Origin of the sequence: Bacillus sp. FDAARGOS_235 (genome assembly GCF_002073415.2) — a bacterium.
GTDB classification, from domain to species: Bacteria; Bacillota; Bacilli; order Bacillales; family Bacillaceae_G; genus Bacillus_A; species Bacillus_A toyonensis.
The window spans coordinates 1,785,611-2,016,296 of the sequence record NZ_CP020437.2 but is presented as its reverse complement, the minus strand read 5'-3'; the positions used below and the strand labels follow the sequence as shown (position 1 = coordinate 2,016,296).

General features: G+C 35.4%; 238 protein-coding genes, 13 pseudogenes and 1 other annotated feature (2 of these 252 cut by a window edge). Of the genes and pseudogenes, 161 read left to right on the top strand and 90 right to left on the bottom strand.

Annotated elements, in window-relative coordinates:
• The 7 genes and pseudogenes from A6J74_RS12250 to A6J74_RS12205 all read left to right on the top strand — a co-directional run.
• A protein-coding gene (locus A6J74_RS12250) for a hypothetical protein (protein ID WP_370115430.1) crosses the window boundary here: on the top strand, window positions 1-406 show its 3' portion. 122 nt of this gene lie to the left of the window's left edge; the window shows 406 of its 528 coding nt (coding positions 123-528); the start codon falls outside the window, past its left edge; it ends in the stop codon at window positions 404-406.
• 129 nt (window positions 407-535) lie between these two features.
• Window positions 536-799 (top strand): DUF4176 domain-containing protein, encoded by a 264-nt coding sequence (locus tag A6J74_RS12245; protein ID WP_001116623.1) that lies wholly within the window; start codon window positions 536-538, stop codon window positions 797-799.
• Window positions 800-809: 10 nt separating this feature from the next.
• Window positions 810-1,018, top strand: a pseudogene (locus A6J74_RS12240) (ornithine cyclodeaminase family protein); the annotation flags it as partial.
• A gap of 527 nt (window positions 1,019-1,545) precedes the next feature.
• A complete protein-coding gene (locus tag A6J74_RS12230) occupies window positions 1,546-2,217 on the top strand; it encodes a hypothetical protein (RefSeq protein WP_000748161.1) in 672 nt (223 codons plus the stop codon).
• A gap of 412 nt (window positions 2,218-2,629) precedes the next feature.
• The gene (locus tag A6J74_RS12220; RefSeq protein ID WP_000449717.1) at window positions 2,630-3,280 is read left to right on the top strand and encodes a Yip1 family protein; all 651 of its coding nucleotides are present in this window, start codon (window positions 2,630-2,632) and stop codon (window positions 3,278-3,280) included.
• A 324-nt stretch (window positions 3,281-3,604) separates the two neighbouring features.
• On the top strand, window positions 3,605-3,796 hold the full coding sequence (locus tag A6J74_RS12210; RefSeq protein ID WP_000639126.1) for a DUF4176 domain-containing protein: 192 nt from the start codon (window positions 3,605-3,607) through the stop codon (window positions 3,794-3,796).
• Window positions 3,797-3,817: 21 nt separating this feature from the next.
• Window positions 3,818-4,099: a hypothetical protein gene (locus A6J74_RS12205; RefSeq protein ID WP_000242739.1), complete on the top strand. Its 282-nt coding sequence runs from the start codon at window positions 3,818-3,820 to the stop codon at window positions 4,097-4,099.
• Window positions 4,100-4,183: 84 nt separating this feature from the next.
• On the opposite strand, the pseudogene A6J74_RS12200 reads toward A6J74_RS12205, so the two are convergent.
• From A6J74_RS12200 to A6J74_RS12190, 3 genes and pseudogenes are all read right to left on the bottom strand, one after another.
• Window positions 4,184-4,423, bottom strand: a pseudogene (locus A6J74_RS12200) (tyrosine-type recombinase/integrase); the annotation flags it as partial.
• 174 nt (window positions 4,424-4,597) lie between these two features.
• Window positions 4,598-4,981 (bottom strand): hypothetical protein, encoded by a 384-nt coding sequence (locus A6J74_RS12195; RefSeq protein WP_000968640.1) that lies wholly within the window; start codon window positions 4,979-4,981, stop codon window positions 4,598-4,600.
• A 12-nt stretch (window positions 4,982-4,993) separates the two neighbouring features.
• Window positions 4,994-6,175, bottom strand: coding sequence for an alpha/beta hydrolase family protein (locus tag A6J74_RS12190; protein ID WP_001288643.1), 1,182 nt, complete (start codon window positions 6,173-6,175; stop codon window positions 4,994-4,996).
• Window positions 6,176-6,233: 58 nt separating this feature from the next.
• Here A6J74_RS12190 and A6J74_RS12185 point away from each other — a divergent pair, with 58 nt between their 5' ends.
• From A6J74_RS12185 to A6J74_RS30035, 7 genes are all read left to right on the top strand, one after another.
• Window positions 6,234-6,617: a DUF1433 domain-containing protein gene (locus A6J74_RS12185; RefSeq protein WP_000728331.1), complete on the top strand. Its 384-nt coding sequence runs from the start codon at window positions 6,234-6,236 to the stop codon at window positions 6,615-6,617.
• 82 nt (window positions 6,618-6,699) lie between these two features.
• Window positions 6,700-7,086: a DUF1433 domain-containing protein gene (locus A6J74_RS12180; protein WP_000757438.1), complete on the top strand. Its 387-nt coding sequence runs from the start codon at window positions 6,700-6,702 to the stop codon at window positions 7,084-7,086.
• 81 nt (window positions 7,087-7,167) lie between these two features.
• Window positions 7,168-7,557: a DUF1433 domain-containing protein gene (locus A6J74_RS12175; RefSeq protein WP_000757423.1), complete on the top strand. Its 390-nt coding sequence runs from the start codon at window positions 7,168-7,170 to the stop codon at window positions 7,555-7,557.
• Window positions 7,558-7,634: 77 nt separating this feature from the next.
• Window positions 7,635-8,036 carry a DUF1433 domain-containing protein gene (locus tag A6J74_RS12170; RefSeq protein WP_000757424.1) on the top strand — a complete coding sequence of 134 codons (402 nt, stop codon included), beginning with the start codon at window positions 7,635-7,637 and terminating at the stop codon, window positions 8,034-8,036.
• Window positions 8,037-8,353: 317 nt separating this feature from the next.
• Window positions 8,354-8,758: a hypothetical protein gene (locus A6J74_RS12165; RefSeq protein ID WP_000598101.1), complete on the top strand. Its 405-nt coding sequence runs from the start codon at window positions 8,354-8,356 to the stop codon at window positions 8,756-8,758.
• A gap of 288 nt (window positions 8,759-9,046) precedes the next feature.
• On the top strand, window positions 9,047-9,208 hold the full coding sequence (locus A6J74_RS30040) for a hypothetical protein (protein ID WP_000633634.1): 162 nt from the start codon (window positions 9,047-9,049) through the stop codon (window positions 9,206-9,208).
• Window positions 9,209-9,352: 144 nt separating this feature from the next.
• Window positions 9,353-9,511: a hypothetical protein gene (locus A6J74_RS30035; RefSeq protein WP_002105584.1), complete on the top strand. Its 159-nt coding sequence runs from the start codon at window positions 9,353-9,355 to the stop codon at window positions 9,509-9,511.
• 217 nt (window positions 9,512-9,728) lie between these two features.
• Here the strand turns inward: A6J74_RS30035 and blaIII are convergent, their stop codons facing one another.
• Both blaIII and A6J74_RS12150 read right to left on the bottom strand, forming a co-directional pair.
• Window positions 9,729-10,676, bottom strand: coding sequence for a class A beta-lactamase BlaIII (gene blaIII / locus A6J74_RS12160; protein WP_000497833.1), 948 nt, complete (start codon window positions 10,674-10,676; stop codon window positions 9,729-9,731).
• Window positions 10,677-11,272: 596 nt separating this feature from the next.
• On the bottom strand, window positions 11,273-12,595 hold the full coding sequence (locus A6J74_RS12150; RefSeq protein WP_000035850.1) for an MFS transporter: 1,323 nt from the start codon (window positions 12,593-12,595) through the stop codon (window positions 11,273-11,275).
• Window positions 12,596-12,819: 224 nt separating this feature from the next.
• On the opposite strand from A6J74_RS12150, the gene A6J74_RS12145 reads away from it, so the two are divergent.
• Genes A6J74_RS12145 through A6J74_RS12135 form a run of 3 tightly spaced genes read left to right on the top strand, consistent with a single transcriptional unit; the run spans window position 12,820 to window position 16,071 of the window.
• On the top strand, window positions 12,820-14,409 hold the full coding sequence (locus A6J74_RS12145; protein ID WP_000749677.1) for an ATP-binding protein: 1,590 nt from the start codon (window positions 12,820-12,822) through the stop codon (window positions 14,407-14,409).
• Between the two features lie 19 nt (window positions 14,410-14,428).
• On the top strand, window positions 14,429-15,106 hold the full coding sequence (locus A6J74_RS12140; RefSeq protein WP_000921507.1) for a response regulator: 678 nt from the start codon (window positions 14,429-14,431) through the stop codon (window positions 15,104-15,106).
• On the top strand, window positions 15,103-16,071 hold the full coding sequence (locus tag A6J74_RS12135; protein ID WP_000746614.1) for a tripartite tricarboxylate transporter substrate binding protein: 969 nt from the start codon (window positions 15,103-15,105) through the stop codon (window positions 16,069-16,071). Before A6J74_RS12140 ends, A6J74_RS12135 begins: the two co-directional genes overlap by 4 nt.
• A gap of 309 nt (window positions 16,072-16,380) precedes the next feature.
• Here the strand turns inward: A6J74_RS12135 and A6J74_RS12130 are convergent, their stop codons facing one another.
• Window positions 16,381-16,719 carry a helix-turn-helix domain-containing protein gene (locus tag A6J74_RS12130; protein ID WP_000424171.1) on the bottom strand — a complete coding sequence of 113 codons (339 nt, stop codon included), beginning with the start codon at window positions 16,717-16,719 and terminating at the stop codon, window positions 16,381-16,383.
• Between the two features lie 269 nt (window positions 16,720-16,988).
• Here A6J74_RS12130 and A6J74_RS12125 point away from each other — a divergent pair, with 269 nt between their 5' ends.
• The 6 genes from A6J74_RS12125 (at window position 16,989) to A6J74_RS12100 (ending at window position 25,980) form a co-directional block, all read left to right on the top strand.
• Complete coding sequence (locus A6J74_RS12125; RefSeq protein WP_001167589.1) at window positions 16,989-17,540, top strand: tyrosine-type recombinase/integrase; 552 nt, start codon at window positions 16,989-16,991, stop codon at window positions 17,538-17,540.
• 82 nt (window positions 17,541-17,622) lie between these two features.
• Window positions 17,623-18,675: a DNA cytosine methyltransferase gene (gene dcm / locus A6J74_RS12120; RefSeq protein ID WP_000216932.1), complete on the top strand. Its 1,053-nt coding sequence runs from the start codon at window positions 17,623-17,625 to the stop codon at window positions 18,673-18,675.
• Between the two features lie 192 nt (window positions 18,676-18,867).
• Window positions 18,868-20,304 carry an ATP-binding protein gene (locus A6J74_RS12115; protein WP_000846367.1) on the top strand — a complete coding sequence of 479 codons (1,437 nt, stop codon included), beginning with the start codon at window positions 18,868-18,870 and terminating at the stop codon, window positions 20,302-20,304.
• Window positions 20,282-23,005, top strand: coding sequence for a Z1 domain-containing protein (locus tag A6J74_RS12110; protein WP_002109576.1), 2,724 nt, complete (start codon window positions 20,282-20,284; stop codon window positions 23,003-23,005). Before A6J74_RS12115 ends, A6J74_RS12110 begins: the two co-directional genes overlap by 23 nt.
• Complete coding sequence (locus A6J74_RS12105) at window positions 22,998-23,921, top strand: PD-(D/E)XK motif protein (RefSeq protein ID WP_232300949.1); 924 nt, start codon at window positions 22,998-23,000, stop codon at window positions 23,919-23,921. The genes A6J74_RS12110 and A6J74_RS12105 overlap by 8 nt, the downstream gene beginning before the upstream one ends.
• Before the next feature lie 16 nt (window positions 23,922-23,937).
• The gene (locus tag A6J74_RS12100; RefSeq protein ID WP_000212227.1) at window positions 23,938-25,980 is read left to right on the top strand and encodes an AIPR family protein; all 2,043 of its coding nucleotides are present in this window, start codon (window positions 23,938-23,940) and stop codon (window positions 25,978-25,980) included.
• A 210-nt stretch (window positions 25,981-26,190) separates the two neighbouring features.
• Here A6J74_RS12100 and A6J74_RS12095 read toward each other — a convergent pair whose 3' ends face one another.
• A complete protein-coding gene (locus A6J74_RS12095) occupies window positions 26,191-27,348 on the bottom strand; it encodes a phospholipase D-like domain-containing protein (protein ID WP_000966049.1) in 1,158 nt (385 codons plus the stop codon).
• 15 nt (window positions 27,349-27,363) lie between these two features.
• Entirely contained in the window at window positions 27,364-27,579 is a 216-nt protein-coding gene (locus A6J74_RS12090; RefSeq protein WP_000398276.1) for a helix-turn-helix domain-containing protein, read from the bottom strand.
• Between the two features lie 104 nt (window positions 27,580-27,683).
• On the opposite strand from A6J74_RS12090, the pseudogene A6J74_RS12085 reads away from it, so the two are divergent.
• The 3 genes and pseudogenes from A6J74_RS12085 to dnaB all read left to right on the top strand — a co-directional run.
• Window positions 27,684-27,910: pseudogene (locus A6J74_RS12085) on the top strand (nucleoside triphosphate pyrophosphohydrolase); the annotation flags it as partial.
• A 198-nt stretch (window positions 27,911-28,108) separates the two neighbouring features.
• Complete coding sequence (locus A6J74_RS12080) at window positions 28,109-28,969, top strand: DnaD domain-containing protein (RefSeq protein ID WP_000312038.1); 861 nt, start codon at window positions 28,109-28,111, stop codon at window positions 28,967-28,969.
• Window positions 28,966-30,255 carry a replicative DNA helicase gene (dnaB, locus tag A6J74_RS12075; RefSeq protein WP_000027316.1) on the top strand — a complete coding sequence of 430 codons (1,290 nt, stop codon included), beginning with the start codon at window positions 28,966-28,968 and terminating at the stop codon, window positions 30,253-30,255. The genes A6J74_RS12080 and dnaB overlap by 4 nt, the downstream gene beginning before the upstream one ends.
• A 355-nt stretch (window positions 30,256-30,610) precedes the next feature.
• On the opposite strand, the gene A6J74_RS12070 is transcribed toward dnaB, so the two are convergent.
• The 3 genes from A6J74_RS12070 to A6J74_RS12055 all read right to left on the bottom strand — a co-directional run bounded on the left by A6J74_RS12070 (window position 30,611) and on the right by A6J74_RS12055 (window position 34,238).
• Window positions 30,611-31,990: an aldehyde dehydrogenase gene (locus A6J74_RS12070; RefSeq protein WP_000227308.1), complete on the bottom strand. Its 1,380-nt coding sequence runs from the start codon at window positions 31,988-31,990 to the stop codon at window positions 30,611-30,613.
• Between the two features lie 472 nt (window positions 31,991-32,462).
• Window positions 32,463-33,350: a DMT family transporter gene (locus A6J74_RS12065; RefSeq protein WP_000776068.1), complete on the bottom strand. Its 888-nt coding sequence runs from the start codon at window positions 33,348-33,350 to the stop codon at window positions 32,463-32,465.
• 312 nt (window positions 33,351-33,662) lie between these two features.
• On the bottom strand, window positions 33,663-34,238 hold the full coding sequence (locus A6J74_RS12055) for a TetR/AcrR family transcriptional regulator (RefSeq protein ID WP_000999316.1): 576 nt from the start codon (window positions 34,236-34,238) through the stop codon (window positions 33,663-33,665).
• A 142-nt stretch (window positions 34,239-34,380) separates the two neighbouring features.
• On the opposite strand from A6J74_RS12055, the gene A6J74_RS12050 reads away from it, so the two are divergent.
• Window positions 34,381-35,856, top strand: coding sequence for an MDR family MFS transporter (locus A6J74_RS12050; RefSeq protein WP_001057510.1), 1,476 nt, complete (start codon window positions 34,381-34,383; stop codon window positions 35,854-35,856).
• A 120-nt stretch (window positions 35,857-35,976) separates the two neighbouring features.
• Here the strand turns inward: A6J74_RS12050 and A6J74_RS12045 are convergent, their stop codons facing one another.
• From A6J74_RS12045 to A6J74_RS12020, 6 genes and pseudogenes are all read right to left on the bottom strand, one after another.
• Window positions 35,977-36,177, bottom strand: coding sequence for a hypothetical protein (locus tag A6J74_RS12045; protein ID WP_000042281.1), 201 nt, complete (start codon window positions 36,175-36,177; stop codon window positions 35,977-35,979).
• Window positions 36,178-36,331: 154 nt separating this feature from the next.
• Window positions 36,332-36,472: pseudogene (locus A6J74_RS30030) on the bottom strand (sortase domain-containing protein); the annotation flags it as partial.
• On the bottom strand, window positions 36,471-36,998 hold the full coding sequence (locus tag A6J74_RS12035) for a permease (RefSeq protein WP_001004197.1): 528 nt from the start codon (window positions 36,996-36,998) through the stop codon (window positions 36,471-36,473). The pseudogene A6J74_RS30030 and the gene A6J74_RS12035, both read right to left, overlap by 2 nt.
• Window positions 36,995-37,477, bottom strand: a complete 483-nt coding sequence (locus A6J74_RS12030; RefSeq protein WP_000606975.1) for a hypothetical protein — start codon at window positions 37,475-37,477, stop codon at window positions 36,995-36,997. Before A6J74_RS12030 ends, A6J74_RS12035 begins: the two co-directional genes overlap by 4 nt.
• Complete coding sequence (locus A6J74_RS12025; protein ID WP_000683175.1) at window positions 37,470-37,811, bottom strand: PadR family transcriptional regulator; 342 nt, start codon at window positions 37,809-37,811, stop codon at window positions 37,470-37,472. The genes A6J74_RS12030 and A6J74_RS12025 overlap by 8 nt, the downstream gene beginning before the upstream one ends.
• A 254-nt stretch (window positions 37,812-38,065) precedes the next feature.
• Complete coding sequence (locus A6J74_RS12020; RefSeq protein WP_000540377.1) at window positions 38,066-38,191, bottom strand: YjcZ family sporulation protein; 126 nt, start codon at window positions 38,189-38,191, stop codon at window positions 38,066-38,068.
• Between the two features lie 185 nt (window positions 38,192-38,376).
• Here A6J74_RS12020 and A6J74_RS12015 point away from each other — a divergent pair, with 185 nt between their 5' ends.
• From A6J74_RS12015 to A6J74_RS11975, 9 genes are all read left to right on the top strand, one after another.
• Window positions 38,377-38,616 carry a hypothetical protein gene (locus A6J74_RS12015; protein WP_000013684.1) on the top strand — a complete coding sequence of 80 codons (240 nt, stop codon included), beginning with the start codon at window positions 38,377-38,379 and terminating at the stop codon, window positions 38,614-38,616.
• Window positions 38,617-39,429: 813 nt separating this feature from the next.
• Window positions 39,430-41,256: an N-acetylmuramoyl-L-alanine amidase gene (locus A6J74_RS12010; protein WP_053446060.1), complete on the top strand. Its 1,827-nt coding sequence runs from the start codon at window positions 39,430-39,432 to the stop codon at window positions 41,254-41,256.
• Window positions 41,257-41,675: 419 nt separating this feature from the next.
• Window positions 41,676-42,032 (top strand): DUF4259 domain-containing protein, encoded by a 357-nt coding sequence (locus A6J74_RS12005; RefSeq protein WP_000501498.1) that lies wholly within the window; start codon window positions 41,676-41,678, stop codon window positions 42,030-42,032.
• 253 nt (window positions 42,033-42,285) lie between these two features.
• Window positions 42,286-43,134, top strand: coding sequence for a BglG family transcription antiterminator LicT (licT, locus tag A6J74_RS12000; protein WP_001219859.1), 849 nt, complete (start codon window positions 42,286-42,288; stop codon window positions 43,132-43,134).
• Window positions 43,135-43,404: 270 nt separating this feature from the next.
• The gene (locus A6J74_RS11995) at window positions 43,405-45,297 is read left to right on the top strand and encodes a beta-glucoside-specific PTS transporter subunit IIABC (protein ID WP_000873023.1); all 1,893 of its coding nucleotides are present in this window, start codon (window positions 43,405-43,407) and stop codon (window positions 45,295-45,297) included.
• A gap of 95 nt (window positions 45,298-45,392) precedes the next feature.
• The gene (locus A6J74_RS11990; RefSeq protein WP_000048730.1) at window positions 45,393-46,832 is read left to right on the top strand and encodes a 6-phospho-beta-glucosidase; all 1,440 of its coding nucleotides are present in this window, start codon (window positions 45,393-45,395) and stop codon (window positions 46,830-46,832) included.
• A gap of 159 nt (window positions 46,833-46,991) precedes the next feature.
• On the top strand, window positions 46,992-47,450 hold the full coding sequence (locus A6J74_RS11985; RefSeq protein ID WP_000198623.1) for a MarR family winged helix-turn-helix transcriptional regulator: 459 nt from the start codon (window positions 46,992-46,994) through the stop codon (window positions 47,448-47,450).
• Complete coding sequence (gene pssA / locus A6J74_RS11980) at window positions 47,443-48,027, top strand: CDP-diacylglycerol--serine O-phosphatidyltransferase (protein ID WP_000041807.1); 585 nt, start codon at window positions 47,443-47,445, stop codon at window positions 48,025-48,027. Before A6J74_RS11985 ends, pssA begins: the two co-directional genes overlap by 8 nt.
• Before the next feature lie 22 nt (window positions 48,028-48,049).
• A complete protein-coding gene (locus A6J74_RS11975) occupies window positions 48,050-48,421 on the top strand; it encodes an ATP synthase subunit I (protein ID WP_000620621.1) in 372 nt (123 codons plus the stop codon).
• A 521-nt stretch (window positions 48,422-48,942) separates the two neighbouring features.
• Here the strand turns inward: A6J74_RS11975 and A6J74_RS11970 are convergent.
• The 6 genes and pseudogenes from A6J74_RS11970 to A6J74_RS30425 all read right to left on the bottom strand — a co-directional run.
• Entirely contained in the window at window positions 48,943-49,050 is a 108-nt protein-coding gene (locus A6J74_RS11970; protein WP_000505673.1) for a YjcZ family sporulation protein, read from the bottom strand.
• Between the two features lie 233 nt (window positions 49,051-49,283).
• Window positions 49,284-50,177 carry a helix-turn-helix domain-containing protein gene (locus A6J74_RS11965; protein ID WP_000393589.1) on the bottom strand — a complete coding sequence of 298 codons (894 nt, stop codon included), beginning with the start codon at window positions 50,175-50,177 and terminating at the stop codon, window positions 49,284-49,286.
• Window positions 50,178-51,194: 1,017 nt separating this feature from the next.
• Window positions 51,195-51,614 (bottom strand): annotated as a pseudogene (locus A6J74_RS30205) (Branched-chain amino acid permease); the annotation flags it as partial.
• A 655-nt stretch (window positions 51,615-52,269) separates the two neighbouring features.
• Window positions 52,270-53,445 carry an MFS transporter gene (locus A6J74_RS11955; RefSeq protein ID WP_000757556.1) on the bottom strand — a complete coding sequence of 392 codons (1,176 nt, stop codon included), beginning with the start codon at window positions 53,443-53,445 and terminating at the stop codon, window positions 52,270-52,272.
• A 266-nt stretch (window positions 53,446-53,711) separates the two neighbouring features.
• The gene (locus A6J74_RS11950) at window positions 53,712-54,023 is read right to left on the bottom strand and encodes an ArsR/SmtB family transcription factor (RefSeq protein ID WP_000433544.1); all 312 of its coding nucleotides are present in this window, start codon (window positions 54,021-54,023) and stop codon (window positions 53,712-53,714) included.
• Window positions 54,024-54,217: 194 nt separating this feature from the next.
• Window positions 54,218-54,319 (bottom strand): annotated as a pseudogene (locus tag A6J74_RS30425) (TetR family transcriptional regulator); the annotation flags it as partial.
• Between the two features lie 244 nt (window positions 54,320-54,563).
• Between A6J74_RS30425 and A6J74_RS11940 the strand changes: the two are divergent.
• Window positions 54,564-55,181, top strand: coding sequence for a VanZ family protein (locus A6J74_RS11940; RefSeq protein ID WP_000556726.1), 618 nt, complete (start codon window positions 54,564-54,566; stop codon window positions 55,179-55,181).
• Between the two features lie 111 nt (window positions 55,182-55,292).
• Here A6J74_RS11940 and dhaQ read toward each other — a convergent pair whose 3' ends face one another.
• Window positions 55,293-56,291 carry a DhaKLM operon coactivator DhaQ gene (dhaQ, locus tag A6J74_RS11935; RefSeq protein ID WP_000723337.1) on the bottom strand — a complete coding sequence of 333 codons (999 nt, stop codon included), beginning with the start codon at window positions 56,289-56,291 and terminating at the stop codon, window positions 55,293-55,295.
• Window positions 56,292-56,310: 19 nt separating this feature from the next.
• Window positions 56,311-56,877, bottom strand: a complete 567-nt coding sequence (gene dhaS / locus A6J74_RS11930; RefSeq protein WP_000204220.1) for a dihydroxyacetone kinase transcriptional activator DhaS — start codon at window positions 56,875-56,877, stop codon at window positions 56,311-56,313.
• Window positions 56,878-57,054: 177 nt separating this feature from the next.
• Here dhaS and dhaK point away from each other — a divergent pair, with 177 nt between their 5' ends.
• Window positions 57,055-58,806 (top strand): dihydroxyacetone kinase subunit DhaK, encoded by a 1,752-nt coding sequence (gene dhaK, locus A6J74_RS11920; protein ID WP_000720708.1) that lies wholly within the window; start codon window positions 57,055-57,057, stop codon window positions 58,804-58,806.
• A 74-nt stretch (window positions 58,807-58,880) separates the two neighbouring features.
• Here dhaK and A6J74_RS11915 read toward each other — a convergent pair whose 3' ends face one another.
• Window positions 58,881-59,522, bottom strand: coding sequence for an FMN-dependent NADH-azoreductase (locus A6J74_RS11915; protein WP_001044357.1), 642 nt, complete (start codon window positions 59,520-59,522; stop codon window positions 58,881-58,883).
• Between the two features lie 210 nt (window positions 59,523-59,732).
• Here A6J74_RS11915 and A6J74_RS11910 point away from each other — a divergent pair, with 210 nt between their 5' ends.
• Window positions 59,733-60,245 (top strand): RrF2 family transcriptional regulator, encoded by a 513-nt coding sequence (locus tag A6J74_RS11910; protein WP_001200345.1) that lies wholly within the window; start codon window positions 59,733-59,735, stop codon window positions 60,243-60,245.
• A gap of 100 nt (window positions 60,246-60,345) precedes the next feature.
• Here A6J74_RS11910 and A6J74_RS11905 read toward each other — a convergent pair whose 3' ends face one another.
• On the bottom strand, window positions 60,346-60,669 hold the full coding sequence (locus A6J74_RS11905) for a PepSY domain-containing protein (protein ID WP_000912147.1): 324 nt from the start codon (window positions 60,667-60,669) through the stop codon (window positions 60,346-60,348).
• Window positions 60,670-60,689: 20 nt separating this feature from the next.
• On the bottom strand, window positions 60,690-61,160 hold the full coding sequence (locus A6J74_RS11900) for a hypothetical protein (RefSeq protein WP_001246804.1): 471 nt from the start codon (window positions 61,158-61,160) through the stop codon (window positions 60,690-60,692).
• Window positions 61,161-61,334: 174 nt separating this feature from the next.
• Here A6J74_RS11900 and A6J74_RS11895 point away from each other — a divergent pair, with 174 nt between their 5' ends.
• Complete coding sequence (locus tag A6J74_RS11895) at window positions 61,335-62,009, top strand: response regulator transcription factor (RefSeq protein WP_001264540.1); 675 nt, start codon at window positions 61,335-61,337, stop codon at window positions 62,007-62,009.
• Entirely contained in the window at window positions 62,006-63,379 is a 1,374-nt protein-coding gene (locus A6J74_RS11890; RefSeq protein ID WP_000736486.1) for a sensor histidine kinase, read from the top strand. The genes A6J74_RS11895 and A6J74_RS11890 overlap by 4 nt, the downstream gene beginning before the upstream one ends.
• Window positions 63,380-63,739: 360 nt before the next feature.
• Here A6J74_RS11890 and A6J74_RS11885 read toward each other — a convergent pair whose 3' ends face one another.
• On the bottom strand, window positions 63,740-63,898 hold the full coding sequence (locus tag A6J74_RS11885) for a hypothetical protein (RefSeq protein WP_000732342.1): 159 nt from the start codon (window positions 63,896-63,898) through the stop codon (window positions 63,740-63,742).
• Window positions 63,898-64,992, bottom strand: a complete 1,095-nt coding sequence (locus A6J74_RS11880) for a response regulator aspartate phosphatase (protein WP_000253567.1) — start codon at window positions 64,990-64,992, stop codon at window positions 63,898-63,900. Before A6J74_RS11880 ends, A6J74_RS11885 begins: the two co-directional genes overlap by 1 nt.
• Window positions 64,993-65,505: 513 nt before the next feature.
• Here A6J74_RS11880 and A6J74_RS11875 point away from each other — a divergent pair.
• Window positions 65,506-67,890: an immune inhibitor A domain-containing protein gene (locus A6J74_RS11875; RefSeq protein ID WP_000710824.1), complete on the top strand. Its 2,385-nt coding sequence runs from the start codon at window positions 65,506-65,508 to the stop codon at window positions 67,888-67,890.
• 428 nt (window positions 67,891-68,318) lie between these two features.
• Window positions 68,319-68,732: a BtaA family protein gene (locus tag A6J74_RS11870; protein ID WP_000120218.1), complete on the top strand. Its 414-nt coding sequence runs from the start codon at window positions 68,319-68,321 to the stop codon at window positions 68,730-68,732.
• A 64-nt stretch (window positions 68,733-68,796) separates the two neighbouring features.
• On the opposite strand, the pseudogene A6J74_RS30420 reads toward A6J74_RS11870, so the two are convergent.
• A pseudogene (locus A6J74_RS30420) lies at window positions 68,797-68,964 on the bottom strand (YolD-like family protein); the annotation flags it as partial.
• 71 nt (window positions 68,965-69,035) lie between these two features.
• Window positions 69,036-69,506, bottom strand: coding sequence for a hypothetical protein (locus A6J74_RS11860; RefSeq protein WP_000720845.1), 471 nt, complete (start codon window positions 69,504-69,506; stop codon window positions 69,036-69,038).
• Between the two features lie 213 nt (window positions 69,507-69,719).
• Here A6J74_RS11860 and A6J74_RS11855 point away from each other — a divergent pair, with 213 nt between their 5' ends.
• The 3 genes from A6J74_RS11855 (at window position 69,720) to A6J74_RS11845 (ending at window position 70,687) form a co-directional block, all read left to right on the top strand.
• Window positions 69,720-70,109, top strand: a complete 390-nt coding sequence (locus A6J74_RS11855) for a YflT domain-containing protein (RefSeq protein WP_000448820.1) — start codon at window positions 69,720-69,722, stop codon at window positions 70,107-70,109.
• A gap of 50 nt (window positions 70,110-70,159) precedes the next feature.
• Window positions 70,160-70,360 carry a CsbD family protein gene (locus tag A6J74_RS11850; RefSeq protein WP_000004263.1) on the top strand — a complete coding sequence of 67 codons (201 nt, stop codon included), beginning with the start codon at window positions 70,160-70,162 and terminating at the stop codon, window positions 70,358-70,360.
• 75 nt (window positions 70,361-70,435) lie between these two features.
• On the top strand, window positions 70,436-70,687 hold the full coding sequence (locus A6J74_RS11845) for a GlsB/YeaQ/YmgE family stress response membrane protein (RefSeq protein ID WP_000522903.1): 252 nt from the start codon (window positions 70,436-70,438) through the stop codon (window positions 70,685-70,687).
• A 180-nt stretch (window positions 70,688-70,867) separates the two neighbouring features.
• Here A6J74_RS11845 and A6J74_RS11840 read toward each other — a convergent pair whose 3' ends face one another.
• Complete coding sequence (locus tag A6J74_RS11840) at window positions 70,868-71,068, bottom strand: hypothetical protein (protein WP_000391008.1); 201 nt, start codon at window positions 71,066-71,068, stop codon at window positions 70,868-70,870.
• A 197-nt stretch (window positions 71,069-71,265) separates the two neighbouring features.
• Between A6J74_RS11840 and rsbV the strand changes: the two genes are divergently transcribed.
• From rsbV to A6J74_RS11810, 5 genes are all read left to right on the top strand, one after another.
• Window positions 71,266-71,604, top strand: coding sequence for an anti sigma b factor antagonist RsbV (gene rsbV, locus A6J74_RS11835; protein ID WP_002038093.1), 339 nt, complete (start codon window positions 71,266-71,268; stop codon window positions 71,602-71,604).
• A 6-nt stretch (window positions 71,605-71,610) separates the two neighbouring features.
• Entirely contained in the window at window positions 71,611-72,093 is a 483-nt protein-coding gene (rsbW, locus tag A6J74_RS11830; protein WP_000970214.1) for an anti-sigma B factor RsbW, read from the top strand.
• The gene (gene sigB / locus A6J74_RS11825) at window positions 72,056-72,832 is read left to right on the top strand and encodes an RNA polymerase sigma factor SigB (protein ID WP_002109574.1); all 777 of its coding nucleotides are present in this window, start codon (window positions 72,056-72,058) and stop codon (window positions 72,830-72,832) included. Before rsbW ends, sigB begins: the two co-directional genes overlap by 38 nt.
• A 69-nt stretch (window positions 72,833-72,901) precedes the next feature.
• The gene (locus tag A6J74_RS11820; protein ID WP_000017770.1) at window positions 72,902-73,342 is read left to right on the top strand and encodes a ferritin-like domain-containing protein; all 441 of its coding nucleotides are present in this window, start codon (window positions 72,902-72,904) and stop codon (window positions 73,340-73,342) included.
• A gap of 325 nt (window positions 73,343-73,667) precedes the next feature.
• Window positions 73,668-74,810 (top strand): fused response regulator/phosphatase, encoded by a 1,143-nt coding sequence (locus tag A6J74_RS11810; RefSeq protein WP_000025509.1) that lies wholly within the window; start codon window positions 73,668-73,670, stop codon window positions 74,808-74,810.
• A gap of 39 nt (window positions 74,811-74,849) precedes the next feature.
• On the opposite strand, the gene A6J74_RS11805 is transcribed toward A6J74_RS11810, so the two are convergent.
• From A6J74_RS11805 to A6J74_RS11795, 3 genes are all read right to left on the bottom strand, one after another.
• Complete coding sequence (locus A6J74_RS11805) at window positions 74,850-75,707, bottom strand: CheR family methyltransferase (protein WP_000429037.1); 858 nt, start codon at window positions 75,705-75,707, stop codon at window positions 74,850-74,852.
• Window positions 75,708-75,723: 16 nt separating this feature from the next.
• Window positions 75,724-78,414 carry an ATP-binding protein gene (locus tag A6J74_RS11800; protein ID WP_001084950.1) on the bottom strand — a complete coding sequence of 897 codons (2,691 nt, stop codon included), beginning with the start codon at window positions 78,412-78,414 and terminating at the stop codon, window positions 75,724-75,726.
• Between the two features lie 202 nt (window positions 78,415-78,616).
• Window positions 78,617-78,868: a hypothetical protein gene (locus A6J74_RS11795; RefSeq protein ID WP_000991346.1), complete on the bottom strand. Its 252-nt coding sequence runs from the start codon at window positions 78,866-78,868 to the stop codon at window positions 78,617-78,619.
• A 236-nt stretch (window positions 78,869-79,104) separates the two neighbouring features.
• Between A6J74_RS11795 and A6J74_RS30025 the strand changes: the two genes are divergently transcribed.
• The 4 genes from A6J74_RS30025 (at window position 79,105) to A6J74_RS11775 (ending at window position 80,659) form a co-directional block, all read left to right on the top strand.
• The gene (locus tag A6J74_RS30025; protein WP_001004563.1) at window positions 79,105-79,245 is read left to right on the top strand and encodes a hypothetical protein; all 141 of its coding nucleotides are present in this window, start codon (window positions 79,105-79,107) and stop codon (window positions 79,243-79,245) included.
• A 60-nt stretch (window positions 79,246-79,305) separates the two neighbouring features.
• Entirely contained in the window at window positions 79,306-79,836 is a 531-nt protein-coding gene (locus tag A6J74_RS11785) for a general stress protein (RefSeq protein WP_001100091.1), read from the top strand.
• A 165-nt stretch (window positions 79,837-80,001) separates the two neighbouring features.
• Window positions 80,002-80,205 (top strand): DUF4028 family protein, encoded by a 204-nt coding sequence (locus A6J74_RS11780; RefSeq protein WP_000635853.1) that lies wholly within the window; start codon window positions 80,002-80,004, stop codon window positions 80,203-80,205.
• 142 nt (window positions 80,206-80,347) lie between these two features.
• Window positions 80,348-80,659, top strand: coding sequence for a YbjQ family protein (locus tag A6J74_RS11775; RefSeq protein ID WP_000637510.1), 312 nt, complete (start codon window positions 80,348-80,350; stop codon window positions 80,657-80,659).
• Window positions 80,660-80,777: 118 nt separating this feature from the next.
• Here A6J74_RS11775 and A6J74_RS11770 read toward each other — a convergent pair whose 3' ends face one another.
• The 3 genes from A6J74_RS11770 to A6J74_RS11760 all read right to left on the bottom strand — a co-directional run bounded on the left by A6J74_RS11770 (window position 80,778) and on the right by A6J74_RS11760 (window position 83,867).
• A complete protein-coding gene (locus A6J74_RS11770; RefSeq protein WP_000768277.1) occupies window positions 80,778-81,959 on the bottom strand; it encodes an MFS transporter in 1,182 nt (393 codons plus the stop codon).
• 70 nt (window positions 81,960-82,029) lie between these two features.
• Window positions 82,030-82,710 (bottom strand): FadR/GntR family transcriptional regulator, encoded by a 681-nt coding sequence (locus A6J74_RS11765; protein WP_001024476.1) that lies wholly within the window; start codon window positions 82,708-82,710, stop codon window positions 82,030-82,032.
• Window positions 82,711-82,871: 161 nt separating this feature from the next.
• Window positions 82,872-83,867: a zinc-dependent alcohol dehydrogenase family protein gene (locus tag A6J74_RS11760; protein ID WP_080609507.1), complete on the bottom strand. Its 996-nt coding sequence runs from the start codon at window positions 83,865-83,867 to the stop codon at window positions 82,872-82,874.
• A 212-nt stretch (window positions 83,868-84,079) separates the two neighbouring features.
• On the opposite strand from A6J74_RS11760, the gene A6J74_RS11755 reads away from it, so the two are divergent.
• Both A6J74_RS11755 and A6J74_RS11750 read left to right on the top strand, forming a co-directional pair.
• Complete coding sequence (locus A6J74_RS11755; protein WP_001034988.1) at window positions 84,080-84,664, top strand: hypothetical protein; 585 nt, start codon at window positions 84,080-84,082, stop codon at window positions 84,662-84,664.
• Window positions 84,665-84,754: 90 nt separating this feature from the next.
• The gene (locus A6J74_RS11750) at window positions 84,755-85,000 is read left to right on the top strand and encodes a hypothetical protein (RefSeq protein WP_000418550.1); all 246 of its coding nucleotides are present in this window, start codon (window positions 84,755-84,757) and stop codon (window positions 84,998-85,000) included.
• Window positions 85,001-85,054: 54 nt separating this feature from the next.
• Here A6J74_RS11750 and A6J74_RS11745 read toward each other — a convergent pair whose 3' ends face one another.
• On the bottom strand, window positions 85,055-85,195 hold the full coding sequence (locus tag A6J74_RS11745; protein WP_000273535.1) for a YflJ family protein: 141 nt from the start codon (window positions 85,193-85,195) through the stop codon (window positions 85,055-85,057).
• 153 nt (window positions 85,196-85,348) lie between these two features.
• Here A6J74_RS11745 and A6J74_RS11740 point away from each other — a divergent pair, with 153 nt between their 5' ends.
• Window positions 85,349-85,711, top strand: a complete 363-nt coding sequence (locus A6J74_RS11740) for a hypothetical protein (protein WP_000582774.1) — start codon at window positions 85,349-85,351, stop codon at window positions 85,709-85,711.
• Window positions 85,712-85,736: 25 nt separating this feature from the next.
• Here A6J74_RS11740 and A6J74_RS11735 read toward each other — a convergent pair whose 3' ends face one another.
• A complete protein-coding gene (locus A6J74_RS11735; RefSeq protein WP_000539550.1) occupies window positions 85,737-85,922 on the bottom strand; it encodes a YhzD family protein in 186 nt (61 codons plus the stop codon).
• A gap of 261 nt (window positions 85,923-86,183) precedes the next feature.
• Between A6J74_RS11735 and A6J74_RS11730 the strand changes: the two genes are divergently transcribed.
• The 17 genes from A6J74_RS11730 (at window position 86,184) to glpD (ending at window position 104,511) form a co-directional block, all read left to right on the top strand.
• On the top strand, window positions 86,184-87,425 hold the full coding sequence (locus A6J74_RS11730; protein WP_000815716.1) for a metallophosphoesterase family protein: 1,242 nt from the start codon (window positions 86,184-86,186) through the stop codon (window positions 87,423-87,425).
• Entirely contained in the window at window positions 87,422-90,346 is a 2,925-nt protein-coding gene (locus A6J74_RS11725; RefSeq protein WP_001242208.1) for an ATP-binding protein, read from the top strand. The genes A6J74_RS11730 and A6J74_RS11725 overlap by 4 nt, the downstream gene beginning before the upstream one ends.
• 41 nt (window positions 90,347-90,387) lie before the next feature.
• Window positions 90,388-91,332: a 3'-5' exoribonuclease YhaM gene (gene yhaM / locus A6J74_RS11720; protein WP_000726648.1), complete on the top strand. Its 945-nt coding sequence runs from the start codon at window positions 90,388-90,390 to the stop codon at window positions 91,330-91,332.
• A gap of 585 nt (window positions 91,333-91,917) precedes the next feature.
• A complete protein-coding gene (locus A6J74_RS11710) occupies window positions 91,918-92,247 on the top strand; it encodes a hypothetical protein (RefSeq protein ID WP_000566287.1) in 330 nt (109 codons plus the stop codon).
• A 794-nt stretch (window positions 92,248-93,041) separates the two neighbouring features.
• Entirely contained in the window at window positions 93,042-93,224 is a 183-nt protein-coding gene (locus A6J74_RS11705; RefSeq protein WP_001022903.1) for an AAA family ATPase, read from the top strand.
• Between the two features lie 24 nt (window positions 93,225-93,248).
• A complete protein-coding gene (locus A6J74_RS30690; RefSeq protein ID WP_079996378.1) occupies window positions 93,249-93,344 on the top strand; it encodes a hypothetical protein in 96 nt (31 codons plus the stop codon).
• 508 nt (window positions 93,345-93,852) lie between these two features.
• Entirely contained in the window at window positions 93,853-94,797 is a 945-nt protein-coding gene (locus tag A6J74_RS11695; RefSeq protein ID WP_000272969.1) for a ring-cleaving dioxygenase, read from the top strand.
• Window positions 94,798-94,852: 55 nt separating this feature from the next.
• A complete protein-coding gene (locus tag A6J74_RS11690; RefSeq protein WP_001072584.1) occupies window positions 94,853-95,830 on the top strand; it encodes a ring-cleaving dioxygenase in 978 nt (325 codons plus the stop codon).
• 252 nt (window positions 95,831-96,082) lie between these two features.
• Complete coding sequence (locus tag A6J74_RS11685; protein WP_000500566.1) at window positions 96,083-97,171, top strand: response regulator aspartate phosphatase; 1,089 nt, start codon at window positions 96,083-96,085, stop codon at window positions 97,169-97,171.
• On the top strand, window positions 97,171-97,419 hold the full coding sequence (locus A6J74_RS11680; protein ID WP_000725083.1) for a hypothetical protein: 249 nt from the start codon (window positions 97,171-97,173) through the stop codon (window positions 97,417-97,419). The genes A6J74_RS11685 and A6J74_RS11680 overlap by 1 nt, the downstream gene beginning before the upstream one ends.
• A 241-nt stretch (window positions 97,420-97,660) precedes the next feature.
• A complete protein-coding gene (locus A6J74_RS11675) occupies window positions 97,661-98,533 on the top strand; it encodes an alpha/beta fold hydrolase (RefSeq protein WP_000819488.1) in 873 nt (290 codons plus the stop codon).
• A gap of 80 nt (window positions 98,534-98,613) precedes the next feature.
• Window positions 98,614-98,814 (top strand): sporulation YhaL family protein, encoded by a 201-nt coding sequence (locus tag A6J74_RS11670; RefSeq protein WP_000404439.1) that lies wholly within the window; start codon window positions 98,614-98,616, stop codon window positions 98,812-98,814.
• A gap of 221 nt (window positions 98,815-99,035) precedes the next feature.
• The gene (locus A6J74_RS11665; RefSeq protein ID WP_000577659.1) at window positions 99,036-99,485 is read left to right on the top strand and encodes a helix-turn-helix domain-containing protein; all 450 of its coding nucleotides are present in this window, start codon (window positions 99,036-99,038) and stop codon (window positions 99,483-99,485) included.
• Window positions 99,486-99,582: 97 nt separating this feature from the next.
• Entirely contained in the window at window positions 99,583-100,143 is a 561-nt protein-coding gene (gene glpP / locus A6J74_RS11660) for a glycerol uptake operon antiterminator GlpP (protein ID WP_000394289.1), read from the top strand.
• A 227-nt stretch (window positions 100,144-100,370) separates the two neighbouring features.
• The gene (glpF, locus tag A6J74_RS11655) at window positions 100,371-101,192 is read left to right on the top strand and encodes a glycerol uptake facilitator protein GlpF (protein WP_001272191.1); all 822 of its coding nucleotides are present in this window, start codon (window positions 100,371-100,373) and stop codon (window positions 101,190-101,192) included.
• A gap of 12 nt (window positions 101,193-101,204) precedes the next feature.
• Window positions 101,205-102,695: a glycerol kinase GlpK gene (gene glpK, locus A6J74_RS11650; protein WP_080609505.1), complete on the top strand. Its 1,491-nt coding sequence runs from the start codon at window positions 101,205-101,207 to the stop codon at window positions 102,693-102,695.
• Between the two features lie 133 nt (window positions 102,696-102,828).
• Window positions 102,829-104,511 (top strand): aerobic glycerol-3-phosphate dehydrogenase, encoded by a 1,683-nt coding sequence (glpD, locus tag A6J74_RS11645; protein ID WP_000672822.1) that lies wholly within the window; start codon window positions 102,829-102,831, stop codon window positions 104,509-104,511.
• 200 nt (window positions 104,512-104,711) lie between these two features.
• On the opposite strand, the gene A6J74_RS30020 is transcribed toward glpD, so the two are convergent.
• The 5 genes from A6J74_RS30020 to A6J74_RS11610 form a co-directional block, all read right to left on the bottom strand.
• Window positions 104,712-104,876, bottom strand: a complete 165-nt coding sequence (locus tag A6J74_RS30020) for a hypothetical protein (RefSeq protein WP_000561154.1) — start codon at window positions 104,874-104,876, stop codon at window positions 104,712-104,714.
• A gap of 475 nt (window positions 104,877-105,351) precedes the next feature.
• Window positions 105,352-105,915, bottom strand: a complete 564-nt coding sequence (locus A6J74_RS11630) for a hypothetical protein (protein ID WP_001017091.1) — start codon at window positions 105,913-105,915, stop codon at window positions 105,352-105,354.
• An 85-nt stretch (window positions 105,916-106,000) separates the two neighbouring features.
• The gene (helD, locus tag A6J74_RS11625; RefSeq protein WP_001035451.1) at window positions 106,001-108,334 is read right to left on the bottom strand and encodes an RNA polymerase recycling motor HelD; all 2,334 of its coding nucleotides are present in this window, start codon (window positions 108,332-108,334) and stop codon (window positions 106,001-106,003) included.
• Between the two features lie 378 nt (window positions 108,335-108,712).
• Window positions 108,713-109,576: a peptidylprolyl isomerase PrsA gene (prsA, locus tag A6J74_RS11620; protein ID WP_000710079.1), complete on the bottom strand. Its 864-nt coding sequence runs from the start codon at window positions 109,574-109,576 to the stop codon at window positions 108,713-108,715.
• 424 nt (window positions 109,577-110,000) lie between these two features.
• A complete protein-coding gene (locus tag A6J74_RS11610; RefSeq protein WP_000172690.1) occupies window positions 110,001-110,195 on the bottom strand; it encodes a hypothetical protein in 195 nt (64 codons plus the stop codon).
• Between the two features lie 118 nt (window positions 110,196-110,313).
• Between A6J74_RS11610 and A6J74_RS11605 the strand changes: the two genes are divergently transcribed.
• Window positions 110,314-110,649, top strand: coding sequence for a DUF1878 family protein (locus A6J74_RS11605; RefSeq protein ID WP_000383648.1), 336 nt, complete (start codon window positions 110,314-110,316; stop codon window positions 110,647-110,649).
• Window positions 110,650-110,654: 5 nt separating this feature from the next.
• Here A6J74_RS11605 and A6J74_RS11600 read toward each other — a convergent pair whose 3' ends face one another.
• The 3 genes from A6J74_RS11600 to A6J74_RS11590 all read right to left on the bottom strand — a co-directional run bounded on the left by A6J74_RS11600 (window position 110,655) and on the right by A6J74_RS11590 (window position 112,521).
• Window positions 110,655-111,212 (bottom strand): HTH-type transcriptional regulator Hpr, encoded by a 558-nt coding sequence (locus A6J74_RS11600; RefSeq protein WP_000834919.1) that lies wholly within the window; start codon window positions 111,210-111,212, stop codon window positions 110,655-110,657.
• A 297-nt stretch (window positions 111,213-111,509) separates the two neighbouring features.
• On the bottom strand, window positions 111,510-111,872 hold the full coding sequence (locus tag A6J74_RS11595; RefSeq protein ID WP_000030306.1) for a YtxH domain-containing protein: 363 nt from the start codon (window positions 111,870-111,872) through the stop codon (window positions 111,510-111,512).
• Window positions 111,873-112,086: 214 nt separating this feature from the next.
• Window positions 112,087-112,521, bottom strand: coding sequence for an HIT family protein (locus A6J74_RS11590; protein ID WP_001016840.1), 435 nt, complete (start codon window positions 112,519-112,521; stop codon window positions 112,087-112,089).
• A 559-nt stretch (window positions 112,522-113,080) separates the two neighbouring features.
• Between A6J74_RS11590 and ecsA the strand changes: the two genes are divergently transcribed.
• The 3 genes from ecsA to ecsC are packed head-to-tail and all read left to right on the top strand — an operon-like array spanning window position 113,081 to window position 115,749.
• The gene (ecsA, locus tag A6J74_RS11580) at window positions 113,081-113,824 is read left to right on the top strand and encodes an ABC transporter ATP-binding protein EcsA (RefSeq protein ID WP_001292604.1); all 744 of its coding nucleotides are present in this window, start codon (window positions 113,081-113,083) and stop codon (window positions 113,822-113,824) included.
• Window positions 113,817-115,028, top strand: a complete 1,212-nt coding sequence (locus A6J74_RS11575) for an ABC transporter permease (RefSeq protein ID WP_001089114.1) — start codon at window positions 113,817-113,819, stop codon at window positions 115,026-115,028. The genes ecsA and A6J74_RS11575 overlap by 8 nt, the downstream gene beginning before the upstream one ends.
• Before the next feature lie 13 nt (window positions 115,029-115,041).
• Window positions 115,042-115,749: an ecs operon protein EcsC gene (gene ecsC / locus A6J74_RS11570; protein WP_000634139.1), complete on the top strand. Its 708-nt coding sequence runs from the start codon at window positions 115,042-115,044 to the stop codon at window positions 115,747-115,749.
• Window positions 115,750-115,789: 40 nt separating this feature from the next.
• On the opposite strand, the gene A6J74_RS11565 is transcribed toward ecsC, so the two are convergent.
• A complete protein-coding gene (locus A6J74_RS11565; protein ID WP_000522751.1) occupies window positions 115,790-115,933 on the bottom strand; it encodes a YjcZ family sporulation protein in 144 nt (47 codons plus the stop codon).
• 156 nt (window positions 115,934-116,089) lie between these two features.
• Between A6J74_RS11565 and A6J74_RS11560 the strand changes: the two genes are divergently transcribed.
• From A6J74_RS11560 to A6J74_RS11520, 8 genes and pseudogenes are all read left to right on the top strand, one after another.
• Window positions 116,090-116,671, top strand: coding sequence for a TetR/AcrR family transcriptional regulator (locus tag A6J74_RS11560; RefSeq protein WP_000164841.1), 582 nt, complete (start codon window positions 116,090-116,092; stop codon window positions 116,669-116,671).
• A gap of 2 nt (window positions 116,672-116,673) precedes the next feature.
• The gene (locus A6J74_RS30015) at window positions 116,674-116,841 is read left to right on the top strand and encodes a hypothetical protein (RefSeq protein ID WP_000783814.1); all 168 of its coding nucleotides are present in this window, start codon (window positions 116,674-116,676) and stop codon (window positions 116,839-116,841) included.
• Between the two features lie 79 nt (window positions 116,842-116,920).
• Window positions 116,921-117,397, top strand: a complete 477-nt coding sequence (locus A6J74_RS11550) for a PH domain-containing protein (RefSeq protein ID WP_000371350.1) — start codon at window positions 116,921-116,923, stop codon at window positions 117,395-117,397.
• Window positions 117,390-118,820, top strand: a complete 1,431-nt coding sequence (locus A6J74_RS11545) for a PH domain-containing protein (RefSeq protein WP_000278234.1) — start codon at window positions 117,390-117,392, stop codon at window positions 118,818-118,820. Before A6J74_RS11550 ends, A6J74_RS11545 begins: the two co-directional genes overlap by 8 nt.
• A gap of 224 nt (window positions 118,821-119,044) precedes the next feature.
• Window positions 119,045-119,698 (top strand): DUF975 family protein, encoded by a 654-nt coding sequence (locus A6J74_RS11540; protein ID WP_000625392.1) that lies wholly within the window; start codon window positions 119,045-119,047, stop codon window positions 119,696-119,698.
• A 351-nt stretch (window positions 119,699-120,049) separates the two neighbouring features.
• Window positions 120,050-120,493 carry a hypothetical protein gene (locus A6J74_RS11530; protein WP_002038107.1) on the top strand — a complete coding sequence of 148 codons (444 nt, stop codon included), beginning with the start codon at window positions 120,050-120,052 and terminating at the stop codon, window positions 120,491-120,493.
• Between the two features lie 202 nt (window positions 120,494-120,695).
• A pseudogene (locus tag A6J74_RS30685) lies at window positions 120,696-120,875 on the top strand (LPXTG cell wall anchor domain-containing protein); the annotation flags it as partial.
• Between the two features lie 689 nt (window positions 120,876-121,564).
• Window positions 121,565-122,464 (top strand): hypothetical protein, encoded by a 900-nt coding sequence (locus A6J74_RS11520; RefSeq protein ID WP_001228811.1) that lies wholly within the window; start codon window positions 121,565-121,567, stop codon window positions 122,462-122,464.
• Window positions 122,465-122,575: 111 nt separating this feature from the next.
• On the opposite strand, the gene A6J74_RS11515 is transcribed toward A6J74_RS11520, so the two are convergent.
• Window positions 122,576-123,211: a pentapeptide repeat-containing protein gene (locus tag A6J74_RS11515; RefSeq protein ID WP_000687253.1), complete on the bottom strand. Its 636-nt coding sequence runs from the start codon at window positions 123,209-123,211 to the stop codon at window positions 122,576-122,578.
• A gap of 270 nt (window positions 123,212-123,481) precedes the next feature.
• On the opposite strand from A6J74_RS11515, the gene A6J74_RS11510 reads away from it, so the two are divergent.
• From A6J74_RS11510 to A6J74_RS11495, 4 genes are all read left to right on the top strand, one after another.
• Complete coding sequence (locus A6J74_RS11510; protein WP_000429188.1) at window positions 123,482-124,285, top strand: MerR family transcriptional regulator; 804 nt, start codon at window positions 123,482-123,484, stop codon at window positions 124,283-124,285.
• 316 nt (window positions 124,286-124,601) lie between these two features.
• Entirely contained in the window at window positions 124,602-124,898 is a 297-nt protein-coding gene (locus tag A6J74_RS11505) for a hypothetical protein (RefSeq protein ID WP_000606832.1), read from the top strand.
• Between the two features lie 75 nt (window positions 124,899-124,973).
• Complete coding sequence (locus tag A6J74_RS11500; RefSeq protein WP_001182713.1) at window positions 124,974-125,450, top strand: PH domain-containing protein; 477 nt, start codon at window positions 124,974-124,976, stop codon at window positions 125,448-125,450.
• Window positions 125,443-126,858 carry a PH domain-containing protein gene (locus A6J74_RS11495; protein WP_000278163.1) on the top strand — a complete coding sequence of 472 codons (1,416 nt, stop codon included), beginning with the start codon at window positions 125,443-125,445 and terminating at the stop codon, window positions 126,856-126,858. The genes A6J74_RS11500 and A6J74_RS11495 overlap by 8 nt, the downstream gene beginning before the upstream one ends.
• 129 nt (window positions 126,859-126,987) lie before the next feature.
• Here A6J74_RS11495 and hmoB read toward each other — a convergent pair whose 3' ends face one another.
• A complete protein-coding gene (gene hmoB, locus A6J74_RS11490) occupies window positions 126,988-127,491 on the bottom strand; it encodes a heme-degrading monooxygenase HmoB (RefSeq protein ID WP_000644081.1) in 504 nt (167 codons plus the stop codon).
• 127 nt (window positions 127,492-127,618) lie between these two features.
• On the opposite strand from hmoB, the gene A6J74_RS11485 reads away from it, so the two are divergent.
• The 7 genes from A6J74_RS11485 (at window position 127,619) to A6J74_RS11450 (ending at window position 137,056) form a co-directional block, all read left to right on the top strand.
• Window positions 127,619-129,736: a transglycosylase domain-containing protein gene (locus tag A6J74_RS11485; RefSeq protein WP_000756256.1), complete on the top strand. Its 2,118-nt coding sequence runs from the start codon at window positions 127,619-127,621 to the stop codon at window positions 129,734-129,736.
• Between the two features lie 189 nt (window positions 129,737-129,925).
• Window positions 129,926-130,972: a uroporphyrinogen decarboxylase gene (gene hemE, locus A6J74_RS11480; protein ID WP_000252625.1), complete on the top strand. Its 1,047-nt coding sequence runs from the start codon at window positions 129,926-129,928 to the stop codon at window positions 130,970-130,972.
• A 14-nt stretch (window positions 130,973-130,986) separates the two neighbouring features.
• On the top strand, window positions 130,987-131,922 hold the full coding sequence (gene hemH, locus A6J74_RS11475; protein WP_000726795.1) for a ferrochelatase: 936 nt from the start codon (window positions 130,987-130,989) through the stop codon (window positions 131,920-131,922).
• 19 nt (window positions 131,923-131,941) lie between these two features.
• Entirely contained in the window at window positions 131,942-133,369 is a 1,428-nt protein-coding gene (hemY, locus tag A6J74_RS11470; RefSeq protein ID WP_001228058.1) for a protoporphyrinogen oxidase, read from the top strand.
• A 211-nt stretch (window positions 133,370-133,580) separates the two neighbouring features.
• Entirely contained in the window at window positions 133,581-135,947 is a 2,367-nt protein-coding gene (locus tag A6J74_RS11460; RefSeq protein ID WP_033657321.1) for a DUF6359 domain-containing protein, read from the top strand.
• Window positions 135,948-136,089: 142 nt separating this feature from the next.
• The gene (locus tag A6J74_RS11455) at window positions 136,090-136,392 is read left to right on the top strand and encodes a hypothetical protein (RefSeq protein WP_000226526.1); all 303 of its coding nucleotides are present in this window, start codon (window positions 136,090-136,092) and stop codon (window positions 136,390-136,392) included.
• Window positions 136,393-136,756: 364 nt separating this feature from the next.
• Window positions 136,757-137,056 (top strand): hypothetical protein, encoded by a 300-nt coding sequence (locus tag A6J74_RS11450; protein WP_001198066.1) that lies wholly within the window; start codon window positions 136,757-136,759, stop codon window positions 137,054-137,056.
• 47 nt (window positions 137,057-137,103) lie between these two features.
• Here the strand turns inward: A6J74_RS11450 and A6J74_RS11445 are convergent, their stop codons facing one another.
• Window positions 137,104-137,949: a hypothetical protein gene (locus A6J74_RS11445; RefSeq protein ID WP_000984181.1), complete on the bottom strand. Its 846-nt coding sequence runs from the start codon at window positions 137,947-137,949 to the stop codon at window positions 137,104-137,106.
• Between the two features lie 326 nt (window positions 137,950-138,275).
• Between A6J74_RS11445 and A6J74_RS11440 the strand changes: the two genes are divergently transcribed.
• The 7 genes and pseudogenes from A6J74_RS11440 to A6J74_RS11405 form a co-directional block, all read left to right on the top strand.
• Entirely contained in the window at window positions 138,276-138,848 is a 573-nt protein-coding gene (locus A6J74_RS11440) for a TetR/AcrR family transcriptional regulator (RefSeq protein ID WP_000963370.1), read from the top strand.
• 215 nt (window positions 138,849-139,063) lie between these two features.
• Window positions 139,064-142,000: a YhgE/Pip domain-containing protein gene (locus A6J74_RS11435; protein WP_000871861.1), complete on the top strand. Its 2,937-nt coding sequence runs from the start codon at window positions 139,064-139,066 to the stop codon at window positions 141,998-142,000.
• A gap of 573 nt (window positions 142,001-142,573) precedes the next feature.
• Window positions 142,574-142,789 (top strand): hypothetical protein, encoded by a 216-nt coding sequence (locus A6J74_RS11425; RefSeq protein ID WP_000977617.1) that lies wholly within the window; start codon window positions 142,574-142,576, stop codon window positions 142,787-142,789.
• Window positions 142,790-142,825: 36 nt separating this feature from the next.
• Window positions 142,826-143,128 (top strand): DUF2087 domain-containing protein, encoded by a 303-nt coding sequence (locus A6J74_RS11420; protein WP_000140282.1) that lies wholly within the window; start codon window positions 142,826-142,828, stop codon window positions 143,126-143,128.
• Between the two features lie 51 nt (window positions 143,129-143,179).
• On the top strand, window positions 143,180-143,269 hold the full coding sequence (locus tag A6J74_RS11415; protein WP_000505668.1) for a YjcZ family sporulation protein: 90 nt from the start codon (window positions 143,180-143,182) through the stop codon (window positions 143,267-143,269).
• A gap of 395 nt (window positions 143,270-143,664) precedes the next feature.
• A complete protein-coding gene (locus A6J74_RS11410) occupies window positions 143,665-144,840 on the top strand; it encodes a cell wall-binding repeat-containing protein (RefSeq protein WP_000755824.1) in 1,176 nt (391 codons plus the stop codon).
• Window positions 144,841-144,948: 108 nt separating this feature from the next.
• Window positions 144,949-145,035: pseudogene (locus tag A6J74_RS11405) on the top strand (YknW family membrane protein); the annotation flags it as partial.
• A 19-nt stretch (window positions 145,036-145,054) separates the two neighbouring features.
• On the opposite strand, the gene A6J74_RS11400 reads toward A6J74_RS11405, so the two are convergent.
• Window positions 145,055-145,555 (bottom strand): DinB family protein, encoded by a 501-nt coding sequence (locus tag A6J74_RS11400; protein ID WP_000787586.1) that lies wholly within the window; start codon window positions 145,553-145,555, stop codon window positions 145,055-145,057.
• A 92-nt stretch (window positions 145,556-145,647) separates the two neighbouring features.
• Complete coding sequence (locus tag A6J74_RS11395) at window positions 145,648-146,589, bottom strand: helix-turn-helix transcriptional regulator (protein ID WP_001082252.1); 942 nt, start codon at window positions 146,587-146,589, stop codon at window positions 145,648-145,650.
• A gap of 196 nt (window positions 146,590-146,785) precedes the next feature.
• On the opposite strand from A6J74_RS11395, the gene A6J74_RS11390 reads away from it, so the two are divergent.
• Window positions 146,786-147,799 carry a LacI family DNA-binding transcriptional regulator gene (locus A6J74_RS11390; RefSeq protein ID WP_000103728.1) on the top strand — a complete coding sequence of 338 codons (1,014 nt, stop codon included), beginning with the start codon at window positions 146,786-146,788 and terminating at the stop codon, window positions 147,797-147,799.
• Window positions 147,800-147,839: 40 nt separating this feature from the next.
• Here the strand turns inward: A6J74_RS11390 and yhfH are convergent, their stop codons facing one another.
• Complete coding sequence (yhfH, locus tag A6J74_RS11385; RefSeq protein ID WP_000567010.1) at window positions 147,840-147,968, bottom strand: protein YhfH; 129 nt, start codon at window positions 147,966-147,968, stop codon at window positions 147,840-147,842.
• 202 nt (window positions 147,969-148,170) lie between these two features.
• On the opposite strand from yhfH, the gene A6J74_RS11380 reads away from it, so the two are divergent.
• The 5 genes from A6J74_RS11380 to A6J74_RS11360 all read left to right on the top strand — a co-directional run bounded on the left by A6J74_RS11380 (window position 148,171) and on the right by A6J74_RS11360 (window position 152,566).
• Window positions 148,171-148,905, top strand: a complete 735-nt coding sequence (locus A6J74_RS11380) for an MBL fold metallo-hydrolase (RefSeq protein ID WP_000784683.1) — start codon at window positions 148,171-148,173, stop codon at window positions 148,903-148,905.
• Between the two features lie 9 nt (window positions 148,906-148,914).
• The gene (locus A6J74_RS11375) at window positions 148,915-149,904 is read left to right on the top strand and encodes a lipoate--protein ligase (protein ID WP_000897263.1); all 990 of its coding nucleotides are present in this window, start codon (window positions 148,915-148,917) and stop codon (window positions 149,902-149,904) included.
• Window positions 149,905-150,080: 176 nt separating this feature from the next.
• A complete protein-coding gene (locus tag A6J74_RS11370) occupies window positions 150,081-150,506 on the top strand; it encodes a hypothetical protein (RefSeq protein WP_000822232.1) in 426 nt (141 codons plus the stop codon).
• Window positions 150,507-150,670: 164 nt separating this feature from the next.
• Window positions 150,671-152,203, top strand: coding sequence for a fatty acid--CoA ligase family protein (locus A6J74_RS11365; RefSeq protein WP_001055206.1), 1,533 nt, complete (start codon window positions 150,671-150,673; stop codon window positions 152,201-152,203).
• 111 nt (window positions 152,204-152,314) lie between these two features.
• Window positions 152,315-152,566 carry a hypothetical protein gene (locus A6J74_RS11360; RefSeq protein WP_000435466.1) on the top strand — a complete coding sequence of 84 codons (252 nt, stop codon included), beginning with the start codon at window positions 152,315-152,317 and terminating at the stop codon, window positions 152,564-152,566.
• A 228-nt stretch (window positions 152,567-152,794) separates the two neighbouring features.
• Here the strand turns inward: A6J74_RS11360 and A6J74_RS11355 are convergent, their stop codons facing one another.
• Entirely contained in the window at window positions 152,795-153,160 is a 366-nt protein-coding gene (locus A6J74_RS11355; RefSeq protein ID WP_000432649.1) for a hypothetical protein, read from the bottom strand.
• A gap of 280 nt (window positions 153,161-153,440) precedes the next feature.
• A complete protein-coding gene (locus A6J74_RS11350) occupies window positions 153,441-153,623 on the bottom strand; it encodes a hypothetical protein (RefSeq protein WP_033658360.1) in 183 nt (60 codons plus the stop codon).
• Between the two features lie 34 nt (window positions 153,624-153,657).
• On the opposite strand from A6J74_RS11350, the gene A6J74_RS11345 reads away from it, so the two are divergent.
• Window positions 153,658-154,764: a metallophosphoesterase gene (locus A6J74_RS11345; RefSeq protein ID WP_000793633.1), complete on the top strand. Its 1,107-nt coding sequence runs from the start codon at window positions 153,658-153,660 to the stop codon at window positions 154,762-154,764.
• A 72-nt stretch (window positions 154,765-154,836) separates the two neighbouring features.
• Here A6J74_RS11345 and A6J74_RS11340 read toward each other — a convergent pair whose 3' ends face one another.
• Window positions 154,837-155,727 carry a CPBP family intramembrane glutamic endopeptidase gene (locus tag A6J74_RS11340; RefSeq protein ID WP_080609502.1) on the bottom strand — a complete coding sequence of 297 codons (891 nt, stop codon included), beginning with the start codon at window positions 155,725-155,727 and terminating at the stop codon, window positions 154,837-154,839.
• A 260-nt stretch (window positions 155,728-155,987) separates the two neighbouring features.
• On the opposite strand from A6J74_RS11340, the gene A6J74_RS11335 reads away from it, so the two are divergent.
• Window positions 155,988-156,965 carry an HD domain-containing protein gene (locus tag A6J74_RS11335; RefSeq protein ID WP_000587050.1) on the top strand — a complete coding sequence of 326 codons (978 nt, stop codon included), beginning with the start codon at window positions 155,988-155,990 and terminating at the stop codon, window positions 156,963-156,965.
• Window positions 156,966-157,008: 43 nt separating this feature from the next.
• Here the strand turns inward: A6J74_RS11335 and A6J74_RS11330 are convergent, their stop codons facing one another.
• Window positions 157,009-158,133 (bottom strand): anti-sigma factor, encoded by a 1,125-nt coding sequence (locus A6J74_RS11330; RefSeq protein WP_000501642.1) that lies wholly within the window; start codon window positions 158,131-158,133, stop codon window positions 157,009-157,011.
• Window positions 158,134-158,138: 5 nt separating this feature from the next.
• Window positions 158,139-158,642, bottom strand: a complete 504-nt coding sequence (locus A6J74_RS11325) for an RNA polymerase sigma factor (protein WP_002038125.1) — start codon at window positions 158,640-158,642, stop codon at window positions 158,139-158,141.
• Window positions 158,643-158,760: 118 nt separating this feature from the next.
• On the opposite strand from A6J74_RS11325, the gene A6J74_RS11320 reads away from it, so the two are divergent.
• From A6J74_RS11320 to A6J74_RS11310, 3 genes are all read left to right on the top strand, one after another.
• Window positions 158,761-159,663 (top strand): AraC family transcriptional regulator, encoded by a 903-nt coding sequence (locus A6J74_RS11320; RefSeq protein WP_000446845.1) that lies wholly within the window; start codon window positions 158,761-158,763, stop codon window positions 159,661-159,663.
• Window positions 159,664-159,725: 62 nt separating this feature from the next.
• Window positions 159,726-160,091, top strand: coding sequence for a VOC family protein (locus A6J74_RS11315; protein WP_002109566.1), 366 nt, complete (start codon window positions 159,726-159,728; stop codon window positions 160,089-160,091).
• A 69-nt stretch (window positions 160,092-160,160) separates the two neighbouring features.
• Window positions 160,161-160,385: a YxiJ family protein gene (locus A6J74_RS11310; protein ID WP_225988020.1), complete on the top strand. Its 225-nt coding sequence runs from the start codon at window positions 160,161-160,163 to the stop codon at window positions 160,383-160,385.
• A gap of 94 nt (window positions 160,386-160,479) precedes the next feature.
• On the opposite strand, the gene A6J74_RS11305 is transcribed toward A6J74_RS11310, so the two are convergent.
• Together A6J74_RS11305 and A6J74_RS11300 are read right to left on the bottom strand one after the other, a co-directional pair.
• Complete coding sequence (locus tag A6J74_RS11305) at window positions 160,480-162,222, bottom strand: ATP-binding response regulator (protein WP_001052537.1); 1,743 nt, start codon at window positions 162,220-162,222, stop codon at window positions 160,480-160,482.
• Window positions 162,223-162,231: 9 nt separating this feature from the next.
• On the bottom strand, window positions 162,232-162,936 hold the full coding sequence (locus A6J74_RS11300; RefSeq protein WP_000283866.1) for a response regulator transcription factor: 705 nt from the start codon (window positions 162,934-162,936) through the stop codon (window positions 162,232-162,234).
• Window positions 162,937-163,076: 140 nt separating this feature from the next.
• Here A6J74_RS11300 and A6J74_RS11295 point away from each other — a divergent pair, with 140 nt between their 5' ends.
• From A6J74_RS11295 to aceA, 10 genes and pseudogenes are all read left to right on the top strand, one after another.
• Complete coding sequence (locus A6J74_RS11295; RefSeq protein WP_001067943.1) at window positions 163,077-163,925, top strand: CPBP family intramembrane glutamic endopeptidase; 849 nt, start codon at window positions 163,077-163,079, stop codon at window positions 163,923-163,925.
• Between the two features lie 61 nt (window positions 163,926-163,986).
• Window positions 163,987-164,285: pseudogene (locus A6J74_RS11290) on the top strand (malate synthase).
• Between the two features lie 31 nt (window positions 164,286-164,316).
• On the top strand, window positions 164,317-164,616 hold the full coding sequence (locus A6J74_RS11285) for a hypothetical protein (protein WP_002105543.1): 300 nt from the start codon (window positions 164,317-164,319) through the stop codon (window positions 164,614-164,616).
• Window positions 164,617-164,631: 15 nt separating this feature from the next.
• Window positions 164,632-164,820 (top strand): hypothetical protein, encoded by a 189-nt coding sequence (locus A6J74_RS11280; protein WP_000949414.1) that lies wholly within the window; start codon window positions 164,632-164,634, stop codon window positions 164,818-164,820.
• Window positions 164,821-165,108: 288 nt separating this feature from the next.
• Window positions 165,109-166,377: a M48 family metallopeptidase gene (locus tag A6J74_RS11275; protein WP_001233277.1), complete on the top strand. Its 1,269-nt coding sequence runs from the start codon at window positions 165,109-165,111 to the stop codon at window positions 166,375-166,377.
• 135 nt (window positions 166,378-166,512) lie between these two features.
• Window positions 166,513-167,244, top strand: a pseudogene (locus A6J74_RS30780) (MCP four helix bundle domain-containing protein); the annotation flags it as partial.
• A 42-nt stretch (window positions 167,245-167,286) separates the two neighbouring features.
• The gene (locus A6J74_RS30775) at window positions 167,287-168,240 is read left to right on the top strand and encodes a methyl-accepting chemotaxis protein (protein WP_406565830.1); all 954 of its coding nucleotides are present in this window, start codon (window positions 167,287-167,289) and stop codon (window positions 168,238-168,240) included.
• Window positions 168,241-168,461: 221 nt separating this feature from the next.
• The gene (locus A6J74_RS11265; protein ID WP_000282399.1) at window positions 168,462-169,370 is read left to right on the top strand and encodes a DMT family transporter; all 909 of its coding nucleotides are present in this window, start codon (window positions 168,462-168,464) and stop codon (window positions 169,368-169,370) included.
• A 225-nt stretch (window positions 169,371-169,595) separates the two neighbouring features.
• A complete protein-coding gene (gene aceB / locus A6J74_RS11260) occupies window positions 169,596-171,185 on the top strand; it encodes a malate synthase A (protein ID WP_000107647.1) in 1,590 nt (529 codons plus the stop codon).
• Window positions 171,186-171,206: 21 nt separating this feature from the next.
• Window positions 171,207-172,484, top strand: a complete 1,278-nt coding sequence (gene aceA, locus A6J74_RS11255; RefSeq protein WP_000787335.1) for an isocitrate lyase — start codon at window positions 171,207-171,209, stop codon at window positions 172,482-172,484.
• Between the two features lie 37 nt (window positions 172,485-172,521).
• Here the strand turns inward: aceA and A6J74_RS11250 are convergent, their stop codons facing one another.
• The 3 genes from A6J74_RS11250 to A6J74_RS11240 form a co-directional block, all read right to left on the bottom strand.
• Complete coding sequence (locus tag A6J74_RS11250) at window positions 172,522-172,851, bottom strand: hypothetical protein (protein WP_000721808.1); 330 nt, start codon at window positions 172,849-172,851, stop codon at window positions 172,522-172,524.
• A gap of 383 nt (window positions 172,852-173,234) precedes the next feature.
• Window positions 173,235-174,026 (bottom strand): phosphotransferase, encoded by a 792-nt coding sequence (locus tag A6J74_RS11245; protein WP_000073825.1) that lies wholly within the window; start codon window positions 174,024-174,026, stop codon window positions 173,235-173,237.
• 19 nt (window positions 174,027-174,045) lie between these two features.
• Window positions 174,046-174,540 (bottom strand): DUF6584 family protein, encoded by a 495-nt coding sequence (locus A6J74_RS11240; RefSeq protein ID WP_000208488.1) that lies wholly within the window; start codon window positions 174,538-174,540, stop codon window positions 174,046-174,048.
• Window positions 174,541-174,818: 278 nt separating this feature from the next.
• Between A6J74_RS11240 and cspA the strand changes: the two genes are divergently transcribed.
• On the top strand, window positions 174,819-175,022 hold the full coding sequence (gene cspA, locus A6J74_RS11235; RefSeq protein ID WP_000301522.1) for an RNA chaperone/antiterminator CspA: 204 nt from the start codon (window positions 174,819-174,821) through the stop codon (window positions 175,020-175,022).
• A gap of 137 nt (window positions 175,023-175,159) precedes the next feature.
• Here cspA and A6J74_RS11230 read toward each other — a convergent pair whose 3' ends face one another.
• Window positions 175,160-175,345: a hypothetical protein gene (locus A6J74_RS11230; RefSeq protein WP_000391363.1), complete on the bottom strand. Its 186-nt coding sequence runs from the start codon at window positions 175,343-175,345 to the stop codon at window positions 175,160-175,162.
• Between the two features lie 290 nt (window positions 175,346-175,635).
• On the opposite strand from A6J74_RS11230, the gene A6J74_RS11225 reads away from it, so the two are divergent.
• The 6 genes from A6J74_RS11225 to A6J74_RS11195 all read left to right on the top strand — a co-directional run bounded on the left by A6J74_RS11225 (window position 175,636) and on the right by A6J74_RS11195 (window position 185,721).
• Entirely contained in the window at window positions 175,636-176,217 is a 582-nt protein-coding gene (locus tag A6J74_RS11225) for a competence protein ComK (RefSeq protein ID WP_000444438.1), read from the top strand.
• Window positions 176,218-176,725: 508 nt separating this feature from the next.
• Entirely contained in the window at window positions 176,726-177,319 is a 594-nt protein-coding gene (locus A6J74_RS11215; protein WP_000347508.1) for a TVP38/TMEM64 family protein, read from the top strand.
• Between the two features lie 182 nt (window positions 177,320-177,501).
• Window positions 177,502-178,065, top strand: coding sequence for a signal peptidase I (gene lepB / locus A6J74_RS11210; protein WP_000751915.1), 564 nt, complete (start codon window positions 177,502-177,504; stop codon window positions 178,063-178,065).
• Window positions 178,066-178,181: 116 nt separating this feature from the next.
• Window positions 178,182-181,697, top strand: coding sequence for a helicase-exonuclease AddAB subunit AddB (gene addB, locus A6J74_RS11205; RefSeq protein WP_000058641.1), 3,516 nt, complete (start codon window positions 178,182-178,184; stop codon window positions 181,695-181,697).
• A complete protein-coding gene (addA, locus tag A6J74_RS11200) occupies window positions 181,694-185,419 on the top strand; it encodes a helicase-exonuclease AddAB subunit AddA (RefSeq protein ID WP_000572319.1) in 3,726 nt (1,241 codons plus the stop codon). The genes addB and addA overlap by 4 nt, the downstream gene beginning before the upstream one ends.
• Window positions 185,420-185,442: 23 nt before the next feature.
• On the top strand, window positions 185,443-185,721 hold the full coding sequence (locus A6J74_RS11195; RefSeq protein WP_000224035.1) for an RNA polymerase alpha subunit C-terminal domain-containing protein: 279 nt from the start codon (window positions 185,443-185,445) through the stop codon (window positions 185,719-185,721).
• Window positions 185,722-185,809: 88 nt separating this feature from the next.
• On the opposite strand, the gene gerPF is transcribed toward A6J74_RS11195, so the two are convergent.
• From gerPF to A6J74_RS11160, 7 genes are all read right to left on the bottom strand, one after another.
• On the bottom strand, window positions 185,810-186,025 hold the full coding sequence (gene gerPF / locus A6J74_RS11190) for a spore germination protein GerPF (RefSeq protein WP_001141566.1): 216 nt from the start codon (window positions 186,023-186,025) through the stop codon (window positions 185,810-185,812).
• 42 nt (window positions 186,026-186,067) lie between these two features.
• A complete protein-coding gene (locus A6J74_RS11185) occupies window positions 186,068-186,454 on the bottom strand; it encodes a spore germination protein GerPE (RefSeq protein WP_000902321.1) in 387 nt (128 codons plus the stop codon).
• 15 nt (window positions 186,455-186,469) lie between these two features.
• Window positions 186,470-186,664 carry a spore germination protein GerPD gene (gene gerPD / locus A6J74_RS11180; RefSeq protein ID WP_001052804.1) on the bottom strand — a complete coding sequence of 65 codons (195 nt, stop codon included), beginning with the start codon at window positions 186,662-186,664 and terminating at the stop codon, window positions 186,470-186,472.
• Window positions 186,665-186,670: 6 nt separating this feature from the next.
• Window positions 186,671-187,285 carry a spore germination protein GerPC gene (gene gerPC, locus A6J74_RS11175; protein WP_001070753.1) on the bottom strand — a complete coding sequence of 205 codons (615 nt, stop codon included), beginning with the start codon at window positions 187,283-187,285 and terminating at the stop codon, window positions 186,671-186,673.
• A gap of 68 nt (window positions 187,286-187,353) precedes the next feature.
• A complete protein-coding gene (gene gerPB / locus A6J74_RS11170; RefSeq protein ID WP_001012514.1) occupies window positions 187,354-187,560 on the bottom strand; it encodes a spore germination protein GerPB in 207 nt (68 codons plus the stop codon).
• 14 nt (window positions 187,561-187,574) lie between these two features.
• Window positions 187,575-187,796, bottom strand: a complete 222-nt coding sequence (gene gerPA, locus A6J74_RS11165; protein ID WP_001111187.1) for a spore germination protein GerPA — start codon at window positions 187,794-187,796, stop codon at window positions 187,575-187,577.
• Window positions 187,797-187,895: 99 nt separating this feature from the next.
• Complete coding sequence (locus A6J74_RS11160; protein WP_000462849.1) at window positions 187,896-188,072, bottom strand: aspartyl-phosphate phosphatase Spo0E family protein; 177 nt, start codon at window positions 188,070-188,072, stop codon at window positions 187,896-187,898.
• Window positions 188,073-188,318: 246 nt separating this feature from the next.
• Between A6J74_RS11160 and A6J74_RS11155 the strand changes: the two genes are divergently transcribed.
• Window positions 188,319-189,218 (top strand): fumarylacetoacetate hydrolase family protein, encoded by a 900-nt coding sequence (locus tag A6J74_RS11155; protein ID WP_001213067.1) that lies wholly within the window; start codon window positions 188,319-188,321, stop codon window positions 189,216-189,218.
• Window positions 189,219-189,253: 35 nt separating this feature from the next.
• Here the strand turns inward: A6J74_RS11155 and A6J74_RS11150 are convergent, their stop codons facing one another.
• Together A6J74_RS11150 and rocD are read right to left on the bottom strand one after the other, a co-directional pair.
• Complete coding sequence (locus A6J74_RS11150) at window positions 189,254-189,535, bottom strand: hypothetical protein (protein WP_080609500.1); 282 nt, start codon at window positions 189,533-189,535, stop codon at window positions 189,254-189,256.
• A 110-nt stretch (window positions 189,536-189,645) separates the two neighbouring features.
• Window positions 189,646-190,836: an ornithine aminotransferase gene (gene rocD / locus A6J74_RS11145; protein WP_000616647.1), complete on the bottom strand. Its 1,191-nt coding sequence runs from the start codon at window positions 190,834-190,836 to the stop codon at window positions 189,646-189,648.
• 150 nt (window positions 190,837-190,986) lie between these two features.
• Here rocD and A6J74_RS11140 point away from each other — a divergent pair, with 150 nt between their 5' ends.
• Window positions 190,987-191,352: a YisL family protein gene (locus A6J74_RS11140; protein ID WP_000233490.1), complete on the top strand. Its 366-nt coding sequence runs from the start codon at window positions 190,987-190,989 to the stop codon at window positions 191,350-191,352.
• Between the two features lie 57 nt (window positions 191,353-191,409).
• On the opposite strand, the gene A6J74_RS11135 is transcribed toward A6J74_RS11140, so the two are convergent.
• Entirely contained in the window at window positions 191,410-191,964 is a 555-nt protein-coding gene (locus A6J74_RS11135; RefSeq protein WP_000616037.1) for a DUF2777 domain-containing protein, read from the bottom strand.
• A gap of 240 nt (window positions 191,965-192,204) precedes the next feature.
• On the opposite strand from A6J74_RS11135, the gene asnB reads away from it, so the two are divergent.
• The 3 genes from asnB (at window position 192,205) to katB (ending at window position 196,726) form a co-directional block, all read left to right on the top strand.
• Window positions 192,205-194,052, top strand: coding sequence for an asparagine synthase (glutamine-hydrolyzing) (gene asnB / locus A6J74_RS11130; RefSeq protein WP_000333956.1), 1,848 nt, complete (start codon window positions 192,205-192,207; stop codon window positions 194,050-194,052).
• 190 nt (window positions 194,053-194,242) lie between these two features.
• On the top strand, window positions 194,243-195,202 hold the full coding sequence (hemH, locus tag A6J74_RS11125; RefSeq protein WP_001075096.1) for a ferrochelatase: 960 nt from the start codon (window positions 194,243-194,245) through the stop codon (window positions 195,200-195,202).
• A 57-nt stretch (window positions 195,203-195,259) separates the two neighbouring features.
• Window positions 195,260-196,726, top strand: coding sequence for a catalase KatB (katB, locus tag A6J74_RS11120; RefSeq protein WP_001069169.1), 1,467 nt, complete (start codon window positions 195,260-195,262; stop codon window positions 196,724-196,726).
• A gap of 272 nt (window positions 196,727-196,998) precedes the next feature.
• Here the strand turns inward: katB and A6J74_RS11115 are convergent, their stop codons facing one another.
• Window positions 196,999-198,231 carry an ammonium transporter gene (locus tag A6J74_RS11115; RefSeq protein ID WP_080609498.1) on the bottom strand — a complete coding sequence of 411 codons (1,233 nt, stop codon included), beginning with the start codon at window positions 198,229-198,231 and terminating at the stop codon, window positions 196,999-197,001.
• A 218-nt stretch (window positions 198,232-198,449) separates the two neighbouring features.
• Between A6J74_RS11115 and A6J74_RS11105 the strand changes: the two genes are divergently transcribed.
• Together A6J74_RS11105 and A6J74_RS11100 are read left to right on the top strand one after the other, a co-directional pair.
• Window positions 198,450-199,745, top strand: coding sequence for an alpha-amylase family glycosyl hydrolase (locus A6J74_RS11105; protein WP_000412001.1), 1,296 nt, complete (start codon window positions 198,450-198,452; stop codon window positions 199,743-199,745).
• 10 nt (window positions 199,746-199,755) lie between these two features.
• Complete coding sequence (locus tag A6J74_RS11100) at window positions 199,756-199,983, top strand: hypothetical protein (protein ID WP_001169968.1); 228 nt, start codon at window positions 199,756-199,758, stop codon at window positions 199,981-199,983.
• A gap of 39 nt (window positions 199,984-200,022) precedes the next feature.
• On the opposite strand, the gene A6J74_RS11095 is transcribed toward A6J74_RS11100, so the two are convergent.
• Window positions 200,023-200,514: a YajQ family cyclic di-GMP-binding protein gene (locus tag A6J74_RS11095; RefSeq protein WP_001040146.1), complete on the bottom strand. Its 492-nt coding sequence runs from the start codon at window positions 200,512-200,514 to the stop codon at window positions 200,023-200,025.
• Window positions 200,515-200,744: 230 nt separating this feature from the next.
• On the opposite strand from A6J74_RS11095, the gene A6J74_RS11090 reads away from it, so the two are divergent.
• The 3 genes and pseudogenes from A6J74_RS11090 to A6J74_RS11080 all read left to right on the top strand — a co-directional run bounded on the left by A6J74_RS11090 (window position 200,745) and on the right by A6J74_RS11080 (window position 203,291).
• On the top strand, window positions 200,745-201,599 hold the full coding sequence (locus tag A6J74_RS11090; protein WP_000281281.1) for a CvfB family protein: 855 nt from the start codon (window positions 200,745-200,747) through the stop codon (window positions 201,597-201,599).
• A gap of 251 nt (window positions 201,600-201,850) precedes the next feature.
• A pseudogene (locus A6J74_RS11085) lies at window positions 201,851-202,694 on the top strand (RHS repeat domain-containing protein); the annotation flags it as partial.
• An 11-nt stretch (window positions 202,695-202,705) separates the two neighbouring features.
• Window positions 202,706-203,291, top strand: a pseudogene (locus A6J74_RS11080) (hypothetical protein).
• A gap of 68 nt (window positions 203,292-203,359) precedes the next feature.
• Here A6J74_RS11080 and prsA (A6J74_RS11075) read toward each other — a convergent pair.
• Both prsA (A6J74_RS11075) and A6J74_RS11070 read right to left on the bottom strand, forming a co-directional pair.
• Window positions 203,360-204,217 (bottom strand): peptidylprolyl isomerase PrsA, encoded by an 858-nt coding sequence (prsA, locus tag A6J74_RS11075; protein WP_001214219.1) that lies wholly within the window; start codon window positions 204,215-204,217, stop codon window positions 203,360-203,362.
• A 129-nt stretch (window positions 204,218-204,346) separates the two neighbouring features.
• Window positions 204,347-204,478: a DUF3941 domain-containing protein gene (locus tag A6J74_RS11070; protein ID WP_001120851.1), complete on the bottom strand. Its 132-nt coding sequence runs from the start codon at window positions 204,476-204,478 to the stop codon at window positions 204,347-204,349.
• 100 nt (window positions 204,479-204,578) lie between these two features.
• On the opposite strand from A6J74_RS11070, the gene A6J74_RS11065 reads away from it, so the two are divergent.
• Window positions 204,579-205,436 carry a YitT family protein gene (locus A6J74_RS11065; protein WP_000364440.1) on the top strand — a complete coding sequence of 286 codons (858 nt, stop codon included), beginning with the start codon at window positions 204,579-204,581 and terminating at the stop codon, window positions 205,434-205,436.
• A gap of 25 nt (window positions 205,437-205,461) precedes the next feature.
• On the opposite strand, the gene A6J74_RS11060 is transcribed toward A6J74_RS11065, so the two are convergent.
• The 3 genes from A6J74_RS11060 to A6J74_RS11050 all read right to left on the bottom strand — a co-directional run bounded on the left by A6J74_RS11060 (window position 205,462) and on the right by A6J74_RS11050 (window position 206,714).
• A complete protein-coding gene (locus A6J74_RS11060; protein WP_000527396.1) occupies window positions 205,462-205,659 on the bottom strand; it encodes a DUF3813 domain-containing protein in 198 nt (65 codons plus the stop codon).
• The gene (locus A6J74_RS11055; protein ID WP_000516816.1) at window positions 205,660-205,800 is read right to left on the bottom strand and encodes a hypothetical protein; all 141 of its coding nucleotides are present in this window, start codon (window positions 205,798-205,800) and stop codon (window positions 205,660-205,662) included. It lies immediately after the preceding gene.
• A gap of 104 nt (window positions 205,801-205,904) precedes the next feature.
• Entirely contained in the window at window positions 205,905-206,714 is an 810-nt protein-coding gene (locus tag A6J74_RS11050; RefSeq protein ID WP_000043171.1) for a Cof-type HAD-IIB family hydrolase, read from the bottom strand.
• A gap of 492 nt (window positions 206,715-207,206) precedes the next feature.
• Here A6J74_RS11050 and A6J74_RS11040 point away from each other — a divergent pair, with 492 nt between their 5' ends.
• Both A6J74_RS11040 and clpB read left to right on the top strand, forming a co-directional pair.
• On the top strand, window positions 207,207-207,386 hold the full coding sequence (locus A6J74_RS11040; RefSeq protein ID WP_002093816.1) for a YjzC family protein: 180 nt from the start codon (window positions 207,207-207,209) through the stop codon (window positions 207,384-207,386).
• Between the two features lie 210 nt (window positions 207,387-207,596).
• Window positions 207,597-210,197 carry an ATP-dependent chaperone ClpB gene (clpB, locus tag A6J74_RS11035; protein ID WP_000365397.1) on the top strand — a complete coding sequence of 867 codons (2,601 nt, stop codon included), beginning with the start codon at window positions 207,597-207,599 and terminating at the stop codon, window positions 210,195-210,197.
• Window positions 210,198-210,233: 36 nt separating this feature from the next.
• Here clpB and A6J74_RS11030 read toward each other — a convergent pair whose 3' ends face one another.
• Complete coding sequence (locus tag A6J74_RS11030) at window positions 210,234-210,416, bottom strand: YjzD family protein (RefSeq protein WP_001211112.1); 183 nt, start codon at window positions 210,414-210,416, stop codon at window positions 210,234-210,236.
• Between the two features lie 156 nt (window positions 210,417-210,572).
• On the opposite strand from A6J74_RS11030, the gene A6J74_RS11025 reads away from it, so the two are divergent.
• The 7 genes from A6J74_RS11025 (at window position 210,573) to A6J74_RS10995 (ending at window position 216,684) form a co-directional block, all read left to right on the top strand.
• On the top strand, window positions 210,573-211,307 hold the full coding sequence (locus A6J74_RS11025) for a lipase family protein (protein ID WP_000028709.1): 735 nt from the start codon (window positions 210,573-210,575) through the stop codon (window positions 211,305-211,307).
• Between the two features lie 29 nt (window positions 211,308-211,336).
• Window positions 211,337-212,209 carry an NAD-dependent epimerase/dehydratase family protein gene (locus A6J74_RS11020; RefSeq protein ID WP_000486174.1) on the top strand — a complete coding sequence of 291 codons (873 nt, stop codon included), beginning with the start codon at window positions 211,337-211,339 and terminating at the stop codon, window positions 212,207-212,209.
• 64 nt (window positions 212,210-212,273) lie between these two features.
• Entirely contained in the window at window positions 212,274-212,450 is a 177-nt protein-coding gene (locus A6J74_RS11015) for a ComZ family protein (protein ID WP_001003338.1), read from the top strand.
• Window positions 212,451-212,694: 244 nt separating this feature from the next.
• A complete protein-coding gene (fabH, locus tag A6J74_RS11010) occupies window positions 212,695-213,627 on the top strand; it encodes a beta-ketoacyl-ACP synthase III (RefSeq protein ID WP_001100553.1) in 933 nt (310 codons plus the stop codon).
• A 30-nt stretch (window positions 213,628-213,657) separates the two neighbouring features.
• Complete coding sequence (gene fabF / locus A6J74_RS11005; RefSeq protein ID WP_000412641.1) at window positions 213,658-214,896, top strand: beta-ketoacyl-ACP synthase II; 1,239 nt, start codon at window positions 213,658-213,660, stop codon at window positions 214,894-214,896.
• Between the two features lie 107 nt (window positions 214,897-215,003).
• The gene (locus A6J74_RS11000; protein ID WP_000539317.1) at window positions 215,004-215,795 is read left to right on the top strand and encodes a DUF2268 domain-containing putative Zn-dependent protease; all 792 of its coding nucleotides are present in this window, start codon (window positions 215,004-215,006) and stop codon (window positions 215,793-215,795) included.
• A gap of 142 nt (window positions 215,796-215,937) precedes the next feature.
• Window positions 215,938-216,684 carry a YjbA family protein gene (locus tag A6J74_RS10995; protein ID WP_000966122.1) on the top strand — a complete coding sequence of 249 codons (747 nt, stop codon included), beginning with the start codon at window positions 215,938-215,940 and terminating at the stop codon, window positions 216,682-216,684.
• 321 nt (window positions 216,685-217,005) lie between these two features.
• Here A6J74_RS10995 and trpS read toward each other — a convergent pair whose 3' ends face one another.
• Entirely contained in the window at window positions 217,006-217,995 is a 990-nt protein-coding gene (trpS, locus tag A6J74_RS10990; protein WP_000110979.1) for a tryptophan--tRNA ligase, read from the bottom strand.
• A gap of 75 nt (window positions 217,996-218,070) precedes the next feature.
• Window positions 218,071-218,287, bottom strand: a binding site (T-box leader).
• A 105-nt stretch (window positions 218,288-218,392) separates the two neighbouring features.
• On the bottom strand, window positions 218,393-218,773 hold the full coding sequence (locus A6J74_RS10985; RefSeq protein ID WP_001045000.1) for a DUF3899 domain-containing protein: 381 nt from the start codon (window positions 218,771-218,773) through the stop codon (window positions 218,393-218,395).
• Window positions 218,774-219,092: 319 nt separating this feature from the next.
• Between A6J74_RS10985 and A6J74_RS10975 the strand changes: the two genes are divergently transcribed.
• From A6J74_RS10975 to A6J74_RS10955, 5 genes are all read left to right on the top strand, one after another.
• Window positions 219,093-220,748: a peptide ABC transporter substrate-binding protein gene (locus tag A6J74_RS10975; protein WP_000727209.1), complete on the top strand. Its 1,656-nt coding sequence runs from the start codon at window positions 219,093-219,095 to the stop codon at window positions 220,746-220,748.
• Between the two features lie 128 nt (window positions 220,749-220,876).
• Window positions 220,877-221,806, top strand: a complete 930-nt coding sequence (opp3b, locus tag A6J74_RS10970) for an oligopeptide ABC transporter permease (RefSeq protein WP_000534168.1) — start codon at window positions 220,877-220,879, stop codon at window positions 221,804-221,806.
• Window positions 221,803-222,819 carry an oligopeptide ABC transporter permease gene (gene opp3C / locus A6J74_RS10965; RefSeq protein ID WP_000974107.1) on the top strand — a complete coding sequence of 339 codons (1,017 nt, stop codon included), beginning with the start codon at window positions 221,803-221,805 and terminating at the stop codon, window positions 222,817-222,819. Before opp3b ends, opp3C begins: the two co-directional genes overlap by 4 nt.
• Window positions 222,820-222,839: 20 nt before the next feature.
• Window positions 222,840-223,883 carry an ABC transporter ATP-binding protein gene (locus tag A6J74_RS10960; protein WP_000854338.1) on the top strand — a complete coding sequence of 348 codons (1,044 nt, stop codon included), beginning with the start codon at window positions 222,840-222,842 and terminating at the stop codon, window positions 223,881-223,883.
• Window positions 223,876-224,811 (top strand): ABC transporter ATP-binding protein, encoded by a 936-nt coding sequence (locus tag A6J74_RS10955; RefSeq protein WP_000166337.1) that lies wholly within the window; start codon window positions 223,876-223,878, stop codon window positions 224,809-224,811. The genes A6J74_RS10960 and A6J74_RS10955 overlap by 8 nt, the downstream gene beginning before the upstream one ends.
• A 127-nt stretch (window positions 224,812-224,938) precedes the next feature.
• Here A6J74_RS10955 and A6J74_RS10950 read toward each other — a convergent pair whose 3' ends face one another.
• Complete coding sequence (locus A6J74_RS10950) at window positions 224,939-226,384, bottom strand: MATE family efflux transporter (protein WP_142309182.1); 1,446 nt, start codon at window positions 226,382-226,384, stop codon at window positions 224,939-224,941.
• 352 nt (window positions 226,385-226,736) lie between these two features.
• On the opposite strand from A6J74_RS10950, the gene A6J74_RS10945 reads away from it, so the two are divergent.
• On the top strand, window positions 226,737-228,386 hold the full coding sequence (locus A6J74_RS10945) for a peptide ABC transporter substrate-binding protein (protein WP_000728607.1): 1,650 nt from the start codon (window positions 226,737-226,739) through the stop codon (window positions 228,384-228,386).
• 29 nt (window positions 228,387-228,415) lie between these two features.
• Here the strand turns inward: A6J74_RS10945 and A6J74_RS10940 are convergent, their stop codons facing one another.
• Window positions 228,416-228,619: a hypothetical protein gene (locus A6J74_RS10940; RefSeq protein WP_000559975.1), complete on the bottom strand. Its 204-nt coding sequence runs from the start codon at window positions 228,617-228,619 to the stop codon at window positions 228,416-228,418.
• A 593-nt stretch (window positions 228,620-229,212) separates the two neighbouring features.
• Here A6J74_RS10940 and spx point away from each other — a divergent pair.
• Complete coding sequence (gene spx / locus A6J74_RS10930) at window positions 229,213-229,608, top strand: transcriptional regulator Spx (protein ID WP_000258267.1); 396 nt, start codon at window positions 229,213-229,215, stop codon at window positions 229,606-229,608.
• Window positions 229,609-229,657: 49 nt separating this feature from the next.
• On the opposite strand, the gene A6J74_RS10925 is transcribed toward spx, so the two are convergent.
• Window positions 229,658-230,332, bottom strand: a complete 675-nt coding sequence (locus tag A6J74_RS10925) for a TerC family protein (RefSeq protein WP_000362596.1) — start codon at window positions 230,330-230,332, stop codon at window positions 229,658-229,660.
• A 345-nt stretch (window positions 230,333-230,677) separates the two neighbouring features.
• Here A6J74_RS10925 and mecA point away from each other — a divergent pair, with 345 nt between their 5' ends.
• A protein-coding gene (mecA, locus tag A6J74_RS10920; protein WP_000402125.1) for an adaptor protein MecA crosses the window boundary here: on the top strand, window positions 230,678-230,686 show its 5' portion. The gene runs 675 nt beyond the window's last position; only the first 9 of its 684 coding nucleotides appear in the window; its start codon is at window positions 230,678-230,680; its stop codon lies off the right edge, out of view.

Genomic DNA, 230,686 nt, shown 5'->3' with positions numbered 1-230,686 from the left:
ATTTGGCATCGTATGTTCAGTAGGATTATTAGTTATAACCCAAAAGTTTGCATATGGAATGTTAGGATTACAAACTCCAATCTATTTTGTTTTTTCAGTTGGTTTGTATATTTTTGCTTTGAATCATTATTATAAAAATCATATTAAAAAACTTCAGGGACCAATCAAAAAATCAAAGTCATCGAAAAAAAATTCTGGCTTCGGAGTATTGGCTTTTATAGGATTGGGTCAACTCATTGCTAATATCAGTCTTGGTTTTGTAACACAAAAGATGGTAGCAATTGTATTAATGTGTGTATACTCCATGCTTTCGTTTATTTTGTTTCATTTCATTATGGAACTCCATAGGTACTATTATTTAAGGAAGCGTATAGAAGATGGGGGTAGAACACATGAAACCTTTTAAAGAGTCTGTATTGAATATTAAGTATATAATTGCGGTTCTCCTATAGTCAGTAAAGACTACGGAAAAGAAAAGGGAGAAGCAACATCATGAATATAGAATTACATTTAGATAAAGGGAGGATGGGTAATTATGCCATTTTCTAAAGAAAAGTTTTTACCAAATGGTTCTATTGTTCTATTAAAAGGTGGGACGAAGAAAATTGTGATTTATGGAAGAAAACAAAAACTTATGGTTAAAGAACCTGTGATGTATGACTATATTGGCTGTTTTTATCCAGAAGGATACATTAATCCTGAGTATACATTTGTATTTAACCATGAGGATATCGAAGAAATTATATTTGTAGGTTTTATAGATGAGGAAGAAGAGGCATTTGTAGGATTGCTTAATTGAATGTGATCTAGAAACAGGTGACCTCCAAATTCCGATAAAACTAGCAATCTCCACACTGAACTTGGACAAATCATAAGCGGGGAAAAAACTGGACGCGAAAATGATGAAGAGATTACTATTTTCAAATCATTTGGTTTGGCAGTAGTAGATATTATCGTCGCGAAGTATTTGGATGAGAAAGCGGTGGAGTGCGGGATGGGGAATAGGATTGAGTTTTGAGACTGCCTTTTGGTGGTCTCTTTTGCATAAAATCTTGTAAAGCAAGTAAAAGTAGAATATTCAATAGAAAGATAAATTGTTTAAAAGTTCGGAATAATATATTATAATTCGTTTGGTGAAATTAACCAATATATATTTTGCTCATTATGTATTAAAGGTGAAATTATAATAGGCGGGTATGGTTATAGATTCCGCGCAGGTGAAGAATCAGGGTTTCCGCAACTTCACCTAACGGTTATGGCGGGGGAGTTTCATTTAAATTTGAGAAGGAATCGAGATAATAGAATGCGAAAATTTTCAAAAATAGTTATATGTGTTGGTGCGTTAATAATGATTATATTGGGCGTGATTGTACATGATACATGGAAGGATAGGATTTATTTTTCTTTAGCTGTACTTTTTGTTACCGTACTTTCTTTCCTATGGAATATAGTTGCTCATAATATTATGGATAAATTTAAAAAAAGGAGAATAAATAGCTATGAAACTTTTACCGATTGGAACAGTAGCGAGGTGGTTTAATTAACATGAAAAAAAGTATAGATTTTAATAAGAAAGCTTTTGCACATTATATGGCTCTTTATCCTGTAAATGAAATAAGAGTCCACGTAATTGTTCTTGTCCTTTTGGGGGCAGACGTGTTTGTTCTTTTGCCTGCGTTCGCAAATCCTTTTCAATTACTCTATGTATATATAGTAACTCCTCCAGTTATTTTTTTAAATTTGTGGGCGATATGGATTGCTATCAATCCTCGGAAACGACAATTACAATACACCCTATTTCGAGGAGTATATGGCGCCATATGTTCAGTCGGATTATTGGTTATAACTCAAAAATATGCTTATGAAGTGTTACAATTACAAACTCCCATCTATTTTATTCTTTCATTTGGTTTGTATGGTTTTGCTTTGTATTATTTTTATAAAAATCATATTGAAAAACTTCAGGAACCAAGAAAAAAATCAAAATCAGCGAAAGGAACTGGTGGTGTAAAAGTAGCAACTATTGCAGCGGGATCGGGGCAGTTAATTGCTAATATAATTCTTAGCATTGCAACACAACAGATGGGGGCCATTGTATTTATGTCTGCATGCACAGTGATTTCGTTTGTTTTGTTTTATATGATTATAGAACTCCATAAGTATTATTATTTACGGAAGCATATAGAAGATGGAGGGAAAATACGTATAGGCTTTTAAAGAGAATTTGTTGCATTTCAAGTATATAATCGCATTCTTCTTATGGAAGCCATTCACGAGGCTTATAGCGATAAAAGATGTATAGGTGGAAGGTTATATTCTGGTAAAACATCTCAAGGAATGGAAATTAGGTTTGTTCTTATTAATGGTAAGATTATAACTGTTTATCCAATGTATTAAAGAATGTGGGGTACTCAAAAATGAAAGTAACTACTCAGTCCATAGTTAAAAATGCAAGAAAATATAGAGGTAATTGCTAAGAAGAACTCCCCCTAAGTTTCAGATGAAATTAAATGATTGAATATTTACATTTAAATAATCGACTATTTATGCTTTAATATTTATATGTACATAATTGGGATAATTAGGGATTTATATTTAATATGTTTTAAGAAAGGGGAATGTTTTTTATATGGAAACTCCAGAAAATCAATTTAAACGTGCGCTTAATCCTTGGTTCTCCATTTGGACAAAACCACGTGATACAATGAAAGAAATTTTTATATCCAAACCTAAGAATGTGTTTTTACTCATTTTACTAGGCTCATTCGTACAGACTTTAGATCGAGCATCTTCTAAAAATATGGCGGATTCAATAAGTAGTCCAGTTTCAATAATCTCAATGGTTATATTCGGTACCTTCGTTGCTTTCTTAATTTATTATTTTTTGCTACCAGCGTTATTTAATTGGGTGGCAAAAAAACTTGGTGGACAAGGTACATTTGAAAAAACACGTTACTCAGTTGCCTATTCTTATATCCCTTACGTTTATTCTCTTATATTAGTTTGGGTGCCTTCATTTTTCTTGTTTGGGATAGAAAACTTTACGAGTGAGACACCGAAAATGGAGAGTAGCATAACTTTAACGATTTTGTTTCTTATTTTTGCCATAATCGATATAGTTATTGGAATTTGGACAATCATTATTTCCTTAAAATGTTTAGGAGAAGCACACCAATTTTCAGCATGGAAAGCATTATTAACAATAATAGTGTCCTTTATGATTATCATTCTTCCTTTAGTAATAATAGTATTTCTTATAGTAGGGGTTACAATCTTTTAATAATTTATTTGCTTTTTATTTATCCAAACGTTTTCTACTTGCTGGTAGTAATTGTTACAGGGTGAACAACCACATGATTCGGATGTTCCACTTGGCGAAGCGTATGACCTTTATGATCAAATTGATCGCCCGTTACGGCCTGTTTTTCTTATTATCAGTGTTAACAGGAATTTGTGAAGGCAAACTTGAAAATCAAAATATTAAACCATTAAAATCTTAGGGTAGCTGAGTAGATTGTCCTTGTTTGTCCCTTATTTTCCAATTGGAGGCTAATTATTACCAATTGGTTCTGTAGCTCTTATAGAAGAAATTAATCAACCTCTTATGATTTATGGAAGAAAGCAACAACAAGCTGATAATAAATTATGCGATTATGTTTCTTGTCCATATCCTCATGGTAATTTATCAAAAGAATATAATGTGTTTTTTAATCATAATCAAATAATTCATTTATTATTTAAGGGTTTCGAAACAGAGGATGAATTAGAATTAAGAAGTAAATTATCTGAGTTTTAGTGGAAATGGAGAAAATATAATATGGTTTTAGGAATTTCATATTCTGACATTTTTCGCATCATAATTATTGTTTTGGTTTTTTTCATTTTTTGGAGATTGAATACTTGGTATAATAAAAAATATAATGTTCCTAAGGTTTTTCAATGGTTTCCTAGAAGATGGGGAAAAAGAAAAGTTTCAGAGCATTTGTCTCAACTAGATAAAAAGTTAGAAGCTGAAGGTAAAGGTATCTGGGTTACAATCTATGCTATAGATTTGTACATTGTAACTATTCCTTGTACAGTAAAAAAATATAAATCTTAATACATATATGTTTATAAAAAAAGACCTTTTATTTTAAAATAAAAGGTCTTTTTTATGATGATTGAAATAGTAATTTTAAGTGAATTAAATTTGAAATGTATCAAGAATATTATCTTTTTCTTCTTTATTAATTCCAATATATTTCAGGGGGATGTGTGGTGTGCTATGGTTAAGAATTTCTTGTAACATAGCAACATCTTTTGTTTGTTTATAGAACCAATAGCCGAAGGTTTTTCGCATGGTGTGAGTACCAATGGATTCTACATTGGCAAAATCTCCGGCTTTTTGCAATTGTCGATAAGCCTGAATCTTACTAATGGGTTGGACATCAATAATATGTGGTTTTTATTCATAGATTTTCGACCTCTTTGTTTATAGGATTTTGAATGTATACTTTTGTTATATGAATTGAGGATATTAAGGGAATTGTTGAGAAGGCAATGTTTCAGGAATAACAAAAAAAGAGTCCTATATTAAGAGGACTTTTTTCTATTTCCCTTATTTTTTTCCGCAACTGTTTGCTAAGTGAACATGCTCATTAAAAATGTTGTTGTTAATTTGTTTTTCATATTTTTTTAATGTTTCATTTATTTTACTACCAGTTTTACTTTCGAAACTTTTCTCTAGTTCTGCTGCTATATCTCTTAGACTTGTTTGTAATTCATGAAATACCCCTATGTTTTTTTGAAGAGCATATGTATCTTCTTTTATAATGTCTATTGATTTAAACCCTACTTCTGTTTTTAACATCATACGCTGCATTTCTCTTTCAATCTGTTTTTTAGCAGCTTGTAACTCCTCAACAACCTGATCCGCTAAATCTCCTGTAACACTTTCGATTTGCTTTTCTATCTTTTTAATTTCCCCCATAAAATCCATCATATAATTATCTCCTTATCTAAACTGAAAATTCCCTGCTAATTGATTGTCTTTATCTCTTAGTGAATTTGCTGCATCACTAATTTCGTCCCCAAATCTACTTAAACTTTTTTGTTCTTTTCTTAAAAGATGAATTAATTCTTCTGCTATGTGTACATCGTGAAAATAGTCATTTCCACCTTCTTTCGTTCTGGCAATTCGTGAGATGGCTTCATCTATTTCGTATGCTTCTAATAGATGATATTTCCCACCTGGCCCTGTTTCATATTTTAATTGACTTTTCAACTTTTGAACCGCTTCAGCTTCTCTTCTTTGAAACTCTTCTATATTTTTTGCGATATCTGATAATCGATTACTGAGCAATTGGATTTTTTGTGCTTGTCTTATAATATCTTCAGGCTCTAATTTTAATAGGGGACTTCCATTTGAATGAAATGTTCCTCTAAATGTATCTCTGCCGTGTCCGTCCATAGTTAAACGTGTAAAAAGTCCTTGTTTTGTATCGTTCTGTCTCACTGTGTATTGCTTACCAATTAGAGGTGCACCGAATTGAGTGTGGTTACCAATTGGGTCATTCTCATGTGTATAATCCGTAGCCTTATTTTCCATCTCCCCTTTATCTACTCGTTTTTTTGCTTCAGGACTTAGTATACGATAAGGATTTGGTGCAGCCCATGTAGTTGCATAACAATCTAATTCTGCAGCGATAAGGTCTGCTTCTGCACCACCTTTACTATGTCCAGTGGTATGAAGAGAAGAAGGGTTATATTTTGCTACGATGTCATTTTTTGCCCATTTTAATCCAGTATCAAATGATGTTTCAGAATCAGGTTTTATAGTTTGACTGTTACTTGGAGTAATTACTTTAGAATGTGTTTTAATTCCAAACGTAATCTGATCGATATCTGTTTCGAAATCTGCTAATTGGTTAGGCTCTGTCCCACGAAATGCTAGGATTATATCATCATAATGTGTTGCATTTTCTTTGTAATCTTTTTTCGGTACTACTGCAATAGCTTCTAATCCATTTTTTACTTTTTGACAATCTGCATTAATTGATTCTATAACTACCCATTTCTTACCATCTACCCCTTTTATTTCCGCTCCTTTGTGTAAAGAATCATCGTCATAAACGTTACTTGATAACTCGAAATAATCTTCATCTGTCGCAATTGGATTTTTTTTGAATTCACTCATATGTTTCAACTCGTTTCATGGTATATTTTAACTATATTCAAATACAAGGGGATTTTAAATGAAAAAGAAATTGGTAATTATTTTATCCATTATTTGTATTATAGCAGGAGGATATTTTACTATGGAATACTTAAAACAAAAAGAAGAAGAGGAAAAGTTTTGGAAAGTACAAGAAGTACGAGTAGAAAAGTATATTCGTTATAATATTCAGGATGTAAAATCTATCACATTTACAGAACATAAAGTAAATCCAATGGGTATTCCTTATATAAAAGGATATATAAATGATGATAAGGAATTGTGGTTTAATGCTAGTATAAGTACTACAGAAAACTTTGAAGATAAATTCTCGCGTTCTGGAGAACTTGGAAAACTAATAAAAGACCCTGAAAAATCAGTATCTGAAATTGAAAAAGAAGAGAAGGAAAAAAAACAAGAGTAGTCTTTGCACTACTCTTTTCTTCTCTTCTCTATCCCATTTTAAGAAGAATGCAATGGTAATTTTTTTATAAGGGGAATTTCTAATGAAGAAAGTAATGATTTTGGTTGTATCTGTTGTGGTGCTCATAGCAGGAGGGTATTTTACAATGGAATACTTAAAACAAAAAGAAAAAGAAGAAAAGTTTTGGAAAACACAAGAAACAAGAGTAGAAAAATATATTCATTACAATATTCAAGATGTAAAATCTATTACGTTTACAAAACATGATATAAGTCCGATGGGTGTTCCTTCTGTAGAAGGATATATAAATGATGATAAAGAATTATGGTTTGATGCTAGTATAAGTACTACAGATAATTTTGAGGATAAGTTTGGGTGTTCAGGGGAATTATATGATAAGTATGTAAAAAAACCTGAAAAATCAGTATCCGAAATTGAAAAAGAAGAGAAAGCAAAAAACCAAGAGTAGTTCTTGAAACTACTCTTGGTTTCTGTACCCTATTTTAGAAAGAGCATATGTTAACTAGCTTTGAATATAAGGGGATTTCTAATGAAGAAAGTAATGATTTTGGTTGTATCTGCTGTGATACTCATAGCAGGAGGGTATTTTACAATGGAATACTTAAAACAAAAAGAAAAAGAAAAAGAAGAACAATTTTGGAAAGTACAGGAAGCACGAGTAGAAAAGTATATTCGTTATAATATTGAAGATGTAAAATCTATTACGTTTACAAAAAAAGATGTAAGTCCAATGGGAGTTCCTTATTTAGAAGGCCATATAAATCATAATGAAGAATTAGATTTTATAGCTAGTATAAGTACTACAGAAAATTTCGAAGATGATTTCACACGTTCTGGAGAACTTGGAAAACTAATAAAAAAACCAGCAAATTCTGTATCCAAAATTGAAAAAGAAGAGAAAGAAAAAAGACAAGAGTAGTCTTTGAACTACTCTTTTTTTGTATCCCATTCTAAGAAAAATGCATTGGTAAGTGTTTTTTATAAGGAGAATCTCCAATGAAGAAAGTAATGATTTTAGTTGTATCTGCTGTGATGCTCATAGCAGGAGGGTATTTTACTATTGAATACTTAAAACAAAAAGAAAAAGAAGAAAAATTTTGGAATGAACAAAAAGACCGAGTAGAAAAGTATATTCACTATAATATTAAAGATGTAAAATCTATTACATTTACAGAAAATAAGATAAGTCCAATGGGAGTTCCTCATATAAAAGGCTATATAAATCATAATAAAGAATTAGATTTTATAGCTAGTATAAGTACAACTGAAAACTTTGAAGACAAATTTACGCGTTCTGGGAAATTAGGAAAACTTATAAAAAATCCTGAAAAATCAGTATCTGAAATTGAGAAAGAAGAGAAGGAAAATAAAAGAGTTGAAAATATGAAAGTAAACTAATAATAAAAAGTTTGCTTTCAAATTAGAAAAGGTTAGTCCCTCACTTCACTCCAGCTAAAAACCTCACACCCAAAAACAAAGGGGAACTCAATTGTTCAAACTCATATAAAGTTTCAATTTTGTCTAAGCATCCATTAGGATATACAATTGATCCTCTATTTTTCTTTACATAATCTCCAGATACAGTCCATATCAACTATAGATTCTTGTCTTATGCTAAATGTAATCAAAAAGCAAGTAGATAAAGATAATGACTAAAACATTAACTCTAGATACTTTCTTGATGAATATTAAAAATAAACAGGAGGTAATGAAAAATGATTAAAACGTTATTAGCAGGGACACTTTTAAGTACAGGATTGGTAGCGGGAGGTGCAGTAGGTGCAGATGATGCGAAAATGGACAATTTAAAGTCAAATGAAAATAGTTCAAATCAAGTAATTACACAGAGTGCAGATGGAACAACGTCTTTCTCACAAAACTTTGATTTACCTAAAGATGCAGTGCCAGCAACTCCTAAAGGAGACGCAAAAACTGTTGAAAGAACAGAAGGTACAGGTTCTCAAGAAGGAAAAATGGTACCAACAAAAGAAGGTACAGATTCTCAACCTGGATTTGAAATGGGAGCCGCTGAAAAACTAGAACATGCAAAAACTGTTGAAAGAACAGAGGGTACAGACTCTCAAGAAGGAAAAATGGTACCAGCAAAAGAAGGAAATTAAATAATATATAGTTATAACGAAGAGCATCCAAAAAGTGATGCTCTTTTTATATTATAGGGATCAACTGGTTTTACTTAATATAGAACTGTAGCGGGAATTCAAGCTAGAATATGGGTTACTGTCTCTTCAAATCATGGTGTTGGAAGCGCTAGTTTTGTTGGTAACGTTACAACATAAACATTTTATTAGAAATTTTTTAAATTTACATACACTCTAGGTAAACTACATATCAACTTCAGATACTTGTTTTATGATACAAGTAATCAAACAAAAGGAGGGCAATACAAAATGATTACAACAGTATTAACAGGGCACTCTTTTAAGTACAGGAGATTATTAACAGGTGGAGAAAATGTTGAAGATGTACAGACAGATCAACATATTCCATATGAACAAAATGAATTGCAGCGAACTCTAGAAAAGTACGATTCGAAGAAGTTTGAGTTATAAAAAGAAAATAGATAAATATAGTGAAAATAGATAAATTAACAAGAGAAAAGTATTTTGTGTATATAACAGGTGATTTTCATTTGGATATAGGACTTGAATCAAACTTTTATACTAAAATATATACGGTAAAAAGGAGGGAGTACATTGCACAAAATTATTTATGGAATATTAATTTTAATTTATACTTTGTATTCATTTTTTGTAAGTGATGGAAGTGAAGTAAGATTTATTATGGTGTTAACTATAGTACTTATCTTTTCTGTGGTTTTAGAAAAAGGAAATGCAAACAAAACGACTGATTAAAGGTCTTTTTGTTTGCATTTTTTAGTTGGCTATTAAAATCCAGATGTTTTAGAGATAGCACCAAATCGCCATCAAGCTTAAAGAACGATTTATCTCCAAACAATAAAAATGAGCCTTTTATTACAAGTTAGCACCAAATTTCGTTTTTGGGACACTATTAAATTTTTAGTTGATGAAAACACCCGCCTAAAATAGAAAACTTTTAATCTATTATCATTTATTCCGTAGCTTTTAAGGTATTTAACACGACTTTGGTTGCGTCTGCAATAAGTTTATCATCGTATTTAGCATCCTCTTTATCATGATTAGAAAGTATAGCAAGAACAATTGGTTTTTTATTTGGTGGCCAAATAATTGCGATATCATTTCTTGTTCCGTAAGATCCCGCGCCTGTTTTATCAGCTACTTCCCATCCTTTTGGTACGCCCGCACGAATCAATTTATCTCCAGTTGTATTTCTCTTCATCCAATCTACTAATAGTTCACGTTTTTCTATTGGAAGTGCAGTTCCTAATGTAAATGATTGAAGTGTCTTAGCTATCGCTTCTGGTGTACTGGTATCATGTGTTTCTCCTGGATGCACTTCATTTAATTCAGGTTCAAATCGTTCTGAAGTAGTAACAGTATCTCCCATTTCTCTCAAGATTTTTTCAAATTCAGAGGGCCCTCCTAACTGTTTAAGAATCAAATTATGTGCTGTGCTGTCACTATATCGAACTGAAGCATCTGCAAGTTCTTTTAATGTCATTCCTGTATCAACATGCTTTTCAGTAATTGGATTATAATTAGAAAGATCTTCATGAGTATACCTAATCTTTTGATCAAGAGCTTCTAATGAGTTCTTGATCAAAAGAGCGCCCACAGCTAATGATTTAGATGTAGATGCAAATGCAAAACGATCATCTGAATGATAAGTAACAGTTTGATTCGTACCTGTGTCCAGTGCATAAATACCAAGCTTAGCATCATATTCTTTTTCAAGTTTAGCAAAAGATTGATTACCTGTATTTTCTTGTTTAATTTGATTAGCTTGATTCGTTTGTTTAGGTGATTCAGATTGAGCATTACTATTGGAACAGCCTATAAGTGATACACATGAAAGTAATACTACAGGCACAATCTTTTTGTAATGTAAAATGTTAAAGAACTTGTTTAAAACGAACATAAATTTTCAACCTCTTTCAAGAATATATGGATTTTGTCTAGGTATTCTAAATACCAATGCAATTAAAGATGGCATAGGGGAACAATACTACTGCAGCTAAAATCTCACAGGTTAAATAACATCCAAAACGTTTATCCCGCATTAACGGGCAGCCCGATTGGTGAGGGCTGATTAAAGTTTCACTTTATATGATTGATAATTCACGGTTTGGGTTGTTTCTTTTTTGTTTTCACTTGTAATGGTTCACCTGTGAAAGTATTAAACTTGTAATACTTAACAGTAGTATTACGATGTATATTTTTCACTTTTTGGGATAATAAGTCCTTTCATTTTTTTGTAATACATAAAAATAGATGTCAAACGGGATATGTTGTCTCCAATTTGGACAACTCATATTAGAAATACACTTATTAGACACTCTAAGTGATAAATTTGTTCCACTTTAAGATGAGGAAGAATTTGGGGTTTGTAAAATAACAATGGAACTACGTGTTTTTTCGTCATACAAAAACCTCTACATATAAGTAGAGGTTTTTAAATTGTATATTAATGAATTATGCTTTTTTAGATAAACGAAGATAATAGAATACATAATTTTAACTAGATTTATTGTTAACTAATTTATCCCCACCACCAAGCTCCGCCTCAATCTGCGAAGTCTTTGATGACTCATCCATACGCCAATACGTAATAAAGCTGATCGCGATACATCCAGCTACGTAGAAGTAGAAGAGTGATTCCATTCCGATACTCTTTAGCCATAATGCGATGAACTCAGCTGTTCCGCCGAATATCGCAACTGTTAGTGCATATGGTAAACCTACGCCAAGTGCGCGAATTTCAGTTGGGAAGAGTTCGGCTTTTACAATTGCGTTAATTGATGTGTAACCAGTAACGATAATGAGGCCGACCATCATGAGTAAGAATGCTACGATTGGTTCTGTCGTTTTTTCCATAAAGAAGAAGATCGGCGCTGTTAGTAATGTTCCGAGAATACCGAATGCCATTAATAGTGGACGGCGTCCGATTTTATCGGATAGTAGTCCTGCAATCGGTTGAAGTACGACGAATATAAGTAGTGCGACAAAGTTAATCCAGCTTACAACTTCTTTAGGAAGGCCGACTGTGTTTACCATGAACTTTTGTAAATATGTTGTGTACGTATAAAATGCAACAGTGCCTCCTAGTGTTAGACCGACTACTGTTAATACTGCTTTCGGATGTTTCATAAGAGCGCTAATGGTTCCTGCGCTTTCGCGTTTTTGCGATTTTATGTTTGAGAACTGCTCCGACTCATCCATCGTGCGGCGAAGCCATAATACAGCTACTGCACCCATCGCTCCAATAATGAACGGAATGCGCCATCCCCAAGCTTTCATATCTGGTTCGCTTAGTAATTGTTGAAGAACAATTTGAACGCCTAACGCAACCATTTGTCCAGCAACGAGCGTTACATATTGAAAACTTGAATAAAAACCACGGCGGCCACTACTAGCCATTTCAGATAAATACGTTGCGGAAGTCCCATACTCTCCGCCGAGTGATAATCCTTGCAGTAAACGAGCAAGAACTAAAATAATTGGCGCCATAATACCGATGCTTTCGTAACTCGGTGTACAGGCGATAATTAAAGAACCACCGGCCATAACCGTAATGGAAAGAGTTAATGCTGCCCGGCGTCCGTGCCGATCTGCATATCGTCCCATTAGCAAACTGCCGATAGGGCGCATTAAAAATCCAACTGCGAAAATAGCTGCTGTGTTCAATAATTGACTCGTTGGATCTCCTTTAGGAAAGAACTCTGCTGAAAAATAAACGGCAAAAGCAGAGTAAACGTACCAGTCGTACCATTCAATTAAATTGCCGACAGAACCTTTGAAAATATTACCGGCGACTCGGCTAGATTTTGCTTGAGCCATACTAATTCCTCCTCTTGCTTATAAATAAAATGATATCTATGAAAGCGCGTTCAATATAGTTGAATTGTACTGTTCATGAATTAAAATCTCAATATTATGACAATTTTATTCTTTTTGTACTTTATGTACATGGAGTTTTTAATAGTTGCTTCATTTTTAGTTTTGTCATAATAATAGAAAAAGGAGATTGATAGTTTTGAATACTTTATCAAAGGGTATGAAATATGAAGAAATCACGCAAAGTATCATTACAAACGAAAATAGTAAGCTTAATTATTACGTTAATTTTATTTGTCGTTCTCCTATTAGCGGGAATATTTGTTTACATTCAGTCCGTTGATACGAAGCGCCAAGTGGAGCAATTAGCACTGCAAACGGCGAAGTCACTTTCTTTTATGCCAGCTATAAAAGAGGCCTTTCAATATAACGAGCATAAAAGTACCATTCAATCTATTGCGGAACAAGTTCGTGAGCAAGCTGGTGCAGATTATGTAATTGTGGAAGATCGCTATGGGGTTATGTATTCCCATTCTAATTCTGAGTTGATTGGAACAAAGAGTAACAACCCGTATAACTATGAGGCACTTACTTTTGGTGGTTATTATACACTCAAAGGAAATGGTACAAGTGGCCCAGCTTTAATGGCGAAGGCACCTATTATTGTTCATAACGGAGATTACGATCAAGTAGTAGGCGTTGTGACAGTAGAGTTTCTAATAAAAGGCATTGAATCTAACATACTGAGCAGAACGAAAGAAATTATCCTCTTTTCCTTAGCGGTCTTATTAGCCGGAATTGTTGGTGGCATTCTTTTAGCGCGTAGCATTCGTAAAGATACACTCGGTTTAGAGCCCAATGAAATCGCAGCGTTATACCGGGAACGAAGTGCGATACTACTATCTATAAAAGAAGGAATCATCGCCATTGATCAAAACGGTTTTATTACGATGATGAACACCTCGGCAGAAGAAATGCTTCATGTAAATGATGATTATATGCAGCAGCACATTTCAAAAGTTTTACCTGATTTTAATATGGAAAGAGTGCTAGAAACCGATCAAGAAATCGCATTTCAAGATAAAGTGTTTATTTTAAACATGACGCCGATAATCGAAAACAACAGTACGGTAGGTGTTGTATGTAGTTTTAGAGATAAAACAGAACTGCAAAACCTTGTGAACACAATATCTGAGGTAAGAAAGTATTCAGAGGACTTACGTGCTCAAACGCATGAATTTACAAATAAACTTTTCGTCTTATCAGGATTACTTCAGTTAGGGCACTACAAAGAAGCGATTGAATTTATCCAGCAAGAATCTACTATTCATCAAAGCCAAAATCATATTTTATTTCATCAAATTCACGATGCAAAAGTACAAGCTATTTTATTAGGGAAAATCGGAACAGCGTCTGAGAAGAAAATTGATTTTCATATTGAAGGAGATAGTGCGCTTCGTCCATTACCAGAACATATAAAAGTGTCGCATCTTATTACGATTCTTGGAAACATAATCGATAATGCATTTGATGCGGTGAGCGAACGAGAGAAAAAGAATGTTTCCTTCTTTGTTACGGATATTGGGCACGATATTGTGTTTGAAGTGATAGATAGCGGGATAGGGATACCGGCAGAAAAAATAACGACCATTTTTCAAAAAGGATTTTCAACGAAAGGAACTGATCGTGGTTACGGACTAGCAAACGTGAAAGAAATGGTAGATCTACTAGAGGGAACAATTGAAATTCAAAACGAGAAAAATGGGGGAGCTATTTTTACAATTTACCTTCCGAAAACATTGAAAGAAAGTACATGACAAACAGGGGGATGGACATATGTTGAAGGTTGCAATTGCAGAAGATGATTTCCGCGTCGCGCAAATTCAGGAAGAGTTTTTATTAAAAATAAAGGACGTAAAAGTGATTGGAAAAGCATTGAACGCGAAAGAAACGATAGAACTACTACAAAAGGAAGAAATCGATTTGCTTCTATTAGATAATTACTTACCAGATGGAATTGGAACCGACTTATTACCACAAATTCATGCTGACTTTCCAAACGTTGACGTCATTATGGTAACGGCGGCGAATGAAAACTATATGCTAGAAAAAGCAATTCGAAATGGCGTAAGCAACTACCTTATAAAACCGGTCACATTAGAAAAATTTGTTCGCACAATTGAAGACTATAAAAGAAAGAAGCAACTATTACATAGTAATAATGAAGTAAATCAAGCACTCATCGATAACTTCTTCGGCACTTCGCAAATACAAGATATGAAAAACTTACCGACTGGTGTTGATCCGTTAACGCTGCAAAAAGTGAAAGGAATTATAAAAGGATTCGAAGAGGGAATTACAATAGAAGAAATGGGAGAACAAATGGGAGCTTCCAGAACAACCGCAAGAAGATATTTAGAATACTTAGTAGCGACCGGCGAATGCACAGTAGAATACACATACGGCATTATCGGACGACCAGAACGAAAGTATCGAATAGGACGAGGACTATGAAAAAACGATTATTACTATGTATATGGATTATGACAGGAGTAATAGCTGGTTGTTCCTTGGAAAAATCCCATACGAATACAGTGAACATCGACAAAGTAGAAATCGTTGCGCCGAACGTTCAAGGAGCAGGATGGGATTTAACAGCGCGAGCGATGCAAAAAACGCTGACAGAAGAAAAAATCTTCACAAAACCAATCATAGTCACAAACAAAGTAGGAGGAAGCGGTGATGTCGGATGGAAATATACGAAACAAAAAGGCGGTCATATACTAGCGATTAACTCCAGCTTACTCATAACGAACAACCTACTAGGCCACAGTAAACTAACATATAAAGACTTCACCCCGCTCGCAACACTCGCATCGGACTGGGAAGTTGTTGTTGTATCAAAAGACTCAAACATAGACAACGCAAACGAATTAATGGAACAACTAAAACAAGACAAGAAAAACTTCAAAATCGGCGTTGCCCCCGGCCTAGGAAACGACGATCACCTATCCTTCGTACAAGTAAGCAAAGCCTTCGGCATAAACCCTGCCGAACTACAATTCTTCGTCTACGAAAACAAAGAAAAAATCATAAACGCCCTAACGAACAAACAAATAGACGTCGCAACCATGACCCTATCCGAAGCCGAAAAACAATACAAAGCCGGCAAAATAAAAATACTAGCCGTATCCGCACCAAAACGGCTAGACCGACTACCAGAAATCCCAACATGGAAAGAACAAGGAATCAACGTCATCTTCCAGCACTGGAAAGGGATTATGGGCCCGAAAGATATGACAGAGGAAGAGGTTGCTTATTGGGATGATGTTATTAAAAGAATGGTGGAAAGTGATAGTTGGAAGGGGATTTTGAGGGAGCGGGGTTGGGAGAGTTTTTATAAGGATAGTGGGGAGAGTAGGGGGTTTTTGGAGGAGAGTGTTAAGGACTATGGGGAGATGATTAATTTTAATATTTAATTGTCTCCCTATTAGTTCGATTCAAAGAAGATATAGAACCTTTTAAAGCACAGATTATAGTGCCGGCTAACTTAGGTTTTAAAAGGTTTCCGTAATATAATTATTTGTAATTAAATTAAATATTGATTGTTCTATGATATAAAACAAACTTTTCGGTTATGAAAGGAAAAATATGTTGTTAAGACCGTTTCATTATGTATAGAGGGATTTTCGATTTTACATAGATGAAATGTTTCGAAAAAGAGTGTAGCCTATACGAGGAGCATGTATCTCTTGAATAGGGTAGATACTAACTAGTTTGAAGTAGATTTAGTTGTGTTTTTGTGCTTCCCAATCAAATACGTTCCTTATTAAATGCAGTACTAACGCATGGTCTTCAGAAGTCCGAGACAATAATAAGTCCATGATAGTGTTTAGGTCGTCTAGTTTATCCATAGGTTGAAGATATCGGAATAGTTCCTCCAAGGTGATATCTAATCCCTTGGTAACTTTAGCCAAGCTTTCTAAAGTTACGTTTTTTTCGCCTCGCTCAATAGCCCCTATGTGATTTGTGTGTATGCCTGATAATTCGCCTAGTCGTTCCTGGCTTAAGTTTTTTTCTTTTCTTAAAAAACGAATACGTTCTCCTAATTTTGTAGTTAGTTCCATAAATACCACCTTCTAGAGTTAAACTGAGTAATACAATAATGATACTAATAACTGATAAGTGAATTGTTATATTATTATACCATTTATATGTTTTGTGTGGTAAGGATTTCATAGAGAGATGTATTATTTGAAAAGAACAGTATAAAAAGTGAAAAAGAATATTTTTTCCTATTATTAAGTAAGAGGCATCTATCTTCTTCTTTTGTTGACCTACCTATTCTCGATATGTTAATTTAAATGTAACATATCGAGAATAGGTAGGGTAAGGTATGCAAATTGTTCATCCTATAAAAAGTATAGAAGATATTCAAAAGATGGAAAAAGCATTGATGTGCCATTGTTCATATCGAGATTATTTTATGTTTGTTTTTGGTATTCATACGGGATTAAGGATTAGTGATATATTGCCACTTAAAGTAAAAGATGTTAAAGGGAAACGATATTTGCTTTTACTAGGAGATAAGAGTGAAAAAGTAAAAAAGGTAGTATTAGATGACGTTTTAATATCGGTGATTTTAGAGTATATACAAGACAAACAGGGTGATGAGTGGCTTTTTCCAAGTAGAAACGGTAATGAACATATCTCAAGAGTACAAGCATACCGTGCTTTAAATAAAGCAGCACAAAAAATAGGTATAGATAGAATAGGAACTCATACATTGAGAAAAACATTTGGTTATCATTATTATCGAAAAACTAATGATATTAATACGTTAATGGAATTTTTTAACCATTCTTGCAAGAATGTAACTAGAAAGTATATAGATGTTTTTGAGGAAGTACCATCTAATACAGCTGAATTAAAAAGAGTTATTTCCTAATAATGACTGAAGATTTCTTAATTATTAGGGTGATATAATAAATTTAAAAGAGGATTTTTTGAGTTAGAAGGAGAGAACTTTAATGACTGTAAAGTATAAATTAGGGAGTATGTTTGCCGGAATTGGTGGCACATGTTTGGGATTTCAACAAGCCGGTGCTGAAATTGTTTGGGCTAATGAAGTGGATCGCAACGCTTCCATCACATACAGACATTTTTGGAAAGGTGAATATTTACAAGAGGCTGATGTTACAGAGGTAGATAAAACTACGGTTCCACAGTTAGATATATTAATTGGTGGGTTTCCATGTCAAGCGTTCAGCATCGCAGGTTATCGAAAAGGATTTGAAGATGAGAGAGGAAATATGTTTTTTCAAATTCTTGACGTAATTGATGCACAAGAAAAAATGTATGGTACTAAACCCAAAGCAATTATGCTAGAAAATGTTAAGAATTTAAAAGGTCACGATAAAGGAAATACTTTTAAGGTTATTAAAGAGTGTCTAGAGGAAAAAGGATATACAATAAAGGCTAAGGTTTTAAATTCAATGGAATATGGAAATGTTCCGCAAAATAGAGAGAGAATTTACATTGTAGGATTTTTAGAAAATGAATTGACAGAGAAATTTGATTTTCCAGCACCAATTCCATTAACTAATACACTTAATACAGTTATTAATCGAAATAGTAGTATTAATGATGAAAAATATAAAGTATTTTATTACCTCCCAGAAAAGGTTAGTTTTTATAACGAACTTCAAGAGGGAATGACTAGCCATGACACAGTTTATCAATGGCGTAGAGTATATGTAAGAGAAAATAAAAATAATGTTTGTCCAACATTAACAGCTAATATGGGGACAGGTGGACACAATGTGCCTCTGATTTTAGATAATGAAAATAATATTAGAAAATTAACACCTAAAGAATGCTTATTACTTCAAGGGTTCCCAGAAGAGTTAACTTTGCCAGAAGGAATGGCGAATAGTCATTTGTATAAACAAGCTGGTAATTCAGTTACGGTTCCTGTGATTCGTCGTATTGCAAGCAATATAATTGAAGTATTAAGAGGCAATGAATTAACTGCTGATGTTATAGTGCAAGAAGAAAATGATGGACAATTGACTTTTGTTTAATTTTTTGAATATATAGGTATTGATTATAATGAAAAAACTCTCCCTCATTTACAAATGGGGGAGAGTTTTTTCATTATTTATTGATGGCAAAAGGAATATCACATAGATTAGAAAATGAGATTGAAAGAGTTAATGGGAGTGATTAATATATAAGATAGGGTATAGTTTAAATATGGAAGAGTTGGTGGTAAGTTGAAGACGGAAGTAGTACAACCGATTGTATCAAATTTTATTAAGTCACTAAGGGATATAGGGTATACATTTGAAGTAGCTGTTGCAGATGTGCTAGATAATAGTATTACAGCTAAGGCTCAAAATATAAAAATTTCATGTATCCCAAATCCCGATCCAGTTTTTACATTGCTAGACGATGGTATCGGTATGTCTAATAATGATCTTATTAATGCCATGCGTTTAGCAACAAATGATCCTGATTCCCCACGTACAGGAAGTGATCTGGGGAAGTTTGGATTGGGGTTAAAAACAGCATCTTTTTCTCAATGTACAAAATTAACAGTTTTATCCAAGGAAAATGGAGTGGTTTCGCTTAAACAATGGGATTTGGAATATATTTCAAAAGAGGATGAGTGGCTATTAATAACACCAGATATACATGAATATGAACATGTACCTTTATTTGAAGAGTTTATGAAACAAGAAAGTGGAACTTTAGTTGTTTGGCAAGGGATAGATAATTTTTCGAAATCTGAAATACCTAGTAAGATAAATGTCTTAAGAAGCCATTTATCTTTAGTCTTCCATTGTTTTTTGGAAGGGATCATCCCTGGCAAAAAAACAATGAAAATGTATGTTAATGGTCAAGAACTAGAAGCATTTAATCCTTTTAATCCTAAGCATATGGCAACACAGCAATTGCTACCTGAAAAAATAAAATATCTAAATTCGGAAATTATAGTACAACCGTATATATTACCTCATCATTCAAAATTATCTCCACAAGAATTTGACAAATATGCTACCAGAGATGGTTACACTAAATCTCAGGGCTTTTATTTATACCGTGCTCACCGTTTATTGATTCATGGAACATGGTGGGGAATGCATAGAACAAATGATGCTCATAAGCTTGTACGGATTAAAATAGATATTCCGAATAATCAAGATTTTGCATGGGGTATTGATATTAAGAAGTCCTCCGCGAATCCGGTAAGCGAAATAAAGAAAGAGTTGAAACGTATAATTCAACAGGTAACTGTGAAGGGATCAAGGCCATTTACAGGAAGAGGAAAGAAAATAGAAGATAAGACTACCACTCGATTCTGGGAACTCATTGCGGAAAATAATGAAATTTACTTTGCTATTAATCGTGAACATCCGATCTTAAGAAAGCTCGAATTTAATTTGGCAGAAGAGCAACGGGAGTTGTTAAATATTATTTTAATGGGATTAGAAAGTTACTTGCCATTAGATGCTATTGTAGCCCAGTTGAATATGAATCCATTGAAAGTGAAACAAGAAAATTTACTTAATGAAAATGAAATTAAGTTGCTTGTGGAAAATTGGCGTTTAAATGGAATAAGTGAAGTGTTTATTAAAGAATTATTAAAGACAGAAATGTATAAAAATAAGGGGGAGTATTTTGAATATGCCAATCACGGGAGAGATTAATCGTAATGTCATGTTTGATCAGGTAAAGGAAAAAATTGTAGAAAACCTTATAAAGGAAAATGTTTTGCAGGAAGAAACAATTGTGAAGAAGATTGAAGAGTGGAAAAAAGTAATTGAATTAACTCCACCAGGTATATTGAAAACTATCTTAGGAATTGAGGATGAAAATCAAATTTGTTCATTAACAGATAGGGAATGGAAGTATCTTCAAAAGGAATTAGAGATGTCTTTTATTGTTCGTATTTCTACAGGGATACTTGTTACGGGTGAAAAACAACGAACAAGAAGGGATTTATCTTGGTGGACGAGCAAGAAAAAGTTGGAATCAGATAAGTACTATTCCAATAACTATATGAGTTATGTAAAAAAAAGTTTACCGCCAGAGGTTTTGAATACAATTGATGAAGATACAAATGCGGTGATGAATAATTTAGCAGATCCTGATTTAGATGAGTTTGCAATCTATGGAATGGTTGTCGGACATGTTCAATCAGGGAAAACTTCTAATTATGCTTCGTTAATTTGTAAAGCTGCGGATGCAGGTTATCGTTTTATTGTTGTTATTGCAGGTGCACAAAATAATCTGCGGGATCAGACGCAAAAGCGATTAGATGAAGTCTTTATCGGGTCAAACTTTCAAGGTGTTGGGCAGTTACCAGAATTTAAAAGAGAAAAAATGCCTGATAGTTTAACAAATGCTGATAATGATTTCAAAATTGAAACGGCAAAAGCGCGAAGTACTACAAACTTTGAGAATATGCAACTGCCAATCTTGGTCGTAATAAAAAAACATACAAAGCCACTATCAAACCTTTTAGAATGGTTGGATAAGCATTATAAGAACCAAGTTGATAAAGCGATGTTGGTTATTGATGATGAATCGGATTATGCTTCTATTAATACTAAAGGTGAAGAAGATCCAACTGTTATTAATGAGAAAATCCGCCTCCTTTTACAAAAATTCAAAAAAAGAGCTTATGTTGCCTACACAGCAACACCATATGCGAATATTTTTATCGATCATGAAGCTAAAAATGATGAAATCGGCAAGGATCTATTTCCACGTGACTTTATTTATGCTCTAGATGCACCCACAAATTATTTTGGTGCAGAAAAGATTTTTGGTCAAGAAGATAAAAAATATGTAGTAGAGATTCCTGATCATGAAGCTGTTTACGAGCTTGACAAGAATGTTCATTATGACTCGAATAAAATGCCATTTGTGATCAAGCATAAAAAAGAGTATGCTGAAGAATTAAAAAGGTTACCAGAAACCTTGAAGGATGCTATTCGTCTATTTTTAATAAATATTGCTATTCGCAATCTGCGCAATCAAAAAAAACATAATAGTATGCTTATTCATATCTCTAGACTCACTGATGTGCATATTAAAGTGAAACAACTGGTTGAGATATATTTTAGTTTGCTTGCCGAAGATGTTAAGGCATACGGAGCTTTAGTTAATCCTTATCGTCAATCTATACATTTACAAGCGATAAAGGAAACTTTCCGAGAAAGGCTACAAAACATTGAATTTGAGTTTGAAACGGTTTTAACTGAAATTTGTAAAATTATAGATTCTGTGCTTATTGTCGATGTCCACCAAAGAGCAAAAACACCTTTAGCGTATAGAAATGATATTCAGTCAAATGTTATTGTCATCGGAGGTTTGAGTTTATCGCGGGGGTTTACATTAGAAGGGTTAAGTGTTAGTTATTTCTTAAGGACAACCATTTATTACGATACATTAATGCAAATGGGACGTTGGTTTGGATATCGTATTGGATATGAAGATATTTGCAGAATATATCTAACAAATGATTTGTGTAATAAATTTGGTTTTATTATTGATGCCACAAATGATTTAATTAATCGTTTAAAAATTATGCGTCAGGAAAACTTAACACCTGAAGATTTTGGTTTAGCTGTGCAATTGCATCCAGACAGTTTATTACAGGTTACAGCCCGGAATAAATCAAAAAATACGGAAGACATGTATTTGAAGATGAATTTGGATGGTCAAATTAAGGAGACTAGATGGATTAGTAATTTAAAAGAGGATTTGGACGCTAATGAAATTCTTCTACATGAAACCGTGCAAGCCTTACAAAAGGGTGGTTTTGAACACTTAGAAAACAATAAAAGTTTAGTGTGGAAAAATGTAGATAAAACTCTTATCCAAAGTTTTGTGAACAATTATCATTTATATAAAAATGATCCTTTGGGAATCAAATCAAGAATGCCAATTGATTTTATTAAAAAATATATTCAAGATAGTAAACTTGATTGGGATGTGGTTTTATTCAATGGTAACGGGAGCACTAAATTTAAAGATGGTTCCATAGAAATACAGCGACAATTTCGTTCTGTAACAAAAAAGCAGAGTTATTTTGAAGTGGCAAATAGGCAACTTTCTCGTGCAAATCCAGAAAAAATTATTATGCCTACTAATTTTAAAGGTTTAAATTCTTATGAGATGCGTCAAAAATTAGTCAAGCCGTTACTTATGTTGCATGCTTTAGAACTAAAAGATAAGAGTGATAAAGTTTATAGCGCTGTTGGTTTTGGAATTAGTTTTCCGATTTTAGAAATAACGAAGTTTGATAGTAGTGTAAAAGTTAAGATCAATAATGTATATAGAAGACAATTAGAAGAGGCATATAAGGATGAAGTTGGTGAGGACATTGAGTATTATGAATAATCCTTGGTTAGGATTAGATCAGCTAAGTAAAATTAGAGTCAAAGAATCTATCAAATATAATGCTTTTTGGATTATGGATGCTTTAGGGCAATATGGGTTAATGATTCAATGCAATGAAGATTTTATTCAACCCAAAAGAGAAATTAAGTTGAAGGGGATTCAGATAAAGATTGATAACACTTCAACACCGAACCATTTAATTTTACTATTAAAAGATCTAAAAGATTGGGAGATCTTTTTAGTATTATGTAACGACTTAGTGCATGCTTTGAAGGAACATGGTGAAAATATTATTCAAAATATTGTAAAGAGACTTGAACGATGGCAGAAGCTATTACAAAGAGAGGCGCTAAGGGTAATGTCCAAGGAAGAACAGATGGGGCTATTTAGTGAATTGAAAATATTGCAAGATTACCTTATCCCTAAATGTGGATGTAGTAGTGGTATCCATAGCTGGGTTGGAGCGCTTGGAGATAAACAAGATTTTCTTTTAGAGAACTTAGCGATTGAAGTGAAATCTTACCGAATGACGGCGGGTCATTCAGTTTGGATTTCTTCAAAAGAACAATTGAATTCAGAAAAACAACCCCTATATTTGTTTGGATGTGCTTTGAACGAAGTGACTAGTGGTGAGACTATTGCCGATTTAGTGCAATCTATTTCGGAACAAGTTGAAACGGAAGGTCTTTTAAATGAATTTATTGATAAAGTTGAGCAGTATGGTTATATTTCAGAAATGCAACAAGAATCTTTATCAAAATTACGTTTAGAGAAAATTAGCTGTTATGAAGTTGGAGAAGGATTTCCTAAAATATCTTTAAATCATGTTTCACCATTAATTAAAAATATGAAATATAGTATTGATTTGTCCGGGTGTTCACAGTTTGAAGTGGACGTACCTAATATTTTGAAATAAAACGGAGATGGTAGTCATGGCAACTTTAGAAGAGTTCCATCAAGACTTTTTACAATCGATACTTTCTGATTCCGAAAGCCGTGGATTATTAAAAGCCCAATCTTTTTTCGAATTAGTATGTGAAGATCTTATGCAAGTGGGTGACTTAACAAATAATTACACAATGGCAGAATTTATCAAAACGGGTTGCGAAGTCTATGGATACGATTATGACGAAAGTCGGAAAGTATTTACATTGATTAATTTTCAGTTTTTTCAGGATGATGAAATTGAAACATTAGCAAAACAACATGTAAATATAAAATTTAAGCGTTTAAAAAAATTTGCAGAGTTATGTATAGAAGGACTACATTATGATTTAGAGGAGACTTCTGATGCATATTCACTTGCATTTAATGTGCATCGGCACGTACAAAATAATTTAATAGATAAATTTCGGTTAATTGTATTAACTGATGGTAGACTGACAAAAACTATATCACGTATACCAAATGATTTGATTAAAGGTATTGAATGTGAACATCAAATTATTGATATCAATTATTTGTACAGTATTTTTATGTCTGAAAACAGTTCAGGTTCATACAATATTGATCTGAAAATTCCATATTTAGAAGTGCATAGCACTTCTAGCGAATATCAGTCCTATTTAGGAATTATGGATGGGATACAATTATTTAAAATATACGATGAATATGGACAAAAACTTCTTGAACAAAATGTTCGAACCTTTTTGCAGTTTAGGGGTGGTGTCAATAAAGGAATAAAAAATACTATTCAGTATAAACCAGATATGTTTTTTGCTTATAATAATGGTATTACTGCAACTGCAACACACGTAGAAACAGAAAATGGATATATTACTAAAATAGTAGATTTTCAAATTGTGAATGGTGGTCAAACCACTTCGGCTATTTATGCTGCTAAAAAGAATTCGAAACTAGATATTTCAAAAATATCTGTACAAATGAAATTATCTGTTGTGAAGAACATTGAGAAAAAAGGTCAGTTTGTATCGAGTGTGTCGCAGTACGCCAATACTCAAAACAAAGTGAATAAATCGGACTTCTTTTCTAACAGTCCGTTTCATAAAGAAATGAAAGATTATTCTAAGCGTATTTGGGTGGCTACCCATGGAGGTTCTCAGAAACGCACCCATTGGTTCTATGAAAGGGTACGTGGAGAATATTTAAATGAGCAGGCTTATTTAACAGTGGCTAAGAAAAGACAATTTCAAATAGAAAATCCCAAAAATCAGCTAGTAGATAAGACACTCCTAGCGAAAAGTGAAAATTCTTGGGGAAGAAAACCGTATATTGTTTCTAAAGGGGCACAATATAGCTTCGAAGAATTTGCTCATTCAGTAACCGATACGCTAGAGAAAAATCAGTTGTCGATTACAGAGAATTACTTTAGAGATGCTGTTTCAAGGATTATTCTATTTCGTGCAACAGAAAAAATTGTTTCTAAAGCTTCTTGGTATGAAAATGCCTTCAGAGCACAAACCGTTACTTATTCAATAGCGTGGCTTTCGCATGCTATTCATAAAAGAAAACTATTTTTTGATTTTAGTAAAATATGGGATGAGCAACGTTTACCTGTTGAGTTAGTGGAATTAATGAAAGTTATCACAAAGAAAGTCTATGATAGAATTACAGATCCGCCACCAGGATCTGCTAATATTGCCCAGTGGTGTAAAAAAGAGCAATGTTGGAATGACGTGCGTAGTATCGAAATTGAGTTATTACCAATTAAGAATATGGTTTTAACTACTGAAGAAACTAAATATGAACAAAAGTTAGAAAGGAAACAAAAGAATTTAGATAATGGTATCGAAATTCAAGCTTTCGTTATTCAAACCAATTTTGAATATTGGAATCAACTATTTGGTTACTATATGAGTAGTGATAATCTCAGATCATTGACTATTACTCAAAGGGATATCTTAAGGAAGTATGCTGAAGGAAAACTATCTTTACCATCTGAAAAACAGGCAAGAGTGCTATATTCGCTGTACCAGAAAGCAATTCAAGAGGGATGGGAAGCGTTAAGTAGTTGATAGTCTTTTGCGAATACTGTTTCTGTTTTTTATGGAAAGTAGATTTGAAGTATTCATGTTAACTTATATTTTTCGAAAGAAATTTTGGTATAATGTGAAATTCATGCAGCTTCTATAAAATATATTTAAGGATTTAATAGAAAAGTGCTTACTAGTGGACTTTGTTCTAATAAATAAAGCCGGTTTATACCGGCTTTATTTATTAGAACGTTAATTATTGTGTTCTCCTACGAATTCATCATACGTTCCAATTTCACAAAAATCTATGGAATAATCTGTTTCACTATTCTTATATACTATTACTGAATCAATACCTAATATTTCTAACTTTTCGTATGTAAGCAATTCTCTTTCTTTTAGATCCATAACTTGCCTTAATAACCACTCACCTAATGCGCTATTAGGGTTAGACATAAGGGCCTTGCTATTTTCTTGACAAACCTTGGCTGATAGATTTTTTTTGTCAGGAAGGTATAAATCAAAACTTTCATCACGTAAAGGGAAAAAATTTGGGAAAACTTTATGGATCCAACTAGGAATTGGAATATATACTTCATTTGGATTACGTAATCTGCCCGCAGCATTCCATTGGTTTAAACCGCTTTTTTCCGGTACGTGTCTTTTTGTGCCACGATCCGAAAATAAGGGTAAGATAATATGATCTCGATCTTTTCTAGTATTAATTGGTGAAGCTAAAATGCGTTTTGTCACGTTTTCAGCGTTAGGATTAAACAATTGTGCCAATACATTATAAGGGTGTTCAATAATTTGAACATCAATTTCATCTAATGGATTGTCCATATAGAATCGCTTATAAAGTGTACTCTTAGTAATATTAAAACTATATTCGTTTAATCCGTCTTCGAATGTAATAATGTTTTTGTTGTTAACATTTATATTTTTAATTTTTTTAATATCTATTAAGTCCATAGGCACTTCGAATAAAGAAATGTTTTGGGGCTTCCTAGTAACGCAATGATAAATCATATCATGGAGTCCATAAGTACGTTTAGTAAATTCAATACGGTTATTTCGAAGCTGAGCAACAATTTCAACCATTTCTCTAGGGGACTTCCCTCTGTATAATTCGGAGTCTTTATTGAATTCCGCTATTTTTTGTAAGGTACGGCCGTTTCCATGTAAAAAGGTTTTTAGTCCGATACCTACACCATCTAATGCAGCGTCAGCCGAACAATCTGAACGACCTAAATTATCAGCTTGAAAAGCTTCACAATAAGTATTTTCTACATTTCTAGAGACTAAATAGGGAGCAGTACTTTCCGAGAATAAATTAGATAGTGCCCCTGTTGATTGAAGCATTTGAATATAAGTTGTTTGGTTTGATTGTGGTTGTCTTTTATACAGCATATGATCTGTCCTTTCTTACTTCAGTTTACTTTTTAAACCAGCTAAATGATCCATTGAGACTTCTAATTTTTGTGCAAGTATTTTTAGGGTTTCTACAGGTGGAATTCTTTTATTGTTTTCATACAAAGACCAAGTGCTAGGAGATACGCCTATTAATTTTGCAGTATCTTTTGATTTTAAGTTTTTCTTTTCACGGGCATCTTGTATACGGGTTCCTAAAAACCCCTCCATTTCAACACCTCCTATTAATATAGATATAGTATCATTAAAAAATGGAAAATAGTCACTAATTTACGATTAGTAAATTAGTGACTAAAACTACGGAGAATTAAAATAACGGAAAAACACCCACAACAAGAATCCTACCCGAAGACGAATACATAAAAGAACTCTGCAAAAAAACAAACTCGAAGAACTATCCGACCTACTAGAACTAATAAACGCCCTAGCCGAACACGAAGGCACAACACTAGAAGAAATCAACAACATCCGCAAAAAGAAAGCAAAAGAACGAGGCGACTTTTCAAATCGGGTCTTCCTAATCGAAGTAACCGATAACTAACCCCTCATAAGCCCCTTCCAAGCCCCTACCAAGTAATAAATCACTAAGAAAAAACACAACAAAACAAAAACACCAACAAACACCGTAGTAGGAGTCGAAAAAAATTTTTGAAATAACACGCCAAAAAACCAGACCTCCTTCCTATATATAGTACAAAGAGGGATTTTTCATTTTTGAATGGAGACAGGAGGAATTAGGATGGCGGTGTATCGTAATGTGCAGGTGAATTTTTGGCAGGATGATTTTGTTTTGGATTTGACGCCGGAGGAGCGGTATTTTTATATTTATTTGTTAACTTGTTCGAAGACGACGCAGTGTGGGATTTTTCCTTTTCCGAAGCGGTTAGCTGAGATGGAGACGGGTTATAACCGGGAGACTGTTGATAAGCTCTTGCAGCGCTGCATTGATTATGGAAAGATCCTTTATGATGCGGAGACGCGGGAGTTATTCATTTTAAATTGGCTTCGTTATAATCCTGTGACGAATACGAATGTGGAGAAGTGTGTGCTCCGTGAGCTGAAGGGTGTGAAGAATAAGGAGTTTGTACATATGTTTCTTCAGAAGTGTGCGGAGGAGGAGCTGAATGTTCCGATGCTTTTAGCACATTTCGGTATGCCTAGTGATATGGATATGGATGATGTTAATCCAGTTTGCGAGGAAACAGTGGAAGAAGAGGGGATAGAGAAGGAAACGGGAAGTAAGGTGTTCACGTTTTATGAGCAACATTTTGGTAGTTTGTCTCCGTATACGGTAGAGGAATTGAATGCGTGGATGAATGATTTGTCAGAGGAGCTTGTGCTGAAGGCCCTTCAAATTTCGTATGAGAATAAAAATCGGAAGATGGCTTATGTGAAGGGGATTTTGAGGGGATGGCACGGGAAAGGATTTACGAAAGTGTCTGAGGTTGAGGCGGATACGGAAAGGTTTCGAAAGAAGGAGTCGTCTGTTAGTAGCGGAGAGACGGAGAATTTTTTGGCGAAGTGTGAGGAGTGGGAGAAGAATAAGCCGTCAGAGGAAGAGTTGCAGCGCTTTTTAGCGGAACGCGGGTGGCGGCCATGAGTATTCAAAATGTAGAGGCGGAAAAGACGGTGCTAGGTTCTCTATTACTTGATGGAGAGCTTATTAAGGAGTGCCGTTTGACGGAGCACTATTTTTCTATGCCCGTGCACAAGTCTATATTTCAGTTAATGCGAAAAATGGAAGAGGAGGGGCAACCGATTGATCTTGTGACGTTCATTTCTAGAGTAGATCCGAATTTTTTGAAGGGGATCGGGGGAATGGAGTATTTTATAGGATTAATGGATGGTGTGCCTGCGACTAGTAACTTCTCTTATTATGAGGGGCTTGTTCGAGGTGCCTGGAAAATGTATCAGGCAGGTGTTCTCGGGCACAAGATGGGAGAGCGTCTTATTGCGGAGAAGAATGAGAAAGTTATTGGTGAGACGATTACGGCACTTTGTGAGTTAGAGGAAAAGGACTGCGTATGTGAGTTTGATTTGAAGGATGCGTTAGTTGGTTTGTATGAAGAGCTTCATCAAGATACGAAAGAGAATACTGGTATTGAGACTGGTTATATATCGCTAAATAAAATGACGTGCGGATTGCAGGAAGGTGATTTCATTGTCCTTGGTGCGCGCCCTTCTATGGGAAAGACTGCGTTTGCGTTAAATGTTGGACTGCATGCGGCGAAGTCTGGAGCGGCGGTTGGATTGTTTTCGTTAGAGATGAGTAGTAAGCAATTGTTAAAAAGAATGGCTTCTTGCGTAGGTGAAGTGTCAGGTGGTAGGCTGAAAAATCCGAAGCACCGTTTTGCGATGGAAGACTGGGAAAAGGTGAGTAAGGCGTTTGCGGAGATTGGTGAGTTACCACTTGAGATTTATGATCATGCAGGTGTTACGGTGCAAGATATTTGGATGCAAACTCGTAAGTTAAAGCGGAAGCATGGTGATAAGAAGCTTTTAGTCATTGTAGATTATTTGCAGCTTATTACGGGAGATCCAAAGCATAAGGGCAATCGATTTCAGGAGATCAGTGAAATTTCACGTAAGCTCAAGTTGTTAGCGCGTGATTTAAATGTTTGTGTAGTGGCGTTGTCGCAATTATCTCGTTCTGTAGAGTCGCGTCAAGATAAGCGTCCCCTTTTATCCGATTTAAGAGAGACGGGACAAATTGAGCAAGATGCGGATGTCATTATGCTTATGTATCGAGAGGATTATTACGATAAGGAAACGATGCAGAAAGAGATGACGGAAATTCATGTGGCGAAGCATCGGAATGGACCTGTGGGGAGTTTTAAGCTGAGATTTTTGAAGGAGTTTGGGCGGTTTGTGGAGAGGGTGAATTAGTGGGAGGGAGAAGCTTGTGTTTTGAAGAACGGAGTAGAAGCGGCTTCAATTATGAAAGGAAAAGAGAAAGGGAAGATTGTTCGTTTAATAATTGGAGGAAATACAGATCTTAAGACGGGAAATGTGTAGATTATTTTCATTTTCTTTAGCGGTTCTGGTGCAAAGATAAAATAAAGCACTTCATGCATATTTGTATAAGCTAGAACATTGTTAACGCGTATCCCTATCCTGTTTAAAGCAGGGAGAACCATCGCTAAAAATAGATTAGGTTATTACAAGGTAAAGGGAGTCCATTCTACTGGATTCCCTTTATTATTTCTTCTTTAATATCAACATGAATGTTTAACAAATCGTATTACTTAAAAATCTTTCGCAAAATATTAATTTTGTTCCTATACGGTGGAAATAAAAACCCTAAATCTATCCTTGAGCTTTTCTTTAAAATGCTTTTACGATGTGTAAAAGCATCAAAACTATGTTTCCCATGATAGGAGCCAAATCCTGCAGTTCCTACTCCGCCAAAAGGTAAGTGGAGATTAGCCATATGTGACATTGTATCGTTGACGCATCCCCCTCCAAAAGAAATTCGTCCTAATACCTGCTTTTCAACATTTTTGTTTTCAGTAAACACATACAAAGCTAACGGTTTGGGATGGGTGTTAATCGTATGAATGACTTCATCTAAATCATTGTAATCCATAATTGGTAAAATTGGCCCGAAAATTTCTTCTTTCATAGCTGCATCATCCCATGATTTTACTTCAAGAAGTGTTGGTTCAATATATAAATGGCTTCTAGATGAATTTCCACCAAATACTATATAATTTTTGTCTTGCTCTAATATAGAAAGAAGTCTATCGAATTGTCTCTCATTAACAATTCGACCATAATCATTGCTTTTTAATACATCTGATCCATAAAAGTTTGTAATGATTTCTTTCATTTTCGAAATCAGTTTTACTTTGATAGATTTGTGTGCAATAACATAATCAGGTGCAATACAGGATTGGCCAGCATTTATGAATTTTCCCCAGATAATGCGCTTGGCTGCTATATCGAGGTTAGCGGTTTCATCGACAATAGCGGGGCCTTTTCCACCAAGTTCTAATGTTACTGGTACAAGATTTTTCGCCGCAGCCTCCATGACAATTTTTCCAACTTGAACGCTACCAGTAAAAAAGATGTGGTCAAAAGGTGCATGAATCAATAAAGAAGTTATTTCCCTGCCTCCTTCAATTACACGAATATATTGCTTATCAAACGTTTCACTTATTATTTTGTTCATTACAGCTGAAACATTTGGTGCATTTTCTGAAGGCTTGAGAACTACACAATTTCCTGCTGCAATTGCCCCAATGAGAGGTTCAATTAATGATTGAAATGGATAATTAAAAGGACCAATAATTAGCACGGTACCATATGGCTCTTTTATTATGTAGCTTTTGGATGGTGCAAAATGAATAGGGGTTTTTACTTTTTGAGGTTTCATCCACTGTTTTAGATATTTCATTATAAAATTGATACTGTTAAATGCGAAACCAACTTCTGCAGCGTATGCTTCAAACTCGCTTTTGTGTAAATCTTGATATAATGCGCTTAGCACTTGACTTTCATATTTTTGAATAGAATTTTTTAGCTTTTCTAACTGTTTAAGCCGAAATTGAAGACTTCTTGTATGATCATGATGGAAAAATTGTCTATGTTCTTGAATAAGTTGTTGTATATCATCAACCATTAGGAAATCCCTCCAATAGTAAGAAAATATTCACATACCATGTCCATCAATTGTATAAAGCATTTCATCCACATATCCTATTTATTAATGCATCGGTTTGTTGATAAAAGTTACTGTTAAACTAAGGGTGATAATCTTTGAAAATTTCTCCTGTAGATCTGACGTTTTTTTGTTTACGTAAGTGGGATTTATTGGACTATAAATTATTATTAATTATTAGCTTTTGATGAATTAGAATTGTTTTCTAAAAAATAGGGGGGCATTATTATTAATCAGACTTTATTCTAAACTAATATCAGCAACAGGAAATAAAATTCCTGTCGCTGAATAAAAGGCATAGCACAGTATGCTTCAGTCACCTGAATATTCTTCTGAGGGACAGATATTCACTTAGAAGTACACTTAGATTAAGAGAATAGTACAAACGAATCCTCTTAATGTGGATGTGTAGTTATTTATTTTGGTAAAATATCTATTCCATATTTTTCTTGTAATTTACCTTTAGCAAACCTTTAAAATCCAACTCAGCAATCAACACACTCAACAATATAAGTGTTGCTCCTAAGTATCCTTTTCCGGTAAGTGTTTCACCTGTGAAAACGAAAGCAAAGCCTGCTGAAAAAACAGGTTCTAATGAAAAGATAAGGCCTGTATGTGTAGGCGTCGTGTATTGCTGGGCGATCACTTGCACGATGAATGCGACTGCGGTACAAAATATGCTTAAGGCTAAGATAATTAACCATGAGTTGGTTGTGCTAGGAAGTTTTGGCGTTTCTATAATGAATGAAAATATAAGACTAAATAGACCGACGAAACCGAGTTGTATGACTCCAAGTGCAATGGAGTTCACATGTTTCGTTACGCTTCCGGTAATGATGACGTGAATGGCATAAAATAAGGCTGACAGTATGCAAAATATATCGCCGTTACCGATTTTGAATTCGCTCGTTAATGTTAATAAGCCGATTCCTATTATCGTTAAAATGATTCCTACTATAACTTTCTTTTCCGGAATGTGTTTTAAAAATATAGCTGATAATATCGGAATGAAAATGACTGTGAGACATAGTAAGAAACCAGCATTAGAAACACTCGTATACTTTGTGCCGAAAGTCGCGAAAATGTAAACGATAAATAAAACAGAAGCGAGTATAAATGCATATTTTACCGTTTTAAAATCGACTTTGAATAAATGTTTGTAAAATATTAAACCTGATAAAAGAAAGGCAATAATAAATCGTAATGCGATTAAATTGTATTCTTCTATGCCTTCAAGTCCAACCTTTGTAAGTAAGATGGATGCACCCCAAAAGAATGTAACTAGTAGTAGCATTAAATCCGCTTTTAATTGTAGTTTCATTTCTATTCCCTCGTTATGTATAAAATTTATAATCCCATACCCCTATCCCCATTATTTATTTTAATATTAATTCTGAATATTTGTAACTTAAATTTATCGACGTTTTATTCCATTGGTGAAGCCTTTTTATCCTATCTTGAAGAGATTTAGTAGCGTGATAACTTCGGAACAATTAGGAAGAGCGATGGTGCGAGTTGGGAAAGAGAGATATTCTCATTCGATTATTGAAAGTTCGGATGTGAAGCGGATCGGTAAATGATAGTATGTATATAAAAAACGCCTATTTCATATAGGCGTTTTTTGATGGGGAAGTTATTCCTCTTCAAACTGAAAAATATCCCGATTAATAAGTTGATGGAGATATTGGTCCATTTCAGCAGCAGAAACGCTTCTTTCATTTTTAAACCACCATGCGCTTAATGAGGTGATCGCCCCTGAATAAAATTCAATGATTAAATCATTTGGCATCGTATAATTTTTACAAAGTTGATTTAAAGCTTCTATTTCTTGTTTTCTCGTTTCGTGACTTAAATATTGTGCACGGCTAATAAATTGTTCATCAGACATTTGCGTTTCTAATATTTTACCGATTTCTTCATGATGTAGGAATTGTTCCATTACTTGAAATGGTTTACTTAATCGATCTGAAACCGGTATTTCAGCAATCATCTTGCCGTATCGTTTAAATCCAAATGTTAATAAAGCATCTTTATCTTCAAAGTGTTTATAAAAGGTTGTTCGGTGTACCATCGCACGATCACAAATTTGGTTAATCGTGATGGTACTATATTTTTGCTTTGATTGCGTCATTAATTCGAATAAGGAATCCCATAGTAATTTATGTGTACGTCTAATACGTAAATCAAGTTGTTTTTCATTATCATTCATCTACAATTCTCCTTTTTTGTAGATTAAGTATACAATGGCTGAAAATTGATTCTCCCTTTTTAATCTACATATGTATATTATATTACATGTGTTCATGTTTATATAAAGCTTTTTAAGTAAGAAACAGGAGGAGAATTTGTAAATGAATATGACAACTAAGAGCCCTGCATGTGGCAAAGTTGATACTTCTAATATAAAACATACCCCCATTTTAATTGCATTACTTCTAGGGGCAATGGTTGCATTATTAAATGAAACGTTACTTGGTAATGCATTAACGGTATTAATGAAAGAATTTGACGTAACAGCTTCAACGATTCAATGGCTTTCTACAGCTTACATGTTGGTGGTTGGGGTTTTAGTCCCAATTACAGCGTTACTTCAGCAATGGCTCACAACGAGACAGATGTTTTTGATCGCTATGGTAACATTTTTAGTCGGTACATTAATTGCGGGATTCGCACCGACATTTTCTGTTTTATTAGTAGGCCGTATCGTCCAAGCTGTAGCGACCGGGTTAATTTCACCGTTATTAATGAATACGATTTTAATCATTTGTCCGCCTGAAAAACGTGGTGCCACAATGGGATTAATCGCACTTGTGATGATGTCTGCTCCGGCAATTGGTCCTACATTATCTGGAGTAATCGTTGATTCACTGAACTGGCGCTGGTTATTCTATATCGTTATTCCTATCGTGATCATTTCAATTATGATTGGGATGAAGTACATTCAAAATGTTTCAGAGTTAACAAGGCCAAAAGTAGATTATCCATCTATCCTTTTATCGACATTAGGATTTGGTGGGCTTGTGTATAGCTTTAGTGCATCGGGTGATTTAGGATGGTCTGATGCGAAAGTGTATGGCACTTTACTTGTTGGGCTTATCTCATTATTCATTTTTGTCGTTCGACAATTAAAAATCGAGAATCCAATTTTAGAACTACGTGCATTTAAAGTTCCGATGTTTACATTATCGGTTGGATTAATTGTCATTGTGATGATGTCGTTATTTTCAACGATGACTTTATTACCGATGTTCTTGCAAACAGTTTTACTCGTTACAGCTTTTAAATCAGGAATTATCATGCTTCCGGGAAGTATTATTAGCGCCATAATGGGACCAATCGCGGGTAAACTATTTGATAAATTTAGTCCGAAAGTTATTATCGTTCCTGGCATTGTGTTAGTAGGGATTGCAATGTTCTTATTTAAAGACATTACGCCTGACACATCAATGTTACAAATTATTGTCATGCATAGCGTATTAATGGTTGGACTCATGTTTGTCATGACAGCACAAACATACGGCTTAAATCAATTAACACCAGATCTATATCCGCACGGAACAGCGTTGTTTAATACGTTACAGCAAGTAGCTGGCGCAATTGGTACAGCTATATTTATATCGAAAATGTCTTCAGGAACAACTAAGTATATGGAAAGCGTAGCAAATCCAATGGACCCAGTGGAGAAGTTAAACGGTTTAACGTCAGGGTTCCAAGGTGCATTTGCACTTGGATTAATCTTTATTGTTGTTGCTTTTATCGTATCGCTATTCTTAAAAGAAGAGAAAAAGGGAGTAGAAGTAAAGGGGGTTTTACAGAACGAAAATTAAGGTTTATAAAAAAAGACATCTTTACGATTAAAGATGTCTTTTTTTATTTCTTTCGTAATAATAGTTCAAACAGCCGAGGGAAATGTGGTGTATGTATTGTCTGTTTTTTAGTAAGAAGAACTATTGAGAATAACGATGTAAAGCTTTACTAATAACTAAAAGTCCAATAATGAGGGAAAGTGTTCTTATAATAAGCTCTGCAACTAATAAGTCACCCATCGTTTTAGTGACATCATACATAGTCCCTGTAATGAGAATAGGTGCGATCATAATGGTAATGCCAATTACTATTTGAAGAAGTAAATTCACGTTTTTACTCAAGATAATCACCTCTAAAAATATTATAAAATAAAATATTGAATTTTCTGTATCATATATTTATTATACTGTGTCGAATTAAGATTATGGTAATGTTTCTAAAGTAAAAAAGAGGTGTCACATAGTTATAAGGTGACACCTCTTTGTAGCTAGTATAAATTAAAGATGCTTCAATAATATAGCGATCTGGGGCATCACCGATGTAGTTAAAGGGGTAACAAGTTGTTAATGTTAGTTTCTCTTTTTTTACAATGACAGTTCGATCTTCTGCATCTGTTATCCAATGGGTGTTAACCTTACATTTCCTCCGTAACATCATACCGCAACAATTGCCCCTGATCATAAAACTTCTCAAAAATAAGGCCCATTACATAGAAGAATACTAAACCGAAGCAAATGTGAATAAGTGTGAAAGTAGCTCCAAATGAAGAAAATTCATATACGATAATTGGTAATTTTGCAGTTGTCCAAACGCCTAAGAAAAATACGATGTATTTAATGCTCGCCCCTTTTTTCAAAAGTAATGCGGCGATTGGAAAGGCGACGTAGAGGGGGCCAGCTGCAATTCCGCCTAATAATAGAGAGAATAAGATACCATATATGCCCGATTTTTCGCCCATATATTTCATTAACGTTTCTTTCTTCACCCATTGATCAAGTAATCCTACAAATAGTAGGACAGGAGGAAGGAGAAACAGCATATCTAAAATGCTATTCCCTGTTAGTTGTAATGCCGCCTTGCCTAAAGATTGATTTATAAAAGTTAATATAAAGAGCCCCAGTAGTAAAACGAAAAAGAAGCGATATCTTTTTAGTTCGTTCATACCATCACCACCCAAATAATATAGGAGAATAGGAGAGACATGAGCAGAGCAGATGCATTACGTGCGTAAGCGAAGCTTCGCCCAAATATCTTTTGTTCCATCGGCATAGTTGTAAGCCCTACTGACATGAGTGTAGACATAAGTGCCGCAACTTGAGGAAGACCTGCACCATGTTGAACTAATGTATTTCCAAGAGGGAATACGACAAAGCTTGGGATGAGTGCCACAGAACCGAGGATTGCAGAATAAATAATACCTAACAATCCAGACTGCTCTCCAATGATGGAAGAGATGAAGGACGGCGTTAATACGGAAAATGATAAGCCAACGAAAAGCATGATGGAAAGCATGGCAGGTAGAAGATTTCGAAACATTTTCCATGACTTAAATAGAGCATCTTTCGTTTTATTACGATCTTTCATAAAAGAAATTCCCGTAAGGACAATGGCTAAAGTGTAAAGGATCATACCGTTAATCATGATCGGATTCCTTTAAGTCTTTATATTTGTCTAGGAAAAAGGATAAGTTCTTCATTTTTTCTTCAATATCTATTTGAAAATCTGCTAATTGTTCCTTTCCAGCAGGGGTAATTTTGTACATCTTTCTCGGTTTATCTTGATGAGCTGTACTTACATAAGATGCAATCGCACCTTCGTTTTCTAATTTCTTTAGTGTGCGGTATAGGATGGCGCTATCGATTGGATTGACCGGAAGTTCTTCTTCACACTTTTGCAATAATTGCCCGCCATAGTGATCCCCCTCGGCTAGAAATAATAAAAGGAATGCCCCTGTATGTCTTCCTGTATGTTTCATAAATAGACCTCCTAAAATAGATTATTTTACTGTTAATGACAGTATACTGTTGTTAACAGTATATGGTGAATGAAATGCTATGTCAATTTTAAAATGTGCAATTTTTGAGAGGGAAAATAACAATAAATATGAAACAAACAATACAATGGGGGTGCACTTCATTGTGAAAGTAGCCTTTAGTGCTGGGAAATTACTATATGAAGTAATATGTATGTAGAACATAAAAAAAAAGACACTCTCAAGAGTGCCTCTCCTTAGCAGCCGAATCCGCCGCCCCAACAGCTAGCTCCAACGATGATTAATAAAATAAAGAGTACAACAAGTAGGGCGAATCCGCCACCGAAACCACAGCCTCCACCACAACTACCGCCATAACCCATATTAACTCCTCCTTCCGTAATGGATTTAATTCACTTTATGTTTTTACGGATAAACTTGAGCAGGTCCTTTTGAAAAATAAAAGTACTTGGGATTTTATAAGAGTTGACGAACTTATTTTTGTCACCGGTATTTCGTCGTTTACATATTGTATTTTATTCTGTGTATTGGGAGAAGGAGGATCTTTATGGCTAATTCTGAGATGATTTTACGCTTACTTACAGATTTAAAGATTGAACAGCAAGCTTTAAGAGAACAGTTGGAGAAAATGCAAACAGCTTTGACTATTCTTGAAGAAAAACCAAATACTCCTGAAGAGAAATCAACTATTATTGAAGAAAAACCAGCTGTTACAAAGCAAAGAGCTTATTCTGGACGCCCAACATCTTTTCGTGATTGGAGAGCATCAACTCAAAAGAATTCATAAAAATATAAGAAAAGAAGACACCCATTAAGGTGTCTTCTTTTCCTTGTACAATCCAAATGCGATTAGAAGGTATATCCATATTGCTTTAAAACTAAGAAGAAAATAACAATTATCGACTCCAGTTTTAGTATAGCATGTAATAATAAATAATTTTATGTAATGTTGCATATATATAGATTAAAGAATGTTTATTCGTATATATTTTAGTTGTCTGTTATTTCTTTTAATTCATTTACTTATATTATTTTTTGAGCGCTCCAGTAATGGGGCCTTTTTTTAGTTATTATTCATGCAGTTCGATTGCTTTACATTGAAATTTTTATGATAGTTTTATTAAGAAATAGATTCATATCTTTTAGGGCAGAAATGAGAACTACTCAAATGCGGAATGATATACTTGAGTGGTTTTGTGTATGTAATATTATTTATAAAAGTTTACAACAATATAAATATATGACCTTTTACTTTTCTCCTATATCATATATGATATAGTCTGGGACGCCACTGCACTTATGTATATTTAGGAGAACTAGAATGAATAGGAATGATTACACTCAAAGGTTACTATTTAACGAACCTATTGTTTGAATATAAATCTAGTGTATTTAATATTCGGAAGATAGAATGTATAAAACAAGAGAGAAGTTAATTTTACTAATGCATTGTAGTAAGTTTCCGAAAAATCTGTTCTTTAATTTTGGTGGTATCAGATGCATGAAATGAATGTTCTATTTCATAAATCTGGAAGTGAAAAAATCATGTATAGGGGAGGAAGGTATTACTACTAATCTAGTAAAATATACCGTAATAACTATGACAAGAAATCTAGGAAAATACGTAATTACTTTAACAACAGGACTAACTTTATTATCAACTGTGCCATTAACAACTTTAGCAGAAGAGAGTGTTAATCAACCGAATCAATTGTCAATTGCAGACGGAGAAAAAGACGCACATGTTCATGGTGATATAGAGACCGTTAAAGAAGCTAAGACAGGAAAAGTCACGGAAGCGGAAGCTTTAAAAAATATTGAAAATGCGTTTAAAGATGTAGATGGTAAAGGAGATGGAAGCTCTCGCTCTATGCAACCCAAAATGCGTAGTTCTAACCGTATAGGGTATTCAGCAGCAGATCCATCAGCAACGAAGAAAAGTGGAACAATTAGTGGAATTCCGTTTGTAGAGTGGATTATACCAGCTGGTAACACAGATATTCGACCTGCAAACCCAATGAAAGCAAAGTATATTACGATTCATGAAACAGCAAATACGGCACCGGGTGCGAATGCTGAGAGTCATGCAAAGTATTTATACAATCAAGCAACAAGCGGTACTGTTAGAACGGCTTCTTGGCATTTTACTGTAGATGATAAAGAAATTTATCAGCATCTACCAACAAATGAAAATGGCTGGCATGCAGGTGATGGTGGTACAGGTACAGGAAACAGAGAATCAATCGGTATTGAGATAGCGGTTAATCAAGATGGCGACTATAATAAAGCGGTAGAAAACGCGAAAAAATTAGTAGCGCATTTAATGAAACAAGAAGGAATCAGCGCGAGTAATTTACGACGCCATGAACAATGGAGTGGAAAGAAGTGCCCTGATATTATTATCACAAGGGGGACTTGGAATTCATTTGTAGAAGGCGCTAATGGATATCTGAATGGGGGTACTGGAACGAATCCTCCGTTAGTAGACGAAAAAGAAGATGTAGATGGTAACGAAACAAACCCAGCTGAGCCAAATATTGAGTTAGAAATCACTGGTACAAGCGTGAATGTTCGTAGTGGTGCAGGAGTGAATTATGGAGTTGTCCGCATTGCTAAGAAGGGTGAAAAATACAAAGTGTTATCTATTAAAGATGGCTGGTATGAAATCAAGAAAGGTGAGTGGGTGAAATACGATCCAAGCTGGAGTAAGCTCACTAACAATGCTCAAGATAAAGACCCTAATACAACAAAAGAAGGTTGGGTATTTAAAAATAACAATTGGTATTATACAAACAGTGATGGCAAAATGGCTACTGGCTGGAAAAATGTTGGTGGTGCATGGTATTACTTAAATAGTAGTGGTGCAATGGTAACAGGTTGGCAATCAATCGGTGGTGCATGGTATTACTTAAATAGTAGTGGTGCAATGGTAACGGGTTGGCAATCAATCGGTGGTGCATGGTATTACTTACATAGTGAAGGTGCAATGGTAACGGGTTGGCAATCAATCGGTGGTAAATGGTATTACTTAAATAGTAGTGGTGCAATGGTAACGGGTTGGCAATCAATCGGTGGTAAATGGTACTACTTAAATGGTGAAGGTGCAATGTTAACGGGCTGGCAATCAATAGGTGGTAAATGGTATTACTTAAATGGTGAAGGTGCAATGTTAACGGGCTGGCAATCAATAGGTGGTAAATGGTACTACTTAAATGGTGAAGGTGCAATGTTAACAGGTTGGCAATCAATAGGTGGTAAATGGTACTACTTAAACGGTGAAGGTGCAATGTTAACAGGCTGGCAATCAATAGGTGGTAAATGGTACTACTTAAATGGTGAAGGTGCAATGTTAACGGGTTGGCAATCAATTGGTGGTAACAAATACTATTTTGACCAATCGGGTAGTTGGATTGAAGGGAAACTCTAAATAAGTATAGGTCGATAAGGGAACTTGAAAGATAGTCGAGCTCAAGTTTGATATATTTTGTGTATAAAAGAGATAACTTCTATGAAAAAATAATGAATAGAATGTAAATAAAAAAGACACTGTAAAGTGTCTTTTTTATTTAAGTTATGCGCATTGCTTAATAAGACGCTAGTTCCTCAGTCTGACTATGAGTAACTATGTAGGGTGATTTAATTATAACATTTTAACCAGTAATGGGTCTATATGGAATTTTATCGATAATTTTGTTTGATTATTCAGAATGATGCATGTGGTAAAATATATATATTACCTATAGTAATTGTAAAATATAATGATGTATATAACTAGCCTTGTAATGAATTTCTATTATATTTAAGATTGAAATATAATAGAAAAGTACAAAGAAGGGGCTGTGGAATATGGGCGCTTGGGGAACTGGGTTATTTGATGATGATACAACTTGTGATGTGAAAGAACAGTTTATTGAGTACTTAGAAGAAGATAATAGTGTAGAAGAAGCAACTAAGCTCATTTTAGAAGAGTATTTAGATGAGTTTGATATAGATGAAGATTTAGAGGTTATGTCTTTAGTATATATTGGTCTTGCGGCAATACAATTGGAGAAAGGGTGTCTTCAGGATGAGGTTCGCAACAATGCGATTGCATTAATTGAGCGAGGGGCTGATCTTGAGCTTTGGGAAGAAGCTGATGCAGAAGATTATGAAGAGAGAAAGAAAGTTTTAAATACATTAAAACAACAGCTGATAAACTATTAGTATATCGAAAAAGGAAAAATACTTTTTGAAATGCTTAGTCTTTGTTTTCTCTTGTAAAAAAATGTTCAATAATTTATCATTGCAAACGCTTACTTGTTGTGTATAATAAAAGTAAGTTAATAAGTAAAAGGATTGTTACTGTTCGGCAGGCAAAACCTAAATTGATCTAGAGGCTACGGGTGTAGTGTAGCTTTTGGAATCAGTTTAGGTTTTTTTATTACCTTTTGTGACTTTAAGAAGAAGGCGGAACAATATGAGAATCCATAAAATCTTAAATAACAATGTTGTTTGTACGATGAAGGATAATGAGACAGAAGTTGTACTTATGGGCAGAGGTTTGGGGTTTCAGAAAAAAGTAGGCGATGCGATTGATGAATCTAAGATAGAAAAGACCTTTGTACTAGAAACAAGAGAATTATCAGAGAAACTCGCTAGGTTACTAACTGAAATTCCTGTAGAAAATTTAGAGATTACAGAGAGAATTATTCAGTTTGCTAAGACAGTTTTGCCGGGGACTTTAAGTGATTATATTTATCTTACATTAACGGATCACTTAAGTTTCGCCTTAACTCGGCATAAAGAAGGAATGGATCTGAAAAATACTTTGCTTTGGGAGATTAAGAGATTTTATCAGAAAGAGTTTGAAATTGGTCTACAAGCTTTGAACATAATTGAAGAGGAGACTGGCTTTAGACTTTCTGAAGATGAAGCAGGGTCAATTGCCTTGCATTTCGTGAATGCGCAGCAAGGAGAGCCGGCAATGCAGCAAACGGTGGCGATGACGAAAATCGTCCAAGATATTTTAAATGTTGTAAAGTACCACTATAAGATGAACTTAGATGAAAATTCATTTAATTATAGTCGGTTCGTAACGCATTTACGATACTTTGCCCAGCGTTTAATGCAGAAGGAATTGCATTCGGCAGAGGATGATTTTTTATACGAGCAAGTGAAAAGTAAGTATGAAGAGGCATATTGTTGTACAGAAAAAATTGAAGCATACTTACAAAAAGCACATAATAGTCATCTTTCAAAAGATGAAAAAGTGTATGTAACGTTGCATATTCACCGTGTAACGAAACGCAATGAATTATGTAATTGAATAAACAGGATTGTTACTGTTTGGCAGGCAAAACCTAAATTGACTTGTAATGGAGTGATTCGTATGTATCACGTCGTTACGGTTAGTTTAGGTTTTTTCTTTTACCCACCTCAAAATTCGGCTGAGGCCAAGAAGTTATGTGGGAGTCGGGCTGCCGTAAATGCCCGATTGGTGAAGGCTAGTAATCAGTGGGGGATGAATACCCCCACTGATTACAGTTTCACTTTATAAAAATGATAAATGGGATGATTGTAGGGAGGAGAAATAACTATGAAGTATGAAAAATTAGCAAAGGACATACTGAAACATGTTGGCGGGAGAGAAAATATAAATAGCGTTGTACATTGTATAACTCGCTTACGATTTCAGTTAAAAGATGAGGGGAAAGCAAATACAGAAGTACTGAAAAGTATGGAAGATGTTGTGACTGTTATGAAAAGTGGCGGACAATATCAAGTTGTAATTGGTAACCATGTATCCGACGTATATAAAGCGGTTATTGCTGCTGGAGGGTTTCAAGAAACAGAGGAAGAAAGTGCGAGTGAGAAGAAAAAGAGTAGTCTTATAGATATTCTTTCTAGCATTTTCACTCCCATTTTAGGAGTACTAGCTGCAACTGGGATGATTAAAGGATTTAATGCACTATTTGTAGCGTTAGGCTGGTTAAGTACGCAGTCAGGAACGTATCAAATATTAAATGCAGTTGGCGATTCATTATTTTATTTCTTCCCAATCTTCTTAGGATATACAGCAAGTAAGAAATTTGGAGGATCACCATTCATTGGTATGGCAATTGGGGGAGCGTTAGTGTATCCGGCTCTATCCGGTTTAAAAGCAAGTGAGCCATTATATACGCTATTTGCAGGAACGATGTTTGAATCACCAATTCATATTACGTTTTTAGGAATTCCAGTTATTTTAATGAACTATGCATCATCTGTTATTCCAATTATTCTTGCTACTTATTTTGGAGCGAAAGTAGAAAAGTCTTTAAAGAAAGTCATTCCAGATGTTGTGAAAACATTTGTACTACCATTCTTAACGTTACTAATCGTCGTACCAGTTACATTTCTTGTTATTGGTCCGATTGCGACGTGGGCAGGTCAATTTTTAGGACAGGCTACACTTTGGGTTTATCATTTAAGTCCATTAGTAGCAGGGATAGTACTTGGTACTTTCTGGCAAGTGCTCGTTATTTTCGGACTTCATTGGGGAATTGTCCCGATTGGCTATAACAATTTAGCAGTGCACGGTATTGATCCTATATTAGCGCTTATATTCGCTACTTCATTTGCTCAAATTGGGGCTGTTCTTGGAGTTTGGATGAAAACGAAAGATCGGAAATTAAAAACACTTAGTATTCCAGCTTTTATTTCGGGTATTTTCGGTGTTACAGAGCCGGCGATTTATGGTGTTACACTTCCTCTTAAAAAGCCGTTTATTATGAGTTGTATTGCGGGAGGAATTGGCGGCGGAATACTTGGCGTATTCGGTACGCAAGCTTATATGACAGGTGGACTTGGTATATTTGCGCTTCCAACATTCATTAGTCCGAAAGAAGGGATTACAGCTGGATTTTGGGGCGCGATTATTGCGATGGTTGTCTCTTTAATATTAGGTTTTGTTCTTACTTATTTATTTGGTTTTACTAAAAAGAAAGATTCTACAGAATCAGCTGAAACAATTGATAAAATTGCTGCATCAAACGATGATGAAGTAATTCTGAGTCCTTTTCATGGCGCCGTTATGCCACTTCAAAATATTGACGATGCTGCATTTGCATCAGGTGCGTTAGGTGAAGGGGTTGCGATTGAGCCTTCAGAAGGAAAGTTATTTTCACCAGTTTCAGGTACGATTTCTGCACTTTTCCCGACGAATCATGCAGTAGGAATTACGGCGGATTCAGGTGCTGAAATTTTAATCCATATTGGAATGGATACTGTGAAATTAAATGGCGAATTTTTCTCCTCTCATATTGAACAAGGAGTGAGAGTAGAAAAAGGACAATTACTTATTGAGTTTAATATAGCTGAAATTCAAAAGGCGGGTTATGTTGTGACAACACCAGTTGTTGTTACAAATTATAATAAATATAGTATTAAAAAAACTGAAGTAGAAAAGATTCAAGCTGGAGATTCCTTACTAGAGTTAGGAGTTAAATAGTAGTTACATTTCATACAGGTTCACACGAAGAAAGGTATTCTTTAAAACTTACAATGCCTTTCCTCGTTAATTCTTATATAAAGGAGTTTTTCTATATGTCTAAAGTTATTTTTCCTAAAGGATTTTTATGGGGTGGAGCAATCGCAGCCAATCAAGTTGAAGGAGCATATTTAGAAGATGGAAAAGGATTGACGGTAGTTGATCTATTGCCAACTGGTGAAAAACGTTGGGATATTATGAAGGGGAATATTCATTCCTTTACACCGGCAGAAGGGGAGTTTTATCCATCACACGAAGCGATTGATTTTTATCATCGTTATAAAGAAGATATCGCGCTGTTTGCAGAAATGGGATTTAAAGCGCTACGTGTATCTATCGCTTGGACACGTATTTTCCCAAATGGTGAAGATGAAAAGCCGAATGAAGCAGGATTACAGTTTTATGATAATTTATTTGATGAACTGTTAAAGCAGGGCATTGAACCAGTCGTTACGATGGCTCATTTTGATGTTCCTATTCATTTAGTAGAAAAGTATGGAAGCTGGAGAAGTAGAAAACTTGTCACTTTCTTTGAGACGTATGCAAAAACGATTTTTAATAGATATAAAGATAAAGTGAAATATTGGATGACATTTAACGAAATTAATATGCTTTTACATTTACCTTTCATGGGTGCAGGGCTAGCATTTAAAGAAGGTGAGAACAAAAAACAAATTCAGTATCAAGCAGCGCATCACCAACTTGTCGCAAGTGCGTTAGCTGTAAAAGCGTGTCATGAAATGATTCCAGACGCAAAAATCGGTTGTATGCTTGCTGCTGGTGCAACGTATCCATACACATGTAATCCAGACGATGTTTTTCGTGCGATGGAACAAGACCGTGAATCATTCTTCTTCATTGATGTACAAGCAAGAGGACAATATCCTGGATACGCAAAACGCTTCTTTAAAGATAACAATGTAACAATTGAAATGGAAAAAGAAGACGAGGAGATTTTAAAAGAGCATACAGTTGATTATATTGGATTTAGCTACTATTCAAGCCGAGCAACAAGTACAGATCCAGAAGTGTTAAAAAGCATAACGAGCGGGAATGTATTCGGTTCTGTTGAAAATCCATATTTGGAAAAATCAGAGTGGGGATGGACGATTGATCCGAAAGGCTTCCGTATTACAGCGAACCAACTTTACGATCGTTACCAAAAACCTTTATTTGTTGTTGAAAATGGTCTCGGTGCAATCGATCAATTAAATGGTGAAGACGAAGTGAATGATGAATACCGTATTGATTACTTGCAAAAACATATGATCGAAATGTCAGAAGCAATTCAAGATGGAGTAGATATTATCGGGTATACAAGCTGGGGCCCAATTGACCTTGTAAGTGCTTCTACTGGAGAAATGAAAAAACGTTATGGATATATATACGTTGATAAAGATAATGAAGGAAAAGGTTCATTAAAAAGATCGAAGAAAAACAGTTTCAATTGGTATAAAGAAGTAATTGAGACGAATGGTGAGAGTTTGGAGTCTTAAGTATGGAAAGGAGACATCTTAAATGATGTCTTCTTTTTTCATTGTAAATAAAGGATAGAGCTATATTTCCCTTTACACGAACATAACGGTATTATATAGTTAAGTTAAGTGAACTTAACTATATAACGAAACGAAATAACAGCATGGAGGAAGAATGCTATGACTAGATCGTATAAAGAAGTAATTAATGAAATGAACCGGGCTTATAATGAATTTTACATTTTACTATTTCAGGAGCTAAAAGATGAGTACGGTCTTACAGGACAGCAAGAGAGCATGCTATTTCATATTAATTTAAATGAAAATACGACAGCGAATCACATTGCGACTACTTTTAATATATCGAAAAGTGCTGTGAGCCAAGTTTTATCGAAATTGGAAAAACAGAAGATGATTTCGAAACAAGTAAACCCTAATAATAAACGGGAGTATTTCCTTACACTTGGTCCAAACGGTAGTAAGTATATAGAGCGGTTGTCTGATTTAGATGATGTATTAATTGAGAAGTACTTTTCGAAAATCGATATACATGCTTTAGAGCAAATGACCGATACGTTAACGAAAATAAATAAAGTTATATTAGAAGAAAAACAGAAGGATCTTGATTCTAATGAGTAAGAACATAGATGAAGCAATTAGTAGAAAGGAGGAGAAGCATGTTATGAGTTACATACCAAATATGATTACGATAGCAAATTTTGTATGTGGGCTTTTGGCTATTTACGCTGTTTTCGTTCACGATATTTATTTAGGAGCAGTTTTTATTATTACAGGTATGTTATTTGATTTTTTTGATGGTATGGTCGCTCGGAAACTTGATGCTGTTTCGGAAATTGGCGGAGAGTTGGACTCGTTTGCGGATTTAGTTACCTTTGGTGTGGCACCGTCTATTCTTGCATATAGTGTCGCATTGAAAGATTTGCAGTCTATCGGGATGATATGTGCGCTTGCTTACAGTATTTGTGGCATGCTTCGGCTTGCGAGATTTAACACGCAGCAAAGCAAACTCCCGACATTTATCGGAATGCCAATACCATTCGCGGCAATGTGTCTCCTCATTTTATGCTTTTTGAATAATCCAGTTTCCGTGGCGTTTGGCACATGCGTACTCGCTTATTTAATGGTGAGCAAAATCAAATTCCCTCATTTAAAAAAAGATATATCGGAAAGCTTGAAGTTCGAAAGATGGGACTAATGAGAAAGGTAAGGAGCATTGCATGATTCGTATGGCATTAAGATCATTTAACATACAAATGTATTGTTTGCTAGGGGTGATGGTATTAGGATGGCTTATGACACCTTTTTCAGCCCAGTTTGTAGGGGGGGGCATTGGCCTTTTAGTGAGTATGTATTGCGCCTGGATTTTAGGAAGGCGTATTGAAAAGTTCGGAGACAGCATTGTGAAAAAAGAAAAAGCGCCGATGCTTGGAATGATAAATCGGTTTGCAGCCGCAATACTCGGCGCGATTATTATGTATGAAATTGAACATCATGATTTCATGTGGACATTTGCTGCTGGAATTATGGTTGGGTATTTCTTAATTATTATTAATTTAGGATATTACAGCATGAAAGATGTGAAGGAATAAAGAGTTGTGTGAATCACTAATTTGGATGACTTACATGTATAAACGTAAAAGCTTTCCTTTATGGAGAGCTTTTTTATTATAAAGAAAAGACACCCTGAGGTGCCTTTCTCCGACTTGAACCATTTTCATTTAATACGAATCTATCCGTATTACCCCTTTGTTATAAATGTAAACACAACCTATAAAACAGAATCGTTTATATACACCAGATTGTTAGTTCATAAAATAAAAGAGATTTGAGATCAGTATCGGAGTAACGCCACATCCCCTATAATGATTGATATGTTACGCCTGTCAAAAGAATCTGCTTTATAGAACATGTCCACAATTCATATTTTACTATATTTAATATTCATTAAGTGTATTTTTTCACTAATATGTATAATTACATAAAGTTTACGGGGAAAAGAGAGTATACTTTAATATTGTGTAATAAAGATAAAGGCCACCTACGGAAATAGGGGGCCTTTTAACGTAAAAAGAAAAGACACCCATATATGAGTGTCTTTTCCGATAGTTTTTTAGCAGAAGCAAGAAGCTCCAACGATGATTAATAAAATAAATAATACAACTAATAAAGCAAAGCCTCCAGAAAATCCACAGCCGCCACAACTACCACCAAATCCCATAATAGTTCCTCCTTTTAATAAGAGGGGAAAACAAAAGGTCACTCATGTATTTTAACGGATTCAATTTACTTTATGTTTTTTACGCAATAATTGAGCAGGTCCTTTTGAAAATAAAAAAAGACACTCTAAGGTAACTTTGTCCAACTTGAACTACTTTCATTTTAATAATATCGTTCTAAGTTTAAAAACTATAGAGATTTTTCCTGTGGGCTTTGTAAGTAGTTTTTACGAAATTATGAGTGTTTTTTATTTTGTATTTCAATCAATTCATCTTTAATCATTTGTATATAATGTTCTTTTTCTGTTAGTTCAAATATAAATAATGCTTTTTTCATGTTATTAACAACATCTTCTTCATCATGTTGTTTAATCTTTAATAAATACTGACCTTTTAAATAGAATAGTTCACCTAATAGGTATAAAGTGTTTAGATTAATAGCTAATTTGATGCCCTTATCAAGGTGTTTTATTGCTTCTTCATGTTGATAGGTGAAGTCTAAACATTTTGCTAAATTTAAAATAATTTTTAATTTAATTTCTTTATCTCTAGGAAAATCTAACTTATTAAAATTAGTTAAACATTTTTTTAACATATTAATACTTTTTTCGTATTCTTTGTTTTCCGCATACAATATAGCAGTTGATTGCATAATATCTATTTCTCTTTCTGATAAACAATCAACATTGGTTAAAGTTAGTTTTAATGCATTATTAAGAAGAGTTAAAGCCGCTTTTGTTGAGTTATTCACACGATATATAGCAATTGCTTCATACCATATTAGAAATTGTTTATCTTCTGTTAATTGGAAATTGTTTTCGTTTTTCTCTTTTTTTACTATTTCATAAAGTTCTTTATATTGTTTTTGCTTTACACAATCTCTCATTACATATTTTACATTTTTTACGTATTTTAATTTTTTGTTTTGAGTTAGTGCAAATATATTATTTGGATCAACACCAAGTCTTTCTGATAATTGATATAACAATATGCTAGATGGATAAATCATACCTTTTTCTATCTTGCTAATTTGACTTTGTGAACATATGCCATGACATAATTCGGATTGTGATATATTTTTTTTAATTCGAAGTTCTTTAATGGTAATACCCAAATCACAAAATTCCATTTTTCCCCCTACTATTTAGCGCTTTATTAGTATAATAATATTCTCCATCCTTAATGTAATGTAAAATTAATATAGTTGCAATTATTGTTTTTTAAGGCCTTTTTATAAAATTTCATTATAAAAGGCTCCTTCTTCCGAATCGAACCATCATGCATAAGTATAAAATTACATAAAACCCACCTACGGAAATAGATGGGCCTTACTATTAGGTGTTACTCCTTCATTGTACAGAAGGGAATTTGCTAGCATATCCTTAAAGTTCTTACATTGAGAAATAAAGAAAAGACACCCTGAGGTGCCTTTCTTCGACTTGAACCATCTTAATTTTAATAATATTGGGATTCTCATCCCAATATTATTTTACCATGTTAAGTTATTTTATTCATTGAGAAATATGTTTCAAATATATATTTTATTGGGATTTTTTTATATAAGAGGCTATATTTAAACTATATGTAAGTTTTTTAATAATAATATCTTATGAAATTCTGTTTCTCCCCTTTAAATGTAACAATTTATGAGTATAAGAATATTTTTCAACTTTTAATATAATGTAAAATTAGTATGGAACTTATTTTATGAAAAAACGTTAACCGAAAGAGAGTTTGAATTGGCTATTTGAAGAAATTAATAATATCATGTGTGTTGGCTACATTCTGTCTAAATATGGTAGGATGTTCTAATAGTATGGGTACACTAAGGGATAAGTCTAAAAATTCAACAACTGTGAAGTGTGAACGTATCAACAAAGCGTGGTACAAACATATGTAATAGTTTAAAGAAATTTGAAACGGTTGATGTTAAAGGGCATAAGGAAAAATTAATTAGGCCGATAGTAGATGCTGATAATTGGAATAATGATAGTACTTAGAAATCCAATGAAAGCTTTTCTATTCATATTGTTTATTCCTCTCTTTTGTTGATCTACATAGTAAAAGCACTCATCTGAGTGCTATCACTTACTTCACTACTTTGTTCATAATCCCCTTATAAAGGTAATGTGAACTTTAAAAATGTTTATTGTAGATTTTTTGTTTTCATCTGTTCTTCATAAACAAACTTAGCTGTCATAAAATCGTTAGGAAAATCTTTTAATGCGTTTTTCATCATGTTCAATTCTTCTTGTGATTTTATTTCAATGCCATATAAGAAATCGTACGCTTTCGTTTGCTCACTAGCAACAAAGTTTTGAGTCATGTAATCATCTTTGAAGTATTGCTTCGCTTTTTCCTTCACTGGATTTGCAAATGAACCTGTAGATTGTTGTTGTTTAACTTCTTCTTTCTTTTCCGGTTGAGCAGCAGGTTGTTGCGTTTCGCGCTTTTATTCTTCTTTTTTAGGTTGTTCTTTCTTTGCTAATTCTTCTTTTAATCTTTTCACTTCAGCATCTAGCGTTTTATTTTGCGTTTCCAATAGTGATATATCCCCTTTTAATTTATCCCGCTATTTGTGGGGCTGCCCGTAAACGCCCGATTGGTGAAGGCTAATAATCAGTGGGGATGAACAAAACCCCCACTGATTAAAGTTTCACTTTATCAATCTCTTTAGATTTATCATCAGTTTCTTTATAAACGATATCTAATAGTATGTTGATCTTTCACATGAAAATTTAGAGCTAATACCATTCCTGTTATGATTAGCAAAATGAAGATACAGCTGATACTCCAAATACAGCCAACGGTCGTAGAAATGGTCTTTTAACATATTAATCCCCACCCCTCAAGTATGGAACGATATACTTGAGGGGGGATGGGTGATTACAATCATGCTATTAATAAGAACCCCATAAATGATAAACCATTCCACTAACAAAAAACACTAATCCTAAAACCAAAACAATTATAGCAAGTATTCCATTTTGATTATGCTCCATAAAGTAGCTCCTTTGAGATTTATTTTTAACCCGCATTAACTGCCTGTAAAAGCCTGATTAAAGTTTCACTTTATATACAAAAAAGCCTTTAGTCGTAATTATGGCTAAAGGCTTTGAGCGTTATACTTTTTAGTTTGGAAAATCTTATAAGAAGAATAACCTGTATGTTATATAGAGAAGAATTTATAATATTTTTATCAAATTTGGAACTGTAATGTACTAGCTTGATAATGAAGCTGGACTATTAGAATTGAAAAATTTTAGTTTTATTATAACTAATAGAAAGGAAAGTAGTGTGAATAGAAATCCACTCCAAATAAGCTGGTGAATACCTAAGTTTGAAATGAACCAGCCTCCAATAGTTGTTCCTAAAGTAATTCCGAGATTTGAGAATGAAACGAATAGGCTATTACCAAATTCAGGTGCTTCTTTTGCTTCACTTATTAACCATGTTTGACCAACAATTAATCCGCCAGCATGCACGATTCCCCAAATGAATACTATAAAAATCATTGGAATAAGGTAGGAACCTAAATAATAAACTAATATGTAAACAACAGAATATAGAATAGGGAACGATATTACGGTATTTGCTACGCTTTTTTGCAGGAGACTACCAAATAAATGATTACCTAAAATCATAACTATACCAAATATGAATAGCATAATACTGATGAGAGATCCATTCATGGAAGTTACTGTTGCAAGGTATTCAGCGAAGTAGCTGTATACGGAAAACATGGCTGCAAAAAGGAATGTGACGGTTAAAATATTTAACCATAATCCTGGTTTGCCGAGTATACGAATTTGTTTGCCGAAAGACATTTTTTCTGTAACAGGCATAGAAGGAAGTAGGAGTAGTATTCCAATGAATGCAAGAGTGTTAACGAATGCTCCGAATAAGAAAGCCATTTCGAGTGAAAATTGGTCTGCAAGGTAAGAGGTTAGTGGTACACCTAAAGCGAAACCAACAGTAATTCCCATGAAAACTTTTGTAACTGCTTGACCACTCTTTTCTGGAGGGACAAGTTTAGCAGCTGTTACAAGAGCGATTGAAAAGAAGAGTGGATGAAGCGCTGCCGGTAAAATACGAAAAATAAGCATGATTTCAAATTGTGTTGTATAAGCGTAGATTAAATTTGAAATAACAAATATGAAAATTGCTGTTAATAAAATTATTTTGCGATTAATCCCAGAGACGAGCAAAATTAAAAACGGACCAGAAATAGCAACAACTAGTGCGAATATACTTACTAAAAATCCTGCTTGTGCAGTTGAAATGCCGAATTTCTGAGTGATTTGTGGTAATACACCGACAATACCCATTTCGGTAGTAATAATTCCGAACACACCTATTGCGAGTGTCAGAATAAGTAAAGGATTTACTTTTTTCATTTATAAAACTCTCCATTCGTACTAGTATTTTGAAAGTAAATTCATTAATAAAGAAGCATTATTGCAAGCATGATTGGATGTCAATATTATTAGGACTATGTAATTTGAAATACAATAACAGATATCTAAATAATTAGATATGATGTGTTAAAAAAATTTCTCCTTTCCATGTTTCTTGCTTTTATAGGTAGTGCAATTTTATAAAAAAGCAGAATGTGTGAAGGCTAATAATCAATTGGTATGCTAATTGATTATTAGCTTTCACTTTATAATTCGTTTTGGACGTATTCAGAAAACTCTTGTATTGTTTTTTCATTTCGACGATAGTAAGTCCATTTTCCAATTCGGTCAGAGTCTAGTAGTCCTGCCTTTTTCATAGTTAATAAATAACTAGAAATAACCGATTGGGCTAAACCAGTTTTAAGCTGGATATCTCCTACACATACTCCAACTTGAAAGTTAAGGCCTTGCTCTAGATAAGGTTTTTCATCGAAATAGTTTTCTGGATTTTTCAACCATGATAAAATTTGACATCTTGTTTCATTTGACAATGCTTTATAAATTAATAAAGGTTCCATAAGGAAATTATATCTACTTTTACAGATTTGTAAATGGGTTTTGGTGATTTTAAGGGAAGAAGGTATAGTTGATCCCTTTGAATAGGCATAAGGTGTTCTTGATCTGTACTCTTTGTAAAGGACATTCTAAAAAAAGTTAGGTAACCTAAAAAAGATGATTTCTGTATGCAAACAGGAGTCATCTTCTTTAAATTCTATTGATAGCAAGAGTGATTATAGTACGTCATATATTTCTTAATTTCATGTTTTAACTGAACAAACGATTCACATGATTTTATATATGTTTCATCGATTAAAGTACTACGAGGATTACGTGCAAAAATGATAATCTTGTTACGTTCAAGCATGTTGTTGCCTAGCTATCAATGGCGGATTCCTAAGAAGAGTAATAATAAAACCCAACTGAAGATTTAAGAAAAATTTTATGTTTCCCCCACTTTTTATTTTAGAAGTTTTTCCTATCCTATAAATGAGTTACATCATGAAGGAGACTAAAAACGACAAAGTCATAGATGAAAATGTAAAGTTAGGGGATTCTGCATGCATACAGAAGTTTTGATGAGTTATTTGTATACTTATTTCTTTACTGTTATTTTTTGTATTGTATTTCAAATTGGATTTTATTTTAAAACGAAAAGAACTATATCTATTTGGCATTTTCTATGGGTGTATGTTTTTCTGTTTTACCTTTCGCTAGTGTATGGGGTGACGCAGATCGCGACAGTATGGGATATAAGTAGAAATGAAACGTGGATTCGTGTAAGTCAAATTAACTTGACTTTATTTGATACTGCAGGTAGTACTGCATACCTTTTGAACATTGTACTGTTTATGCCGTTAGGTTTTTTATTACCGACTATTTGGCCGCAGTTTAGAAAAATGAAAAATACTATATATGCGGGATTCTTTTTTTCACTTGCAATTGAGTTAAGTCAATTACTAAATAGTAGAATTACAGATATTGATGATGTATTTACGAATACTCTCGGGGCGATTATTGGGTATGTATTATATAGAGTTTTATTTAAACTGATAGATAAAAGAGAGGGGAAAAAGCTTGATACTAACACTTCTCTAGTTATACAATACGAAGCTGTTTTTTATTTGGTTTTCTCACTTGTAGGTGTGATGTTAATTTATTATCCTGGAGACCTGTAATCTTCCAATGAGATGATTACGAATTTATTTTTAACGCTCGTGCGATATTTCAATTTGTAAAAAAAGCCTTTAACTGGCTATAGCTAAAGGCTTTTATCATCATAATTTTAGTTACCAATTACCCACTCCAACATCCGCATTCAGCCACTTCACCCAATCCAAATCCTCTATCTTAAGCAAACTGAGCGAAACACCCTTCATATCTAAAGAAGTTAGCAGTGTACCGACTTTTACGAACTTCACTTGTAATTTCTCCAGCTCACATAAACGGCGAATATCATTTGCGAAAATGTATTGTTCCATTAGCGGAGTTGTGCCGAGTCCATTAACGAGGATGGCGAAGTTGTCACCTTTTCTCCAGCGGTAAATGCTTTTTAGTTTGTTCATTAGTTCGATTGCTAATATTTCAGAAGAGGATAGTGCTTCTTTACGGTAACCTTTTTCACCATGGATGCCGACGCCGTAAAACACTTCATCTTCGTTTAATGTGAATGAAGCTTTTCCTTTTACTGGATCGTTGGCAGGGGAAAGGGCAACTCCTAATGTGTGTAAGTTTTTGATGACAGCTTGCCCGATTGTTGTTAGTTCTTCTAAAGAATGTCCACTCTCAGCGGCCGCACCAAGTATTTTTTGAACGAAAACAGTGCCAGCGACGCCGCGTCTTCTTTTATTAAAAGAAGCATCATCTTCAATTGAAACGTCGTCATTTACGATGATGTGGTCAATTTGTCTTCCTTCTTCTTTGGCAATTTGCTTCGCCGCTAGAAAATTCTCAACATCATCTTTAAAGTTTTTAATGATGAATAAAATACTTTTATCCTTTGGTATAAGGTGAGTAGCTGCGACAATTTGTTCTACTGTAGGCGGAGTGAAAATACTGCCATTTACTGCCGCTGTAAGCATTCCTTTTCCTACATAACCAATATCAGCAGGTTCATGTCCGCTACCACCACCGCTTATAATAGCGACGTCTTGCTTCAGTTTGTCGATATCTTTTACATAAATGATGTTGTTTGTTTCGTCGTAATTTACTTTGTCGTTATGTTCAAAATAAAAGCCATGCAGCATATCTTGAACGATATGTTGTACATCATTCATAATCTTTTTCATTGCTTTTGCCACCCTTTAATTACTTTGCTGATTGCTCCAGTAATAGTAGTAATTGATTGTTGATCATATTTTTCATGAGAGAAGACATAATGGAAGGATCTACTTCGCATTTGCTTTCAATCCAATCTTTTATCGTTCCAACGAAGCCGTGACTATAAAAGGAGGCAATCGTATTTTTTGTCTCGTCAGAAAGGCTGAATCCACAGCTCACGGATAGTTCATCAATAATCTTCATATATAAGTTTTTCGTATGCTCAAATAAATAGTGATTAAACGAGTTTTGTTCAATGACTTTAAAAGCATTTCGGTAAAATTTTTGATTTTCATAAAAGTAATCAAATAATAAATCGAAAATGTTTTCCCACGTTTCATAGTCGAGAAAGTCGATAATGTTTTCTTTCGTTTCTTCTCTATAAATCCAGCTTAATAGTTCAAATTTATCTTTAAAATGATAATAAAAAGTTTGCCTACGCATTTGACAGTGTAACATAATATCGCTTACTGATATTTTATGAAACGACTCTGTTTCCATTAAATATTTCAATGAGTTCGCGATTATCTTTTTAGAAATTATAGAAGAGGTCATCTGAATCATCCCTAGAATGTAGTAATATAAAAATCCTATCTATAAATGAGAGCGGTGTCTTTAGACAGATTGTCCATTTTGTCCGTTTACTATAAAACGCTTTCATTTTAACATGGTTAGTAAGAAGAAGATTTCAAATATATCACAATATATTAAAGGAATTGAGGGAGAATCACAATGAAAAAGATTATAAACAAACCAGAAACATTAGTTATGGAAATGTGTAACGGGATGGTTATGGCTCACCCAGAGCTTGAGCTTTTGAAAAAATATAAAGTAATTAAGAAGAAAGAAATGAACGAAAACAAAGTAACGTTAATTAGTGGCGGCGGTAGTGGTCATGAGCCAGCACATGCAGGACTAGTCGGAAAAGGAATGTTAGATGCGGCAGTGTGCGGAGATGTGTTTGCTTCTCCTTCGCAAATTCAGGTATATCAAGCAATTAAAGAGACAGCTAGTAAAAAAGGTACGTTATTAATTATTAAAAACTACAGCGGCGATATTATGAATTTCAAAAACGGTGCGCATTTAGCGAAGGAAGATGGAATTGAAGTCGATTACGTAAAAGTTGACGATGATATTGCGGTAGAAGATAGTCTGTACACAGTAGGACGTCGCGGCGTTGCGGGCGTTATTCTCGTTCATAAAATTGCCGGCGCAGCAGCGGAAGCAGGTATGGATTTAGGCGCGGTGAAAGCTGTAGCGGAAAAAGCAGCGGCTAACGTGCGTACAATCGGTTTAGCGTTAACTTCTTGTACAGTTCCAGCGAGCGGATCACCTACTTTCACACTTGCGGAAGATGAAATGGAATACGGCGTTGGTATTCACGGCGAACCAGGAATTAAGCGTGAAAAAACGATGTCAGCTGATGAGTTAGCTAACCGTATGACAAATGATTTAATAAAAGATTTAGGAGTAAAAGATGGCGAGGAAATTGCGCTTCTAGTAAATGGTTTTGGTGGTACACCACTGCAAGAACTATACTTATTTAATAACGCAGTTACGAGAGAATTAGCTGCTAGAAACATTAAAATTAATAGAGTATTCGTCGGTAACTATATGACGAGTATTGATATGGCTGGTATGTCTTTAACAGTGATGAAGTTAGATGATGAGCTAAAAACATTACTATCGAAAGAATGTAATACACCAGCGTTCAAAGTAGATGGACCAGTTGAAAGTGTAGAGTACGTGAATGTACTTGAAGAGGCAGAAGAGAAAGAAGTTTCATTTGAAATAGAAACAGCGGAAGAGCACGCTGTGATTAAAGATAATATCATTACATTAAACAACATGATTTATCTCGTTGATAAAATGAGCGACATTATTATTAAAAATGAAGTACCGTTCTGTGAGTTAGATACACATGCAGGTGACGGCGACTTCGGAATGAGTGTTGCGAAAGGATTTAAGCAATTAAAACGTGAGTGGCATTCTATTGTAGAACAAGAAAATGTAACGATCGGATCATTCCTTGACGGTTGTTCCATGATTATTATGGAACATTGCGGCGGCGCATCTGGTCCAATTTGGGGCGGTGCATTCCGCGCAGCTAGTAAAGCAGCAGGCGAGAAGCGTGAGTTAACAGTGAAAGAATTTGCTGAAATGTTGCAAGCAGCACTGCAAGGCATACAATCTATCGGTGAAAGATCGTTCGGTAGAGGTGCAGTAGTTGGTGATAAAACACTTGTTGATGCACTTGCTCCATGTGTGGATTCTTGGTTAGCTAGCGCTTCAAACGAAGTAGACATGAAAACTGCCTTTGAAAAAGGTGCAGAAGCAGCCGTTAAAGGAGCAGAGTACACGAAAGAAATCGTAGCTCGCATGGGCCGCGCCGGTACAGTTGGTGAAAGAAGTTTAGGCTATCCAGATGCAGGTGCACATGCGCTTGGAGTTATCTTTACGGAGATTGCGGGTAGTTTGAAATAGGAATTAGAAGATCCCCTCTGCCTTAAGGTGGAGGGGATCTTTATTTATAATCATCATTCTTCCAGTGAAAAATTTTATTTGTTAGCCAATCTAGAAGCTGCTTCTTCAACTTCTTTATACGCATTTTGTAATACTTCATTTGGATCTAGTACTGCTGTTCCTTGTGCACGAACGATTTGATAATCTTCAATACCAAAGAAATTAAACATTGCTTTTAAATATTTATGAGAGTATTCCACTTCTGTATACCAATCATCATTTGTATAGATCCCGCCACTTGCTTGTATAACAAGCATTCTTCTTCCATCTTTAAGTAATCCAACTGATCCAGTTTCAGTATATTTAAATGTTTCACGTGCAATCATGATATTGTCCATGTAATCTTTTAACTTTGATGGAATATTAAAATTGTGCAAAGGTAATACGATAACATACGTATTTGCACTTTTAAATTGTTGTAAAATTTCGGACATACGCTCTGTTACTTTTTGTTCTTCATCAGTTAACTTTTGTCCATTTCCTTGCTTTTCCCATGCACTTAAAACAGTTTTATCTATCATTGGTACTATATCATCGTATAAATTAATTTGTTCAATCGGTTCATTATTAGGAATTAATTCTTTATAAGATACTAAAAAGTGGTTAAGAACTTTAATGCTGACTGATGATGTATCATCCACTTTTGGATGTGCGTTTATGATAAGTGTTTTGTTCATTTGTATTTCCCCTTTTTAAAAGTTTTTACGTTTTAATTGTCGACAAAGTTAATCGTCGATTAATTTTGTCTTTAATATAAGCTCTGAAATTATTTTTGTCAAACGAAATACATACTATTCGAAAAGAGCCTTTTTTTATTTGACTAAAATTCTAAATGGTCCTAAGATACAATTTGATAACCCTTAAAATAAAAAGCAGGTGATTTGTATATGCAGTATAGTGTTGGGGTTGAATATGCCTTGCATTGCCTAGTTTATTTAATTAACACTCCTTCCAAGGAAAGTGTCGGAATAAAAGATTTGGCAGAGTTCCAAGGGCTTTCTGAAACATTTCTTTCAAAAGTTTTCGGTAAATTATCTAAAGCTGGCATTGTAAATTCTGTCCCAGGTGTAAAGGGCGGGTATAGGTTAGCTAAGTCTCCAGAAGATGTTTCTTTTTGGGATGTAATAGAAGCTGTCGAAGGTCCAAAACCTATTTTTCAATGTAAAAATATTGTACAGAATGGTCTACTATATCGAGACGAGGCCGAGGCTTGCAATTCTTGTGAACCTAGCAATTCTTCTTGTACAATTAACTTAGTAATGCTTGAAGCAGAAGAACACATGCGTGAGTTTCTTCGTAAAAAGACTCTTGCATGGTTAGATAAAGAACTTGATATTGTTTTACCTGAAAAGATAAGGGTAGATACTCGTGAATACTTCAAACAAAAAAACTCTAACTAAATCGCCATGACGAATTAGTTAGAGTTTTTTTGTTTTTTAACATGAATGCCATCATGTGAGTTCCTAAAAATATGGAATTCACGTTGCTTAATTATATTTTTTAATCTTCGTGATCGATTTCTATTGTGCCTGTTCTAGCGCTAACTTTTAAAACATTCAATAGATTATCAGGTGTCTTGATTTCCACTTCATATTCGAATTGAGATTGTGTTAAGTTGTCATCTTCTAATTCAAATTCTTTTTTCACATGAATAATTTCTCCATTTGTTTGTGCTAAAGCAATTTCACGAACTTGTTTTTCTGTGTAGTTGTCATTCTTTTTTGCATAATTGTAACCCATACCAAAATATCCACCAACAATAGCAATACCAATTACTAAAGTAGCAATTACACTTATCATTATTTTCTTTTTATGTTTTAACATTTTCATTCACTCCTTAATGATTAATCATCTATTCCAAATCTTGCTTCAAGTGCATTTTCTGCTTGCTCTAATTGATCTTCCAGTATATCTTGTTCTCTTTCTTGTGTTTGATATTGTTCAACAGTTATCGTTCCAGCGCGATAATCTGCTTCTAGCTGATTATCAGATAAATCTATTTTGTCATCTAATTGGTCAATTTCTTTTTTTGCTGCTAAGTACGTATTTAAGTCCTCTTCTTTTGCTCCAACTGGTTTTGTGTTATGTGCCTTTTCTATAATAGATGAGACTTCATTTTTGAAATCTTGTATTTGCTTCGTATCATTCGTAGCAGGCTCTGTTTTGTTTGGTTCTTTTTGTAGTTGAGCAACTTCTTTTTGTAATTTATCATTTTCCGCTTTCAGTTGTTGTACTTCTGTATTGTTATCAGATTGAGTAGAACAAGCTGTTAAGAATAAACAAGACATTGCTCCAATTATTATCCAGTTTCTCATTATGTTTTCCTCCCTTTAATTGAGCACCTTATCCTTGCCTTTATATTACTGAACAAACATTAAAGGAAGATTAATGTGCCAAAAAATAAAATGATATAATTAAATCGTTTCTAATCTTTCTTTAATGTTTTGGAACTATAGTGATATATATAATAAGAAAAAAGGAGGATGCTAATGCGAGTTCTTATTGTCGAAGATGAACAAGACTTACAAAATATATTAGTAAAACGATTAAATGCAGAATATTATAGTGTCGATGGATGTGGGAATGGAGCAGATGCCTTGGATTATATAAGCATGGCTACTTATGACTTGATTGTGCTTGATATTATGATTCCCCGAATAGATGGGTTACAAGTGTTACAAAGATTACGCGCAGACAATAATACAACTCCTGTCTTGCTTCTTACAGCTAAAGATACAATTGATGATCGCGTAAAAGGACTCGACTTAGGTGCGGATGATTATTTAGTAAAGCCATTTGCTTTTGATGAACTATTAGCAAGAATTCGAGTGTTGATGCGAAGAAAAACAGGGAATACCTCTAATGTGTTTGAAATTGCTGATCTAGTGGTGGATTGCAATATGCATAAAGTAACAAGGGGAGAGCAGGTTATTAATCTTTCCAGTAAAGAATTTGCTATTTTAGAATATATGATTCGTAATAAAGAAGTTGTGTTGACACGAGATAAAATTGAGCAACATGTGTGGAATTACGACTATGAAGGTGGCTCAAATATTATTGATGTTTACGTCCGATACCTTCGTAAAAAAATTGATAGCCAGTTTGAAACGAAGTTAATTCATACAGTACGAGGCACTGGTTACGTATTGCGAGTAGAGTCATGAAAAAACTATCAATAAAAATGAGAGTAACCCTTTGGTATACGGGGTTAATTGTAATTATTATGGCACTCGTGTTAGCTTTTATTTTAGCTTCTTCAGATAAAGTTGTGCTTTTTAATATGAAAAATCAATTAAAGAGCACAGTAAAAGAAAGCATGGAAGATATCAAATATAAGCATGGGCAGTTAAAGATTGACGATGAGTTTGAAACTTTAGAAGATGGAGTAAATCTCCTCATTTATAGTAAGCAAGGTGAGCTACTGGCAGGAAATAGTCCAACAAGCTTTAATAAAAAGATATCGCTTAAATCCGATGAAATACAAACCATTAAAAATGGTAATAAAGAATGGATCGTATATGATTTTCTCCATAACGTAGGCGGCGATGAGCAAGTCTGGGTTCGTGGAATAATGACGATGAACCAATTATCATCAACGATGAATACGCTTATCGTGGTAACACTCATCTCTTTCCCATTACTTATTCTCATTGCGGCAGTGGGAGGATATTTTATTACGCAAAGAGCGTTTCGACCTGTGAAACAAATGAGTGATTCAGCTAGTGAAATTGGTGATGGTAAAGACCTTTCGAAGAGGATTAATTTACAAGGTTCATCGAAAAACGAAATTTATCATTTAGCACAAACCTTTGACAACATGTTTGAGCGATTGGAGAAATCATTTGAAAGTGAAAAACAATTTACATCTGATGCATCTCATGAATTAAGAACGCCAACATCTGTGATTATTTCGCAATGCGAATACGCCTTATCGCAGAGGAATAATCCGAAAGAAATGGAAGAATCTTTAGAAGTAATTTTAAGGCAATCACGTAAAATGTCCTCGTTAATCTCGCAACTTTTATTATTAGCACGAGTTGATCAAGGAAAGCATGATACTTTTCAATTTGAATGTATCAATATGAGTGAATTAACGGAAATCGTTGTAGAAGAGCTTTCATTAATGGTTCAAGAAGCCTCGATTGATATAACAACAAATATAGAGGAAGACCTGTTTATTAAAGCAGATCAAACATTGATGATGCGTTTATTAATGAATTTATTAACGAATGCGATTGCTTATGGTAAAGAGAATGGTAGTGTGAATATACAACTATGCCGTGATGGAACGAACATAATAGGTAAAGTCTCCGATAATGGCATAGGCATCAGCGAGCAACATATTACGAAAATATGGGAACGCTTCTATCGAGTTGATGCAGCACGAACATCTTCAAACATGGGAAACACAGGTTTAGGATTGTCGATGGTAAAATGGATTGTCGAACTACATGGAGGAGAAATTACCGTTGAAAGTAAATTAGGGGAAGGCAGTACTTTTACATTTAAACTACCAATTGAAAAACGAGCATAATGTATGCTCGTTTGTAGCTTTAGAATAAAGATGGATTTAAAAGCTCTCTTTAATCTTTATTTAAAAGTAAATGAAAGTAAATCGATTTAGTTATAAATTATGTTTTCAACATGATACAATACATTCCTTTTTAGTATGAAATTGAAACAACAAGAACAGATGATTAGTCTGTTTCTAACATCATAGATTTATATTTTCGAACGTGTTGCGCAAATGATTTCGGTGCGGAGTTCAAGGTTGAATGGGCTGAAGTTAATAAGTAGTCTGCTATATGTTGTCTATTAATTAGGAAAAGGGCACTCCATTGAGGGAGTGCCCTTTTCCTAATTAATGATGGTAACAGATAAAAAACTCTTTGTATTACCAGGAGTCACCGTGGCTTGATTGCATGTACATAATTGTACTAGATTTAGCCGAATCAACTTGTTTCTTAGAATCTGATTGTGAAGGGAATGCTAATCCAATAGATAATGCAACTGAAAGTGATAAACCTAAAATCGTTCCAAAAAGTTTTTTCATTATTTTAACGCTCCTTTTTCAAAAGTTTTTTCTTTAGCTTGATGACTAATATAAAAGTATTTACTAGCTTTTACAGTGTCGCTTTCTTCGTAAAACTTGATTGCTAATTTTTCAGTGTATTCTTGTGTGTAAGTATAGAGTTGTTGTGTGTCGAAAAATGAGATAGCTTCCAAAGATAATTCTTCGAGAATAGCAGCCGAAACACCTTTATTTATACAATCTAAAAGTTTGAAATGATATAGGTATTCTTTATTGTCTAGCTTCTCACAAATTGCTAATCCTCGTTCGATTAACTCGGCCGACTGTTCAAGTTCCCCAATCTTTAAATGTTCTCTAGCTTTAAGAAAAATGGCCCTAAAATGCTCTGGAGTTTTAGTTGTTACTTCTGATAAGTGTCGAATTGCTAAAGCGGATAAGTTTTGGCTACTATATAAAAAACCTAAATTATTGCGGACTCTTAATATTAGGGAATCCTCATTATTTTTACGTAAAATATCTATTGCAGAATTAAATTTTTCTTCTGCTACAGGGAATTGTTTTATATTAATACATGCTAAACCGTATAAGTTCTCACAAGCGGCAACATTATTTTCATAGCCATTATGTTTAGAGAAGATTTCTTTAGCTTTAGTCACATGTTGAATTCCTAATAGAGGTTGATAGGTATGAAGATAGAAGTTAGCAAAACGATAGCTAAACTCGGCTATTTCAAGATCGTCATGAATATGTTGTAATAGTGTTTCGGCTTTTTCGTAGTATTCCCAGGCTTCATTGTTGTTGGAAATTAGTGTGGCATGAATCCCTTTGAAAAAGTGATAATAATAAGACAACGATTCATTTTTTGGTATATCCAGTGAATCAATTGCCTGGAAGCTTGTGGGTGTGATGCTTAAATGATCGAGCAAAACTTTAAAGCGAAAAGTAAGAAGTGAGTAATGGAATAGTAAATTTGGATCTTCATTAATACTTTTTATGTGTGTATCAATCTCTGTTTTTAAATGTTTTGCTTCTTTTAGGTGCTGGGCACGTATCTCTTGATACCAATTATTTAAAAGTTGTGTGATTATATCTTTTGGTTTTAGATGACTTACCATAATTCTCCTCGCTTTCTACTATATTTATTTGTATATTGATATGTATATACTAGCAAGAAATTAAGTGTGTTAGAGTGATAGATAGCAAGAAAAAACTTTTTCAATAATTTTCTGATAATTTAAAAGGTAATTAGAATATAAATAAGATTCCTTAGATGGTGATCATTTATTTATTGCCAAAAAATAAGTGCATCGAGCAAGTATGACTATTGTACTTAAAACAAATAACAGCCTGTTTGTATGTTGTATTTCCTTAGTATTGTAAATAAGCATTTTACTCCATCGCTATCAATTTGAAAGAACAAGTGATCCCACTTTATGGTTATATGCAAAACTTAAAAAACATAAATAAGCAGAACCTTTGTATTTTGCTATCTTACGTATTTCATCCTGCACAAAAAATATTTCTCAACATTTTGTCCGTTGAAAAAGATTGAATATTCGTATTATAACGAATATTATGTTGTTATCGACAAAAAAACGATAATTTGCAGACACTGGGGAGGAAATGCATTGAAAAAGGATAAGAAGTTAAAACCATTATCAGTTTTAGCAACAGCGGCAGTACTAAGTAGTAGTTTTGCTTTTGGAAGTCATGCAGCGTATGCTGATACGCCATCATCTCTACCGATAGATGAGCATTTAATACCGGAGGAGCGTTTGGCAGAAGCGCTAAAACAACGGGGCGTAATTGATCAATCTGCATCACAAGCGGAGACGTCAAAGGCTGTCGAAAAATATGTTGAGAAAAAGAAAGGGGAAAACCCTGGGAAAGAAGTCTTGACAGGAGATAGTCTTACGCAAGAAGCTTCTGATTTTATGAAAAAAGTAAAAGATTCAAAAATGAAGGAAAATGAACAGGCGCAGCAGCCAGAAGTAGGACCAGTAGCTGGACAAGGTGCAGGATTAAATCCAGGGAAATTAAATGGAAAAGTACCTACTACATCAGCGAAGCAAGCTGAGTACAATGGAGCTGTCCGAAAAGATAAAGTACTTGTTTTACTCGTAGAATTTAGCGATTTTAAGCATAACAATATTGATCAAGAGCCAGGATACATGTATTCTAAGGACTTCAATCGTGAACATTATCAAAAAATGTTATTTGGTGATGAACCGTTTACGTTATTTGATGGATCGAAGATTAACACATTTAAACAATATTATGAAGAACAATCTGGTGGTAGCTACACAGTTGATGGAACTGTAACGGAATGGCTTACTGTTCCAGGAAAAGCTTCAGATTATGGTGCGGATGCTGGAACTGGTCATGATAACAAAGGTCCTTTAGGGCCACGTGATTTTGTGAAAGAAGCATTAAAAGCAGCGGTAGCAAAAGGGATCAATTTAGCAGATTATGACCAATTTGATCAATACGATCAAGATGGTGATGGAAATAAAAACGAGCCAGATGGCATTATTGATCATTTAATGGTTGTACATGCTGGTGTTGGTCAAGAAGCTGGTGGCGGTAAATTGAAAGATGATGCAATTTGGTCTCATCGTTCAAAACTTGGGTCAAAACCATATGCGATTGATGGCACAAAATCTTCTGTTTCAAATTGGGGCGGAAAGATGGCTGCATACGATTATACAATCGAGCCTGAAGATGGAGCGGTTGGTGTGTTTGCGCATGAGTATGGTCATGATTTAGGCTTACCAGATGAGTACGATACGAAGTACTCAGGACAAGGTGAACCTGTTGAGTCTTGGTCTATTATGAGTGGCGGTAGCTGGGCTGGAAAAATTGCAGGAACAGAGCCAACAAGTTTCTCACCACAAAATAAAGAGTTTTTCCAAAAGAATATGAAGGGCAATTGGGCGAATATCGTTGAGGTAGATTACGATAAACTTCGCACGGGAGTCGGTGTTGCAACATATTTAGATCAAAGTGTTACAAAATCAAAACGACCAGGAATCGTTCGTGTTAACTTGCCGGACAAAGATATTAAAAATATCGAATCGGCATTTGGTAAGAAGTTTTACTACAGCACAAAAGGAAATGACATTCATACAACACTTGAGACACCAGTATTTGACTTAACAAATGCAACGGATGCTAAGTTTGATTATAAGGCATTCTACGAACTGGAAGCGAAGTATGATTTCCTTGACGTATATGCGATTGCAGAAGATGGAACGAAGACACGCATTGATAGAATGGGCGAAAAAGATGTAAAAGGCGGCGTGGATACAACTGATGGTAAGTGGGTTGATAAATCATACGATTTAAGCCAATTCAAAGGGAAAAAAGTAAAACTGCAATTTGAGTATTTAACAGATATTGCAGTAGCTTATAAAGGATTTGCATTAGATAATGCTGCATTAACTGTAAATGGAAAAGTTGTTTTCTCAGATGATGCAGAAGGCCAACCAGCAATGACACTAAAAGGATTTACGGTGTCTAACGGATTTGAACAGAAGAAACATAACTACTATGTAGAGTGGAGAAATTACGCTGGTTCTGACACGGCTTTACAACATGCGCGTGGTCCAGTATTTAATACAGGAATGGTTGTATGGTATGCGGATCAAAGCTTTACAGATAACTGGGTAGGGGTTCATCCAGGTGAAGGATTCTTAGGAGTAGTAGATTCTCATCCAGAGGCAATCGTAGGGACATTAAATGGACAACCGACTGTGAAGAGCAGTACGCGTTATCAAATTGCTGATGCTGCATTCTCATTCGATCAAACACCAGCATGGAGAGTAGATTCGCCAACTCGCGGTATCTTTGACTATAAAGGATTACCAGGTGTTGCGAAATTTGATGATTCTAAGCAGTATATCAACAGCGTGATTCCAGATGCAGGACGTAAGTTGCCGAAACTAGGATTAAAGTTTGAAGTAGTAGGCCAAGCAGAAGACAAGTCTGCAGGTGCAGTTTGGATTCATCGATAAAATAAGGTGAAGTGAAGAGGAGCTGTCTCATAAGTTGGTGAAACCGACTTATGGACAGCTCTTTTTTTTATTGTAGAAAAGGGACCTTTTAGGAACTAGTTCATGGAAAAGAATGATATAAAATTTATCCCGCTATTTGCCGGGCAGTAAGACCCCCACCTCAAAATTCAGCGGAAGCAAAGAAGTTAGGTGGGGGTCGGGCTGCCTGTAAACGCCCGATTGGTGAAGGCTAATAATCAGTGGGGGATGAACAAAACCCCCACTGATTAAAGTTTCACTTTATTTTCAATACGAGTGAACAAACGTAAACTTAAATATTAGAAAATATAGATGAAATTCCGCTATTATACCTTTCAATAAAATAATAATAGCATTATATATTATAAGGAATGCTTGTCCTTAATTGTAAATGAAAGGGGGAAATTGATATGAGTTATGGCTATGGTTATTCTTCTAAAAAATGTTGTGAAAATTACAATGAAACGTTATCAACGGGTGTATTACGTAGACATTCTGCTACTTTATTTCTTACTGTTGATGCTATGAATGTTGATCCAGATGATACTCATAGAGTAACTGTTGAAATGTTTGATTGGTCATCTGGTTCTCCTGTATTGTTACCATTAGTAGATCCTTCTACACGAACATTAGCACCTAATCAATATGTTACTTTTCGTTCGGCAGCTCTTCCTCCAGGACTTTTTGCTTACGAAGTAAGAATAATTCATCCAAATGATAGAGATGTTGTTACGAATGTTTTTGGTCTTAGTGCAATCGTATTTAATCCACAAGAAGGAAATAATGTTTTACAACATGATTTAGCAAAATTAGACCTTAAATAGATTTTATAAAAGTCTAAATATGGAAATGGTTAAGTAAAGGAAGTAGGATGTAAAGCTACTTCCTTTACTTAACATCAACTATATAAAAAAATTTAGTGTCATCATCGGTACATAGGACAGCACGATTTAGCAAATCAATATTAACGATAGTCATATAATTAAAGAGTAAATAACCGTCTCCATAATATATAATTAATATTTCTTCTTCGAATGATAAGGAGCATAACAATAGTATGTATTTCGTTTGCTTGTATAAAGCAAATTGTATAAAGAGAAGAAGGATCTCCTTAAAGGAGATCCTTTTTACGTTTTATCATTTTTAAAGAAATCTTTCATCATTTTAGAGTGTTTCATGTTTAATGTCACAGCTTCTACTTTACCTTTCTTCTCATCTTTAGCGATTGTAATTTGCTCCTTATTATCGATCCAGACAAGAAACTCTTCTTTTGCGTCATCTTTATATGTAACGGTTATAGTAGAATGTGCCGATTGTTTCTTTTTTTGATCTAATGTAATTGTTTTCGAGGTTCCATTTTGAACTGCCGAAACGATAGGTTTTATCATTTCTTCATTGTCTGTTTGAGATTTGGAAATAGTATTATTTGTTGTTTTCAGTATTTCAATGTCTGTAATATTAGCGGAATTTAATTGAAATGTATTTTGTGTATGTTCTTGCTTAACTTGTGAAGCTTTATCTGTAGCCGAGGAGCTTGTACAACCTATTAAAGTGAAAGATAGAGCGGTTAGAGCGCATATAGATATGATTTTTTTCATAGTATCCCTCCTTATGTTTAATTATAACAATTTTCTGTTAATTTAGGTAGTTATTGTAAGGAGAAGATGTTTTAAAGTGGTAAATGATGTTGTTCATTTTCTATTAAAATTAAAATTCACATAACTTTTTTCATATTTTATGTTTAACATTTCGAAAATAGGTGTACTACATATAATATAACAAATAATTCATTTTAAAGGAGGAAGTTAAAGATGGAAACGAAGTATAGTAAACCTTTTGTATATGAATTTATTACGGAGAAAGAGGTCATGAATGCGGCAAATGATCTAGTGAAGAAAGGAATAGAACAAAAAGATATTTACGTGTTAACACATGAGAAAGAGAGGACAGATAGAATCGCAGATAATGCAGACGTGAACACGATTGGAATAAAAGAGGAAGGACTTGGGACAAGCATTATTAATGTCTTTCAAAAAACGGGAGATCAGTTAAGAAATAAGATGCAAGAGTTAGGACTTAATGAGGAAGAAGCTAACTTTTATGAAGAAAAGCTGGATGAAGGGAAAATCTTGTTATTCGTTAAGGATTTAGAAAGAGTCGGTGAATGGCTACAAGAAAGAAGATGCACGTATTCTCTTTAAATTTGTATCCTTTACATCTATAAATCTATTACGAAAAGGAGATTGGAAATATGAGTGAGAGCGGTCTAAAAGAACAAATTACGGGTAAAGTTGAAAAGAAAAAAGGACAAGTAAAAGAAGGGATTGGTGAAGTTACAGAAGATAGAGAGTTGAAAAATGAAGGGAAGTGGGAGAAGACGAAGGGAACGATAAAAGAAAAAGTCGGAAAAGTTAAACAAAAGATAAGTGATGGATTGGATAATAAAGAATAATACATGTTTATCAAGCTTTGGTTACATACCAAAGCTTGATAAATCAAATATAAAAACAATATAGGAGGTTTAATTGTGGGACTTATTATTACGTGTATTGTAGGTGGACTTATTGGTGCGTTAGCTGGAATGATTACGGGGAAAGACTTTCCTTTAGGTATAGTTGGTAATGTAATTGCTGGTTTAATTGGATCTTGGGTAGGTAGTGCGTTATTTGGTCATTGGGGTCCTGAATGGGGAGGCATTTTTGTTCTTCCAGCGTTATTAGGTGCAATCGTCTTTATTTTAATCGTTACATTCTTCTCTAGAATGCTACGGAAAGCGTAAGTATGATAATGAATAGTAATCTTAAGTTTATTATATATAACTATAAAGTGAATGAACTGATAAATATACATAAAAAAGCATCCAATTAAACTAATTTGGATGCTTTTTTTATGTAATCTGCATAGGAATGAGCGGGGGATGAAGGCCCCCGCTCATTGAAATTACACTTTTTATTATGTATTAAACCATCGTTACTTTTTCACAATTATTTATCCTTACGACCTGCCTTGGTTCTATATGAGATAAGTCCTCACTATTACCTATATCAACTACAATTGTATTCGTCAGTATGTTAATAATGGAACCAACTAATTTTGTAGCATGATCGTGTCGATAAGAAAATTGAACGAAATCTCCCTTTTTAAAGTTGTGCTCTTCCATAGATAGATCCCCCTAAAAATAATGTTTATACATTATACATACACAAATTTATAAGGTTTAAACATTTAGTAGTATTTTTTAAGTGTTAAGCCGAGAAAGGTGTAGAAAATTTATTTATAATGAAAATAAAAAAATATGTTTAAAATTAATTTTTATGGGTAATTAACATAGTAGTGGTTTGAGATAAGGGGGCGGAAATGATGAATTTGGCAATAAATATTTTGCAAAATGATGTAGGTTATACGGTACAACTTAATGGTGAGATTGATGCATATACGGCATCAGATTTAAAAAATAAGATGATGCCTATTGCAAGCGAAAAAGAAGTTCATATTGTAGTAGATTTTCATAACGTAGATTATATGGATAGTACCGGTTTAGGTGTTTTTATAGCTCTATTAAAAGCAGTTAAGAAAAATGATGGCAAACTAGAGTTTATTGGTGTATCTAAAAGACTAAAAAGATTATTTGATATTACAGGACTAACAGAAATATTAAATTTGAATTCCGATTTTGAAAAAGTAGAAAGAAGGTGACTAGGGATGATGGAGAAATTTGAAAAGATAGAAATGAAAATTCCTGCAAAGGCAGAATATGTGGCTATTATTCGTTTAACAATGGCTGGTGTTGCGAACCGAATGGGCTTTGCTTATGACGATATAGAAGATATGAAAATTGCTATTAGTGAAGCATGTACAAATATTGTACAACATGCATATAAAGAAGACGTTGGAGAAATTACAATTGTCTTCGGCCTATATGAAGATCGATTAGAAATTATGGTTGCGGATAATGGGGTTAGCTTTGATTTTAATAACTTAAAAAGGAAAGTTGGTCCGTATGATATTAGTAAACCAGTAGAACATTTGCCGGAAAATGGTTTAGGTTTATATTTAATTAATACGTTAATGGATGATATACAAATTATGCATGATGAGGGCATGACAGTTTTAATGACAAAATATATACAAAGAGAGCAGGTGGAGAATGATGGAAATCCAATCTCAACCTACAACTCTTACTAAAGAAGACGTTATTAAGCTAATTGCAGAATTCCAACAAAACCAATGTAATGAAGCACAGGAAAGGTTAGTTGATCATTATAAAAATCTCGTACATTCCATTGCATATCGCTATTCAAAAGGCGGGCCGATGCATGAGGATATTATACAAGTAGGGATGTTAGGGCTCTTAGGCGCAATAAGAAGGTATAATTATTCGATAGGGAATGCTTTTGAGCCGTTTGCAATACCTACAATAGTAGGCGAAATAAAGAAGTATTTACGTGATAAAACTTGGGGCATTCACGTTCCAAGGCGAATTAAAGATTTAGGCGGGAAAATTAAACTTGCGATAGAGGAGTTAACAGATCACCTGCAACGTTCACCGAAGATAATAGAGATTGCGGATCATTTAGGACTATCCGAAGAGGAAGTGCTAGAAATTATGGATGCGAAAAATAATTATCGAGTATCTTCCTTAGATGATGTAGTTGAAAATTCATCTGATGGAAGTTCGGTAGCGAGAATTGAATCTGTAGGTGAAGTAGAGCAAGGATATGAACAGACAGAAAGACGTCTCGTTTTAGAGGATATTTTTAACGTATTAAATGAGACAGAAAAGAGTGTTATTCATTATATATTTGGAGAAAATTTAAATCAAAAAGATACAGGGGAACGGTTAGGTATTTCGCAAATGCACGTTTCTCGTATTAAAAGACAAGCGATAAGTAAATTGAAGCAAGCTGCATTTTTAGATACATAAAAATTTTAAATAATTATGTTTAAAACATGAGGAAAGGGGTACTTATTAAGTATAGGAGGAGATATGAAAATGTCACACGATGTGAAAGAACTAATCAAAGGATTGAATGAAGATTTAGCAGGAGAATACTCAGCAATTATTATGTATAACCATAATGCTGCTACAGTTTCTGGTATATATAGACAAGTGTTAAAACCTTTCTTTGAATCTGAAATTAGTGATGAACAAGGACATGCCCTATATTTAGCGGAGAAAATTAAGACGCTAGGTGGTACACCTACTACGATCCCTTTACCAGTGAAACAAGTGGAAGATGTTCGAGAAATGTTAGAATACGCTAGACAATCAGAATATGAAACAATTAAGCGTTATGAAACGAGAAAAGAACAGGCAGCGAAATTAAATATGACAGAGTTAGTTGTAAAACTAGAAGATATGATTGCAGATGAAACAAATCATATGGAAGAATTAGATCGTCTTTTAAATGATAAAGCAATGGTGTTAAATTAAAAGTGGAAATTTACCCCACTTTAATGGGCAGTAAGACCCCCCACCTCAAAATGCAGCGAAAGCAAAGAATTTAGGTGGGGGGTTAACTGCCCATAAAAGTCCGATTGGTTCAACTAATAATCAGTGGGGGATGAAGAAAACCCCCACTGATTAAAGTTTCACTTTATAGAGTGAAAGAACAAATTCCTATTTCTAGGGGTTTGTTCTTTTGTTGTATAAATATGTTTGAGTACGAAATTTTCATTTTGTAACTGAGTATGTAATACTAGAAAAATAGAAAATTATAATAGATTTACATTTTAAATAAGAAAAGGGGAAATAACTTGTGTCCATTTTAATTGTTGATGATAATCCGGTTAACATATTTGTAATTGAGAAAATTTTAAAACAAGCCGGATATCATGATCTTGTATCGCTCAATTCTGCACAAGAGCTCTTCGAATACATACAGTTTGGAAAAGATTCTTCCAGGCATAATGAAATTGACTTAATACTATTAGATATTATGATGCCTGAAATTGATGGACTTGAAGTTTGTAGGCGATTACAAAAAGAGGAGAAGTTTAAAGATATCCCTATTATTTTTGTTACAGCTTTAGAGGATGCAAATAAATTAGCCGAAGCTCTTGATATGGGGGCAATGGATTATATTACGAAACCTATAAATAAAGTTGAACTATTAGCGCGTATGCGTGTAGCATTACGCTTGAAATCGGAATTAAATTGGCATAAAGAACAAGAAGAAAATCTTCGGAATGAACTAGATTTAGCTACACAAGTACAAAGAAACTTATTAAGTAGCCCATTAAGAGAAGATCATATAAAAATTGAAGCAAGTTACTTACCGTCATTCAAACTAGCTGGAGATATGTATTATTGGTACAAAATCGATGAAAATCGCTACGGTATTATATTATTAGATGTGATGGGACATGGTATATCTGCTTCATTAGTTTGTATGTTTATTTCTTCTGTATTACGCGAAACAATTAAATGTTTAATTGATCCAGAACTCGTCATTAAAGAATTAAATAAATATATGACCCTTTTACATAATGACAATGATAATATTCCATATTATTTTACGGCCATATACTTAGTTGTTAATACAGAAGATAGAACGATTGAATATGTGAATGCAGGACATCCTGCTGGATATGTTTTAGTTGATGAAACAAATGTAGTTGAACTGAATCGCGGGAGTTGTGCAGTAGGGTTTTTTGATGAAATAAAGGTAGAAAAGACAGTCATACCTTTTAATAAGAACGCTCAAATATTATTATTTACAGATGGTGTTCTTGAAGCAATTGCAAATGATGAATTTGAGTCTGAAGAGAAATTACGTGCTTTTACAGAAAGAAAATGGGGGGATTTAGAAGAAGAGATAGAAGGGTTTTATAAGGAAGAACAGAAGAAAACACAATCAGATGATATATGTCTCATTATGATAAAAACGAATGCGAAATAAAAAGCGTATGAAATCCAAACAGAGGATTTCATACGCTTTTTATTGTATTTTTTGATAAATTTGTTCACTAGGATTAAATTGGGTATAATGCGGCATTATATTTGAAAAACGAAGAGTTTCTTTATTCCCCAAACATAGGAATCCATTGTGGCCTAAACTTTCATAAAATAGTTGCTGTACTTGATTTTGAAGTTTACTTGTAAAGTAAATTAAAACGTTACGACAAAGTATAATATGAAATTCGTTAAAAGATTGATCAGTTACTAAATTATGCTGTGCAAAAATAATGTTTTGTAAAAGTGATGGATTAAAATAAGCAAAACGATTATCTGTTGAATAATAGTTAGAAAATGCTTGTGTACCGCCAGCTTGTAAATAGTTTTTCGTATAAGTTTGCATTTTATTTAACGGGAGGATAGCTTGTTTTGCTTTTTCTAACACATTTGTATTCATATCTGTTGCGTAAATAACCGACTTTTCACTTAATCCTTCTTCGTGAAGTAAGATGGACATTGATAATACTTCTTCACCAGTTGCGCATCCAGCATGCCAAATTCTAATTTCAGGATTCTTTTTTAATTCAGGAATTACATGCTCTCTAAGCGCTTTAAAAAAGGCAGGGTTACGGAACATCTCAGTTACATTAATCGAGAAGTCATTTAATAACTGTTCTAAAACCCCTTCCTCGTGAATTACTTTTTCAATTAATTTTGAAATGGTTGGGATATTAGAGAGCTGCATTCGATTACAAATCCTTCTATAAATAGATGTGCGAGCATATTGGCGAAAATCAAATCCTGATAGTTTAAATACCGCTTCTAATAGTAATTCAATTTCTAAGTTCGTGCGCTCATCCGTATCTACTGATGGATCAAAATTATAATACTTATTTTCCACTCCAACTAAACCTCACTTATTTTATTAACCATACACTCATTACCGAATAGAGTTGATGTAGATTTAATGGTTTACTTATATAATCTGAAGCGCCAGCAGATAAACATTTTTCCTTATCATTTGGCATTGCTTTAGCAGTTAATGCGATAATAGGTATTTCATTTAACCCTAAATTCATTCGGATATTTTCCATCGTTTCATAACCGTCCATATTCGGCATCATAATATCCATTAAAATAAGGTCAATATTTGTATTGCTTTTTAGTATTTTTAAACACTCTATGCCGTTTTGGGCAGTAATAATGTTGGCATTTTGTTTTTTTAATGCATTTTGTAAAGCAAATATATTTCGATGATCATCATCGACAATTAAAATGGTTTTCTCTTGGAAGACGTTATTTGTTTCGGTAGTAACGATAGTTTCCTCAATAACTTCAGCAGGAATAACATCTTCTATCGTTGCTGCGACTTCTAAATTGGATACTTGGATTTCATTTAAGCCATTTGGAAGGTTAGGAATATATACCGTGAAAGTACTACCTTCTCCTACATTACTCTCTAATGTAATCCAACCACCTAACAATCTAGCAAACTCTTTACAAATAGATAACCCTAAGCCTGTACCACCATATTTCCTAATTGTTGCTCCATCTGCCTGTTGAAAGGCTTCGAAAATAAGTTGATGCTGTTCTTTAGCGATACCAATACCAGTATCTTTTACTGAAATTGTAATCCAATCTTTACTTATAGACTGCATATCATGACTTAAATTGCTTGTTTCTATCGAATCGAAATGTAAAGAGACAGATCCTTTTTCTGTGAATTTAAATGCATTGGATAATAAGTTTTTAATAATTTGTTCAATCCGTTTTGCATCTGTATAAAACAGGTCAGGAATGGTGTCACTGTCTTCAATAGTAAATTCGACATTTTTTTGTGCAGCGATATGTAAAAAGTTTTGATGCATATTGGCTGCCATGTCACTTATGTTCGTTGCTTCAAAAATGATGTCTAGTTTGCCTGCTTCTACTTTAGATAAATCTAGTATGTCATTAATTAAAGTAAGTAAGTCTTTCCCTGATGAATGAATGACAGTTGCTAGTTCAATTTCATCATCCGATAAATGATTATCATGATTTTCTCTTAACATTTCAGATAATAGTAAAATACTATTTAACGGTGTGCGTAATTCATGTGACATATTTGCTAGGAACTCAGATTTGTATTTTGAGCTGCGTAACAACTCGCTTGCTTTTTCTTCTAATTCTGATTTGGTAATTTGTAAGTCAGCTGTCTTTTGTTCAGCTTCTTCAGTTCTAGACTCTAATTGTTCATTCGTTGTTCGTAATTCTTCAGCTTGCATTTGTAGTTCTTCAGCTTGCGTTTGTAATTCTTCTGATTGAACTTGTAACTCTTCTGTCATTGCTTGTGATTCATGTAAAAGAGTTTGAATTCGCATACGTCCTATAATGCTATGGATTGTTAAACCTAGATTATCAATAGTTTGTTGAATTAAATCTTGATGTAAGTCTGAAATCTCAGTTACACTTACTAACTCCATTACTGCAATTACTTCATCCTCAAATAAGATAGGGATGACTAGTAGATTTTTAGGACGTATTTCTAATACTCCGCTAGTGACATAACGAAACTCTTCGGGTATGTCACTGAGAATAAAACTTTTCTTTTCTAAGGCAGACTGTCCAATGAAACCTTCACCCATTTTAATAGATTGTTTTCCAATATCAGCACCTTGATCGGCGAAAGAAGCTTTTTTCACATAGTAGACAGTTTCTTCATATTCTTCACGTACATAAAATGCACCGCAAGAAGTTTGCGTTTTTTGTATAATTCCACTAAGAATTTTTTTACCTAACATCTCAATAGAAGATACACCTTGATACATTAAAATTAATTCTGCAAGCTCAGTTTGTAACCACTCTCTTTTCGATATTTCATCTAGTAGGTGATTTGTTGTATGAGCAAGATCTTTTATTTCATCATGTGTATTTACATGAATTCTTTCCGTAATTTTTTCTTTAGAAGAAATGGATTTAATAGCTTGAATTACATTTTTAATCGTTTTTGTAATGGAATTCGAAATATAGAGTGAAACGATAATGGAAATACAAGAAAGTAAGAACAATAAACTGTATAACCAAATCTCTAATTTATTATTTTCAATATCTAATTGTGCAGCTCTTTTTTTCGTTAGTTGCTCCTCAGTGCTCCGGAAGTTAGTTAGCTGCGACTGTAATGACTGAATTTGAGTCGTGTCGATTGTTTGTACATTATTACTATTATTATTTGTAATGAGTGGGTGAATCTCTTTATTAATCCAACTAGTAATGTTTTCGTTAATCTGTTTTAATTTTTCTTGCTGAGAGGGGTTATCCTCTAATAGAGCAAAAAGATCTTGATAATGTTTTTCGTAATCTTTTTCCGCGGAGTTAAGGGATTGCACGTAATTTGGGTTATTAGAAATGATAAACCCTTTCGCTTTATTTTCAATTGTTAGCAATTCTTTCTCCACTTGATTCGTTAAATTAAGAACTTTAAAATCGTGATCAATAATAAAATTACGAGATTTTTGTAAACTGGAAATCTCATTGTTTAGCATAATGAAAGAGATAAGTAAGAACAAAATGATAACTAAATAACCAGCCATAATTTTGTAGCGAATACTAAATTTTGCTTTCGAGTTCATTAAAAATTCCTACCTTCAAGAGTATTAAAAGTTTCCTATTGTAAAGAATGAAAAACGTAATATATATTATATCAGTTTTCATAAGGCCAAACTAGAAATCCCCCTATTGTATTAGGGGGTTCTTTTTTAATAGAGGAAATCATTTTGAAATAAAAATATATATGAAAGGTAGTAAACGAGGGAATAGAGGATAACAAACATTCTAAGAAGGAAAGAGTGTTCTTAAAGCTCTTTTTGCATCTATTCCTTCAAAAATAAATAATACAAGCTCTCTCTTTTTTACCGTAAGGAAAAAGGATACTAATGTGCTTAAGTTTTTAATAGAAGTAAGTGCTCCGTGTTTACCTATAAATACATTCGTTTGAAATGTTGTCATTAAAGCATAAAAATGATGGATCTGCGTTATTGTAGGTATTTCATTATAAGAAATAGTAGTAGAGTGAATGGCGTTCATTGCAATATTCCTTTCCATATAGTAAGCATAACAATATAAACATACCCGTTTTAAAAAATGTTAAACATATAAATAAGAAAAAATATAAGTATAGTTTTTTACGTTTAGAAAAGGTTAGGAAGGGTATACATATACTACAAAGAGATTGACTGAAGATGAATTGTAAGATGTCTATGTTTAGTAGATTAGTCTATCAAAATATACTTTTACTTTAAATAAAAAGGAGCCTGGTATACATGAATGAAATGATGATTGATATTACGTTTGATTTAATTTACTTGTTAAGTAGTTCGCTTGTAATACTGTTACTATTCGCTTTTTTCGTAAATGGTTATGTTAATAAGAAGATTAGTGTATACAGAAATGAAGAAGGATAAAGATGCATTATAAAAATAAAAGGGCGTATATGTATATAAAAATTTAGGAGGTTAATAGTTATGAATGTAGATAGAAAAATAGTAGGTGTTTTTAGAACAATTGATGATGCGGCACTCGTTATTAATGAATTAAATGATAAAGGATACTCAGCAGATAACATTTCAGCTATTGCGAAAGATCAAAAGGAAATTGAACATCTGGAAGAAAAGTCGGGTGAAAAAGTGAATAGCGAAACTGCACATAAAGCAGATATCTTTTCAGCGACAGGGCTTGTAGCAGGAGGTGTAGCAGGCGGACTCGGTGGTTTATTAACAGGTCTTGGTGTACTTGCCGTTTCTGGAATGGGTCCAATTGTAGCAGCAGGACCGATCGCGGCAGCTATTGGAGGAGCCGGTATTGGCGGAGGAGCTGGAAGTTTAATAGGAGCATTTATAGGGTTAGGAATTCCAGAAGAACATGCTAAAAAGTATGAAGAATATATTTACGATGGAAATATATTAATTTTAGTAGATGCAAAGTTAGATGATAAGTTAGAAATCTATAAAATATTTGATAAGCATAATGCCTATAACTCTGATTTCTTTAAATAATATGTACTTCATATATCAATTATGAAAAATGTGGAAATAGTGAATATCGTTTTTGATCTTACAACTTTGGCGCGGCCGAGGAGTCGTATGACTATAAGAGAGGAAGGGCTTATAGTAAAAGATCAAGTTCTATCATGTTATTTAAAAGGGAAGAGGTGCCTTTTCGTGATTGTAAAAATATTAAAGGATAGCAGTAATAGTTTCCTTTGTACAGTTCAAAACAAAAATGGAGACCAGTATGTGAAAAAATGGTTTAGTAAACATGAAAATAACAAAGAATTAGGGCGACCAACTTTTAAAGAAGTAGAAAAGGATTGGAAAGAAAATAGAGAATCGTTTATGTATCCCAATATTAAAGCGCTTTATTAAAATTAAACATAATGCGCGCTTTATTATTACAAAACTGTCACATTCCTGTAAGGTAATTCAATAGATTAGTTGCTTGTTCCATGCCATAATAAAGACATAAGAAAGCTAATTAAAACTACAACTTATTAGGAGAGTGTCAGTCATGATTGTAACAACAACGTCTGGAATTCAAGGTAAAGAAATTATTGAGTATATCGATATTGTAAATGGTGAAGCTATTATGGGTGCAAATATTGTCCGCGATTTATTCGCTTCTGTTCGTGATGTTGTCGGCGGTCGTGCTGGTTCTTATGAAAGCAAGCTAAAAGAAGCTCGTGATATCGCAATGGATGAAATGAAAGAACTTGCAAAACAAAAAGGTGCGAACGCTATTGTTGGTATTGACGTAGATTATGAAGTAGTTCGTGATGGAATGTTAATGGTTGCTGTAAGTGGTACAGCTGTACGTATATAAGTAAATAAAAAAACAGGCTCCCCCTCGAAGCTTATGCTTTGAGGGGATTTTTTTGTTTTCAATTTGTAGAAGTAAAGGAATGAGCTGGATCCTTTAGGAAAAAGCCCATTCTTTTCATTTAAGCTATTTTCGCTTCTATCTTAGTTTTGTTCATGACTAAAGTTAAAATGAACAAAACTAAGCTTAGAAGTGCCATTATAATAAAAATTTGCGTATAACTATTAAAATAGTCACGAGCGATTCCTGCTAAGACAGGAATGAATCCGCCCATAATGTATCCTCCTGACTGCATCATAGCAGTCCATGCACTCGCATCTTCGGAAGTTTTTGTTTCGTATAGCGGTAGCATGAGAGCGAGTGGAAATACGCCGCCGAGCCCGATACCTAATAAAATAGAAGGGATCCATGGTGTAGTTAGTGGGTAAATCATAAGCGATAAACCTGCGAGTACAAAGCATATACTCCCTAATAACCAAAGTGGTCTGTTTTTATAAATATCGGCTAATGTTGGAATTAAAAAGCTGCATATCATTTGAATAACTGTAAATACAGTTATTAGAGTACCAGCCTGTCCGCTACTGACACCCATACTTTGATTTGCTGGTGCTAGCCAAGTCGTAATGGAATAAAAGATTCCTGATTGTAGGCCGAAAAAGATTGTGAACAACCATGCTTTTTTATTTCTTAAAGGTAAATTATTATTCTTTTTATTTTGTATGCTCGTATTCTTTTTTCGTTTCATAACCGGATACCAAAATATAATAGCGATAATAGTAAGTACACCCCAAAAAGCGAGTGCCATATTCCAAGATCCTTTTAATACATGTTGTAAAGGAAGCGTTAATCCTGCGCTTAAAGAAGCGCCAGTTCCCATACCTACTGAATATATTCCAATCATTAAGCCGATTTTCGTAGGGAATTTTTCCTTAATAAAACCTGATAGTAACGGCCCTGCAAGTGCAATTCCAATGCCGATAAATAAAGCGCTTGTGAATAAGGTGAGAATGGAAGAAGTAAAAGCTCTCATACATGTCGCAAAGCCAATTAAAATAAGACAAGCCATAATTGCTTTTTCTGCCCCATATTTTTTAATTACCTTCCCGGTTAGTAAGGCGAATGTCCCCATACAAAAAACAGGAATGGCTGTTAAAAAACTAACGGAAAAATTGCTTATATTTAAGTCTTGTCGGATTGTTTCTAATAAAGGTGAAATAGATGTAATTCCGATACGTAAATTAATAGAAGTAAAAAATAGTGCTAGTATATACAAATAAGTTCGTTCTTGATGTTTCAATTTCATTTTCTCCTCTCTTAAACATCAGATGTTATTGAGTATATCATCTGATGTTTAAGTGTAATATATAAGGAGCTTATTTCAGCTCCAAATTTTGAACAACGTATGTTCGAGCCTCTTCGGCATTTTGTTTTAATATAGCTTGGAATAATTTTTCATGAATTTCAGAGTTATCTTCATAGTCAGCTGTATTTAATATTAATTGGCTTAAAATATGACGAAGGGCAGGCACGAAAGATTGATATAAATCAAGTAGAACTTCGTTTTTGCTCGCCGTTGCAATTGCTAAATGAAACTGAATGTCTGCATCTATGTAAGCTACATAATTTCCTTCTCGAAGGGCATTTCTTCTTTTATCCAAATGTCCTTTTAAGTATAAAAGATCCTCTTCGCTTCGGCGCTGTGCCGCTAACATAGCTACTTCTTTATCTAACATATTTCGTGCTTCATACACATGATTAATATTTGCTGCCTGCAATCGTTTTTCAAATGAATCTTGCGTAGTATTTAGTGAGACAATACGAGTACCTTGTCCTTGTCGAACTTCTAAGATACCAGCATGTACTAATATCTTTATGCTTTCTCGCAGCGTCGAACGCCCTACACCTAACTCTTCCATTAATTGGGGCTCTGTAGGGAGGCGATCACCAACTTCGTACTCGCCAGAAAAGATTTTTTCTTGTAGACGTTCCAACACTTCATCGACTAATTTTCGTCGAGAAACTTTTGAAAAAGATTTCTTTTCATTTATATTCATCTGCTCATCTCCTGTTATATTCGCTTTTATAATAACCAATTTAAGTTCTGTTGACAATGTTATTTTTTAGGTGGTTGAAGCGGAATACTAAAATCAGATTTATAAGGCATAAAAAAATCCATTTTGAAAAAAATCAATCAAAATGAATTCTTCAACCGCATTTAATAACTCGTCAAAAATACTTTTCCTTTTGCTTTCTCAGCAGACTGCACAACATCAACCGCAGTTTTCACATCCGCTAAGTCATACGTAGAATGTACTGTCATAAAACGTAATTTTTTATCCTCAACTAAACGAATTAAGTGACGAAACGTTTCTTGCCATTTATACGGTGACACGTCTGTATTCCAATGTCGTAAATGAAATATGTTAGCATGCACCTTTGCTTTCGTAACAATTTCGGCCCAGTTTATTTGTACGCCTGATAGAAGACCGATAGTTAAAAAGTGTCCATTTGGACGTACACAAAATGCTAATTCATTTCCATCGGATCCTCCAATAGAATCAATCGCAGCATCTGCGCCTATCCCGTTCGTTAACTCCAAAACGGTTTCATAAAGCGGAACAGTGGAAGTATCTATTACATATTCAGCACCGAGCTGAAGTAATTTCTCTGTATGTTTACTATTTCTAGTCACTGCAATGAGTCGAAAGTTTAAAATTTGTGATAACTGTGCAAAAAGATGACCGATAGCGGATCCACAAGCGTTTACTAATAAAACGTTATCTCGTTTTAAGTTTAGCGTTTCTGTACACGTAACCCAAGCTGTTAATAGGTTGATGTACATTTGTGCAGCTGTAAAATCATCAATTGAATCGGGAATAAGAACTACAAAATCAGCTGATGTCTTCACATATTCTTGCCAAGTACCTTCCCCGCGTAAAGGTAGCACGCGTTTACCGATAAGGTCTCTAGAAACACTCGCACCAACATCTTCAACAATACCAACACCTTCATAACCAGGTATGTTAGGCAAAGGAATTCTATGTGCATACGCTCCAGTTACAGGAATTAAGTCAGATGGATTAATCGGTCTAACTAACATACGAACTAGCACTTCATTATCTTTTACTGGTTCTATATTTTTATATTCAACTTGTAATACATCTTTTGGGCTACCAAACTTATGAAATTGAATGCATGTTCCGCGCAAAATAATGGTTCCTCCTTAATGTAGTCAAATGTATTATAGCATTTTTAGCTTGGCTATTTATTTCGTTATATATATAAGGGAATAGAAATTTTAAAGAGGGAGTAAACATGAAGAATTAGCCCAATAAAAACTAAAGTTAAAGGCACCCGAACGAGTGCTTTTATTTTGTTTTTACCAATATAATTTAAAGATTATACATAAATGGGGGAGTCAGCATGAATAAAAAGATAATCTGGGGAATTTTAGGGATTGTTGTGATCATGATAGCCCTTGTGAGTATGAATGTATTACAAAAAAATGCCAAAGAAGCAGAGGAAAAGAAGAAACGTGAAGCTAGCTATGTTCAAGCCGCAGCGGAATTTTATAATAATATTGAATTAATGGGATTTGTTGCTGATTTTGTTTTACCGCAATATTCAGAGTCCTGGTCTAAAGCTATTGATGAACGCCGAAATTTTAACATAGCTTTAAATGCTAAGAAAAAATCTCTAAATTCAATGGTGGCTCAATCTTCTGTAATATATAGTGATATGGAAGGGCAATTAAAAACGGTATCTGAAGCTGCGAAAGAAAATCCAAATAAGTACAAAGAACTTTATGATGAATACAAGAAGATGTATGGAATTATTACATCTTTAAAGGAACAAACAGAATCTCCTAGTGGAACTCTGATAACGTTTAATCAAAATGCAAACATGTTATTCCAAGAATACAAGAAATATAAAGGGAATATTGATGTGGCTATATCAGAGGATATAAAAAATGAAGTAGAGAAGATTCAAGAAAAAAACAAAAAATAATCGCAAAATAAAATATATGGCCTAAAAAGAACAATTTTAAATTCTATTATATAATGAGGGCTTTAAAAGTTTGTAATGGGGGAATTATAGATGGAGCTATTTAAAGGTAAAGTTGTTTGTCCAAGATGTGATGGGAATGGTCTCGTTTGTAAAGTTGAAATAAAAGACATTGATAAAGTTGTATATGTTTGTGATGAATGTGACGCAACGTGGTTACATAAGGATAGGTTTGGGATGAATAATTTTGTGAACTACGAGACGTTTCTTAGAGAAAATTCATTGTCTTATATGGAGGCTAATGTTGTTCGTTTAGGCTATGATTGGTACAAAGGATAAGCGATTTTTCAAATAGAAGAAGCTACTTTTAAAGTAGCTTCTTCTATTTGTCTATTAAGCCGAAGCCTTCTTCATTCTCTCAAGTAAACTAGATAAAATATGCGTACGATAAGATTCTAGTTTTTTACCTTCATAAGTACGGATACCTAATTTTTTAAGTTCTTTTACATACCAACCTTTGCTTCCGAAATACATGTGATCGCTCCCCTTCAACTTTGTTTTATTTGTTCTGATTGTACTTGGAGGTACAGGTAATATAATGAAGGAAATGAATTTCGTGCGAAAATGGTTAACTTTGTTGCAAAAGACATATATACTAAAGGTAGTATATAACGAGGTGGGCAAGACGTGATTATAGAGAAGCACGAAATTCAAATTGACCAAATTACGAGCGGTAAAGTGAATATCTTTACTTTCTATAGAAATAGAAAGCAAATTGATGATCATTTTTTACGTTTACAAGAACCATCGCTTACAGCAAACTACTTCTTCCATTTTCATTTTGATGCAGAGAGCTTACACCTTCTGCAGGAAGAGTTTCCGGGCATATATCCGTACGACGGTAGTGAAACGATTCATAACTGGACGGAAAAGATGAAGGCAGAATTGCAACATCAGATCCAAACAGGTAAATGGAATAAACGCGTACGTATCGGTAATCGCATTCTAGATGTGGAGTTTACGTGGTGCGACGAAGATATAGTAGAGTAAAAAAGAAGCGGATGACGCTTCTTTTTTAGCGCTGGAATAAAACGAGCTTACCTGCAGAAGATGTGCAGCGATGTGTTTTTTCGTGCAATCCTTTTTCTTGTAAAATAGATTCACCTTTTGCTTTCGCTTCTTTTTCAGTTGCCGCCTCAAATGATTCGTCCAATGCTTTTGAACCATCTTTTTCAAAGACTGTTAGAACGTATACTCCCATGAAAATTCCCTCCAAAAATTAAAATCAGAATCTTATAACTATTTTGGCATAAATCACTAGAATATGCAAAGAAATATATGACATTGCATGTTACAATAAAGTGACACTTTAATAAGCAGGGGAGTTTTTCATCCCCTGCTTATTATTAGTGGAACCAATCGGGTATTTAAGGGCAGTTAACTTTCAGATTGCCTTCCTTGCCTATTGCCCGTTAGTACGGGATAAAATGAAACTTTTGAAATATAGAAAGGATCGTTATTTGTGAAACAAGTGAAGTTTATACATGCGGCTGATTTGCATTTGGATAGTCCGTTTAAAGGGATGGAAATGAATGTACCGCAGTCTGTTTGGGAGAGAATGAAGCAAAGTACGTTTGAATCGTTCGAACGTATTATTGATAAAGCGATTCAAGAGCGCGTTGATTTCGTATTACTAGCCGGGGATTTGTATGATGCGGAGACGCGAAGTTTGCGGGCGCAAGTGTTTGTGCGTGAGCAAATGAAGAGACTTTCGCAGTACGATATCCCTGTTTTTATTATTCATGGTAACCATGACCATTTAGGGGGGAGCTGGGCTGCAATTGAGTTTCCAGAAAATGTTCATGTGTTTACGGAGCCTTATGTAGAAGAGAAATCATTTTATAAAAATGGTGAACTGTTAGCTTCTATTTACGGATTTAGTTATTTGCAGCAAGCAGTAACGGATAATATGACAGCGCAGTTTACGAGAATGAGTGATGCGCCTTTTCATATTGGCATGCTTCACGGAAGTGTGGAAGGAGATGCAGAGCATAATCGCTACGCACCGTTTCAAATTCGTGAGCTGAAAGAAAAGCAGTTTGACTATTGGGCTCTTGGCCATATACATAAACGTGAAATTTTATCAGAAGAGCCGTACATTATTTATTCAGGTAATATACAAGGGCGTCATCGTAAAGAGACAGGGGAAAAGGGTGCGTACCTTATTGAACTTACGAAACAAGGAACGCATTGCTCATTTTTCCATACGGCAGATGTTGTATGGGATGAAATAGAAGTGAATATTGATGGACTTGAAACTGTTGATGAAATTATGACGAGCATATCTACTGCGATGAATGAGTGCCGAAGAGAAGAGGGAGGGACGCTTTTAACTGTCGTATTCACAGGGCAGGGCCCACTTTCTCCTTATTTGCGTGACGAAAAGCGTGTGGAAGAGATTTTTCACATTTTAGCATCTGGAGAAGAGCGAAAAGATTTCGTATATGCGATGAAATGGAAAAATGAGACGGTTTCTTTTGCAGAAATAGAGCGTTTGAAAGAAGAAAATCATTTTGTCGGTAGTGTACTGAAAGAGTTAGAAGCTTTCACAAATATGGACGGCGTGTTGCGCACCATTTGGACATCTCCTGTAGCGCGTAATAGTATTGAATCTTTTACAGAAGAAGAGAAGAAAGAGATTCAAAAGGAAGCGGAAAATATTATTTTAGAACAATTATTCCAGCAAGAGAGGGATAAGAAATGAGAATGGAAAAACTCCATATTTATGGATACGGAAAATTAGAAAATGTGGAAATGGATCTGTCGATGCTGACGGTGTTGTACGGTGAAAATGAAGCGGGGAAATCGACAATTCGCTCATTTATGAAAAGTATTCTGTTCGGTTTTCCGACGAGAGGACAGCGCCGTTATGAGCCGAAAGAAGGCGGAAAGTATGGTGGTGCAGTTACTGTACAAACAGAGAAGTACGGCCGTTTGAAAATTGAACGATTACCAAAGACGGCAGCTGGTGAGGTGACCGTTTATTTTGAAGATGGAAAAACGGGCGGCGAGGAAATTTTACACGATATATTAAGCGGGATGAATGAAAGTTTATTTGAATCTGTTTTTTCTTTTGATATGCATGGGTTGCAAAATATTCATCAGCTTGGTGAAGCGGATATCGGAAATTATTTATTTTCGGCAAGCGCAGTTGGAAGCGATGCGTTATTACAGCTCGATAAAAAGCTAGAGAAAGAAATGGATCAGCGCTTTAAGCCGAGTGGTCGTAAGCCAGAGATTAATATGTCACTGCAAGAGATGAAGAAGCTTGAAGAGAAGATGAAAGAGTGGCAAGGGAAAATTGGCACGTATGAAAAACAGGTCGAGCAGTTAAAAGAGGATGAAGAGAAGCTTGCCTCTGTTCGTGCGGAGAAGGAGAACGCGGAAAAGCGAAAGCAAGATTATGAAATATTAGCAGCGCTTGAGCCTCTCGTTATTGAAAAGCATGCGCATGAGAAAGTGTTAGAATATGAAAAAAGGCAATTTCCTGTAAACGGAACGGCGCGCTATGAAGCGATAAAGGCGAAGATGGAGCCGCTTCAATTACAAGTTGATTCGCTCCATAAGAAAATAGAGACAGTGCAATCGGAAATTGCCTCGATTCAAATAGATGAAGAGTTTTTACAAAAAGAAAGTTATGTAGAAGAACTTCGCATGCAGCATATGTCGTATGAAAATGCACGCCAAGAAATGCGAGATATGACGGGGAATATTGCGAATATAAAAGAAGAAATAGCAGAATTAGAGCAACAAATTGGTGCTACTTTTGAAAAAGAAACAGTTCTTTCGTTTGATATGAGTTTGGCAACGAAAGAGCTAATTACACAAACAGTGCAAAAAGCGCGCGAATTAGAAACGCAAAAAGCACAGCTCGATGATCGCTTCAAAGTAGCGCAAGAGCAGTTAGAAGAACAAGAAGAAAATATAAGACAGATCAAGAAACAAATGTTAGCTGATGAAGAGCGTGCTACATTAGCTGAGAAAGAAAAATCGTTCCAAGACGCGGCGTTTATCGGTATGGGTGCGGATAGAATGAAGCGTAAGTATGAGGAAAAAGTAGGAGTGGCTACGCAAAAGAAAAAGCAGTGGCAAAGAGTTTGTCTTCTGTTACTTCTTATTAACACAGGTGTTTTATTCACGAGCTTATTTATAGATAACCGCCAGCTTTTATTTATTAGTGTCATTGTTTTTGTAGGGATTGTTCTCGCCCTTGTTTTATATAAAGATCCGTCAAGTGGATTACAAGAAGAACTTTTTACTCTTCAGCAAAGTGCTGGCGGAAGACAAAGTGAAGAAGCGATGTCCGTTCGCTATCAATTAGAAAAAGATGAAGAGATCCGTAAGCTATTTGAGCGCGAGTCATATAAGTTACAGCAAATGGAACGAGCTTATGATAAAGTCGTTTCATCGTATGAGGAATGGGAGAGAGAAACGTTCCGCGCAGGAGAACAAGTCGATGCGTATAAATCGCGCTATATGTTCCCTGAATTTTATACGTATGCACACATATTGCCGGCATTTGAGCGGATTGAAAAAATGCAGCAACTGTATCGTGAAGTAGAGAAACAAAGCACGCGGAAATCTTCATTATATGAAATGATTTCGCACTTTGAACATAAACTAGAAACTGTTATCGGTAGCGCGGAGTATAATAAGCTGCACGAGGCACAAAGTCGTATGCAAAATGAGAAAGAAAAGCGCCAGACTTGTAAGCAACTAAAAGAGAAGTTGACGGAATGGCAAGAAGAATATGAGTTCATGCAAGAGCAATTGAAACAGCTACTAGTAGAACGAGATAGTTTGTGGCATATTGCAGAGGTTACAGATGAAGAGATGTTTTTAGAAGCAGGTAAACTGGCAGAGAAATGTGAAGATGCAGAGAAACAAGTGGGGCGTTTATTACCGCAAATTGAGCTTTTAGAGCAGCGTTTAACGAGTTTGTCATTAGCTGAACATTATGAAGCTGAAGGTTATGAGGAAAAATTAAAGCGAGAAATGACAGTCGTGCGAAACTGTCTTGCAAAAGAGAAAGAACTGACAGAGCGCATTGCGAAACATCGTATGGAAATTGAGAATTTAGAAGAAGGCAGTACGTACGGTGATTTAATGCATGAATGGGAAATGAAAAAAGCGCAAGTGCGCGAACAAGTGAAAAAGTGGGCTGCTTATGCGGCAGCAAAGACGGTGTTAACGAAAACGAAGCAATACTATCATGAGGTACATTTGCCTCGTATTTTACAAAAATCAGAAGAGTATTTCTTCTATTTAACGGGCGGGCGCTATAGTAAAATCTTTTCACCGTCAGAGGCGGAGCCGTTCATTGTTGAACGTAACGACGGTATACGTTTTTACAGTCATGAACTAAGCCAAGCGACAGCGGAGCAATTGTATTTATCATTACGATTTGCATTAGCGAAAACATTTGAGCATGATTATCCATTTATTATTGACGATAGTTTCGTGCATTTTGATGTGGTAAGGACGAATCGAACGATTGAACTAATAAAGGAAATTGCGAAAGATAGACAAGTCATCTTCTTTACATGTCATGCGCATTTGTTAACGTATTTCACAGAAGAACAGATTATAAAATTAACGCATAAGCGTAAAGAAAATGAGTTGTAGTGTGCTATACTAAAAGTAACTGATTTGGTGGAGGAATTCGAATGAAAAAGAAAATTGCAGAATATGAAGTTGGTGAACAAGTCGATGTTTTCTTGTTAATTAAAACAGCGACAAAAGGTCTCGCAAGTAATGGGAAGCCGTTTTTAACAGTAATTTTACAAGACCCAAGTGGAGATATTGAAGCGAAGCTATGGGATGTATCACCAGAAGTTGAGAAACAATATGTAGCAGAAACAATCGTTAAAGTAGCTGGAGATATTTTAAACTATAAAGGACGTATTCAATTACGTGTGAAACAAATTCGAGTTGCGAATGAAAATGAAGTAACAGATATCTCGGACTTCGTAGAAAAAGCACCAGTGAAAAAAGAAGATATGGTTGAGAAAATTACGCAATACATATTTGAAATGAGAAACCCGAACATTCAGCGTCTAACAAGACATTTATTAAATAAGCATCAAAATGAGTTTTTAGAATATCCAGCAGCGACGAAAAATCATCACGAGTTCGTATCTGGACTAGCTTATCACGTCGTATCGATGCTAGATTTAGCGAAAGCTATCTCAGCTCTATACCCATCGTTAGATAAAGACTTACTATATGCAGGTGTTATTTTACATGATCTTGGTAAAGTAATTGAGCTATCTGGCCCAATTTCTACAACGTATACGTTAGAAGGAAATTTACTAGGCCACATTTCTATCATGGTGAACGAAATTGGGAAAGCAGCAGACGAGCTACAAATCGATGCAGAAGAAGTATTAATCTTGCAGCACATCGTCCTTTCTCACCACGGAAAAGCAGAATGGGGTAGCCCAAAACCACCATTAGTAAAAGAAGCAGAAATTCTGCACTACATTGACAACTTAGATGCAAAAATGAACATGATGGACCGCGCATTAGGACGTACAAAACCAGGCGAATACACAGAGCGTGTCTTCGCACTTGATAATCGTTCGTTCTATAAACCGACGTTCCATAATTAAGATTGTAAATAGAATGGCCTCATTAAGCGTTAAAAGCTTAGTGAGGCTGTTTTTGTATTAAAAATTAAATGAAATAGTTAAGAAGTACGCATGGGGTTAACGAAGAACGATTGAAACATATCTCACCACTAGAATGGGAGCATATCAACTTTAATATGGCAGATACTTAGAATCGCTTCAGCCTGTACAATAGGCCTAAAAATAAGAGTTGAAATTTGTTTAGCATATATTTTGGTTAAAAGGTGGGAGGGATCCCTATATAAAAAAGACACCCTAAGGTGCCTTTCCTCGACTAGATCGGAGTACCGCCAGCATTTCAGAAAAAATACAATAAGCTGTCCATATGGGCAGCTTATTTACATAATTCTCGTTCTCGGAAGTTGATCTTGTAGCGTTCTTTCTCGTAATTCACTATGTTTTCCAAAGAAAATAGTGAAAGGCAAGGCGCTGAATACATTTACAAAATGACAAAACTGTAAGAATACACGAATGTTTGTAAGAAAGTTCGATGTTTTCCTTTTTCTTTTTTTATTATAGTGAAAAAGAAGAACGAAATATTCTCTTATGTAGGAAAGGAAGATAATAATGATTGATCTATTAAATAAATGGATGTTAGAAAGTACAGGCAATTTCAATATCGTTGTAGGACTTACAGCACTTCTATTTTTGGGTTCAGTAATTGCACTTATTATTATTTACAAAAAAATTGGTAAACCATATGAAAGAACAAATGCTATTTATTTAAAAATTACTTCTCGTATGTTTACTATTCAGATTCTAATGAATGCTATATTTATTTCTTTAGTTGGTAAAGATATTGAGAATTTCCGTCAAATCTTTATATTATTTGAAGCTTTTGTATTCTTTATTGGAGCTATTTATTCGTTTAAATTATATAAACAGGAATGCAAATAATTCACTTATAAGAAACAATAAAAAATGTAAACTTTTCATTTTTAGTTAACTGTATATTCTATACATATGGGGTTAACATAACGTCTCATTATGAGGAGTCAATCTATCTAGAAACCTAGAAAAGCCCCTTCAGATTTTCTCAAGGGGCTTTTCGTTCATATAATCAGTGTTATCGGTAGTTAGGTCTCTTTAGTTGAATGGGAATATTTTGATCCAGTAGAAGAACGCAAAACCTCCAGCTACAAATAAAGCAGCTAAAATGAATGTTATTAGAGGTATTTTATTTTTCATACTTCCCTCCCTTTTTTCCTAATTGTACCATTTAGAGGAAGTGATATGTTGTATAATTTTGGTTGTATATGATATTCATGTAAGGTTAACATAACGTCTTATTATCGGTAGCAAGGACAAGGAGGAACCCCTATTCTCACAAGGGAAATTCCTTTTTTTTGTTTTATGGATCTATGCATTTTTTAATACATTCCTATCCTGGAGTGGCTTTAGAGTCCTCGTTTGTTGCTGAATTAGCTGAAAAACTGTACTTGCATACTCTTAGCGTGTTTTTTCAAAAATGCTGGCGATATCCTACATCCATCAACTTATGGATTTTATAATGTCCTCAAACCAAGAACCTCGAGTGTTTTTAGTCCAAGAACGTTAGTTATTAGATCTTAAAAGAACAGCCCTTCAAAATAAGGGATAGCACTAACAAAATCTATATTTTCTAGTTTATGGGAAATGTTTATTGTGATAAAACATCAGAAAAATCAAATAACATAAAGGAGATAAGGAATATGAACATATTAGAAAAAATTAAAGAAAACGTTTCAAAGGTTATTGTAGGAAAGGAAGGAGTAATTGATTTAGCGATGATTGCATTAGTTGCAAATGGACATGTTTTATTAGAAGACGTACCAGGAACAGGGAAAACAACATTAGCCAAAACTCTTGCGAAAAGTATTGATGGGGCTTTTTAGCGTGTTCAATTTACATCGGATACGTTGCCGGGTGATGTAGTAGGATTAGAATACTTTGATATGAAAGAAAGTGATTTTAAAACGAGTAGGCTATGCACCAGAAGATCTTCTCTGAGTTAGTATCTCTCATTTGTGGTAGGAAGAAAAATAATATAACTCCTCATCGCCATCAGATTAAGAATTTCATTATTCTCCAAAACGACAAAAGTACACTGAATTCTCATAAACAACCAACTGTGGTGAGATAAAATTTTTGTTTTGGGGCATGGGGAGCCTGGAGTCTTTAGCTTGATAGTGATGTGACGCTATCCCACATAGAAATTAATGATTTTACACCCTAAATGTTATTTAACTAAAAAATATCTCAAATTCGAGATTTTTTACTTGCTTTTTAATCACTTGAGTTGTAAAGTGATAGTAACGAAAGCAAATGAGTCACCTGAAAAACATATACTCAGTTACTTTCGGTTTACAAGACAAAGTAATTTATGAATGAATTCAATGCAGCTTATTTAGTAAAAACTACGACTAAGTTATAAAAACATAATGAGAATAAATTGAAAAGCTAAGAAGCATATTATTTTTTTGGCTATCACTTGACTAGTAAAATGAAACGGAGGAATGACCGATGTATGAAATTAAAGGGCATCATCACATTTCAATGGTTACGAAAAACGCAAATGAAAATAATCACTTTTATAAAAACGTGCTTGGTTTACGTCGTGTGAAAATGACGGTAAATCAAGACGATCCGTCAATGTATCACTTATTTTACGGAGATAAGACAGGAAGCCCAGGTACGGAGCTATCATTTTTTGAAATTCCTTTAGTAGGAAAAACATATCGTGGTACGAATGCGATTACTCGAATTGGATTACTCGTTCCGTCAGAGGACAGTTTGCAATACTGGAAAGAACGATTTGAGGAATTTGGTGTGGAACATAGTGAAATGACAACATATGCAAATCGTCCTGCTTTGAAATTTGAGGATTTTGAAGGACTTCGTTTCGTACTACTCGTTTCAAACGGCGAAAAAGTGAAGCATTGGGAAACGTGGGAGAAATCAGAAGTTCCTGCAAAGCATCAAATTCAAGGAATGGGTGCTGTGGAAATGACAGTGCGTAGACTTGATAAAATGGCGAGTACACTTACAGAAATGTTTGGTTACACAGAGGTTAGCCGAAATGATGAAGAAGCAATTTTTCAGTCTATAAAAGGAGAGGCCTTTGGAGAAATCGTTGTGAAATATTTAGATGGTCCTTCTGAAAAGCCGGGCCGCGGTAGTATTCATCATTTAGCAATTCGTGTGAAAAACGATGCAGAGCTTGCCTATTGGGAAGAACAGGTGAAACAAAGAGGCTTCTATTCTTCAGGAATCATCGACCGTTTCTATTTTAAAAGCTTATATTTCCGTGAATCAAACGGAATTCTATTTGAAATTGCGACAGATGGACCAGGATTTACAGTTGATGGAGATGTGGAGCATTTAGGAGAAAAACTTGATTTACCACCATTCTTAGAAGATCAGCGAGCAGAAATTGAAGCAAATTTAGCTCCGATTGAAGAGAAGTAATAGAAGAAAAAATACAAATTTAATATATAAATGAAAACCATTGGAGGAATAGAAAATGAACCAATTAAAAGGAATTCACCACGTTACAGCGATTACAAGTAGTGCAGAAAAGAACTATGAATTTTTCACTCATGTTTTAGGAATGCGTTTAGTTAAAAAAACGGTAAACCAAGATGATATTCAAACGTACCATTTATTCTTTGCAGATGATAAAGGTAGTGCCGGAACAGATATGACATTCTTTGACTTCCCAGGTGTTCCAAAAGGAGTACACGGTACAAATGAAATTTCAAAAACTTCATTCCGTGTTCCAACGGATGCAGCATTATCATATTGGGTGAAACGCTTTGATCGTCTTGAAGTGGAACATACAGGAATTAAAGAGCAATTTGGTAAGAAAACTCTTTCTTTCGTTGATTTTGATGATCAACACTATCAATTAATCTCGGATGAAGTTGATAAAGGGGTAGAATCAGGTACACCATGGCAAAACGGGCCAGTGCCATTAGAATATGCAATTACTGGTTTAGGACCTGTATTTATTCGTATCGCAAACTTTAGTTTCTTTAAAGAAGTGTTAGAAAAAGTTCTATTATTTAAAGAGATTGCTCAAGAAGGAGAATTCTATTTATTTGAAGTGAATGAAGGTGGAAACGGTGCATCTGTCATTGTAGAACATAATACAGTTCTTCCTGAAGCACAACAAGGTTTTGGTACAGTTCACCATGCTGCATTCCGTGTAGAAGATCGCGCTGTATTAGAAGAATGGATTGAAAGAATAGGTAGCGTTGGTCTCCCTTCATCTGGTTATGTAAATCGTCACTTCTTCGAGTCATTATACGCAAGAGTTGCACCGCAAATTTTATTTGAATTCGCAACAGACGGTCCTGGTTTTATGGGAGATGAGCCATACGAAACACTTGGAGAAAAATTATCTTTACCTCCATTCCTAGAGCCAAAACGTGAAGAAATTGAAAAATTAGTTCGTCCAATTGATACAGTGAGAAGTACAAAGGAATTTATTAAAGAGTAAAAATAGAGATAATAAGTAGGAGAGCAAGTAGTTTTAGCGAATAGCTGAAATTGCTTGCTTTTTTATTGGTCGATAAAAATTCTGATAATTATTTCTCAAGTTTTGTAATAGGAAATGTTTAGTATAATAACAATAAAATATTAAAAATTCTGATAATAATTTTTCAATACATGCTAATGGGCGATGATATACAATTTGAATAATTGTATAAATATCCCAAATTTATAAATTGGGGCAAGGGGGACGCGAGGTATGGGAGCAGATGTAGTAACGAAGGAGCAAATGAAACATTTTTTAGATGATTGGTATCGTGTAATGTTGCAGCAACATATAGAGAAAGCTACAGAAATGAAAGAGGAGATTGATAGTAAGATTAGTGGTTTGGAAGTGGATCAAGATGTATCGCTTTATCATGCGTTATTGAAATTCAGATATGATGCATTAGTTGATTGGATTGCAGTTAGAGAAGATAGTTTTGATAAAGTAGAATCTTTCGAAATTCCGACAGAAGGCTTTCTAGCGTATTACTATCACTTCTTTAAAGGATTTCATTGTACATTAATTTCAAATTATAACGAAGCGAAAGAACAGTATGAAAAAGCTGAGAAGTTATTGAAATATATTGCAGATCCGATAGAGCATGCAGAGTTTAATTATCGGATGGGGAACTTTCATTATCATTCCTATCAACAAATTAATGCGATTGATTATTTGAAAAAGGCAAAAGAAGATTTTATGAAGCAATCAGGATATGAGATTAATTTTGCCTTATGTGAGAATATTTTAGGGTTATGCTATGTTGATTTAAATCAATTTGAGTTAGCAGAGGAGATATTTAATAATTCATTAAATGTTTTTCAACAAATTAATCATGAAAAATATATTTTAATGGTTAGAAATAACTTAGGGTTGCTATATGCAAATCAGAATTTATCTGAGTTAGCCATTCGCCATTTATCCGAAGTAACAAAGAAAGCTCCTAATCATTTTAGGGCACTGTACTTGGAGGCTGATGAATATTTAAAAATAAAAGAATTTGAAAAAGCGAGTGCCATAATAAGTAAAGGATTGCATATTTGTAATCAGTTGAAGAATCAAGAATATCAATACCGATTCATGGTTTTAAATGAAATGAATACAAATATTGATGCATTAGAAGAGGTTGTTATAGCAGGTATTTCTTACTTTGAAAGAGAAGAGTTATTTGACTGTATTCAGGAATATACAGAACGCTTAGCAGATAAATTTTATGATATAAACAATCATGAAAAGGCTAGTAAATATTATCGTATGAGTAAAGAAGCGAGGCAAAAACAGATGACAAAAGGGGCGTTAAAGTAATGAAAAAAATTGTGTTAACAGTAATTGGATTTGCATTTACTTTCTCAGTTTTAGGTTCCCATGATTTTAATGCTATTGCTCTTAATAAGGGAGATACAGGTGGAGCGCCAGCAGGACCAGAGTATTCTGGTTTTAATAAGGGAGATACAGGTGGAGCACCAGCAAGACCAGACTACGTTAACATTGGAGACACGGGTGGAGCACCTGCAGATAATAGAGGCGACGGCGGCGGAGTAAGCCAACTATAATAAAAATAAAGAAGGGACTTCATATGGAAGTCCCTTCTTTATTTTTTGGCCATGCAGAGAAAAGAATTGACTTACTTTTAATATGTAACTATAATAGTTACAAAGTAACCATCAGTAATAGAGATGAGTTATATTTTTTTTATATAATTGTAACTGATTCAGTTACAATTAAAAATCAATCATAAAACAACCAAAAAATGTAAAAACTTTAAATAGCAACATGAGAAAGGAGACGGAAATTTTGAAACGGTTTAAGTTTTATATGATTAGCGGTATTGTGCTCGTTTTGTTAGTAGTATGTAACTTCGTCGATAAGCCGATTGCGAAGGTTAGAGAAGTGAAAGATACTGTTATGATGAAGCTGAATACGAAAGAGAGTATGGCACAGATTGATGGGCAGACGATTTACTTTAAGCAAATTGGTGAGGGGAAGCCGCCTTTACTTATGCTTCATGGATTTGGTGGTTCTTCAGATGGGTTTAGTGATATTTATCCGGAACTTGCGAGAGATCATACGATTATTGCAGTTGATATTTTAGGATTTGGGCGTTCTTCTAAGCCGGTTGATTTTCAGTATTCGTTTCCTGCGCAAGTGAATTTATATTATAAGTTAATGAAGAAGCTCGGATACGATCAGTTTGCGGTATTTGGTCATTCGATGGGGGGAGAGATGTCCCTTAATTTAGCGTATTTATATCCGGACGCAGTGACACATCTCGTTTTGGCGGATTCTACAGGAATCGAGTCTTTCCAGCAAAAAGAAAGTTATGAAGTGTCGCCCCTATCAACGGATCTTCAAACAGTAACAGAGATTACGGATTATAATAAAAATGAAGTGAAAAATAGTCGTGATGATAAAGAGCATTACGATCAGCTTACGAAAATGAGAGAGCGCCGCATTGCGATGGAGGCCGATAAAATTAAAGTACCGACTTTAATTATATGGGGACGACATGATAAGAGCGTTTCTTGGAAAAACGGTGAGCTGTATCATCAGTTATTTACAAATAGTACATTTCATATTATTGAAAAAGGATACCATGCTCCGTTCCGCCAAGAGCCAATCGAATTTATGGAATATGTACAAGCATTTTTCTCAAAGCATCCACAATAAAAAGTTTTTAAGCATAAATCCACTTCTTTCCTCATACAGTGAAACTAATAAGGCTTGTCTAAAGAAAGGAATGAAGTGATTTGGAAATTTTACCATGGTGGGTGTATCTTGTAATTGTTGGGATTGTACTAAGTGGCTACATGGTTTTATATACTTCGAAAAAAGAGCAAGAGATGGATAATGAGTTTATTGAAAAAGAAGGCGAAGTATATATGAAACGTTTAGAAGAAGAGCGTGAGAAACGTAATCAGGATAGTGATAAGGATTCGGTATTGCTTTAATAGAAACTTTTGAAGAAGAGAAAAGAGTTTAGTTTCTCTTCTTTTTATTGTTCGGGAAATTATTATAGAAGAAAAATATAAAAAATTTGCATGACATAAAGTGCGCAATGGCTTTATGTTAAGGTGTAACGCATAAGTTGCGTAGGTTATGCAACGATAACTAGCTTTACTCTTCATCATTTGTTTGACCATACTAGGCGTAGAGAGGTGATAAACACAGTATGATTTTTAGCGAGCGTTTAAAAGAAGAAAGGGAAAAAAGAAATTGGTCCCAAAATGATTTGGCTGAAAAACTTCATGTAAGTAGGCAATCTGTTTCGAAATGGGAGACGGGAAAGAACTATCCGAGCATTGAAATTATTATTCATTTAAGTGATTTGTTCGGTATTACGATTGATGAGCTATTGAGGAGTGATGAAGAGTTGACACAGAAAGTTATTGAAGATAGTAAGCAATTGGCATATCCAAAATGGAAGGTGTTTTTTGATAGTTTATTTATGATGGGCGTATTTTTGTTTGTTACAAAAATCATTGTGTGGATGTTAAATAAGTTTGCAGGAGCGAGCGTTACAATTGTAGCAGACGCACCGTATGTGATGAACTTTCTACCTCTTATATTAATGATTATAGGTGGCACGGTTTCTGATAAGTTGAAGAAAATATATAAATAGAGGAAAGGTTTGAAAGAAATTCCCTACACTAGCTGTTCTTTTCATATAAATTGTGTACTATAAAGGATAGGATGATATAAAGAAGGGGACATTTAGAATGGAATTTCATGAACAAAAGATTTTGCCAGCAGTGAGGCAAATTAAAGACTTGGAAAAGCTATTACATAGTTCGTATGAATATATTGTTATTTTAGATATTCATGTTGGTCAATTGAAGAGTGTTGTTTCACTCGCGAAGCAACACGGTAAAAAGGTGTTTTTACATGTTGATTTGATCCATGGGTTACAAAGTGATGGGCATGCGACGGAGTTTTTATGCCAAGAATATAAACCGTACGGGTTATTGTCAACAAAGGCGAGCGTAATTATGAAGGCGAAGCAAAAGGGTGTCGTCTCCATTCAACGCATCTTTTTGATTGATTCTAGTGCGATGGAAAAGAGCTGTAATTTGTTAGAAAAGACGAAACCGGATTATATAGAGGTGCTTCCTGGTGCGCTAACGGATGTGATCGCTGAAGTGAAAGAGCGTACAGGTGTACCAATTTTAGCGGGTGGTTTTATTCGTACTGTGGAGGATGTTGAAAGAGCTTTACATGCTGGTGCGACAGCGATTACGACATCGAAAAAAGAATTATGGAAACATTACCAAAAAAAGTGACGAAAATGTGAAAAGATTCTGTTGACACCGCTTTCATTAACGGTTAACATTATAGACAAGTTAATAAACGTGACGGAGAAAAGAAGAGATCCACATTTCATTGTTTCTATATACTTTTATATAGAAGCGTGTAAGCTGTGGATCTTTTTCTTTTGAAAAAAACGAATGGCCATTCATTTTACCTCTATCACATTTGAAAGCATTTAAATTGATTGTGGAGGGATTTTATGTCAGCATTTTTAGGGGAATTAATAGGGACAGCGTTGTTAATCGTACTTGGTGGCGGCGTTTGTGCTGGTGTAAGTTTAAAGAAGTCGTTTGCGAAAGATTCTGGTTGGATTGTAATTACAATGGGCTGGGGCTTAGCGGTAGCGGTTGCAGCGTATGCGGTTGGATCAATTAGTGGGGCACATTTGAATCCAGCTTTAACGATAGGACTAGCATTTAAGGGAGCGTTCCCATGGAGTGACGTACCAGGTTATATCGCAGCACAAATGATTGGGGCAATTATCGGGGCAATTATCGTATATTTACACTATTTACCACATTGGAAAGAAACAGAAGATCCAGGAACAAAGTTAGGCGTATTTGCAACAGGTCCAGCAATTCCGAACACATTTGCAAACCTTTTAAGTGAAATGATTGGAACATTCGTTTTAGTATTTGGTATATTAGCAATTGGAGCAAATAAATTTGCAGATGGATTAAATCCATTTATCGTAGGTTTCTTAATTGTAAGTATTGGTTTATCATTAGGTGGAACAACAGGATACGCAATCAACCCGGCTCGTGATTTAGGTCCGCGTATTGCACACTTCTTCCTTCCGATTGCAGGAAAAGGCGGTTCAAACTGGAAGTATGCATGGATTCCAGTAGTTGGTCCGATTTTAGGTGGATCACTTGCAGGTTTATTCCATCAAGTTGTATTTGAAGGAAAACAAAATTCAGCACTTATTTATGTAATTATTGCAACTGTGGTTGTACTAGCAATCTCATATATGACAAGTAAAAAAAGTGGAAGCACTACAAATAATAGAAAAGTAGCATAGGGGGAAACCGATATGAAAAAATATATTCTTTCATTAGACCAAGGAACAACTAGCTCACGCGCAATTCTTTTCAATAAAGCAGGGGAAATCGTTCATTCAGCTCAAAAAGAATTTACGCAACATTTTCCAAAGCCAGGCTGGGTAGAACATAATGCACAAGAAATTTGGGGATCTATTTTAGCAGTTATCGCAACTTGCTTAAGTGAAGCGGATGTAAAACCAGAGCAAATCGCAGGTATCGGTATTACGAACCAACGTGAAACAGCGGTTGTATGGGATAAAACGACTGGTAAACCAATTTATAACGCAATCGTATGGCAATCTCGTCAAACAATGGAGATTTGTGATGAGTTAAAAGAAAAAGGTTATAGCGAAATGGTTCGTGAAAAAACAGGTCTTTTAATTGACGCATACTTCTCTGGTACGAAAGTAAAATGGATTTTAGATAACGTTGAAGGTGCAAGAGAAAAAGCAGAAAACGGTGAGTTATTATTCGGAACAATTGATACGTGGCTTGTATGGAAACTATCTGGTGGTAAAGCGCACGTAACAGACTACTCAAATGCATCACGTACATTAATGTTTAACATTCACGACTTACAGTGGGATGATGAGCTTCTAGACATGTTAACAGTACCAAAGAGCATGCTTCCTGAAGTACGTCCATCATCTGAAATATATGGTGAAACAATTGATTATCACTTCTTCGGTCAAAATATACCGATTGCAGGTGTAGCTGGTGACCAGCAAGCAGCATTATTTGGACAAGCTTGTTTCGGTGAAGGTATGGCGAAAAATACTTACGGAACTGGTTGCTTCATGTTAATGAACACAGGTGAAAAAGCAGTAGCTTCTGAGCGCGGTCTATTAACAACAATTGCATGGGGTTTAGATGGTAAAGTAAACTACGCATTAGAAGGAAGTATTTTCGTAGCAGGTTCTGCAATTCAGTGGTTACGTGACGGAATGCGCATGTTTAAAGATGCAAGTGAGAGTGAAGTGTACGCATCACGCGTTGAATCAACTGATGGTGTATACGTTGTACCAGCATTCGTAGGACTCGGAACACCTTACTGGGATAGTGAAGTACGCGGCGCTATGTTTGGCGTAACACGCGGTACGACGAAAGAGCACTTCATTCGTGCGACGCTAGAATCTTTAGCATACCAAACGAAAGATGTACTTTGTGCAATGGAAGCAGATTCAGGTATCGAACTAAATACATTACGCGTTGATGGCGGAGCAGTTAAGAATAACTTCTTAATGAAGTTCCAAAGTGATATTTTAGAAGTTCCTGTAGAGCGTCCAGTGATCAATGAAACGACAGCTTTAGGTGCAGCATACTTAGCAGGTCTTGCGGTTGGATATTGGAAAAACCAAGATGAAATTAAAGCGCAGTGGCATATGGACAAACGCTTTGAACCAACGATGGAAGCGGAAACAAGCGAAGAGCTATATGCTGGATGGAAAAAAGCAATTGAAGCAACAAAAGCTTTCAAATAATCATAAACAGTGTTATAATGATGACAAGTTAATAATTCGGTAGGAGATTTGGAGAGACCACAACACGCTATAGAGGCGAAATCTATAGCGGAGTTCGTGGTCTCTTTTTTCGTTATCAAAGGGAGGAATTACCATGAAATTTTCAAGTAAACAACGTAAAGACGTATTAAACGGAGTAAATAAACAAGAGTTAGATGTGATCGTAATTGGTGGAGGTATTACTGGTTCTGGTATTGCATTAGATGGGGCAACACGCGGGTTATCAACAATTGTGTTTGAAATGCAGGACTTTGCAGCAGGTACATCAAGTCGTTCTACGAAACTTGTACACGGTGGTCTACGTTATTTAAAACAACTTGAAGTGAAAATGGTAGCAGAGGTAGGGAAAGAGCGTGCGATCGTATATGAGAACGGTCCCCATGTAACAACACCAGAGTGGATGTTACTTCCGTTCCATACAGGCGGTACGTTCGGATCATTCAGTACATCAATTGGTCTTCGTGTATACGACTTCTTAGCAGGTGTAAAACGAAGCGAGCGCAGAAAAATGTTTAACCGTGAAGAAACATTAAACAAAGAGCCTCTTGTGAAAAAAGAAGGATTAAAAGGCGGCGGTTACTACGTAGAATATCGTACAGACGATGCGCGTCTTACAATTGAAGTAATGAAAGAAGCAATTGAGCATGGTGCGAAAGCTGTTAACTACGCAAAAGTAGACAGTTTCTTATATAAAGATGGAAAAGTATGCGGTGTACGTGTAATCGATTTACTAGACGGAGAAGTGTACGAAGTTTACGGTAAGAAAATTGTAAACGCAGCTGGTCCTTGGGTAGATACACTTCGTGAAAAAGATAACTCGAAAAAAGGAAAAGTACTTCAGTTATCAAAAGGTGTTCACTTAGTAATTGATCAAAAACGTTTCCCATTAGGTCAAGCAATTTACTTCGATACACCAGATAAACGTATGGTGTTCGCGATTCCTCGTGGCGGAAAAACATACGTAGGTACAACAGATACGTTCTATGATAAAGATGCAGCTGTACCACACATGACAACAGAAGATCGCACATACATTATTAATGCGATTAACTACATGTTCCCAAGCGTGAAAATTACGGAAAAAGATGTTGAATCAAGCTGGGCTGGTGTACGTCCATTAATTTATGAAGAAGGTAAAAATGCATCTGAAATTTCTCGTAAAGATGAAATTTGGACTTCTGAATCTGGTTTAATTACAATCGCTGGTGGTAAATTAACAGGATACCGCAAAATGGCTGAAATGGTAGTAGACTACGTAACAAACTTACTACAAAAAGAAGGTCATAGTGCATATCCGAAGAGTGACACGAAACATATGCCAATCTCTGGTGGACATGTAGATGGTTCACACGGATTCCAAGCATTCGTTGCGAAAAAAGCAGACGAAGGTACGAAATCTGGTTTAACGAAAGCGCAAGCAGAAGAGTTCGCGAAATTCTACGGCTCTAACGTTGACGTACTATTCGACTTAGCGAAAAAACATAAAGACGAAGCGAAAGAATATAACATGCCGCTTGACGTTCTAATCCCACTTGTATACGCAATGGATTACGAAATGACAGCAAAACCAGTAGACTTCTTCGTACGCCGCAGAGGTGCTGTATTCTTCAACATCCACTGGGTATACGAGTGGAAAGAAGCAGTAATCAACTACATGGCTGCGAAACTAGGCTGGAGCAAAGAAGAACAAATGAAATACACAGCAGAATTAGAAAAAGCATTAACAGACGCTGTTATTCCTGTAGATCAACAAGAACAAGCAGCTGCGTTAGCGTAAAATAGAAAACCACCTGAAGGGGAGCCTTTAGGTGGTTTTTTTATCTTGACTAAAAATAAATAGAATGTGTTACAATGATGATAGGGTATGTAGTATGAATTTTGCATAAAATAAAAAAGACAGAAGTCTGAGAAACTTCTGCCTTGTGTAACCTAACTTGCTATTGTGGTGGTAGTAGGTGCGGTTATAAGACAATTACATTAACGTTTTAGCCGAGAACCGCCCTTACCTTTTCCACGAAGCAGGGTGGTTCTCGCTTTTTTGTATACAGAAATTAGCCACGGACCGACGTATCTTCTACCGATGACAACGCCAGCTCCGGTTAGGATACCATACACTAATTTGATTACAAACATCGCGATCATTTTATCACCTCCCCCCTTTTTTCAAAATGGAAGAGATGATTACCACACCTACTAGTTATAGCGTTAGTAAGTTACTTTTTAATTGTATTATTTTTCAAAATAAGGGACAAGACATATATGTAAAAATAAATGACTCATTCGTGTGTAAAGTGAGGGGGCGATGAGCAAATAAAGATTGATTTTACTCATAGTAAAGAAAAATTAAGAGTTCAAAAAACGGTATGGACATTGCTAACCGTTCTTTTTTTTATGAATGTATAAAACTTTTCCATAGAGTGCGTCGTCTAATATATGGGAAGGAGGAAATAGTGTGGATGAATTAACAGTAGAGATGTTTGAAATAGAAGATAAAGAGGACACCTTGATGATGATCAAGGTGTTTTTGTTATATGTAAAAAGAATTCACTATTTTGATTAAGTACAAACGTAAATAGATAGCAAAAGAGGGCTATGATAAATAACCCTCTTTTCGTGTTTAAATAAGTGCACTTGCTTTTATAGAAGTACATAATTCAGAACGAGAAATTGATTCAGCTAGTTGTTGTAAATAGGCGTATTCTTCCGCATCTTTTTCAGAAGTGTTAGGATCTAATAAATGAGAAGAAAGAAGTACATCAATTGTCAGTATATCCGAATCATGAGAAATGATTTTATACCCTGCAAATACAGGGTATTTTAAATCTTTTACTTTTTGAATCATCTGATGGAAATTCGTAACGTTTATATTGATTTTTGCTAATGGAAAGCATTTTTCGGTAGGATTCTCGATGGTCTTTCTAATTTTATAATCGTATACGTAGTAGTACTTTTCTTGCTGCTCAAGTGCTTGTAATTCCTTCGTTAATAAGTGGTATTTATCTGTAAGTCCAGTTGTGAGTGCATCGTTTTCTTCTCCAACTACTAATGTGAAAAGTGTTGGTGATGAAATTGAAATGGTGCGGACGTTTAAATCAATAAAAGTGGGGTTCAATTGTAAAATGGTATGTAATTTTTCGGTAGGAAACTCACCGTCATAAATAGCAATGAAATAATGATTCATTTTTCCACTCCTTATTTTTTCTAAAATGATATATTCTATTTTGAAGTTGTAAATCCTGCATAAAAAAGAAACACCTTGATTCGTATCAAGGTGTTGTAATAAGTTCAAAGCTCTCTGAAGCAGCCCCGAGTATAAAAGGACTAACCTCGCCAACGCTATAAAGTTGTAATTCATGCATAGCTCGCGTACAAGCAGTGTAAAACAATCTACGAACACTCTCATCACTGTACACATCTTTAGAAGCATTATAAATAATAACAGCGTCAAATTCGATACCCTTCGCTAAGTAAGCCGGGATCACGACAATACCTTGCTCATACTCGGCGGAGTTACTTTTCACGAGTTTAATATTCTCGATATGATTAAGTGCTTCGTAGGCAGCGGCACTTTCAGCTGCGGATTTACATATAATTGCGATTGTATTATGCTGTTGTTTTTGAAGTTCAGCAACTTTGGAAGAAATACAGTCGTGCAGTTCGCTATCATTCGCTACTTTCGTTACTGTAGGCTTCTCACCGTCACGTTCAAATGCGTTAATGTTTTTTCCTTGCGGTACGAGAGCGCGTGTAAATTCAATAATCGGTTTTGTGGAACGATAGCTACGAGTTAAGTTGATGCCGTTCGTTTCATCGGGTCCGTATAAGCTAGTAAGTGTATTGAAGTTCACTGTTTCACTCGCATGGGCAAATATCGCTTGGTTAAAGTCTCCGAGCACTGTCATTTTTGCGGCAGGGAAGAGACGTTTTAAAAACTCGAACTGAAACGGAGAATAGTCTTGCGCTTCGTCTACGAGTACGTGTTTAATCGATCTATTCGTTTGGAAGCCTTCAATTAGTTCTTTTAAAAGTAAAAATGGAGTCGCATCCTCGTAATATAATTTTCCTTCATCAAGCATGTTCACAGTTAATGAGCAAATGTCGTCCCATTCTTTTGGCTTTTCTCCAGTAACCCATGATGCATCTGTGAAGAGTTGTTTATATATGCCTGTAAAATTGATGAAACGTAATGTTTGAACGCCTTTACGTAACGGCTTCAATTTTTTACGGACAATCATACGTCCAAGTACTTTCGTTTCTTTCTCATAATCATTAAAGGAGTTATCTTCAAACTCGCCTTTTTTCTGTAAGTATTTATAAGCTTTTTGATATTCATCTTTACTAAGTAATTCAATTTCTTCTTCTACCCATGGCTTTTTCAGTTCTGTTTTTTCGATTGCGTCTATTTGTTTGTTTAGCCAATCCGTTAACTTCTCGATTCTATTATGGAAGCGGAGGGAGGAATCCGTATTATAAAATTGCTCTGTAATTTCTTTAGCAGAGGCAATCAATTTCCCTCTAAATTTCATTCCTCTAAATAGCATGCCTGAAGATTCAAGAGATTGTCTGTACGCTCTAATCATCTCGAAAAATTGAGTAGATGCTTTAAATCGAATGCTCGCATTTCTCGTTTTATAAGCAGGGCTATTCGTTTCAGTTAGCATATATTCTAGTTGTTCATAAGGATCTTCAACATCAAACGATTTACTTAGTCTATGGTTTAAATATTCTTGGAATGTGACTTGCTGCATATTTTCTTCGCCGAGTTCTGGCAGTACGTTAGATACGTAACTGTTGAACATAGAGTTAGGGGAGAAGAGAATAATTTGGTCCGCTTTTAGCCATTCGCGATATTTATATAGTAAATAGGCAATACGTTGCAGGGCAGCTGACGTTTTACCACTACCAGCAGCTCCTTGCACGATAAGGAGTCGGCCTTCATCGTGACGAATAATTTCATTTTGCTCGCGCTGAATCGTAGCGACGATACTTTGCATATGTTTATTCGTACCTTTTCCAAGCGCCTGTTGCAGAATTTCATCGCCAATTGTAAGGCTCGTATCGAACATAGAATCAATCTCGCCATTTTGAATAATGTACTGTAATTTTTTCTCCACATTACCGCGAACTACGCCTCCTGGTGTTTTGTATTCAGCTGGTCCTGGTGGATAGTCGTAATAAACGCTCGAAATAGGTGCGCGCCAGTCGTATATGAGGAAGTTTTCTCCGCTAGCATCGGTAAGCGTAGCGACGCCGATATAAATTTCCTCTGCGGCAGGTTCACCTTCTTCTGTAAAATCAATGCGTCCGAAGTAAGGGGCTTTATGCATACGTCTTAGTGCAGCGAGTCGATTGAAAGTGTGCTTATGTGTAATTTGTGTTACAGCAAGGGACTGAGCTTGTTGCCTTAAGTTGATAACTGTTTCAAGATAATCATCAAAAGTATCAGTATTCACTTTCACGTCATCCCAGAAATGTTTACGAATATGGATTACTTCTGCCCGGCGTCTGCCAGTTTCGTTTTCCAGTTTATCAATTTGCTGCGTAATCGTTTCGATTACGGTATCCAATCTTTTTTGCTCTAGATCAAGTTTTTTGTTCATACGGTAGCACTCCTTTAAAAGTGAAAAATAGAGGTTGACTGAAGATGTGTTTTGGTGTACAATTAAGATACGGATAAATACGTTCTTTGCGTTTTATAAAATGTGTTTCTGTACTAATTTAACATAGTTTTTTCATTTAATCAATGATAATAAGATAAACCTTGGTTCCATGCTACGTGGATCAAGGTTTTTTTGTTTTTGTAGAGGGAGTCACGCTTGTTGTCGTTTTTTGTCGGTAAGTCGATATATTTCGAAAATCGCCGATATAATTCATTCAGAGGACCAACTATATAATTTCATTTACCGAATCTGGATATAACTCCCGAGAGAAGAGGGTATACAAAAAAGCTCAGGCCTAAGCCCGAGCTTTTTATTTCATTATTTCTTTTCTTCTTTTTTCTCGTCAGCTTTTTTCTCTTCGAAAAGATCTTTCAAATCTTTATCGTCAACTTTTACGTCAGCTTTTTTGATTTCTTTCATCATAAGATCGTTCATGAATGCGCCATCTTGCATTTTCTTCGCAATTAGTTCTTTTTTGATGTCAGCTTTAGATTGTTCGAATGATTTTTCTGGCTCTTTAATGTCTGTAACTTTAATGATGTGGTAACCGAATTGTGTTTTTACAGGTTCGCTTACTTCATCTTTTTTCAGTTTATAAGCAGCATCTTCGAATTCTTTAACCATTTTACCATGTTCGAAGAATCCTAAGTCTCCGCCTTTTTCTTTTGAACCAGTATCTTCAGAGTATTGTTTCGCTAACTCTTCGAAAGATTTACCTTGTCCAAGTTCTTCTTTAACTTTCTTCGCAGTAGCTTCATCTTTTACAAGAATGTGGCTTGCTTTAATTTCAGGTTTGTAGTTTTCTTTTAGTTCTTTATCAGTGATTGTTTTTTCAATTGCTTTTTCTTGAGCTAATTGAGCACGTAACATATTTTTAAATGTTTCTTCTTTCATACCTTGTTGTTTTAACAGTGTATCGAATTGATCACCAACTTGTTTTTTCGTTTCATCGAGCTTTTTATCTACTTCTTTGTCGTCTACTTTGTAGTTTTTGATAAGTACTTTTTCCATAACCATACCTTGTAAGACTTGGCTACCAGCTTTTTGCTTCATTTCATTGTAGAAATCTTCTTTCGTAATATCACCAGCTTTAGAAGTAACAACTTTGTCTGATGATGATGTTCCACATGCTGATAATGCGATTACACTTGTTGCGGCTAAGGCAAGCATAGCTTTCTTCATTCAATAAACACTCCTACTATTATGTATTTTTAATTTATCCTACACCAATGAACTTAAGTTCATAAGAGCCCGATTAAGTCTCACTGATACTTTTGCTTTTTATATTGTTAAAGCGCGCTTAACAGGGCTTACCGAGGCTGAGGATAAAGTTTTGATGGATGTTATTTGTTCTATAGTATAAGCAATATGTACAAAGTTTAATATATCATATTTCGACTCGTTTTCATATTGATAAAGAAAAATTAACCATATCGTGTCAGATTTTGAAAGTGTGCCATATTGGGCGGATGCCGCATATACAGAATAGAGGAGGGGATGGGGATGAATTCTCAACTTATTTTATTACTTGTACTGTTTATTTTATTGGTTATAGTAGGTATAATTTGCTTATAGAGGAAAAAAGTGAGGAAGGGGCTTTCCTTCCTCACTTTCCATGAAATATAATTTCTATATAACTAGAAATTAATAAAATTGTTATACATACATTAATAACCCGAAAGACACCGGGCTGGCGGCTCGCAGCTATTTGTTTTCGTTCACACAGTGTATGTGTCATGAAATTCGTGTAAAATATAACAAGAAGTGCGAATGCGACAAAAACAACTGTTATAAGTGTCATGAGGCGAGACCTCCTTTTGGCTAAAATACATATACTTTATATATTGTATCATACGATATTTTGTTCGTGTTATAAAATTCAGAAATAGAAGACTTTGTGTTAGAAAGTGAGGGAGAAAATGGACGTTGTTAGAAGATTAGAACAAGCTGAATACTACGTAGACCTACTATTTAAAATGATTGATGAAGAAAAGTGTCCATTTTATTCTTTAATCATAAAGAAAAAAGCCCGTAAAAAAGATATTGAACGTATACTGAAACTTTGTGAAACATTGAACGAACAATATGTAGCGGAGAAAGCAGAAGGCCTTTTATTGTTCGATGCGCTGTTAGATCAATTTGAAAAAGCGCTTCCACATCAGCTCGAAGTAAACGAAACTGCGGAAGCGCTAGCAAAACAAGGTTTATTTAACCCACTTATGAATGAATTCTTACGCATGAGTGCGAAAAAATAAATAGATTATTTCTTAACTAACTTCTGATCGGATTCCGTAAAATTCTCCTCAATATCTTCTAATGATTTCTCAAAAATATCGATGAAGTCTTGTCCGTAAATATTGCGCAAGATAGCAATCAGCTCGATATTTTCTGGGAACTTTCCATAAAAATTACGAAGTGCAAGAGCCCCATTAAACACTGAATTACTTTCAGGGTCATACTCCTCCATTAAGCGAAGTAGTAATTCTTCCCCTTTATCTGTAATTTCAATGTACGTATTTCGTTTATCATCTTCTTTTTTCGAGAATACAAGATAGCCGCGTTCCTCAAGCTTTTTCGAGAAGTTAAACGCCGTTGATACGTGCATAACTCCAAACTTAGCAATCTCAGAAATAGAAGCCCCTTTTAAATGATAAGCGATTGTTAAAATATGATGCTCATTAATATTTAAATCGTAAGGCTTAATCCACATTTGCCAATCTTTCTCTACACATTTCCATAACGCTTTCGATAATTGAGCAATGCGTTGGCTGAAAATCATCGCTTCTTTTACCGAGTAATCTTTTTCTCCACTTTTCATTTACTCACCCACTTTAACATTCTTTTTCATTACTATCTATTATGCCAGTAAAATAAAAATTAATAAAGTCTTTTTGTGAGAATTGTGAAAATTTTTTAAAAAAATGACATTCTATACAAATCATGCATAACTATGGAAGCGGTTTATGAGTCGTGAGTACATGTGTTGTCCTTACATGTTAATGGCTAACATATATTGTAAATGCATAAAAACACGGCATATCTATGTGATATGCCGTGTTAAGGTCAATTTATATAAAAAATATTTGTTATATGCAAAAACTAAGCAGGAATTTGTTTACGCTTTTTCTGGAACAGCTTCTTGTAGTTTCTCAATTGACTTTTGAATGTCCAAAATTTCTTTTTCAATATGGCGCTTGTTTTGAGAAATATCTTGTTTCCAGTTAGAAAGCGTGTCTTGCATGTCGTCTTTTAATTCTTGAAACACTTCTTTACCTTCTGAAGCAGTTTCAACGATTTGACGCTTTAATAACTTTGTATCAGCTGTAATATCAGCTAAAGTCTTTTTAATATCATTTCCTTTTTCTTTTAACTTGCCGCGCATGGCTTTGCCAGAAGAAGGAGTAGAGAAAAGAACTGCTAATCCAGCAACTGCTCCGCCGCAAAGGACACCTGTAATAAAGGATTTAGCTTTTGACATAAAAAGAGACCTCCTTATTTTTCGTTCGTATTCATGATGTGAAATAGTATGCATATCTTTAAAACAAGAGAAAGAAAAGAGAACTTTTCCTTCTTGTAAGTGCGCTATGCACAGAAAAGTATACCCCGGTATATGGAGTGAAGAAACAAGCCTTGCAATATGTAATTACTTCGGGGAATTGGCTTGTTATGTATTACGTCTTCTTATAGTGTCACTATTTCACACTATTTGCAATTGTGCTTGCGATGTTTTGTAAATTTTCCATTGTATATTCATTTTGGTGTGATTTCCAAACGGCACCGAAACCATCGTTTTCACCGTAGCGTGGAATTAAATGAAGGTGGAAGTGGAACACAGTTTGTCCAGCTTTTTCACCGTTATTGTTAAGTAGGTTAAAGCCAACTGGATTAAACTCTGCTTTAATCGCATTTGCGATTTTTGGAACGACAGAAAAAATGTGTGATGCGATTTCTGGCGTTAACGCAAAAATGTCTTGTTTGTGAACTTTCGGAATAACAAGAGTATGTCCTTTTGTTACTTGACTAATATCTAAAAATGCAAGCACATGTTCATCTTCGTATACTTTTGAGCAAGGGATTTGCCCGTCAATGATTTTACAAAAAATACAATTGTCTGCTGTATGATTCATTGATCTCATCCTTTCAAATATCCTTAGCCGTATTTTACCATAATTACATAAGAGAACAAACACGAAAAACAGGAAGCTGAGTCAGCTTCCTGTTTTCTGAAGAGGGATTGAAAAAGCATTATCGTAATTTACGTTTCGCAGACACCCCATTTATTTAAGAAATGCATGGTAAATCGGCTAAAGTTTCTGCCGTAGACACCCCATTTTCAAGTGAAATGAATTGCAATCTTTTTAAAATGAAATTGTTTATTTTTTAAAACAGTATATGCTCTTTCGGAGACACCCCGTTTCGAAAATGAAACAAATAATCTGGTTATGTGTAAATTTCATTGTCCAACATGGACACCCCATTTCATGATGACTTCACTATGTTGTTATACTCATCAATTGGTGGTTGCTTTTTCAATGTGTTCCTTCTTCACTAATTATGATGTCCGCTTTCGTAAAAATATATGCTAACAAATTTAAATTTTTTTTGAACACATCGATACTATGTAGTACAGCGCAATTTTTGGTAAGATGAATATAGAATGAATACTAATGAAGAAAGTGGTGTCGTATGAGCGAGTTATTGCGTGTAGAAAATGTTACAGGAGGATATACGAAACGACCTGTATTAAAAGACGTTTCGTTCTCTGTTAATAAAGGCGAACTTGTCGGCTTAATCGGTTTAAATGGGGCTGGTAAAAGTACGACGATTAAACATATTATCGGTTTAATGGAACCGAAAAAAGGAACTGTCACAATTAATGGGAAAACAATTCGTGATGATATGACAGCGTACCGTTCTAGCTTTTCATTCATTCCAGAAACACCGGTATTATATGATGAGCTAACGCTAGAAGAGCATTTGAAATTAACAGCGATGGCGTACGGTGTCGATGAAAAACAGTACGAAGAACGTGTAGGACAACTATTACAAGAATTTCGTATGAAAAATCGTTTAAAATGGTTTCCATCTCATTTCTCAAAAGGGATGAAACAAAAGGTAATGATTATGAGTGCATTTTTAGTGGAGCCATCTCTTTACATAGTAGACGAACCTTTCGTTGGACTGGATCCGTTAGCAATTCAATCTCTACTTCAAATGATGGATCAAATGAAAAAGAGCGGCGCAGGTATTTTAATGAGTACACATATTTTAGCGACGGCAGAACGTTATTGTGATTCGTTCATTATTTTACATCAAGGCGAAGTAAGAGCGATGGGAACATTATCTGAACTGCAATCACAGTTTAATATGCCAGGTGCAACGTTAGATGATATTTATATTGCCTTAACAAAGGAAGAAGATTATGAATAGTACAGCATTATGGAAAGAACGATTTCGTCACTTTCTAAAAGAAGTTCGTACATATAGTAAATACGTATTTAACGATCATTTGAAATTTATTTTCGTGTTTATCATCGGTGCGGGAGCGTATTATTACCAACAATGGTTACAAACGTTAACACCTTCGTTTCCAACTGCGCTCGTGATGGCAGTGTTAATTGGACTAGTTTTAACAGCTGGATCAATGCAAACGTTATTAAAAGAAGCAGACCTTGTTTACTTACTGCCAGTTGAAGAGAAGCTAAAGCCTTACTTCACAAAGGCCTTTCTCTTTACGCTTATGATTCAGTTATACATAATCGCAATCGTAGCAGCTGCGCTTGCCCCGTTATACTTCCAGCAAATGAAGCAAACAGGAGCGGCTTACATATGGATTGTAATCGCGTTTGTTATTGTGAAAGCTTGGAATTTATTTATAGCGTGGGAAAAGTCCTTTTTAACAGATCAAAATGTACAAAAGGCGGATTGGTTCATACGTTTTATCTTAAACGGTTTATTTGTATATTTCCTTGTAGAACGTACTTCAGTTCTTTTTATTGGCGGAATTGTTCTATTCATGGTGTTATACCTTGCTATCATGCATCAAATGGTGAAAGGGAAGCCACTAAACTGGGAGTATTTAATTTCTGAAGAAGGTAAAAAGATGATGTTACTGTACCGCATTGCGAATATGTTCGTTGATGTACCAGCATTAAAAGAGAGAGTATCCCGCAAGAAATGGCTTGATTTCATTCTTTCGATAATCGGCGAAAAGCGTACATATTTATACTTATATACGAGAACATTTTTAAGATCAGGTAACTATTTTGGATTATATGTGCGTTTGCTCGCTCTTGGAGGAGTTATTCTTTACTTCATTCCATTTTTATATGGACGATTCATCGTGAGTTTTATCTTCCTATACTTAATCGGCTATCAGCTATTAACTTTATGGAAACATCACCGCATGAAAATTTGGCTTGATTTGTATCCAGTAAAGGTAGATGAAAAGAAGAAAGATTTTCTTACTTTATTAAACGCGATTCTAATCATCGGGAGCGTAATCTTTACAGTTATATTTGCACTAGCAACGAAAGATTTCATGATGACAGGAATTTTACTTATCGTAAGCATATTATTTAGTATCGGTTTCGTTTACCAATACGGGGCGAAGCGCATTGAGCGTTTAAATTGAAAGGAATGAACCTATGATTACATATGAAGAGAAGGTTATAAAAGAATTGGAGCAGTGGAAAGCTACATTCATGAAAGATTCTTCTATGATGACACGGTTCTCCAAAAAAGTGCAGACGAAAGTACAACAGCTCATTCCGGCGAAAGTACAAAAGGTGTTAACAGAGACGATTCGTATGATGGTGCAAACGATCAGCGCCGGATCAAACTTTATAAAGCCGAAATTAAAAGAGACGACATGGTCACTGCAAAGACGTGACGATGAAGTACGCAAAAAAATGGATGAGTACAAAAAAATAGCAGCGGCGGAAGGGGCTGGGACTGGAGCTGGTGGTATTCTCCTTGGCCTTGCTGACTTTCCGCTTTTACTCGGCATTAAAATTAAATTTTTATTCGATGCAGCAACGTTGTACGGATTTGATACGAGTAACAAAGAAGAGCGCCTTTTTATCCTTCACGTTTTCCAACTCGCCTTTTCAAGTGATGATCATAGAAAAGAAATATGGAAAGCCATCGAAACGTGGGATACAGAAGAAGAAAATCATATGGACTGGGAAAAGTTCCAAACGGAGTACCGAGACTATATCGATTTAGCAAAAATGCTTCAGCTCGTACCAATAATTGGTGCCCCGGTCGGCGCATATGCGAACTATCAATTACTGCAAAGACTTGGAGAAGTGACGATGAATTGTTATCGTATGCGATTGTTGAATAGGGATTAAAAAGAAGGCGTCCTACATGTGTAATGTAGGACGCCTTTTCTTAGAAGCCAAGTCCACTATAGCTAGCTCCAACTATAATTAATACGATAAAGAGTACAATGATGAATGGAAATCCGCTCTTACCAGCTTGTCCATCTTCACCGCCGCCAGTTCCGCCGCTACCGCCTTTACCACCAAGTCCCATATGAACATCCTCCTTATTGTTATATATTGCTTTTACTATATGTTTTTCTACATTTACCAATAAACCCCTTCTAAAGCGCTAACTAACTTGAAAATCATTTCGTTTCATTTTATAATTTACTTACCGACCGGTAAGTAAAAATAAGTGAGGTACAGTATGACAAAGAATTTACAAACATCGCAGAACATTGTAGAGGCGTCATTTAAACTTATGGCAGAGCACGGTATTGAGAAAATGAGCCTTTCCATGATTGCGAAAGAGGTAGGTATTTCAAAACCGGCCATTTACTATCATTTTTCTTCTAAAGAAGCGTTAGTAGATTTTTTATTTGAAGAAATTTTTTCTGGGTATCATTTCTCTTCTTACTTCGATAAAGATCAATATACGAAAGAAAATTTTGCAAAAAAGTTAATTGCAGATGGTTTACATATGTTGTCTGAGTATGAAGGACAAGAAGGTATATTACGCGTCATAAATGAATTTATCGTAACTGCGGCGCGAAATGAAAAGTATCAGAAACGTTTATTTGAAATACAAGAAGAGTTTTTAAATGGCTTTCATGATTTATTAAAGCAAGGTGTAGAACTTGACGTTGTGTCACAACATGCAACAGAAGAGAATGCTCATACGTTAGCGCTCGTTATCGATAATATGAGCAACTACATGTTAATGGGATTCCAGTTAAAGTATAAAGAAATTTGGATTCGAAATGTGAAAAACGTCATAAAGGAGGAGTAAAAGTGAAAATGCAAAAAAACTGGTGGCTCGGTTTTCTTGGATTCATTGGAGTGTATAAAATTCCAGGTATGATAGAGGCTTTTCAGGCGGATGGAAGTTGGCTGAAGTTAATCGGTTTCATTTGGTTACTTTGGTTCGGATATTTTATTCCAGAGAAGAAAGATAATTAAATTTCAATTTTCTGTAAAGTTATGTAAAATATAGATTGAGAGTATTCATATATTAGATTACTAGATTTGGAGTGGTTACATGGATCCATTGAAAAATGAAATTCACCCTGACATGGTCAAGGTGTGGAAAACGCGTTCCTTAATTGAGTTAGGAATTAGTATTATCGTCATTTTGGCATATCTTTTCTTTATGATTAAGTTTAATTGGTGGGCTTGGATTTTTTATGTGCTCATCGGATTAACAATTGTATATACGCCGCTTGATTACTTTACATTCCCGAAATTGCGTCAACGTTACTATAGCTACCAACTAAATGAAGAAGAACTTGAAATTCAGCACGGTCTTTTCGTCGTAAAACGTGTATTAGTACCGATGATTCGTGTGCAGCACGTTACAATTGAACAAGGGCCAATTATGAGGAAATACGGATTAGCAGAATTACACATTTCAACAGCGGCGACTTCTCATAGTATCCCAGGCTTAACGATGTATGAGGCAGAAATGTTGAAAACGAAAATCGCAGAATTAGCGAAAGTGAGTGATGAGGATGTATAAGAGGCAGCATCCACTCACGATGTTATTAGAATTAAAAATAACAGATTTTATACCATTTATTATTTTTCTTTTTAGTTTAAAAGGAAAGTTTCCATTTTGGTATTTAGTTCCTATCGGTTTTGCGGTAATCACGATTGTTTCAGCTATCGTAGGCTGGTACTACAAAGTATATTGGGTCGAAAATAACGTATTACATATTAAAGAAGGGCTCTTTGTGAAGAAGGAGAGCTACTTAAATAAAGAACGTGTTCAAACGATTAATACAAGTTCAGGCATGCTGTACCAAGTGTTAGGACTAAAGAAAATTAAAATTGAAACAGCTGGCGGAGGAAATGAGCCGGAAGTTAGTTTAGCTGGTATTACGGTAGAAGAGGCAACAAAGCTTATTACAATGTTAAATGAGCCAACCTCGGTAGTAAAAGTAGAAGAAACATCAGAAGAAGTAGTACGAAAAGAAATTATTACAGAGGAAAAACAAACGACAGAGTACAAGTTAACGTGGAAAGAGATTTTAATAGCGTCTATTACATCTGGTCAATTTGGATTATTATTCTCTTTAATATTTTTCGTTTATAACCAAGTGGACGAGTACATTCCGAGATGGATCAAAAATAGCGTAGAGTCTTATGTTATGGATCATGATATATATGGCTGGATTTACATGGTAGCTATTTTACTTGTCGTTTCTTGGATTATATCTACAATTGGATATGCGTTAAAACATGGGGATTTCACAGTCAATCGAAAAAATGATGAAGTCCGTATTTCGCAAGGATTACTTGAGAAAAAAGAACTCGTATTAAAGTTACACCGCATTCAAGGTATTACGATAAAAGAAGGTATATTACGCCAACCATTCGGTTATTGTGCTGTGCAAGTAGAAGTCATTCAAAGTGAAGGAAAAGAAGAAAAAGTTACGCTACATCCTATCATTCGAAAAGATCGCGTGCAACAGTTACTCACCCATTTACAATTACCATACGAACTGAATACAAACATTATTTCATTACCAAAAGCAGCATTGCGTCGCTATCTCATTGATAGTTTTATCTTCTTCGCCATGCTAGCAATCCCGCTGACGGGAATCAGCATATACTTTGAAAAGTATTACATCATGTGGGCATTATTACCGCTCGCGATCCTCATCTTTACACTTGGATACGCAACATTTAAAACAAATGGTTACGGTGTAAACGGAGAACAAATTACAATTGTGTATCGTAGTATTGGAAAATATACAGGACTTGTCAGAAGAAGACACGTCCAATCAATGGAGAAGACACAATCATATTTCCAGCGCCGCGTAGACTTATGTACGTATAAGTTTTCTAGTGCATCATCGAATTATAAATTAGAGCATACGAGAGTAGAAGATGCAGAGAGAATGCAGGATTGGTATAAGAAGAGAATAAGTGAGGATTAGTTTAAAAAGGCTTGCCTAGTATGATAGGCAGGCTTTTTTTATAGAGAAATGAGTAGTTTGCAATTGAACTAAGTTTTCTTTAGTCCAATCCATATATGAGTACTACAGCGCACATAAATGAATATGTATCAGGAAAAAGGAAGTATACTTCTATTTCAGGGAAATTCGTGAAATATTTGATATAAATGGTATACTAATGTAGAAATAATATTAGGAGGCTATGTATGATAAGTCAGTTGAAAAGAGAAGCACTTGATGCATTAAAAGGAAAATGGGGATTAGCAGTAGGAGCAACCTTATTAATTGGAATTCTTATTGGAGCTGTGGAATTTTTAACGACAGGTATTTTCTCAATGTTTTGGGGTTGGGAAGAAGCAAGTGATTCGCTTACAGTAACTATTATTGCAATGCTTATTATCGGTCCGTTAACAACGGGTGCTTATTACCTAGTTTTAAATGTAATTCGTGGAACTAATGCTAGTATTGGTCATGTATTTAGATGGTTTAGCGATGGAAGTAAGTTTATGAAAGCATTTTTAACATATTTACTAATGTATGTATACGTAATTCTATGGACATTACTTCTTATTATTCCGGGTATTATTAAATCATTTTCTTATTCTATGACGTATTTTATTTTGAATGATCATCCAGAATATACAGCGAATCAAGCAATTACTGAAAGTCGCCGTATGATGAACGGACATAAAATGGATTACTTTTTACTATGCTTAAGTTTCCTTGGCTGGTTCATTTTAAGTATTCTTACTATCGGAATCGGTTTCTTATGGTTAGCACCTTACTTCTATTCGACATCGGCAGCGTTTTATGAAGAGATTTCAAAAGAATATTACAAAAAAGAAGGTACTACTTTCTAATAAAGTGAAACTTTAATCAGTGGGGGGTTCTTCATCCCCACTGATTATTAGTTGAACTAATCGGGCGTTTACGGGCAGTTGATTCCTCACCTAACTTCTTTGCTTTCGCTAAATTTTGAGGTGGGGGTCTTACTGCCCGCAAATAGCGGGATAAAACATCTAAACTGAATATAGGGAGCAGATGGTTTAGATGTTTTGATATGTGTTCTGTTTTGGGATTCACTTCAGGATAAGGTATAGGTTTTTATATAGAAATTCTTCCCTCTATGATTTATCATAGAGGGTTATTTTTTTATGTGAAAATGATAGAAAATAGTGAATAATATATATGAAAGGAAAAAAGTGAGGTGAATGAGAGTGAGCAAATTTTTAATTCCGTATTCATTTTCTATATTAAGTTTCTTTATTTCAGCAACGGCACTTGATTTATATGATAGGATGGGAAAAAATAATGAGATGATTTCGCCGAACATACTTGGAAAGATAATTCAATCTATTTCGCAAATGGGAGTCCTTACATTGTATTTCGGAGTACCTATTATTTTAGGTGGATGTCTTCTTGGTGAGATATTGTTTAGAGGTATCATTTTACGATTTAAATTGAGCTATATTATATCTGTATTATTATATTTACTCTTAGCTTTTAGTATTGTTTTCATAACGGTAGGGATTCCAAATACATATGAAGATTCCAATATTTTTTTCATGGGGATAACTATGATTTGTGCTGTTACATTCTTTGTGGGTCGGGATATATGGGAGAAAAAACAAGTTAGTAATGGAGTGGGAACATGAAATACACTTGTCCGTGTTGTGGGTATAAGGTGAAACTTTAATCAGTGGGGATTTTGTTCATTCCCCACTGATTATTAGCCCTCACCAATCGGGCATTTATGGACAGTTGACCTCCCGCCTAACCCCTTTGTTCTAGCTGAATTTTGAGGTGGGAGTTTTACTGGCCGGCAAATAGCGGGGTAGAACAATAGAAGAAGAACCCCCAGGTCCAGAAAAACCGGAAACAACAGATCCAGAGAAGCCTGGAACACCAAATCCAGAAAAACCTGAAAAAGAATTACCGAAGACAGGACAGAAAATACCTGTGGAACCATATATGGGAGCATTTCTTGTAATGATGAGTTTTGGATTACTCGTATTAGGTAGAAAACAGCAGAGATAATAAAAGTGAAAAGGTATCCTTCAAGTATTTGAGGATACCTTTTTTATTTTATTTGGCATAAAAAAAGCATCTAGCAAAAGTACTAGATGCAAATAAAAATACAAGGGAAGATAAATGTCCTCACGTTTTCATAGTGTTTTGTTGAAAAAAGGGCTATCTATGTAATTAATTTTAACGCGTAAGGAAAGAAGTTTCTTTCCTTACATGTTTGAAGGGGGATAGTCCAACGGTAGGTAGGGAAAATAATGTAAAAAAAAACTATTGTATGTTTAAAAACGTTATGTTACATTTGTGTTACAGATAAGTTACAAAACGTAACTTTTGTTACGTTTTGTTTTCTTATGTTTTCGATAGATTACGAGTTGTAGTTCGTATTTCCAATCAACTGAGAATATTTAAAGTTGAAGAAATAACAAACTATAAACTATAAACTAAAAATGGTTTTTCTATGTGTATGAGAGTGTGTAGTAAAGATTTTGAGTGGGAGCTTTATCCGCATTATTAAAATTCCTTTCGGTCTTAAAAGAAGAAGACTACCAACTATTTAGGAGTTTTAAGTAATGATAGTAAATGAAATGTACTTCCTTTCCCGCACACAATGTAGTACATATTTTACTGTTAGTCTAAGTACTACACAGACTTTTATACATATGATGTTATTGTTTTAGGAGTATATAGGGGGAGAGAAAATGAGAAAGTTATTAACGGTAATTGGACTTACATTTTTAATGTTGGCTGGATGTAGTAATGGGAACTTTGAAAAAGCAATGGATGAGGGAAAGACTGCACTAACGAATAAAGAATATAAAACAGCCTTATCGTCATTTGAACGAGCGCTAGATGAGAAAAAAGATGATTCAGATGTAAAAGTACTTGTAGAACAAACGAAAGCAATGATTGAAGCAGTGAAGTTAAAAGAGGAAACAAAGGTAGAAGAGTCAATCAAGTCATTTGAAAAAGTAGAGAGCGTGAAGAATGGAAGTAATACGCTGTTAAAACAAGCGAAGGAAGAGCGAACAGCATTACTAGCCATCTTAGAACAAAAAAAGAAATATAGCGAGCAACTGACGAAAAGTGAAGAGTTCATAAGTAAGAAAAATTATGCAGAAGCGAAAGAGATATTAGATAAGCTAGTTTCCGAAACGAAAGGTAACAAGAACTTTGAAGAATATAATAAAAAAGCTGTAGGATTAGTTACTAAAATTGGTGAAGAGGAAAAAACTGCAAAGAGTGAAACAGCAGCACCGAAGGCACAAAAAACAGATGCAGGAACGAGTCAAAAAGTGGAGCCTGAAAAGAATCAAAAGGTAGCAACAGAAAAGAACCAAAAAACAGATCCAGAGAAGAATCAAGAGGTAGAGACAGGAAAGAATCAAGATGCATTTACTTTTGAGAAAGCTAAAGAATATATTAAAAATGAATATAAAGAAGAATATGATTACACGTTAGAGAATACGCAAGTAGAAAATGGAAAGAAATATTATCAAATAAGAGTGCGTACGACATATAAAATAGAAGGTGCAGCTGGATCAGGATTTACTGGTGTATTCAAAGTATTCGAAGATGGTACAATTGTTGAAGTGCACTAGATTGATGAAAAGAATATGATACAAAACAGTAATCTGTCAAAAATAGAGATAATAAAAAGGTATCCTTCAAGTACGAGGATACCTTTTTACATTTTAAATCGTTCTTTATGACTAATCTTTAATTATTAATCCGAGTAATGTTGCAAACTGAATAGCTTGATATGATGATACTTTACATCCTCTTAGATTGTTCACTGAAACGGTAAGTGTATCAAAATTAGAAGAACTAATATCTATTCCCTTCAGTGATGTTTGATCAAAATTTGCTTCGTCAAGGCTACATGAATTGAATTCAACTTTTTTTAGTTTACAGTCAAAAAAATCTGCATTATTTAATGAAGTTGCATTAAATATGATCTTTTCTAGTTTAGAATTTCCAAGTGAAGCTAAATTCAAAATTGAATTTTCAAATGTAACATTTCCTAAGCTAGATTCTGTAAAATTAACGCCAATTAATTTACTGTTTTTAAATTCGACTCTGTGAACAGAAGAGTTGCTTAAATTAACATTTGATAAATCGCAGTTCTCAAAACAAACATCTGTAATATCAATACTGCTAAAGTCTGTATTGGTAAACTTACAATTTTTTATCACTGCATTATATAAACGCACTCTATCTACAGATTCATTTTCAAAAGTGGAATCGATGATTTCACACATTTCTAATGTTGAATCTTCTTCATAAAAAATATCGTGAAAATTCTTTAAAGATAACTCTGGCGAAATTTTTGGTCTATCAATTTTCATATTATATCCTTCTTTCATTGAATTAGTTAGCTAGAAAAAATGTATCATCTATTTTAACCTCTTTTTTAAATAAATTCGATGATTGTAATGGCACCTAGTAACTTTTCTAAGACTGCCAAGTTGATTTTTAAACTCACTTATTTATAATCTTTTCTTTTAAGGTTTCCATATTTTACACGACCCATTTTTTATTATCCTTCCACTAACTTTAACGATAAAATAATAACGTCTCCCTTTAGAGGAGAGTCAAGAATAAGGGGGCAATATAAATTGGAAAATTTATTTTCTATTGGTGAAGTTGCTAATATGAAAGGCATTACAATAAAAGCTTTAAGATATTATCATCAAACAGGCATTCTTATCCCAGTATATATTGATGCAAAAACGGGTTATAGATACTATTCGGTAGATCAATTTGTTTATATTGATATAATTAAAGTTTGTAGAGCTTTAGGAACGAGTACGAAAGAACTGCAAAAAATTTTCACGGAAAAGAATATGGATGAATTATTAAAATTTTTAGCATTAAAAAGAGAAGAAACTGAGCAAAAGATAAAAGAGATGCAAGCAGTCATTCATACGATTGATAAACTAGATAATAGTGTACAAGTCGCTAAAAAGGTACTAGTACATAATCAAATAACAATACAGTATTTTGAGAAACGTTATATCGTCACTGCTCCATGCAAAGAAGTGGGTAATTTTAAAGAATTCCTTTATTATTCAGAGGTAGATAAAATTATTCAGGAGAGAAATTTAGAAACAACGATGGAGATTGGTATAGCATATACGGTTCATTCAAAATATAGATTTGAACCAAAGTATGCTTTTTCTGTGTTATGTAAATATGATTACACACAGAAAGAGCAAAATATAGATATCTTACCAGAAGGTAACTATTTAACGCTGGCCTATAAAAAGAATAATAAAGAAGAAAGTATGGAGAAATTAAAAGATTATATAGAGAAAAATAATGTAACAATTAAAAATTGCATTGAAGTGGAATTATTAGATGAGTTTTTTAGTACGGATTCTTACAGTTGCCAAATGCAATTGCTTATAGGGAATGAATGAAAACGAACTTTAGAGTATACTCAGAAATAATATAAACTAGAAAATGAAGCTGGATTATGTAAGTACAATTGTTGAAAAGGTATCCTCACATACTTTGAGGATGCTTTTTTAGTATAAAAAAAGGCATCTAGCAAAAGTACTAGATGCAAATAAAAAACACAAGGGAAGACAAAATTCTTCCCTTTTCCCGTATGTAATTATATCAAAAAATTTATAAAAAACTAGCTTTATTTTTTATATAATTGATGTGTGAAGCCGTGAAAGGAAAAGATTACACTATTTTAGTAGTTTTTTGTTAAAAAAAGGAGCTGTATATATGATTAATTTTAAACCAGAAAATTTAAATCAATTATTAAAAGTGACGCTCATAAGTGCGAATAAGTCTTATGATGCGATTAAAGATTATGAGTTTACAAAAGAAGCAGTAGTATTCCGTATAGACTTCAAATATATTGGCGTTTCTCTTATGATTGTAGATATGCTAGGAAGATCGGCGGCGAGATTTAACATTTTGCCATTTGCTAAACCAGATACGAATGAGATAGATTACATCCAGTTTCAAGTGTATTCGATTAATGAAGGGAATTTTAAAGAAATGCTTGATACGATGTAAAAAAACTATAATTTTACAAAAATGTATATACCAACTAATATATAAGTAATACATTCATATAATTGGAGTGATGAGATGCAGCCGTTAGAAAGGGAGATTCATTCTAATATGCTGAAAGTGTGGCGAATTCACGCTTTAATTGGGGCGGCAGTTATACTAGCAGTCGTAATTGCGTATTTCTTTTTTATGATTAACTTTAACTGGTGGGGTTGGCTGTTCGGATTGTTAGTAACAGGCGCTATTACATTTATCCCGCTTGATTATTTTGTATTTCCAAATTTACGTCAACGCTATTATAGTTACAGATTAAATGAAGAAGAGATTGAGATTCAAAAGGGAATGTTCGTTGTAAAACGTGTACTTATTCCGATGATCCGTGTGCAGCACGTAACGATTGAGCAAGGGCCGATTATGAGAAAGTATAATTTAGCAGAATTACACATTTCAACAGCAGCAACTTCTCATAGTATTCCAGGTTTAACGAAAGAAGAAGCAGAACAGCTGAAAAGACAAATTGGAGAACTTGCGAAAGTGAGTGATAAGGATGTATAAGAGGCAGCATCCGATCACGATATTATTGAGTATTCGAATTTCGGGTTTATTTCCTTTTATCCTTCTTGTAATATTTCGCTCTGATGAAAATGAGCCTTGGTATTTATTTTATTTTGTTTTGTTGTTTCTTTTATTCGTGATGGCTATTTTCTCCGCTGTGAAATGGTATTTCAAAGTGTACTGGATTGAGAATAATATTTTACATATAAAGCATGGTGTGTTTGTAAAGAAAGAAAGCTACTTAAATAAAGAACGTGTGCAAAATGTTAGTACATCTTCTAACATCATTTATCAAATACTTGGACTTACAAAATTAAATATAGAAGTTGCAGGCGGCGGTAGTGAGCCAGAAGTGATGTTAGCTGGTATTAAAGAAGATGAAGCGAAGGCACTAATTGCTTTATTGCATAAAGAAAGAAGCGTTGTGGCTGAAGAGGTGCCTGCGGAAGAAGGTAGTAAGACAGTTTATCAGTTAAAAGCGAAAGAAATTTTATTCGCATCTATTACATCTGGTAGATTTGGATTAGTGTTTTCTATGTTAGTAATCCTTTACACAGAGTTTAATCAATTTCTACCAGAATGGCTCATCAATAAAGTGGAAGCGTATGTGATGGATAACGGTGTATATGAATTAATCGTTATGGCCGCAATTTTAATGGCAATTTCTTGGGTTATTTCAACAGCAGGCTATGCGTTAAAATATGCAAACTTTAAAATTGAGCGAAACGGAAATGAAATTCGCATCGTACAAGGGTTATTTGATAAGAAAGAGTTTGTGTTAAAATTGCACCGTATTCAAGCAATTACTGTGAAAGAAGGCATTCTCCGTCAGCCTTTCGGTTATTGTTCTGTGGAAGTAGAAGTCATTCAAAGTATAGAATCCGCTGGGAATGAAGTGATGCTACATCCTTTTATGAAGAAAAAAGATGTGCAGCAGTTACTCGCATATTTACAGTTGCCGTATGAAATGGAAGAGGAAATCGTTTATTTACCGAAAGCGGCATTGCGCCGTTACATCATCATGGGCTGGATTACAACTGCTGTGCTCGCTGTGCCGATCGTTAGTGCGAGTATATATTTCAAACAATATATCGCGTTATTCACTCTTATCCCGCTATGTATCGGATTTACAATACTCGCATACGCTCGTTATACTAGCGGCGGTTATATGATGAGAGAAAATCAATTAACGATGGTGTACAGAGGTCTTGCGAAATATACAGGAATCATGCGTAGAAGGCATATTCAAGCGGTGGGGTACAATCAATCATATTTTCAAAAGAAAGACGAGTTATGTACAGCTGCCGTATCGGTAGCAGGGCATCGTTATAAAGTGAAGCACATGCGAAAAGAGGACACACTTCGTATATATAATTGGTACAAAGAAAAAGGAAACACCGGTGTGTAGTGGTGTTTCCTTTTTGTTATTAAATGGATATCTTTAGTCGAATCGTTGATATATTTCAAGATGTGATAGATATATTCGAAAAATCGTTGGTATAATTTCACGTACTCCTAGTGTTGTATTACTTTTTAATTAAACTAACACATCAAAAGTAGTCACAAAAGAAGGACGAGAGAAAATACTCTTTTGCTGTTCTGGATGTGGATGCGCCTGAGCCTGTGATTGTCCCTCTGCTTGTGCAGGACGTTTTTTATGAGCGTTTTCGAATGAACGTGATTCTGTCCAGTCTTTAAAGTTTTGCTCTGTTTCCCACATCGTTAAGATGACATATGTATCGTTACTTAATGGGCGTAGAACGCGGATCGCTTGAAATCCTGGTTCGTTTTCAATAAGGCCTGCACGGTTTTTAAAACGGTTTTCAAATACAGGGCGACCTTCGTCTGTGACAGAAATGTTGTTACAAACGATATAGCCAGGTTGTCCTTTAAATTCGCCAACAGCATCTAGTACGTCATATTGAAGAGATCCTTCTACAGATTCTTCTGTATTTTCTTTATAAAACATATCTTTTTCATTATTTTTTGCAGTGAAATGTGCTTGTTCTAGAGGTGTTTCGTATGAAATAATAGCCTTCATTTTAGTGCCCCCTTACTTATTTGTTTCTATTATATCAACTCTCTTAAAAAACTTCGAAGATTATATACATAAAGATACTTCTTTTTCAAATAATAAATGTACCATCATTTGGAAAGAAGGCCGATGTATGAAGAAAGTAAAGTGGACTTTATTAGGTGGGTTAGCGACGCTTGTATTAGCGATTGTAATCTATAAACTTATTGTGTTAGCTGGTGGCTATATGATGGATGAAAAGCAGCTCGTTTTCCACTCTTCATCACGTATCGTTGACCAGAAAGGGAAAGAAATTACGAAATTATACGTAGAAAATAGAGACCTCGTACCAATCGAGCAAATTCCAAAATACGTGCAGCAGTCGTTTATTGCGGTGGAAGATTCTCGTTTTTATGAGCATCAAGGAATTGATTATCCGTCAATATTCCGTGCTCTTTATAAAGACACGTTAGCTGGAGAGAAGGTCGAAGGCGGTAGTACGATTACGCAGCAACTTGCTAAAAACGTCTTTTTAACTCGTGAAAAAACATTTACGCGTAAGTTGAAGGAAGTCGCAATCTCCCTTCAATTAGAGCAAAAATATACGAAGCAACAAATTCTTGAAATGTATATGAATCATATTTATTTTGGACATGGAGCTTACGGTATTCAAGCTGCAGCAAAGTTGTATTTTAATAAAAATGTAGAAGATTTAACAGTAGAAGAAGGGGCAATGCTTGCAGGTCTTCCGAAGTCGCCAAACGGATATTCACCGTATTTTTCTCCAGAGAAGAGTAAAGAACGCCGTGATCTAGTATTGTCACTTATGCATAGACAAGGTTATTTGACTGCTGAAGAAAGCGTTCGCTATCAAGGAAAGACAATTGCTCTATATAAAAACTTAGATGAGAATGAACTCGCATATATGCCGTATATTGATATGGTCATAGATGAAGCGGCTCGTTTATACGGATTGTCTCATCAAGAAGTACTTCGCGGAGGATATACGTTTGTCGTATCGATGGATGAAAAGATTCAAAAGGTGGCGTATAACCAGTTTCAAGATGCGCGCAATTTCCCTGGTAAAGAAAATGGGGCGCAAGGTGCATTTTTATTAATGGATAATCGTACGGGCGGGATTAAAGCTGCGATTGGCGGAAGAAAGTATGTCCCGAGAGGATTTAATCGTATTTTTGCAAAAAGGCAACCGGGCTCTGTTCTGAAACCACTTATCGTTTATGCACCAGCATTAGAAACGAAAAAGTATAATCCGTATTCGTTATTAACAAATGACAAAGCTTCTTTTGAAGGTTATGAACCTCGAAATTACAATCGTCAATATACGAAAGAAATGACGATGTATGATGCGATTTTAGATTCAGCAAACGTACCGGCAGTTTCTTTATTAAATGAGTTAGGGGTCGAAGAAGGAAAGCAATATTTAGAGAAAGGAAATGTTCATATTGCAGATACTGGGTTAAGTACAGCGCTTGGTGGGCTGAAAAACGGTGTTTCACCATTTGATCTTGTAAAAATGTATCGTGCATTTTTAGCAAACGGCAATATTATTGAGCCACATGTTATTGATAAAGTGTTAAATAGACACGGCGCAGTCATTGGAGAATCGCCAAAAGTAGAGACGAAAGTCTTCTCGAAACAAACAGCATGGTATATGACGAAAATGTTAGAAGGAGTTGTAAAGGAAGGGACAGCCAAAGTAGGTGTCTATAACGGTGCGTTGGCTGGAAAAACGGGTACCACTTCAATTCCTAATGATGATAATGGAGCAAGGGATATGTGGTTTGTTGGATATACGCCGAATTTAGTGGGAGCAGTTTGGGTCGGCTATGATCACACGGATAAAGAGCACAAATTGCAAGGCGAAAGTGCAGCTGCAACGAAGTTATTTAAGAAAATTTTAACGAAGGCAAATGTAGAACAGAAAGAAAAGTTTATGCAGCCAGAAGGTGTAGAAACGATTGGTGCCCCAATTCGGTTGCGCAAGATTGAAGATGTAAAAATGAAACTATCATTTAGTCCTTTCGGTTTATTTAAAGCAAAATTAAGCTGGACACCACTTCCAGATGAAAGAATTATGTATCGAATTTATAGAGTGGAAAACGGAATTCATACGCATGTGAGTACTGTAACAGGTGTCGGAGAATATGAGGAAAAGTTTATTAACATATTCTCAAAACCGAGTTTTTACGTTGTGCCATTTAACACACAAACGAACCGTGAAGGAGAAAAGTCAAAAGTAGCTAAACCATAGATTTTCTCTGTGTTATAATAAGAATGTTGTGAAAATAGTAAGCGGTTTTACGAATGTTTGTGTCAATTTCATGAACAACGTACATAATGTTATGCAATTTGTTTTTACAAGCTGTATAGTAAAAAAAGATAAATATCGGAATAGAACGTATTTAAAGCAAAAGCATTGGTAGGGAAGGGAGCAAGGGTCTTGGTAAGAACTATAAATGAGACATTTTTAAAAGCATGTAGGGGGGAACGTACAGAGTATGTACCAGCATGGTATATGCGTCAAGCAGGTCGTTCGCAGCCGGAATATAGAAAGATAAAAGAAAAATATTCTTTATTTGAAATTACACACAATCCAGAGTTATGTGCTTACGTTACAAAGTTACCAGTTGATCAATATAACGTAGACGCAGCAATTCTTTATAAAGATATTATGTCACCACTACCTGCAATTGGTGTGGATGTAGAAATTAAATCTGGTATTGGACCAGTAATTGATAATCCAATCCGTTCTTTACAAGACGTAGAAAAACTAGGGGAAATCAATCCAGAAGATGACGTACCGTACATATTAGATACGATTCGTTTATTAACGACAGAAATGTTAGACGTACCGTTAATCGGTTTTTCAGGAGCTCCATTTACGCTAGCGAGCTATATGATTGAAGGCGGTCCATCTCGTAACTACCATAATACGAAAGCGTTTATGTATGCAGAGCCGAAAGCTTGGTTCGCTTTAATGGATAAGCTTGCTGATATGGTTATTACATATTTAAAAGCGCAAATTAACGCAGGAGCAAAAGCAGTTCAAATTTTCGATTCATGGGTTGGAACAGTAAATGTAGTAGATTATCGCGTATTTATTAAACCAGCAATGGAACGTATTTTTGCAGAAGTTCGTACGATGGGTGTACCGATGATTATGCACGGCGTAGGAGCTGCACATTTAGTGAACGAATGGCATGATCTGCCTCTTGATGTAGTCGGTTTAGACTGGCGTTTACCGATTGAAGAAGCGCGTGCACGCGGCGTTTATAAGGCGGTACAAGGTAATATGGATCCTTCGTTCTTACTTGCACCATGGTCTGTTATTGAAGAACATGTAAAAGGTATTTTAGATCAAGGGATGAAGCAGCCGGGTTATATCTTTAACTTAGGTCACGGTGTATTCCCAGAAGTAAATCCAGATACATTAAAACGTTTAACTACATTTATTCATGAGTACTCTAAAGAACAGTTAGCGAAGTAAAGGAGATTGGCTGTATGAAAAAGAAAATTGGTTTGCTTGTAATGGCATACGGAACGCCATATAAAGAAGAAGACATTGAACGTTACTATACACATATTCGCAGAGGAAGAAAGCCAAGTCCTGAAATGCTAGAAGATTTAACAGAGCGTTACCGTGCAATTGGTGGTATTTCTCCTTTAGCTACTATTACATTAGAGCAAGCTAAAAAGTTAGAAATGCGTTTAAATGAAATACAAGATGAAGTAGAGTACCACATGTATCTTGGTTTAAAACATATTGAACCGTTTATTGAAGATGCGGTACAAGCTATGCATAACGATGAAATAGAGGATGCAATCGCACTTGTTCTTGCGCCTCACTATTCTACATTTAGTGTGAAATCATATGTTGGACGAGCGCAGGAAGAAGCTGAGAAACTTGGAAACTTAACAATTCATGGCATTGATAGCTGGTATAAAGAACCGAAGTTTATCCAGTATTGGGTCGATGCAGTGAAAGGTATATATAACGGTATGTCAGAAGCAGAACGTGAAAAAGCAGTATTAATCGTATCTGCTCACAGCTTACCAGAGAAAATTATCGCACTCGGCGATCCATATCCAGATCAATTAAATGAAACAGCTGATTATATTGCAAGGGGCGCTGAAGTAGCAAACTATGCAGTAGGATGGCAAAGTGCAGGAAACACGCCAGATCCTTGGATCGGTCCGGATGTACAAGATTTAACGAGAGAATTAAATGAAAAGTACGGTTATACTTCATTTGTTTATGCACCAGTTGGATTTGTTGCGGAACATTTAGAAGTTTTATATGATAATGACTTTGAGTGTAAAGTGGTGACTGATGAAATTGGCGCGAAATATTATCGTCCAGAAATGCCAAACGCATCGGATGCATTCATTGATTGCTTAACGGATGTTGTATTAAAGAAAAAAGAATCTGTATTGTAAGAAGAAAGGGGGAGCCTGCTTGAGGAAAAAAGTTGTGATCATCGGCGGTGGTATCACAGGATTAACAGCTATGTATCACTTACAAAAAGACATTCGTGAGAAGGACTTGCCGATAGATACATTACTTGTAGAAGCGTCGGGTAAACTTGGCGGGAAAATTCAAACCGTTCGAAAAGATGGATTTACAATTGAACGCGGACCGGATTCTTTTTTAGCACGAAAAGAAAGTGCGTCTAGATTGGTGAGAGAATTAGGTCTTGGCGATGAACTTGTAAATAATAAGGCCGGTCAATCATTTATTCTCGTAAACAATCGGTTACATAAAATGCCGAGTGGATCAATGATGGGAATTCCAACGCAAATTACGCCGTTTCTATTTTCCGGGTTGTTCTCCCCAATTGGTAAATTAAGAGCTGGTTTTGATCTGTTAATGCCTAGATCAAAACCAGTATCTGACCAATCACTCGGGCAGTTTTTCAGACATCGCCTCGGAAACGAAGTGGTTGAAAACTTAATAGAACCATTACTATCGGGTATTTATGCAGGGGATATTGATGAAATGAGCTTAATGTCGACCTTCCCGCAAATGTATCAAATTGAGCAGAAACATCGTAGTATTTCACTCGGTATGCGTACGCTCGCTCCGAAAGAAGAGAAAGCTGAACCGAAAAAAGGAATCTTCCAAACGGTGAAAACAGGTTTAGAATCTATAGTAGAATCTCTCGAAGTGAAGATGCATGAAGGTACGATAATAAAGGGAACTCGCATTGAAAAAGTTGCAAAACTGGGGGATGGTTACACGATTACTCTTAGTAACGGAAAAGAAATAGAAGCGGACGCCATCGTAGTGGCAAGCTCACATAAAGTATTGCCTTCTATGTTTGCGCAGTATAAACAATTTCGTTTCTTCCGCAACATTCCGTCCACATCAGTTGCGAATGTAGCACTTGCTTTTCCGAAATCAGCCATTCAGCGCGATATTGATGGAACGGGATTTGTCGTATCACGAAATAGTGACTTCTCCATTACAGCATGTACGTGGACACATAAAAAATGGCCGCATACAACGCCAGAAGGTAAGGTACTTCTTCGCTGTTACGTTGGACGCCCTGGTGATGAAGCGATTGTAGAACAAACCGAAGAGGAACTCGTTCAGCTCGTACTAGAAGACTTACGAAAGACGATGGATATTATAGAGGACCCGGAGTTTGCAATCGTAAGCCGCTGGAAAGAAGCGATGCCTCAATATACAGTAGGTCATAACGAGCGAATGAAAAAGCTTACAACATTTATGGAGAAAGAATTGCCAGGTGTGTACTTAGCTGGAAGTTCTTACGCTGGTTCTGGTTTGCCGGACTGTATTGGGCAAGGTGAGTTGGCAGCGCAACGTGTGTTATCACATATTGAAAAAATAGTAGAATGTGAACGAGATGCTTTGAATGTATAAAAAACTACCACTTCCTAATGAAGTGGTAGTTTTTTATTGGAAAATAGAAGTTTGTACCTTACATATTCCATCTGTTTTTAGCATAAGTAATTTTTGTTTTAAACGTATAGCTGAGATTAATTTTTTGTAAAACTTGTCGAAATATAGTTCTATATAACGAATCATTTGTTATGATAGATATGCTGAGAAAATATGAAATAGGGAGAGGAAAATAGCTGTGAAGAAATTGTTAAGTGTCTTTTTATCATTATTACTATTACTATCATTTACTGGAACTTTAGCACAAGCAGAAGAAACTACTTCTATGTCGGTAGAAAAAGCAATTCAAGTATTCAAGCAGCAAGGGAAAACGAAGGGGATAGTGGAAGGATATATTGTCGGATATACGCAAAGTCCTTCTAAGTACACGAAGGATCCGGCTAAGTTTGACGACACAAATGTGGCAATTGCCGATTCACCAAACGAAACAAATCCAGATAAAATCATGCCTGTTCAGTTGCCAAAAGGCGATGTGAGATCGGCAGTGAATGTGAAAGATCATCCTGAAAATATTGGGAAGAAAGTTAGCTTAACAGGGACGCTTGAATTATATTTTAGTAGTCCGGGTTTAAAATCAGTAACAGCTCATAAGTTTCAAGGGGAAGAACAAAACCGTGTTAGCGATGTAGTGGCTTCACCTGGGGGCGGGGAAGTTGCGAAAGGAACAGCGGTAACATTAACAACGAATACAGAAGGAGCAACAATTTACTATACGTTAGATGGTTCTAATCCTACAAATAAAAGTGTTCGCTATAACGGACAAATTGTAGTGAATGAAAATAGTGTAGTGAAAGCAATCGCAGAGAAAGAAGGACTTACTTCTTCGGCGATTTCTACATTTTCATTTATTATTGTAAATAATGAACCAGTTCGTATTCATGATATTCAAGGGAAATCACATATTTCTCCTTACAAAGGGAAGAACGTATACAATGTGGAAGGCGTTGTAACAGCGCTTGATAAAAATGGTTTTTATATAGAAGACAATCAGCCGGATAATGATCCAGCTACTTCAGAAGGTATGTACGTATACAAAAAAGATGCAAATGTAGCAGTTGGAGACCTTATTCAAGTTGATGGAGAAGTAGAAGAATATGTTGGGCCTGGATATGCAGAAAGGTTTGAAACAGACTTAACAACGACGGAAATTAAGGCGAGTCGCGTTGCTGTAATCGCAAAAGATCAACCTTTACCAGCACCCATTGTACTCGGAGAAAACGGTGTGAAAATTCCTGATCAAATTATCGATAATGATGCATTCGGTTTATTTGATCCAAATGAAGATGCAATCGACTTTTATGAAAGTATAGAAGGTATGCGCGTTACGATGCCAACACCAAAAATTATTGCACCTCAGAAAAACGGAAATTTATATGTAACAGTAAAAAATAGCGGGGATAAAGTAGTAACGAAATATGGTACACCTCTTTTAGATGAAAATCAATTAAACCCAGAGCGTCTTTCTGTAAAAGTACCTCGTGATTATGTAGCAAAAGTAGGAGATACTTTCACAGGAGATATAACAGGGGTAGTAGGATATGATTACGGTTCGTTCCGTATTTCGCCAGTGACGGAATTACCATCTGTAGTGGACGGTGGGTTTAAGCGAGTAGGGGCAAATATTCAGCCACGTCTTGATAAATTAACAGTTGCTACATATAACATTGAAAACTTCTCAGCAAATAAAAAAGAAACGACGGACGAAAAAGTAAAAGAGTTAGCGTATTCTATTAAATACAATTTAAAAATGCCAGATATTATCGGTGTAGAGGAAATGCAAGATAATAATGGATCAATTAATGATGGGACAACAGATGCTTCATTAAGCGCAAAACGTATCATTGATGCAGTTCTAGAAATTCGCGGACCGAAGTATGAGTATGTAGAAATTGCGCCAAGCAACAATCAAGACGGGGGAGCGCCTGGAGCTAACATTCGCGTCGGTTTCTTCTATAACCCATCACGTGTGAAATTAGCAACAGTACCGAAGTTACTTGATAAAAATGTAGTTCGTATTGGAGACGAAAATGCATTATTTGATAGTACACGAAAACCGTTAGCAGCAGAATTTACATTCCAAGGACAAAACGTTGTTGTCGTTGCAAATCACTTAAACTCAAAACTAGGAGATGCAACGCCATTTGGAAAAGTGCAGCCGCTCGTATTAAAGAGTGAAGAAAAACGAATTCAATTAGCGCAAGAAGTAAATTATTTCGTACAAGGTATTCAGAAAAAGAATGCAAATGCACCTGTTGTTGTATTAGGTGATATGAACGATTTTGAGTTCTCGAAACCACTAAAAGCATTAGAGGGAACAATCTTAAAAGATATGCTAAACACTGTGCCGAAAGAGAATCGTTACACGTACATTCATGAAGGGAATGCACAAGTGTTAGATCATATTTTAGTAACGAACAACATCGCACCGCACACAGTTGTAGACCCAGTACACTTAAACTCAAACATTATGAAAGAGCATGGACGTGTAAGCGACCACGACCCAGTACTTGCTCAAATTGATTTGAAGAAAGCTTCTTAAAGTGAGAGAACGCTTAGGTAACTAAGCGTTCTTTTTTTGTTTTTGCATCGTCATTTAATTACAAAGAGGAGATTCCTTTTTTTGTAATCTGACGATATAATTAATAGAATATTCTGTTTTGTAGAAAGGGAGGTGTAGATATATGGTAGCCCAACTAAATGGGAAATTAATGAATCAACTAGCGATTTTTTTGAGTGTTTTTATATTGATTCAGTTTGTAGCTGATGTAACAGGTCTTACGCAATCACTAGGTATTCATTATTTAGGTACAATAAGACAGAGCATCACTTATACAGCATTTGGTTTAGCTGTGATTTTTACTATATTGGGTATGAAAAAGGAATTAAGTAAATATGCAATTATTTCTTTATGTTCGGCGATAGGAATACAAATAATTTATATAGTTGTTATTGTGGTTTTATGGATGTTGGCAGGGACACCGTAAAGTATTGTTCGTTTTTTTATAGAAAAACCTATTATTATGAAGTGCACCTCCAATTGTTAGACACGGTCTAACAATTGGAGGTGCACTTTTATTCCGATTATTAGTCTTCACCAATCGGGCTTTTACGAGCAGTTGATTTCCCACCTGACTCCTTGTATTCACTGAATTTTGAGGTGGGCATCTAGCTATTTAGAGCTTGATTTCTGTGGGGAATTTTAGGGTTTCTTAAGCAAACCGTAGCGGTGGTCATTTTATTTGGAAAATAGAGTGTAACTAATTGCAAAAGATTATATATAGAAACTCTTTTTTGTAAAATTCATGGTAAAATTAATTGAATATTCAGGTTTATAAAAAGGGGGCAACGATGCAGGTACAATTAAATGGAAAATTAATGAATCAAATCGCAATCTTTTTTAGTAGTATTGCCATGCTTCAGTTTATAGCTGAGGTAACAGGATTTACGCAAAATTTAGATATTACGTATAACTTAATAAATACAACAACGTCATATATAACATTTAGCTTGGCAGTGATTTTTACTTTAATAGGTGCAAGAAGAGAATTGAGTAAATATGCAATTATTTTATTATGTTTAGTAGTAGCTATTAAATCGATTTATTTTGTAGCTATTGTTATTTTATGGGGATTGGCTGGTACGCCGTAAATGAATAAAAAACCTAATTTCCAAGAAGACATGAGGAAATTAGGTTTTTATGCTTGAAACGCTTTTCTACACCGATCCCTTCTTTGCAATCTTCTTTTGTACCTTTTTCTATCACGCTGTACGCCTTTTATATACATGCATAGGCTGAAGAAGAAGAAGAAGGCACATTGTATCGTTAATATATACGATGACATGCCCTGTAACGGTTGCTTTGGATCATATAAATGAATAGGTGCTCCGCCTATTGTAGGGAATATTGTATTGAGCAGGACGTAAGGAATGGAGGTAACTGCAAATGGAAACAGAATCGCCATATAGTCCTTTTGTGACCATGCAGATGCAGCAAGTCCTAAAAGAGCCATTAACCCTGCAAATAAAAAATTAATTCCGATATATACAATAATATAAGTGATGGGGGAGCCGTAATATAAGTTTGCGAACATCCCGTTGTCATTTATAATACCTGAACCCGCTGCGGGTGCTCCGTTTGGAATGGTTAATTTGCAAAATAATAATGATAAGATAAATGGAAACGTATAAAGAAGTCCTCCGCAAAAAAATGTAACGATATATTTCGTTACTGAATAAGGAAGTAACGAAATTTCTTTACTTATAAATGTCTTAAAACCATCTGATTTATCTGAGTTGTAACTTGTACTAAAGGGAAGACTTGCAATAACTGGCATTAATAATAAATAAACATCCATTTCATTGTCGCGAAATCCAATCCATTTAAAAGCCGTTGTTACAAACGCATCCGTTCCGTCTCCAATATAACGAATTACATAATAATAATGATAGATAGAGATAAGAGCTAATCCACTAAACATAATAATTAAAGAAACACGATTACAAAAAGCTTGCTTTATACTTAAACGAAGCGCACGCATCATGACTGAAAAAGCCTCCACTATTTTGATAAACTTGTCTATTTTCTATATTACTATTAATTGTAAAGATTTTCTTGTTTTTTTATTTGATTATTTGAAAAAGAGGAATTTTGTTGTTGTTAAGTAAGGTTTATCTATACATCTTAAGAACACCTTTTCTTTTTCTCTTTCCATCTGATACACTATGACAGTATTATATGAATGGACTGGAATTTTTTTATACTGGAAATAATAAAAAAGAGAACTTGTATAGAATGTAAGCGTGTGGTAATATCAAAGATGTACTGATTGACTATATTATCCAATTGGTCATTTTTGGAGGTGACGATGTGGCGATAGATCGAAAACGTTCTATTATTGAAGCTGCAACAAAGTCTTTTTCAGCGTTCGGTTATAAAGCAACAACGATGGATCAAGTAGCGAAATTAGCGAATGTAGGAAAAGGAACGATTTATACTTTTTTCAAAAATAAAGAAGAGCTATTTGGCGAAATTATTTCTAATTTAATTACAGAAATGAAGCAAGTTGCAGAAAACGCAATTCGTTCAGATGTTTCATTTTTTGAAAATGTACATAAAGCATTATATAGCATCTTAGAATTTAGAAAAGAACATCAGCTCATGATTAAGTTAATTCAAGAAGAGCGCGATATGGGAACGAAAGAAGTACAAGAAGTGATGCAACAAGTAGATGTGGAAATCGTTTCTGTCATTCAATCGTATTTAAAGATTGCGATTGAAAAAGGTGAAATTAGCAAATGTGACCCAGAAATTACAGCATTTATTATGCTTCGCCTATACGTATCGCTCATTTTTGATTGGGAAAAAAATCATGAACCGCTAGAAAAAGAAAAAATTGCAGAATTATTTGAACTTTATTTATTAAAAGGATTGTCAAACTAAGATAATCCTTTTATTATTATAAAAAATGACCAATTGAACAAAGTAGTCATATATTTATTTTAGGAGGGATAATATAAATATTCACTTCATAGTAAGGAACAGTTGCATAGTATAAATTCGGGGATAAGGCATATGTATGAATAAGTATAGCCTTTTTGTTTGGGTGAAAATGACTAAATGAACATTTTAGTCATTTTGATAAAGGGGGAGAAATGATGAAATGGAATCAGTTACTTCGTAAAGAGTTTACTGAAATTATAAAAAGTAAAAAAATATTAATTCCAATTATCGCGGTATTATTCGTACCAATTTTATATGCAGGTATGTTTTTATGGGCCTTTTGGGATCCGTATAAACAGTTAGATGATTTACCAGTTGCGGTAGTCAATTTAGATAAAGGTGCAGTATTTGATGGAAAACCAATTGAGGTCGGAAAAGGGCTCGTTGATAATTTAAAAGATAACACAAGTTTTAAATGGGAATTTGTAAGTGAAAAAGAAGCGAAAAAAGGAATGGAAGGCAGAAAATATTACATGTTAGTACGCATTCCTGATGACTTCTCAAGTAACGCTACAACGTTATTAAAAGATGATCCGAAACCATTAAACTTAGAATACATTCCAAACGAAAGCTTAAACTTCTTATCTTCACAAATTGGTGGAACAGCCATTGAAAAAATTAAAGGTGAAGTAGCAAGTACGTTAACGAAAACATATGCAGAGAAAATGTTTGATTCCATTCAAGACGTCTCAAAAGGATTAGCAGATGGGGCGGAAGGGGCAAATAAACTACATGACGGATCAAGTGAGCTGCATGATGGTTCAAGTAAAGTGACGGATGGCCTTCATACACTTCAAGGGAAGTCTGGGGAGATGAAGGATGGAGTTCAGAAATTAGCAGATGGATCAAATAAATTAGTAGATGGGTCAGGAAAAGTAACAGATGGTTTAAATACATTAAATAGCAAAACAGGTATAGGCAAATTACAAGATGGATCCGGAAAAGTAACGGCAGGTTTAAATACGTTAAATGGCAAAACGGGTGAAATGCAGACTGGTATAGGGAAATTAGTAGACGGTTCAGGAAAAGTAACAGCAGGTCTAAATACATTAAATAACAAAACAGGTGAGATGCAGACTGGTATAGGGAAATTAGTAGACGGTTCAGGAAAAGTAACAGCAGGTTTAAATACGTTAAATGGTAAAGCGGGTGAGATGCAGACTGGTATAGGGAAATTAGTAGACGGTTCAGGAAAAGTAACAGCAGGTTTGAATACATTAGTAAGTAAAACAGGTGAATTAAAAACAGGAACAATTGACTTATCAAATGGTATGGGAGAACTTGTTGAAGGGCAAAGCCAATTAGAGACAAGGGCTCAAGAGATTCAAAAGGGTTTGCAGGAGTTAAATAGTAACGTACAAAATTCTGTTGCAGGCTTAGAGGTAATACAGTCAAAAGCTCCTTCTACATTAAATGAAAAAATAAATGGAGCTGGAGAAGACGTAAGTCAGTTAAATGAATTGACGCAATCAACCGCAGGGGATGCAAAAACTGCAGCGCAAGATGTAGCGAGCTTGCAAAAGCAAATTGAGAGTTTACCGAAAGAATATCAAGAACAGTTACAACCATATATAACAAATGTGGCAAAAAGTACGGCGACAGTTCAGCAGAAGGCTGCCGGGGTAGCAGGTGGAACAAACAAGTTAAACGAAGAAGTGAAACAATTAAAAAGTGAAATAAATGAAACAACAAGTGGAATGCAAAACAAACTACCGAATCCAGAAGGGTTTAAAACTTTAACGGATGGTATTAAGAAACTAACGAACGCACAAAATGAATTTGTTAGTAATTTTCATGGATTTGGTGAAGGTTTAGGTAAGGCAAAATTAGGTGCTGATAAATTGAAGAACGGATCTGGTCAATTGATTGATGGAGCAAATCAATTAGTAGATGGATCTGGGAAGGTAACAGAAGGATTAGGCGCATTATCCGTAGGAGCAAACCAAATGGCAGGTGGAATAAATCAATTAGCGGACGGTTCAAGCCAAGTGACAGGCGGTTTAGGTGCATTATCTGTAGGGGCAAGCCAAATGACTGGTGGAATAAATCAATTAGCAGATGGCTCAAGTCAAGTAACAGGTGGTTTAGGCACATTATCTGTAGGAGCAGGCCAAATGACAGGCGGAATAACGCAATTAGCGGACGGTTCAAGCCAAGTAACAGGCGGTTTAGGCACATTATCTGTAGGAGTAACAAAATTAGCAGATGGCTCAAATCAAGTAACAACAGGATTAGGCACTCTAAATGGCGGTTTAAATACAATGTCAACTGGCTCAACACAGTTAATCGACGGCGTAAATAAACTAGCAGATGGCTCAGGAAAAGTAACAGATGGCCTCGTAAAAGTAAACGACGGTTCAGGTGAACTTGCTGAAAAGCTTGGCGAAGGGGCAGAGAAAACTGGTGAAGTGAAAGGGACGAATAAAACATTTGATATGTTTGCAAACCCTGTAAAAGTAAAGACAGAGAAATTAGCGGAAGTTCCAAACTACGGAACTGGATTTACACCGTATTTCTTATCACTCGGTTTATTTGTTGGGGCATTACTATTATCTATCGTATACCCATTACGCGATACAGTCGGCGTTCCAAAATCAGGATTTAGCTGGTTTATTAGTAAGTTCGGCGTTTTACTATCAGTCGGTATTATTCAAGCGATAGTAGCAGATGTTATATTACTGTTCGGATTAGGTGTAGAAGTGCAAAGTATTCCATACTTCATACTCTTTAGCATCGTTACAAGTTTAGCATTTATCGCATTAATTCAATGTTTAGTAACAGCATTCGGTGATGCAGGGCGATTTATTGCCATCATCACATTAATTATTCAGCTTACAACAAGTGCTGGAACATTCCCACTAGAATTGATTCCGAAGTTTTTACAACCATTTAATACGTGGTTACCGATGACATACTCTGTATCAGGATTGAAAGCAGTCGTATCAAGCGGAGACTTTAACTTCATGTGGCAAAATATAGGAATACTCATGATCTTTATCGTCGTATTATCACTTGGAACAATCGCTTCCTTAACTTGGATGCACAAACGACAATTTAGAAATGTTGTTGAAAATCAATCGATTGAAGTTTAAAAAAAGCACCTTGTAGGTAAATATTTATAATAACGAAACATTGGAATGAAAAGCCTGTATCAATAATTACTCAGTGATTATCGATACAGGCTCTTTTTATTGGATCTGTTCATAAAGATTGTTGTTATTAGAGCATTTTTCTTTTCGTTCTTTCATTCCATTTTTATTCTTTTTAATGCTAATTCAGTTGCCATTTTCCCGTTATGTTGTCCGTGCTCTTTAACCTAATTTAGTTTTTCGCTAGCTGGCACGTATCTATGGAAACCTAGAATTTCAGCCGCTCTCTCTTGTATCCACATATCCGATTCGTCCAAGAGGGGAAGTGTTTCATGCAATTGTGTATAAGGAGTTAAAGCGATAATTGAAAATTAATATTGAGCTCTTTTTTCTTCCGTTAATTCAGGTTTTTTAAGAAGATTTTTCAATTCTTAAATGGCTTGTACATCTTGCTGTAGTTGCAGTTCATCCGTATTTTCTTTGGAACAAGGATAATCTTTAACTTCTAATTGCAGTCTAAACGAAAGAAAAGGACTTACAGCAATTTACAGAGAAAACTAGAATAGGGGAGTTGATATGATGAAACAAAAATCTCGCTTCTATTTTATAATATATTCACTAATCACCTTCTTGGTTTATACACTATATCCGATTTTATTTCACAAAAAAGAACATACGAGCATGAAGGATATACTGGGAATGATTGTAACGTATTACATTTTAATTAGTGGATATTACTTTATTGATTTTTTAAGTGAAAGAATAAAGAAAAACGGTAAAGAAAAACAGTAAAGTTTCACTATTTAAAAGCTGATGAAGGATAACAAAATGACCGAAAGCGAAATGAAATTTAGGGATACGAACATTCGTAACTTTTTCGATAAAGAGAATCGTTTAAAATCGATTCCAGGTCAAAAAAAGAAAAAGTTAGTGTTATTAGAACATTTGATTAGCAAGTTAAACGTTGAAAATCAATATACAGAGAAAGAAATAAATGTGTTCATAAAACAATATCATGATGATTTTTGTACGATTAGAAGAGAATTTATCGTGCATGGGTTTATGGATCGAGAGGATAATATGTACCATATAAATGGGAGAGAAGTTTGGACGAAGTGGGAGGAGTTATAAATGTAATGAGTAATTCCTAGTTTGCCTCTCTTATCTAAAGAAGGAAATATTATGGGCTTTGGTGGTAGTTGCGGTGAATTTGCTTTATTAGTTATATTGTTTATTTTATTAATCATCGTTGGAGCTGCTTGCTTTTGCTAAAAACTATGGAAAAGACACTCTTATAAGAGTGTCTTTTCTTTATGAAGACGTAATCCCACAAAAACATTTATTTATGGGGGCTTGCCAAATACTCATCAACCTAAGAAAATAGATCACTCCATAATGAAAAATTCACGTTTTTACAGTTAGTACTGAAAATTCGGCTCATCCTTTTCGTTTTAGAAAAAGTAATATTTTAAGTTGATAGATGTGTAATATTACCTATATTGTAACGTATAAGTGAATTTAATGACTTTAACTATACTTTTGTTTCGTTTCATTTAAAAATATTACGATTATATTACAAAAACTATTGATTATATCTAAATAGCGTAATATAATACTGTTTGTGGAAATAAAAACAAAAATTATTCATTATTTGGGGTATATGGAAAATGAAGAAAGTTATTTTACCAGTTTTAATGTCTGCTATGGTTATAGTTCCGGCAGTATCACATGCTGAAAAACAAGATAATGTGAAACAGACTACTGCAAAAGCAGAGCAGACAATTCAGCAAAGTGGTTGGGTAAAAGTAGGGGATACATGGTATTTCTATGACCAAAAAGGTATGAAGAAAACAGGCTGGTTACAAGATGGTGGAAAATGGTATTATTTTGATGGTAATGGAAAAATGCAAACAGGTCATATTGTATATCAATATGAGGGTTACTTACTGGGAGCAGACGGTACAATGTATGCCAATGAAGGTTGGATTCAGTATGGTGGAAAGTGGTATTATGTACATCAAGGTGGAAAGCTACATTACGGATTGCTTGAATATAATGGGAAAACTTATTTTTTAAATCCAGATAATGGGCAGATGTTTACGAAAGCTTGGATTGGGGAATATCATACAGGCAATTATTTTCTCGAAGATGGATCAATGGCAATAGGTTGGACTTCAATTGATAATAAGTGGTACTATTTTAACGATAAGGGGCTTAGTTATAATGACTGGCTAAGCTATAACGGAAGCTGGTATTATTTTGTAGGTGGTAAGATGCAAACAGGTTGGGTACAAGATAATGGAAAATGGTACTACATGAATACAGACGGCACAATGAAAACAGGCTGGGTAAAAGAAAATGGAAAATGGTATTATCTGAACTCAAATGGCACGATGAAAAGTTCAGAAAATGGATGGAAAGACTGTTGGTTAGATGAAGGAGGAAAGCGCTACTTTTTCGATGACAGTGGTGCTATGCGTACAGGGAAACTAGCTGAAGGCGGCACTTCATGGTATTTTAATCCAGATGGATCTATGGTGACTGGATGGAAAATAGTGGATGGTGACTGGTATTACTTTGATGAGAAAAGTGGAGCGAATCATGAAGGTTGGTTAAACTACAATGGCAAGTGGTATTACTTTTATGATGGCCCAATGACAACTGGTTGGGTACAAGTGAATGGCACATGGTACTACTTGAATGAAGATGGAACGATGAAAACAAATTGGTTACAAAAAGATGGAAAATGGTACTATTTACAATCCAATGGTGCAATGGCAGTGGGCAAACATTTCATTAATGGAAAATGGTATTCATTCAAAAATGATGGCGTTATGATGTAACAAAGATTTTTAATTGAATAAATGACAATAGATATCTATTTTAAGATATTTCTATGATGAAAAAAACACCTGTGAAGGTGTTTTTTTCATCTTTACAGTTAGTTATTACTTATTCCTCTTATTCTTGCACTTTTCGTTTTCACTAGTTTATTAGCGAGCATGGCTGGATTTATGCAGGAAATATCTAAACTGTAAGGATATGTGGGAAGTAGAATTATAAAACTTTTGTTTCCAATCTTTCTTTCTGACGAAGATGATGTGCAAAATGCATAGAAATGAGCTGAAACCATTCTGCCGCATTTAAGTAACCAAGCCCAGGGTGTTCGACTTTACAAGCACTTCGAATAGAAGTAATTGTTGGTTCAATGTCTTTAACAACTGTAATTAATTTCAGAAAACGCTCTTGTACTTCTTCTTTGTTAATTGGATTTTCTGGCGTATATCCAGGATGATTTGGTACTTTGATTTGTATGTCTGGGAAAGCACCAAGTTTATATACTTTTTCACCCATATCCGTTTTTTTGTTAGTTACTGATGGTGTTTCGCCTTTACATTTTGTGATTGCATCTAATTGCATGTATGTGGAAGCAATTAGATGATTATACATTTGACCGAGAGACCATTCCTCACTAGAAGGCTTCATCCTAAATTGTTCTATAGAGTACTTTTCTAATTCCCCTATGTAGTACGTTGCTAACTCTTCAAAATTCTTCATATCACTAACTCCTTTTTATGAAAATGTATTTGTTACTACCTACTATAAAGAAGTAATGCTGACAACATTATGTCAGTAGTGAAATATAAAAATTAAAGTTTTAACATTTTTTTTGCTTCATCACGGATTTTCTCAGAAAGAATTTTTGGCTCAAGTACTTGCACTTGGCTTCCCCAGCTCAATACCCATTGAAACACTTCGTCTATGTTTCTTGATTTCAAAAAGACATGGAAACCATTATCTTTATGCTCGTATGAATCTATAAAAAAGTATCGGGATTCAATAATTTTATGTGCAATATGAGATGGAAACAATAAATGAATCGTAACAATACGATTGTTTTCAGGTTGATAGTCTTGTAAAGAAAAGTCTTTCGGTTTTGTAAAAAATTCTTGTTTTTGCTGTAATGTATCCATACGGTCTAAACGAAAATTACGTATTTGTTTCCGAAGTAAGCAATGAGCAACGATGTACCAAATTCCTGAAATATTGACTAAACCGTAAGGATGAACAGTCCGCTCTATTTTTGTGGTTTCTCTTGGCTTACGATAAGAAAAAGAGATAGCTTGCTCGTTTTGAATTGCTTCTTGTAGCAAGAAAAGTTGGTTCTCTAGTTTTTCTTGCTCGGCTTGCTGGTTTGAAAATATAGGAGAAAGGAAACGGAAAGTACCTCGTAACCCCTCAACTTTCTTTTTTTGATCAGTAGGGAGGATAACCTCAAGTTTCTCTTTTGCCGATTGTGCATGTGCAGAAAAAGAAGAAGTGAAAGTTTTCTCGATATAATCACCGCCTAATAAAAGGGTAACAGCCTCTTCAGGGGTAAGCTGAATGGGTGGTAAGAAATATCCATCCATTAATGAGTAGCCGTGGCCGGGCATTGCAAAAATTGGGACACCAGATTCACTAAGTGCATCCATATCTCGATAAATAGTTCTTATACTTGTCTCAAATTTTCCAGCTAAACTTTGTGCTGTAACAGTTTGTTTTCTTTGTAATTCAATTAATATTGCTAATAAACGATCCGTTCGATTCATGAAATATCATCCTTTATTTTTATAAATATGATCACTGTAAAATTCTAAAAGTAATACATTTTCCCCTACTATTAACAGACTTTTTCCTATGTATAATATTAATATAGTAAAATCATAACAACCTATATTGCAGTTTCCAATAATATACTATATAATCAGGATAAGAAAACGTTTTCATGCAAAGGGGGAGAATTTCGTGTCGACTATCGAGGACGTGGCGAAATTAGCGGGGTTATCAAGGACAACGGTTTCTAGGGTGATCAATAATCATCCATATGTTTCAGATGAGAAGAAAAAAAGGGTTCAATTAGCAATGAAGCATTTAGGCTTCGTTCCTAATTCTGCGGCGAGAAGGCTTCGTAAACAAAAAACAGAAACAATTGCGGTGCTTGTTCCAAGGATTACAAATCCTTTTTTTAGTAGATTTATTGAAGCAATCGAGATTGCTGCTTCTGAGCATAAATATAAACTGATTATTTGTCAAACAAGATATTTACCAGAAAAAGAGATGGAGTATTTACAATTATTATCTACGAAACAAGTAGATGGGATTATTCTATGTTCACTAGAAAATCCATGGGAAGATGTAGAGCCGTACTTACAGCACGGTCCAATCGTGTTATGTAATGAATATATTGAGGAAGCAAATGTTCCAACAGTGAAATTTGATCATGCACAAGGAGCATATATAGCTGCCAATCATGTATTAGAACAAGGATATCGTAATCTTATTTTTTGCCGTGGTAACGAAACCAAAGTTGTTAGCCAACAGCGGAAAATGGGCTTTTTACGTGCAATAACTGAGAAGAGCCGCCAAGTAGAAGCGATTGATTTTCTTGAAAACGCTTTCTCTTGGGATGATGGGAAGCGAATATTCCATGAAGTATTAAAGGACAAAAAAAATCCTACCGCGATTTTGGCAGGAGGCGACGAGGTTGCAGCTGGAATTATCTCAGAGGCGAAGCGCCATAACTGGAGTATTCCAGAGGATCTCGCTGTTATCGGTTTTGATAATCAAATTTTATCGCAGATTACTGAGCCAGGTATTACGACAATTGAACAGCCAATTGATGAAATGGCTCGAAAAGTTGTCGACCTGATGATGGATAAAATCCATACGAAAAATTATCGTAAAAAAGAATTGTATGAGTTTGAACTGGAGCTCTTGGTGAAAGGTTCAACGATGAAGGATACGATGTTATTAGCCTAGTAGACTATGTCTGCTAGGTTTTTTTTCTGTTCACAAACTACTACTCTTCGTGAACGCAGTCATCACATTTGTTATGGTATGCTTCGTGCTGCTCATCAATTTCTTTCCCGCAGTGCGCACAAGTTTTCGTCGGTAAATTTCTGAAAAACTCCATTGGTTGATCGATCATGTCAATTCCTCCATTTCCATTTCTTACTATCATTGTATTAGTACAAAAAATAAAAGTCAACAACTGTTTTATAACAAATTGAAAATTAATGAAAAAGTTTAGGAAATGGATTATAGTTAACAATGTAGGATGTAAGTAAAAAACTTTCTCAAGTACGGAGAAAAACTGCATTCCTACTCGGTTTTAGAAAGGATGGATACATATGAAAATGACTGTTGTCGGCTTTTGGGGCGGCTTTCCAGAAGCGGGAGAAGCAACGTCGGGGTATTTGTTTGAACACGATGGTTTTCGTTTACTTGTAGACTGTGGTAGTGGTGTACTAGCACAGCTTCAAAAATATATAACACCATCTCATATAGATGCAGTTGTACTTTCGCATTACCACCACGATCATGTTGCAGACATTGGGGTATTGCAATATGCGAGATTAATTACAAGTGCGACAAAGGGACAACTACCGGAATTGCCAATATACGGTCATACGTTTGACGAGAATGGATTCCATTCTTTAACGCATGCACCGCATACGAAAGGAATCGCGTACAACCCAGAAGAAACACTTCAAGTTGGACCTTTTTCTATTTCATTCTTAAAAACTGTTCATCCTGTTACATGCTTTGCGATGCGTATTAAAGCTGGTAGTAACGCTGTAGTATATAGCGCTGATTCCAGTTATATTTCTGAATTCATTCCATTCACAAAAGATGCTGATCTTTTCATTTGTGAGTGTAATATGTATGCACACCAAGAGGCTGCAAAAGCAGGGCATATGAATAGTACAGAAGTGGCAAGTATTGCGAAAGATGCGAATGTAAAAGAACTTTTATTAACGCACTTACCGCATATAGGAAACCCATCTGATTTAGTAACAGAAGCAAAACAAATTTTCAGTGGCCATATTACGTTAGCTCATAGTGGCTACGTATGGAATTCATGAGGTGATACGATGTTATTTATTGATAATAAAGGGATTACAGATCCTAGAATAAACTTAGCGATTGAAGAATATTGTGTGAAGAATTTAGATATTAACGAAACATATTTACTGTTCTACATTAACGAACCTTCCATTATCATTGGTAAAAACCAAAACACAGTAGAAGAAATTAATGCAGATTACGTAAAAGAAAAAGGTATTCATGTCGTTCGTCGTCTATCAGGCGGGGGCGCGGTATATCATGATTTAGGAAACTTAAACTTCAGCTTTATTACGAAAGATGATGGAGACAGTTTCAGCAACTTCAAAAAATTCACAGAGCCTGTAACGAAAGCGCTTGGTAAATTAGGCGTAAATGCAGAACTAAGTGGTCGTAACGACATTTTAGCTGAAGGTAGAAAAATTTCAGGTAACGCGCAGTTCTCAACGAAAGGTCGTATGTTCAGTCACGGTACGTTACTATTTGACTCTGAAATCGATCACGTCGTATCGGCATTAAAAGTAAAAATGGATAAGATTCAATCAAAAGGAATTAAATCAATCCGTAGCCGCGTTGCGAATATTACAGAGTTCTTAAACGAAAAAATGACGACAGAAGAGTTTAGACAACTTCTTCTAGAAACCATTTTCGAAGGTGAAACAGAAATTCCAACGTACGAATTAACAGAAGCGGATTGGAAAGAAATACATAAACTTTCTGAAGAGCGCTACCAAAATTGGGATTGGAACTACGGAAAATCTCCGAAGTTCAACTTACAACATTCACACCGCTTCCCAGTTGGACAAGTTGACGTTCGTCTTGAAGTGAAAAAAGGAACAGTAACAGAATGTAAAATTTACGGTGACTTCTTCGGATCACTAGATGTTCATGACATTGAAGAACGCTTAACAGGCGTACAGTTCGATAAAGATGCATTCACTGCAGCTTTAGAAGGCGTAGATATCGCACGCTACTTTGGTAATATTACAACAGAAGATTTCTTACATTTATTCTTCTAAAAATGGGGGAGGCTGTCATAAAGGGCAGCCTCTTTCTTTTTGTGTGGATTGTCACTTTTGGTTTTGAGTTGCGGCTAATATAATTTCACTTATCACAAATATCTTCCTCAAAACACCACTCACGAGTCATCTGCCCCTTATAAAGGAATATACATAATAAAAGGAGGTGGATCAAAATGAAAAGAATAATGTGCGTTGTATTATTGCTCAGCTTCCTCATCGGGATGACAGCGTGTAACGATGAAACCTCCTCAAGTCGTACAACTTTATCTATTGGAAAACCAGCGAAGGATAATGTTATATATTATACGCATACGGATAACAAACGAAAGATAGATGATATACAAACTATGTTTCAAAGTAAGAAATGGAAAAGAAATGAAATGTTTAGTACTGTTGGTAAAATACCAGATGTTGTCTTGTCTATAGATGAAAACGATACAGGGTTACCGACAGTATATGTTACAGTGTACTTTCATGAAAATGGAGCGGACGCGATAAACTTGTATGGAGAGCATACAAGTTTAAATAAAGAAGAACTTGAAAAGCTTAGAGAAAAGATAGGTGCATATTATCCTAAAATGATTTCTGTCCTCGTTTAATAATTTGCTGGTAAGTGAAATCACTATATTTTTCCAAAGTTATTCAATAGGAAGTACGCCGTGTATATGCAGTTAATAGGATATTACTTGCCACTTTAATTTTCTTTTAATATAATTAATTTAGAATTTTTAAATATTCTAAATTTTATAAAGGTGGGGTTTGTGTGAATCTCGTTCAATCTTTGGCTGAAACGGCAAAACAGAAGGGGGATAAACCGGCTTATGTTTTTATGGATCAGTCGGTCTCGTATGACCAATTAAACAAAATGGTCACAAGGTTTTCTAGCAATTTAGCAGAAATGGGCATTGGAAAAGGGGACAATGTCGCATTAGTTGTTGGGAATTCACCACATTTTTTAGTCGGTTTATACGGAACAATGAAAGCTGGGGCAACTGTTATACCAGTTAATCCAATTTATACAGCAGACGAAATGCATTATATTTTACAAAATGGAGATGTAAAAACAATCATCGTACTCGACGTCCTTCTACCTGTTATACAATCTCTTACAACAAGACTTCCTTCACTAGAGAACATCATCATATGCGAAACCTCATCAGATTTTAATCATATAGAAACCGAAAAAATGAAAACGTTTACTAGTTTTATAGGAACTGGAGATGCGACTTACGAAGGTCCGGAACTAGATGAAGAAGATGTAGCGGTTATCCTCTACACTTCAGGCACAACTGGAAAACCAAAAGGTGCTATGTTAACAAATAAAAATTTATATAGTAACGCAAGCGATGTGGCGTCGTATTTACAATATACGGCCGATGATCGCGTCGTTGCGGCACTGCCTATGTTCCATGTATTCTGTTTAACAGTTGCGGTAAATGCACCGATTGTGAACGGGGCAACGATTTTAATGTTACCGAAATTTAGTCCGAAAGAAGTGTTCCGTATTTGTCGTACGTATGAACCAACGATTTTTGCTGGCGTACCGACGATGTACAATTATTTATATTTATTTGAAGAAGCAAGCGCAGAAGATGTGAAGACGCTTCGCCTTTGTATTTCAGGTGGTGCGTCAATGCCTGTTGCTCTTCTGCAAAACTTTGAAAAACGTTTTGACGTAATTGTTTCAGAAGGATACGGTTTATCAGAAGCATCACCAGTTACTTGTTTCAATCCGTTAGATCGCCCGCGTAAACCAGGGTCAATCGGCACAAATATTTGGCATGTAGAAAATAAAATTGTGAATGAACTTGGGGAAGACGTACCAGTCGGCGCAGTCGGTGAATTAATTGTTCGTGGACCTAATGTTATGAAGGGTTACTATAATGCACCAGAAGATACAGCTGCGACATTAAAAGATGGCTGGCTATATACAGGAGACTTAGCGAAAATGGATGAAGAAGGTTACTTCTATATCGTTGATCGTAAAAAAGATATCGTCCTAGTTGGTGGTTATAACGTCTACCCTCGTGAAGTAGAGGAGGTACTATATACGCACGAATCAGTAGCTGAAGTTGTCGTAATTGGTGTACCAGACGAAAACTTAGGAGAAGCAGTGCGTGCTTTCGTCGTTCTGAAACAAACGAACGTAACAGAAGAAGAGCTGATGCATTATTGCACGTTACATTTAGCAAAATATAAAGTGCCAATGAGCATAGAGTTTTTAACAGAATTGCCGAAGAATACGACGGGTAAGTTGTTAAGAAGAGCTTTGAGAGAAAAAGCGATGCAAGTGTAAGAATGGGGGGCAACCAGCTTTATGAAGTTGGTTGCCTCTATTTTTTTGCATTGGTTAAGCTATGACGCCATATATTTAAACCGTAATATGACTAGTAGGGAGGAGATATACATGGAGCAGAAGGAATTACGTTTGCGGCGAGTGCAATATCTTATTTGTGACATTATGGATGAAATGAACGCTGAAAATGAGAAGAAAAACTTAGAAACACTGCAGAAAGTAATTGACCAGCTTTCAGGAGCAATTGGTGATTTAGTAGATCCATCTGGTACGTATTCAATTGATTATTTGGAGAGGAAAGTTCATACAGCGCACTATTTATTATTTAAAAATGATCGTAAAGCATATTTGTGTAATAAATAAACATTCATCATTTGATGGGGTGTTTATTATTTTTGATATTTATTGATAATTATTATTAATAAAAGGATGAGTACAATGGGTTTAAGACGATAAATTAATCTGCTTATAATTGTACTTATAAATAATAAAGCTCGAAATAAAAGCCTTGCTACACGTTTGTAGTAAGGCTCTTTACAGTTGTTTTGTTCTTAATGAATGAAAGCACCTGCCACTTTTTAGTTGGAAAAGTTACTCATTAGAAGTGTTATTAATCGCTTGAATAGCAAGTTCCAAAGATTTAATCCTTCTTTCTAAAAGAGTTCTTTGAGGACTACCAACCTTTGACTTAACGTAAATTTTTTCAATTGATGGAAGCAAACCGATAAGAACATTGCGAGCTTCTGCTAAATCTTCCTGGTTGTAATGATGAGGTTTTTGATTCCAAACACTATCTAGCATTGCTAAGCCGATACAAGCTGCCTGGAGGCGTTTCTTTACTAACGTAGTATTTGAGCCTTTCTGAGTCATTTGTGACAAGGCACTTTCGAGTTTACGGATTGTTGACTGTAAGGATTTTATTGATTCCTCTTTATGTAAATCTGATACGTTTTCCATGTTAGTACCATCCTTTCTTCGTTTTTAAATGATTTTGTTTAATACGTGATAAAATCGTTAAGGACAGAAACTTACTCGCAATATTTTAACATAAATAATGAACTTTCTTTGAGAGGGAGTCTTAAAGAGCTAGCTCAATTGTTGAAAGTAAGGTAACGAACTATAAAAACCGAACCGTCATCTAAGTGGCGGTTCGGTTTTCTTTATTTTTTCTCTACCAATTTTTTATTCTTCCAATCTAGTGTAAATGATTTATTAAATGTTTTTTGATCAACATCTTTTACGTTGTTTCCAACCCAACCTGCATCGCAACATATTCAATATCATTATCAATTTCGCCTAACACGTAAGATTCTAAAATGCCCATTACAGCAGTTCCTAAAAATTTTAAAACGCTGTGCTTATCAATGTTTTTATTGTGAAGATTGCTGTGCTTAATATTTACGTTAAACGTGCATAACAAGTTATAATAGAAGAAATCAATAAGGAGGCTAGCTGTGAAGAATCTTCGTTATTTCAATATATTTACTATGTTAATTATATACACGCTACTTATGTTTTACATCGGCTGGAACGGATGGGTTTGGCTTCATGCAGTATTTGGCTGGGAGTCCTGGGGGTATTATGCTTTCGTAGTCGGATTTATTTCTTATGCGTATATTCTCGTGCAAGTGTTTAAGTTTCTCCCATTCCTTCGAACGATTGGTTCAATTTGGTTTGCAGTCATACAATACGCCCTTATGTTATTGCCGTTAGCTGATATAACAGTCTTTCTTTTACAGTTTTCGATTGAGAAAGAAACAGCAATTATTTGGACAGGGGCGGCTGTGTTAGCTGCGTTTATCTTTATCTTTGCATATGGAGTATTTAATGCGTATAGTCCAGTAGTAAGAAAATACGAAGTGCACATACCGAAAAAGGTAGAGGGGCGTAAAAGTTTACGTATTGCGATGGCTTCTGATATGCATTTCGGTAAACTGTCTGGCGTTTCGCATTTGAAAAGACTTGTTCGTCATGTAAATGAAATGGAACCTGATATTATTTTACTGCCAGGTGATATTATCGATGATCATCCAGGAGTATTCATTCAAAAAAACATGGGTCATATTATGAAACAAATGAAAGCTCCATTAGGCGTATATGGTGTTTTAGGAAACCATGAGTACTACGGCAGAGCGGTTCCAGAGTTTTTACAAGAGATGGATAGGATTGATATTCGTATTCTTTTAGATGAAGTGATCACAATTGAAGATGACTTTTATCTCGTTGGAAGAAGAGATAAAACAGAGCGAGATCGCCAAAGCTTTGAACAATTAATGAGTACGGTAGATAAATCGATGCCTGTTATCGCAATGGATCACCAGCCATTCGAGTTAAAACAAGCAGCGGCGGCAGGTGTAGACTTATTATTATCCGGTCATACGCACCGCGGACAAATGGCGCCAAATCATATTGTAACGAGAAGAATGTACGAGCTAGACTGGGGATACGCACAAAAAGGCGCATTCCACGCAATTGTTTCTTCTGGATTCGGATTTTGGGGACCGCCGCTTAGACTTGGTAGTAGGTCGGAGATTGTGCAGGTAGAAGTTACGTTTGAATAAGGTTAAATAAAAGGGATTATACATGATTAATATGTGTAATCCCTTTTATTTTTTATTTCGTAATCGCGACCTTTACTTGAATATAATCTCAATTAGTTGTTGTGGATGTGCATTAATTAATCCATGAACAATAATAATTACCCATACCTTGCGATAACGCGCCCACAAATATCCAAGGAATAGACCTACGATACTATGGTTCACAATAACCGTAGCTGTATCAATATCCCAATGACCAGAGCCGTGTAATGCAATATGCCAGCTTGCCCATAATAATGATGTAAGAAGTATAGCCGGCCAAGTGCCTAGTAATAGTTCCAAACGTGTTTGCAACCAAACTCTATAAAAAAGCTCTTCCAGTACACTATTTATAAGAAATCCTACAAGTAAAATTAAGATTAAAATCGCGGGTTCCATTCTCGCTGAAACAAATGGTGTAGAGAATGTAGAAAAGAAGTTGAAGTAACCCCAGACTATAATGACAATAAGTGGTGTAAACCGATACCATCTATTACCTTCCGTTGATTTTACAGGCTTTTGTCGTTCTTTTTCGGGGTTACTTTTATAAAACAAAAGAAGCATGAATGGAGTGAATAATAATAAAATAATTTTAAATATCATAAACCACAATTGTAATGTCATTCCTTTAAAGTTCGTGGTGAGGAGACAAATTGTGAAGAGGAAGCCACTAAAGAATAAAATAACAGTTTGAATTATGATGCGCCTTAGTTCAAATTGTTGAAGGGGATTATAGTTTTTATGATGAGATGGTAAGAAACGAACAAGGAGTATACCGACAATAACAGGGATCCACTTGTTCCAAAAAGGCAGTGTGCCCGTATGATCCCCACTGTAACGAATGTTTGTTTCTCCGATCCATATAAGCCAAAGAGATGAAAGCAAAATAAGAAGTATAATGATTCCACCAATGAGCTTCCCCGCTTTTGGAAAATAACTACCCATAGTTATCCGACCTTTCATACTATAATGGTGAATCGATTTTCAATTATTTCTGTTTTTAAATGAATATGCATTTATAAATCTATTAAAACAAAAAAGAAGAACTGTGGAAATATTTTAATTTTTATGATTTAACTTGATGAGAATAGAGGACCGCTTTTTTGAAAACAGAACGTTCATATTGGAATGACAGAATAGCATATTTACTCTTCTTTAAAAAAGAGATACTATAAAAAGACTCTGCTTGAAAAGGGGGACTGTAAGTGATCATATCAGATGTACTATACGGAGAATTTGAAGTAGATCAAGTGTTAGAAGAATTAATTTTAAGTAAACCAGTGCAAAGGTTGAAGGGGATTCATCAAGCCGGAGCAAGTTACTTAATGAATGAGAAATGGAATGTAACGCGATTTAATCATTCAGTTGGTGTTATGTTGTTAATAAAAAAACTAGGTGGTTCGGTAGAAGAGCAGATTGCTGGTTTACTGCATGACGTATCACATACTACTTTTTCTCATGTAATGGATTACGTTTTTGATAATATGAATGAAAGTTATCATGAAGAGATATTTAGTTCTGTTGTGAAAAACTCAGAAATTCCAGCAATTCTTTCAAAGTATGGTTATAACTATGAAGATATTTTGTTAGATGATTCGAAGTGGACGTTACTGGAAAGATCCGCGCCGGAATTATGTGCAGACCGGGTGGATTACACATTACGAGATATGTATACATACGGATATGTTTCTTTAGAAGAAGTTCACAATTTTTTATCGGATGTCATCGAAGTAGATGGGAAAATGGTTCTTCAAAATATCAAAATGGCAGAATGGTTTACAGAAACGTATTACAAAGAAGTAATCGATTTCTTTATGCAACCAACTAATATTTACGGAAATGATATGTTAGCTAAGACGTTAAAGTTAGCTCTTCATAAACAAGTTATTCATGCAGATGATTTTCTTCTTGAAGATCATGAGCTTATAGTAAAATTGCAGCTATGTAACGATTCAGAAGTACATGCTTTATTAAGAAAAGTCCATCCAAATGTAAAAGTAAGAGAAGATAGAAGTGAGTATGATTTACATCAGAAAAATAAAGTCCGTCTTATTGACCCGCCATTACTTCGTGAAGGGAAAATCATTCAGTCATCTGTCGTATCAGAAAAAATAAGAGAGATGAGCGATATCGCTTATGAAAAATCGGTGAGAGGGATGTATGTGAAAGTGATTTCTAATTAAAAAGAAGTAGAGCATCACTTTTGGATGCTCTACTTCTTTCCTGTTAATTATCAAACCAATTCCACATCTCAATATCTCCAAGAGTCGCATAACGTACGTGCGGGGAGTTTTGTAATTTTAATAACTCTTTCGATGGGCCAGTAATAACAATTCCGTATACTTTTACACCGTTATCTTTTACATATTGATAACGTTTATCTAAGTTTAGTTCTTTCTCAGAAAGCGCAGCTATTTTGCTTACTGTTTTTTTATGGATAGAAAGGACGCGCATCATTTCGATTACTTGATCTTCTTGCGTTTTCTGCTTGTCAGTATCATTATCGAGGAATCTTACATGTTCTGGAAATCCTATAGCTTCTCCGCCATGTAGGATATAGTCATCTACATTTTTTCTGTCTTGCCCTGTATCTAAAGCGTACCATACAGGAGTTGGAGGGAGTTCTTGTGCTTCAAATATGCTATATAAAAGCGGTTCTAATTCTTTTAAAGTGTAAGATTTATCAAAAGAAATTGCTACTTCTGCAACGGTTCCATCATGTACTTTTGCAAGTGTATCCCATACTTTTTTTGAGGAATCCTTTAAATAATCACCCTGCTTTGTTTTAGGATGAACAAAGAAAAGCTTTGGTTGATAGAACGGATTCATCCAAGTTTGTTTCGTGACATCTACAGATGATAAGAAGCTTTTTGTTTCTACTGTACCGAGTGGCATTTCTTTTTTACCGACGGTTCTTACTAAATCAAAGCTGCTGTTCGTACGGAAAAAAGCTTCTACACTTGTTCCGCCCCCCATAACGCGGCTATTTGGGATCGTTGCTTCAAGTGCAAGTGAAGGAACCTCTCTAATTTCTTCTAGCCTTTTATCATTATTAGCTTGAAAATAAAAGGCTGATAATACCCCACCGATTATATATATAACGATGCAAATGGATAATATAAAACCAAACGTTTGTAATCGATGTTTCCACTTAATTCTCCAAAAAGGAACTTTAAGATCTTTTGGCGGTAATTTTTTCTTTACGGGTTCACTCTTCGTAAGCAATTCATCTAAATGAGCTTCACATTCTGCACAAGTTTCTATATGACTTTCTAACTGTTCTTGCTCATCACGTGTGAGCGTTCCTTTTTCATATTTCTCCCAAAGTTTTTTAAACTCTGCACAACCCATCTGTATCACTCCTTTATGCTTTTTGCTTCTTTTCGTCCGCGGTGTAATTCAATTTTTACTTTCGCTAATGAGAGACCAGTCATTTCTGCTATTTCCTTATAGGAGAATCCGTAGTAATCTCGTAGTAACAGGACATTTCGTCTTTCGAGCGGAAGAGAAGATAAACCTTCTAACCAACTAGCAATCTCATGTTTTACGAAATAAGAGTGCTCTGTACTTGGCACGTGTGGTAAATGGAATTCTTCAATTTTCGTTGTTTTATATTTTTTCTCTTTTCGGTACCAATCGATAAAGGCGTTGTAGGCAATTGTAAATAACCAAGGTCTAATTTCTTCTCCTTTATAATAGTCAATATGGACGAGCATTCGGTAAAATGTTTCTTGCATAAGATCTTCCGCGTAGTGGGAATCTCCGGTTAGGGAGAGAAGATAGCGAAATAAATCATGCATATGATCTGAATAAATGTCTTCTAATGATTGTTTGCGTTTCACTAATTTCCCTCCCTTCATACATAACAACGAAATACATATAAAAAAGTTACATTTGTTTTTAAAATTATAGTAAAAAACGTCAAGAATTGGATAGGATTCTCTTTTATCATAATACATATAAGGCGGGTGAACAGAGATGGAAAGCTATGAAACACAAATTCAAAGGTCCATTGATTATATTGAGGAGGATGTAATGGAAAAACAGACGCTGCGTAATTTAGCTCGCATTGCAGGTTTTTCTGAGTCGCATTTTCATCGTGTATTTCAGGCGTTAGTAGGTGATACAGTAATGGAGTATGTTCGAAAGAGGAGGTTAGCCCGGGCAGCTTATCAACTTTCTCATACGGATGAAAAAGTTATTGATATCGCGTTTGAGCATGGCTTTCAATCTCATGAAACGTTCACGAGAGCCTTTAAAAAATTATTTCAAATGACACCGAGTGAATATCGAAAACAAGAAATTGAAACACCGATGTATTACAGTGTGAATGTAAAACAAAGAAAATTAAATCCGTATTTAGGGGGCATACAAATGGAATATCGTATTGTAAATAAACCAGAATTTTTAATGGCAGGTTATGAACTGAAGACGACAAGTAAAGAAGGGAAAAACCACCAAGACATTCCAGCATTTTGGCAAGAATATTTACAAAAAGATCTTGGAACAACGATTCCGAATCGTAAAGATACGAGCCAATGGGTAGAACTTGGATTATGTACAGATTTTAATTTAGAAACAGGGGACTTCACTTATATTATCGGAATGGAAGTTACAGACTTTGAAAATGTACCAAATGAGGTTGCAAAGCGTACTTTCCCGGCAGCAACATATGCCGTATTTACAACACCGAAAGTTCCTCATGCAGAAATGGTGTCGTCTATTCATCAAACGTGGAATGCAGTATTTTCAGAATGGTTCCCGCATTCAGGATATGAACATTGCGGCGTTACAGAGTTTGAACTATATGATGAGCGTTGCCACGAAGATAAGAGTGAGTTCGCTCAAGTAGAGCTTTGGATACCGGTGAAGAAAAAATAATAATAGGGTAAAAGCGAATCATTGGGAGATGGTTCGCTTTTTAATAAAGGGGAAATGGGAAGATGTTCAAAAAACTAGAATGTGTATCTATACATACGAAGGATATAGAGAAGTCGGTTTCTTTTTATAAAGAAATGGGAATGAAGCAAAACTGGATTATAGAAAGAGAACTAGAAGAAGGGGTTATTTGGACGTTAATAGGATTGAAGTTTCTAGATGAAAAAAGTTCGGAGTTAGTAATAAGTAATCATCCGGATATTAATTTTATGGAAGTCGAAGTATTAGTAGAAGATGTACAACAAACGTATGGAAGTTTAAAAGATAATAAAGATGTAAAATGGATTCGTGAACCATTTCCAACAGAATCAGGACATGTTGCGGTAATGGAAGCGCCTGATGAGAATGTGTTTGTGTTAGTAGGGAAATAGGAGAGAAGACATAGTAAAAATTAACATGGACTTCGTCAAAAGCTTGAATATTTAAAAGAAGAGTTAGAAATACCATACCCATCGGAAGATATAGAAAGAATTGAAGAGGAATATAAGACAGATTCTTTTGTGGAGGATTTTTACAGTTATACGTCATTAATAGATGGGAATTTGAGTTATGTTCTTTTTTCTAAAAAAATTCTGGAATTACAAAGAGAGTTGTTGTATAAAAGCTTTTTACAAGCGTATCCAGAATATTTATTTATAGGTATATGGAACAATATGTGGAATTGAATCGCCAACTAAGCATATATGAACAAATCCGGAAGTTATTAATTGTTATCATAGAAGAGTATTAAAGAAAAGGTGCTTTTGTAAAGCACCTTTTTTATGAACGAAACGGAAATACAAGAACAATCGTCGTTCCTTTCCCGAGTTCACTATCAATAGAAATTGTCCCGTTATGGGCATGAACGAGCTGTTTCGTAATGGCGAGACCAAGTCCAGTTCCGATGTTGCTTTCTTCTGTATTAGTCCCTCTGTAATATCGCTCGAATAAAAGTTCTTTCGTTTTATCGTCCATTCCTTTTCCGTTATCTGAAATAGATAGTGTAAATGAATTTACATCCTGCGAAAGCTTTACGATTACATTTGTCGTTTCATTATTATGTTTCACAGCGTTTGCTAGTAAGTTTTCGATAATACGCTGGAACCATTTTTCTTCAATGAAATATTGAATTTTATTTGAGCTCGGTACGAATTCAATATTTTGATTTTGCAGTGTCGGATTATTAATAAATTGTAATAATACTTTTTGGACGAATTGATTCATTTCAATGTTTACGTGCTGGGCAGGAAGGCTGTTATTTTTTAATTGATACGTTAAGCTTAAATCGTCAATTAGTGTAGTCATATATTGAGATTTCTCTTTCATAACGCTGCCGAATTGCTGAATGTCACGATCAGTCCAGTTATACTGCTTTGATTCTAGTAATAATGCGTAGCCATATATAGAGCTAAGTGGTGTTTTTAAATCGTGCGTTAGACCGGTAATCCATTCTTCACGTGTTTGCTGCAGTACTTGCCTCATCGCATCATTTTTTTTGAGTGTAATTGAAAGGTGCTCTAGTGAGCTAGTAACATCTCTAAATAAGCGAAATGACCATTTTTCTTTACCAGATCGCCTGAATCGAACTGGTTTTCCTTTTTTACTAACAGGCTCTTCATATTTTCCACCAGCGATATTTTTAAGCCAACGCATTGCGTGTAGTAACGGTTTCCCAAACTTATTTCCGTACCAAATAGATAGAATGACTAAATAAACAAAGACGATAAGAAGGATTAATCCGCATCCGATTAGAAACTTCTTAGTAAATACATCCTCAATTTCGTCATCTGGGTAGTATCGTTCATTTTTTGCTGTAACGACGAGAAGCTGACCACTATTTGCATCGTAAAAGCTAGACGTGTTTTCTTTATGATTCCACGGTTCTTTTTCGTTAAGAGCAGTCTGTATTGTAGAAAGTGTTTTTTTCTTTCCAGTTGGATAGGAAAAAACCTCTTCGCCACTATGATTAAATATTTGCAGCGTTGCTTTTTCTTTAGAGAGTAACTGTTTTTCTTGTTCTGTTAATGTGAACGAATCTGTAGGTACAGAAGAGTGTTCTTTCTGAATTGTTTTTAGTAATGCATTACTTTTTAACATACCGCCGTAAATAACAAGTACGTTTTTTTCTTCTACTTCAATTTCCCAATATGTAAATGTATAAGGGCTTTCTATATGATTCTGTATATGTGCGAGTAAAGATGTTTTCGTATAAGAAGTTGGGACATCACTTGGTGTATTAAATTGATAGAGGACTTTCCCGTTTTCCTCTACAATCTGAATCCAATCATTTTTCTCTTTAATTAAATCTTTTACTTCCGTTTTTAACGTAATATCGCCATCTTCTGAAGAGATATATCTTGAAATTGTAAAACTATCAGAATCCGGAATATTAGGTTCGTATGAAATACTAGTAACAAGAAAAATTAAATAAGTGAAAGCAGCGACTACAGCAATAAGTAATGTAACTAAAACAAAAACGTGTTGCAGTATAAATTGGATGATAAGTCGTTTATTAAGATTCATATTGTCACCCTACTTTGTAACGAACTTATAGCCAAGTCCGCGAACAGTTTTTATGTATTCTGGTTTACTTGGGTCTTGTTCAATTTTTTCGCGTAGCTTTCGAATGTGGACCATAACAGTATTGTCATCGCCATTATAGGCGGGTGCTCCCCAAACTTTTTCGTATATTTCTTCTTTCGAAAATACGTAGTTCGGATTCTCACAAAAGAAGAGTAGTAGTTGAAACAGTTGAGCGGAACATTCGACAACGTGTCCATTTACTGTAAGTTCTGCGGAATGTTGATCAATTTCAAATCTCCCAAATGAAATGGAGTGTGCTTTTTGTTCGTGTGGTACGGTTTGTTTCATATGTCTTCGAAGTTGTGCTTTCATACGAGCTACGACTTCTAATGGATTAAATGGCTTCGTAATATAATCATCTGCACCGTATGAAAATCCAGATATTTTATCTAGATCAGATGCCTTCGCTGATAGGAAGAAAATCGGACAATCTGTTTGTTGGCGAATAATTGGACAAATATCAAAACCAGATTGTCCAGGAAGCATGACATCTAAAATAATTAAATCGTAATTGTTTTGTTCGATGAGAGATAAAGCTAATTCAGCTGATGTTGCAGTTGTAATATGAGAAAAACCTTCTTTTTCAAGAATGGTAGTTAGTAGTTGTAAAATTGCTGTTTCATCATCGACGAGTAATATATTTGCTTGATACATAAGAATCCCCCTTAATTTCCTCGAATATCATATCATCTTTTTGTAACATATGGAATTTTTAAGGAAAATTTAAGGTTTTCTTTTATAAAAAATTAAGAATCAAATGATATGATAAAAGTAACATAGGGGAGGAGATGAGTGTGAATCCGTTTCAAATGATGCGAGCTAGATATTTTTTAATTGTATTTGCACTATTAATTTTAGTAGCGAGAAGTAGTGAAAAATTGCTAGAAAGTACATTTCATATACAAAATTCATCTTTTATAAATATACTTATATTTTATATCCTTCCGATTGCATGGATTTTTTATGAGTATAGAAAGCACCGTGTTTCATTTTCATTATTTCTTAATAAAAATGAAACATTTAACTTGGTGCAAGTTATATACATTACGATTATGTTGTGCATGTTCAGTTACGGGTATCTGATTTTATACATGTACAGCTTTGCATGGATTACACCAGATTTTATTATGAATGCTTTACACAAACCGATTGTAGATAGTGCCGGGGGATATATATATCAATTTATTATGGTTGTATTTATCGCACCTATTATTGGAGAATTTGTTTTTCGTGGATTTTTACTTCAGCGCTTTGCTGCGAAATGGGGAACGAGTATAGCGATGATTGCAGTGGCACTTTTATTTGCGATATTACATGTCGATTTTCTCGGTGCCGCCGTATTTAGTATCGTATTATCAATCGTATATATTCGTACGAAAAGCTTACTCATGCCAATTGCGATACATATGTTAAATAATACATTTGTACTTTGTGCATCGTTCCTAGTAAGTAGAGAAAAGATCATGAGTTTTGCAGATTTCTCAAACTATACGACGTTCTTTCCAGGACTGATTATTTTTATAACAGGATTAAATTTAGTACTCATCTTTTTATTTGTTAACCGCAAATACTGGAGTAAAGAAGTGCCAGTTATATACGCAGAGCAGGTAGAGAGTTTTGCAAATGTAGTGGGAGATAAATGAGACGAAGAAAACGATTGAAAAAATATTGAAAGACATTATAGATGCTACGTCTATTACAGATATGTGTGATAAAGGCTTTTGTCATTGGCTTTTTAACCTGTAGTAGATACAATTGTGTTTCCGGAGTATTACTTATTTTCTAGTACTCATTTAAAAGAAAATATTATTTCTCTTCTTATTGTATTAGGGATTTTAATAATATTCGGTCTAATGTTAGAAGTAATGATGAAGCGTATCTTCAGAAAAAATGAAGAGAAGTATGTGCGGGTTCATAAAGTATTCGCGAAAGTAATGGGAGCTTTCCTTTTGTTTTATGGTATGAAAACAATCATTTACTTTATAGCTTTGAGACATCATTAATTCTAAATTTGAAAGGAATGTATAAAATTATATGAATGAAACAATATCATCAAATAAGTTTTTTTATTTGATTTTACTTAGCATAGTGCTAATAACGACAGTAAATGTTATTCTCCGCTGGGAGGAAGCCTACTTTTTCATGTATTTAGCGCTCCATTTATTAGGGGTCTTATGTATAAGTGGTGGCATGGTTACTGAAAAAAAGGGTGACGAAAGTGTTAACTATATGTGTGTGATCGGTCTTGTTTTACTTTTAGCTGTACAAGGTATTATGAAATATAGTTCTTTTTCGGTACAAGATTTCAGTTTGTTAATAGATGTACTGCCTTAAGGGGGATAAGTATTTATGTTATCGAAGAAACAAATAGGGTATATATTTGTTTTAGTAGGTTTTTTTACGATTATTATAACGACGCTATTTTTTCAAGACTATGAATATGTAAAATATGTAAAAGGCGCTGGTTTAATGTGCTGGTTTGTAAGTGCTTTTCTTATTCCGAATTATGAACCGAGGAAAGTGTCTAAAAATAGGTAAAACTCTTCTTATGTAGAAGAGTTTTTTTTATCCCGCATTAACGGGCAGTAAGACTCCCACCTCAAAATTCAGTGACAGCAAAGAAGTTAGGCGAGGGATCAACTGCCCGTAAAAGCCCGATTGGTGAAGGCTAATAATCAGTGGGGGGATGAAGAAAACCCCCACTGATTAAAGTTTCACTTTATGTAAATAGAAGGCTCTCGAGCAATTCTCGTAATTAGCTTGTTCTAATTTAGCATGTACGAACTTACAATAATAATAGACAGGCAGCATAGAGGAGGGAATAACGTGAGGAAAGTTATTGGGTGGTCGCTTTTTTTGTACGTTGGATTTGCGTTATTTATATATTGGTATTTATTTGGATGGAATCATGAACTCATTCCGGACATGTATAAAGGAACGAGTGCAGATCCAGAAACCTTTATGAATGCGAAAGAGCTTACGCTAAGCCAAGATTATTCGCGCGTGAAAAATTTACTGTTCTTTTTAGCGACGCCTCTTGAATGGATTATTTTATTATTTGTACTCGTGCTCGGTATTTCAAAAAAGTTTGAGAAATGGTCAACGGAAACGACTAAAATAAGTGTCTTACAAGTTGCGATTTATTTCTTTTATTTATCATTACTCACAACGGTACTGGCATTACCGATGCAATGGATTGGGCGTAAAGTGTCGGTTGATTACGGTATTTCCACGCAAAGTACACAAAGCTGGATAAAAGATCACGTTATCGATTTTTGGGTTAATTATGCGACGATGTTACTCATTGTTACAGTTCTTTTATGGCTTATCCGTAAATTCCCGAAGAGATGGTGGCTAGCAGGATGGGCACTCTCTGTACCATTTACAATCTTTTTAACGTTCGTACAGCCTGTTATTATTGATCCACTTTACAATGACTTCTCGACGTTGAAAAATAAAGAGTTAGAAACGAAAATTTTAGCGATGGCAGACAAAGCTGACATTCCTGCTAAACACGTATATGAAGTAAATATGTCGGAAAAAACGAATTCGTTAAATGCATATGTAACAGGAATTGGCCTTAACTCGCGTATTGTAATGTGGGATACAACGCTTAAGCAATTAAAAGATAAAGAGATTTTATTTATTATGGCCCATGAAATGGGACATTACGTAATGAAACATATATATTGGGGCGTTGCGAGTTATATTTTCATATCGTTTATAGGTATGTATGTAATTAGTCGTATTTTAAATATGTGTATTCGAAAATGGGGAGATACGCTGCAAATTTCCAAAATGGCATGTTTTTCAATTTTACCTTTGTTTTTCTTAATTTCCTCTTTATTATCTTTTGCATCACAACCAGCAACAAACTACGTTTCACGAATAGAAGAACGAGCGGCAGATCAATATGCTTTAAATATGACGAAAGATGGGAAATCTGGTGTGAGAACTTTTCAATATTTATCAAAAACAAGCTTAAGCCAAGTGAATCCACCTGTGTTAGTCAAATTTTTCTTATACACACATCCACCAATTTTCGAAAGAATTCATACGTTTGAACAATATGAGGAACAAAAAAACAAGAAGTAGCGATTATGCTACTTCTTTTTTATAGAAATATAAGTTTGGTATTGGGAATATTTATCATTGCTTTTTATTGAGATTTTGTAAATAATAAGCTATAAAATTCTAAAAATCTATATATAAAGGAATAAAGGTGGAAATATGTATTTTTTACAAAATTTAAAAGTGAAACATAAATTATTCTTACTTATCTCATTAGCAGTTTTGGGCATGACAATTATGAGCTGTGTAGCAATTAATTCTATTAATAAGATTAAGCGCGATACAGAGATTGTAGTAGATGATTATCAAAATTCTGCAGTTATATTAGAAGGTATGCTTCGTACACAAAATTCACTAGAATATAACTTACTAGAATTAATTACAACGTCACAGAATGAGGGGACAAATAAAGAAGGGATTATTAGTAATGTTGAAAAGGATCTTAAAAAATATGATTCTTTATTAAAAGAATATGATGATGGCGTTAATTTAAGTAAGCAAGAGGATGAGCTGTTTCAGAAGATGAAGAAATCTTTGCCAAGTTATATGGAGACATATAAGAAGTTGTTTGACAAAGCGAAGGGAACAAATGAATCTCAAATGGTAAACGAATTTCAAAAGGACTTAAAACCGAAGGGAGTAGAGTTAGCTGGTTATGCTGTAGATTTAGAAACTTATGTTTCAAACTTAGCTGGCCAAGTATTTAAAGATTCTCAAAAAATGATAGATCGGTCCGTTATTACCTTTATCATTCTTGCAGTAGTTACTACAATCATTATATGTATAGTAAGTTATATTATTAGCAAGCTTATAGTTGCTCCTTTACAAACGGTTAGTCGTATGATGGAAAGAGCAAAAGAGGGAGATTTAACTGTACATGGTGATTATAATGCTAAAGATGAATTAGGTATATTAGTAAGTGATTTTAACGAGATGATTGCAGGGCTAAGAACAAATATGCAAGAAGTAGAGAATAATATTCAGCTTTTATTCCAACATGCAGACGGAGTAGTATCTGCATCAGAAGTATCTAGCGGTGCAGCAAAGAAAATTACTATGGATATTGAAGAAGTTGCCAATGGCGCAGAGAGCCAAATGCAAGCAATGGAACAAACTGCGGGTGCGATGGAAGAGTTGACACAAGGAATGCAGAGTATAGTGAATACATCATCCTCTGTAAATGAATTGTCTGCTCAATCAGCACTAGATGCAGAGAGTGGTAACAAATTAATGAAACAAATGATTCAACAGATGGATACAATCCAAAATTCAGTACATAGCGGTGTGAAACAAGTAGAGACTATGAAAGAACAATCAGAAGAAATTGTTAAAATCATTGATGTTATGCAAGGTATTACCTCTCAGATTAACTTATTAGCATTAAACGCCGCAATTGAGGCTGCACGTGCTGGAGAAAGTGGTAGAGGATTTGCAATTGTGGCAGATGAAGTACGAAAATTAGCAGAACAATCTAGTGATTCTGCTAAACAAATTGAGAAGCTTATTACTCAAGTTATGGGAACAACGAATCATACGGTACATATGATGGGGAAAGTAGATAATGAGGTACAGGCAGGTACACAAGTAGTAATGCATACAGAAAAAGTATTTGGAACTATTACAGAAAAAGTGCAGCAAGTATCTGAGCAAATTCAAACGGTATCTATGTCTACAGATGAAATTGCAGCGAGTAGTGAGGAGATTTCTGCTTCTACAGAAGATATGGCGCAAATTTCTCAAAGATCATCTGATCGAACTGATAGGGTAAAAGAGTCTATTCAACAGCAAGAAAAATCTGTTCAAGAGATTTCGACTTCAATTGAACATCTGCACAACGTAGCAGGAGGACTAAAACAAATAGTTTCCCAATTTACTCTTCAAAAATAGTAGAGTATATGTAAGTCTTTATAAATATATAGTCCTCTCAATACATATAAAAAATCATCCTGTGGAATACAAAAGGATGATTTTTTATTATGAAAATTTTGTGTGGATGTCACTCGTTATATTCTAGTTTTTTACAATTTTTTGATTGTAATATATAATAATAAGTAATGTTTTTAGAATTTTTAGTTTTATAAGAGAGTGATTGTAGGAGGAGAGAAAGGGTGTACAATAAAAAATCAATGCCGGCTATAAAAATGATCCTTTCGATGTCTATTTTCGGATCAATTGGATTTTTTTCTGTCCAAACAGGTTTACCGTCTTTTGAATTAGTATTTGTTCGTTGTATTTGTGCAACTATATTTTTAGCGTTATGTTGGTTAGTGACAGGACAATATAAAAATGAAAAGTGGAATAAAAAAGAGATTGTGCAAATATTAGCGTGCGGCGTATTTCTCGTTTTTAACTGGGTATTTCTATTTAAAGCGTTTGAAGTTATGTCAATTACAATTGCAATTTCTGTCTATCATCTCGCTCCAATTATCGTATTAATGATTGGGAGTATCGTATTTAAAGAGAGGCTAACAGTGTTTGCCGTTATGTCCATTGTCATTTGTTTCCTCGGCACGGTTTTAGTAGCTGGAGTAGATGGAAGTGTGTCGCTCGAGAAACTCATGTCATCTGGAATGGTATGGGCACTACTTGCAGCGTTATTTTATGCTTTTACGACTTTATTAGGAAAAGGAATCAAGCATACGAGTGCATATGCGATGACATTTGTACAAACGTTTTTAGGTATATTTTTATTGTTACCATTTGTGGATTTCGGACAGTTTCAAGGTTTAACAGAGACGAACTGGATGATGATAACGGCAACAGGACTTATACATACTGGGTTTGTATATTACTTGTTTTTTGACAGTTTAAGAGATTTATCGACGAGACTTATTTCTGTATTAGTGTTTTTAGATCCTGCTGTAGCAATTTTGTTAGATACGGTCTTTACCGGATTTAGACCGACTAGTATGCAAGTTGTAGGGATTGTCCTTATTTTTGTAGGAATGGCACTCACTTTTCGTAAAGGAAGAGAAAAGGAGCTATCGGTGAAGGGAAGTGCTACCTCTGAAATGTAAAGTTGTATTTGATATAATTTCATTTTTAATTTTGGAAGATGTTACGAAAAGGCCGTTGTTGTATAACAGTGGCCTTTTTTGTATGGAATAGAGCACGAAAGAACGGCGTTTTCAAAAAAAATGAAATGAATTTTCAAAAAAAACTTCCTTTTCTGAATGTTTGTTATATAATATAAAACATAAAATCAAATCTGTTATAAAACAGTTTAAGAAGGGGATGCTAATATGTCGACGCGAACTTCACGGGTTACATTGCCCGGAGAAATGTTACCAGCGTACAACGAAATATTGACACCTGAGGTGCTTAGTTTTTTAAAGGAACTACATGAAAATTTCAATGAGCGCCGCACAGAACTATTACAAAAACGTGTAGAGAAACAAAAAAGAATTGATGCAGGGGAGTTTCCGAAGTTTTTAGAAGAAACAAAGCACATACGTGAAGCGGATTGGACAATCGCCAATCTTCCGAAAGATTTAGAGGATCGCCGCGTAGAGATTACTGGACCGGTAGATAGAAAGATGGTCATTAACGCTTTAAATTCAGGAGCTCATCTTTTTATGGCGGATTTTGAAGATTCGAATTCACCAACTTGGGAAAATGCGATTGAAGGCCAAATTAACTTACGAGATGCAGTAAAGGGAACGATCTCACACAAAAATGATAAAGGAAAAGAATATAGATTAAATGATAAAACAGCTGTACTCATTGTGCGTCCAAGAGGATGGCATTTAGAGGAAAAGCATATGCAAGTTGATGGGAAAAATATGTCCGGCAGCTTAGTGGATTTTGGTCTGTATTTTTTCCATAATGCGAAGGCGCTTTTAGAAAAAGGAAGTGGCCCGTACTTTTACTTACCGAAAATGGAAAGTTATTTAGAAGCGAGATTATGGAACGATGTATTCGTATTTGCTCAAAAATACATCGGTATTCCAAACGGAACAATTAAAGCGACTGTGCTATTGGAGACGATTCACGCTTCGTTTGAAATGGATGAAATTTTGTATGAGCTAAAAGATCATTCTGCTGGCTTAAACTGCGGAAGATGGGATTACATTTTCAGCTTCTTAAAGGGTTTCCGTAATCATAATGAATTTTTACTGCCAGATAGAGCGCAAGTCACGATGACGGCGCCGTTTATGCGCGCGTATTCTTTAAAAGTAATTCAAACATGTCATCGCCGTAATGCACCAGCAATCGGAGGAATGGCAGCACAAATTCCGATTAAAAATAATCCAGAAGCGAATGAAGCGGCTTTCGAAAAGGTGCGTGCTGATAAGGAGCGTGAAGCTTTAGACGGTCATGATGGGACTTGGGTTGCCCACCCGGGACTTGTACCGGTTGCAATGGAAGTATTTAATCACATTATGAAAACGCCGAATCAAATTTTTAGGAAACGTGAAGAAATACGTGTTACAGAAAAAGATTTATTAGAAGTACCAGTGGGAACGATTACAGAAGAAGGTCTTCGCACGAATATTAGTGTAGGTATTCAATATATTGCATCTTGGTTAAGTGGACGGGGAGCAGCGCCAATTTATAACTTAATGGAAGATGCAGCAACTGCGGAAATCTCCAGAGCACAAATATGGCAATGGATTCGTCATGAAGGCGGAAAGCTAAATGATGGCCGCAATATTACGCTCGAATTAATGGAAGAATGGAAAGAAGAAGAATTAGTAAAGATAGAAAGAGAGATTGGTAAAGAAGCCTTTAAGAAAGGGAGATTCCAAGAGGCGACAACATTGTTTACAAACCTCATTCGGAATGATGAGTTCGTACCGTTTTTAACATTACCGGGTTATGAAATTTTATAAAGTGAAAAGGGGATGGAATAAATGAAAAACGAAAGAATCGATAAATTACAAGAGAACTGGGAATTAGATACGAGATGGAAAGGAATAACACGTCCGTATTCAGCTGAAGATGTAATTCGTTTGCGCGGTTCGATTGATATTGAACATACACTAGCACGCCGCGGGGCTGAGAAGCTTTGGACATCGCTTCATACGGAAGATTATATTAACGCACTTGGTGCATTAACAGGAAACCAAGCGATGCAACAAGTGAAAGCGGGATTAAAAGCAATTTACTTAAGTGGTTGGCAAGTAGCGGCTGATGCAAACCTTTCTGGACATATGTATCCAGACCAAAGCTTATATCCAGCGAACAGCGTACCAGCTGTAGTAAAACGAATTAATCAAACACTTCAACGTGCGGATCAAATTCAGCATATGGAAGGAAGCGATGATACAGATTATTTCGTACCGATTGTAGCAGATGCAGAGGCTGGATTTGGCGGACAATTAAACGTATTCGAGCTTATGAAAGGTATGATTGAAGCGGGTGCATCAGGTGTACACTTTGAAGATCAATTATCTTCAGAGAAAAAATGCGGACATTTAGGTGGAAAAGTATTACTGCCGACACAAACAGCGGTACGTAATTTAATTTCCGCACGCCTTGCTGCGGACGTAATGGGAGTGCCGACAATTATCGTTGCAAGAACAGATGCAGATGCAGCCGATTTAATTACGAGTGATATCGATCCGGTTGATAAAGCGTTTATTACAGGAGAAAGAACACCAGAAGGATTTTATCGTACGAAAGCAGGACTGGATCAAGCAATTGCACGTGGTTTAGCGTATGCACCGTATGCAGACCTCGTTTGGTGTGAAACGTCTGAACCAAATTTAGAAGATGCAAAACGATTTGCAGACGCAATCCATAAAAAATATCCAGGGAAATTACTCGCTTATAACTGTTCACCGTCATTTAACTGGAAACAAAAATTAGATGAAAAAACGATTGCGAGCTTCCAAAAAGAAATCGCATCTTACGGTTACAAGTTCCAGTTCGTAACACTTGCTGGATTCCACTCATTAAACTACGGCATGTTTGAATTAGCACGTGGCTATAAAGACCGTGGTATGGCAGCATATTCTGAATTACAACAAGCGGAATTCGCAGCAGAGAAACACGGTTACTCTGCAACTCGCCATCAACGCGAAGTAGGAACAGGTTATTTTGATGAAGTAGCACAAGTCATTACAGGCGGTACTTCATCAACGACAGCGTTAAAAGGTTCTACAGAAGAAGCTCAGTTTACGAAATAAAAGGAAGGTGATCACAATTAAGTGATCACCTTTTTTATTACTCTTTATATAAACTGATAACATCTTCTCCCGTTAAATATATTACGGTTACTTTTTTATTATCCTTCTCATAAACTTTCATTCCACCCTCTGCAAAAGTTTTATCCCATCCCTTTAATTTTATATGTATTTGATACCATATAGATAAACCTGATTCAAAACAATCGCCTTTATATACATACTCACCTATCTCCTCAGTAGTATGAATTAATTTAGCTTCATAAGGTATAGGGAATCCTTTAATTTCAGAATCAATAGTCTTATTAAAAACTAGAAGGTATGTTAACGTAATAATAGTAGCCAATAACAAAAATAAAATCTTTTTCATGTATGTAAATCCCCCATGGCAAACAGCCTTGTAATTTTATCCCGCTATTTGCGGAAGTAAGACTCCCGCCTCAAAAGTTGGCTGGAGCAAAGAAGTTACGTGGGAGATGCACAAAACCCCACTGATTAAAGTTTCCCTTTAACTAGTTGTATTATAATATAATATAATATTTTTATAATGTGATTTTAATTATTATAAAATTTTTGTGAAACGAAAAAATGGGCTGAATTCTCTTACATAACTATAGAAAGCTAAAATTTCGTTAGGGGGTATCTCGAGATTTTAGCTTGATAGTTCCGGTAGGAAAAGAAACGATATGAACAATTATTCGGATATATGTAACATAACTTAAAATATATTTACTAACAAAAATAGAAATAATATTAGATCCATTCTTTCCCATGCTTACGAATAAACGTCATATCTTTTTCATAATGATCTAGATGTCCTTCATCAATCATTCTTTGGAAATTTCCGTCTCCTTCTTGTGCTTGTCTTTTCACATATGTACATAACCCTTCTAAACGTAGTAACACCATTTCGAAGTAATTTTCGTCCATATCTTTATCGTAGGACTGAGCAAACAACTTTACTCTTTCTTTAATACGACCTGCGTGTTGCGATGAGTCGTAATGAATTGCCTCACCTGATTCTGTATAATACACTCGACTTAAAGGTACACAAGTATAAAGCGTATAAGCGATATCCCACATTCTTGGACCAGGAGCAGCGACGTCAAAATCAATAATACCGACTGGCTTTTCATTATTGAAAATAATGTTATATATAGCAAAATCATTGTGGCATAAAACCTCAATGTTATGTGGGGTATGATCCATCGGTTTCCAATCAGCTAATAACGGAAAGTCACTTACAGCATCATGGTACAGACGGAGCATTTTTGCGATTTCTTTCAGCACATCATTAGACCACATGAATTCTTTTAAAGGATAATTGCCTGCGTCGCCTTCTATAAATGATAAAATCTCTCTATCTTTTTCATCTATGCCCAAAAACTTTGGGGCATAATGAAACCCTTTGTTTTCTAGATGACGTAATAGCTTATGAATATTTGTACTGTCTGGCTTTAATTCCCGCCGAACAGTATTTTCAGAACGATATACGTTTGAGACGTTTCCCCCTGTTAGCTTTTCTTCTTGTTCGTAGTTTGACATGTGAAAATTCCCCCTATAATTAAAAAATCCAATTCCAAATAGTGAATATACCGACAATAGCAGAGAAAAGAAGGAAAGCAAGGAATACTAGACACCCAAGAGAGAGTAACTTATCTTCCCATGTTTCTTTATATTCATATACTAATTCCTCTGCTACTTTTTTTTGTACTGGAGATAAAGGCTGCTCTTTATACAATTTCTTTATCTTGCTAGAATCGCCTTTGAATTTTAAAGCACGCGCAATATGATAAGGATCATTTCCCATTGATTTTTCAAATAATAAACATGATTCATGCATAATATCTGTTTTATGCTCCTCTAGATACCAATAACGTCCAGCCATTTCTGGATATTGTAATTTATAATAAATGTCTCCGATTTGTTTTCGAAGATGTAATTCATTTGGGTATGTAAAGATGAGACCGTGTAATCTTTCTCTTGCCTTTCCGAGATTATTATTTTCAATATCCTCTTCAATTCTCTTTAATGTTTTTTTAGGAATTTTGGTTGTCATGAATTCCTCCTTATATAGAATAGAGATAATTTTATTTTATAAGAAATACTAAAAATTAGAAATTCTATTTTCAAAAAAGATTGTACATTTTATTTTAAGTATGCTATGATGATGTCAGTTGAATAGTTAAATTAAGCAATCCATATATTATCAAGTGCCGAAAACGAACGAGAAAAAGTATGTGAGAACTAGTTTATGTTTCGTGTTTGATAATGTGTGGATTCTTTTTTTATACAGGAAGACTAAAATAATTTGTATTTTCTTAGGAGGAAATAATCATGGCAGTAACAGGACAAGTAAAATGGTTTAACAACGAAAAAGGCTTCGGTTTCATCGAAGTTCCAGGCGAAAACGATGTATTCGTACATTTCTCTGCAATCGAAACTGAAGGTTTCAAATCTTTAGAAGAAGGTCAAAAAGTTAGCTTCGAAATCGAAGAAGGCAACCGTGGACCTCAAGCTAAAAACGTAATCAAACTATAATTTTATAGTTGATGATGGAAAAAAGGATGGCTCATGCCATCCTTTTTTTGTTGTTGAGATATATGTAAATGAAGTTGTACTCGACGTTTATAGAGGTAATGAAGAAGAGTAAAAGGCTTTCCAAAAAGGAAGGCCTTTTACTCTTCTTTCTCTGCTTTTTTCTTCTCGCGTTTTTTACATTCAGGACATTTCGATTTACGAAATGGTTTAGCGAAGAATAGCAGAATGAAAAATAAACCGAATATAATACTAGCTGAGTTTTTCACGATAATGACGCTACTATTTTTCATTTGAATCGATGGGTGGATCTCTTTTTCTTCCATAATGGCCCTCCATATATTGGATTTATATTTTAATTATAGCAAAGTTAATTGTTGTAATGATGTAAAAAGAGGAAGGGATAATAAATATTTATAGGTAGTATAAATGCTGTTTTTATGGTTATAAAACTATTTAATTTATATATCGTGATTTTATTGTTTGACAAATGTTTGATAAATGATAAAAAATTGTAAAAAAGCGGAACCTGTTACCTATTTCCTTTTCATAGGTGCTAAAATTATATATGCAGCTGCTAATATAAATAGAAAATGAAAAAAGGAGATAATAGGATATGGAAAGTAAAGTAGAACGCTATGTCGAAAATTATGTTGTAACTAAAAATACAATGGCCTTACTTCCTGTTATTCTAAGTGAAAAGAAAATTGTTACGCGAGTTGTTGAAATGGAAGATTCTTTTTTCGTATTTCAAAAGCCTCTAGATATTATAGAGAGAAGTTGTCGTAAGCATGGATCTAGTTTTTTGGGCAGAAAAGAAGGAACGAAAGAGTTAACGCACATTACACATAAAGCACCGATTGCAATCAGTCCGACAGATCAACTTTATTTTTTCCCTACTTATTCTTATTCTAGAAAAGAGTGCGCGTGGCTGTCGCATTTTTATATCGAAAGTAATCGAGAATTAAAAGATGGAAATCTTATGATTCGATTTATAAATGGCCTTGCTGTGAAATTAGAAATATCAAAAAGTAGTTTTGAAAATCAACAAAATCGTACAGCGAAACTGCGTACAGAATATGAAGATCGAAAGAAGAAACAAGGAAATCCTTGTTTTAAAGAAATTGATAAAAGAGATGAATCAACATTAAGACCAGCTTATGAGAAAGTGTATTTTGTTAGGGAAGAAGATGTGTGAGAGGAAAAGGATGAGGAGACTCATCCTTTTTTTATTTCATTATATATACAGTTTACGCTGTAAGATTCATAAATAAACCGAGTGAGATGTACAAATATATTGTTCTTTAATGGAACAATATAATGGTAATTTCCTTATATATATTTAATGTAGTGTGAATATATATCATTTTATATTTGTGGCATACATGATACTTCTTTCTATATAGGTAGAAATACCCTTACGTGCAGTAAGGGTATTTTTTTGAAAAAGACGAATTATTCCTTTCTGTAGTTTCTGCTTTTTCATCAAACGTAACCGTTAAGTTACAATTTGTGTATAGTGTCTAAATTATCTTCATATCCTGTCGAATATTGAAAGATTATCATAGCTAAATAATGAAGGAATTCTAATGAAGGACATGGAAACTTAATAATTACATCTCCATATGTCGTATCTACCATTTCCTCTTTCAGAAAAGCAATGATACAGTAGAGGTAGTAATTAGAGTAAAGGGGTAAAGTGTAGAATGGATTTTCAGTCAATCAAAGAGTATTTTTCACCAGAAAATATGGATCATATTGTTGAAAGTTATAAGGCGTTCGGACCGCTTCTTGGCATCGGTTTGCCGATGATAGAGGCGCTTATTCCAGCATTACCACTTATTGTGTTTGTACTAGCGAATGCTGTTGCATTTGGATTTTGGCTGGGTTTCCTTTATTCATGGCTTGGATCAGTAATCGGTGCTATGCTTGTTTTTTTCATTATCCGCCATTTTGGACGAAGCCGTTTCTTTTCTTTTGTAAATAAGCATGAGAAAGTGCGCAAGGCAATGGGGTGGATTGAAAGGAAAGGATTCGCGCCAGTGTTTGTTATATTTTGTTTTCCGTTTACACCGTCTGCGCTTATAAACGTTGTAGCTGGTTTATCTCGCATTAGCGTAAAACAGTTCGGACTTGCGCTCGCATTCGGGAAGCTTGTGATGATTTTTATTTTAACGTACATCGGTCATGATTTAATGTCGTTTATTCATAAGCCGGTGAAATCAGTTATTGTAGCGATTGTTATTTTTATTTTATGGTATGTCGGTAAAAGAATTGAAGTAAAGTTAGAACTACATTAAGAATAGTCTTCTTTGTCCCACTATTTGAGGGCAGTGAAACTCCCTCCAAAAAATTCGGCTGAAGCAGATAAGTTAGGTGGGGATCAAACTGCCCGATCGGTGCGGGATGAACAAAACCCCCACCGATTAAGTTTCACTTTATAAATGCAAGCTTCATTATTAAAGGGTAAGGGGAGAAGCGGATGAAGAAAACTTTGAAAAAAGAAGGCCTAGAGTGGATACGAACAATTTTAATTGGTGTACTATTAGCTGTATTTTTTCGAACGTTTTTCTTTTCAACGTACGTTGTAGAGGGGAAGTCAATGATGCCGACATTGCAAGATGGCAATATGCTCGTTGTAAATAAGGTGAGTTATCAAGTGGGGGACTTGAACAGGTTCGATGTCGTCGTTTTTCATGCGAATAAAAAAGAAGACTATGTAAAGCGAATTATCGGTTTACCTGGAGACCATATTGAATATAAGCATGATAAGTTGTATATAAACGGTCAATTTATTGATGAGCCTTATTTAGAGAAGTACAAGAAAGAGGTAAATGGAAGGCAACTAACAGGTGATTTTACATTAGAAGAGTTAACGAAAGAAAAGGTGGTGCCAGCTGGTCATATTTTTGTAATAGGCGATAACCGCCTTGGGAGCTGGGATAGTAGACACTTTGGCTTTGTGAAAGCTGATACAGTTGTCGGTAAAGTCGATTTACGATATTGGCCAATTCAAGAGGTGCAAACGAATTTTTCAAAAGGTTGATATAATGAAGTAGAAGTATAGAAAAGACAAACAACTCCGTTTGTCTTTTTTCGTGTACTATAATACAATTATAGTAGCAAACTAACGTTCGTTGTGTAAGTGAAAGGTGGGGTTACATGTCACTTCGATTGGTGATTGGTAGAGCGGGAAGTGGAAAGAGTACACTTTGTTTACGAGAAGTGCAAGAAGCGTTAAAACAGCGCCCGAGAGGCAAAACAATATTATATCTTGTGCCAGAACAGATGACATTCCAGACGCAGCAGGCGTTAATTGAAAGTGAGGATGTAAGAGGTTCTATTCGGGCACAAGTTTTTAGTTTTTCACGATTAGCTTGGAAGGTGTTGCAAGAAGTTGGCGGAGCGAGTCGTCTTCATATTGATGAAGCGGGTGTGCATATGTTACTTCGTAAAATTGTAGAATCTCGTAAAGATGGATTATCGGTGTTCCAAAAAGCAGCAGAGCAAAACGGTTTCTTTGAACATCTTGGCAGTATGATTGCGGAGTTTAAACGTTACAATGTGACGCCATCTAACGTATATGAAATGTGGCAACAATTAGATGCGCATAGTAGCAGTGCTGAGCAAAAGTTATTAGCGAATAAAGTATATGATTTACAGCTATTATATGATGATTTTGAACGTGCTTTAATCGGGAAATATTTAGATTCAGAAGACTATTTACAATTGCTAGTGGAAAAGCTTCCGCAGTCTGAGTATGTAAATGGTGCTGAAATTTATATAGATGGGTTTCATTCATTTTCTCCGCAAGAACTTGAAATTGTAAGACAGCTCATGATTTGTGGAGCGAGAGTCACAATTACGTTAACGATAGATGAAAAAACATTAGCGCAGCCAGTGAATGAACTGGATTTATTTTATGAAACGACGTTAACATATGAAAAAATAAAACAAGTAGCGCGTGAAGAGAAAATAGAAATTGAAAAAACAATTCCACTTATGGAACAACCGCGTTTTCATTCTCCGGCATTAGCTCATTTAGAAACGCATTATGAAGCGCGTCCGAATGAAAAGTATTATGATGAAGCAAGTGTAACAATTAGTACAGCGGCGAATTTACGAGCTGAAGTAGAAGGGGTTGCTCGTGAAATTCGTAGACTTGTCGCGGATGAAACGTATCGTTATCGAGATATTGCAGTACTTCTTCGTAACGGGGAAAGTTATTACGATGTGATGCAAACGTTATTTACAGATTATAATATTCCACACTTCATCGATGAAAAACGCCCGATGTCACATCATCCATTAGTAGAGTGTATTCGTTCTGCCTTAGAAATTATTAGCGGAAATTGGCGTTATGACGCGGTGTTTCGCTGCGTGAAAACAGAGCTTTTATATCCATTAGACGTAAGGAAAGAAATGATGCGTGAAGAGATGGATGAGTTCGAAAACTACTGTTTAGCGTACGGTGTACAAGGGAAGAGATGGACTTCTGAGGATCCGTGGATGTATCGCCGTTACCGTTCACTTGACGATACAAACGGAATGATAACAGATATTGAACGTGAAATGGAAGAGAAAATAAACAGGCTGCGTGATGTTGTAAGAACGCCAGTTATTCGCATGCAAAAAAGGTTAAAGCGTGCGGGAACAGTGATGCAAATGTGCGAAGCGGTTTACTTATTTTTAGAAGAACTTGACGTTCCAAAGAAGTTAGAAGAATTACGTATACGTGCAGAAGAGAGCGGAGATTTCTTATTTGCAACAGACCATGAACAAGTATGGGAAGAAGTAATGAGCCTTCTTGATACGTTTGTAGAAATGCTTGGTGAGGAGAAAATGTCACTATCTATGTTCACGGACGTTATGTCGACAGGACTTGAGGCACTTCAATTCGCTAACATTCCGCCATCATTAGATCAAGTATTAGTTGCCAATATTGATCACTCCAGGTTATCAGATGTGAAAGCTACGTTTATTATCGGCGTAAATGAAGGAGTTATTCCAGCAGCACCGATGGATGAAGGGATGCTTTCTGATGAGGAAAGAGAAGTTCTTGGTGCGGCAGGAATTGAACTCGCGCCAACGACGAGACAAACTTTATTAGAAGAGCAGTTCGTTATGTATCAGATGGTAACGAGAGCGTCTGAGAAATTATATATTTCATGCCCACTTGCAGATGAAGAAGGAAAGACATTACTTGCATCTAGCTTTATTAAGAAAATAAAAAGAATGTTCCCTAATGTGAAAGACTCGTTTATTACGAATGACGTAAACGACTTATCGCGTTCGGAACAAATTTCATACGTAGCAACGCCAGAAGTGACGTTATCTTATGTCATGCAGCAACTACAAACGTGGAAGCGATACGGATTTGAAGGAAATCTAGATTTTTGGTGGGACGTCTATAACTTCTACGTCACTTCGGATGAATGGAAACAAAAAAGTAGTCGCGTGTTATCGAGTTTATTCTATCGAAATCGTGCGCAGAAACTAAGTACGGTAGTAAGTAGAGATTTATACGGAGATAAAATAAAAGGAAGCGTTTCTCGTATGGAACTCTTCAACCGTTGTGCGTACGCTCATTTCGCGCAGCACGGTTTATCGTTAAGAGAGCGTGATATTTTTAAACTAGATGCACCAGATATCGGTGAACTATTCCATGCAGCACTGAAGAGAATTGCAGACAGGCTATTACGCGAAAACCGCACTTGGGCGGATTTATCAATAAAAGAGTGTGAGCATCTTTCTGTTTTAGTAATAGAAGAAATCGCACCGTTATTACAAAGACAAATTTTATTAAGCTCAAATCGTCATTTCTATTTAAAACAAAAACTACAACAAATCATTTTCCGTACGTCAATCATTCTTCGTGAACACGCGAAGTCGAGCGGTTTCGTACCAGTTGATTTAGAGGTGCCATTCGGTATGGGCGGTACGGGATCGCTTCCGCCGATGGAATTCTCATTACCAAATGGTGTGAAGATGGAAGTTATCGGCCGTATTGACCGTGTGGATAAGGCTGAAGATGAAAACGGAACATTCCTTCGTATTATTGATTATAAATCAAGTTCAAAAGCGTTAGACTTAACGGAAGTGTATTACGGATTGGCACTTCAAATGTTAACGTATTTAGATGTCGTTACTACAAATGCACAAACGTGGATGAAAAAAGGCCACGCAGCATCACCTGCTGGTGTACTGTACTTTCATATTCATAACCCGATTGTTGAAATGAAAGGTGACGCATCTGAAGCTGAAATTGAAAAAGAAATTTTAAAGAAATTTAAAATGAAAGGCCTCGTACTAGGAGATGCTGACGTTGTTCGTTTAATGGATAACAAACTTTCAACAGGAAGTTCAGATATTATTTCTGCTGGTCTGAAAAAAGACGGTAGTTTTAGTGCGCGTTCTAGCATTGCAAGTGAGCAAGAGTTTAACGTACTGCAAAAATATGTACACCATACGTTTGAAAATATCGGAAAAGACATTACAGAAGGTGTTATTGATATTGCTCCTTACAAAAAGGGGAATAAAGCGGCATGTACGTTCTGTAACTTCAAATCTGTCTGTCAGTTTGATGAATCACTTGAAGATAATCAATTCCGTACGTTAAAAGATATGAAAGATAGTGAAGCGATGGAGAAAATTAGAGAGGAGGTTGACGGAGAATGATAGAGAATTGGCCTAAAAAACCAGAAGGTAGTCAATGGACAGATGACCAGTGGAAAGCCGTTGTAGCGAATGGACGTGACATTTTAGTCGCAGCAGCAGCTGGATCGGGAAAAACAGCAGTATTAGTTGAACGTATGATTAAAAAGATTATTAATGAGGAAAATCCAGTCGATGTCGATCGCCTGCTCGTTGTAACATTTACGAATGCAGCGGCGCAAGAGATGAAAAATCGAATTGGAGAAGCGTTAGAAAAAGTACTAATTGATGAGCCAGGATCTCAACATGTAAGAAAACAGCTGAGCCTATTAAATAAAGCATCTATTTCAACGATCCATTCATTTTGTTTACAAGTAATTAGAGGGTATTACTACATGCTGGATGTTGATCCTCGTTTTCGTATTGCAAATCAAACAGAAAATGAGTTGTTAAAAGAAGAAGTGCTAGATGACATATTAGAAGAAGAGTATGGAATCGAAGATAATAGTATTTTCTTTGAATTAGTTGATCGCTATACGAGTGACCGTAGTGATGATGACTTACAAAGAATGATTTTAGCGCTTCATACAGAATCAAGAGCGCATCCAAATCCGGAAAAATGGCTCGATAAATTAGTAGAAGCATACGACGTGGAAGGAAAGACAATTGAAGATTTAGTGTATGCTTCTTACCTATTAGAAGATGTGAGATTCCAGCTTGAAACAGCGGAACAACATATTCGTAAAGCAACCGAACTCGCAATGCTTCCTGACGGCCCGGCGCCTCGCGTTGAAACCCTGCAAGCGGATGCAGCTTTACTTGGAATGTTATCATCAGCAGCTCGTGAATCGTGGACAAGCGTGTATGAAGCGATGCAAAACGTATCGTGGCAAACGTTAAAGCGTATTAAGAAAAGTGATTACAACGAGGATGTTGTAAAACAAGTAGACTCTCTTCGTAATAAAGCGAAAGATGAAGTGAAGAAATTACAAGAAGAGTTATTTAGCCGCAAACCTGAAAGTTTCTTACGAGATTTTCAAGATATGCATCCTGTATTAGAAAAACTCGTGAAGCTCGTAAAAGTCTTTACAGAGCGTTTCCAAGCGATGAAGCGAGATAAAGGAATGGTTGATTTCACAGATTTAGAGCATTTCTGTTTGCAAATTTTAAGTGAACAAAGTGAAAATGATGAAGTGAAGCCATCAGCAGTAGCGCTTCAATATCGTAATAAATTTGCAGAAGTACTAGTCGATGAATATCAAGATACGAACTTCGTACAGGAATCCATTATTAAATTCGTAACGAAAGATTCTGAGAGTGAAGGGAACTTGTTCATGGTTGGTGACGTAAAACAGTCAATCTACCGTTTCCGACTAGCAGAACCAGGCTTATTCTTAGGAAAGTATAAACGCTTCACGCAAGAAGGATCGGGCGGCGGAATGAAGATTGATTTAGCGAAAAACTTCCGTAGTCGTCATGAAGTACTAGCAGGTACGAACTTTATTTTCAAACAAATTATGGGCGAAGAAGTTGGGGAAATCGATTACGATGCTGACGCTGAATTAAAGCTAGGTGCTAGCTATCCAATAGGTGAAGATGTAGCAGCTGAATTATTATGCATTCAGCAAACGGAAGAAGAAGTACTAGAGGGTGAAGAAGGTACGGAAGTCGAAAAGGCGCAACTGGAAGCTCGTCTTATGGCGCAGCGCATTAAAGCGATGGTCGATTCAGGTTATGAAGTGTATGACCGAAAAACGGATAGTATGCGACCAGTGCAATATCGTGATTTCGTTATTTTACTTCGCTCTATGCCGTGGGCACCGCAAATTATGGAAGAGTTAAAACTACAAGGAATTCCAGTATATGCAGACCTTGCGACTGGTTACTTTGAAGCGACAGAAGTAAATATTATGATGAACGTATTCCGCGTTATTGATAATCCGATGCAAGATATTCCACTTGCAGCAGTACTTCGTTCACCGATCGTTGGATTAAATGATGAAGAACTTGCGACGCTTCGTGCTCACGGAAAGAAAGGGTCATTTTATGAAGTAATGAGCTCATTCTTAAAAGGTGCACCGCTTGAAGAAGAACAAGAACTTCATGAAAAACTAGAATGGTTTTATAACTTACTACAAGGATGGCGTGAATTCGCGCGCCAACAATCACTTTCTGATTTAATTTGGAAAGTGTACGGTGAGACAGGGTATTATGACTTTGTCGGCGGTTTACCAGCTGGAAAGCAAAGGCAGGCAAACTTGCGTGTATTATATGACCGCGCAAGGCAATATGAAGCAACATCATTTAGAGGATTATTCCGCTTCTTACGTTTTATTGAACGTATTTTAGAACGCGGTGACGATATGGGGACGGCGAGAGCTCTTGGTGAACAAGAAGATGTTGTTCGCATTATGACGATTCATAAAAGTAAGGGACTTGAGTTCCCGGTCGTATTTGTAGCTGGACTCGGTCGTCGTTTTAATACACAAGATTTAATGAAACGTTTCTTACTGCATAAAGACTTCGGTTTCGGTTCACAGTTCATTGATCCGCGTAAACGAATTAAATATACGACATTATCGCAACTTGCAATTAAACGTAAAATGAAAATGGAATTAATTGCGGAAGAAATGCGCGTATTATACGTAGCTTTAACGCGTGCAAAAGAGAAGTTAATTTTAATCGGAACAGTTAAGGATGCAAATAAGGAAATGGAAAAATGGCTCGATGCGAGGGAACATAGTGAATGGTTATTACCAGATCACATACGTGCTGGAGCGTCTTGCTATTTAGACTGGATTGCACCTTCATTATATAGACATCGTGATAGTGAAATACTTCTTGAATTAGGACAAGGAAGTATTCCAGATGAAATTTACGGGTATGACACTAGCTGGAAAGTAGAAGTTGTGGACGGTAACACGCTACTTGCACCAGAGCCAGTTCAAGAAGAGAAACAAGAGTTGTTAGAAGCACTTCGTGAGAAAAAGGCTGTGCCATTACAAAGTGAACGAAAAGAAGAAGTGTACGATAGGTTAATGTGGAAGTACGGGTATGAGGAAGCAACCTCTCATCGTGCGAAGCAATCCGTTACAGAAATAAAGAGAAATTATCAGTCTGAAGAAGGCAGCGATAACGCCTTTATTAAAAAACTACGTGCACCAATTAAAACACGTCCGCGCTTTATGGAGAAAAAAGGATTAACGTACGCAGAGCGTGGGACGGCAGTCCATACCGTTATGCAACATGTAGATTTGAAGAAGCCGATTACGGTTGAAGTTCTTCAAGAACAAATTGCTGGAATGGTAAATAAGGAATTGTTAACATTCGAGCAGGCGGAAGAAATAGCGATTGAAAAAGTAATTTCATTCTTTGACAGTGACCTAGGTAAAAGGGTATTAGCGGCGAAAAGTGTTGAGCGTGAAGTTCCATTTACGATGATGCTATCAGCAGAAGAAGCATATCAAGATTGGCAAGGGAATAGCGGGGAATCGATTCTTGTCCAAGGGGTTATCGACTGCATGATTGAAGAAGAAGATGGTATTACGCTAATCGATTTCAAAACAGATACGATTGAAGGTAAATTCCCAGGCGGATTTGAACAAGCAAAACCAATTTTAGAAGATCGCTATAAAGTGCAGCTTTCGTTATATGCAAAAGCACTCGAGAAAAGCTTACAACATCCTGTGAAAGAGAAATGTTTATACTTCTTTGATGGGAATCATGTTGTGAATATTGAGGAATAGACAACAGAAAGGGGCTATAAAAAATGGCAACGTTAAGAACTTGTGAACAGGGACACGAGTACTATAAAAGTAGCGATTGTCCAACTTGCCCAACCTGTGAGAAAGAGAGAAAGCCAAAAGAAGGTTTTCTCTCTCTTCTTTCAGCACCAGCAAGAAGGGCATTAGAGCACCATGGTATTCACACTGTAGAAGAGCTCTCAAAATATAGTGAAAAAGAAATTTTAAAACTGCATGGTATGGGCCCCGCATCTTTACCAAAGCTTAGAAAGGCTTTGGAGGAGGGCGGATTATCATTTAAATAAATGGTGATGTGATGAATAATTTTCAAAGAAAAGATCCGTTACTATTTCATATAAAAAAGAGGTGTCACCTATAGGAGACACCTCTTTTTTACGCTGTTCCAATCTGATCTTGATCTGCCACATCAGAATCAAACGTATTTGTTGCACTAACACCGTTAAACGTATTCACGACAAACCCAACATTGGAAGCTCCAGATCCGTTATAGGCTTTCGTGTTTTCTTTCGGAGACACGTTATAAAAATCTCCTAAATTGAAAGAACCGTTACTGTTTTGAACGACGAGATTTCCAACAACAGAAGGCATACCATCCACCTACTTTACTAAGCTTTTTAATTACTATATGAATTATTGAGCGGAAGGTTCATCCGTAATATATTGGCGGATTTGCATAATACGAGAGTTATTAAAAACATAATCAACATTTCCAATTTGAAAGCAACCAGAATTTAAAAGTGTTCGCAATTCAACGTTATTTACTTCAATGAAAGGGCATTCATTTATAATATTTAATTTGACATCTGTCGTTCGCTTTGGAATTGTAATGTGTTCATCTGTAAAGATTTCAAATGCATCTAAGCGCCCTTCACCTTTTATATAACAAGGGATTTCCCTGTGGACGGCAAGAGCTCTACTTTTTAATTCCATTTGATTTGCATCTCCAACTTGAAATACAGCAGCAATCCCTAAAGAAATAATAGAAACATTTTGGACAATAGACACATGATGTAACATAATTTCTCAGTCTCCTTAACCTGGAGTAGGAGGGACATCTGTTACTAATGGTACAAATGGACCCTCTGTAACAGTTTCAAACGGTGTATCAAGAATAGAAGATAAAATGAGGAAATTTGCATCCCCAATTAAAAAGAGAGCGGACGAAGATACACCGTTCATTTTAATCTGTCCGACTTTTAACTCGCGATTTACAACGTTAAGATTCATACATACTTACTCCTTTCGGAAATTTCCCGGTATGTGCTGAATAAAGGATAGAAAGGCTTTGTCGATATCTTGTTTCATTGCTTGAATAATGAGGTCTCGTAAATAATCTGGATCTGTTGAAATACCTTCATATGATTGAGCTTGTGATAAATAATAAGGAAGTCTATGCTCCATCTGTTTTTTTATGTCATCAACCATCATTTGTCGATACATTTCATCAAGCGGTGTTCTCTCTTCTTGTTCAAAATGGAGAATTCGATTATATGCTTCTTCATCTAAGTAGCGATGCATTTCTTGAAGGATACCTTGATAAAAGTCAGGGTTGGTGTCAGTTTCAGGATTGACCTTCAATGTTTCTGTATCAACTTGAAAATCTTCAATTTGTTGTCCTTTTGTTGAAAATGGATTTAAACCAATATTTAAAGTACCATTTAAATTTTCTACTTTTAATTGATCGAATTTGTATTCCACTTTTCCTATAGAAGAGGAGGGGCGACTTTTTAATTCATTAAGCTCTTCTTGTAATTGGCGGACTTGATCTTCTAGGCTAAGGATGGTTGCTTGTTGTATTTGGAGAGCTTGCTGAAGTTGGTGTAAGTAAGTATATATATCTTGATTCATTTTGTGAAACCTCCTTTTCAATAGGGAGGGTAAATATATTCCTGCTATATATTTATGACAAGGATGCCTTAAGAAGAACTGTTTGATGGTTTGATAGAAATAATTTGTCCTTTCGCCTGTAATGGGCGAAGAGGTTCTGTAAATCCACCCGTATTTGAAAATTTAGATAGAGCTTTAATACTTCCGGCCGTACCAATTTGGAATACAGAAGAAGTCGTAATGCTATCGATTCTAATACTGTTAATGATAATACTTTGGTTCACGTAAAAATTCAATGCAATTGCCTCCTTTAAGTTGAACCAATTATCGCTTGATCGATTACATCTGAATCATTGACAGTCGTTGCGCTTTGATAATTGTAGACAGAAACATTATCTCCAACGTTAAAAGAGCCGGCCCCAGCGAAAGCACGTGAATAACTAATAGGCCTAATCGCAAATACATCTCCAATGTGAAAAATACCACTTGACCCAATATTGACGATACGAATATGTCCGACCATAGCTGGCATATAAAACACCTTTCGTTTTTAAAATTTTCTTTTCTACTATTGTATGGGCGTTTTCAATAAAATGTGTGTTTTTTTGAAATAAAAGAAACACACACGTTATTACGTGTGTGTTTCGAATGTTTGATTAGGTTGAAAATCCGTATGTACATGCCAAATTACATTTAAGAGCCTGTCCAGTTCTTGGCTACAATCCACTGTTTTTTGAGAAGTCATTCCGTAGCGTTCAGCAAAATAGATCATTTTTTCACGTTTTTTTTCAATAGCTTGCTCAAACATTGAAATCGGCTCCATCTCTAAATGAAATTTTTAGTATATATGTAGTACATATTATACAAAAATCCCATAAAAAAGAAACAACTTCGCTAAAAAAAGTAAAATTTCTACATTTTATGTCAAATAACGAATGGTAACGAATAAGGTGCGAGAAGAATATTGTAAAAATTAGCGTGCATGAGAAGGTTTTTTTCTTATAGATGCGAATACAATTAAATGGTATGAGTTTTAGGATGGAGAGTGGAAATATTGCGTTTTGTAACGGCGAAGAAAGAGGAAAAGGTATTTTTAGGTATTGTAGACGAAGAGGAAGAAAAAGTACTGCACTTAAGAGAAGCGCAAAGACAAAAAGGGGAAAAGGTTACGATTCCGATTACAATGTTAGAGTGTATTGAAAGAGGGACTGAATGTCTTGAGAAAATATGTGAAATTGTAAATTGGGCAAAGGAAAATGAAGGGGTAGCGTATTATCCGTTAACAGAGGTGAAAATATTAGCACCAATTCCAAGGCCAAGAAAGAATATACTTTGTGTTGGGAAAAACTATCGTGAACATGCAATCGAGATGGGCGGAGTAGAGTCTATTCCGGAAAATATAATGATTTTTACGAAAGCACCAACAACAGTTATTGGAATTGATGAGAAAATCAATGGGCATTCCCACGCAACGAATGAACTAGATTATGAAGGGGAACTAGCTATTGTTATTGGTAAGCGAGGGAAGCAAATAAAAAAAGAAAAAGCGCTTGACCATGTTTTCGGATATACAGTTATAAATGATGTAACCGCTCGTGACATTCAAAGGAAACATAAACAGTTTTTCCTTGGGAAAAGCTTCGATACGTTTTGTCCGATGGGACCGTATTTAATGCATAAATCAATGGTTGAAACGCCGAACGCATTACACATCGAAACAGTAGTAAATGGAGAAGTAAGACAAACTTCAAACACAAATAAAATGATTTTTTCAATTGAAGAAATTATTTCAACGATAAGTAAAGGGATGACATTAGAACCAGGCGATATTATCGCAACAGGAACGCCGTCTGGTGTCGGAAAGGGCTTTACACCACCGAAGTTTTTACACGCTGGTGATGAAGTGGTCATTACAGTAGAGGGAATTGGTACTTTGCGAAATGTAGTGAAATGAAGAAAAAAGCTATCTTGTATAAAGATAGCTTTTTTCTATGGTCTCGGGTTATAGAGGTAATCGATAACGGAAAAAGTGTAAAGACCAATTAATGCAAGTGTACAAATACCAAATAATATAACCGCAAGTGCGCTTTTTTCTCGTCCAAATCCAATAATAGTAAGAATAACAGCAGTCCAAAATGATGCTTTCAGTAGTGTGAGTGTAGTAGGAGTTGAGTAATGAAGCCATGTTGTGGAAAGGATGAAACCAAAGAATGTAACTAAAATAAAAGCTGTAGCTAAATAGTTAATATGTTTACCATATCTTAATAGCATGTCGCACCTCCTTCTATGAATGAAAAAACAGAAAATTACAATTGAACTTTAATATAAATCACTATAAAAGGAAAGAGGTTGTCCTAACGTGTAGGACAACCTCTCTATCATTACGATAAAACAGCTTTAATTTTTTGGAATGCCCACTCTAAATCTTCTTCAGAGATTACTAGAGGTGGTGCGATACGAATTACATTTTCGTGTGTTTCTTTACATAACAGCCCAGCTGCTTTTAGTTGTTCACAGTAAGGACGAGCTGGCTCGTTTAATTCGATACCGATGAATAAACCTTTACCGCGAACGTCAGTAATCATTGGGTTATCAATTTCTTTTAATTGCCCAACTAATTTTTCTCCTAATTGAAGAGAACGCTCTGTTAATTTTTCTTCTTCTAACACTTCAAGAGCTGCGATAGAAACAGCACATGCAAGTGGGTTACCACCGAATGTAGAACCGTGAGAACCTGGCTCGAATACACCTAAAATGTCGCGGTTTGCTGCAACGCAAGAGATTGGGAATACGCCACCACCAAGTGCTTTACCAAGTATGTACATGTCAGGAGTTACATCGTCCCAGTCGCAAGCAAATACTTTACCAGTACGGCCTAAGCCTGTTTGGATTTCATCTGCTACAAATAAAACGTTTTCTTTTTTACATACTTCAAGAGCTTCTTTTAAGAAACCAGCTGGTGGAATGTTAATTCCTGCTTCACCTTGAATTGGCTCTAAAATGAATGCTGCTGTATTTGGTGTAATTGCAGCTTTTAACGCTTCTAAATCACCGTAAGGAATTACAATAATGCCAGGAAGCATTGGACCGAAGCCACGCTTGTACTCTTCGTTTGATGACATAGAAACAGCACCCATCGTACGTCCGTGGAAGTTATCTTCACAAACGATGATTTCAGCGCGGTTTGCTTCTACTTTTTTCACATCATAAGCCCAGCGGCGAGCTGTTTTAATTGCAGTTTCAACAGCTTCTGCACCTGTATTCATTGGAAGTACCATTTCTTTATTAGTTAGTTTCGCAACTTTTTCGTACCAAGGGCCTAATTGATCACTATGGAAAGCACGAGAAGTTAACGTAACACGATTAGCTTGGTCAATTAAAGCGTTAATAATTTTTGGGTGACGATGACCTTGGTTAACTGCAGAATATGCACTTAATAAGTCCATATAGCGATTTCCTTCAGGATCTTCTACCCAAACGCCTTCTGCTTTAGAAATAACGATTGGAAGTGGGTGATAGTTATTTGCTCCGTATGTGTCTGTAAGTTCGATAATATCCTTAGTTTGAATCATGATTGTTCCCCCTTTTGTTATTACAAGAAGTTTGTAAATACTCTAAATATTATATCATTTAAATGTAAAAAAGCGAAACATTTCCTGAAAATAAATGAACATGTTATCATATAGAGTGAAAAAGTGTGAAAAGAGGAGGTAGGGGATACGATGGTACATATGCATATTACAGCATGGGCGTTAGGTTTAATTTTATTCTTCGTTGCGTATTCACTTTATTCAGCAGGAAGAAAAGGGAAAGGTGTACATATGGGGCTTCGTCTTATGTACATTATCATTATTGTGACAGGTTTCATGTTGTACATGGGTATTATGAAGACTGCAACAAGTAACATGCACATGTGGTACGGTTTAAAAATGATAGCTGGTATTTTAGTTATCGGTGGAATGGAAATGGTTCTTGTGAAAATGAGCAAGAATAAGGCAACAGGGGCAGTTTGGGGATTATTTATTGTCGCACTAGTAGCGGTATTTTACCTTGGACTGAAATTACCGATTGGTTGGCAAGTATTCTAATAAAAAATAAAACCACCGTATCTCTCAAATGTTTGGGGGATACGGTGGTTTTTATTTTTATGTCGCATCGATATGCAACTCTTCTCCATTTACTTTCGTAAAACGGAAAATATTTTTATTTGAAGAAGAGTGACGAACGAAATGGTGCTGCAGTGTACAGATCATCTCTTCATTATCAAATAAAAGAATATTTACGCCCTCGCATGCTTCCTCTTTCGGTAAGAAGGATAAATAATTATGGCAATACATGCAATCATATAGAGAGTAATGAAGTGATTGCAATGATTCTGTTAATAACGCAAAAACAGAATCGGGTAATTCCTCAAGCCATTCATGATAGCTAAGGAGTAATTTTTTACGAATGCGTATCATTTCCCCGTTTTGGAGGGGGTGTTGTTCATTTGCGATTTGCAATATGTTTTGTTCATAAAAACGAGCTGGTAGCCAGTTGTTGTTATATAAAACCTCAAAGCCATCTTCGGCAATATCTTCTAATAAAAATGCTTCGTCATTTTCATCATCAAAGAATACCCATTCATTGTTTATATATTCTACATTACCGACTGAATGAGCACGAGGCTGGTTATATAAAATATGTTTACGTTGTATCATACACGATTTCTCCTTTATGAAAAGTAGTTATTCTTGTTATAGACAGTTCGCGCGTTCTTTATAACTAGACACATCCGGACATAGGTGGGCATACAATAAAACACGTTTTACTGAGTGAAATTACTATTCCGTATACGGATGGTAGGTTATCGTCAAGTTTGTCATTTTTTTGTATCCGCACTTTTAGAGTGGGGATTACTGCACGTTCAGGAAAAGTAATAAGATGGAAGGATGATTTATATGTGCGGGATTACAGGATGGGTGGATTATAAACGCTCATTAGAAGGAGAAAGGGCCGTCGTTATGAAGATGGCTGAGACGTTAGCGAAGCGTGGCCCAGATGATAATAAAGTTTGGATTAAGGGTAATGTCGCGTTTGGGCATAAACGGTTAATCGTTGTTGACCCTGAGGGTGGTAAACAGCCGATGACTTGTTTAAAGGATGAAGCGAATTATGCAATTTGCTATAACGGCGAACTTTATAACACGGAAGACATTCGAAAGGAACTTTTAAGAAGAGGATATACGTTCAAAGGTCATTCTGATACGGAAGTATTATTAGCATCGTATATTGAATGGAAAGAAGAATGTGTCGATCATTTAAACGGTATATATGCGTTTGCTGTATGGGACGAACGGAAAGAACAAGTATTTATTGCAAGAGATCGATTAGGTGTAAAACCGCTATTTTATAAATATGATAGTGGACGATTACTATTTGGCTCAGAGTTAAAAGCGATACTAGCGCATCCTGATGTGAAGGCTGAAGTAACGTTAGAAGGGTTATCAGAAATATTCGGCCTCGGACCATCTAGAACGCCTGGTCACGGTATTTATGCTGGTATAAAAGAATTACGACCGGGCCACGCAATGACATTTTCAAAAAATGGTTTATGTATATGGAGATATTGGAATGTAGAAAGCAAAAAACATGAAGATTCCTTTGAAGAAACAGTAGAGAAAACACGCTTTTTATTACAAGATGCTATTACAAGGCAACTCGTTTCTGATGTACCGTTATGCACTTTTTTATCAGGTGGTGTAGATTCAAGTGCTATAACAGCAATTGCCGCAAAAGAATATGAAAGATCAGGGAAAGGGCCATTACACACGTATTCTATTGACTATGAAGATAATGAAAAATATTTTAAAGCAAATGCATTCCAACCCAATTCAGATGCGCCGTTTATTAACTTAATGACTGAAACGTTTCAAACGACTCACCATCGTTGCGTCATTTCAAATGAACTGCTAGCAGAGTGTTTAACAGAAGCAGTGCTCGTTCGTGATTTGCCTGGTATGGCAGATATCGATTCCTCATTATTATGGTTTTGCCGCGAAATTAAACAAGACTTTGTCGTCGGTTTATCTGGAGAATGTGCAGATGAAATCTTCGGTGGGTATCCATGGTTTTATAGAGAAGATGATTTACAATCAAGTGCATTCCCATGGATGCGCTCTACAGAAGCACGTGAACAACTTCTGAAGAAAGAATGGAGAAGTAAATTAAATTTACAACAATATGTACAAAGGCGCTATGAAGAATCCATTCAAGAAGTTCCTATTTTAGAGGGAGAAAGCCCACTGGAAGCGAAGAGACGACAATTATTTTATTTAAACATGGTATGGTTTATGACAACATTATTAGACAGAAAAGACCGCATGAGTATGGGAGCAAGCTTAGAAGTGCGCGTTCCATTTGCGGACCACCGACTTGTCGAATATGCGTGGAATATTCCTTGGGAAATGAAAATGTATGAAAACCGCGAAAAAGGTCTATTGCGTAAAGCTTTAGAAGGGATACTTCCACATGACATTTTATATAGAAAGAAGAGTCCTTATCCGAAAACGCATAACCCGCATTATACAAAAGCGGTAACAGTATGGCTACAAGATTTATTAACGGATAAAGGCTCAATTTTGCATGAATTGTTTGATAAAGAGCAATTGAATGGATTAATCCACTCAGGCGGAAGTGCATTCCAAACACCTTGGTTCGGTCAATTAATGACTGGGCCGCAACTTCTAGCTCATTTAGCACAAATTCACGTTTGGTTTAAAGAGTATGGGGTAAATATTAAAGAATAGCAAAAAAGCGGCTTACATGTACGTGAGCCGCTTTTTTTATTAAATAAATTGTCATATAAAATTAAAAATCACCTTATAAATAATATTTATTTAGAATTATTATTTTGACGTACTTATTATTGCTTGTTATAATTGGAAACAAATGTTCTTGAAAAAGATTCTCATTTTCAAAAATTGAGGTGTGAAATAGATGGCAAAGAAAAAAATAGGTTTACTCGTAATGGCGTATGGAACGCCGGAGTCATTGGATGATGTAGAAGCGTATTATACACATATCCGTCATGGGCGTAAGCCAACAGAAGAAGCGCTCCAAGATTTAATCGGGCGTTATAAAGCAATTGGTGGAATATCACCGCTTGCGAAAATTACGAAAGAGCAAGCGCATAAATTAACGGATTCAATGAATAATATATTTACAGAGTATGAATTTACTTGTTACTTAGGATTAAAACATATTGCACCAGTTATAGAAGACGCAGTAGAAGAGATGAAGAAAGATGGGATTGAGCATGCGATTAGTATCGTATTAGCACCGCATTACTCTACATTCAGCATTAAAGCATATAATGAACGCGCGATTCGTCTTTCAGAAGACATTGGTGGCCCTGTTATTGAACCAATTGAACAATGGTACGATGAACCGAAGTTTATTTCCTATTGGGCAGATCAAATAAAAGAAACGTTTACAAAAGTTAAAGATAAAGAAAAAGCAGTCGTAATTTTTTCGGCGCATAGTTTACCAGAGAAGATTATTGCAGCAGGTGACCCATACGTAGAGCAATTACGGCAAACAGCAGATTTAATTGCTACAGAAGCAGGTGTAAAGCATTATACAATTGGTTGGCAAAGTGCAGGAAATACACCAGACCCATGGATTGGACCAGATGTGCAAGATTTAACGAGAGATTTATTTGAAGAGCATGGATATGAATCTTTCGTATATTGCCCAGTTGGATTTGTGGCAGAGCATTTAGAAGTTTTATATGACAACGACTATGAATGTAAGGTTGTAACGGATGAATTAAACGCCCAATATTTTAGACCGAATATGCCAAATGCACAACCTGTATTTATTGATTGTTTAGCTGAAATTGTTTCCAAAAAAATGAAGGGAATAGTTGACAAAGATTTAGTTTTGAATAATAATTAGTTTATAATAATTTTAAATAAATAATAATTACTACGAAAGAAAGAGGAGGATCCCCAGATGAATCCAAATAATCGCTTAACAACAAACCAAGGTGCTCCAGTTGGAGATAATCAAAACTCTCGTACAGCTGGTCGCCGTGGACCGGTATTGTTAGAAGACTATCATTTAGTAGAAAAACTTGCACATTTTGATCGTGAACGTATTCCAGAGCGTGTTGTGCATGCGCGTGGTGCAGGTGCTCACGGTGTATTCGTAACGAAAAACAGCATGAAGCAATATACGAAAGCCGCATTTTTACAAAATGAAGGAACTGAAACGCCTGTATTTGTTCGTTTCTCAACGGTTATTCATGGTCAAGGTTCTCCGGAAACAGCTCGTGATCCACGTGGGTTCGCTGTTAAATTTTATACAGAAGAAGGAAATTACGATATCGTAGGTAACCACTTACCAGTCTTCTTCATTCGTGATGCAATTAAATTCCCTGATATGGTGCATTCTTTAAAACCAGCACCTGATACAAACATTCAAACGCCAGATCGTTACTGGGATTTCATGACGTTAAGTCCGGAATCTACACATATGATGACGTGGGTATTTTCTGATTACGGTACACCAGCGAGTTATCGTGAAATGGAAGGTTTCGGTGTCCATTCATTTAAATGGATTAATGCAGAAGGTAAAATCGTCTATATTAAATATCACTGGAAACCACAGCAAGGTGTACGTAACTTAAATGCAAAAGAAGTGCAAGAAGTGCAAGGGAAAGACTTCAACCATGCAACTCGTGACTTGTTCGATGCAATCGAAAAAGGAAATTATCCGAAGTGGGATTTACACGTACAAGTGATGCAACTAGATGAAACGGATTCTTTAGACTTTGATCCACTAGATCCAACGAAAGTATGGCCCGAAGATCGTTTCCCATTAATGGAAGTAGGAACAATGACGTTAAATCGTAATCCGAAAAACTTCTTCGCGGAAGTAGAACAAGTGGCGTTCTCTCCGAGTGCAACTGTAAATGGTATTGAACCATCTGAAGATAAATTATTACAAGGACGTTTATTCTCTTACCCAGATACACAGCGTTATCGCCTTGGTGCAAACTACTTACAAATTCCTGTAAACTGCCCATATGCAGCTGTTCATAACCAACAACGTGATGGTGCAATGCAAGTAAATCAAAACCCATCTACGGTAAACTACGAACCGAGCCGTCATACGGAAAATCCGGTTGAAGATCCAACTTACCGCGATTCAACTATGAAAGTAGAAGGCTACGTATCTCGTGAAAAAATTGAGAAACCAAATGACTTCAAACAAGCAGGGGAGCGTTACCGTTCATTTTCTAAAGAAGAGCAAGATAACTTAATTGCAAACTTAACAAACGACTTAAAAGACGTAAATGAGCGCACGAAATTATTAGCTGTTTGTAACTTCTTCCGTGCAGATCAAGAGTACGGTATGCGTTTAGCTCAAGCGTTAAATGTTGATATTACGCAATATGTAGGGAATGCTCCGAAATAAATAGAAAAAGACGACCGGTTTTCGGTCGTCTTTTTATGTGTAAAATAAGCTTTACACGGGGTATTTTTCGTTTTCATCATGTCGGAATTTGTTGGTAAATCGATATTTTGTGTCGAAACGTCGATATAATGAAAGAATCGCTGATATATTTAAAAAATCGTCGATATATCCGAATAATCGCTGATATATTCATGAATATACCAACTAGGGTATACCACCGACAGTATAATAAAAAGAGATGCAATCTACTAGTAGTAGATTGCATCTCTTTTTTAATTCACTCGCTCAGTATACTCATAAGCCTTCTCACCGTGCATCGAAATATCAAGTCCCATATGTTCTTCGTGCTCATCTACCCGAACAGGGAGGAAGTAGTTGATCGCTTTAATAATGGCGTATGTCATTATAATTGTGAATGCATATGTTGCTCCGATTGCGACAAGTTGTTTAAATAGTAAAGCTGCGTTTCCGTAAAACAGACCGTTAGCGCCATCACCGTTTACAGTAGTAGTTGCGAAAAGTCCAGTTGCAATACCGCCCCAAGTTCCTCCGATGCCGTGACATCCGAATGCATCAAGTGTATCGTCGTACCCAAATTTCGTTTTCAAGAAGAAGACAGCACCGAAACATAATACGCCCCCGATTGCTCCGATAAGAAGGGCGGAGAAAGGTGTAACAAATCCGCAAGCTGGCGTAATTGCGACTAAACCGGAAACAACCCCGCAAGCAGCTCCCATCGCAGTCGGTTTCGATTGGAAGAACCATTCAGATAGCATCCAAGTTAGAGCAGAGGCAGCGGCGGCTATATTTGTATTAATAAATGCAGTTAAAGCGACGTCGTTTAATGATAATGCACTCCCGACGTTAAAACCGAACCACCCGAACCATAGTAAACCTGCACCTAACATCGTAAATGGTAAATGGTGAGGAGAGGTACCGTTTATGTTTTTTCGTTTTCCGAGGAAAATTGCTAATACAAGACCAGCAACACCAGAAGTGATATGAACGACATTACCACCAGCGAAGTCTAACGCGCCAAGTTCTCTTAGCCATCCGCCAACGCCCCATACCCAATGAGCGACGGGATTGTAAACGAGTGTTGTCCATAGAAGAATAAAAATAAGAAAGGCAGAAAAACGCATTCTTTCAGCGAATGCACCTGAAATTAAAGCTGGAGTTAAAATAGCGAACATGAGTTGGAACATCATAAATAAATTGTGAGGAATAGTAGATGAGTAGTCTGGATTTGGTGCGTAGGTAACTCCGTTTAAGCCGAACCAATCGAGATTGCCTATAAGTCCGTGCCAATCTGATCCGAAAGATAAAGAATAACCGATTACAATCCACTGAATTGAGACGATAGCCATTGCGCTGTAGCTGTGCATCGTTGTGCTCAATACATTTTTACTACGAACCATGCCTCCGTAAAAAAGTGCTAATCCTGGTGTCATTAACATGACCATTACTGTCGTTATAAACATAAAAACTGTATCTCCCGTATTCATTCAATCCCCTCCTATAATGTTAGAAAATATTACATTATTTGTTATGTTTCATATCATATTCGAAATTGAGGTGAAAATCAACTGAATTTTTAGAAAGTTTTATTAATCATGTAAGAAAATCTAACATTATGTATTTTTGAAGGAATGAAATCAGCGTATGCGATTTGCTTGGATAATTGGTATAATATTCTTACAATTAAAAAACTTGGGGGATGCGTGTGGAAAAAATATGGACTAGGAACCTATTCATTTGTTTTTGTTTAGCTGTCGTTTTGTTTGTACCAATACATACTTTTGCAGATGAAAAAAGAGAGTGGCGAGATGAAGTCATATATTCGATTATGATTGATCGCTTCAATAATGGAGAACCGAAAAATGACAAGCAGTTAGACGTTGGTAATTTAGAAGGTTATCAGGGCGGAGATATAAGAGGGATTATAAAAAGGCTGGATTATATAAAAGAAATGGGTTTTACGACTGTTATGCTTTCGCCGCTTTTTGAAAGTGGACAGTATGATGGATTAGACGTGCGAAATTTTCAAAAAGTAAATGAACATTTCGGAACAGAAAATGATGTGAAAGAGCTTGTAAAAGAAGCTCACGAAAAAGGAATGAAAGTTGTATTTCAATTTCCATTTGGAGAAAACGAACAACAAGTAATCGACTCGATGAAATGGTGGGTAAAAGAAGTCGATTTAGATGGAAGTTATGTAATACATAGTGAAAAAAAGCCGCGTTCTTTCTGGGGTGACGTTCAAAAGGATATGCAAGTGATAAAGAAAGATTTTCGTATTATGACAAAAGAAGATAGTGAATACAATGAAAAAATAGTAGAATCGTTTTCCGAAGCGGATGTATCGGTGAAATCGTTATATGATGTGAGTAAAAAAGAAGAGGAGTTTGTTACGTTTTTAGATAATCAAGAAACAAAAAGGTTTGCACGTATCGCAAAAGAAAATATGTATTATCCGCCATCACGTTTGAAACTAGCTCTTACCTATTTATTAACATCACCAGGGATTCCGAATTTTTATTACGGAACTGAAATCGCATTAGATGGAGGAAGCGTACCGGATAATCGCCGATTAATGGATTTTAAATCAGATGAAAAGTTTATGCAGCACATAACAAAGCTTGGCGAACTTAGACAAATGAGACCATCTTTACGACGTGGTACGTTTGAACTTTTATATGATAAAGATGGAATGAGTATATTAAAACGAAAGTACAAAGATGAAGTAACATTAGTAGCAATTAATAATACGAAAGAAACACAAAAAGTTTCCTTACCTGCAAGTGCAATTGGTGAAAAACAACAGTTAAGAGGATTGTTAGAAGACGAAATTATAAGAGAAGAAAACGGGAAGTTCTATCTCGTTTTAAAGCGTGAAGAATCGAATGTGTATACTGTTAGTAAAGAAACAGGTGTGAATTGGTTATTTATCTCCTTAATCGTCGGTGTGAACGTATTATTTATTGCGTTTTTAATTGCGGTTAAAAGGAAACGTAGATGAGGTGAGATATTTGCAGAAAAAGAAGTTGCTCGCTCTATGTTCATGTCTTCTTATCGTATTTGTAAGTTTGTATTTTGGGGACATCGGTGACGATAGGGAATTTGTTCGGTGGGGTGATAGTATTCATTCTGTTGACACAGCAGCTCTTAAGAAAAATAATATTCAATACAAAATCGAAAATGATAAAGTATATATTCCGAAAAAATCATTTGATAAAGCGATATGGTGCTGCTCTTAATAAATACAAAAACTCCTCTAATTAAGAGGAGTTTTCTTTTTAGCGATAGTTAATGAATTGTACGTCAATCGGTAAGTCAGCACTGCGAACGGCTGCGATTACTGCTTGTAAGTCATCACGGCTTTTCGCTGTAACACGTACTTGATCATCTTGTACTTGTGTTTTCACTTTTAATTTCATTTCTTTAATGATGTTGTTAATTTTTTTCGCGTTATCTTTATCGATACCTTGTTGTAACGTTGCGCGTTGGCGAACAGTGTTACCAGTCGCAGCTTCCACTTTTCCATAGTCCAAGTTTTTAATTGGAACGTTACGTTTTACAAGTTTAGAAATTAAAACGTCTTTTACTTGGTCTAATTTGAACTCGTCGTCAGAAGTTAAAACAAGTACTTCTTTTTCTAGTTTAATATCACTTTTACTTCCTTTAAAGTCATATCGGTTTTGGATTTCCTTTAATGCGATGTTAATTGCGTTTGTTACTTCAGGTAATTCTACTTTCGAAACGATGTCAAAAGAACTATCTTTTGCCATAGTTAGCACCTCCAAATAAATTTCTAATCTTTTTATGTACTGTACATACTAAAGTATAGCTGAAAACGAGCTTAGACTTAAGTGTTTTCATACTGATATTCATGTAACCTCACTTTATTATAGTGAATTTTGGGCAGTTGGACAAATAAAGGAAAAATCGTGTTATAATTAACTTTTGTTTGGAATGATAAAAAAGATAACTTTATATATATAGAAGGGAATTAAAAAATATGTATTTGCAATTAGGATCGATTGAACAGGTAACTGTTTTACGCGAAACGGAAATCGGATATATGGTTGGGAATGAAGAGGAAGAAATTTTCCTACATAAAAATGAAGTAGCTGGAGAAATTGAAGAAGGCGATACAATTGATGTATTCTTATACCTTGATCACCAAAATCGTATTTCAGCAACAATGAAGGAGCCAATTATTACAACACATGATTGGAATTGGGTAAAGGTTGTAGAAGTTATTCCTAGTTTAGGTGTGTTTGTTGATATTGGTGTATCAAAAGATATACTAATTCCACTTGATGAGTTCCCGATTTATATGCCAGTATGGCCAGAAGTAGGCGACGAATTATATTGTACGTTAAAATTAACGAATCGTGATCGTTTAATCGCTCTTCCAGCAAGAGACAGTGATATGCAAGAAATTATCGTAGATGCGACGCCATCTATGCGTAATAAAAACGTCAATGGACGTGTGTATCGTTCACTTCAAGTTGGTTCATTCATACTAACTGATGAGCATTTCCGTGCTTTCTTACACCATACAGAAAGAAAAGAACAAGTCCGCATCGGTGAGCGTGTAACAGGTCGTATTATTGACGTGAAAGATGACGGTACAATCAACATTTCACTTCTTCCTCGTAAAGAAGAAGGAATGGAAGATGATGCTGCAGTAATTTATGAATATATGGAAGAAAGAGGCGGAGCAATGCCGTTTTGGGATAAGAGCCACCCAGAAGACATTAAAGAACGTTTCAATATGAGTAAAGCTGCGTTTAAGCGTGCGCTTGGTAAAATGATGAAAGAAGAAAAGATTTACCAAGAAGAAGGTTGGACTTACTTTAAGAAATAAAGTGAATGAAAAAGAACTATTTTTTCTCTAAATTTTTAAGAGAAAAAATAGTTCTTTTTTTATTATAAAGTAGATAAAAAGTAAATAAGGTGTAATAAAACGTTTAATCTACAAATATTTTACTGTATTTATAAGGAAAAAAGAATATAAAATGGTAAATTGTCTGAAAATATACATTTTTAGAAAAAAGACACAATATTGTCGTTTTTATATTGAAGATCATCAGAAAATTCTTTAAATTGTTAATTGTAAGAATGAAAACAGATGAGAATGGCCACGTACGTACGTATATCGCACCGAATGATGCTGGTGTAACGTATAATTATGATCAAACAGGGAAACTATCGGATTTAGCTATTGAAACACCAAAGCAAATGCTACTATTAGAGAAATATGAGTATGACAAAACAGGAAATCGTACGAAGATTAAACATGAAAGTTCTGATGGGAAAATAACGGAAACAAATTACGTATACGATCCAATTAATCAATTATTAAAAGAATCTACACCAAATGGAACAGTTAGAGACTACACGTATGATGGATTTGGCAATCGTACGAGTGTGAAAATAACAGAAAATGGAAAAGAGACGAAATCAGTAATCGCAACATTTAACGAAGGAAATCAACTTCTAAAATTCGGAAACGAATCGTTAACGTATGACGCAAATGGTAACCGTACATCTGATGGGAAATACACATACACATGGAACGAAGCAGACCAACTTGTTGCTGTAACGAAAAAAGGGGAAGGCAAACCGTTCTTTTCAATACGACAACGAAAACCGTCGTATTGAAAAGAACGTAAACGGACAAGTAACCCGTTACTTCTACGACGGTGACAGCATTAACCCGCTATACGAAACAGGCGGGAACGGAAAAGTCCTCCGTCAATACGTTTACAACAAAGACGGTGTCCGCCTAGCAATGAAAATCCAAGATCAATCGGTATACTACCACTACAACCCGCGCGGTGACGTAATAGTAATGACCGACAAGGACGGACAAATAGTCGCAAGCTATGAATATGATGCATGGGGTAACGTCCTAAAGAGCGAAGCGAAAGGAATCGCAGCGGCCAATCCATTCGGATATAAGGAGAAAATATGGATAAATATATTGAAATACACAAACCTGCAACAGAAAATAACGAATATTTTCTAGTGTTAGATGAACATGATAATTTTGAATTGGTTATCAACGATTAATAGATATATAGTTGATGTTGATACAAGCATGGAACAATTTATGGAAACAATGATGTCGAAATTTCATTTATATCTTTTAGTGGATTGTGAAGGGGTTCAAGAAGAATTAACAAAGGTGCAAAATTATATTTGGGAAAAAGAATTAAAAGAGTTAAACTGGAAAAAGTCGACCGTAAAGAGCGCAATTTTAATAAAACAGAATGATCCTGCAACTGATATTTTCGATGTGATTTCTCCTGTATGTATGGAGGGAAGCCTCATGTTCCTTTTCTCTGAAAAGGAAGTAAACGAAAATGAATTAGAGAGTATTATAAAACATATAAAATTTGATCGGACAAGAGTATATTTCAATAAAGAAACAATTGAACTGGCGGGGGGAATGGGTTATATAGTAGGGCATTTTGAAGATGAGTATTATATAGTATCTTTACGTTCGGAAAAGCAAGTATTTGTTTGCTTTGCAGAAGAATGTATCATAGGCTAGAATACAAGCAATAAAACATGAAATAAAAAAAGCACAGTCTTATCTTTTTAAATAAGACCGTGCTTTTTTTAGTTTCCCCGCTCAAATATAAGAGAAAATGTATCGTTTAATTCACTATCATTTATTTTAATATTTGCCTTTTTTAATTCGTCTTGTAATAGTTTTTGACTGAATGTAGGGTCAGCGATACGTTCTTCTTCTAAGTTTTTACGAATGGAGTCTTTCACTTCATCGTAAGGCTTTAAATCCTTTTTATCAGTTAATTTAATAATGTGATAGCCGTTCGTTGATTTGACGGGATTGCTAATTTCGCCAACTTTTAGTTTGTAGGCAGCTGTTTCAAATTCAGGCGCCATTGTACCTGAATTAAAGTATCCGAGGTCTCCGCCTTTTTCTTTTGATAGTAGATCTTGTGATTCTTGTTTTGCTAATTCTTCAAATGAAGCACCAGCGTCTAGTTTTTTCTTTATTTCTTTCGCTGCATTTTCATCGCTTACTAAAATGTGACTCGCTTTAATTTCTGGTTTATAGTGGTCTTTCACGTCTTTTTCTGTAACGCTTTTCTTAACGGCTTCATGCAGAGCGAGTTTGAACTTCATTTGATTTTTGAAATCAGCCTCATCTTTTAAACGATTGTTTTCTAAAAATCCTTTGAATTGGTCTCCAAATTGATTTTTTACTTTTTGGACCTCGTTATCTACATCATCGTCAGATACTTTATATTTTTTTGTAATAACGTCGTATGCCATCATTTCGTATAGCATGTCTTTTCCGTAACGATCTTTCAATTGTTTTTCGAAGTCGCTCTTCGTAATGGTTGAGTCTGTTGCTGTAGCGACTGTAGCTGATCCATTCTTTTGTCCGCAAGCAGAAAGCATTAATATACTTATTAGTGCAGTAATAATGAAAATATGTTTCCCTCTCATGCTAACACCTCATCCGAATATGTTATCGCTATTGTAGAATATAGAAGTGAACATGAAGTGAATTTTTAATGTTTTTTCCTGTGAAATGTAAAAAAAGTACATCAACAATTATGTTGATGTACGATGGGATCAAAGGTGATCAGTCTTCTTGGAATATGCGCGCTTGCCCTGCTGAATATTTTTTTGCTCTTGCTCATTTTTTTGCGTGCGTTTTGCATTATTATCGCGAGCTTTTTTGTCGTTATCACTCGTATGTGGCATATGTATCAACTCCATTTCTAAACGTTGTACGTTTATCATTTCCTTTTTCGTAAAGACTATGTATAGCGGTGCATTTATGAAGGGTAAAGGTGGATTAGAGATGGATTTGAAGTTGAATTATACCGAACTTATTAAGAAATTAATCGTTGTAATTATCGCAGGTTTATTAAATGCGATTGGAATGAATTTGTTTTTAACACCAGCGAAAGTGTACGCGAGTGGCTTTGCTGGATTGTCTCAATTACTATCACAAATATTAGGTGATTTTTTATCTATTCATATATCTACAGGGGTGTTGTTTAGTTTATTTAATATTCCTGTCGTTATTTTAGCGTGGAAAAAGGTTGGGAAGGCTTTTACGTTTTTTAGTTTTCTATGCGTTATATTTATGACCTTGTTTTTAGAAATTATCCCAGTTCGAGCGGTTTCGAACGATATTATACTAAATGCAATTTTTGGCGGCATTATTTCAGCGATTGGGGTAGGGGTTGCATTAAAATGGGGTGCTTCTACAGGTGGTTTAGATATCATTGCGATGATTTTATCTAAGATAAAAGATAAACCTGTCGGTACATACTTTTTCTTTTTTAATGCAATTATTATTATCGCTGCGGGTTATGTATATGGGTGGGAGAAAGCGTTATATACGTTAGTAACTTTATATGTATCAACGAGAATTATTGATGCCATCCATACTCGCCATGTGAAAATAACAGCGTTAATCGTTACGAAAAATGGTGCAGACGTACGAAAGGCGATTCACTCACGATTAGTGAGAGGGATTACAACTATACCTGCAACAGGTGCTTACACAAATGAAAATAAGGAAATGTTAATGATGGTTATTACTCGTTACGAGTTGTACGAATTAGAAAGGGTTATTAAACAAGTAGACCCAGGTGCGTTCACAAATATACTGCAAACGGTCGGGGTATTCGGATTGTTTCGAAAAGATTAAAGAGGACCAAAGCTGGTCCTCTTTTTTAATGCAAATTCGTAATGTTTTGCAACTGCTCCTGCATCTCGCGTAGCTGAACTTTCTCAGCAGTTGAAGAGTTTGCGTAAGCGGATTGCAAAGCGTTTTTTGCTGTATATACGAGATCTTGTTGTTCAGCGCCGCTTGAACAAGATACGGCATTTGCAACAGCATCTCTAGCTTGTTGGAATAGTAAGTTCCCCATTTAAACCCCTCCAAAAGAAGAGTTACTTCTCGCTTTTTCTGCCTCAGCTAATGTACCTCTGTACGGGAATCTTGCATCATGCTTCATAACAGCATCGGCTCCTTGTTGGATAAAACGTTTTGATTTGTTCTTTTTACCCATTCGAAAAACCCCCTTTATTTAGCTGAAAACAATTGACGCGTTAACTCGGCGTCTAATTATAGTATGAGCGTTTGGCGAGAAACTATAAGCAGGGAATTTTTAGATTACAATCCAAGAACCTCTTCTAAATATAGAGCGATGCCATCTTCTTCATTTGTTAATGTCGTATGATTGGCGAGTGATTTTAATTCAGGTATTGCATTACCCATTGCGATACCGTGACCAGCAAATTCAATCATTTCAAAATCATTATCTTCATCACCGAAAGCGATAATGCGCTCTTTTGGAATGTTGTAATGACTAGAAATTTTTTGCAATCCGACCGCTTTATTTAATCCACTTTTTACAATTTCAATAATTGGCCAAGGTGCGCCCCATTTTCTATGATCGATCACTTCAGCGTGCATATCAGTTAAGTGTTGACGAATTGCAACGGAATGATCATCGTGTGCGTCAATTAATAAACAAGTCGGATGGTCGTTTAAAATATTTAATAAATCTCCTGTGAAAATCTTTGGAGAACCAAATTCGAAAATGTGTTTTTTATCTTCATCAATTTCACGAACGTACACATCATCCATCACTTCAGCGTATATATTTTTTACGCCGAAATCAAAGCAAGCTCGGACAATTTCTTGGGCTGTTGCTAGCTCAAGTGGAGAGTGATGTGTGCCCCAATTTGAATCAAGAGGGTGATGCACGTAAGCACCATTAAAGTTTACAATCGGTGTATTAAGATTAAGTTCTTTATAATAATCAAAACTAGCACGGAATGGACGTCCTGTTGAAATGACGACGATATGCCCTTGTTCCTTTGCTTTTGTAATTGTCTGTTTCGTTCGAGTGGAAATTATTTTGTTGTCTGTTAATAAAGTGCCGTCTAAGTCTAATGCGATTAAATGTTGTTTACTCATAATTTCACCTCTTATAATAATTTTTTTGTATCTATCTGTATTTCCGTTTTTAATATGCAGAAATAAGAGGTTAGACTGGGTGAGACCACCATAGATGGAAAGTTCACTATATATCCATCTTACGTCGCAAAGTACGGTGGTGTCTACTATTTCTCGTTGGAAATCAAGAAAAGTCAATATTTTTTTAGAAAGTTCAAACAATGTTTCTTTCATTATGTACAAATTGTGAAAAGGGTTACATTGCCCGTATGAGGAGGCTTATAATAAACATGTAATCTTCTCGTATATGTTTGACTCTCCTTTGAAGCTAGCCTACAGGTAGGTTGGTTTCTTTTTTTTCTACAAGTAAGGAAGTAATCCCTGCTTAAGCTTGTGTAATTATATATATTGTAAATCGGTGAACTGTAGTACTTGTTTCCTAAACATGACAGAAAAGCTTTCTTTTAAAATGGATATACTAATGAGGCAAGACGTCATGGAAGGAGAATGAAGATGGGACAAAATCGCAGGTTTCGTTCTGGACAAAAAGCGCCAAATGATGGCGTTTACGTAGAAATTGGTGAAACGGGAAGTATGGTAAAAAATCCGCAAATGGTACAATTAAATGCCGGTGAAAAGTTTCCAGATAACACGAATCATAACCGTCAGTGGACATATAAAAGAAAACCGTAACAGAAGCCGCAATCTTTATTGCGGCTTTTTTTTGTTACATAATATAATTTCATTTACTGTACTTTTTTAAGTAGCATAATGAATGCTCCCTTTTTCTTTTTCCAATAATAAGTTTGAAAATACATAGGCAAATTTATTGTATAAAAAAGTAAGTTGGCGTATAATCAAATCAAAGGTCAAAGAAAGTCAAACTTTTGGAGGGCTGTAAAGATGGACTTAAATCAAATGACAACGAAAACACAAGAGGCGATTATGAGTGCCCAATCTTTAGCGGTATCTCATCATCACCAAGAGGTGGATACTGTTCATCTATTACTTGCATTATTAGAGGAGCAAGATGGATTAGCAGTACGTATATTTCAAAAAATGAATGTTGATATAGAAGCATTGAAGCAAGATGTAGAAAATGTAATTAAAAAGAAACCTTCTGTAACGGGAAGCGGAGCAGAAGTTGGGAAATTGTATATAACAAGCAATCTGCAGCAACTGCTTGTAAGAGCAGGGAAAGAAGCAGAAAAACTGCAGGATGATTACATTTCAGTAGAACATGTATTGCTTGCTTTTTCTGAAGAAAAAGGCGATATCAATCATTTATTTACAAGATTGCATATTACGAAAGATAACTTATTACAGTCTTTAATGACAGTTCGGGGGAATCAAAGAGTGACTAGTCAAAATCCAGAAGCAACTTATGAAGCGTTAGAAAAATATGGCCGTGATTTAGTGGCGGAAGTGAGAGCAGGGAAAATTGATCCTGTTATCGGACGAGATAGTGAAATTCGCCGCGTTATTCGCATTCTTTCACGTAAAACGAAAAACAACCCTGTTTTAATTGGTGAGCCAGGTGTTGGTAAAACAGCAATTGTTGAAGGATTAGCACAGCGTATCGTGAAAAAAGATGTACCAGAAGGGTTAAAAGATAGAACAATCTTTGCATTAGATATGAGTGCACTTGTAGCCGGAGCAAAATTCCGTGGTGAATTTGAAGAGCGCCTGCAAGCTGTATTAAATGAAATTAAAAAGAGTGAAGGCCGTATTTTATTATTCATTGATGAACTTCATACAATCGTCGGTGCTGGTAAAACAGAAGGTGCGATGGACGCAGGGAATATGTTAAAACCGATGCTTGCTCGTGGTGAACTGCATTGTATCGGGGCAACGACATTAGATGAATATCGTAAATATATTGAGAAAGACCCAGCGTTAGAAAGACGTTTCCAACAAGTATTAGCAGAGGAACCGACTGTTGAAGATACAATCTCCATTTTACGTGGTTTAAAAGAGCGTTTTGAAATTTATCACGGTGTAAATATTCATGACCGCGCGATTGTAGCAGCATCTGTTTTATCAGATCGATATATTTCAGATCGCTTCTTACCGGATAAAGCAATTGACCTTGTTGACGAAGCGTGCGCAACAATTCGTACAGAAATTGATTCTATGCCAACAGAATTAGATGAAGTAACGCGCCGTATTATGCAGCTGGAAATTGAAGAAGCCGCTCTTGGAAAAGAGAAGGACTTTGGTAGCCAAGAACGTCTGAAAACATTGCAACGTGAATTATCGGATTTAAAAGAAGTTGCAAGTAGCATGAGAGCGAAATGGGAGAAAGAAAAAGAAGATATTCACAAAGTTCGTGACTTACGTGAACATTTAGAGCGTCTGCGCCGTGAATTAGAAGAAGCAGAAGGTAATTACGATTTAAATAAAGCAGCTGAACTTCGTCACGGAAAAATTCCTGCAATTGAAAAAGAATTAAAAGAAGCGGAAGAAATGAGCGCACATAATAAACAAGAAAATCGTTTATTACGCGAGGAAGTCAGTGAAGAAGAAATTGCTGATATCGTTTCACGCTGGACTGGTATTCCTGTCGCAAAACTCGTTGAGGGTGAACGTGAGAAATTACTACGCTTAGAGCAAATTTTATCAGAGCGTGTCATCGGACAAGAGGAAGCGGTAAGTTTAGTATCAGACGCAGTTCTTCGTGCACGCGCTGGTATTAAAGACCCGAACCGTCCAATTGGTTCCTTCATTTTCTTAGGACCGACAGGTGTTGGTAAAACAGAACTTGCAAAAACGTTAGCGCAGTCTTTATTCGATAGTGAAGAGCAAATGATTCGCATCGACATGTCTGAGTACATGGAGAAACATGCTGTGTCACGCTTAATTGGTGCACCTCCTGGATATGTTGGATATGAAGAGGGCGGTCAATTAACGGAAGCAGTAAGACGTAAACCGTATTCCGTTATTTTGTTAGACGAAATCGAAAAAGCGCATCCAGAAGTATTCAACATTTTATTACAAATGTTAGATGATGGACGCATTACAGATTCGCAAGGACGTACAGTAGACTTTAAAAACACGGTTATTATTATGACTTCAAATATTGGATCTGCTCATTTATTAGATGGATTAGAAGCAGATGGTTCCATTAAAGAGGAATCAAGAGAACTTGTCATGGGACAATTAAGAGGACATTTCCGACCAGAGTTTTTAAATCGTGTCGATGAAATTATTTTATTCAAGCCTCTTACAACGAATGAAATTAAAGGTATTGTTGATAAAATTGTAAAAGAATTACAAGGTCGTTTAGCTGACCGTCATATTACGGTAGAATTAACGGATTCTGCAAAAGAATTTGTTGTAGAAGCTGGCTTTGATCCGATGTACGGAGCTCGTCCATTAAAACGATACGTACAGCGTCAAGTGGAAACGAAATTAGCGAGAGAATTAATTGCAGGCACAATTACGGATAATAGTCACGTAGTTGTTGATGTAGAAAATAACGAATTAGTTGTTCATGTGAAATGAAAATAAAAAAGAGTTCGGATAAAATCCGGACTCTTTTTAGTGTTGTTCTACTGGCTCGTTTGGAATTGCAGCTGAAATCGCTAATACTAATACCGCAAGAACAACTGAGAAAATAGACGCTTGGTTAAAATCGTATGTACCGCCAGTCATAGAGCCGATTACGTAGCTCATCATATGTACAAGCGCGAACGACCAAATTAATGCCCAAATGAAACGCATATTTTACACCTCTATTCGTTCAATCTGTCCTTATTGTAACACAATTGAAAAAAGAATATAGAAAAATATTTGTAGATTTTTCAACGCAAATTTGCATTACGTTCATACATTATAAAAGAGTGGTTTTATACGTTTAGAAAATAAGGCGGGGGAAAAATGAGTATTACGGAACGTTTTTTTTACTTAGAAAAAGAACCATGTGTCATTTATTTACCGGAGAAGCCAAATGGGTTTTCAGTTATGCTCCTCGGTGATTACAACTACTTTATTGAGAATGGTACAAGTTTATGGACACAGCATGCGGGAAGATCTTATTTTTTACATGGCCTTATTGAGGAAGGCTACACGGTCTTTTCTTCTAATTTATATGGAAGACACTGGGGGAATGACCAATCTGTTCGTCTAGCGAAACGTTTATATGATGTTGTTTTGAGAAAAGAGACATTAAATACGAAAATGCACATTATGGCAGATGGTATGGGTGCGCTTGTAGCGCTTGAGATGATGAACAAATACCCTGAAAGTATACGTTCTGTCATTATGTTAAATCCGTGTTTAGATTTGCCAGAATATGTGGAGTTCGAAAAAGAGCATAAGTTTTTTTACAAAAGATTAGTGAAGGAATTAAGTTTGGCGTACGATTCCAAAGAAGAAGAATTAGAATCAAAAATAAATAAGAAATCTTTTACGCTTCTTCCGTCTTGTGTACCTGTTAAAATTTTCGTATCAACACAAGAAAAAAGAGGAAGAAAACAGTTGTTACGTAAATACGAGAAAATGAGGCAATTCAATCAATGTGATACTTCTGTCTTATTCCATCTCCAAGATGTGAAATATAAAATGGTTAGACAAACAACGGATTTCTTTAAAAAATATGAAGAAGAATTGTGAGGCTCCCATATACATAAATGAGGAGCTATTTGTTTCAAGGGGAAAGGGTTGGTGGTATGGAACGCGTGCTGATTATAGGTGCACTTACGTTTGTAGGTTATCACCTTGTGAATAAAATGATTGCAGAAGAAGTAGAAGTGTATGGTCTTGATTTTGATGAATATGATAGTATGACAAAAATTAATGAAGAGAAGTTATTGTTAATTGGGCGAAACGCTTTATTTACGTACTATCCAATAAGAGATGAAGATGGATGGAGATCAGTAGAGGAAGAGAATTTCGATGCAGTATACTTTTGTTTGTGTGAACCAAACCAGCAAAGTGGCTTTCGGAATGAAAGAGTCATATTACAATATTTAAAGCGGATTATAAAAATGTGTGAAGAAAATAAAGTAAAGCTAAATCTAATTTCTTCTATTGAGGTAGGATGCACAGGGGAATCCGAAAATAAACGCCTATTTTCGAAAGTAGAAGAAGGGTTAAAAAAAGGGGAATTACAATATAGTGTATTTCGAGTTCCTACATTATATGGTCCGTGGCAACCATCCTTTATGATGTATCATCAGCTCATTTTATCAGAACTGGATGAGAAAGAGTGCCGTTGTACGAGTGAGGAAAAAGGAAGCGATTTACTTTACATTGAAGATGTATGCGAATACTTATGGGGAAATGGAACGAACGGAGAGCATCTCGGTATATACAATTTACTTAGTGGTAAACGGTCGTTATGGGAAAAAGGGATGAATCTTTTACGTGCAGATGATAAAGTGAATAAAAATAATAAGGAAGAAAGAGATGAAGCGGCCGAGGATATTCCGATAAAAAGAAATACCCCGTTAGAATACGGTTTAAATAAACAATTGGCACATATGAAAAAATATAAAGAGTTATACGAAGGATAGTGCACGTGTTACACTATTGTATGGATTATGAATTGAAAGTTTTAAAGGAGAGGAAGAGTATAATATGAACGAAAAAAGCATGCAATTTTTACAAATCGCAATGAAGCATTTACCAGAGGCAAAGGCAATTTTAGATTCGAATGGAATTGAGCTTGATATGGAGAAGGCACAACCAGTGTTAGAGTTATTAATGAAAGTTATGAATGAAGCATATGAGCTTGGGAAAGCAGACAAAGAATAAAACCCTTCTTTTTGAGGGGAGAGAGGCTCGAACCGTGAGTAGAAGCGGTTCGGGTCTTTTTATATTTCGAGCGAAGTAAGGGGAAGAATAGTGGAAGGTATGTTTTCGTTGTTTTTACTGAAAAATAAAGAGAATAAAACGCTAGCTTTCTGTTTTAGCTGAAATATATTCTAGACAAAAGTAAATTTATGTTTTAAAATTAGTACCAAGTCATAATAATTGATATAAAACGGAGGGCTGCGATGTGAACGTGGGCATTTTAGGGATCGGAAGATATGTGCCAGAAAAAGTAGTCACAAATCACGATTTAGAGAAAGTAATGGATACATCCGATGAATGGATTCGTACGAGAACGGGAATTGCAGAGAGACGCATTGCCGATGAGACAATAGATACTTCATATATGGCCGTAGAGGCTTCTAAAAAAGCACTTGAAGATGCAGGGATTAGCGGAGAGGATATCGATCTTATTTTAGTGGCAACAGTAACGCCAGATCGTGCTTTTCCAGCAGTAGCTTGTGTGATCCAAGAGGCAATTGGAGCGAAACACGCAGCGGCAATGGATTTAAGTGCAGCGTGTGCTGGTTTTATGTACGGAATGATTACAGCACAGCAATTTATTCAAACTGGAACTTATAAAAATGTATTAGTAGTTGGTAGTGATAAACTATCTAAAATTGTAGACTGGAATGATCGAAACACAGCAGTACTATTTGGAGACGGAGCTGGCGCTATCGTAATGGGAGCTGTTTCAGAAGGAAGAGGCGTTTTATCTTTCGAATTAGGAGCAGACGGAAGTGGCGGCAAGCATCTTTATCAAGACGAGTATGTTATGATGAATGGCAGAGAAGTCTTTAAATTTGCTGTTCGTCAACTTGGAGATTCTTGTCTTCGTGTGTTAGATAAAGCTGGTCTTACGAAAGAGGATGTGGATTTCTTAGTACCACATCAAGCGAATATTCGTATTATGGAATCTGCGAGAGAAAGATTAAATTTACCACAAGAAAAAATGAGTATGACAATTGAAAAGTTCGGTAATACATCAGCTTCTTCCATTCCAATTGCAATGGTAGAGGAATTGCAAAATGGACGTATTCAAGACGGCGATTTAATTATACTTGTTGGTTTCGGCGGTGGATTAACATGGGGAGCAGTAGCTCTTCGTTGGGGTAAATAAGGATTGAGAGAAAAAAGGAGTGTATTTTGTATGGAAAAAAAGAGGGTCGTAATTACAGGACTAGGAGCTGTTACACCGATCGGAACAGATGTTGAAACAGCTTGGGAAAACATAAAAAAGGGTGTATCTGGAATCGGGCGACTTACAAGAATTGATCCGGAACTATTTCCAGCAAAAGTAGCAGCAGAAATTAACGACTTTGAAGTCGAGAAATATATTGATAAAAAAGAAGCGCGCCGTATGGATCGCTTTACACAATATGCAGTAGCAGCAGCGAAAATGGCAGTTGCGGATGCAAAGCTTGAAATTACAGAAGAAAACGGACCTCGAATTGGCGTATGGATTGGTTCTGGTATTGGTGGTATGGAAACATACGAAGAACAATTTAAGATTTTTACTGAGAAAGGTCCACGCCGCGTGAGTCCATTCTTCGTACCGATGATGATTCCAGACATGGCAGCAGGTCAAGTATCTATTGCGACTGGAGCGAAAGGAATTAACACTTGTTCTGTAACGGCTTGTGCATCTGGTGCAAACTCAATTGGTGATGCATTTAAAGCAATTCAGCGCGGTGATGCGGATGCAATGATTACAGGTGGAGCAGAAGCACCGTTAACAAGTATGGCATTTGCAGGATTTAGTTCAGCGAAAGCATTAACATTTAATGAAGATCCAGCAACTGCTTGCCGCCCATTTGATAAAAATCGTAGCGGTTTTGTAATGGGTGAAGGTTCAGGGATTCTAATTCTTGAAGAATTAGAGCATGCATTAGCACGTGGTGCTCACATTTATGCGGAAATCGCTGGTTATGGCGCAACTGGAGATGCATTCCATATTACAATGCCTGCTCCTGGCGGTGAAGGCGGAGTGCGTGCAATGCGTCAAGCTTTAGCGGATGCTGGTCTAGAGCCAGAAGATATCGATTACATTAATGCACATGGTACAAGTACAGATGCAAATGAAAAATACGAAACGATGGCAATTAAAGAAACTTTCGGTGAGCATGCATATAAAGTAGCCATTAGCTCAACGAAATCTATGACAGGTCACTTACTAGGTGCAGCTGGTGCTGTTGAAGCGATCTTCTCTATTAAATCAATTACGGACGGAGTAATTCCTCCAACAATTAACTATGAAACACCAGATCCAGAATGTGACTTAGATTACGTACCGAATAAAGCGAGACAGCAAGAAGTAAAAGCTGTATTAAGTAACTCACTAGGGTTTGGTGGTCATAACGCAGTATTAGTATTTAAATCGTATAAATAATAGATAAAATAAGGTGTTTTTTCGTAATAAACTACGAAAAAACACCTTATTTATTTTTACGCCTTTTTCTTCTTTTGCATATACATAAGAAAAAGGGGGGGATAAAGATGGGGGTTGTTGAAACAGCCGAGTGGTTACATCTATATTATGGACGGCCAGAAAAGCTTTGTGAGAAATTTACGAAGTATATTCCACTACCAAAAGAAAGGTTGTATCGTTTTTTAATTTCTAAAGGTATGTATCGCCCAGTAATGCGAGGAGAACGTGAAATTAAAGAATTAGAGAAAAAAGAAATTTGGAAAGAGTTACGTATGGAGTATGATAAATTGAAAAATTGGTTAAAAGGTCCGGATGTCCCTATCTTTATTTTATTATCAGATTCGTATAATCGAACTGTACAAGAAGAGTATAACGGAAAAGCTGGATTATCTATGCGTCACGTTATTTTCTTATTCGTATGTGGACGGAATTCGGTGGAAGAATTAAAAGTGTTATTGGCACATGAATATCACCACATATGCAGGTTACATCAAATTGAGACGAAAGAAACAGAGTATACGTTACTTGATACGATGATTATGGAAGGGTTAGCTGAGCAAGCAGTAACGGAAAGATATACAGAAAAAAATAATGCACCGTGGACGAAATATCTTTCAAAAGAAGAGGCGATTTATTATTGGCAAAACGTTGTTCAAGAAAGAATAAGTATAAAGCGAGGAACGAGGGAGCATGACGTATTATTAAACGGAATTCATTCTTATCCGAAAATGCTTGGTTATGCGCTTGGATTTCACATTGTAAAAGATTGTGTAGCGTTTGAAGGGGAAGATACACTGTCTTTATTACCTATAGATGCGAAAGAAATATTGAGTAAAGCAAATACATTTCGTATTCCATGAAAAACAGGAGGTCTATCTCCTGTTTTTTTAGATATTATAGAAGGAAAAATAATAATTAGAATATATTTCCTTAAGTGGAATAAAGTTAAGCGAAAATGAACATAATGATTGGTACAAACAGTAGTGAAGTGAGGGATAGAGAATGTTATATCTACATGATGTATGGGTAAATTGGTTTGAAGGTGAAGAAAATGGGTATAACGTTTGTCATTTTTACGAATGGCGGAAAGATGATACGATTGAACTATTAGATCAAGTGCCATTATTAAAAGTAGATGCCACATTATATCATTACATCGAGAACGAATTGTTAGAGCTTCCGCAAAAGTTGTTGGAAGACGTACATCATAAGGCTTATATTCGTAAAAATCATGAACGTTTGCAGCAAGAGTATTGCTTTGTTGTTACAGATGGAAAAGGAATTATTGCGATTGATACAATTGGTTACAATGTACCAATTAGAAAAAGTAGACTTATACCTCGCCAAGAGCAGATGGTATATGAGATGGTGGAAAACGTACAAGCAGAAAAGTATGAGTTCCAAGTAGAGGAAACAGAAAAGGAACATCATATTTTATCACCATCGCCTTTCATTATGAATGGCTTAACTCGTAAAGAGAGACAGCTAAAACAATTATTATTTATGGCGTTAGATCAATTACATACAACGAAAAACACAGCGGAAATTCGCTATTGGTACACAGAATGGGATCCGTCAGCATATGGAACGGTCCAACATATGGAATTTGAAGATATTTGGGCAAGACTATATGATGAAGCGAAATCAGGCTGGTCTGAGAAGCACGAACAATTATGCGAGCGCCTTGTAAAAGGACAGCCGTTTTTTGAAAAGTTATGGGAAATGGAAAATGAGCAAAAGGTAAATTAAAAAACCGCCAATTGGCGGTTTTTTAATTTGGTGAAATCTAGCTTCAGCGGCAAGAATGTGCCTTCCTGCGAGGCAAAAAGCGCCTCTACGTCAGGAGCTCCATCCCCCTCACATTCTAAGCGAGCCGCTTCCGCTTTATATAGAAATCCAGCTTCAGCTCCTAGCCCTTCGCGTCTAAGAACTTTCCCCACTAGAAGGTAAAAAGCACCTTCTGTGGGAAAGAACCTTAGCCGTCAGGGCTAAACAGTCGCCTCCGCTTTATATGAAATCCAGCTCCAGCAGCCACCGAACATTATAAACGAGCCGCCTCTGCTTTATATATTATCTACGTTTTCTGCTTAGTCCCATTGCGTTTTCTACTTTGCGTAGTTGTTTGAATGCAACGCGGTTTGCTTTTTCGGCACCTTTGTCTAGAATTTCGTCTAGTTCTGGGGAGCTGATTAGTTCGTTATATTTGTCTTGGATTGGGCGAATTGCTTCTACGACTACTTGTGCTAGGTCGCCTTTGAAGTCGCCGTATCCTTTTCCTTCGTACATTGCTTCTATTTCTTCAACTGTTTTTCCTGAGAATGAAGAGTAAATTGTTAATAGGTTAGAGATTCCAGGTTTATTTTCTTTATCGAATTTCACGATACCTTCTGAATCTGTTACAGCACTTTTAATTTTCTTTTCAATTGTTTTTGGTTCATCAAGCATACTGATCATTGATTTTGGATTCGGATCAGATTTACTCATTTTTTTCGTAGGTTCTGTTAATGACATAACGCGAGCTCCTACTTTTGGAATACGAATTTCAGGAACTATGAATACTTCACGGAAGCGTTTGTTGAAACGCTCTGCTAGATCACGTGTTAATTCCATATGTTGTTTTTGGTCATCACCAACAGGTACGATTTCTGTGTTATAAAGTAAAATATCAGCAGCCATTAATGGTGGATACGTAAGTAATCCAGCTGGAACTGAATCTCTACCTGAAGCTTTATCTTTATATTGTGTCATACGCTCTAATTCTCCAACGTAAGCAACAGATTGCATGATCCATCCTAGTTGAGCGTGTGCAGGTACTTCTGATTGTACAAATAAAGTAGCTTTTTCAGGATCGATGCCGCATGCTACATAAAGTGCAGCAAGACTACGAATGTTTTTGCGAAGTTGTATAGGATCTTGAGGTACTGTAATGGCATGTTGGTTTACAATACAGAAATAGCAATCGTGTTCGTTTTGAAGCTCTGTAAATTGCTTCATAGCCCCTAAATAGTTTCCAAGTGTAATCGTTCCGCTTGGCTGAATACCAGAAAAGATAACTGACATAATTATTTCCTCCTAAATTTGAATGCGTGATAGGGAAGAGAAGGCAAACAAAAAAGCCCATTCATCCCAAAAAACTATAGGGACGAATGGACCGCGGTACCACCCTAATTATTTCACTACTGTGAAATCTCTCTAATCCATAGTAACGTCTGGATATAACGCCAAGGCCTACTACTTTCGGTTCGGTTTGGTGCTCAAAAGCCCATTCCACATTGTACAATTACTTGTTCACACCAGCCACAAGCTCTCTGAAATTGTTTCAATATGTACTCTTCTTTATCATCGCATACATATAAATTTATTTATTGTTAACTGAGCTCTTTTAATATGAAAGAACTAAAGTTTTATAACAAAATGTTTTGCTGATAATTATATCATATGGGATAGTGTTTGCAAACTACATCAAAATAGTAAAGCTAATGAGAGTCGAGAACGCTCCGAGTATGATACCTGTAATACAAATAGGATATGTCCATTTGAATGAATATGTTTTATAAATACGTTCTTTCTTATTCACCGGTTCCTCGGATTCTTCAATTAACGAGTCTATTTTTTTGTTCGTGCCAAATACTCTCTGGAAAGCGTAAAGAGTTACATTGAAAAATCCATTTTGAAATATGAATAAAAAACCACCTATCAGAATAAAAAATAGCGCGATATAAAACGAGATGTTGACAAAGTTCAACAAAAATTGAGATGAAATGAGGAATGCACCAATACTAGAAGCAATCATCGCTATAAAAATTAGTATACAAGTATGAAAAAAAACTTTATTCAAAATATTCCCCTCCGTCAAAATATTACTAGAATTATTATACTATAAAAGCTATAATAAGTACTAGAAATAATTTTTTGAAAATTATACGCAATTAAAGGTCTGATTTTAAGATGATGGTAGCAATGTTAACGTATCTCTTTACGAAAAATTAAAAATATAAACATTTTATTAAAAATTTTAACAAAAAAACAAAAAACTATATTCACAATCGTCGTATTATATGTATAATGAAAATTGTAGAAACTTGGAGATTATTCTTTCAATTCTACTTTTTAACAAGTGAGGGTACAGGAAGTGCAATTAGGGGAGGCAACACAACATGAAGAAAAAGATACCGTTATTACTTGCATCAACTTTAACTGCAAGTATGTTGCTTGGCGCGTGTAGCTACCAAAAAGATGACGCAAAAGCAAAAGGGAAAGAGAACGCTACGAGTAGTAGTAACGGAAAACAGATTCTTAATTTAACAGAGTTATCTGAAATTCCGTCAATGGATGCATCATTAGCATCTGACTCTTCATCTTCTACAGCATTAAATAATACGATGGAAGGTTTATATCGTATTGGCAAAGATCAAAAGAGAATGCCTGGCGTTGCAGAAGATGTCGAAAAGCTAGATGATGGGAAGAAATACATATTTAAATTAAGAAAAGATGCGAAATGGTCAAATGGGGAACCTGTAACAGCTAAAGACTTTGTGTATTCATGGAAAAGAGCCGTAAATCCAGATACAAAAGCAACGTATTCGTACATTATGTTCGATATTAAAAATGCAGAGAAAATTCATAAAAAAGAATTACCTGCTGACCAATTAGGTGTAAAAGCGATTGATGATTATACATTAGAAGTGGAATTAGACAATCCCGTTCCTTACTTTATCGATTTAACAGTTTATCCAGTATTTTACCCGCTAAATGAAAACTTTGTAAAAGCACAAGGTGATAAGTTTGGTTTAGAGGCAAATACAACATTATATAACGGTCCATTCGTTATGAGTGATTGGAAACATGAACAAAGTTTCCAATTCAAGAAGAATCCTTCATATTGGGATAATAAAACGGTTAAAATCGAAGAAATCAACTTTAATATTGTAAAAAATACAGCAACTGATGTAAATTTATATGAGACAAACGCGATTGATCGTGCGGCTTTAACGTCTGAATTTGTTGATAAGTTTAGACAAAGCCCAGAGTTCCAAACAAGAAAAGAAGCAGGGGTTGCTTACTTAAGATTTAATCAAAGTAATCAGTACTTAAGTAATAAAAACTTAAGAAAAGCAATTTCAATGTCCTTTGACCGTGATAACATTGCGAAAGTTATTTTAAATAACGGTGCAATTGGAGCTTACGGATTTGTTGGAAAAGATTTCGCTGAAGGTCCGAATAAAAAAGATTTCCGAGCTGAAAATGGAAAGCTAGTTGAAACAAATCCAAAAGAAGCGAAAAAGCTTTGGGAAACAGCGAAGAAAGAGCTTGGAACTGATAAAATCGAACTAGAATTCTTAAACTTTGATAATGAAGATGCTAAAAAAGTTGGTGAATTCTTAAAAGGTGAGATAGAAAAGAACTTACCAGGTTTATCAATTAAAATTAAACAGCAACCATTCGCACAAAAAAATAAATTAGAAGATTCTCAGCAATATGATATTGCGTTTGGTATTTGGGGACCAGATTTTCCAGATCCAATCTCATATTTAGATATGTTTGTTACGAATGGTTCTCAAAATAAAACAGGGTATTCTAATCAGAAGTATGATGAGTTAATCCTAAAAGCTAAAACAGATACAAAAGATTTACAAGCTCGCTGGAACAACCTTCTAGAAGTAGAGAAGATGTTAATTAAAGAGGATGCAGTTATCACTCCAATCTTCCAAAAAGGTTCAGCGTATGTAGTAAAAGGTGCCGTAAAAGATATTATCCCAATTAACTATGGTGGTAAATTAACTTACAAATGGGCATCTGTTGAACAAAAATAATCTTTTTTTTCCATCGTTTACAAGGGTATATGCCTATGATGGGCATATGCTCTTATTTTAAAAAAATAAAAGTAAGAATATTTTAAACTATCTTATTGCTTTTGAGAAAAACGGGGAGGTGCTTGACTATGGGACGTTATGTATTAAAACGTTTCGTGTACATGGCTTTGACATTATTTTTAATTACTACACTGACTTTCTTTTTGATGAAATTACTTCCGGGTTCTCCGCTTAAAAACCAGGAGAAGCTATCACCGGCACAAAAAGAAATCATTCTTGAAAAATACGGATTAAATGATCCGGTACCAGTTCAATACGCACGTTACTTAGGTAACTTAGCAAAAGGTGATTTAGGGGTATCATTCCAATATGATAACCGCCCAGTAACAGACATGATTGTGGATCGTATTGGACCATCAGCCCAATTAGGTTTACAAGCGATTATATTAGGGACATTTATCGGTTTAATTTTAGGTATTGTTGCCGCACTTCGTAATAATACGTGGGTGGATTATAGTGCAACAGTTATTTCGGTACTCGGAATGTCGGTACCATCATTCGTATTCGCCGCATTACTACAATATTTCGTAGGGGTAAAACTTGGTTGGTTCCCGGTAGCATTCTGGAAAGGACCAGAGTTTACTGTAATGCCTACAATTGCATTATCGATGGGAGTTATCGCAACAATCGCACGTTTCTCTCGTGCAGAATTAATTGAAGTTATGCAGTCAGACTATATTTTAACAGCGAAAGCAAAAGGAATTAGTCAAGGCGTTATCATTGTAAAACACGCACTTCGTAACGCGTTAATTCCAGTTGTAACAATTTTAGGACCAATGGTTGCGGCATTAATTACAGGAACACTTGTTATCGAGCAAATTTATGCTGTACCAGGACTTGGGGAACAATTCGTTAAATCGATTACTTTAAATGACTATACAGTTATTATGGGAACTACGATTTTCTATAGTGCAATCTTCATTTTAGTTATTTTCATTGTCGATATTTTATACGGAATTATTGATCCTCGTATTCGTTTAGCGGGAGGGAAAAAATGATGAAAGATGTACAAAAATTATCTCCAGATTTATTTCAACAAGCCAATCAAAATAATGTTGATAATGAAGTCATTGCCCGTCCAAGCTTAACGTTTTGGCAAGATGTAAGAAGACGTTTGTTCCAACATAAAGGTGCGATGCTTGGCCTTGTATTATTAGTAATCATTGCGCTATTGGCGATTTTTGGACCGATGGTAAGTAAACACTCGTATAAAGAGCAAGATTTAGGTCGTGCGAAATTACCACCAAAAATTCCAGTTATTGAAAATGTTCATTGGTTACCATTTGACGGTACAGATCAATATGGTGTTGACCAATATGAAAAACGTGATATTAAAGAGTACTTCTGGTTTGGTACAGATGATCTTGGCCGTGACTTATGGACAAGAACATGGGAAGGTACACGCGTATCATTATATATCGCTCTTTTAGCAGCAGCAATTGACTTAGTAATTGGGGTTGCATACGGAGGTATTTCAGCATTCTACGGCGGTAGAGTAGATAATATTATGCAACGTATTATGGAGATTATTAACGGTATTCCATACTTAATCATCGTTATTTTAATGGTAATCATTATGGGATCTGGTATTTGGTCGATTACACTCGCGATGGCGATTACAGGTTGGATAGGGATGTCGCGGATTGTTCGTGGACAAATCTTAAAGTTAAAAAACCAAGAATATGTATTAGCATCTCGTACATTAGGTGCAACGAACACGCAATTAATTGTAAAACACTTAATTCCAAACGTAATGGGACCTATTATCGTAATGACAATGTTTACAATTCCATCAGCGGTGTTTGGTGAAGCGTTCTTAAGTTTCATTGGTTTAGGAATTCAGCCACCATTCGCGTCACTTGGTTCTCTTGTAAATGATGGTTATAAATCTATTCAAACGTATCCACACATGATGTTCATCCCTGCGGTTGTCATCAGTATGTTAATTCTAGCATTCAACTTAATGGCAGATGGATTACGCGATGCGTTAGATCCAAAAATGCGTAAGTAAACGAGGAGGGAGAAGTAAAAATGAAAACATTGTTAGAGGTAAAAGATTTACAAGTCTCCTTTGATACACATGCAGGTGAAGTACAAGCAGTGCGCGGAGTTACTTTTGATTTGAAAAAAGGGGAAACATTAGCGATTGTAGGAGAGTCTGGTTCTGGGAAATCAGTTACTTCTAAAGCGCTAATGGGGTTAATCCCAAATCCTCCAGGCCGTATTAAAAATGGAGAGATTATATTTGACGGTCGTGATTTAACGAAATTAACGGAAAAAGAAATGCAGCAAGTTCGTGGTAAAGATATCGCAATGATTTTCCAAGATCCAATGACATCATTAAATCCAACGATGACAATTGGGAATCAAATTATGGAAGGTCTTATTAAACACCAAGGGATGAGTAGAGGAGACGCACGTAAAGTTGCGTTAGAATTAATCGACCTTGTAGGTATTCCAAATCCAGAAGCACGTTTAAAACAATATCCTCACCAATTCTCAGGTGGTATGAGACAGCGTGTAGTTATTGCGATGGCGTTAGCTTGTAACCCGAAATTATTAATTGCCGATGAGCCGACAACAGCGCTAGACGTTACGATTCAGGCGCAAATTTTAGAGCTTATGAAAGACATTCAGCAAAAGACAGAAGCAGCAATCATTTTCATTACGCATGACTTAGGTGTAGTAGCAAACGTTGCTGACCGAGTTGCGGTTATGTATGCTGGTAAAGTTGTTGAAATTGGAACTGTAGATGAAATTTTCTACAACCCAAAACATCCGTACACATGGGGCTTAATCGCATCTATGCCAAGTTTAGATGGATCAGAGGAAGAGCTATATGCGATTCCAGGAACGCCTCCTGACTTATTAAAACCGCCAAAGGGTGATGCTTTTGCACCACGTAACCCACAGGCGCTGAAAATTGATTTTGAAATGGAACCGCCTTTATTTAAAGTAAGTGATACACACTATGCGGCAACTTGGTTACTTCACGAGCAAGCACCAGAAGTAAAACCGCCGGCAGTTGTTGAAAAACGTATTCTTCAAATGAAAGCAGGTGAACAACATGACTAAACAACGTGAGAAATTAATTGAAGTAAAAAATGTAAAACAACACTTCGACGTGAGTGGTGGTGTTGTCAAAGCGGTTAATGATATTTCATTTGATATTTTCCGCGGAGAAACATTCGGGCTTGTAGGAGAATCTGGTTGTGGTAAATCAACAACTGGAAGAACGATTATTCGTTTATATGATGCAACTGCTGGTGAAGTGTTGTTCGATGGTGAAAACGTACATGGTAAGAAATCACGCGCAGAACTGAAGAAGTTCAACCGTAAAATGCAAATGATTTTCCAAGATCCATATGCATCATTAAACCCTCGTATGACAGTAGGGGATATTATTGCAGAAGGTATTGATATTCACGGATTAGCAAAAAGTAAAAAAGAACGTATGGACCGTGTTCATGAACTGTTAAACACAGTTGGTTTAAATAAAGAACACGCAAACCGTTTCCCGCACGAATTCTCGGGTGGACAACGTCAACGTATCGGTATCGCTCGTGCGCTTGCTGTAGAACCTGAATTTATCATTGCCGATGAGCCAATCTCAGCACTTGACGTATCGATCCAGGCGCAAGTTGTAAACTTACTGAAACAGTTACAAAAAGAAAAAGGTTTAACATACTTATTCATTGCCCATGATTTATCAATGGTAAAATACATTAGTGACCGCATCGGCGTAATGTATCGTGGTCAAATCGTTGAACTAACAACAAGTGATGAGTTATATGCGAATCCAATTCATCCATATACAAAATCACTATTATCAGCGATTCCGCTTCCAGATCCAGATTATGAGCGCAATCGTAAACGTATCGTATACGATCCATCGCAGCATGATTATGGTAATGAAGCACCAACAATGCGTGAAATTCGCCCAGGACATTTCGTATTATGTTCTGAAGCAGAGTACAAGAAATATAAAGAGATTTATCAATAAAAAAAAGGTCATTCTTCCGTTACGGAAGAATGACCTTTTTTACTATATTTGTCGATAAGTCGATATATTTAAAGAATCACCGATATAAAGTGTATTTATCAATAAATGCACCTTAATCAAAGAAGTGCTACTGCGCCTGAACAGAAACATTCTCTTCTTGCTCATTCGGTTTAACAAGTGTGTAACTTTCCCATGCTCTACTTCTCCAGCGGAAGAACATAATAATTGCCCGCGTCCATTCATCGATAGCAATCGCTAGCCAAATACCAACGAGTCCCATATCTAAATGGAAGGCGAAAAAGTAACCGAGTGGCAAACTCATTAACACCATAGAGAACGCACCAATTAAAACTGGATATTTTGCATCACCGGCTGCACGAAGGGAATTAATGATGACGATGTTCAGCGTACGTCCTGTTTCGAGTAGTACACTTAGTAAAAGAACGCTTGCCCCTAGAGCGATAATATGAGGATTATCAGTAAATACCCCCATTAATTGTGTGCGGAATGTAATAACGAGAGCGACCATAAATAAAGTCACACCAATTGCCCATTGTACACTTTTCCATACACGTGTGTATGCTTCATCTTTTTCATTTCCGCCAACTAGGCGTCCCACGATAATAGCTGTTCCCATACCGATTGCAATTGCGAATAAATAAGTAAACATGGAAATGTTAGTAGCATATTGTCTAGCAGCTAACGATTCTGTTCCTAAGTAAGTTGCGTAGTACAGGAAGACAATTTGGCAAGCTTGATACATGACTTGTTCAAAAGCAGATGGAATGCCAATTTTTAAAATTTTCCCCACGTATTCTTTTGATAAGGTGAAGTAATATTGTAATTTTACACGGTATTCCATAACGCGGTATAGTAACCAGAAGAACACAATCAGTGCCAGTAGTCGACTGACAGCGGAAGAAATCGCGGCCCCTTGTACACCAAGTTCAGGGAAACCGAACTTCCCGAAAATAAGTACGTAGTTTCCGGCGATATGAATAATATTCATTCCAAGCGAAACAAACATTGCTTGCTTTGTAAAGCCGTGAACGCGAATAATTGCGGCTAACGAGTTAATAATAGCTTGAAGGAAAATGGCTCCTCCGACGATGGATAAATAGCTTTGTGCATACGTTAGTACATCGCCTTGTAAATTCATTGCCATCATCATATGTTTTGAAAATAAAAGAAAACCAGCACTTATAACGAGTCCGACCACTAAATTTAATGTGACGGCTAATGCTGATATTTTAGATGCTTCCATAAAACGTTTGGAACCGAGGTATTGAGATACGACGATCGCAGCGCCATTCCCGATTACTTCTAGTACCAAAATAGCGATATGAAGATATTGATTCGCTGCACCAACCCCAGATACGGCATCGTCTGATAATGCACTTAACATGAAAGTATCAGCGATCCCCATCAACATAAAAAGAAAAACTTCTAGAAAAATAGGCCATGTTAATAAGAATAAACTTAATTTTTCTGTCGGCCCGTTTTTTGAGTGAATTGCTGTCATGTCCGTCCCCTCTTTACCGATATCTATTTTTAGCAAAGTGTATCGTAACATACTTTCTTATCCTTTGCACTCATTTTAACCTACATATTTTTAATATGAAGAGACCTTCATTTTATGCTAAAAAGAGAAGGATAATTATACAAAAAATATTATAAAATATAAAATTTGTTTTTCTCTGATAATTTAGAAAAGTTTAAAATTTGTTATTTCCGACACTTCAGTCGGGTAAACTGGTAATATGAAACGTTTTCAAAGATTTATTTTTTCACAGGAAATTTTAATAAGATAGAAATATAAATATACAAAAAATATATTTGTGTGTATAATATGAATTATTAGAACATATATATATTTCTTTTTGTTTGAAAATGAAAGGGCTAACATTTTTATGGAGGGTGGAAATATGAAAAAAAAGATGCCGGTTTTTGTATTATCAACGGTAGCAATGAGCATGATTTTAGGGGCATGTAGTTATCAAAAAGATGAACAATCGCAAGCGAACGCAAAAGGGGATAGCGGGAAGAGCGGTGCGAAGCAAGTTATTAACTTAATTGAAACGCAAGAAATTCCAACGATGGATCCAGCATTATCAGCTGATGCAGTTTCTTCAAGAGTAATGACTAATACGATGGAAGGCTTATACAGTTTAGGAAAAGATGATAAGCTAGTTCCAGGTGTAGCGAAGGAATTCAAAAAGTCAGAAGACGGTAAAAAATATACATTTAAATTACGTGAAGACGCAAAATGGTCAAATGGTGAGCCTGTGACGGCGAAAGATTTCGTGTACGCATGGCAAAGAGCGATTAACCCAGACACAGCTGCGAAATCAGCGTACATTATGTATGATATAAAAAATGCAGAGAAAATTAATAAAAAAGAGATGAGTCCAGACCAATTAGGCGTAAAAGCAATTGATGACTATACATTAGAAGTGGAATTAGACAATTCAATTCCATATCTTGTAGATTTAATGGTATATCCAATCTTCTATCCTGTGAATGAAAAGTTTGTAAAAGAGCAGGGGACGAAGTTTGGTTTAGAAGCAAATACAACACTATATAATGGACCGTTTACACTAAGTGATTGGCAACATGAACGTAGCTTTAAAATGACAAAGAGCCCATCTTATTGGGAAAATAAAGAAGTGAAGATTGAGGAAGTAAACTTTAATATTGTAAAAGATACGTCTACGCCAATCAATTTATATGAAACAAACGCAGTCGATCGAGCGACGTTATTAGCAGAGTTCATCGATAAATATAAAGGAAAACCAGATTTCCAAACAGTAGAAGATACATCTGTATTCTTCCTTCGTTTAAATCAAAAAGATCCAGCGTTAGCAAATAAAAATATTCGTAAAGCAATTTCTCTTGCTTTTGAACGTAAGCCGTTTGTTGACACGCTATTAAATAACGGTTCTAAGCCAGCGACAGGATTAATTCCTGATAACTTCATTAAAGGACCGGATAAAAAGGACTTCCGTGCTGTAAATGGAGATATTGTAAAACCAAACGTGAAAGAAGCGAAGAAGTATTGGGAAGCTGGTAAAAAAGAGCTTGGTAAAAATGAAATCGAATTAGAGCTATTAAATGAAGACGTTGAATTATCGAAGAAAACTGGTGAATATTTAAAAGGTGAGTTAGAAAAGAATTTACCAGGTTTAACAGTGAAAATTAAACAACAACCATTTGCACAAAAACTAAAATTAGAAGATGCGGGCGATTACGTCATGTCATTCTCTGGATGGAGTGCAGACTTCCCAGATCCAGTTACATACCTTGATATGTTTGTAACGGACGGATCACAAAATAAAATGAAATATTCTAATCCGAAATATGATGAGATTATCATGAAAGCGAAGAAAGATGGAAGCGATGTAAATGCTCGTTGGAAAAACTTACTAGAAGCAGAGAAAATGTTACTTGATGATGCTGCGATTGTTCCAGTATATCAACGTGGTAGAGCATACTTACAAAGAGATTCAATTAAAAATATGTACAACCATAAATATGGTGGCGATTTAAGCTTTAAATGGGCGTCAGTAGAGAAATAAGAAAAAAGCAGGTGATTACCTGCTTTTTTTTAATACGTACGTTTCTTATAAATACCTTTCCCACCAACTTGGTTCCATCCGGATTGTACATCCAAACTTTTGTTAACAAACTTCATTTTTTCTTTTCCGCCAAAGAGTTTTTCACCGATGCTATTTGAAATGACACCAATCAATGCTGTGATTCCGATGATGAGGGCAGCAACAGTAACAAAATCAATAAAAAAAGCAATCATTTGCAAATTCCCCCTTTGCCTGTCTGTATTTTTATTGTATGAGATAAAAGATAAAAAAGAAAGAAATGTCAGAAAAATATTTGGTTTACTTTAGAAATCGTGTAGACAGGAGGGAGAATGTTTGTTAAAATAAGAACAAATGTTCCTTTTGATTCTCATTTATATAGTCTTACATTTCTTAATTGATTTATCAAGAAAAAGTAAGAAAACGTTCTCTTTTTTTTAGGTGAAATTATAGATAAATAACTATATATTATATGAAAAATCAATGGGAAGTGAGTATTAAAAGGTTTGAAGGTCATTGTTAAAGTACAGCTAAAGTGAGCGTAATCATGTTACATAGCAGTGGAATACGCGGAAGAGTTTTCTCAACTAGTAGGAAATTTACTGTATATTTCTTGCAAAATCTATTGTATAATGATTATAGAAGTTACTTATTAAAAGTAATTGTTGTTTATTATAAGTTGTTGCTTACATGAAATGCGATTTTTGTACTTTGTTATAAGACAAGTTATCGCGAAAAATTACTGAAGTTAGAATTTTAAACTGTAATTAGTACAGAATTTGTACTCTTTAAGGAGAGTGAGCTTTGTATGGTAACATTATATAGTTCTCCAAGCTGTACGTCTTGTAGAAAGGCGAAATTATGGCTAGAGGAAAATCATATTCCTTATACAGAACGTAATATTTTCTCAGATCCATTAACGATTGAGGAAATTAAAGAGATTTTACGTATGACAGAAAGCGGAACAGATGAGATTATTTCTACTCGTTCGAAAGTTTTCCAAGAATTAAATGTAAACTTAGAGTCTTTACCACTTCAAGATTTATATAAGATGATTCGTGACTATCCAGGGATTTTACGTCGTCCAATTATGATTGACGAGAAGCGTCTTCAAGTAGGTTACAATGAAGATGAAATCCGTCGTTTCTTACCACGTACAGTAAGAACGTTCCAATTACGTGAAGCACAACGTCTTGTAAATTAATTATAATAATATGAAAACCTTCTACCTATTATATAGTAGAAGGTTTTTTTTATTGTTTCACATTTCGTATGCGAACTTGTTGAACGATAATACCGATGCATAGAACAGTGAAAATGAACAAGAAAGGAATGCTTGTAGTGAAACTTGGGTTGTTATGAAAAAAGGTTGCAAGTCTGTCTTCGTGTGTAATCATCTTTCCAGCTGTATAGGCGAGTATCGCTGCTCCGCAATAAATGAGAAGTGGAAAGCGTTCCATAAGGATTAAAATAAGTTTGCTGCCCCAAATAATAATCGGAATAGAAATGAGTAACCCGATTATGACGAGTAATAATCTTCCGTGAGCCGCACCTGCAATAGCGATGACATTGTCAAACCCCATAACGAGATCCGCGAATACAATTGTACGCACAGCTTGGAATAAAGTTGTTTTCCCTTGAATAGAAGAAAGATCGTTGCTATTATCAGTTAATAAATTTACTGCAATGAATGTAAGTAAAACGCCGCCGATAAGCTGTAAAAATGGAATGTCGAGTAAGTAGACAGCTATTATTGTAAGAAGAATTCGTAGCACAATTGCTAAAAGAGTACCGATCAAAATGGCTTTATTTCGTTTTGCTTCAGGTAAATTCCGGCTAGCTAATGCAATGACAATTGCATTGTCACCACCTAATACAACATCAATACCGACAATCATTAGTACAGATGTTAAAAACTCTAAGTCCATTCGTCTGCCTCCATTTATGATGTTTTAATAAGCGAAATATATGTATGTGATGAAGAAAGTGGGAACTAAATAATCTCCTCTAATAGAAGTCTCACTTTATTACAGTGTACGGGGGAATATAGAAATGTATGTCCAAATTTTTCGTGTGTAAAGAATTGTCATAATGATATATTTATGTAGACAATCGAATAAAGATAGGCATATAACTATTTTTGTAAAATAAATCGATTTTATTTCCCTTCTGGAGAATCTTATCATAAAATGAGAGTACAAGAATCTATTGATTTGTCATATGAGTGGGGGATCCCTTCATAACAATTCTAAACAGGAAGGGAGAGTTGTATTTTGGAAATT

Coding starts and splice junctions, on each gene's coding strand:
- A6J74_RS11860 (WP_000720845.1), bottom strand. CDS start 69,506: ATGAAAAAAATCATATCTATATGCGCTCTAACCGCTCTATCTTTCACT.
- A6J74_RS30040 (WP_000633634.1), top strand. CDS start 9,047: ATGATTACAACAGTATTAACAGGGCACTCTTTTAAGTACAGGAGATTA.
- A6J74_RS11975 (WP_000620621.1), top strand. CDS start 48,050: ATGATTCGTATGGCATTAAGATCATTTAACATACAAATGTATTGTTTG.
- A6J74_RS12130 (WP_000424171.1), bottom strand. CDS start 16,719: ATGGAACTAACTACAAAATTAGGAGAACGTATTCGTTTTTTAAGAAAA.
- dhaQ (WP_000723337.1), bottom strand. CDS start 56,291: ATGAAAAAGATTATGAATGATGTACAACATATCGTTCAAGATATGCTG.
- prsA (WP_000710079.1), bottom strand. CDS start 109,576: ATGAAGAAAGCTATGCTTGCCTTAGCCGCAACAAGTGTAATCGCATTA.
- A6J74_RS11245 (WP_000073825.1), bottom strand. CDS start 174,026: ATGTCAAACTACGAACAAGAAGAAAAGCTAACAGGGGGAAACGTCTCA.
- A6J74_RS11755 (WP_001034988.1), top strand. CDS start 84,080: ATGAATAAAAAGATAATCTGGGGAATTTTAGGGATTGTTGTGATCATG.
- clpB (WP_000365397.1), top strand. CDS start 207,597: ATGGACTTAAATCAAATGACAACGAAAACACAAGAGGCGATTATGAGT.
- A6J74_RS11160 (WP_000462849.1), bottom strand. CDS start 188,072: ATGTTTGAGCAAGCTATTGAAAAAAAACGTGAAAAAATGATCTATTTT.
- glpP (WP_000394289.1), top strand. CDS start 99,583: ATGGAATTTCATGAACAAAAGATTTTGCCAGCAGTGAGGCAAATTAAA.
- A6J74_RS12175 (WP_000757423.1), top strand. CDS start 7,168: ATGAAGAAAGTAATGATTTTGGTTGTATCTGCTGTGATACTCATAGCA.
- A6J74_RS10955 (WP_000166337.1), top strand. CDS start 223,876: ATGACTAAACAACGTGAGAAATTAATTGAAGTAAAAAATGTAAAACAA.
- A6J74_RS11060 (WP_000527396.1), bottom strand. CDS start 205,659: ATGGGGAACTTACTATTCCAACAAGCTAGAGATGCTGTTGCAAATGCC.
- A6J74_RS11230 (WP_000391363.1), bottom strand. CDS start 175,345: ATGGAAGAAAAAGAGATCCACCCATCGATTCAAATGAAAAATAGTAGC.
- glpK (WP_080609505.1), top strand. CDS start 101,205: ATGAAAAAATATATTCTTTCATTAGACCAAGGAACAACTAGCTCACGC.
- A6J74_RS11115 (WP_080609498.1), bottom strand. CDS start 198,231: ATGAATACGGGAGATACAGTTTTTATGTTTATAACGACAGTAATGGTC.
- A6J74_RS11985 (WP_000198623.1), top strand. CDS start 46,992: ATGACTAGATCGTATAAAGAAGTAATTAATGAAATGAACCGGGCTTAT.
- opp3b (WP_000534168.1), top strand. CDS start 220,877: ATGGGACGTTATGTATTAAAACGTTTCGTGTACATGGCTTTGACATTA.
- A6J74_RS12190 (WP_001288643.1), bottom strand. CDS start 6,175: ATGAGTGAATTCAAAAAAAATCCAATTGCGACAGATGAAGATTATTTC.
- A6J74_RS11915 (WP_001044357.1), bottom strand. CDS start 59,522: ATGAACAAAACACTTATCATAAACGCACATCCAAAAGTGGATGATACA.
- A6J74_RS11595 (WP_000030306.1), bottom strand. CDS start 111,872: ATGTCAAAAGCTAAATCCTTTATTACAGGTGTCCTTTGCGGCGGAGCA.
- A6J74_RS12065 (WP_000776068.1), bottom strand. CDS start 33,350: ATGAAACTACAATTAAAAGCGGATTTAATGCTACTACTAGTTACATTC.
- A6J74_RS11895 (WP_001264540.1), top strand. CDS start 61,335: ATGCGAGTTCTTATTGTCGAAGATGAACAAGACTTACAAAATATATTA.
- addB (WP_000058641.1), top strand. CDS start 178,182: ATGTCACTTCGATTGGTGATTGGTAGAGCGGGAAGTGGAAAGAGTACA.
- A6J74_RS12135 (WP_000746614.1), top strand. CDS start 15,103: ATGAAAAAACGATTATTACTATGTATATGGATTATGACAGGAGTAATA.
- A6J74_RS12170 (WP_000757424.1), top strand. CDS start 7,635: ATGAAGAAAGTAATGATTTTAGTTGTATCTGCTGTGATGCTCATAGCA.
- A6J74_RS12110 (WP_002109576.1), top strand. CDS start 20,282: ATGCCAATCACGGGAGAGATTAATCGTAATGTCATGTTTGATCAGGTA.
- A6J74_RS11410 (WP_000755824.1), top strand. CDS start 143,665: ATGAAGAAAGTTATTTTACCAGTTTTAATGTCTGCTATGGTTATAGTT.
- A6J74_RS12020 (WP_000540377.1), bottom strand. CDS start 38,191: ATGGGTTATGGCGGTAGTTGTGGTGGAGGCTGTGGTTTCGGTGGCGGA.
- A6J74_RS11065 (WP_000364440.1), top strand. CDS start 204,579: ATGGATTTGAAGTTGAATTATACCGAACTTATTAAGAAATTAATCGTT.
- A6J74_RS11455 (WP_000226526.1), top strand. CDS start 136,090: ATGGTAGCCCAACTAAATGGGAAATTAATGAATCAACTAGCGATTTTT.
- A6J74_RS12150 (WP_000035850.1), bottom strand. CDS start 12,595: ATGGCTCAAGCAAAATCTAGCCGAGTCGCCGGTAATATTTTCAAAGGT.
- A6J74_RS12050 (WP_001057510.1), top strand. CDS start 34,381: ATGAATATGACAACTAAGAGCCCTGCATGTGGCAAAGTTGATACTTCT.
- opp3C (WP_000974107.1), top strand. CDS start 221,803: ATGATGAAAGATGTACAAAAATTATCTCCAGATTTATTTCAACAAGCC.
- A6J74_RS11710 (WP_000566287.1), top strand. CDS start 91,918: ATGATTGATCTATTAAATAAATGGATGTTAGAAAGTACAGGCAATTTC.
- A6J74_RS12015 (WP_000013684.1), top strand. CDS start 38,377: ATGGCTAATTCTGAGATGATTTTACGCTTACTTACAGATTTAAAGATT.
- A6J74_RS11900 (WP_001246804.1), bottom strand. CDS start 61,160: ATGAGAAACTGGATAATAATTGGAGCAATGTCTTGTTTATTCTTAACA.
- A6J74_RS11850 (WP_000004263.1), top strand. CDS start 70,160: ATGAGTGAGAGCGGTCTAAAAGAACAAATTACGGGTAAAGTTGAAAAG.
- ecsC (WP_000634139.1), top strand. CDS start 115,042: ATGATTACATATGAAGAGAAGGTTATAAAAGAATTGGAGCAGTGGAAA.
- A6J74_RS11450 (WP_001198066.1), top strand. CDS start 136,757: ATGCAGGTACAATTAAATGGAAAATTAATGAATCAAATCGCAATCTTT.
- A6J74_RS11885 (WP_000732342.1), bottom strand. CDS start 63,898: ATGAAAAAACTTTTTGGAACGATTTTAGGTTTATCACTTTCAGTTGCA.
- A6J74_RS11870 (WP_000120218.1), top strand. CDS start 68,319: ATGAGTTATGGCTATGGTTATTCTTCTAAAAAATGTTGTGAAAATTAC.
- A6J74_RS11070 (WP_001120851.1), bottom strand. CDS start 204,478: ATGCCACATACGAGTGATAACGACAAAAAAGCTCGCGATAATAATGCA.
- A6J74_RS11590 (WP_001016840.1), bottom strand. CDS start 112,521: ATGAATCATACAGCAGACAATTGTATTTTTTGTAAAATCATTGACGGG.
- A6J74_RS10945 (WP_000728607.1), top strand. CDS start 226,737: ATGAAAAAAAAGATGCCGGTTTTTGTATTATCAACGGTAGCAATGAGC.
- A6J74_RS11530 (WP_002038107.1), top strand. CDS start 120,050: ATGAGAGTGAGCAAATTTTTAATTCCGTATTCATTTTCTATATTAAGT.
- A6J74_RS11690 (WP_001072584.1), top strand. CDS start 94,853: ATGAACCAATTAAAAGGAATTCACCACGTTACAGCGATTACAAGTAGT.
- A6J74_RS12025 (WP_000683175.1), bottom strand. CDS start 37,811: ATGAAACATACAGGAAGACATACAGGGGCATTCCTTTTATTATTTCTA.
- A6J74_RS11545 (WP_000278234.1), top strand. CDS start 117,390: ATGTATAAGAGGCAGCATCCACTCACGATGTTATTAGAATTAAAAATA.
- A6J74_RS11770 (WP_000768277.1), bottom strand. CDS start 81,959: ATGAAATTGAAACATCAAGAACGAACTTATTTGTATATACTAGCACTA.
- A6J74_RS12205 (WP_000242739.1), top strand. CDS start 3,818: ATGGTTTTAGGAATTTCATATTCTGACATTTTTCGCATCATAATTATT.
- A6J74_RS11355 (WP_000432649.1), bottom strand. CDS start 153,160: ATGGAAAACGTATCAGATTTACATAAAGAGGAATCAATAAAATCCTTA.
- hemH (WP_000726795.1), top strand. CDS start 130,987: ATGAAAAAGAAAATTGGTTTGCTTGTAATGGCATACGGAACGCCATAT.
- A6J74_RS11015 (WP_001003338.1), top strand. CDS start 212,274: ATGAACGAAAAAAGCATGCAATTTTTACAAATCGCAATGAAGCATTTA.
- A6J74_RS11880 (WP_000253567.1), bottom strand. CDS start 64,992: ATGGTAAGTCATCTAAAACCAAAAGATATAATCACACAACTTTTAAAT.
- A6J74_RS11375 (WP_000897263.1), top strand. CDS start 148,915: ATGTTATTTATTGATAATAAAGGGATTACAGATCCTAGAATAAACTTA.
- A6J74_RS11320 (WP_000446845.1), top strand. CDS start 158,761: ATGGAAAGCTATGAAACACAAATTCAAAGGTCCATTGATTATATTGAG.
- A6J74_RS11905 (WP_000912147.1), bottom strand. CDS start 60,669: ATGTTAAAACATAAAAAGAAAATAATGATAAGTGTAATTGCTACTTTA.
- A6J74_RS11840 (WP_000391008.1), bottom strand. CDS start 71,068: ATGGAAGAGCACAACTTTAAAAAGGGAGATTTCGTTCAATTTTCTTAT.
- A6J74_RS11340 (WP_080609502.1), bottom strand. CDS start 155,727: ATGGGTAGTTATTTTCCAAAAGCGGGGAAGCTCATTGGTGGAATCATT.
- A6J74_RS11680 (WP_000725083.1), top strand. CDS start 97,171: ATGAAAAAAATTGTGTTAACAGTAATTGGATTTGCATTTACTTTCTCA.
- fabF (WP_000412641.1), top strand. CDS start 213,658: ATGGAAAAAAAGAGGGTCGTAATTACAGGACTAGGAGCTGTTACACCG.
- A6J74_RS11600 (WP_000834919.1), bottom strand. CDS start 111,212: ATGAAAAGTGGAGAAAAAGATTACTCGGTAAAAGAAGCGATGATTTTC.
- A6J74_RS11610 (WP_000172690.1), bottom strand. CDS start 110,195: ATGACACTTATAACAGTTGTTTTTGTCGCATTCGCACTTCTTGTTATA.
- A6J74_RS10925 (WP_000362596.1), bottom strand. CDS start 230,332: ATGGACTTAGAGTTTTTAACATCTGTACTAATGATTGTCGGTATTGAT.
- A6J74_RS11750 (WP_000418550.1), top strand. CDS start 84,755: ATGGAGCTATTTAAAGGTAAAGTTGTTTGTCCAAGATGTGATGGGAAT.
- A6J74_RS11800 (WP_001084950.1), bottom strand. CDS start 78,414: ATGAACTCGAAAGCAAAATTTAGTATTCGCTACAAAATTATGGCTGGT.
- A6J74_RS12095 (WP_000966049.1), bottom strand. CDS start 27,348: ATGCTGTATAAAAGACAACCACAATCAAACCAAACAACTTATATTCAA.
- A6J74_RS12165 (WP_000598101.1), top strand. CDS start 8,354: ATGATTAAAACGTTATTAGCAGGGACACTTTTAAGTACAGGATTGGTA.
- A6J74_RS11215 (WP_000347508.1), top strand. CDS start 176,726: ATGGATTTTCAGTCAATCAAAGAGTATTTTTCACCAGAAAATATGGAT.
- A6J74_RS11495 (WP_000278163.1), top strand. CDS start 125,443: ATGTATAAGAGGCAGCATCCGATCACGATATTATTGAGTATTCGAATT.
- A6J74_RS11055 (WP_000516816.1), bottom strand. CDS start 205,800: ATGGGTAAAAAGAACAAATCAAAACGTTTTATCCAACAAGGAGCCGAT.
- A6J74_RS11575 (WP_001089114.1), top strand. CDS start 113,817: ATGAATAGTACAGCATTATGGAAAGAACGATTTCGTCACTTTCTAAAA.
- A6J74_RS12080 (WP_000312038.1), top strand. CDS start 28,109: ATGGCGGTGTATCGTAATGTGCAGGTGAATTTTTGGCAGGATGATTTT.
- A6J74_RS11855 (WP_000448820.1), top strand. CDS start 69,720: ATGGAAACGAAGTATAGTAAACCTTTTGTATATGAATTTATTACGGAG.
- A6J74_RS11040 (WP_002093816.1), top strand. CDS start 207,207: ATGGGACAAAATCGCAGGTTTCGTTCTGGACAAAAAGCGCCAAATGAT.
- helD (WP_001035451.1), bottom strand. CDS start 108,334: ATGAACAAAAAACTTGATCTAGAGCAAAAAAGATTGGATACCGTAATC.
- A6J74_RS12070 (WP_000227308.1), bottom strand. CDS start 31,990: ATGGTTGATGATATACAACAACTTATTCAAGAACATAGACAATTTTTC.
- A6J74_RS12055 (WP_000999316.1), bottom strand. CDS start 34,238: ATGAATGATAATGAAAAACAACTTGATTTACGTATTAGACGTACACAT.
- A6J74_RS11240 (WP_000208488.1), bottom strand. CDS start 174,540: ATGACAACCAAAATTCCTAAAAAAACATTAAAGAGAATTGAAGAGGAT.
- A6J74_RS11990 (WP_000048730.1), top strand. CDS start 45,393: ATGTCTAAAGTTATTTTTCCTAAAGGATTTTTATGGGGTGGAGCAATC.
- ecsA (WP_001292604.1), top strand. CDS start 113,081: ATGAGCGAGTTATTGCGTGTAGAAAATGTTACAGGAGGATATACGAAA.
- A6J74_RS11225 (WP_000444438.1), top strand. CDS start 175,636: ATGGAAAGTAAAGTAGAACGCTATGTCGAAAATTATGTTGTAACTAAA.
- A6J74_RS11725 (WP_001242208.1), top strand. CDS start 87,422: ATGAGAATGGAAAAACTCCATATTTATGGATACGGAAAATTAGAAAAT.
- A6J74_RS12010 (WP_053446060.1), top strand. CDS start 39,430: ATGACAAGAAATCTAGGAAAATACGTAATTACTTTAACAACAGGACTA.
- A6J74_RS11400 (WP_000787586.1), bottom strand. CDS start 145,555: ATGAAGAATTTTGAAGAGTTAGCAACGTACTACATAGGGGAATTAGAA.
- A6J74_RS11285 (WP_002105543.1), top strand. CDS start 164,317: ATGAATGAAACAATATCATCAAATAAGTTTTTTTATTTGATTTTACTT.
- A6J74_RS11280 (WP_000949414.1), top strand. CDS start 164,632: ATGTTATCGAAGAAACAAATAGGGTATATATTTGTTTTAGTAGGTTTT.
- hemH (WP_001075096.1), top strand. CDS start 194,243: ATGGCAAAGAAAAAAATAGGTTTACTCGTAATGGCGTATGGAACGCCG.
- A6J74_RS10950 (WP_142309182.1), bottom strand. CDS start 226,384: ATGTTACGATACACTTTGCTAAAAATAGATATCGGTAAAGAGGGGACG.
- cspA (WP_000301522.1), top strand. CDS start 174,819: ATGGCAGTAACAGGACAAGTAAAATGGTTTAACAACGAAAAAGGCTTC.
- A6J74_RS11560 (WP_000164841.1), top strand. CDS start 116,090: ATGACAAAGAATTTACAAACATCGCAGAACATTGTAGAGGCGTCATTT.
- rsbV (WP_002038093.1), top strand. CDS start 71,266: ATGATGAATTTGGCAATAAATATTTTGCAAAATGATGTAGGTTATACG.
- A6J74_RS12145 (WP_000749677.1), top strand. CDS start 12,820: ATGAAGAAATCACGCAAAGTATCATTACAAACGAAAATAGTAAGCTTA.
- A6J74_RS11305 (WP_001052537.1), bottom strand. CDS start 162,222: ATGAATCTTAATAAACGACTTATCATCCAATTTATACTGCAACACGTT.
- A6J74_RS11025 (WP_000028709.1), top strand. CDS start 210,573: ATGAGTATTACGGAACGTTTTTTTTACTTAGAAAAAGAACCATGTGTC.
- glpF (WP_001272191.1), top strand. CDS start 100,371: ATGTCAGCATTTTTAGGGGAATTAATAGGGACAGCGTTGTTAATCGTA.
- A6J74_RS11955 (WP_000757556.1), bottom strand. CDS start 53,445: ATGAAAAAAGTAAATCCTTTACTTATTCTGACACTCGCAATAGGTGTG.
- A6J74_RS10995 (WP_000966122.1), top strand. CDS start 215,938: ATGTTATATCTACATGATGTATGGGTAAATTGGTTTGAAGGTGAAGAA.
- A6J74_RS11565 (WP_000522751.1), bottom strand. CDS start 115,933: ATGGGACTTGGTGGTAAAGGCGGTAGCGGCGGAACTGGCGGCGGTGAA.
- A6J74_RS11050 (WP_000043171.1), bottom strand. CDS start 206,714: ATGAGTAAACAACATTTAATCGCATTAGACTTAGACGGCACTTTATTA.
- A6J74_RS11360 (WP_000435466.1), top strand. CDS start 152,315: ATGGAGCAGAAGGAATTACGTTTGCGGCGAGTGCAATATCTTATTTGT.
- A6J74_RS11795 (WP_000991346.1), bottom strand. CDS start 78,868: ATGAACGCCATTCACTCTACTACTATTTCTTATAATGAAATACCTACA.
- spx (WP_000258267.1), top strand. CDS start 229,213: ATGGTAACATTATATAGTTCTCCAAGCTGTACGTCTTGTAGAAAGGCG.
- A6J74_RS10960 (WP_000854338.1), top strand. CDS start 222,840: ATGAAAACATTGTTAGAGGTAAAAGATTTACAAGTCTCCTTTGATACA.
- A6J74_RS11315 (WP_002109566.1), top strand. CDS start 159,726: ATGTTCAAAAAACTAGAATGTGTATCTATACATACGAAGGATATAGAG.
- rocD (WP_000616647.1), bottom strand. CDS start 190,836: ATGATTCAAACTAAGGATATTATCGAACTTACAGACACATACGGAGCA.
- A6J74_RS12195 (WP_000968640.1), bottom strand. CDS start 4,981: ATGATGGATTTTATGGGGGAAATTAAAAAGATAGAAAAGCAAATCGAA.
- gerPA (WP_001111187.1), bottom strand. CDS start 187,796: ATGCCAGCTATGGTCGGACATATTCGTATCGTCAATATTGGGTCAAGT.
- yhfH (WP_000567010.1), bottom strand. CDS start 147,968: ATGATCGATCAACCAATGGAGTTTTTCAGAAATTTACCGACGAAAACT.
- A6J74_RS12140 (WP_000921507.1), top strand. CDS start 14,429: ATGTTGAAGGTTGCAATTGCAGAAGATGATTTCCGCGTCGCGCAAATT.
- A6J74_RS10975 (WP_000727209.1), top strand. CDS start 219,093: ATGAAGAAAAAGATACCGTTATTACTTGCATCAACTTTAACTGCAAGT.
- A6J74_RS11030 (WP_001211112.1), bottom strand. CDS start 210,416: ATGCGTTTCATTTGGGCATTAATTTGGTCGTTCGCGCTTGTACATATG.
- dhaK (WP_000720708.1), top strand. CDS start 57,055: ATGAAAAAGATTATAAACAAACCAGAAACATTAGTTATGGAAATGTGT.
- gerPF (WP_001141566.1), bottom strand. CDS start 186,025: ATGCCTTCTGTTGTTGGAAATCTCGTCGTTCAAAACAGTAACGGTTCT.
- A6J74_RS12090 (WP_000398276.1), bottom strand. CDS start 27,579: ATGGAGGGGTTTTTAGGAACCCGTATACAAGATGCCCGTGAAAAGAAA.
- A6J74_RS11485 (WP_000756256.1), top strand. CDS start 127,619: ATGAAGAAAGTAAAGTGGACTTTATTAGGTGGGTTAGCGACGCTTGTA.
- A6J74_RS12030 (WP_000606975.1), bottom strand. CDS start 37,477: ATGATTAACGGTATGATCCTTTACACTTTAGCCATTGTCCTTACGGGA.
- aceB (WP_000107647.1), top strand. CDS start 169,596: ATGTCGACGCGAACTTCACGGGTTACATTGCCCGGAGAAATGTTACCA.
- prsA (WP_001214219.1), bottom strand. CDS start 204,217: ATGAGAGGGAAACATATTTTCATTATTACTGCACTAATAAGTATATTA.
- rsbW (WP_000970214.1), top strand. CDS start 71,611: ATGATGGAGAAATTTGAAAAGATAGAAATGAAAATTCCTGCAAAGGCA.
- A6J74_RS11785 (WP_001100091.1), top strand. CDS start 79,306: ATGAATGTAGATAGAAAAATAGTAGGTGTTTTTAGAACAATTGATGAT.
- A6J74_RS11150 (WP_080609500.1), bottom strand. CDS start 189,535: ATGCTATTAAGATATGGTAAACATATTAACTATTTAGCTACAGCTTTT.
- A6J74_RS30025 (WP_001004563.1), top strand. CDS start 79,105: ATGAATGAAATGATGATTGATATTACGTTTGATTTAATTTACTTGTTA.
- A6J74_RS11605 (WP_000383648.1), top strand. CDS start 110,314: ATGGACGTTGTTAGAAGATTAGAACAAGCTGAATACTACGTAGACCTA.
- hmoB (WP_000644081.1), bottom strand. CDS start 127,491: ATGAAGGCTATTATTTCATACGAAACACCTCTAGAACAAGCACATTTC.
- A6J74_RS11665 (WP_000577659.1), top strand. CDS start 99,036: ATGATTTTTAGCGAGCGTTTAAAAGAAGAAAGGGAAAAAAGAAATTGG.
- A6J74_RS12005 (WP_000501498.1), top strand. CDS start 41,676: ATGGGCGCTTGGGGAACTGGGTTATTTGATGATGATACAACTTGTGAT.
- A6J74_RS11185 (WP_000902321.1), bottom strand. CDS start 186,454: ATGTTACATCATGTGTCTATTGTCCAAAATGTTTCTATTATTTCTTTA.
- A6J74_RS12035 (WP_001004197.1), bottom strand. CDS start 36,998: ATGAACGAACTAAAAAGATATCGCTTCTTTTTCGTTTTACTACTGGGG.
- sigB (WP_002109574.1), top strand. CDS start 72,056: ATGATGGAAATCCAATCTCAACCTACAACTCTTACTAAAGAAGACGTT.
- A6J74_RS30020 (WP_000561154.1), bottom strand. CDS start 104,876: ATGATCGCGATGTTTGTAATCAAATTAGTGTATGGTATCCTAACCGGA.
- A6J74_RS11370 (WP_000822232.1), top strand. CDS start 150,081: ATGAAAAGAATAATGTGCGTTGTATTATTGCTCAGCTTCCTCATCGGG.
- A6J74_RS11950 (WP_000433544.1), bottom strand. CDS start 54,023: ATGGAACCTTTATTAATTTATAAAGCATTGTCAAATGAAACAAGATGT.
- A6J74_RS12125 (WP_001167589.1), top strand. CDS start 16,989: ATGCAAATTGTTCATCCTATAAAAAGTATAGAAGATATTCAAAAGATG.
- pssA (WP_000041807.1), top strand. CDS start 47,443: ATGAGTAAGAACATAGATGAAGCAATTAGTAGAAAGGAGGAGAAGCAT.
- glpD (WP_000672822.1), top strand. CDS start 102,829: ATGAAATTTTCAAGTAAACAACGTAAAGACGTATTAAACGGAGTAAAT.
- A6J74_RS11775 (WP_000637510.1), top strand. CDS start 80,348: ATGATTGTAACAACAACGTCTGGAATTCAAGGTAAAGAAATTATTGAG.
- aceA (WP_000787335.1), top strand. CDS start 171,207: ATGAAAAACGAAAGAATCGATAAATTACAAGAGAACTGGGAATTAGAT.
- A6J74_RS11325 (WP_002038125.1), bottom strand. CDS start 158,642: ATGAAGGGAGGGAAATTAGTGAAACGCAAACAATCATTAGAAGACATT.
- A6J74_RS11910 (WP_001200345.1), top strand. CDS start 59,733: ATGCAGTATAGTGTTGGGGTTGAATATGCCTTGCATTGCCTAGTTTAT.
- A6J74_RS11745 (WP_000273535.1), bottom strand. CDS start 85,195: ATGTATTTCGGAAGCAAAGGTTGGTATGTAAAAGAACTTAAAAAATTA.
- A6J74_RS11890 (WP_000736486.1), top strand. CDS start 62,006: ATGAAAAAACTATCAATAAAAATGAGAGTAACCCTTTGGTATACGGGG.
- gerPC (WP_001070753.1), bottom strand. CDS start 187,285: ATGAATCAAGATATATATACTTACTTACACCAACTTCAGCAAGCTCTC.
- A6J74_RS11415 (WP_000505668.1), top strand. CDS start 143,180: ATGGGCTTTGGTGGTAGTTGCGGTGAATTTGCTTTATTAGTTATATTG.
- A6J74_RS11630 (WP_001017091.1), bottom strand. CDS start 105,915: ATGAATCATTATTTCATTGCTATTTATGACGGTGAGTTTCCTACCGAA.
- A6J74_RS30775 (WP_406565830.1), top strand. CDS start 167,287: ATGATTGCAGGGCTAAGAACAAATATGCAAGAAGTAGAGAATAATATT.
- A6J74_RS11965 (WP_000393589.1), bottom strand. CDS start 50,177: ATGGAATTTTGTGATTTGGGTATTACCATTAAAGAACTTCGAATTAAA.
- addA (WP_000572319.1), top strand. CDS start 181,694: ATGATAGAGAATTGGCCTAAAAAACCAGAAGGTAGTCAATGGACAGAT.
- A6J74_RS11705 (WP_001022903.1), top strand. CDS start 93,042: ATGAACATATTAGAAAAAATTAAAGAAAACGTTTCAAAGGTTATTGTA.
- A6J74_RS11395 (WP_001082252.1), bottom strand. CDS start 146,589: ATGAATCGAACGGATCGTTTATTAGCAATATTAATTGAATTACAAAGA.
- trpS (WP_000110979.1), bottom strand. CDS start 217,995: ATGTCAGTTATCTTTTCTGGTATTCAGCCAAGCGGAACGATTACACTT.
- A6J74_RS11995 (WP_000873023.1), top strand. CDS start 43,405: ATGAAGTATGAAAAATTAGCAAAGGACATACTGAAACATGTTGGCGGG.
- A6J74_RS12220 (WP_000449717.1), top strand. CDS start 2,630: ATGGAAACTCCAGAAAATCAATTTAAACGTGCGCTTAATCCTTGGTTC.
- blaIII (WP_000497833.1), bottom strand. CDS start 10,676: ATGTTCGTTTTAAACAAGTTCTTTAACATTTTACATTACAAAAAGATT.
- A6J74_RS11820 (WP_000017770.1), top strand. CDS start 72,902: ATGTCACACGATGTGAAAGAACTAATCAAAGGATTGAATGAAGATTTA.
- A6J74_RS11420 (WP_000140282.1), top strand. CDS start 142,826: ATGACCGAAAGCGAAATGAAATTTAGGGATACGAACATTCGTAACTTT.
- A6J74_RS11300 (WP_000283866.1), bottom strand. CDS start 162,936: ATGTATCAAGCAAATATATTACTCGTCGATGATGAAACAGCAATTTTA.
- dhaS (WP_000204220.1), bottom strand. CDS start 56,877: ATGACCTCTTCTATAATTTCTAAAAAGATAATCGCGAACTCATTGAAA.
- lepB (WP_000751915.1), top strand. CDS start 177,502: ATGAAGAAAACTTTGAAAAAAGAAGGCCTAGAGTGGATACGAACAATT.
- A6J74_RS12185 (WP_000728331.1), top strand. CDS start 6,234: ATGAAAAAGAAATTGGTAATTATTTTATCCATTATTTGTATTATAGCA.
- A6J74_RS12210 (WP_000639126.1), top strand. CDS start 3,605: ATGATTTATGGAAGAAAGCAACAACAAGCTGATAATAAATTATGCGAT.
- dnaB (WP_000027316.1), top strand. CDS start 28,966: ATGAGTATTCAAAATGTAGAGGCGGAAAAGACGGTGCTAGGTTCTCTA.
- A6J74_RS12245 (WP_001116623.1), top strand. CDS start 536: ATGCCATTTTCTAAAGAAAAGTTTTTACCAAATGGTTCTATTGTTCTA.
- A6J74_RS11135 (WP_000616037.1), bottom strand. CDS start 191,964: ATGATACAACGTAAACATATTTTATATAACCAGCCTCGTGCTCATTCA.
- A6J74_RS11140 (WP_000233490.1), top strand. CDS start 190,987: ATGGTACATATGCATATTACAGCATGGGCGTTAGGTTTAATTTTATTC.
- A6J74_RS11550 (WP_000371350.1), top strand. CDS start 116,921: ATGGATCCATTGAAAAATGAAATTCACCCTGACATGGTCAAGGTGTGG.
- A6J74_RS11445 (WP_000984181.1), bottom strand. CDS start 137,949: ATGATGCGTGCGCTTCGTTTAAGTATAAAGCAAGCTTTTTGTAATCGT.
- A6J74_RS11195 (WP_000224035.1), top strand. CDS start 185,443: ATGGCAACGTTAAGAACTTGTGAACAGGGACACGAGTACTATAAAAGT.
- A6J74_RS12100 (WP_000212227.1), top strand. CDS start 23,938: ATGGCAACTTTAGAAGAGTTCCATCAAGACTTTTTACAATCGATACTT.
- A6J74_RS11940 (WP_000556726.1), top strand. CDS start 54,564: ATGCATACAGAAGTTTTGATGAGTTATTTGTATACTTATTTCTTTACT.
- A6J74_RS11095 (WP_001040146.1), bottom strand. CDS start 200,514: ATGGCAAAAGATAGTTCTTTTGACATCGTTTCGAAAGTAGAATTACCT.
- A6J74_RS11970 (WP_000505673.1), bottom strand. CDS start 49,050: ATGGGATTTGGTGGTAGTTGTGGCGGCTGTGGATTTTCTGGAGGCTTT.
- A6J74_RS11425 (WP_000977617.1), top strand. CDS start 142,574: ATGATGAAACAAAAATCTCGCTTCTATTTTATAATATATTCACTAATC.
- A6J74_RS11520 (WP_001228811.1), top strand. CDS start 121,565: ATGAGAAAGTTATTAACGGTAATTGGACTTACATTTTTAATGTTGGCT.
- gerPD (WP_001052804.1), bottom strand. CDS start 186,664: ATGAATCTTAACGTTGTAAATCGCGAGTTAAAAGTCGGACAGATTAAA.
- A6J74_RS11435 (WP_000871861.1), top strand. CDS start 139,064: ATGAAATGGAATCAGTTACTTCGTAAAGAGTTTACTGAAATTATAAAA.
- A6J74_RS11380 (WP_000784683.1), top strand. CDS start 148,171: ATGAAAATGACTGTTGTCGGCTTTTGGGGCGGCTTTCCAGAAGCGGGA.
- A6J74_RS11330 (WP_000501642.1), bottom strand. CDS start 158,133: ATGGGTTGTGCAGAGTTTAAAAAACTTTGGGAGAAATATGAAAAAGGA.
- yhaM (WP_000726648.1), top strand. CDS start 90,388: ATGAAAAAGAAAATTGCAGAATATGAAGTTGGTGAACAAGTCGATGTT.
- A6J74_RS11250 (WP_000721808.1), bottom strand. CDS start 172,851: ATGAAAAAGATTTTATTTTTGTTATTGGCTACTATTATTACGTTAACA.
- A6J74_RS12180 (WP_000757438.1), top strand. CDS start 6,700: ATGAAGAAAGTAATGATTTTGGTTGTATCTGTTGTGGTGCTCATAGCA.
- A6J74_RS11765 (WP_001024476.1), bottom strand. CDS start 82,710: ATGAATATAAATGAAAAGAAATCTTTTTCAAAAGTTTCTCGACGAAAA.
- A6J74_RS11695 (WP_000272969.1), top strand. CDS start 93,853: ATGTATGAAATTAAAGGGCATCATCACATTTCAATGGTTACGAAAAAC.
- A6J74_RS11685 (WP_000500566.1), top strand. CDS start 96,083: ATGGGAGCAGATGTAGTAACGAAGGAGCAAATGAAACATTTTTTAGAT.
- asnB (WP_000333956.1), top strand. CDS start 192,205: ATGTGCGGGATTACAGGATGGGTGGATTATAAACGCTCATTAGAAGGA.
- A6J74_RS11000 (WP_000539317.1), top strand. CDS start 215,004: ATGGGGGTTGTTGAAACAGCCGAGTGGTTACATCTATATTATGGACGG.
- A6J74_RS11540 (WP_000625392.1), top strand. CDS start 119,045: ATGATAAGTCAGTTGAAAAGAGAAGCACTTGATGCATTAAAAGGAAAA.
- A6J74_RS12105 (WP_232300949.1), top strand. CDS start 22,998: ATGAATAATCCTTGGTTAGGATTAGATCAGCTAAGTAAAATTAGAGTC.
- A6J74_RS11090 (WP_000281281.1), top strand. CDS start 200,745: ATGTATTTGCAATTAGGATCGATTGAACAGGTAACTGTTTTACGCGAA.
- katB (WP_001069169.1), top strand. CDS start 195,260: ATGAATCCAAATAATCGCTTAACAACAAACCAAGGTGCTCCAGTTGGA.
- A6J74_RS11505 (WP_000606832.1), top strand. CDS start 124,602: ATGATTAATTTTAAACCAGAAAATTTAAATCAATTATTAAAAGTGACG.
- A6J74_RS11500 (WP_001182713.1), top strand. CDS start 124,974: ATGCAGCCGTTAGAAAGGGAGATTCATTCTAATATGCTGAAAGTGTGG.
- A6J74_RS12230 (WP_000748161.1), top strand. CDS start 1,546: ATGAAAAAAAGTATAGATTTTAATAAGAAAGCTTTTGCACATTATATG.
- A6J74_RS11515 (WP_000687253.1), bottom strand. CDS start 123,211: ATGAAAATTGATAGACCAAAAATTTCGCCAGAGTTATCTTTAAAGAAT.
- A6J74_RS10940 (WP_000559975.1), bottom strand. CDS start 228,619: ATGATTGCTTTTTTTATTGATTTTGTTACTGTTGCTGCCCTCATCATC.
- A6J74_RS11735 (WP_000539550.1), bottom strand. CDS start 85,922: ATGGGAGTATACGTTCTAACAGTCTTTGAAAAAGATGGTTCAAAAGCA.
- licT (WP_001219859.1), top strand. CDS start 42,286: ATGAGAATCCATAAAATCTTAAATAACAATGTTGTTTGTACGATGAAG.
- dcm (WP_000216932.1), top strand. CDS start 17,623: ATGACTGTAAAGTATAAATTAGGGAGTATGTTTGCCGGAATTGGTGGC.